213 protein-coding genes, 2 tRNA genes and 2 riboswitches (2 of these 217 cut by a window edge) are annotated in these 227,552 nt (G+C 68.5%); of the genes, 119 read left to right on the top strand and 96 right to left on the bottom strand.

Translation table 11 applies throughout. The annotated features are described in order from the left end of the window. Positions 1-375 carry the final stretch of an FAD-dependent oxidoreductase gene (locus ACIQF0_RS17295; RefSeq protein WP_401030495.1) on the top strand. The gene continues 1,110 nt to the left of window position 1, outside the view, so the window shows 375 of its 1,485 coding nt (coding positions 1,111-1,485); the start codon falls outside the window, past its left edge; it ends in the stop codon at positions 373-375. Here the strand turns inward: ACIQF0_RS17295 and ACIQF0_RS17290 are convergent. From ACIQF0_RS17290 to acs, 4 genes are all read right to left on the bottom strand, one after another. Further along, positions 347-1,264, bottom strand: coding sequence for an alpha/beta fold hydrolase (locus tag ACIQF0_RS17290; RefSeq protein ID WP_401031443.1), 918 nt, complete (start codon positions 1,262-1,264; stop codon positions 347-349). The genes ACIQF0_RS17295 and ACIQF0_RS17290 overlap by 29 nt on opposite strands. Continuing rightward, the gene (locus ACIQF0_RS17285; protein ID WP_218164493.1) at positions 1,261-1,701 is read right to left on the bottom strand and encodes a phage holin family protein; all 441 of its coding nucleotides are present in this window, start codon (positions 1,699-1,701) and stop codon (positions 1,261-1,263) included. The genes ACIQF0_RS17290 and ACIQF0_RS17285 overlap by 4 nt, the downstream gene beginning before the upstream one ends. Then, positions 1,698-2,855: a Na+/H+ antiporter NhaA gene (gene nhaA, locus ACIQF0_RS17280; RefSeq protein WP_401030493.1), complete on the bottom strand. Its 1,158-nt coding sequence runs from the start codon at positions 2,853-2,855 to the stop codon at positions 1,698-1,700. The genes ACIQF0_RS17285 and nhaA overlap by 4 nt, the downstream gene beginning before the upstream one ends. Before the next feature lie 126 nt (positions 2,856-2,981). After that, on the bottom strand, positions 2,982-4,964 hold the full coding sequence (acs, locus tag ACIQF0_RS17275; protein WP_401030491.1) for an acetate--CoA ligase: 1,983 nt from the start codon (positions 4,962-4,964) through the stop codon (positions 2,982-2,984). 259 nt (positions 4,965-5,223) lie between these two features. Between acs and ACIQF0_RS17270 the strand changes: the two genes are divergently transcribed. Continuing rightward, positions 5,224-5,952 carry an oxidoreductase gene (locus ACIQF0_RS17270; protein WP_401030489.1) on the top strand — a complete coding sequence of 243 codons (729 nt, stop codon included), beginning with the start codon at positions 5,224-5,226 and terminating at the stop codon, positions 5,950-5,952. On the opposite strand, the gene kynU is transcribed toward ACIQF0_RS17270, so the two are convergent. After that, positions 5,945-7,045 carry a kynureninase gene (kynU, locus tag ACIQF0_RS17265; RefSeq protein WP_401030487.1) on the bottom strand — a complete coding sequence of 367 codons (1,101 nt, stop codon included), beginning with the start codon at positions 7,043-7,045 and terminating at the stop codon, positions 5,945-5,947. The two genes, ACIQF0_RS17270 and kynU, sit on opposite strands and share 8 nt — an antisense overlap. Beyond that, a complete protein-coding gene (locus ACIQF0_RS17260; RefSeq protein ID WP_401030485.1) occupies positions 7,042-7,857 on the bottom strand; it encodes a tryptophan 2,3-dioxygenase in 816 nt (271 codons plus the stop codon). The genes kynU and ACIQF0_RS17260 overlap by 4 nt, the downstream gene beginning before the upstream one ends. A 106-nt stretch (positions 7,858-7,963) precedes the next feature. Between ACIQF0_RS17260 and ACIQF0_RS17255 the strand changes: the two genes are divergently transcribed. The 3 genes from ACIQF0_RS17255 to ACIQF0_RS17245 all read left to right on the top strand — a co-directional run bounded on the left by ACIQF0_RS17255 (position 7,964) and on the right by ACIQF0_RS17245 (position 10,459). Then, entirely contained in the window at positions 7,964-8,404 is a 441-nt protein-coding gene (locus ACIQF0_RS17255; protein WP_218164492.1) for an Lrp/AsnC family transcriptional regulator, read from the top strand. A gap of 484 nt (positions 8,405-8,888) precedes the next feature. Next, on the top strand, positions 8,889-9,323 hold the full coding sequence (locus ACIQF0_RS17250; RefSeq protein ID WP_401030483.1) for an RrF2 family transcriptional regulator: 435 nt from the start codon (positions 8,889-8,891) through the stop codon (positions 9,321-9,323). Between the two features lie 11 nt (positions 9,324-9,334). Further along, positions 9,335-10,459 (top strand): globin domain-containing protein, encoded by a 1,125-nt coding sequence (locus tag ACIQF0_RS17245; protein ID WP_401030481.1) that lies wholly within the window; start codon positions 9,335-9,337, stop codon positions 10,457-10,459. On the opposite strand, the gene ACIQF0_RS17240 is transcribed toward ACIQF0_RS17245, so the two are convergent. The 3 genes from ACIQF0_RS17240 to ACIQF0_RS17230 form a co-directional block, all read right to left on the bottom strand. Further along, positions 10,448-11,359 (bottom strand): N-acetylmuramic acid 6-phosphate etherase, encoded by a 912-nt coding sequence (locus ACIQF0_RS17240; protein WP_401030479.1) that lies wholly within the window; start codon positions 11,357-11,359, stop codon positions 10,448-10,450. The genes ACIQF0_RS17245 and ACIQF0_RS17240 overlap by 12 nt on opposite strands. Beyond that, positions 11,356-12,240 (bottom strand): MurR/RpiR family transcriptional regulator, encoded by an 885-nt coding sequence (locus tag ACIQF0_RS17235; RefSeq protein ID WP_396425788.1) that lies wholly within the window; start codon positions 12,238-12,240, stop codon positions 11,356-11,358. The genes ACIQF0_RS17240 and ACIQF0_RS17235 overlap by 4 nt, the downstream gene beginning before the upstream one ends. Positions 12,241-12,346: 106 nt before the next feature. Further along, positions 12,347-12,793, bottom strand: coding sequence for a carboxymuconolactone decarboxylase family protein (locus tag ACIQF0_RS17230; RefSeq protein WP_360045846.1), 447 nt, complete (start codon positions 12,791-12,793; stop codon positions 12,347-12,349). Positions 12,794-12,842: 49 nt separating this feature from the next. Between ACIQF0_RS17230 and ACIQF0_RS17225 the strand changes: the two genes are divergently transcribed. Further along, positions 12,843-14,180, top strand: coding sequence for a PLP-dependent aminotransferase family protein (locus ACIQF0_RS17225; RefSeq protein ID WP_401030477.1), 1,338 nt, complete (start codon positions 12,843-12,845; stop codon positions 14,178-14,180). Here ACIQF0_RS17225 and ACIQF0_RS17220 read toward each other — a convergent pair. From ACIQF0_RS17220 to ACIQF0_RS17205, 4 genes are all read right to left on the bottom strand, one after another. Next, a complete protein-coding gene (locus ACIQF0_RS17220) occupies positions 14,163-15,686 on the bottom strand; it encodes a serine hydrolase domain-containing protein (RefSeq protein ID WP_401030475.1) in 1,524 nt (507 codons plus the stop codon). The two genes, ACIQF0_RS17225 and ACIQF0_RS17220, sit on opposite strands and share 18 nt — an antisense overlap. Before the next feature lie 7 nt (positions 15,687-15,693). Further along, positions 15,694-16,899, bottom strand: coding sequence for an exo-beta-N-acetylmuramidase NamZ domain-containing protein (locus ACIQF0_RS17215; RefSeq protein ID WP_401030473.1), 1,206 nt, complete (start codon positions 16,897-16,899; stop codon positions 15,694-15,696). After that, positions 16,896-18,551, bottom strand: coding sequence for a glycoside hydrolase family 3 N-terminal domain-containing protein (locus tag ACIQF0_RS17210; protein WP_401031441.1), 1,656 nt, complete (start codon positions 18,549-18,551; stop codon positions 16,896-16,898). Before ACIQF0_RS17210 ends, ACIQF0_RS17215 begins: the two co-directional genes overlap by 4 nt. Before the next feature lie 630 nt (positions 18,552-19,181). Then, positions 19,182-19,976: an HAD-IB family hydrolase gene (locus tag ACIQF0_RS17205; RefSeq protein WP_401030471.1), complete on the bottom strand. Its 795-nt coding sequence runs from the start codon at positions 19,974-19,976 to the stop codon at positions 19,182-19,184. 448 nt (positions 19,977-20,424) lie between these two features. On the opposite strand from ACIQF0_RS17205, the gene ssd reads away from it, so the two are divergent. The 8 genes from ssd to ACIQF0_RS17165 all read left to right on the top strand — a co-directional run bounded on the left by ssd (position 20,425) and on the right by ACIQF0_RS17165 (position 26,114). After that, positions 20,425-21,459 (top strand): septum site-determining protein Ssd, encoded by a 1,035-nt coding sequence (ssd, locus tag ACIQF0_RS17200; RefSeq protein WP_401030469.1) that lies wholly within the window; start codon positions 20,425-20,427, stop codon positions 21,457-21,459. A 537-nt stretch (positions 21,460-21,996) separates the two neighbouring features. Next, entirely contained in the window at positions 21,997-23,106 is a 1,110-nt protein-coding gene (locus ACIQF0_RS17195) for a TadA family conjugal transfer-associated ATPase (protein WP_401030467.1), read from the top strand. Beyond that, positions 23,100-23,870, top strand: a complete 771-nt coding sequence (locus tag ACIQF0_RS17190; RefSeq protein WP_401030466.1) for a type II secretion system F family protein — start codon at positions 23,100-23,102, stop codon at positions 23,868-23,870. Before ACIQF0_RS17195 ends, ACIQF0_RS17190 begins: the two co-directional genes overlap by 7 nt. Next, positions 23,867-24,394, top strand: coding sequence for a type II secretion system F family protein (locus ACIQF0_RS17185; protein ID WP_360045829.1), 528 nt, complete (start codon positions 23,867-23,869; stop codon positions 24,392-24,394). Before ACIQF0_RS17190 ends, ACIQF0_RS17185 begins: the two co-directional genes overlap by 4 nt. Before the next feature lie 9 nt (positions 24,395-24,403). After that, on the top strand, positions 24,404-24,565 hold the full coding sequence (locus ACIQF0_RS17180) for a DUF4244 domain-containing protein (RefSeq protein WP_360045827.1): 162 nt from the start codon (positions 24,404-24,406) through the stop codon (positions 24,563-24,565). Between the two features lie 10 nt (positions 24,566-24,575). Next, positions 24,576-24,875 carry a TadE family type IV pilus minor pilin gene (locus ACIQF0_RS17175; protein ID WP_401030463.1) on the top strand — a complete coding sequence of 100 codons (300 nt, stop codon included), beginning with the start codon at positions 24,576-24,578 and terminating at the stop codon, positions 24,873-24,875. Next, entirely contained in the window at positions 24,872-25,297 is a 426-nt protein-coding gene (locus ACIQF0_RS17170; protein ID WP_401030461.1) for an Rv3654c family TadE-like protein, read from the top strand. Before ACIQF0_RS17175 ends, ACIQF0_RS17170 begins: the two co-directional genes overlap by 4 nt. Positions 25,298-25,493: 196 nt before the next feature. Then, positions 25,494-26,114, top strand: a complete 621-nt coding sequence (locus ACIQF0_RS17165; protein ID WP_360045821.1) for a bifunctional DNA primase/polymerase — start codon at positions 25,494-25,496, stop codon at positions 26,112-26,114. A gap of 458 nt (positions 26,115-26,572) precedes the next feature. Here ACIQF0_RS17165 and ACIQF0_RS17160 read toward each other — a convergent pair whose 3' ends face one another. Further along, a complete protein-coding gene (locus tag ACIQF0_RS17160) occupies positions 26,573-27,346 on the bottom strand; it encodes an aminoglycoside adenylyltransferase domain-containing protein (RefSeq protein WP_401030458.1) in 774 nt (257 codons plus the stop codon). Between the two features lie 146 nt (positions 27,347-27,492). Beyond that, on the bottom strand, positions 27,493-29,790 hold the full coding sequence (locus ACIQF0_RS17155; protein ID WP_401030456.1) for a DEAD/DEAH box helicase: 2,298 nt from the start codon (positions 29,788-29,790) through the stop codon (positions 27,493-27,495). A 216-nt stretch (positions 29,791-30,006) separates the two neighbouring features. On the opposite strand from ACIQF0_RS17155, the gene ACIQF0_RS17150 reads away from it, so the two are divergent. The 12 genes from ACIQF0_RS17150 to ACIQF0_RS17095 all read left to right on the top strand — a co-directional run bounded on the left by ACIQF0_RS17150 (position 30,007) and on the right by ACIQF0_RS17095 (position 43,079). Continuing rightward, positions 30,007-32,313, top strand: coding sequence for a sodium-translocating pyrophosphatase (locus tag ACIQF0_RS17150; protein WP_360045815.1), 2,307 nt, complete (start codon positions 30,007-30,009; stop codon positions 32,311-32,313). Positions 32,314-32,377: 64 nt separating this feature from the next. Next, a complete protein-coding gene (locus ACIQF0_RS17145) occupies positions 32,378-32,950 on the top strand; it encodes a hypothetical protein (protein WP_401030454.1) in 573 nt (190 codons plus the stop codon). Positions 32,951-32,979: 29 nt separating this feature from the next. After that, positions 32,980-33,537 carry a hypothetical protein gene (locus ACIQF0_RS17140; RefSeq protein ID WP_401030453.1) on the top strand — a complete coding sequence of 186 codons (558 nt, stop codon included), beginning with the start codon at positions 32,980-32,982 and terminating at the stop codon, positions 33,535-33,537. 81 nt (positions 33,538-33,618) lie between these two features. Beyond that, positions 33,619-34,224 (top strand): hypothetical protein, encoded by a 606-nt coding sequence (locus ACIQF0_RS17135; protein WP_401030452.1) that lies wholly within the window; start codon positions 33,619-33,621, stop codon positions 34,222-34,224. Next, positions 34,221-34,820 carry a hypothetical protein gene (locus ACIQF0_RS17130; protein WP_401030450.1) on the top strand — a complete coding sequence of 200 codons (600 nt, stop codon included), beginning with the start codon at positions 34,221-34,223 and terminating at the stop codon, positions 34,818-34,820. The genes ACIQF0_RS17135 and ACIQF0_RS17130 overlap by 4 nt, the downstream gene beginning before the upstream one ends. Further along, positions 34,817-35,371, top strand: a complete 555-nt coding sequence (locus ACIQF0_RS17125) for a hypothetical protein (RefSeq protein WP_401030448.1) — start codon at positions 34,817-34,819, stop codon at positions 35,369-35,371. Before ACIQF0_RS17130 ends, ACIQF0_RS17125 begins: the two co-directional genes overlap by 4 nt. 48 nt (positions 35,372-35,419) lie before the next feature. Continuing rightward, positions 35,420-35,992, top strand: a complete 573-nt coding sequence (locus ACIQF0_RS17120; protein WP_360045803.1) for a hypothetical protein — start codon at positions 35,420-35,422, stop codon at positions 35,990-35,992. Between the two features lie 141 nt (positions 35,993-36,133). Next, complete coding sequence (gene topA / locus ACIQF0_RS17115) at positions 36,134-38,896, top strand: type I DNA topoisomerase (protein ID WP_360045801.1); 2,763 nt, start codon at positions 36,134-36,136, stop codon at positions 38,894-38,896. A gap of 151 nt (positions 38,897-39,047) precedes the next feature. Beyond that, entirely contained in the window at positions 39,048-39,344 is a 297-nt protein-coding gene (locus tag ACIQF0_RS17110; protein WP_401030445.1) for a hypothetical protein, read from the top strand. Positions 39,345-39,416: 72 nt separating this feature from the next. Beyond that, positions 39,417-41,453, top strand: coding sequence for a bifunctional MFS transporter/dTMP kinase (locus ACIQF0_RS17105; RefSeq protein ID WP_401030443.1), 2,037 nt, complete (start codon positions 39,417-39,419; stop codon positions 41,451-41,453). Between the two features lie 23 nt (positions 41,454-41,476). Beyond that, positions 41,477-42,673, top strand: coding sequence for a DNA polymerase III subunit delta' (locus ACIQF0_RS17100; protein ID WP_401030441.1), 1,197 nt, complete (start codon positions 41,477-41,479; stop codon positions 42,671-42,673). 4 nt (positions 42,674-42,677) lie between these two features. Then, the gene (locus tag ACIQF0_RS17095; protein ID WP_401030439.1) at positions 42,678-43,079 is read left to right on the top strand and encodes a hypothetical protein; all 402 of its coding nucleotides are present in this window, start codon (positions 42,678-42,680) and stop codon (positions 43,077-43,079) included. Here the strand turns inward: ACIQF0_RS17095 and ACIQF0_RS17090 are convergent. Genes ACIQF0_RS17090 through kduI form a run of 3 tightly spaced genes read right to left on the bottom strand, consistent with a single transcriptional unit; the run spans position 43,056 to position 45,339 of the window. After that, positions 43,056-43,793, bottom strand: coding sequence for an IclR family transcriptional regulator (locus ACIQF0_RS17090; protein ID WP_401030437.1), 738 nt, complete (start codon positions 43,791-43,793; stop codon positions 43,056-43,058). The two genes, ACIQF0_RS17095 and ACIQF0_RS17090, sit on opposite strands and share 24 nt — an antisense overlap. Continuing rightward, a complete protein-coding gene (locus ACIQF0_RS17085) occupies positions 43,790-44,515 on the bottom strand; it encodes an SDR family oxidoreductase (RefSeq protein ID WP_401030435.1) in 726 nt (241 codons plus the stop codon). The genes ACIQF0_RS17090 and ACIQF0_RS17085 overlap by 4 nt, the downstream gene beginning before the upstream one ends. After that, on the bottom strand, positions 44,512-45,339 hold the full coding sequence (gene kduI / locus ACIQF0_RS17080) for a 5-dehydro-4-deoxy-D-glucuronate isomerase (protein ID WP_401030433.1): 828 nt from the start codon (positions 45,337-45,339) through the stop codon (positions 44,512-44,514). The genes ACIQF0_RS17085 and kduI overlap by 4 nt, the downstream gene beginning before the upstream one ends. Before the next feature lie 135 nt (positions 45,340-45,474). Between kduI and ACIQF0_RS17075 the strand changes: the two genes are divergently transcribed. After that, positions 45,475-47,064: an L-lactate permease gene (locus tag ACIQF0_RS17075; protein WP_401030431.1), complete on the top strand. Its 1,590-nt coding sequence runs from the start codon at positions 45,475-45,477 to the stop codon at positions 47,062-47,064. Here the strand turns inward: ACIQF0_RS17075 and ACIQF0_RS17070 are convergent. Further along, complete coding sequence (locus ACIQF0_RS17070; protein WP_401030430.1) at positions 47,061-48,407, bottom strand: hypothetical protein; 1,347 nt, start codon at positions 48,405-48,407, stop codon at positions 47,061-47,063. The genes ACIQF0_RS17075 and ACIQF0_RS17070 overlap by 4 nt on opposite strands. 108 nt (positions 48,408-48,515) lie before the next feature. On the opposite strand from ACIQF0_RS17070, the gene ACIQF0_RS17065 reads away from it, so the two are divergent. Next, a tRNA-Thr gene (locus ACIQF0_RS17065) sits at positions 48,516-48,589 on the top strand. A 149-nt stretch (positions 48,590-48,738) separates the two neighbouring features. Here the strand turns inward: ACIQF0_RS17065 and ACIQF0_RS17060 are convergent. Then, positions 48,739-49,398, bottom strand: a complete 660-nt coding sequence (locus tag ACIQF0_RS17060; RefSeq protein ID WP_401030428.1) for an HNH endonuclease family protein — start codon at positions 49,396-49,398, stop codon at positions 48,739-48,741. A 50-nt stretch (positions 49,399-49,448) separates the two neighbouring features. Continuing rightward, entirely contained in the window at positions 49,449-50,720 is a 1,272-nt protein-coding gene (dctA, locus tag ACIQF0_RS17055; protein ID WP_401030426.1) for a C4-dicarboxylate transporter DctA, read from the bottom strand. An 85-nt stretch (positions 50,721-50,805) separates the two neighbouring features. Here dctA and ACIQF0_RS17050 point away from each other — a divergent pair, with 85 nt between their 5' ends. Further along, complete coding sequence (locus ACIQF0_RS17050; protein WP_360045775.1) at positions 50,806-51,624, top strand: endo alpha-1,4 polygalactosaminidase; 819 nt, start codon at positions 50,806-50,808, stop codon at positions 51,622-51,624. Here ACIQF0_RS17050 and ACIQF0_RS17045 read toward each other — a convergent pair. Together ACIQF0_RS17045 and ACIQF0_RS17040 are read right to left on the bottom strand one after the other, a co-directional pair. After that, complete coding sequence (locus ACIQF0_RS17045) at positions 51,597-52,337, bottom strand: SRPBCC domain-containing protein (protein ID WP_401030424.1); 741 nt, start codon at positions 52,335-52,337, stop codon at positions 51,597-51,599. The two genes, ACIQF0_RS17050 and ACIQF0_RS17045, sit on opposite strands and share 28 nt — an antisense overlap. After that, positions 52,334-52,933 carry a helix-turn-helix domain-containing protein gene (locus tag ACIQF0_RS17040; protein WP_360045771.1) on the bottom strand — a complete coding sequence of 200 codons (600 nt, stop codon included), beginning with the start codon at positions 52,931-52,933 and terminating at the stop codon, positions 52,334-52,336. The genes ACIQF0_RS17045 and ACIQF0_RS17040 overlap by 4 nt, the downstream gene beginning before the upstream one ends. 144 nt (positions 52,934-53,077) lie before the next feature. Here ACIQF0_RS17040 and ACIQF0_RS17035 point away from each other — a divergent pair, with 144 nt between their 5' ends. Then, on the top strand, positions 53,078-53,251 hold the full coding sequence (locus ACIQF0_RS17035; protein WP_360045769.1) for a hypothetical protein: 174 nt from the start codon (positions 53,078-53,080) through the stop codon (positions 53,249-53,251). Here the strand turns inward: ACIQF0_RS17035 and ACIQF0_RS17030 are convergent. From ACIQF0_RS17030 to ACIQF0_RS17020, 3 genes are all read right to left on the bottom strand, one after another. Continuing rightward, positions 53,233-54,195, bottom strand: coding sequence for a TIGR03617 family F420-dependent LLM class oxidoreductase (locus ACIQF0_RS17030; protein WP_401030421.1), 963 nt, complete (start codon positions 54,193-54,195; stop codon positions 53,233-53,235). The two genes, ACIQF0_RS17035 and ACIQF0_RS17030, sit on opposite strands and share 19 nt — an antisense overlap. An 18-nt stretch (positions 54,196-54,213) precedes the next feature. Next, on the bottom strand, positions 54,214-54,915 hold the full coding sequence (locus ACIQF0_RS17025; protein WP_401030420.1) for an excalibur calcium-binding domain-containing protein: 702 nt from the start codon (positions 54,913-54,915) through the stop codon (positions 54,214-54,216). Between the two features lie 118 nt (positions 54,916-55,033). After that, positions 55,034-55,486, bottom strand: a complete 453-nt coding sequence (locus tag ACIQF0_RS17020; RefSeq protein ID WP_401030418.1) for a DUF4442 domain-containing protein — start codon at positions 55,484-55,486, stop codon at positions 55,034-55,036. Between the two features lie 174 nt (positions 55,487-55,660). On the opposite strand from ACIQF0_RS17020, the gene ACIQF0_RS17015 reads away from it, so the two are divergent. Both ACIQF0_RS17015 and ACIQF0_RS17010 read left to right on the top strand, forming a co-directional pair. After that, positions 55,661-56,182 (top strand): MarR family transcriptional regulator, encoded by a 522-nt coding sequence (locus tag ACIQF0_RS17015; protein ID WP_360045761.1) that lies wholly within the window; start codon positions 55,661-55,663, stop codon positions 56,180-56,182. 2 nt (positions 56,183-56,184) lie between these two features. Next, positions 56,185-57,825: an MDR family MFS transporter gene (locus tag ACIQF0_RS17010; RefSeq protein WP_396425745.1), complete on the top strand. Its 1,641-nt coding sequence runs from the start codon at positions 56,185-56,187 to the stop codon at positions 57,823-57,825. Between the two features lie 57 nt (positions 57,826-57,882). Here the strand turns inward: ACIQF0_RS17010 and ACIQF0_RS17005 are convergent, their stop codons facing one another. After that, positions 57,883-58,389, bottom strand: coding sequence for an inorganic diphosphatase (locus ACIQF0_RS17005; protein ID WP_090070060.1), 507 nt, complete (start codon positions 58,387-58,389; stop codon positions 57,883-57,885). A 124-nt stretch (positions 58,390-58,513) separates the two neighbouring features. On the opposite strand from ACIQF0_RS17005, the gene dacB reads away from it, so the two are divergent. Genes dacB through hpt form a run of 4 tightly spaced genes read left to right on the top strand, consistent with a single transcriptional unit; the run spans position 58,514 to position 63,129 of the window. Beyond that, complete coding sequence (gene dacB, locus ACIQF0_RS17000; protein ID WP_401030415.1) at positions 58,514-60,583, top strand: D-alanyl-D-alanine carboxypeptidase/D-alanyl-D-alanine-endopeptidase; 2,070 nt, start codon at positions 58,514-58,516, stop codon at positions 60,581-60,583. 28 nt (positions 60,584-60,611) lie between these two features. Next, positions 60,612-61,655 carry a zinc-dependent metalloprotease gene (locus ACIQF0_RS16995; protein ID WP_401030414.1) on the top strand — a complete coding sequence of 348 codons (1,044 nt, stop codon included), beginning with the start codon at positions 60,612-60,614 and terminating at the stop codon, positions 61,653-61,655. Beyond that, positions 61,652-62,563: a tRNA lysidine(34) synthetase TilS gene (gene tilS, locus ACIQF0_RS16990; RefSeq protein WP_401030412.1), complete on the top strand. Its 912-nt coding sequence runs from the start codon at positions 61,652-61,654 to the stop codon at positions 62,561-62,563. Before ACIQF0_RS16995 ends, tilS begins: the two co-directional genes overlap by 4 nt. A 17-nt stretch (positions 62,564-62,580) precedes the next feature. Beyond that, entirely contained in the window at positions 62,581-63,129 is a 549-nt protein-coding gene (gene hpt / locus ACIQF0_RS16985) for a hypoxanthine phosphoribosyltransferase (RefSeq protein ID WP_360045751.1), read from the top strand. A gap of 264 nt (positions 63,130-63,393) precedes the next feature. Here the strand turns inward: hpt and ACIQF0_RS16980 are convergent, their stop codons facing one another. Next, positions 63,394-65,052 carry a substrate-binding domain-containing protein gene (locus ACIQF0_RS16980; protein WP_360045749.1) on the bottom strand — a complete coding sequence of 553 codons (1,659 nt, stop codon included), beginning with the start codon at positions 65,050-65,052 and terminating at the stop codon, positions 63,394-63,396. A 366-nt stretch (positions 65,053-65,418) separates the two neighbouring features. Between ACIQF0_RS16980 and ftsH the strand changes: the two genes are divergently transcribed. The 7 genes from ftsH to ACIQF0_RS16945 are packed head-to-tail and all read left to right on the top strand — an operon-like array spanning position 65,419 to position 71,966. Continuing rightward, positions 65,419-67,608 carry an ATP-dependent zinc metalloprotease FtsH gene (ftsH, locus tag ACIQF0_RS16975; protein ID WP_401030409.1) on the top strand — a complete coding sequence of 730 codons (2,190 nt, stop codon included), beginning with the start codon at positions 65,419-65,421 and terminating at the stop codon, positions 67,606-67,608. Further along, entirely contained in the window at positions 67,605-68,252 is a 648-nt protein-coding gene (folE, locus tag ACIQF0_RS16970; protein WP_401030407.1) for a GTP cyclohydrolase I FolE, read from the top strand. The genes ftsH and folE overlap by 4 nt, the downstream gene beginning before the upstream one ends. Before the next feature lie 32 nt (positions 68,253-68,284). Beyond that, positions 68,285-69,070, top strand: coding sequence for a dihydropteroate synthase (gene folP, locus ACIQF0_RS16965; protein ID WP_360045972.1), 786 nt, complete (start codon positions 68,285-68,287; stop codon positions 69,068-69,070). Beyond that, on the top strand, positions 69,063-69,455 hold the full coding sequence (gene folB / locus ACIQF0_RS16960; RefSeq protein ID WP_401030405.1) for a dihydroneopterin aldolase: 393 nt from the start codon (positions 69,063-69,065) through the stop codon (positions 69,453-69,455). Before folP ends, folB begins: the two co-directional genes overlap by 8 nt. Beyond that, positions 69,452-69,946, top strand: a complete 495-nt coding sequence (folK, locus tag ACIQF0_RS16955; protein WP_401030403.1) for a 2-amino-4-hydroxy-6-hydroxymethyldihydropteridine diphosphokinase — start codon at positions 69,452-69,454, stop codon at positions 69,944-69,946. Before folB ends, folK begins: the two co-directional genes overlap by 4 nt. Beyond that, the gene (locus ACIQF0_RS16950) at positions 69,943-70,395 is read left to right on the top strand and encodes a DUF3180 domain-containing protein (protein ID WP_401030401.1); all 453 of its coding nucleotides are present in this window, start codon (positions 69,943-69,945) and stop codon (positions 70,393-70,395) included. Before folK ends, ACIQF0_RS16950 begins: the two co-directional genes overlap by 4 nt. Before the next feature lie 50 nt (positions 70,396-70,445). Further along, positions 70,446-71,966, top strand: coding sequence for a DUF6779 domain-containing protein (locus tag ACIQF0_RS16945; RefSeq protein ID WP_401030399.1), 1,521 nt, complete (start codon positions 70,446-70,448; stop codon positions 71,964-71,966). Between the two features lie 118 nt (positions 71,967-72,084). Here ACIQF0_RS16945 and ACIQF0_RS16940 read toward each other — a convergent pair whose 3' ends face one another. The 3 genes from ACIQF0_RS16940 to ACIQF0_RS16930 all read right to left on the bottom strand — a co-directional run bounded on the left by ACIQF0_RS16940 (position 72,085) and on the right by ACIQF0_RS16930 (position 74,736). Next, positions 72,085-73,170: an NADH-quinone oxidoreductase subunit D gene (locus ACIQF0_RS16940; RefSeq protein WP_401030398.1), complete on the bottom strand. Its 1,086-nt coding sequence runs from the start codon at positions 73,168-73,170 to the stop codon at positions 72,085-72,087. A 211-nt stretch (positions 73,171-73,381) separates the two neighbouring features. After that, positions 73,382-73,804, bottom strand: a complete 423-nt coding sequence (locus tag ACIQF0_RS16935; RefSeq protein WP_401030396.1) for a DUF1203 domain-containing protein — start codon at positions 73,802-73,804, stop codon at positions 73,382-73,384. A 17-nt stretch (positions 73,805-73,821) separates the two neighbouring features. Then, entirely contained in the window at positions 73,822-74,736 is a 915-nt protein-coding gene (locus ACIQF0_RS16930; protein WP_401030394.1) for an SAM-dependent methyltransferase, read from the bottom strand. A 30-nt stretch (positions 74,737-74,766) separates the two neighbouring features. Here ACIQF0_RS16930 and ACIQF0_RS16925 point away from each other — a divergent pair, with 30 nt between their 5' ends. From ACIQF0_RS16925 to ACIQF0_RS16905, 5 genes are all read left to right on the top strand, one after another. Beyond that, entirely contained in the window at positions 74,767-75,912 is a 1,146-nt protein-coding gene (locus ACIQF0_RS16925) for a PrsW family intramembrane metalloprotease (RefSeq protein ID WP_401030392.1), read from the top strand. Positions 75,913-76,014: 102 nt separating this feature from the next. Continuing rightward, a complete protein-coding gene (locus ACIQF0_RS16920) occupies positions 76,015-76,905 on the top strand; it encodes a DUF2520 domain-containing protein (protein ID WP_360045728.1) in 891 nt (296 codons plus the stop codon). Position 76,906: 1 nt separating this feature from the next. Continuing rightward, positions 76,907-77,797, top strand: a complete 891-nt coding sequence (gene panC / locus ACIQF0_RS16915; protein WP_401030389.1) for a pantoate--beta-alanine ligase — start codon at positions 76,907-76,909, stop codon at positions 77,795-77,797. Positions 77,798-77,806: 9 nt separating this feature from the next. Then, positions 77,807-78,277: an aspartate 1-decarboxylase gene (panD, locus tag ACIQF0_RS16910; RefSeq protein WP_401030387.1), complete on the top strand. Its 471-nt coding sequence runs from the start codon at positions 77,807-77,809 to the stop codon at positions 78,275-78,277. A gap of 10 nt (positions 78,278-78,287) precedes the next feature. Next, positions 78,288-79,082: a type III pantothenate kinase gene (locus ACIQF0_RS16905; RefSeq protein WP_401030385.1), complete on the top strand. Its 795-nt coding sequence runs from the start codon at positions 78,288-78,290 to the stop codon at positions 79,080-79,082. On the opposite strand, the gene ACIQF0_RS16900 is transcribed toward ACIQF0_RS16905, so the two are convergent. After that, on the bottom strand, positions 79,072-79,827 hold the full coding sequence (locus tag ACIQF0_RS16900) for a class I SAM-dependent methyltransferase (RefSeq protein WP_401030383.1): 756 nt from the start codon (positions 79,825-79,827) through the stop codon (positions 79,072-79,074). The genes ACIQF0_RS16905 and ACIQF0_RS16900 overlap by 11 nt on opposite strands. A gap of 136 nt (positions 79,828-79,963) precedes the next feature. Between ACIQF0_RS16900 and lysS the strand changes: the two genes are divergently transcribed. The 5 genes from lysS (at position 79,964) to ACIQF0_RS16875 (ending at position 85,062) form a co-directional block, all read left to right on the top strand. Beyond that, on the top strand, positions 79,964-81,418 hold the full coding sequence (lysS, locus tag ACIQF0_RS16895; protein WP_330278264.1) for a lysine--tRNA ligase: 1,455 nt from the start codon (positions 79,964-79,966) through the stop codon (positions 81,416-81,418). Positions 81,419-81,532: 114 nt separating this feature from the next. Continuing rightward, complete coding sequence (locus tag ACIQF0_RS16890; RefSeq protein WP_030477509.1) at positions 81,533-81,883, top strand: Lsr2 family protein; 351 nt, start codon at positions 81,533-81,535, stop codon at positions 81,881-81,883. A 313-nt stretch (positions 81,884-82,196) separates the two neighbouring features. Continuing rightward, positions 82,197-83,189 carry a FecCD family ABC transporter permease gene (locus ACIQF0_RS16885; RefSeq protein WP_401030381.1) on the top strand — a complete coding sequence of 331 codons (993 nt, stop codon included), beginning with the start codon at positions 82,197-82,199 and terminating at the stop codon, positions 83,187-83,189. 11 nt (positions 83,190-83,200) lie between these two features. Beyond that, positions 83,201-84,268 carry a FecCD family ABC transporter permease gene (locus tag ACIQF0_RS16880; RefSeq protein ID WP_401030379.1) on the top strand — a complete coding sequence of 356 codons (1,068 nt, stop codon included), beginning with the start codon at positions 83,201-83,203 and terminating at the stop codon, positions 84,266-84,268. Beyond that, positions 84,265-85,062 carry an ABC transporter ATP-binding protein gene (locus ACIQF0_RS16875; protein WP_401030377.1) on the top strand — a complete coding sequence of 266 codons (798 nt, stop codon included), beginning with the start codon at positions 84,265-84,267 and terminating at the stop codon, positions 85,060-85,062. Before ACIQF0_RS16880 ends, ACIQF0_RS16875 begins: the two co-directional genes overlap by 4 nt. A gap of 358 nt (positions 85,063-85,420) precedes the next feature. Here the strand turns inward: ACIQF0_RS16875 and ACIQF0_RS16870 are convergent, their stop codons facing one another. After that, positions 85,421-86,230, bottom strand: a complete 810-nt coding sequence (locus tag ACIQF0_RS16870) for a (2Fe-2S)-binding protein (RefSeq protein ID WP_401030375.1) — start codon at positions 86,228-86,230, stop codon at positions 85,421-85,423. 318 nt (positions 86,231-86,548) lie between these two features. On the opposite strand from ACIQF0_RS16870, the gene ACIQF0_RS16865 reads away from it, so the two are divergent. The 6 genes from ACIQF0_RS16865 to ACIQF0_RS16840 all read left to right on the top strand — a co-directional run bounded on the left by ACIQF0_RS16865 (position 86,549) and on the right by ACIQF0_RS16840 (position 92,472). Continuing rightward, on the top strand, positions 86,549-89,110 hold the full coding sequence (locus ACIQF0_RS16865) for an ATP-dependent Clp protease ATP-binding subunit (protein ID WP_360049136.1): 2,562 nt from the start codon (positions 86,549-86,551) through the stop codon (positions 89,108-89,110). 179 nt (positions 89,111-89,289) lie between these two features. Next, complete coding sequence (locus ACIQF0_RS16860; RefSeq protein WP_401030372.1) at positions 89,290-89,955, top strand: YbaB/EbfC family nucleoid-associated protein; 666 nt, start codon at positions 89,290-89,292, stop codon at positions 89,953-89,955. Next, entirely contained in the window at positions 89,952-90,266 is a 315-nt protein-coding gene (locus tag ACIQF0_RS16855) for a WXG100 family type VII secretion target (protein ID WP_401030370.1), read from the top strand. The genes ACIQF0_RS16860 and ACIQF0_RS16855 overlap by 4 nt, the downstream gene beginning before the upstream one ends. A gap of 6 nt (positions 90,267-90,272) precedes the next feature. Then, complete coding sequence (locus ACIQF0_RS16850; protein WP_401030368.1) at positions 90,273-91,400, top strand: WXG100 family type VII secretion target; 1,128 nt, start codon at positions 90,273-90,275, stop codon at positions 91,398-91,400. A 2-nt stretch (positions 91,401-91,402) separates the two neighbouring features. Further along, entirely contained in the window at positions 91,403-92,239 is an 837-nt protein-coding gene (locus tag ACIQF0_RS16845; protein WP_401030366.1) for a hypothetical protein, read from the top strand. A 44-nt stretch (positions 92,240-92,283) separates the two neighbouring features. Next, on the top strand, positions 92,284-92,472 hold the full coding sequence (locus tag ACIQF0_RS16840; RefSeq protein WP_401030364.1) for a hypothetical protein: 189 nt from the start codon (positions 92,284-92,286) through the stop codon (positions 92,470-92,472). Here ACIQF0_RS16840 and ACIQF0_RS16835 read toward each other — a convergent pair. Continuing rightward, on the bottom strand, positions 92,451-93,083 hold the full coding sequence (locus tag ACIQF0_RS16835) for a DUF6928 family protein (protein WP_401030362.1): 633 nt from the start codon (positions 93,081-93,083) through the stop codon (positions 92,451-92,453). The two genes, ACIQF0_RS16840 and ACIQF0_RS16835, sit on opposite strands and share 22 nt — an antisense overlap. 95 nt (positions 93,084-93,178) lie before the next feature. Here ACIQF0_RS16835 and ACIQF0_RS16830 point away from each other — a divergent pair, with 95 nt between their 5' ends. After that, positions 93,179-94,201 carry an endonuclease/exonuclease/phosphatase family protein gene (locus ACIQF0_RS16830; RefSeq protein WP_401030360.1) on the top strand — a complete coding sequence of 341 codons (1,023 nt, stop codon included), beginning with the start codon at positions 93,179-93,181 and terminating at the stop codon, positions 94,199-94,201. Here ACIQF0_RS16830 and ACIQF0_RS16825 read toward each other — a convergent pair. Genes ACIQF0_RS16825 through ACIQF0_RS16815 form a run of 3 tightly spaced genes read right to left on the bottom strand, consistent with a single transcriptional unit; the run spans position 94,173 to position 96,737 of the window. After that, a complete protein-coding gene (locus ACIQF0_RS16825) occupies positions 94,173-94,967 on the bottom strand; it encodes an SIR2 family NAD-dependent protein deacylase (protein ID WP_401031438.1) in 795 nt (264 codons plus the stop codon). The genes ACIQF0_RS16830 and ACIQF0_RS16825 overlap by 29 nt on opposite strands. Beyond that, on the bottom strand, positions 94,967-95,278 hold the full coding sequence (locus ACIQF0_RS16820) for an antibiotic biosynthesis monooxygenase (protein ID WP_030480510.1): 312 nt from the start codon (positions 95,276-95,278) through the stop codon (positions 94,967-94,969). Before ACIQF0_RS16820 ends, ACIQF0_RS16825 begins: the two co-directional genes overlap by 1 nt. A 10-nt stretch (positions 95,279-95,288) precedes the next feature. Beyond that, entirely contained in the window at positions 95,289-96,737 is a 1,449-nt protein-coding gene (locus ACIQF0_RS16815) for a M1 family metallopeptidase (protein ID WP_401030357.1), read from the bottom strand. A gap of 15 nt (positions 96,738-96,752) precedes the next feature. Here ACIQF0_RS16815 and ACIQF0_RS16810 point away from each other — a divergent pair, with 15 nt between their 5' ends. Beyond that, positions 96,753-97,499: an alpha/beta fold hydrolase gene (locus tag ACIQF0_RS16810; RefSeq protein WP_401030356.1), complete on the top strand. Its 747-nt coding sequence runs from the start codon at positions 96,753-96,755 to the stop codon at positions 97,497-97,499. Here the strand turns inward: ACIQF0_RS16810 and ACIQF0_RS16805 are convergent. The 3 genes from ACIQF0_RS16805 to ACIQF0_RS16795 are packed head-to-tail and all read right to left on the bottom strand — an operon-like array spanning position 97,448 to position 99,451. Further along, entirely contained in the window at positions 97,448-97,957 is a 510-nt protein-coding gene (locus ACIQF0_RS16805; RefSeq protein WP_401030354.1) for a 2'-5' RNA ligase family protein, read from the bottom strand. The genes ACIQF0_RS16810 and ACIQF0_RS16805 overlap by 52 nt on opposite strands. Further along, positions 97,957-98,880, bottom strand: coding sequence for an A/G-specific adenine glycosylase (locus ACIQF0_RS16800; protein WP_401030352.1), 924 nt, complete (start codon positions 98,878-98,880; stop codon positions 97,957-97,959). The genes ACIQF0_RS16805 and ACIQF0_RS16800 overlap by 1 nt, the downstream gene beginning before the upstream one ends. 58 nt (positions 98,881-98,938) lie before the next feature. Then, positions 98,939-99,451: a carbonic anhydrase gene (locus ACIQF0_RS16795; protein ID WP_093594123.1), complete on the bottom strand. Its 513-nt coding sequence runs from the start codon at positions 99,449-99,451 to the stop codon at positions 98,939-98,941. A 154-nt stretch (positions 99,452-99,605) separates the two neighbouring features. Between ACIQF0_RS16795 and ACIQF0_RS16790 the strand changes: the two genes are divergently transcribed. Next, a complete protein-coding gene (locus ACIQF0_RS16790; protein ID WP_401030351.1) occupies positions 99,606-100,277 on the top strand; it encodes a hypothetical protein in 672 nt (223 codons plus the stop codon). Positions 100,278-100,280: 3 nt separating this feature from the next. Here the strand turns inward: ACIQF0_RS16790 and ACIQF0_RS16785 are convergent, their stop codons facing one another. Next, the gene (locus tag ACIQF0_RS16785) at positions 100,281-101,384 is read right to left on the bottom strand and encodes a LacI family DNA-binding transcriptional regulator (protein WP_093596028.1); all 1,104 of its coding nucleotides are present in this window, start codon (positions 101,382-101,384) and stop codon (positions 100,281-100,283) included. Between the two features lie 134 nt (positions 101,385-101,518). Then, on the bottom strand, positions 101,519-102,556 hold the full coding sequence (locus tag ACIQF0_RS16780) for a LacI family DNA-binding transcriptional regulator (protein WP_093594115.1): 1,038 nt from the start codon (positions 102,554-102,556) through the stop codon (positions 101,519-101,521). Positions 102,557-102,778: 222 nt separating this feature from the next. On the opposite strand from ACIQF0_RS16780, the gene ACIQF0_RS16775 reads away from it, so the two are divergent. Genes ACIQF0_RS16775 through ACIQF0_RS16765 form a run of 3 tightly spaced genes read left to right on the top strand, consistent with a single transcriptional unit; the run spans position 102,779 to position 105,906 of the window. Then, positions 102,779-104,038, top strand: a complete 1,260-nt coding sequence (locus ACIQF0_RS16775; RefSeq protein ID WP_401030348.1) for an extracellular solute-binding protein — start codon at positions 102,779-102,781, stop codon at positions 104,036-104,038. 54 nt (positions 104,039-104,092) lie between these two features. Further along, positions 104,093-105,010, top strand: coding sequence for a carbohydrate ABC transporter permease (locus ACIQF0_RS16770; RefSeq protein ID WP_396426245.1), 918 nt, complete (start codon positions 104,093-104,095; stop codon positions 105,008-105,010). Next, entirely contained in the window at positions 105,010-105,906 is an 897-nt protein-coding gene (locus ACIQF0_RS16765) for a sugar ABC transporter permease (protein WP_401030346.1), read from the top strand. The genes ACIQF0_RS16770 and ACIQF0_RS16765 overlap by 1 nt, the downstream gene beginning before the upstream one ends. Here the strand turns inward: ACIQF0_RS16765 and ACIQF0_RS16760 are convergent, their stop codons facing one another. Next, positions 105,907-106,608 carry a phosphotransferase gene (locus tag ACIQF0_RS16760; RefSeq protein WP_401030344.1) on the bottom strand — a complete coding sequence of 234 codons (702 nt, stop codon included), beginning with the start codon at positions 106,606-106,608 and terminating at the stop codon, positions 105,907-105,909. Positions 106,609-106,726: 118 nt separating this feature from the next. Here ACIQF0_RS16760 and ACIQF0_RS16755 point away from each other — a divergent pair, with 118 nt between their 5' ends. The 4 genes from ACIQF0_RS16755 to ACIQF0_RS16740 all read left to right on the top strand — a co-directional run bounded on the left by ACIQF0_RS16755 (position 106,727) and on the right by ACIQF0_RS16740 (position 110,433). Next, positions 106,727-107,821, top strand: a complete 1,095-nt coding sequence (locus ACIQF0_RS16755) for a sn-glycerol-3-phosphate ABC transporter ATP-binding protein UgpC (protein ID WP_360049118.1) — start codon at positions 106,727-106,729, stop codon at positions 107,819-107,821. 100 nt (positions 107,822-107,921) lie between these two features. Continuing rightward, the gene (locus tag ACIQF0_RS16750; RefSeq protein WP_401030342.1) at positions 107,922-108,833 is read left to right on the top strand and encodes a metal ABC transporter solute-binding protein, Zn/Mn family; all 912 of its coding nucleotides are present in this window, start codon (positions 107,922-107,924) and stop codon (positions 108,831-108,833) included. Then, positions 108,830-109,621, top strand: coding sequence for a metal ABC transporter ATP-binding protein (locus ACIQF0_RS16745; protein ID WP_401030341.1), 792 nt, complete (start codon positions 108,830-108,832; stop codon positions 109,619-109,621). The genes ACIQF0_RS16750 and ACIQF0_RS16745 overlap by 4 nt, the downstream gene beginning before the upstream one ends. Beyond that, positions 109,618-110,433, top strand: a complete 816-nt coding sequence (locus tag ACIQF0_RS16740) for a metal ABC transporter permease (protein WP_401030339.1) — start codon at positions 109,618-109,620, stop codon at positions 110,431-110,433. The genes ACIQF0_RS16745 and ACIQF0_RS16740 overlap by 4 nt, the downstream gene beginning before the upstream one ends. Positions 110,434-110,814: 381 nt before the next feature. Here the strand turns inward: ACIQF0_RS16740 and ACIQF0_RS16735 are convergent, their stop codons facing one another. The 6 genes from ACIQF0_RS16735 to ACIQF0_RS16710 form a co-directional block, all read right to left on the bottom strand. Next, positions 110,815-112,173 (bottom strand): GGDEF domain-containing protein, encoded by a 1,359-nt coding sequence (locus tag ACIQF0_RS16735; RefSeq protein WP_360049217.1) that lies wholly within the window; start codon positions 112,171-112,173, stop codon positions 110,815-110,817. Between the two features lie 319 nt (positions 112,174-112,492). Further along, a complete protein-coding gene (locus ACIQF0_RS16730; protein WP_401030336.1) occupies positions 112,493-113,719 on the bottom strand; it encodes an MFS transporter in 1,227 nt (408 codons plus the stop codon). A 590-nt stretch (positions 113,720-114,309) separates the two neighbouring features. Then, a complete protein-coding gene (gene rlmB / locus ACIQF0_RS16725) occupies positions 114,310-115,281 on the bottom strand; it encodes a 23S rRNA (guanosine(2251)-2'-O)-methyltransferase RlmB (protein ID WP_360049220.1) in 972 nt (323 codons plus the stop codon). 5 nt (positions 115,282-115,286) lie between these two features. Next, positions 115,287-116,681, bottom strand: a complete 1,395-nt coding sequence (gene cysS / locus ACIQF0_RS16720; RefSeq protein WP_401030334.1) for a cysteine--tRNA ligase — start codon at positions 116,679-116,681, stop codon at positions 115,287-115,289. Continuing rightward, positions 116,678-117,301: an HAD family hydrolase gene (locus ACIQF0_RS16715; protein ID WP_401030332.1), complete on the bottom strand. Its 624-nt coding sequence runs from the start codon at positions 117,299-117,301 to the stop codon at positions 116,678-116,680. Before ACIQF0_RS16715 ends, cysS begins: the two co-directional genes overlap by 4 nt. Before the next feature lie 25 nt (positions 117,302-117,326). Then, a complete protein-coding gene (locus ACIQF0_RS16710; RefSeq protein WP_401030331.1) occupies positions 117,327-118,271 on the bottom strand; it encodes a toll/interleukin-1 receptor domain-containing protein in 945 nt (314 codons plus the stop codon). 53 nt (positions 118,272-118,324) lie between these two features. Here ACIQF0_RS16710 and ACIQF0_RS16705 point away from each other — a divergent pair, with 53 nt between their 5' ends. Beyond that, the gene (locus ACIQF0_RS16705; RefSeq protein ID WP_093594082.1) at positions 118,325-118,621 is read left to right on the top strand and encodes a DUF6191 domain-containing protein; all 297 of its coding nucleotides are present in this window, start codon (positions 118,325-118,327) and stop codon (positions 118,619-118,621) included. On the opposite strand, the gene ACIQF0_RS16700 is transcribed toward ACIQF0_RS16705, so the two are convergent. From ACIQF0_RS16700 to ACIQF0_RS16685, 4 genes are read right to left on the bottom strand one after another with little or no spacing between them, the layout of a single operon-like run. Further along, on the bottom strand, positions 118,618-119,010 hold the full coding sequence (locus tag ACIQF0_RS16700) for a PPOX class F420-dependent oxidoreductase (protein ID WP_401030328.1): 393 nt from the start codon (positions 119,008-119,010) through the stop codon (positions 118,618-118,620). The two genes, ACIQF0_RS16705 and ACIQF0_RS16700, sit on opposite strands and share 4 nt — an antisense overlap. A 5-nt stretch (positions 119,011-119,015) precedes the next feature. After that, entirely contained in the window at positions 119,016-119,483 is a 468-nt protein-coding gene (gene ispF, locus ACIQF0_RS16695; protein ID WP_401030326.1) for a 2-C-methyl-D-erythritol 2,4-cyclodiphosphate synthase, read from the bottom strand. After that, positions 119,480-120,172, bottom strand: coding sequence for a 2-C-methyl-D-erythritol 4-phosphate cytidylyltransferase (gene ispD, locus ACIQF0_RS16690; RefSeq protein WP_401030324.1), 693 nt, complete (start codon positions 120,170-120,172; stop codon positions 119,480-119,482). The genes ispF and ispD overlap by 4 nt, the downstream gene beginning before the upstream one ends. A gap of 44 nt (positions 120,173-120,216) precedes the next feature. After that, positions 120,217-120,705 carry a CarD family transcriptional regulator gene (locus ACIQF0_RS16685; protein ID WP_012782996.1) on the bottom strand — a complete coding sequence of 163 codons (489 nt, stop codon included), beginning with the start codon at positions 120,703-120,705 and terminating at the stop codon, positions 120,217-120,219. 254 nt (positions 120,706-120,959) lie between these two features. Here ACIQF0_RS16685 and ACIQF0_RS16680 point away from each other — a divergent pair, with 254 nt between their 5' ends. Further along, positions 120,960-121,727, top strand: coding sequence for a hypothetical protein (locus tag ACIQF0_RS16680; protein WP_401030322.1), 768 nt, complete (start codon positions 120,960-120,962; stop codon positions 121,725-121,727). A 58-nt stretch (positions 121,728-121,785) separates the two neighbouring features. Here the strand turns inward: ACIQF0_RS16680 and ACIQF0_RS16675 are convergent, their stop codons facing one another. Next, on the bottom strand, positions 121,786-122,220 hold the full coding sequence (locus ACIQF0_RS16675) for a hypothetical protein (protein WP_401030321.1): 435 nt from the start codon (positions 122,218-122,220) through the stop codon (positions 121,786-121,788). Positions 122,221-122,374: 154 nt separating this feature from the next. Between ACIQF0_RS16675 and radA the strand changes: the two genes are divergently transcribed. From radA to ACIQF0_RS16660, 3 genes are read left to right on the top strand one after another with little or no spacing between them, the layout of a single operon-like run. After that, positions 122,375-123,769, top strand: coding sequence for a DNA repair protein RadA (gene radA, locus ACIQF0_RS16670; protein WP_360049236.1), 1,395 nt, complete (start codon positions 122,375-122,377; stop codon positions 123,767-123,769). Next, positions 123,762-124,319 carry a hypothetical protein gene (locus ACIQF0_RS16665; protein WP_401030319.1) on the top strand — a complete coding sequence of 186 codons (558 nt, stop codon included), beginning with the start codon at positions 123,762-123,764 and terminating at the stop codon, positions 124,317-124,319. The genes radA and ACIQF0_RS16665 overlap by 8 nt, the downstream gene beginning before the upstream one ends. A gap of 37 nt (positions 124,320-124,356) precedes the next feature. Next, positions 124,357-124,821 (top strand): hypothetical protein, encoded by a 465-nt coding sequence (locus ACIQF0_RS16660; protein WP_401030317.1) that lies wholly within the window; start codon positions 124,357-124,359, stop codon positions 124,819-124,821. Between the two features lie 380 nt (positions 124,822-125,201). Here ACIQF0_RS16660 and otsB read toward each other — a convergent pair whose 3' ends face one another. The 3 genes from otsB to ACIQF0_RS16645 form a co-directional block, all read right to left on the bottom strand. Continuing rightward, on the bottom strand, positions 125,202-127,733 hold the full coding sequence (gene otsB / locus ACIQF0_RS16655; RefSeq protein ID WP_401030315.1) for a trehalose-phosphatase: 2,532 nt from the start codon (positions 127,731-127,733) through the stop codon (positions 125,202-125,204). A 48-nt stretch (positions 127,734-127,781) separates the two neighbouring features. Beyond that, on the bottom strand, positions 127,782-129,215 hold the full coding sequence (locus tag ACIQF0_RS16650) for a trehalose-6-phosphate synthase (protein WP_360048692.1): 1,434 nt from the start codon (positions 129,213-129,215) through the stop codon (positions 127,782-127,784). 69 nt (positions 129,216-129,284) lie between these two features. Beyond that, the gene (locus ACIQF0_RS16645; protein ID WP_401030313.1) at positions 129,285-130,712 is read right to left on the bottom strand and encodes a threonine/serine exporter ThrE family protein; all 1,428 of its coding nucleotides are present in this window, start codon (positions 130,710-130,712) and stop codon (positions 129,285-129,287) included. Between the two features lie 175 nt (positions 130,713-130,887). On the opposite strand from ACIQF0_RS16645, the gene ACIQF0_RS16640 reads away from it, so the two are divergent. Further along, positions 130,888-130,960: transfer RNA gene (locus tag ACIQF0_RS16640), tRNA-Thr, on the top strand. Between the two features lie 62 nt (positions 130,961-131,022). Here the strand turns inward: ACIQF0_RS16640 and ACIQF0_RS16635 are convergent. Next, the gene (locus tag ACIQF0_RS16635) at positions 131,023-132,729 is read right to left on the bottom strand and encodes a hypothetical protein (protein ID WP_401030311.1); all 1,707 of its coding nucleotides are present in this window, start codon (positions 132,727-132,729) and stop codon (positions 131,023-131,025) included. A 10-nt stretch (positions 132,730-132,739) separates the two neighbouring features. Between ACIQF0_RS16635 and mgrA the strand changes: the two genes are divergently transcribed. Then, positions 132,740-133,768, top strand: coding sequence for an L-glyceraldehyde 3-phosphate reductase (gene mgrA / locus ACIQF0_RS16630; RefSeq protein WP_401030309.1), 1,029 nt, complete (start codon positions 132,740-132,742; stop codon positions 133,766-133,768). Position 133,769: 1 nt separating this feature from the next. On the opposite strand, the gene ACIQF0_RS16625 is transcribed toward mgrA, so the two are convergent. Beyond that, positions 133,770-135,182, bottom strand: coding sequence for a sensor histidine kinase (locus ACIQF0_RS16625; RefSeq protein ID WP_401030307.1), 1,413 nt, complete (start codon positions 135,180-135,182; stop codon positions 133,770-133,772). A 7-nt stretch (positions 135,183-135,189) separates the two neighbouring features. Further along, on the bottom strand, positions 135,190-135,888 hold the full coding sequence (locus ACIQF0_RS16620; protein ID WP_211335635.1) for a response regulator transcription factor: 699 nt from the start codon (positions 135,886-135,888) through the stop codon (positions 135,190-135,192). 136 nt (positions 135,889-136,024) lie between these two features. Between ACIQF0_RS16620 and ACIQF0_RS16615 the strand changes: the two genes are divergently transcribed. The 3 genes from ACIQF0_RS16615 to ACIQF0_RS16605 are packed head-to-tail and all read left to right on the top strand — an operon-like array spanning position 136,025 to position 138,635. Next, on the top strand, positions 136,025-137,383 hold the full coding sequence (locus ACIQF0_RS16615; RefSeq protein WP_401030306.1) for a ferric reductase-like transmembrane domain-containing protein: 1,359 nt from the start codon (positions 136,025-136,027) through the stop codon (positions 137,381-137,383). Positions 137,384-137,397: 14 nt separating this feature from the next. Then, positions 137,398-137,895, top strand: a complete 498-nt coding sequence (locus ACIQF0_RS16610) for an FMN-binding protein (RefSeq protein ID WP_401030304.1) — start codon at positions 137,398-137,400, stop codon at positions 137,893-137,895. 5 nt (positions 137,896-137,900) lie between these two features. Further along, complete coding sequence (locus ACIQF0_RS16605; protein WP_401030302.1) at positions 137,901-138,635, top strand: FAD:protein FMN transferase; 735 nt, start codon at positions 137,901-137,903, stop codon at positions 138,633-138,635. Positions 138,636-138,737: 102 nt separating this feature from the next. Here the strand turns inward: ACIQF0_RS16605 and ACIQF0_RS16600 are convergent, their stop codons facing one another. Both ACIQF0_RS16600 and ACIQF0_RS16595 read right to left on the bottom strand, forming a co-directional pair. Then, positions 138,738-140,297 carry a purine-cytosine permease family protein gene (locus tag ACIQF0_RS16600; protein WP_401030300.1) on the bottom strand — a complete coding sequence of 520 codons (1,560 nt, stop codon included), beginning with the start codon at positions 140,295-140,297 and terminating at the stop codon, positions 138,738-138,740. A 175-nt stretch (positions 140,298-140,472) separates the two neighbouring features. Then, the gene (locus tag ACIQF0_RS16595) at positions 140,473-141,486 is read right to left on the bottom strand and encodes an ADP-ribosylglycohydrolase family protein (RefSeq protein WP_360048675.1); all 1,014 of its coding nucleotides are present in this window, start codon (positions 141,484-141,486) and stop codon (positions 140,473-140,475) included. Between the two features lie 122 nt (positions 141,487-141,608). Here ACIQF0_RS16595 and ACIQF0_RS16590 point away from each other — a divergent pair, with 122 nt between their 5' ends. Further along, positions 141,609-144,374 carry a BTAD domain-containing putative transcriptional regulator gene (locus ACIQF0_RS16590; RefSeq protein ID WP_401030298.1) on the top strand — a complete coding sequence of 922 codons (2,766 nt, stop codon included), beginning with the start codon at positions 141,609-141,611 and terminating at the stop codon, positions 144,372-144,374. 183 nt (positions 144,375-144,557) lie between these two features. Next, positions 144,558-145,241: a polysaccharide deacetylase family protein gene (locus ACIQF0_RS16585; RefSeq protein ID WP_401030296.1), complete on the top strand. Its 684-nt coding sequence runs from the start codon at positions 144,558-144,560 to the stop codon at positions 145,239-145,241. A 10-nt stretch (positions 145,242-145,251) separates the two neighbouring features. Here ACIQF0_RS16585 and ACIQF0_RS16580 read toward each other — a convergent pair whose 3' ends face one another. Next, a complete protein-coding gene (locus tag ACIQF0_RS16580; protein WP_401030294.1) occupies positions 145,252-145,980 on the bottom strand; it encodes a BTAD domain-containing putative transcriptional regulator in 729 nt (242 codons plus the stop codon). 198 nt (positions 145,981-146,178) lie between these two features. Between ACIQF0_RS16580 and ACIQF0_RS16575 the strand changes: the two genes are divergently transcribed. From ACIQF0_RS16575 to ACIQF0_RS16545, 7 genes are read left to right on the top strand one after another with little or no spacing between them, the layout of a single operon-like run. Further along, on the top strand, positions 146,179-147,150 hold the full coding sequence (locus ACIQF0_RS16575) for a UbiA prenyltransferase family protein (protein ID WP_401030292.1): 972 nt from the start codon (positions 146,179-146,181) through the stop codon (positions 147,148-147,150). A 10-nt stretch (positions 147,151-147,160) separates the two neighbouring features. Beyond that, positions 147,161-148,147: a glycosyltransferase family 2 protein gene (locus tag ACIQF0_RS16570; protein WP_401030291.1), complete on the top strand. Its 987-nt coding sequence runs from the start codon at positions 147,161-147,163 to the stop codon at positions 148,145-148,147. After that, on the top strand, positions 148,144-149,082 hold the full coding sequence (locus ACIQF0_RS16565; protein WP_401030289.1) for a lysylphosphatidylglycerol synthase domain-containing protein: 939 nt from the start codon (positions 148,144-148,146) through the stop codon (positions 149,080-149,082). The genes ACIQF0_RS16570 and ACIQF0_RS16565 overlap by 4 nt, the downstream gene beginning before the upstream one ends. Then, the gene (locus ACIQF0_RS16560; RefSeq protein ID WP_401030287.1) at positions 149,079-150,218 is read left to right on the top strand and encodes a glycosyltransferase family 4 protein; all 1,140 of its coding nucleotides are present in this window, start codon (positions 149,079-149,081) and stop codon (positions 150,216-150,218) included. Before ACIQF0_RS16565 ends, ACIQF0_RS16560 begins: the two co-directional genes overlap by 4 nt. Beyond that, positions 150,215-151,237 carry an NAD-dependent epimerase/dehydratase family protein gene (locus ACIQF0_RS16555; RefSeq protein WP_401030285.1) on the top strand — a complete coding sequence of 341 codons (1,023 nt, stop codon included), beginning with the start codon at positions 150,215-150,217 and terminating at the stop codon, positions 151,235-151,237. Before ACIQF0_RS16560 ends, ACIQF0_RS16555 begins: the two co-directional genes overlap by 4 nt. Beyond that, the gene (locus tag ACIQF0_RS16550; protein ID WP_401030283.1) at positions 151,237-152,268 is read left to right on the top strand and encodes an endonuclease/exonuclease/phosphatase family protein; all 1,032 of its coding nucleotides are present in this window, start codon (positions 151,237-151,239) and stop codon (positions 152,266-152,268) included. The genes ACIQF0_RS16555 and ACIQF0_RS16550 overlap by 1 nt, the downstream gene beginning before the upstream one ends. After that, positions 152,268-153,185, top strand: coding sequence for an aldo/keto reductase (locus ACIQF0_RS16545; RefSeq protein WP_401030281.1), 918 nt, complete (start codon positions 152,268-152,270; stop codon positions 153,183-153,185). The genes ACIQF0_RS16550 and ACIQF0_RS16545 overlap by 1 nt, the downstream gene beginning before the upstream one ends. 31 nt (positions 153,186-153,216) lie before the next feature. Here ACIQF0_RS16545 and ACIQF0_RS16540 read toward each other — a convergent pair whose 3' ends face one another. The 7 genes from ACIQF0_RS16540 to ACIQF0_RS16510 all read right to left on the bottom strand — a co-directional run bounded on the left by ACIQF0_RS16540 (position 153,217) and on the right by ACIQF0_RS16510 (position 161,393). Beyond that, positions 153,217-154,005 (bottom strand): SGNH/GDSL hydrolase family protein, encoded by a 789-nt coding sequence (locus ACIQF0_RS16540; protein WP_401030279.1) that lies wholly within the window; start codon positions 154,003-154,005, stop codon positions 153,217-153,219. A gap of 673 nt (positions 154,006-154,678) precedes the next feature. Next, positions 154,679-155,692 carry an N-acetylglucosamine kinase gene (locus ACIQF0_RS16535; RefSeq protein ID WP_401030277.1) on the bottom strand — a complete coding sequence of 338 codons (1,014 nt, stop codon included), beginning with the start codon at positions 155,690-155,692 and terminating at the stop codon, positions 154,679-154,681. A gap of 5 nt (positions 155,693-155,697) precedes the next feature. Further along, positions 155,698-156,966 (bottom strand): 6-phospho-beta-glucosidase, encoded by a 1,269-nt coding sequence (locus ACIQF0_RS16530; RefSeq protein WP_401030275.1) that lies wholly within the window; start codon positions 156,964-156,966, stop codon positions 155,698-155,700. Beyond that, entirely contained in the window at positions 156,963-157,856 is an 894-nt protein-coding gene (locus ACIQF0_RS16525; protein ID WP_401030273.1) for a carbohydrate ABC transporter permease, read from the bottom strand. Before ACIQF0_RS16525 ends, ACIQF0_RS16530 begins: the two co-directional genes overlap by 4 nt. Further along, entirely contained in the window at positions 157,853-158,827 is a 975-nt protein-coding gene (locus tag ACIQF0_RS16520; protein WP_401030272.1) for a carbohydrate ABC transporter permease, read from the bottom strand. Before ACIQF0_RS16520 ends, ACIQF0_RS16525 begins: the two co-directional genes overlap by 4 nt. A 12-nt stretch (positions 158,828-158,839) precedes the next feature. Next, positions 158,840-160,165 carry an ABC transporter substrate-binding protein gene (locus tag ACIQF0_RS16515; RefSeq protein ID WP_401030270.1) on the bottom strand — a complete coding sequence of 442 codons (1,326 nt, stop codon included), beginning with the start codon at positions 160,163-160,165 and terminating at the stop codon, positions 158,840-158,842. Between the two features lie 16 nt (positions 160,166-160,181). Further along, positions 160,182-161,393 carry an ROK family protein gene (locus tag ACIQF0_RS16510; RefSeq protein WP_401030268.1) on the bottom strand — a complete coding sequence of 404 codons (1,212 nt, stop codon included), beginning with the start codon at positions 161,391-161,393 and terminating at the stop codon, positions 160,182-160,184. Positions 161,394-161,519: 126 nt separating this feature from the next. Here ACIQF0_RS16510 and ACIQF0_RS16505 point away from each other — a divergent pair, with 126 nt between their 5' ends. After that, positions 161,520-162,197, top strand: coding sequence for a DUF3159 domain-containing protein (locus tag ACIQF0_RS16505; protein WP_401030266.1), 678 nt, complete (start codon positions 161,520-161,522; stop codon positions 162,195-162,197). Here ACIQF0_RS16505 and ACIQF0_RS16500 read toward each other — a convergent pair. From ACIQF0_RS16500 to ACIQF0_RS16480, 5 genes are read right to left on the bottom strand one after another with little or no spacing between them, the layout of a single operon-like run. Next, positions 162,143-162,295, bottom strand: coding sequence for a DUF397 domain-containing protein (locus ACIQF0_RS16500; RefSeq protein ID WP_401030264.1), 153 nt, complete (start codon positions 162,293-162,295; stop codon positions 162,143-162,145). The genes ACIQF0_RS16505 and ACIQF0_RS16500 overlap by 55 nt on opposite strands. After that, positions 162,292-163,128 (bottom strand): helix-turn-helix domain-containing protein, encoded by an 837-nt coding sequence (locus ACIQF0_RS16495; RefSeq protein WP_401030262.1) that lies wholly within the window; start codon positions 163,126-163,128, stop codon positions 162,292-162,294. The genes ACIQF0_RS16500 and ACIQF0_RS16495 overlap by 4 nt, the downstream gene beginning before the upstream one ends. Positions 163,129-163,151: 23 nt before the next feature. Next, positions 163,152-164,537 (bottom strand): class I adenylate-forming enzyme family protein, encoded by a 1,386-nt coding sequence (locus ACIQF0_RS16490; RefSeq protein WP_401030260.1) that lies wholly within the window; start codon positions 164,535-164,537, stop codon positions 163,152-163,154. Positions 164,538-164,542: 5 nt separating this feature from the next. Beyond that, on the bottom strand, positions 164,543-165,616 hold the full coding sequence (locus ACIQF0_RS16485) for a 3-dehydroquinate synthase II family protein (protein WP_401030258.1): 1,074 nt from the start codon (positions 165,614-165,616) through the stop codon (positions 164,543-164,545). Beyond that, positions 165,613-166,401: a 2-amino-3,7-dideoxy-D-threo-hept-6-ulosonate synthase gene (locus tag ACIQF0_RS16480; RefSeq protein WP_401030256.1), complete on the bottom strand. Its 789-nt coding sequence runs from the start codon at positions 166,399-166,401 to the stop codon at positions 165,613-165,615. The genes ACIQF0_RS16485 and ACIQF0_RS16480 overlap by 4 nt, the downstream gene beginning before the upstream one ends. Before the next feature lie 200 nt (positions 166,402-166,601). On the opposite strand from ACIQF0_RS16480, the gene ACIQF0_RS16475 reads away from it, so the two are divergent. Then, positions 166,602-167,516, top strand: a complete 915-nt coding sequence (locus tag ACIQF0_RS16475; protein WP_360048690.1) for a LysR family transcriptional regulator — start codon at positions 166,602-166,604, stop codon at positions 167,514-167,516. On the opposite strand, the gene ACIQF0_RS16470 is transcribed toward ACIQF0_RS16475, so the two are convergent. From ACIQF0_RS16470 to ACIQF0_RS16460, 3 genes are read right to left on the bottom strand one after another with little or no spacing between them, the layout of a single operon-like run. Then, on the bottom strand, positions 167,511-167,813 hold the full coding sequence (locus ACIQF0_RS16470) for a hypothetical protein (protein WP_401030254.1): 303 nt from the start codon (positions 167,811-167,813) through the stop codon (positions 167,511-167,513). The genes ACIQF0_RS16475 and ACIQF0_RS16470 overlap by 6 nt on opposite strands. 20 nt (positions 167,814-167,833) lie before the next feature. Further along, positions 167,834-168,751, bottom strand: coding sequence for an N-acetylglucosamine kinase (locus ACIQF0_RS16465; protein ID WP_401030253.1), 918 nt, complete (start codon positions 168,749-168,751; stop codon positions 167,834-167,836). Between the two features lie 51 nt (positions 168,752-168,802). Next, on the bottom strand, positions 168,803-171,451 hold the full coding sequence (locus ACIQF0_RS16460; RefSeq protein ID WP_401030251.1) for a S8 family serine peptidase: 2,649 nt from the start codon (positions 171,449-171,451) through the stop codon (positions 168,803-168,805). A 281-nt stretch (positions 171,452-171,732) separates the two neighbouring features. Between ACIQF0_RS16460 and ACIQF0_RS16455 the strand changes: the two genes are divergently transcribed. The 9 genes from ACIQF0_RS16455 to ACIQF0_RS16415 are packed head-to-tail and all read left to right on the top strand — an operon-like array spanning position 171,733 to position 180,271. Continuing rightward, the gene (locus tag ACIQF0_RS16455; protein ID WP_360048634.1) at positions 171,733-172,587 is read left to right on the top strand and encodes a fumarylacetoacetate hydrolase family protein; all 855 of its coding nucleotides are present in this window, start codon (positions 171,733-171,735) and stop codon (positions 172,585-172,587) included. Further along, positions 172,587-173,897: an enolase C-terminal domain-like protein gene (locus ACIQF0_RS16450; RefSeq protein ID WP_401030249.1), complete on the top strand. Its 1,311-nt coding sequence runs from the start codon at positions 172,587-172,589 to the stop codon at positions 173,895-173,897. Before ACIQF0_RS16455 ends, ACIQF0_RS16450 begins: the two co-directional genes overlap by 1 nt. Further along, on the top strand, positions 173,890-174,642 hold the full coding sequence (locus tag ACIQF0_RS16445; protein WP_401030247.1) for an SDR family NAD(P)-dependent oxidoreductase: 753 nt from the start codon (positions 173,890-173,892) through the stop codon (positions 174,640-174,642). The genes ACIQF0_RS16450 and ACIQF0_RS16445 overlap by 8 nt, the downstream gene beginning before the upstream one ends. A gap of 14 nt (positions 174,643-174,656) precedes the next feature. Next, positions 174,657-175,691 (top strand): sugar ABC transporter substrate-binding protein, encoded by a 1,035-nt coding sequence (locus ACIQF0_RS16440; RefSeq protein WP_401030245.1) that lies wholly within the window; start codon positions 174,657-174,659, stop codon positions 175,689-175,691. After that, positions 175,691-177,166, top strand: a complete 1,476-nt coding sequence (locus tag ACIQF0_RS16435) for a sugar ABC transporter ATP-binding protein (RefSeq protein ID WP_401030243.1) — start codon at positions 175,691-175,693, stop codon at positions 177,164-177,166. Before ACIQF0_RS16440 ends, ACIQF0_RS16435 begins: the two co-directional genes overlap by 1 nt. Beyond that, entirely contained in the window at positions 177,163-178,176 is a 1,014-nt protein-coding gene (locus ACIQF0_RS16430; RefSeq protein ID WP_401030241.1) for an ABC transporter permease, read from the top strand. Before ACIQF0_RS16435 ends, ACIQF0_RS16430 begins: the two co-directional genes overlap by 4 nt. Before the next feature lie 3 nt (positions 178,177-178,179). Then, positions 178,180-178,491 (top strand): L-rhamnose mutarotase, encoded by a 312-nt coding sequence (locus ACIQF0_RS16425; RefSeq protein WP_401030239.1) that lies wholly within the window; start codon positions 178,180-178,182, stop codon positions 178,489-178,491. After that, complete coding sequence (locus ACIQF0_RS16420) at positions 178,488-179,444, top strand: aldo/keto reductase (RefSeq protein WP_401030238.1); 957 nt, start codon at positions 178,488-178,490, stop codon at positions 179,442-179,444. Before ACIQF0_RS16425 ends, ACIQF0_RS16420 begins: the two co-directional genes overlap by 4 nt. After that, positions 179,441-180,271: an amidohydrolase family protein gene (locus ACIQF0_RS16415; RefSeq protein ID WP_401030236.1), complete on the top strand. Its 831-nt coding sequence runs from the start codon at positions 179,441-179,443 to the stop codon at positions 180,269-180,271. The genes ACIQF0_RS16420 and ACIQF0_RS16415 overlap by 4 nt, the downstream gene beginning before the upstream one ends. Here ACIQF0_RS16415 and dapA read toward each other — a convergent pair. After that, a complete protein-coding gene (dapA, locus tag ACIQF0_RS16410) occupies positions 180,268-181,125 on the bottom strand; it encodes a 4-hydroxy-tetrahydrodipicolinate synthase (protein ID WP_360048619.1) in 858 nt (285 codons plus the stop codon). The two genes, ACIQF0_RS16415 and dapA, sit on opposite strands and share 4 nt — an antisense overlap. 95 nt (positions 181,126-181,220) lie before the next feature. Here dapA and ACIQF0_RS16405 point away from each other — a divergent pair, with 95 nt between their 5' ends. Then, positions 181,221-182,075, top strand: coding sequence for a LysR substrate-binding domain-containing protein (locus ACIQF0_RS16405; RefSeq protein WP_401030234.1), 855 nt, complete (start codon positions 181,221-181,223; stop codon positions 182,073-182,075). Here the strand turns inward: ACIQF0_RS16405 and ACIQF0_RS16400 are convergent. Next, positions 182,061-182,735 (bottom strand): FadR/GntR family transcriptional regulator, encoded by a 675-nt coding sequence (locus ACIQF0_RS16400; RefSeq protein WP_319975898.1) that lies wholly within the window; start codon positions 182,733-182,735, stop codon positions 182,061-182,063. The genes ACIQF0_RS16405 and ACIQF0_RS16400 overlap by 15 nt on opposite strands. A gap of 189 nt (positions 182,736-182,924) precedes the next feature. On the opposite strand from ACIQF0_RS16400, the gene nagA reads away from it, so the two are divergent. Then, complete coding sequence (nagA, locus tag ACIQF0_RS16395) at positions 182,925-184,124, top strand: N-acetylglucosamine-6-phosphate deacetylase (RefSeq protein ID WP_401030231.1); 1,200 nt, start codon at positions 182,925-182,927, stop codon at positions 184,122-184,124. A gap of 54 nt (positions 184,125-184,178) precedes the next feature. On the opposite strand, the gene ACIQF0_RS16390 is transcribed toward nagA, so the two are convergent. Genes ACIQF0_RS16390 through ACIQF0_RS16370 form a run of 5 tightly spaced genes read right to left on the bottom strand, consistent with a single transcriptional unit; the run spans position 184,179 to position 189,736 of the window. Then, positions 184,179-185,216 carry an SIS domain-containing protein gene (locus tag ACIQF0_RS16390; RefSeq protein ID WP_360048615.1) on the bottom strand — a complete coding sequence of 346 codons (1,038 nt, stop codon included), beginning with the start codon at positions 185,214-185,216 and terminating at the stop codon, positions 184,179-184,181. Beyond that, entirely contained in the window at positions 185,213-186,631 is a 1,419-nt protein-coding gene (locus ACIQF0_RS16385; RefSeq protein ID WP_401030229.1) for a glycoside hydrolase family 3 protein, read from the bottom strand. Before ACIQF0_RS16385 ends, ACIQF0_RS16390 begins: the two co-directional genes overlap by 4 nt. A gap of 3 nt (positions 186,632-186,634) precedes the next feature. Then, complete coding sequence (locus ACIQF0_RS16380; protein ID WP_401030227.1) at positions 186,635-187,453, bottom strand: carbohydrate ABC transporter permease; 819 nt, start codon at positions 187,451-187,453, stop codon at positions 186,635-186,637. After that, on the bottom strand, positions 187,453-188,451 hold the full coding sequence (locus tag ACIQF0_RS16375) for a sugar ABC transporter permease (RefSeq protein ID WP_360048609.1): 999 nt from the start codon (positions 188,449-188,451) through the stop codon (positions 187,453-187,455). Before ACIQF0_RS16375 ends, ACIQF0_RS16380 begins: the two co-directional genes overlap by 1 nt. Positions 188,452-188,461: 10 nt before the next feature. Next, a complete protein-coding gene (locus ACIQF0_RS16370; protein ID WP_360048607.1) occupies positions 188,462-189,736 on the bottom strand; it encodes an extracellular solute-binding protein in 1,275 nt (424 codons plus the stop codon). A 223-nt stretch (positions 189,737-189,959) separates the two neighbouring features. On the opposite strand from ACIQF0_RS16370, the gene ACIQF0_RS16365 reads away from it, so the two are divergent. Together ACIQF0_RS16365 and ACIQF0_RS16360 are read left to right on the top strand one after the other, a co-directional pair. Next, complete coding sequence (locus ACIQF0_RS16365) at positions 189,960-190,715, top strand: GntR family transcriptional regulator (protein WP_030480591.1); 756 nt, start codon at positions 189,960-189,962, stop codon at positions 190,713-190,715. 29 nt (positions 190,716-190,744) lie between these two features. After that, positions 190,745-192,172 (top strand): MFS transporter, encoded by a 1,428-nt coding sequence (locus ACIQF0_RS16360; RefSeq protein ID WP_401030224.1) that lies wholly within the window; start codon positions 190,745-190,747, stop codon positions 192,170-192,172. Here ACIQF0_RS16360 and ACIQF0_RS16355 read toward each other — a convergent pair. Both ACIQF0_RS16355 and ACIQF0_RS16350 read right to left on the bottom strand, forming a co-directional pair. Next, positions 192,146-193,051 carry a threonine/serine dehydratase gene (locus ACIQF0_RS16355; protein ID WP_401030222.1) on the bottom strand — a complete coding sequence of 302 codons (906 nt, stop codon included), beginning with the start codon at positions 193,049-193,051 and terminating at the stop codon, positions 192,146-192,148. The two genes, ACIQF0_RS16360 and ACIQF0_RS16355, sit on opposite strands and share 27 nt — an antisense overlap. Then, positions 193,048-193,977: a threonine/serine dehydratase gene (locus ACIQF0_RS16350; protein WP_401030220.1), complete on the bottom strand. Its 930-nt coding sequence runs from the start codon at positions 193,975-193,977 to the stop codon at positions 193,048-193,050. Before ACIQF0_RS16350 ends, ACIQF0_RS16355 begins: the two co-directional genes overlap by 4 nt. 63 nt (positions 193,978-194,040) lie before the next feature. Here ACIQF0_RS16350 and ACIQF0_RS16345 point away from each other — a divergent pair, with 63 nt between their 5' ends. Beyond that, positions 194,041-194,529: a hypothetical protein gene (locus ACIQF0_RS16345; protein WP_401030218.1), complete on the top strand. Its 489-nt coding sequence runs from the start codon at positions 194,041-194,043 to the stop codon at positions 194,527-194,529. A gap of 693 nt (positions 194,530-195,222) precedes the next feature. Beyond that, entirely contained in the window at positions 195,223-196,062 is an 840-nt protein-coding gene (locus ACIQF0_RS16340) for a S1 family peptidase (protein WP_401030217.1), read from the top strand. Positions 196,063-196,109: 47 nt separating this feature from the next. On the opposite strand, the gene ACIQF0_RS16335 is transcribed toward ACIQF0_RS16340, so the two are convergent. Then, complete coding sequence (locus tag ACIQF0_RS16335) at positions 196,110-197,012, bottom strand: NADP-dependent oxidoreductase (RefSeq protein WP_401030215.1); 903 nt, start codon at positions 197,010-197,012, stop codon at positions 196,110-196,112. A 49-nt stretch (positions 197,013-197,061) separates the two neighbouring features. Here ACIQF0_RS16335 and ACIQF0_RS16330 point away from each other — a divergent pair, with 49 nt between their 5' ends. Further along, positions 197,062-197,619: a TetR/AcrR family transcriptional regulator gene (locus tag ACIQF0_RS16330; RefSeq protein ID WP_401030213.1), complete on the top strand. Its 558-nt coding sequence runs from the start codon at positions 197,062-197,064 to the stop codon at positions 197,617-197,619. Here the strand turns inward: ACIQF0_RS16330 and ACIQF0_RS16325 are convergent. Both ACIQF0_RS16325 and thiE read right to left on the bottom strand, forming a co-directional pair. After that, positions 197,612-198,373, bottom strand: a complete 762-nt coding sequence (locus tag ACIQF0_RS16325) for a dioxygenase (RefSeq protein WP_401030211.1) — start codon at positions 198,371-198,373, stop codon at positions 197,612-197,614. The two genes, ACIQF0_RS16330 and ACIQF0_RS16325, sit on opposite strands and share 8 nt — an antisense overlap. A 31-nt stretch (positions 198,374-198,404) precedes the next feature. Further along, positions 198,405-199,043 carry a thiamine phosphate synthase gene (gene thiE / locus ACIQF0_RS16320; protein WP_401030209.1) on the bottom strand — a complete coding sequence of 213 codons (639 nt, stop codon included), beginning with the start codon at positions 199,041-199,043 and terminating at the stop codon, positions 198,405-198,407. A gap of 26 nt (positions 199,044-199,069) precedes the next feature. Continuing rightward, positions 199,070-199,181, top strand: a riboswitch (TPP riboswitch). Here thiE and ACIQF0_RS16315 point away from each other — a divergent pair. From ACIQF0_RS16315 to ACIQF0_RS16290, 6 genes are all read left to right on the top strand, one after another. Further along, entirely contained in the window at positions 199,176-200,132 is a 957-nt protein-coding gene (locus tag ACIQF0_RS16315) for an FAD-dependent oxidoreductase (RefSeq protein WP_401030207.1), read from the top strand. (Overlaps the previous riboswitch by 6 nt.) Next, positions 200,129-200,329, top strand: coding sequence for a sulfur carrier protein ThiS (gene thiS / locus ACIQF0_RS16310; RefSeq protein WP_030480600.1), 201 nt, complete (start codon positions 200,129-200,131; stop codon positions 200,327-200,329). Before ACIQF0_RS16315 ends, thiS begins: the two co-directional genes overlap by 4 nt. Before the next feature lies 1 nt (position 200,330). Beyond that, the gene (locus tag ACIQF0_RS16305; RefSeq protein ID WP_401030205.1) at positions 200,331-201,086 is read left to right on the top strand and encodes a thiazole synthase; all 756 of its coding nucleotides are present in this window, start codon (positions 200,331-200,333) and stop codon (positions 201,084-201,086) included. Positions 201,087-201,163: 77 nt separating this feature from the next. Continuing rightward, on the top strand, positions 201,164-201,607 hold the full coding sequence (locus ACIQF0_RS16300) for a MarR family transcriptional regulator (protein WP_313887795.1): 444 nt from the start codon (positions 201,164-201,166) through the stop codon (positions 201,605-201,607). Between the two features lie 6 nt (positions 201,608-201,613). After that, a complete protein-coding gene (locus tag ACIQF0_RS16295; RefSeq protein WP_401030203.1) occupies positions 201,614-202,165 on the top strand; it encodes a hypothetical protein in 552 nt (183 codons plus the stop codon). Between the two features lie 3 nt (positions 202,166-202,168). Next, positions 202,169-202,558 (top strand): VOC family protein, encoded by a 390-nt coding sequence (locus tag ACIQF0_RS16290; protein WP_401030201.1) that lies wholly within the window; start codon positions 202,169-202,171, stop codon positions 202,556-202,558. On the opposite strand, the gene ACIQF0_RS16285 is transcribed toward ACIQF0_RS16290, so the two are convergent. The 4 genes from ACIQF0_RS16285 to ACIQF0_RS16270 all read right to left on the bottom strand — a co-directional run bounded on the left by ACIQF0_RS16285 (position 202,505) and on the right by ACIQF0_RS16270 (position 206,879). After that, entirely contained in the window at positions 202,505-202,945 is a 441-nt protein-coding gene (locus ACIQF0_RS16285; RefSeq protein WP_401031435.1) for an SRPBCC domain-containing protein, read from the bottom strand. The two genes, ACIQF0_RS16290 and ACIQF0_RS16285, sit on opposite strands and share 54 nt — an antisense overlap. A 40-nt stretch (positions 202,946-202,985) precedes the next feature. Beyond that, on the bottom strand, positions 202,986-203,801 hold the full coding sequence (gene thiD, locus ACIQF0_RS16280; protein ID WP_401030200.1) for a bifunctional hydroxymethylpyrimidine kinase/phosphomethylpyrimidine kinase: 816 nt from the start codon (positions 203,799-203,801) through the stop codon (positions 202,986-202,988). Beyond that, positions 203,798-205,453 (bottom strand): phosphomethylpyrimidine synthase ThiC, encoded by a 1,656-nt coding sequence (thiC, locus tag ACIQF0_RS16275; protein WP_401030198.1) that lies wholly within the window; start codon positions 205,451-205,453, stop codon positions 203,798-203,800. The genes thiD and thiC overlap by 4 nt, the downstream gene beginning before the upstream one ends. Continuing rightward, positions 205,443-205,567: riboswitch (TPP riboswitch) on the bottom strand. Its footprint overlaps the gene before it by 11 nt. A gap of 709 nt (positions 205,568-206,276) precedes the next feature. Next, complete coding sequence (locus ACIQF0_RS16270) at positions 206,277-206,879, bottom strand: LysE family translocator (protein WP_401030196.1); 603 nt, start codon at positions 206,877-206,879, stop codon at positions 206,277-206,279. Positions 206,880-206,951: 72 nt separating this feature from the next. Here ACIQF0_RS16270 and ACIQF0_RS16265 point away from each other — a divergent pair, with 72 nt between their 5' ends. After that, positions 206,952-207,890 (top strand): aldo/keto reductase, encoded by a 939-nt coding sequence (locus ACIQF0_RS16265; RefSeq protein WP_401030194.1) that lies wholly within the window; start codon positions 206,952-206,954, stop codon positions 207,888-207,890. On the opposite strand, the gene ACIQF0_RS16260 is transcribed toward ACIQF0_RS16265, so the two are convergent. Next, positions 207,887-208,465, bottom strand: a complete 579-nt coding sequence (locus ACIQF0_RS16260) for a peptide deformylase (RefSeq protein ID WP_401030192.1) — start codon at positions 208,463-208,465, stop codon at positions 207,887-207,889. The two genes, ACIQF0_RS16265 and ACIQF0_RS16260, sit on opposite strands and share 4 nt — an antisense overlap. A gap of 108 nt (positions 208,466-208,573) precedes the next feature. On the opposite strand from ACIQF0_RS16260, the gene ACIQF0_RS16255 reads away from it, so the two are divergent. Then, a complete protein-coding gene (locus ACIQF0_RS16255; protein WP_401030190.1) occupies positions 208,574-208,852 on the top strand; it encodes a DUF3263 domain-containing protein in 279 nt (92 codons plus the stop codon). A 302-nt stretch (positions 208,853-209,154) separates the two neighbouring features. Then, positions 209,155-209,457, top strand: coding sequence for a LytR C-terminal domain-containing protein (locus ACIQF0_RS16250; RefSeq protein ID WP_401030189.1), 303 nt, complete (start codon positions 209,155-209,157; stop codon positions 209,455-209,457). A gap of 517 nt (positions 209,458-209,974) precedes the next feature. Here ACIQF0_RS16250 and ACIQF0_RS16245 read toward each other — a convergent pair. Beyond that, positions 209,975-212,128 (bottom strand): AAA family ATPase, encoded by a 2,154-nt coding sequence (locus ACIQF0_RS16245; RefSeq protein ID WP_401030187.1) that lies wholly within the window; start codon positions 212,126-212,128, stop codon positions 209,975-209,977. Positions 212,129-212,366: 238 nt separating this feature from the next. On the opposite strand from ACIQF0_RS16245, the gene ACIQF0_RS16240 reads away from it, so the two are divergent. The 4 genes in view from ACIQF0_RS16240 to ACIQF0_RS16225 are tightly spaced (at most 44 nt apart) and all read left to right on the top strand, a layout consistent with a single transcriptional unit that may run on beyond the window. After that, on the top strand, positions 212,367-215,633 hold the full coding sequence (locus ACIQF0_RS16240; RefSeq protein WP_401030185.1) for a LamG domain-containing protein: 3,267 nt from the start codon (positions 212,367-212,369) through the stop codon (positions 215,631-215,633). A gap of 40 nt (positions 215,634-215,673) precedes the next feature. Continuing rightward, complete coding sequence (locus ACIQF0_RS16235) at positions 215,674-218,937, top strand: LamG-like jellyroll fold domain-containing protein (protein ID WP_401030183.1); 3,264 nt, start codon at positions 215,674-215,676, stop codon at positions 218,935-218,937. A gap of 44 nt (positions 218,938-218,981) precedes the next feature. Then, complete coding sequence (locus ACIQF0_RS16230) at positions 218,982-222,260, top strand: LamG domain-containing protein (RefSeq protein WP_401030182.1); 3,279 nt, start codon at positions 218,982-218,984, stop codon at positions 222,258-222,260. Between the two features lie 31 nt (positions 222,261-222,291). Further along, positions 222,292-227,552: the 5' portion of a polymorphic toxin-type HINT domain-containing protein gene (locus ACIQF0_RS16225; protein ID WP_401030179.1), read on the top strand. 1,417 nt of this gene lie beyond the right edge of the window; 5,261 of the gene's 6,678 nt are visible here — the first part of the coding sequence; it begins with the start codon at positions 222,292-222,294; the stop codon falls past the right edge of the window.

Raw genomic sequence — 227,552 nt, 5'->3', positions numbered from 1 at the left:
GGCGTCCTCTACCGCTCGGACGCGGTGCTCGGCGCGGGTCCGGAACTCCCGCGGGCCCAGCTCCCAGAGCAGTGGAACGGCCAGCCGGGCACGCGCGCCCCGCACGTCTGGATCGAGCCGGGCAAGTCCACTTTGGACCTGTTCCAGCGCGGCTGGGTGCTCGTCGCCGACCACCCGCAGTGGGAGGAGGCCGCGGCGGGCCTGAACGTCCACTACGAACGGGTCGAGCGACTGGACGTGTTCGGACTGTCCGCGAAGGGCGCGTCGCTGGTCCGGCCGGACGGCTACGTCGCCTGGCGCTCGACGGACCTGCCCGACGACCCGACCGGCACCCTGAAGAGCGCGTTCAGCTCGTCTTCTGCAGGAACTCGGTGATCAACCTGCTCGTGGTGTGGGACGCCTCCTGGTTCGGGAAGTGCCCCACCTCGGGCAGGCTCCGGAACTCCGACCCCGCGCCGAGCCACGGCCGTGAGTCCAGCGCCGAGGCCTCGGGTGCGATCGGGTCCAGCGCGCCGTGGATCTGCAGCACCGGCACCTGGATCGGCTTGTCGACGGCCTCGGCGAACCGGCGGCCGTCGCTGCGCAGCTGCGAGCGCACCGCCCAGCGGTAGTACTCCAGCGCGCTGTGGGCGACGCCCGGAATCGTCATCGCCTGCCGGCAGCGGCGGATGACCTCGTCGAACTCGGGCGCCGTCCGCCACTTCGGCCCGGTCCACGCCGAGAGCAGCTTGGCGACCTGCAGGCCGTTCTCGCCGGTCAGCCAGCGTTCCGGGTAGACCGGCAGCTGGAAGCGCAGCACGTGGGAGTTCGTCCGGGGATGCCTGCGGAACGCCCGGCGCGTCACCAGTGGGTGCGGTGCGGACAGCACGGAGATCGACGACACCACGCGCGGATGCATCGCGCCGACGGTCCACGCCGTGGCGCCGCCCCACGCGTGACCCACCAGGTGTGCGCGCTGTGCGCCCAGCGCCTTGACCAGGCCCGCGATGTCACCCGCGAGTGTGAATCCGTCGTAGCCGCGCGGGGGTTTGTCCGAGTCGCCGTAGCCGCGCAGGTCGACCGCCACCGCGCGATAACCGGCCTCGGCCAGTGCGGTCAGCTGGTGCCGCCACGACCACCAGAACTCGGGGAACCCGTGCAGGAGCAGCACGAGAGGTCCTTCGCCGAGTTCGGCGACGTGCAGGCGGATGCCGTTGGCCGAGACGTCGCGGTGCGTCCACGGACCCGCGACCCGCACGACGGACGGGTCGGGTTTGCGGCTCAGTTGTCGTCGCCCCTGCGCGTCAGGGCCGCGACCGTGTCCTTCGCGGCGGCGATCGACTTCTCCGGCGCCCTGATCTTCTTGACCTTGCGGTAGCCGAGGAAGGCGAAGGCGACGGCGCTGAGCAGCATCACGCCGAACACGAGCCCGAAGCCCGCCCAGTAGCCCCACCCGAACCACTCGGCGAAGCCGAACCCGAGGGCCATGAACAGGAAGAACAGGCTGAAGCACAGGATCGTGAGCGCGACGATGAAGAAGACGCTGCCCTTCACGCCCTTCTTGATCTCGGCCGTGATCTCGCCCTTCGCGAGCTCGACCTCTGCTCTGACCAAGGTCGACACGTGGGCGGTCGCATCACGGACGAGACCGCCGAGCGACGCCTCGGCCGTCGGGTCGTCTGCGGTCAGCGGAATCGACGCGATGTGTTCCCTGGTGGTCACTCGGACATGGTGCCATGCGCCCGGCTCCGGCGAATGAGCAACACCGCGGCGAGCAGCGACGCGATCATCGAGGCGAGCAACACAGCCGCCTTCGCGGTCTCCGCCTCGGCCAGTGAGAGGTCCGCGATCAGCAGGCTGACGGTGAACCCGACCCCGCCCAGCACGGCCACCGCCACGATGTCCCGCGGCCCAGCGCCGGACGGCCACACCGCCGCCTTGAACCACACCGCGAGTGCCGACGCCCCGACGATCCCGATCACCTTGCCGATCACCAGCCCGGCCATCACCCCGAGCGCGATCTTGTCCGAGAAGAGCTTCCCGAACGCCTCCGCACCCACCGGCACACCCGCCGCGAACAGCGCGAACACCGGCACCGCCACCCCGGCCGAGAACGGCTGCAGCCGGTGCTCCAGCCGGACCGCCGGCGCGTCCTGCTCGTACGGGTCGCGCCGCACCCGCGTCAGCAACGCCAGCGCGACGCCCGCGATCGTGGCGTGGACGCCCGACTCGTGCATGAACCACCAGGTGGCGAGCGCGATCGGCACGTAGATCCAGGCGCTGGTGATCCTCTTGTGCTGCAGGAACCAGTACAGCGCCAGCAGCAGCACGACCGCGCCGGCAGCGAGCAGGTTGAACTGCGCGGTGAACAGGACGGCGATCAGGATGATCGCACCCAGGTCGTCCACGACGGCCAGCGACAGCAGGAACACCCGCAGGCTCGACGGCAGCCCGGACGCCGTCAGCGCCAGCACCCCGAGCGCGAACGCGATGTCCGTCGCCACCGGAATCGCCCACGCCTTCTCGATCCCCGGCTGCCCCCAGCCGATCGACAACGCGATCAGCGCGGGCACGATCATCCCGCCGACCGCCGCGACGATCGGCAGGACCGCGGCCTTCACGTTGGACAGTTCACCGACGACGAGCTCGCGCTTGAGCTCCAGCCCGGCGACGAAGAAGAAGATGGCCAGCAGGCCGTCCTTGGCCCAGTCACCGACCGACAACGGTCCAAGATGGAGGTCCCGCAACGCGAAGTAGCCCGGCGCGAGCGGGGAGTTGGCCCACAGCAACGCGATGGCGGTGGCGCCGAGCAGCACGGTGCCGCCCACGGTCTCCGTGCGCAGGTAACGGGCGAAATCGGTGATCTTGCGAGACACAGGGCTCCCAGGGCGGTCGACAGGTACACGAATACTCGTGCCGACCAGACTTCCCGGCTCACCTAGATGCGATCTTAACGCGAACGGGCGCCCTCGAGTGAGGACGCCCGTCACGTTTGGAACAGATCAGTCTTCGGCCTTGCCCGACTGCAGACCCGCCGAGATCAGGTCCATGACCGACGAGTCGGCCAGCGTCGTCACGTCGCCGACCGCGCGGTTCTCGGCCACGTCGCGCAGCAGGCGGCGCATGATCTTGCCCGAGCGCGTCTTCGGCAGCTCCGGCACGACCATGATCTGACGCGGCTTCGCGATCGGGCCGATCTCCTTGGCCACGTGGTCGCGCAGCGCCTTGATCGCGTCCGCGCCGCCGGCGTCCGCACCCGCGCCACCGCGCAGGATCACGAACGCCACGATGCCCTGGCCGGTCGTGTCGTCGGACGCGCCGACGACGGCGGCCTCGGCCACGGTCGGGTGCGACACGAGCGCCGACTCGACCTCGGTGGTCGAGATGCGGTGACCGGACACGTTCATCACGTCGTCGACGCGGCCGAGCAGCCAGATGTCGCCGTCGGCGTCGTACTTCGCGCCGTCACCGGCGAAGTAGAAGCCCTGGTCCTTGAAGCGCGACCAGTACGTGTCGCGGTAGCGCTCCTCGTCGCCCCAGATGCCGCGCAGCATCGACGGCCACGGCTCGTCCAGCACCAGGTAGCCACCGCCACCGGCAGGAACCTCGACGCCCTCGTCGTTGACGACCTTCGCGCCGATGCCGGGCAGCGGGCGCTGCGCCGAACCGGGCTTGGTCGACACCACACCGGGCAGCGGCGAGATCATGATCGCGCCGGTCTCGGTCTGCCACCACGTGTCCACGATGGGGGCCGTGCCGCCGCCGACGTTCTCGCGGTACCAGATCCACGCCTCAGGGTTGATCGGCTCGCCGACCGAACCCAGCACGCGCAACGAGCTGAGGTCGTGCTTGGCCGGGATGTCCGCGCCCCACTTCATGAAGGTGCGGATCAGCGTCGGCGCCGTGTAGTAGATCGAGACGCCGTACTTCTGCACGATCTCCCAGTGGCGGCCCTCGTGCGGGGTGTTCGGCGTGCCTTCGTAGACGACCTGCGTCACGCGGTTCGACAGCGGGCCGTAGACGATGTAGCTGTGGCCGGTGACCCAGCCGATGTCCGCGGTGCACCAGTACACGTCGGTGTCCGGCTTGAGGTCGAACACGTTGTGGTGCGTGTACGACGCCTGCGTGAGGTAGCCGCCGGACGTGTGCAGGATGCCCTTCGGCTTACCCGTGGTGCCCGAGGTGTAGAGGATGAAGAGCGGGTGCTCCGCGTCGAACGCCTCAGGGGTGTGCTGGTCGGACTGCGAGTCCACCAGCTCGTGCCACCACACGTCCTTGTCGGTCCACGCGACCTCGGTGTCGGTGCGCTTGACGACGATGACCTTCTCCACGGACGGCGCGTCGGCGACGGCCTCGTCCACGGCGGGCTTGAGCGGAGCCGGGGTGCCGCGGCGGTACTGGCCGTCGGTGGTGATCACGAGCCGGCACTCGGAGTCCTGGATGCGGGTGCGCAGCGCTTCGGCGGAGAAGCCGCCGAACACGACGTTGTGCAGCGCGCCGACACGGGCGCACGCGAGCATCGCGAAGATCGCCTCGGGGACCATCGGCATGTAGATCGCGACGCGGTCCTCGGCACCGATTCCCAGCGACGTCAACGCGTTCGCGGCCTTGGAGACCTCGCGCTGCAGCTCGGCGTAGGTGATGGCACGGGAGTCGCCCGGCTCACCCTCCCAGTGGATGGCGACCTGGTCACCGTGGCCGGACTCGACGTGGCGGTCGACGCAGTTGTAGGCCACGTTGAGCTTGCCGCCCACGAACCACTTGGCGAACGGCGCGTCCGACCAGTCGAGGACCTGGTCCCACTTGGTGTCCCAGTGCAGCCGTTCCGCCTGCTTCGCCCAGAACGCCTCGCGGTCGGCCTTCGCCTCCTCGTACAGCTCGGGCTGTGCGTTCGCCTGTGCCGCGAACTCGTCGGAAGGCGGGAACGTCCTGCTCTCCGTGAGCAGGTTGTCCAGAGCGTTGCCCTGGCCTGGCGACTGCGTCATGGTGCGAGACCTCCTGGAATGTCCAGACCGGTTGGGGATGCGGGTACTGACCGTAGTGCGAGCCAGCTCACTTCCAACAGGCTCCTCCCCAGAAAGGTTCAGACCAATCTTGGGAGGTCGGTTACACGGCTGTCATTGTGTAACCCGTTTTGTCTGGTCCGGGCACGTGTGGCGCGTTGAACGGGCGCAGTTGCGCGCTCAGCGGTTGGCTCAGTGAGCTGGGTCACGCGTTTCACCTGGTCAGGTACTCTGCGCCACCGTGACCGATCCTCTCGCTCCGCTGCTTTCCTTGCCGGGCGTGGCTGACGCCGCGAACGCCGCCAAGGACGCCGTCTTCCAGGTGCACCGCCATCGGGTGAACCTGCGTGGCTGGGCCACGACGGCGGCGGAGGCGTCCGTCCGCGCGGCCCGTGCGTCGGCCGCTCTGGAGGGCGGGCCGACCGAGATCCCGGAGTCCGGCGAGGTCTCGGATCCCGTGCTGGCCGGGTCCTTGCGGATCGCCGAGGCGCTGGGCGGGCTCGTCGGCACCTGGCAGCGCGCGCCGTTGCAGGCCCTCGCGCGGTTGCACGTTCTCGCCGCCGCCGATCTCTCCGCCGAGGTCGGACGGCCGCGCGTCTCCGCGGACGTGTCGGCTCGGCTCGACCTGCTCGGCTCGCTGGTCACCGGCGGAACGTCCGTGCCGGCGCCGATCGTCGTCGCCGTCGTGCACGGCGAACTGCTCGGGCTGGCGCCGTTCGACGTCGCCAACGGCGTGATCGCCCGTGCCGCGGCCCGGATGACGTCGATCTCCACCGGTCTCGATCCCAAGGGGCTCGGCGTGCCCGAGGTGGCGTGCCTGCGGCGTTCGTCCGAGTACGAGGCCGCTTCCGTGGCGTTCGCGTCGGGGTCTCTGGAGGGCCTGACCCAGTGGATCCTGTTCGTGTGCTCGTCGCTGGAGGCGGGCGCCCGCGAGGCCAAGAGCATCGCGGACGCCGCGCAAGCTAGTTGACGATCTCGGCCAGGACCTCGGCCGCCTTGATCGCGTCCTCGTCGGTGACGTAGAGCGGGGCGAACCCGAAGCGGAGGACGTCCGGCGGCCGGTGATCGCCGATGACTCCGCGCGCGATCAGCTCGTCCATGACGGACTTGGCGTCGGGGCACCGGACCGAGATCTGGTTGCCCCGCTGGTCGGGCGTGATCACCTCGAGGTTCGTGAGCTTCTCGACGCGCTCGCGGAACAACGCGGTCAGCGCCAGGCCGCGCTGCCGCAGTTCGGCCAGGTCGACGTCGTCCCAGACGTCCAGCGCGGCGTCGAGCGCCAGCATCGACAGGATGTCCGGCGTGCCGACGCGTGCCCTGGCGATCCCGGCGTCCGGTTCGTAGGACGGCTTCATGCCGAACGGTTCGCGGTGGCCGTTCCAGCCCGACAACGGGTTCTCGAACGTGGCCTGCTTCGCGTGCGGCACGTAGATGAACGCCGGTGAGCCCGGTCCGCCGTTGAGGAACTTGTAGGTGCAGCCGATCGCGAAGTCGACCTGGAGGGCGTCCAGTTCGATCGGCAGCACGCCCGCGCTGTGGCAGAGGTCCCAGACCACCTGTGCGCCAACGGTGTGCGCCTGCTCGGTGAGTGCCTTCATGTCGTGCAGTGCGCCGGTTCGGTAGTCGACCTGGTTGAGCAACACCACGGCGGTGTCCACGGTCAGGTCCAAAGAGGACGGATGCGCGGCGCGGATCTTCATGCCGGTCAACGAGGCCACCGACTGCGCGATGTAGCCGTCGGTCGGGAACGTCGACTCGTCGCACACGATCTCGGTGCGTTCGGTGCCCTTCACCGCGCCCATCAACGCCTTGTAGACGTTGACCGACGTGGAATCGCCGACCACGACCTGACCTTCCGCCGCTCCGATCAGCCGGCCGACGCGGTCGCCGACCCGTTGCGGCGTCTCCCACCAGCCTTCGCTCCACGACCGGATCAGCCGCGTGCCCCACTGGTGACCGATCACTTCCTGCATGCGCGCGGCGACGTGCTTCGGTGGTGCGCCAAGGGAGTTGCCGTCGAGGTAGACGACGCCTTCGGGGAGATCGAACAGCTCGCGCCTCACACGTAACTCCTCGCGGTCCACAGCTCGGGGAACACCGCTCGTTGGGTGCGCTTCTCCAGCCATGCAACACCAGCGGAGCCGCCCGTGCCGACCTTGGAGCCCATCGACCGCCGGGTCGCGAGCAGGTGGTCGTAGCGCCAGCGCGCGAACTCCTCGGCGATGTCGGTCAGCGCCTCGCCCAGCTCCAGCAGGTCGCGGTCGTTGCCGCGGTAGATCGCCGCCCACACCTGCTCGACCTCGGCCGACGGCTCGTAGGCCTTGGTCAGGTCGCGGTCCAGCACGCTCTGCGGGACGTCGAAACCCTTGCGCTTCAACGCGCCCAGCACGTCGTCGTAGAGCGACGGCAGCGCCAGCGACTTCTCCAGCTGCTCGTGCATCGCCGGCACCGCCCGGTGCGGCACCAGCATCGACGCGGACTTCTCGCCGAGCAGGAACTCCATTTCGCGGTACATGCCCGACTGGAAGCCGGACCCCTCGCCGAGCGCGTCGCGGAACGAGTTGAACTCGGTCGGCGTCATCCGCGCGATGGGCCGCCAGGCCGCGGAGAGCGCCTGGAGGTGCAGGTCGGAACGCCGGAGCGTGCGCACGGCTGCCCGCACGTCGTCGGCGCGAAGCTCGGTCTGGGCCTGCCGCCACTCGAAGCAGAGCAGGCCGAAGTACAGCTCCATCACCTGCGTGATGACCAGGAACGACATCTCGCGCGGATCTTTGGACCACTGCTGTTGAAGGGTGTGCAACACCGACGCGTGCACGTAGTCCTCGTACGGCGTGGTGCCGCCGAAATCCAGCTTGGGGGACACGGGGCAGCTCATGGGGTCAATCGTCGCCGGAACGGCCCGTCACCTGAATGGGCGACGAAAGGCGTTCGCGCCGAACTTCTTCTGATTGCAAAACAGATCGCCAGGTAGCTTTGCGTTCATGTTGGACGAGGTGGACAAGGCCCTGTTGGAGGCACTCCAAGAGGATGCGCGCCTGTCGTACAACGAGCTCGCCCGCCGAGTCCACGTCTCGCCGCCGACGGTCGCGCAACGGGTCCGCCGGCTGGAGAACATGGGCGCGATCACCGGCTATCGCGCCGTGGTCGATCCCACCGTCGTCGGACGTCCGGTCGTCGCGTTGGTGCGCATGAAGTGCTACGGCCCGCGGTGCATCACCGTGCACCCGCAGCTGCTCGACGACTGCCCGGAGGTGGTCGAGGTCGTGCGGCTCACCGGCGACATCTGCTCGGTCGTGAAGGTCGTGACGACGTCGATCCTGGAGCTGGAACGGCTGCTGGTGCGGCTGGCGTCGCACGGGGAGACGTCGAGCGCGATGGTGCTGTCGACGCCGATCCCGTGGCGTCCGGTGTTGCCCGGCTGAGTCTGGTCCTCGGTTGGGTTGCGTTTGCTGGTGGCTGTTCCAGCGAAGTGGGGTGCGTCGCGCGCGAACGGTCACCTTGCGAGGGTGGTCGCGCAGGTCGAGACGGAACTTCGCGGGGTTGCGATTGGGGCTTGACCTCGAGCCTCTGGCGGAATGCTTGGCGGCCTTCACGAGCCGGGTGAGAAGCGCCCCGGCCGGACCGGACAGGTTGGCATTCCGCCCCTCAAGGTCAAGCCCCAATCGCCTTGAAGGGTGCGGAACCGCTGCCCGGCCGTGAAGGTCCGCTCGGCTCGCTTCGCGTCGCCACGTCAGGCTGCGTGCGTGGCTGGGTCGCGTTGCCGACTGTCGGGTTGGCACCGCGCGCCGGACCGTGCGGGTGGCACCCGTGCGTTGGCGGGCGCCAGTCCATCTGCCCGATCCCGTGGCGTCCGGTGTTGCCCGGATAACATGCATCTCAGACTCCAATTAAGCTAGCCTCGATCACGTGAGGCTGACGAAGAGCACGGACATCGCGCTGCGGATCGTCATGCGGCTGGCCGTCGTCGACGACTCCAGTCACCCGACCACACGCGAAGTCGCCGAGGTCATGGGCGTGCAGTACACCCACGCGGCGAAGGTCGTGGCGCAGCTGCAGCACCTCGGCGTCGTCGAGGCGCGGCGTGGCCGGGGAGGCGGGCTGACACTCACCGACGCGGGCCGAAATAGCTCGATCGGACGCCTCATGCGCGACCTGGAGGGCGTCGGTGACGTCGTAGACTGCGAAGGCGAGCTGCCTTGCCCGCTCAGCTCCGCCTGCCGGTTGCGGCACGCGTTGCGCGAGGCTCAGGAAGCCTTCTACGCCTCACTAGATCCGTTGTCCGTCGGGGACCTCGTCGCTCAACCCACCGGCCCGGTTCTGCTCAGCCTGGGGCAGAAGTGAGGAGCTCGTCGATGCTGTCCCCGAAGTCCGCCGAACTGGTCGAGGCCACGCTGCCCGCGGTCGGCGCCGCCATCGGAGAGATCAGCCGGCTGTTCTACGACCGCCTGTTCGCCGAGCACCCGATCCTGCTTCGGATCATGTTCAACCGCGGCAACCAGGCCAACGGCACGCAGGCCCAGGCGCTGGCCGGGTCGATCGCGGTCTTCGCGACCGGACTGCTCGCCGGGCAGCAGCCGGAGGCGATGTTGCGCCGCATCGCGCACAAGCACGTCTCGATCGGCGTCACCTCCGGCCAATACGCGGTCGTGCACGAGCACCTGCTCGGCGCCGTCGCCGAGGTCCTGGACGTCACGCCGGAGATCGCCGCGGCCTGGAGCGAGGTCTACTGGCTGATGGCCGACACGCTGATCTCCCTGGAGCGGTTCCTGCCCAGGGGTCAGCAGGAGTACCGGGTGATCGCGCGGTTCCAGGAGACCGACGAGGTGGCGACGTTCGTGGTCAGGCCGGTCTCCGGGCCGGTGCCCCCGAGCAAGCCGGGCCAGTACGTGTCGGTGCACCTGCCGCTGCCCGACGGCGCCCGGCAGATCCGCCAGTACAGCCTCTCCGGACGGACCGACGACGCGCTGCAGTTCTCGGTCAAGCGGGACGGCGAGGTGTCGAACCGCCTGCACGACTTCGCGCCTGTGGGCAGCACGCTGAAGCTCAGTCATCCCAGCGGGGACGTGACGCTCGAACCCGGTGACGGCCCGGTGCTGCTCGTGTCGGCCGGGATCGGCTGCACGCCGATGATCTCGATGCTCGCCGAACTGGCCGCCACGGACTCGCCGCGGCAGGTGGTCGCGGTGCACGGCGACCGCGACCAGCTCTCGCACCCGTTCCGCGCCGAACTCGCCCAGCTCGTGGCCAAGCTGGAGGACGCGCGGGCGCACGTCTTCTACGAACGGCCGATCGGGGAGTGGCCTGCCGAGCAGACCGGGTACGTGGATCTCACCGGCGTCGAGATCCCGCCGAACACGACCGCGTACCTGTGCGGGCCCGTGCCGTTCCTGCGCGCCGTGCGAGCCCAGTTGCTCGAGGCGGGCGTCACCGACATCCACTACGAGGTGTTCGGACCGGACGTCGTGTCAGCCGGCTAGCCGGTCCAGGGCGTTGCGGACGTGGCCCTTCGTGTCCTCCAGGGCAGCGGCCGCACGTTCGGTCGGTGCGCCGGAGAGCAGGTGCACCAACGCGACCTTGAGGTCGCCGGACGCGTCGGCCAGCGCCTGCTCGCACGCGGTCTCCGGCTGGCCGGTGGCCTCGTGCAGGATCCGGATCGTCCGGCCGCGCAGCTTCGCGTTGGTGGCGCGCATGCTGACCATCAGGTTCGAGTAGGTGCGGCCGAGCTTGATCATCACCGCGCTGGAGAACGAGGTCAGGACCAGCTTCTGGGCCGATCCCGCCTTCATCCGGGTGGAGCCGGCGATGGCCTCGGGGCCGGTGTTCAGCGTGACGAGGACGTCCGGGGTGAACGGCACCGACGCGTTGTTCGACACCAGCACCGTGTGGGCGCCAAGCGCTTGCGCCTCCTGCAGGGCGCCGATCACGAACGGCGTGCGTCCGGACGCCGTCACGCCCACGACCAGGTCTTTTCCGGTGGCGTGGCGGCGGATCTGGGCGGCGCCGGAGTGGTCCTCCACCTCTTCGACGGCACGGACGAGGGCTTCCGGACCGCCGGCGTGGTGGGCGACGAACCAGTCGCCGGGAACGTTGAAGGTGGGCACGAGCTCAGCGGCGTCCAGCGTGGCCAGCCGGCCGGACGTGCCCGCGCCGACGTAGTGCACGCGGCCGCCGGACATGATCGCCGTGACGCCCAGGTCCACCGCGCGGGCCAGGTCCGGCAGTGCCGCAGCGACCGCCGCCGGGACCGTGCGGTCCTCGTCGTTGATCATGCGCAGCACGTCGATCGTGGATACCCGGTCGATGTCCGTGGTGCGGGGGTTCCGTTGCTCGGTCGGAGATTCCACGCGCACCACCACACCGTTCCGGGGGGAGATCATTTAGTCGTCTCCCGCGGCCGTCGCCGGCCGTCTGGTCTGGCGCCGAGCCGGTGGCCGGACACCGCTTCGTAGGTCGCCTCCAGCGCCGTCTTCGCCGAGTCCACGTGGTGCTGGGCGACGCCGATGAACAGGCAGTCGATCACCGTGAGCTGGGCGATGCGGCTCGCCATCGCGCCGGAGCGGAACGTGGTCTCGCGCGCGGCCGTGGTCAGCACGTGGTCGGCGACCTCGGTGATCGGCGAGCGCGGGAAGTTGGTCAGCGCGACGGTGGTGGCGCCGGTCTCGCGAGCGACGCGGAGGGCCTCGACGGTCTCCGCGGTCGAGCCGGTGTGCGAGATGCCCACGGCGACGTCGGCGGGGGTCAGCACGGCCGCCGACGTCAGCGCGATGTGCGTGTCGTTCCACGCGAAGCAGGTGAGCCCTATGCGGTGCAGCTTCTGCTGCATGTCGAACGCGACGAACGCGGACGCGCCGAAGCCGTACACGTCGACACGACGGGCGCCCGCGACCGCCTGGACGACCTTGTCGAGCGACTCGATGTCGAGCTGCTCCGCGGTCTCCTCGACGGCGCGGGCGTCGGCGAACGCGACCTTGCCGACGACCTGCTTCAGGTCGTCGCCCGGTCCGATGTCGCCACCCATGTCGTGGTTGGCCCTGGCCTGGCTGCGGGCGGTGTCGGCGGCGAGCGCGATGCGCAGCTCCGGATATCCACCCACGCCGATGGCCTTGCAGAACCGCGTCACCGTCGTCTCACTGGTGCCCGCCTGCTCGGCGACCTCGGTGATGCTGCGGTGCGCGACAGTTCCGGGGTTCTCCAGCACCACCTTCGCGACGCGCTGTTCGGCGCGCGCGAGACCCGGCAGCAACGACCGGATCTTCACCAGTGGACTGGACTCGGCACTGCTATCAGTGGACACGTGGGAAACTTACTAACCGCCACTGCGAGGGTCAACGGAGTGTGTCCGAAAGTCACTCTCTCGGCAGGTCCTAGTGGACGTCGGGCACCTTCCGGGTGGAGACGGCGATCCGGTTCCACGAGTTGATGGTGAAGATCAGCGCGATGAGCTGGGCCAGTTCCTCTTCGCCGAAGTGCTTCGCGGCGCGCTCGTAGACCTCGTCGCTGACGTACTCGTGGCTGCTCAGGACCGTGATGGCCTCGGTGAGGCGCAGCGCGGCCTGCTCCTTCTCGGTGTAGATGTCACCGGCTTCCTCCCACGCGCTGAGCAGGTAGATGCGGGCCTCGGTCTCACCGCCTTTCCGTGCGTCGACCGTGTGCATGTTGAGGCAGTAGGCGCAGTGGTTGAGCTGGGAGGCGCGGATGCGGACGAGCTCCGCGAGCTGCTCGTCGAGACCCTCGCGGGCGGCGGCGTCGAGGGCGATCATGGCGCGGTAGACCTTCGGCGCCTTCTTGGCGAGGTCGATGCGGTTCGTCATGGCTAAAACCTATGACGCTGATTGGCCCTGGGCATGGTGCAATCTGATCGTGGAATCGTGGGCCAATCTTGACTTCCACCTGGACCTGTCCGGTCCCGGTGGACTGCGACACCGGTTGACGGCGTCGCTGCGGGAAGCGGTCCGGTCGGCGCGGCTGCCGCCCGGGACTCGCCTGCCCGCCTCGCGGTCGCTCGCCGTCGACCTGGGAATCGCGCGGAACACCGTCGCGGAGGCCTATGCGGAACTCGTGGCGGAAGGCTGGCTGACCGCGCGTCAGGGATCGGGAACCGTTGTCGCGCAACGGGTCGCGCCACCTGCACCGGTGAAGCGTCCGGTGCCCGGCGCCGAGGTGCGGTTCGACCTGACGGTGTCCACGCCCGACGTCACCGAGTTCCCGCGCGCCGAGTGGATCCGGTCCACGCGGCGGGCGTTGACGGCGGCGCCCTCGGAGGCGTTCGGGCCGGGGGATCCGCAGGGGCGCATCGAGTTGCGGACGGCGCTGGCCGAGTACCTGGCGCGGGCGCGGGGCGTGCGGGCCGATCCCGAACGGATCGTGCTGTGCTCGGGGTTCGGTGGCGCCATCCAGATGTTCGACCGACTGCTGAAACCGCCCGTGGTCGTCGAGGAGTACGGGCTGGACTTCCACCGTTCGATGTGGAGGTCGACAGTGCCGTTGGCGGTGGACGACCACGGTGCGAACACCGAGCAGTTGCCCGACGACCGGCGTGCGTGCGTGTTGACGCCCGCGCACCAGTTCCCGTTGGGCGGTCCCTTGCACCCACGGCGGCGCGCGTCGGCCGTGGAGTGGGCACGGCGCGTGGACGGCCTTGTGCTGGAAGACGATTACGACGGCGAGTTCCGTTATGACCGTCAGCCGGTCGGGGCCGTGCAGGGACTGGATCCGGAGCACGTCGTCTACCTGGGCACGTCCAGCAAGGCGTTGTCGCCGGCGTTGCGGATCGCCTGGATGGTGCTGCCGGACCGGTTCGTGGACCCGATCCTGGCCTTGAAGACCGACCGGGAGCAGCACATCAGCATGCTCGATCAGCTGATCCTGGCTGATTTCCTGGAATGCGGCGCCTACGACAGCCATGTGCGGCGGATGCGGCTCAAGTACCAACGGCGGCGCGATCGGCTGGTGGAGGCTGTTTCGCCGTACGCGTCGGTGTCGGGTATCGCGGCTGGAATGCATGCCGTGCTCGACACACCGCACGAAGAGGCGATCGTGCAGACCGCGCGCGAACGTGGGATCGAGGTCAACCCTCTCTCGTCGTTCCGGCACGAGCTGAGCGACGACGACCGCACGGGGGTCGTGGTGAGCTTTGGAGCGCCCGCGTTTCCACGGGCGCTCCCGCTGTTCATCGAGGTGCTAGCGGCGTGCCACTGACCAGCCCTCGGCCGTGACGTCGCCACGGGCGTGCACGTAGACGCCGCGCCCGTTGTAGAGGCCTGCCTTGGTGTAGACGAACCTGGTCTTCACGGATTCCGTTGGCACCCAACGACGTTCGGTCGTCGTGATGGTCCGCGCGTCCTGCCAGTCCGTGCCGTTCCAGTGCTGGATGGTCAGCTTGTCGCCCTTGTCGACGTCCACGAAGACCTCGACCGGGCGTTCCGCGACGAGGGTGCCGCCGGAAGTTGTTGCGCGCCATTGCTTTCCGCGTGACTGGACCGCGAGCGCGTTGGCCAGGCCGTCGGCGACGACCCTCCGCGCGGGGTTCACGCTGCCCCAGTCACGGCTCGGGTGCACGCGGTTGGTCAGCAGGATCGCGATCGACCGCGAGGCCTTGTCGATCACGAACGACGTGCCGGTGTAACCGGTGTGACCTGCGGTTCCCGGACCGCTCAGCCCGCCCATGTACCAGCGCTGGTCGAGCTCGAAGCCGAGGCCGTGGGCGTTGTCGGGGAACTGCTGGTTGAAGTTCGTCAGCATCAGCTCGACGGAGTGCTCGGACAGGATGCGCCGGCCGTTGTACGTGCCGCCGTTGAGGATCGTCTGGCCGAGTACGGCGAGGTCCTTGGCCGTGCCGAAGACACCGGCGTGGCCCGCTACTCCTCCGAGGGACCACGCGTTCTCGTCGTGCACCTCGCCGCGGACGATGCCGCGGGGCGGTGCCGTCTGGAACTCGGTCGCGGCCGTGCGGTCCTTGGCCTTCGGGTTGTAGCCGGTGTCCTTCATGTCGAGCGGCTTGGTGATGCCGTCGCTGACCGCCTGGTCGAGCTTCTTGCCGCTGACCTTGAAGACGAGTTCGCCGAGCGTGATCAGGTTCAGGTCGGAGTAGACGTACGTGGTGCCGGGCGTGGACTTCGGCTTCACGTCCATCACGCCTTTGATGCGTGACGGGATGTCCGGGTACTTCTGCCACAACGGGATGAACGGCTCAAGCCCGCTCGTGTGTGTGAGGAGCTGCTTGACGGTGATGTTCTCTTTGCCGTTCACACCGAACTCGGGCAGGTAGGTGGCGACCTTCTCGTCAATGCTCACCCGGCCCTGCTCGACCTGCTGGATCACCGCGATCGAGGTGAAGAGCTTGGAGATCGAGGCGAAGTCGAAGATCGTGTCCTTGCGCATCGGGACGCGTTCTTCTTCCGGCAGCTGGGTTTGCTGGTCCTTGTACAGAACCGCGTAACCCGTGCGGTCGTGCGTGACGATCTTGCCGTCGTGCACGTACATCGTGACGGCGCCGGCGAACAGCGGTTTGCCGTTGGCCTGGGGTTTCTGGAACTCGCGGAGCTGGCGCAGGGCCGCGTTGATCGGCTCAGGGTCGAGGTTCGCGAAGTACGGGTTCGACTCGCGCAGCGTCGTCCAGCGGTGCGCGAAGCCGTCCTGGGGCTGGTCGAAGTGGCCGGGTACTGCCGTCGTCACGAGTGCGACGGCCAGTGCAGGGATGAGCATGGCGTCCTCACCGGTAGCGCAGATAGGGCAGGCGGGTGCGGCGGAACTGCTGGAGCTCCTGCTGCCACGCGCCGGTGACCTCGTCCAGTGGAGCCTGGGCGTCGATCATCGTGCGCAGCCGGTCGGAGCCGCTGAGCTTGTCGATCCAGTTGTCGGGACGCCACGCGAACACCCCGGGGTACAACGACTTCGCGGTGATCAGCATGGCGACGGCCGCCTTGATGGCGTCGAATTCAGCTGCGTTGGTGACGTGCAGGGTGACACCGCCGCAGGTCTTGCCCTGGAACTTGTTGAACGTCGGCGAGAAGTAGGTCTCGCGGAACCTGATTCCCCTGAGGTTCAGGGCGTTGAGGGACTCGGCCCAGCGCCAGTCGATGCCGGGCGCGCCGACCGTTTCGAACGGGCGGGTGGTGCCGCGGCCCTCGGACAGCACCGTGCCCTCGAACAGGCACGTGCCGGGGTAGACCAGCGCGGTGTCCTGGGTGGGCATGTTCGGGCTCGGCGGGACCCACGGCAGGCCGGTGTCGAGCTGGGTGCGCCGCCAGTTCCGGACGTTGACCACTTCCAGCCTCGTGGTCAGGTCGAACTCGCCCTTGAAGAGTCGGGCCAGTTCGCCGACCGTCATGCCGTGTTGCTGGACGATCGGCTTCAGGCCCACGAAGGTCGCGTAGGCCGGGTCGAGCTGCGGGCCGTTCGCGGTGCCACCGATGGGGTTCGGGCGGTCGAGGACGATGAAGTCCAGGTCCTTGGCCGCTTCCATCGCCTGGTACAGCGACCAGATGTAGGTGTAGAAGCGCGCGCCCACGTCCGCGATGTCGAACACGACCGTGTCGATGGCCGCCTTCGTGAACATCGCCTGGATCTTCGCGGGAGTGGCCTGGTACGTGTCGTACACCGGGATGCCGGTGCGCGGGTCCGCGTAGTCGCCTTCGGAGCCGCCTGCCTGGGCCGTGCCGCGGAAGCCGTGTTCTGGTCCGAAGACGGCGGTCGGCTTGGCGCCGTGGGCGACCATCGAGTCGACGACGTGGGTCTGGTCCTCGAGGATGCCCGTCGGGTTCGTGAGCACGCCGACCTTGCGGCCCTTGAGCGTGCGCCAGCCGTCCTGCGCGAGTTGTTCGGAGGCGGTGGCGAGCTTCGGGGACGCGTGGGCGGTCGCTGTGCTGACGAGGGGGACGGACAGGGCGCTTGCCGCGATGAAGCTCCGCCTTCTCACCAGGTCACTCCGTGTCCGAACGGGTAGGGGGTCGGGCCTGGCACGTCGACCGGGAGCTTGCCCTGCGGCTTGGCCTCGCCGAGCAGGATCCTGGCCAGCGCCTCCATCGAGACCGTCGTGGTCGAGTAGGTGGCGAGCCACGTCTTGGCGTTGCTGTGGGCGACGTCGTACGGGTTGCCGGTGGCGGCCGCGATGACCGGTTTGCCGGTGGCCACGAGCTGGTTGATCAGGTCGACCTGGGCGGGCCGGGTGCTCGCGTTGTTGGTCAGCACGACGATCTTGTCCGCGTTGGCCGCCGCGGCCACCGCCTGCTGGATCTGCGCGGGCGTGGGGCTGGTCGCCGTGACGACCTTGGTGCCCTTGAGCCGCGTTGCCAGGGCTGCCGTGGTGGCGTCGCTGGTGCCGACGACCAGGGGAGCGGTGGCGTTCAGGGGGATCGCCTGGGCGTCGTTGCGGACGGCCGTGATGGTGCGGTCGGCGATGGCCTGGGCGCTCTGCGCGTTGGAGCCGACGACCTGGTCGACCTTGTTCTCGTCGACCTCGGCCGTGAGCATGACGCCGCGCAGGAGCTTCATCTTCAGGATGCGCAGGACGCTCTGGTCGATGCGCTGCTCGGTGATCTCACCGCTGCGGACGGCCTTGATGACGCTGTCGATCGCGAGGCCGAGGTTCGGCGGCATCAGCAGCTGGTCGACGCCCGCCTTGATGGCCAGCACCGGGATCTCGGCGTCGGAGTGGAGCTTGCGGACGCCCGCCATCTCCAGCGAGTCGGTGATGACGACACCGTCGTACTTCAGCTCGTCGCGCAGCAGGCCCGTGATGATCTTCGGGCTGAGCGTGGCCGGGTTGCCGGACGGGTCGATCTGCGGCACCTGGATGTGCGCGGTCATGATCGAGTCGATCTTGGCGGCGATGGCGGCCTTGAACGGCGGCGCGTCGATCTGGCGCCACTGGTCGAGGCTGCGGTTCGAGACCGGCAGGGCGGTGTGGCTGTCCTCGGACGTGTCGCCGTGGCCGGGGAAGTGCTTGGCGGTCGAGGTGACCGAGTTCAGGTCGAACCAGCGGCGGCCTTCGTAGCCCTGGACCTGCGCCGCGACCATGTCGGCCGCGAGCTTCGGATCGCTGCTGAAGCTGCGCACACCGATGATCGGGTTCGCCGGGTTGGAGTTCACGTCGGCGTCCGGGGCGAAGTTCTGGTTGATGCCCATCGCGCGAAGCTCCTGGCCGGTGATGCGCGCGGCCTCTTCGGCGTCCTTCGTGCTGCGGCCGGCGCCGAGGGCCATGTTGCCGGGCAACTGCGTGGCCGGCGGGCCGATGCGCGTGACGAGGCCCATCTCCTGGTCCGTGGAGATGAGCAGGGGGATGCGACTGGCCTTCTGCAGGCCGTTGGAGAGCTGCGCGATCTGCTTCGGTGTGTCGATGTTGTCGCGGCTCGAGTTGTTGAAGTAGATGACGCCGCCGGGCTGGTACTTGCGCACCATCTCCGCGGGCGTGGCCACGCCGAAGTCGGCCTGGTTCTTGGGGTGCGGGACGTCGGCGGCCTGGCCGTTGACGTACGTGACGAAGAGCTGGCCGACCTTCTGTTCCAGCGACATCCCGCGCAGCGTGGTCACGGAGGCGTCCGCTCTCGCCACCGGCGTGAGGGCGACCATGGCTGTGACCAGCGTCAACGCGGCGAACTTCCGCACTTGTCCGTGCCTCCCGGTGATGTTCCCACAGGTAACTGGCGTATTTCGCAAGTTACTCACGACTGCGTGGTGGGTCAACGGGCGCACATTCTGCCGTTCGTCGGCAAAAGTTGGCCTAACAAGCAGACGGGGCACCCTCGAGAGGGTGCCCCGTCTTCAGCGCGGGCTTGCGAGTTACCAAGCGTGCAACTCCAGTCGTACAACCCTGGCCTCGGCGTCCGGCGTCCCGGTACGCAGGCCCTAGACGACAAGCCTCCCGCGGCGTGCTGCGCGTGGGTACTCGAAGTCCGCGCACGGAGCTTGGCCGGGGTGGATCCTGACTTCTCTTCGTCTGGTCCCTGGCCGACCCGAGGTCCGCACCACCCATTTAAGTGCGTGGGCCCGGTCACAGCAAGGGCTCGGACGGGTGCACCGTTCAAGCCACGTTCAGTAGTGAAAGTACTGGCGTTCTTGGATTTGTGAGGTTCTATTCGCGTTCGGGTACCGCTGCCAGGGCGTTGTCGTGCACTCACGCGGGCACCACGTGCGCGCGGCGTTGCCGCTACTCACCGGTACCGGCCACCTTCGGTGATTTTTTGTTGCGAGGCCTTGACTTCAGCCGCGGGTGCGCTTCCGGCGCAGGCCGTACCAGGCCGCGCCGGCCGCCGCGACGGCGCCGATGCTGATGGCCGTGACCGCGACCGCCTTGCCCGACGGGGTGGGGATGCGCGAGCGCAGGCTCACCGGGTCGACGAACTGCTGCACCGGCCAGTCCTTCTCGACGGCGATGCGGCGCAGGCCGCGGTCAGGGTTCACGACCGTCGGGTGGCCGACGACCTCGAGCATCGGCAGGTCCGTGACGCTGTCCGAGTACGCGTAGCTCTTCGCGAGGTCGTAGCCGTGCTCGGCGGCGAGCTGCTTGATCGCGACCGCCTTGTTGTCGGCGGCGCAGTAGAAGTCGACGTCGCCGGTGTAGCGGCCGTCGAGGATCACCATCTTCGTGCCGACGCTGTAGTCCGCCCCGATCATCTGGGCGATGGGCGCGACCAGTTCCTCGCCGGACGCGCTCACGATGACGACGTCGTGGCCCTCCGCCTTGTGGTCGGCGATCAACTGCGTCGCTTCTTTGTAGACGAGTGGATCGACGATGTCGTGCAGCGTCTCGCTGACGATGCTGCGGATCTGTTCGACGTCCCAGCCGGCGGCGAGCGCCGTGATGTGCGCCCGCATGCGGTCCATCTGATCCGCGTCCGCGCCGGCGAGCATGAACACGAACTGCGCATATGCGCTCTTCAGCACCGCGCGGCGGTTGATCAGCCCCTCCTGGAAGAAGGGTCGGCTGAAAGCCAGCGTGCTCGACTTCGCGATCACGGTCTTGTCGAGGTCGAAGAAGGCGGCGATCCGGCTCATGTACCTCAGCTTAGGTGTACTCGTCAGTAGGCCGTTCGGGCGGCATTTCGTTCGTGTACGAAACCGTTGTGCTGCACGGTTACCGAAACTTGGCCCGCAGCTGTTGCGGAAGTTGCGCGCGGCACTGGCGCATGGGGATACAGTAGGTGAGTCCGGTTCGACGGACGGGTTCAGTCCGACCCCCCGGGACTGAACCATTGACGACCCCCGTCCCTCCCCCCTGGCGGGGGTCGTCCCATATCCGGACCCCGTTTCCAGGCGGGTGCGACTGGACCTCTGCGGCCCTTGCCCGAGGCTCGTGCGCCCAACCCTCCAGCGTCGCACACGGGTCCGACACTTCCGCCCTGGCAAGGCTTCCAAGATCGCGACTTGTCCACAGCCGCCGACTTGTCCACATGTGGATCTACGCCCGTTGTGTCGTTCCTCACGACTGACCACCGTTGATCCCATGACCCACCCCATCGCCCTGCTCACGGACCAGGACCTCCTCGACGAGGTCCTCCGCGTGGCCGCCGCGGCCGACTGCCCGCTCTCCTGCGCCCCGGACGTCACGTCGCTGCGCTCGCAGTGGCACACCGCGCCGCTGGTCCTGCTGGACCCCGCCGCGGTCTCTGCCTGCCTGGACGCGGGCTTCCCCCGCCGCACCGGCGTCCTGGTCGTCCACGGCGGCGACCCGCCCTGGGCCCCGGCCGTGGCCCTGGGCGCGGACGGCGTCCTCGAGCTCCCGGTGGAAGGCCGCTCCCTGGTGACGGCCCTGACCGACCTGGGAGAGGGCCCGCCCTCGGACCGGGGCCGGGTGGTGTCGTTCATCGGCGGCAGGGGAGGCGCCGGCGCGTCGACTCTGGCCATCGCGTGCGGCCGCGAGGCGGTGGAGTCCGGCGGCGAGGCGATGCTCGTCGACTGCGACCCGCTGGGTGGCGGCATAGACCTGGCTCTGGGCACCGAGTCGGACCAGGGCGCCCGCTGGCCGGGCGTGCACGCCACCGGCGGCAGAGTCCCGATGTCGGCCCTGCGCGCGGCCCTGCCCACCTCGGGCAACCTGAGCGTCCTGGCCTGCGACCGCGCCGCCCCGGACCCGGAACCGGCAGCCGTGGCGGCAGTCCTCGACGCGGGCCGCCGAGCGGGCTGCACGGTGATCTGCGACCTGCCGCGCTTCCCCACGGCCTCCGCGTCAGCGGCCCTGGACCGCACCGACCTGACGATCCTGGTGGTGCCGGCCGAAGTCCGCGCCACCGCGGCCGCCGGCCGAGTCGCCTCCCGCCTCCTGACGCACGGCCGCAACCTCCGCCTGGTGGTCCGCGGCCCGTCACCCGGCAACCTCCAGCCCGGCGAGATGGCCGACGTGATCGGCATCCCGCTGCTGACCTCCATGCGCGCCGAGCCGGGCCTGGCCGAGGTGCTGGAGCGAGGCCGCTTCCCGCGCAACCCCAAGGGCCCGCTCGCCACGGCAGCCCGCGTGGTGCTGAAGGAGCTCCGCCCATGACCGTCCCGCCCGAGGCGCACACGGCCGCGCCGCCTGGTGCGGACGAGGCTGCGATGGCGGACGAGGCCGAGTACGCCGCGCTTTCGTCGGGCGACGTGGAAGCCGTGCCGATCGACCCACTCGGCTGCGGTTGCGTTCCGGTTTTCCGTGAGACACGAGGACAGGTCCCGCCACCCCGTCTTCCTGGTCGATTCGTTGCCACAGAAGGGTCTTCGACTCAGGCCGTCGTTCTACCCCCTGGCTGACCTCTGCGGTCGGGCGCCTTCACCCGTGGCCTGCGACTCCGCATTTCCTTGCCGCCACGGGATTCCCTTCGCACGGAAGGAACTCCAGCCGTGATCCGCCTCCACATCCTGTGCCGGATGCTGCGCAACCTCGTCGTCTACCGCCGCCTCTACCCACCCCGCTTCATCTTCAAGAAGGACAAGGAGGAGCCGAAGTGAACCGCTTCCTCATCTGGTGCCAGGAAACGTGGCTCCGCCTGACCGGCCGTGAGATCACCTACGGCCGGCACGCCCGCCGCCCGGAGGCCGCGACATGACCTCCGCCCTGATCGACCGCGTCCGCCACCGCCTGGCCGGCGCCGACATGGAGCTGTCCGCGGCCGTCGTGGCCCACGCGGTCCGTTCCGAGGCGGGCGGCGTCCTGGCCGACTCGGACGTCCTCGAAGCACTCCAGGTGCTGCGCCAGGAGTTCAGCGGCACCGGCCCGCTCGACCCGCTCCTCGCCGACCCCGGCACCACCGACGTGCTGGTCACCGCGCCGGACCAGGTCTGGGTGGACGGCACGACGGGCCTGCGCCGCACCGGCGTGACCTTTCCTGACGAAGACGCGGTCCGGCGGCTCGCGCAACGTCTGGCGGTCGCTGCGGGCAGGCGGCTCGACGACGCCTCGCCGTGCGTCGACGGGTGGTTGCCGGGCAGCGGGGTCCGGCTGCACGCCGTGTTGCCGCCCATCGCGGACCGCACCTGCCTGTCGTTGCGGATCCTCAGACCGGCGACGCACGACCTCCCGGCGCTGCAGGAACTCGGCACGTTCGACGCCGAGATCGCGGAGACGTTGCGCGCGATCGTCCGCAGGCGCATGGCGTTTCTGGTGGTCGGTGGCACCGGGTCGGGCAAGACGTCGTTGTTGTCGGCGTTGCTCGGGTGCGTCTCGCCGAAGGAACGCATCGTGTGCGTGGAGGACGCCGGTGAGCTGAATCCCGACCATCCGCAGTTCGTGCGGCTCACCGCGCGGCCGGCGAACGTCGAGGGCGCGGGCGAGGTCACCACGCGGGAACTGGTGCGGGAGGCCTTGCGGATGCGGCCCGACCGGATCGTGGTCGGGGAGGTGCGCGGGGCCGAGGTGCGGGAGTTGCTCACCTCGTTGAACACCGGGCACGAAGGGGGTGCCGGGACGTTGCACGCCAACTCGCCGGCCGAGGTGCCCGCGCGGTTGGAAGCTCTCGGCGCGTTGGGTGGGCTCTCGCCGCAGGCGTTGCACAGTCAGGTGTCAGCGGCGGTGCGGATCGTGCTGCACATGCGGCGGGACAACAACATCCGGTACCTCAACGAAATCGGGGTGTTCGAGCGGAACGACGGTCTCGCGGTCCGTCCTGTCTGGACGCGTGAGCACGGCTGGCACGAGAAGGAGTTGCTGTGCTGAGTCTTCTGCTTCTCGCAACGGCGCTGATCGTGTGGCCGCAGCTCAAACCGATCCGCAGGCTCAGAGCGCGCCGCAACAGGGAAATCGTTGTGCCGCCGTACCTCTGGCTGGCGGCCGCGGCGACGGTCACCTATCTCGTGGCGGGCGTCGGTGGGCTGGTCGCCGGTGTGGTGCTGGGAGCGACGGGCCGGAGAATCCTCAAGCAGCACAGGCGAAACACCGCACTCCGCCGGGCGACCGAAGCGCTGAGCACCGGGCTGGGCGGTGTGGTCGACGAGCTGCGAGCGGGCGCGCACCCCGCCCAGGCGGCCGAAGGGGCGGCGGAGGACACCCCGGCACCGGCGAAGGAAGTGCTGAAAGCGGCCGCGGCCACGTCGAGGCTCGGCGGTGACGTGGAGCGGACGTTGCGTGAGCTGCGGCAGCCGTTGCTCGGCAAGGCGGTGGACCAGCTGGCCAAGGCGTGGCACGTGTCGGCGAAGCACGGTGTGGCGTTGGCCGAGGTGCTGGACGCCACGAGGCGTGATCTCGATCAACGGGCGGCGTTCGCGCGGCAGGTGCACGCGCGGATGGCCGGGCCGCGGGCGAGTGCGGCGGTGCTGGCGGTGTTGCCGGTGGTCGGCGTTTTGCTGGGTGAGTTCAGTGGTGCGCGGCCGTTTCACGTGCTCACGAGCACAGTGGCCGGGCAGTTCCTCCTGGCGCTGGGAGCGGTGTTCGTGGCGGCAGGGGTGTGGTGGACGCAGCGGATCACGGAGGTGGAGCCGTGACGTTCCTGCTTCTCGCGCTGGCGGTCCTTCTCGCACCTTCGCCGCGACGATCGATTGATCGGTTGACGCCCCGGGCCCACGACCCGCCGCACGACAACAAGAAACCAGATGGTCCGTTCGAACGGGCCGCGGCCTGGGATCTGCTGGCCGCGTGCCTCAAAGCCGGGTTGCCGGTGCCCACCGCGATCCAGGCGGTCGACGTGAAGGAACTGAGCCAGGTCGCCGAACTGCTGAAGCTGGGCGCTGATCCCGTCACGGCGTGGGCGTCCGCGCTCGACCAGCCCGCCACCGCGCTGCTCGCGAGGGCCGCGAGACGGACCGCGCGGTCCGGGGCGGCACTCGCCAGGCAGACCGCCGAACTCGCCGAGCGCACCAGGTCGGAAGCCTGCGACGACGCGGAAGCGAAGGCGCAGAAGGCCGCGGTCGCGGTGGCGGCGCCGCTCGCACTGTGTTTCCTGCCGGCGTTCCTGTGCCTCGGCGTCGCGCCGGTGGTGCTGGGCCTCGCCGGCCAATTCCTCAACTAGGAGAAGCAGATGGACCTGCTCGACGACGACAGCGGCATGAGCACGGTGGAGTACGCGATCGGGACGTTGGCGGCGGCCGCGTTCGCCGGCCTGCTGTACGTGCTCCTCACCAGCGACTTCATGCAGAACCAGCTACAAGGGTTGATACAGCGTGCGTTGTCTTCGGTCTGATGACCGGGGCATGGCCACGGTCGAGGCGGCGATCGCGGTCAGCGCGTTGCTGATGGCCGTGTGGCTGGGGGCGAACGGGCTGGCGGCGGTCACCGAGCAGATGCGGTGCGCCGATGCGGCGAGAGAAGCAGCACGGCTCGTGGCGCGCGATGAACAGCAGCGCGGTGTGGAGGCGGCCGCACAGATCGTGTCCGGTGCCAACGTCGTGATCGACGTCCAAGCCGACGCGATCAAGGTCGTCGTCAGCAAACGCGGACCGCTGGGCTTGCCGCTCAGCGCGCGGGCGTTCGCCGTGCCGGAGCCGCGATGAACGGCGAGCGGTCCGGCGGCGATCGCGGTTCGGCTGCGGTGAGCGGTGTGGTGGCGATGTTGTTGCTGATCATCGTCACGGTGGCCGGTGCGCGGATCGGGTCGGCGGTCGTCGCGCGGCATCGGGTCACCGGTGCGGCCGATCTGGCGGCGCTCGCGGCCGCCGCTCGTCTCACCGAAAGCGCTGAAAGTGCTTGTGAGCAGGCAAAACGCGTGGCCTCGGAGAACCGGGCCGAGCTGACGAGCTGCACGGTGAGTGGATGGGAGGTGGTTGTGGAGGTCTCGGCGGTTACGCCGTTCGGCCCGGTGAACGCACTCGCCAGGGCAGGTCCGGCTGAAGATCGAAGCGTTTGGAGCACGACGAGCGGTCGGCTCACAGCGGTGAGCGGACTCACATCGGTGCCCGGACATGCTGAACGGTGATCGAACCAAACGCGAACAGTTCAGTTGCCCGGTCAAGCAAAGGACGTTCGCCGTCCCGTAGCTACCAGTTGTCGAGCGGGGGTTACGGAGGCCGGTGCCGGTGTCGTTAGTTGTAGTGGCGGCACCGACGCGGTGTCCTACGAAAACCGACACCTTGTCGATGTCGAGTCAGAGCCTGGGAAGAAGGCGACGAAAGATGGATTGGTCGGATAGCTGGCGCGGGGCCTTCCGCATCGAACTGCGTGCCGAGGCCGTGAGCCTCGCGTACCGCGGTTGGCCCGTACTGCCCGGCACCTATCCGGCCGGTACTGAGAACGGCGTCACGCAGTGGGCCGGTCGCAGCGGCCTCGAGCTGCACGGCCCGATCCCCGTGCACCGCGACTGGGTGGACCGCATCGGGACTCGTCCCGACCAGGTCGCCACGTGGTGGGCGGGTCGTTCCTACAGCCTTCTCGTCGCCACCGGTCACGTGGTGGACGCGATCGAGGTCGGCGCCGGCCTCGGTCACCGCGCGGCCGTCGCACTGCGGCAGATCGGTGTTCCCGTGCCGATCGCCGCGACCCCGTCCGGCCGGTGGATGTTCCTCGTGAAGTCCGGCTCGAAGCTCAACGCCGAGCTGGCCAACAACGCGGACGTGCACCTCTACGGCAAGGGCGAGTACATCCCGCTGCCCCCCACCACCATGGCGCACGGTGTCGTGCACTGGCGGGTCAAGCCGCAGGTCTGCGGCTGGAACCTGCCGGAGGCTCACGTCGTGCAGGACGCACTCGTCGAGGCCGTGCACGCTCCGGCGCGCTTCGAGCTCGAAACCGTCTGACCTACAACTGAATCCAAGCCCGGCCGTGTTGGGTGTCGTCGTGGACTCTCCCCGACAACCCCGAAGGCGATGCCCTGCACGGCCGTTCCACCACAGCCCGATCCGATGATCGGCCCCCGCACCCCGCACGTCGGGGGTGGTCGGAGGACCGGGCGAGAAAGCCGAACACGCACCCCGAAGGACAGCCTCCCGCAACAGTGACCGGACCGAGGACGTTAGTGGCAGAGCGCCAGCTCTGCCGCGGTCGGTGAAGCCGGCTCCTCCCCGGAGTTCGTCAGCAGACAGTCGACACCGTCGCCTCCCGCGTGTCCTGTCGAGACGAACGAACCAGATTCCACCGATGTTCCAAGGGATCCGGTCACGAAGCGGTAGCAGGCGGGAACACAGTGTTCGGCACGTGGAGAGCGCGGCGGGGGTACCCGTGAGCCCCCGCCGCGCCCCACGGACAAGTGGTAGACCTAGAGCTGGAGAGTTTCCGCGTAGGAAGCGAAGGCGAAGGTCTCCTCCATGGATCCGGGCCGCGGAACCGCATCGGCGTCCCAGCCGAGTTCCCGGTCCTGCAAGACCTGCTCGATCAGCGGGTGCCACCGCTGATCGAGCATTTTCTTCGCCCACACCAGGGCGCCGCGCTTGGACTCCACCTCTCCCGTGTGGATGGTGTAGAGCGTGCGGCAGTACGCCGAGACGATGTAGCGCTGTGACCAGGCGTTGCCCATCGGCGCCCACTCCGCGATGCCGGACAGCACGTGCGGGAGTTCGGCACGCATCGACGACCGCAGCGCGGATGCCGGCACCTCGTCGACCAGTGACGTGATCGGCGGGCCGTCCAGCACGATGCCGTGGTGGCGCAGGATCCAGCGGGCGTGCGGGCTGTTGCAGTGCAGGTCCCACACCAAGGTGCGCGTGCCGTGGTCGTTGAACAGCCACGGAACTCCCAGGCCCGCCACCGAGCGCAGCGACTCCACGTCGGCGTACGAGCCCTCGATCTCGGTCGACCAGCGGCCGGGACGGGTCGGGATCTCGTCGTGCAGGCCGCGAAGCCCGGCCTCGCGATCGCCGGACGGGAGTTCGGTGCAGGCGACGATGAAGTCGCAGTCGCTGTGGAGGTCACCGGCGCCCAGGGCGAAGGAGCCCTGGAGATATGCGCCGACGTAGGTGGGGCCGAGGATCTCGCGCACGGACGAGACGAGGTCGGCGAGAAGTGCGTTCAGATCAGCAAAAGGCGTGAACAAAGCAGACTCCGATGAACCCGTGGCCAGTGGGGGACGGGCGCGGCGAAGCGTCCGGGCTCAGCCGCGCTGGGCGCGACGGGTCCGGTCGGTGGCGTTGCAGCTGCTTGCGGTCACGGCATCAAGGTAGCCGGGCGGAGGCCACCCGGTCAGGCGATTTTGCCCAGCACCACGTCCAGCACGAGCACGGCACCGGTCTTGTCCAGCGGGTCGTTGCCGTTGCCGCACTTGGGCGACTGCACGCAGGACGGGCAGCCCATCGGGCACGCGCAGGCGCTGATCGCCGCTCTCGTCGCCGAAAGCCACGCCCGCAGCGCCGTGTGCCCTCGATCAGCGAAGCCCGCGCCGCCGGGATGGCCGTCGTGCACGAACACCGTCGGCATCCCCGTGTCCGGGTGCGCCGCCGTCGACACGCCGCCGATGTCCCACCGGTCGCACGTCGCGAACAGCGGTAACAGACCGATCGCCGCGTGCTCGGCGGCGTGCAGGGCACCGGGGATCCGTTTCGCCTCCACGCCCGCGTCGAACAGCAGCGACTCGTCGACCGTGTACCAGACCGCGCGGGTCTGCAGCGTCTGCTCCGGCAGGTCCAGCGGGATCTGGTCGAGCACCACCCCGGACGGCAGCCGCCGCAGGTAGCCGACGACCTGCGTCGTCACCTCCACCTCGCCCAGGCACACCGACACCCCGCCGAAGTCGGTGCGCTCGATCTCGCGCACCACTGTGATGTCCACGCAGTCACGCGGCTGCGTCGTCCACTCCGGGTCTTCGCGGTGGACCATCGCGAGCCCGCTGTCCAGATCGAGCTCGTCGACCACGTACGCCCGCCCCTGGTGCAGGTACACGGCGCCGGGATGCACCTGCCAGCAGGCGGATCCCGGGTCGACGGTGCCGAGCATCCGGCCGGAGTCCGACTCCACGACGGCGACCTGGTCGCCGCCGGAGCCGCGGATGTCCACCCCGGCGTGCGGCCGGTCGTGCGACGCCCAGTACCACCCGGCAGGCCGCTTGCGCAGCAGCTTCTCCGCCACCAGTTCGGCGAGCACCGCTTCCGCGAGCGGTCCGCCGAAGTCGTCCAGACAGGCCGGCGTCAACGGCATCTCGGACGCCGCGCAGGCCAGTTGCGGTCCCAGCACGTACGGGTTCAGCGGGTCCAGCACCGTCGCCTCGACCGGCCTGTCCAGCACGGCGGCCGGGTTGTGCACCAGGTACGTGTCCAACGGGTCGTCGCGCGCCACGAACACGACCAGCGCGCTGTCCCCTGAGCGGCCCGCACGACCCGCCTGCTGCCAGAACGACGCCAGCGTGCCGGGGAAACCGGCCACCACCACCGCGTCCAGCCCGGCGATGTCGACGCCGAGTTCCAGCGCGTTCGTGGTCGCGACGCCGAGCAGGTCGCCCGTGGACAGAGCCTTCTCCAGCGCGCGCCGCTCCTCCGGCAGGAACCCGCCCCGGTACGCGGCCACCCGGCCCGGCAGCTCACCGTCCACTTCGGACAGAATCCGCTGGGTGCCCATCGCCGTCAGCTCCGCGCCACGCCGCGAGCGCACGAAGGCGAGCGACCGTGCGCCCTCGATCACGAGGTCGGCCAGGATCCGCGACGTCTCCGCGCCCGCCGAGCGCCGGACGGGAGCGCCGTTCTCACCCTCCAGAGAGGTCAGCGGGGGTTCCCACAACGCGACCGTGCGCGACGCACGCGGCGAAAAGTCGTCCACGACAGCGGAAACGGGAACGCCGAGCAATCTTTCCGCCGACCCGGAAGGATCAGCCACTGTGGCCGATGCGAGAACGAAGATCGGATCCGCGCCGTATTTGCGGGCGACCCTCCGCAGGCGACGCATCAACAACGCCACGTGCGAACCGAAAACGCCGCGATAGGAATGGCACTCGTCGATCACCACGTACTTCAGCCTGCGGAAGAACCGCAGCCATTTCGGGTGCTGCGGCAGGATTCCGCGGTGCAGCATGTCCGGGTTGGTGAAGACCCAGTTCGCGTGCGCCTTGACCCAGTCGCGTTCGGCCATCGGGGTGTCACCGTCGTAGGCCGACGCGCGCACCCCCTTGATCCCCAGTTCCTCGAGCGACCGGAGCTGGTCCGCGCCAAGGGCTTTGGTCGGGGACAGGTACAGCGCGGTGGCCTTCGTGTCCGCCAAAAGAGTGGAAAGCACGGGCAACTGGTAGGCAAGTGACTTGCCCGACGCCGTGCCCGTCGCGAGGACCACGTGCTGCCCGGACCACGCCAGAGAAGCGGCCTCGGCCTGGTGCCGCCACGGCTCGCGCACACCCGTTTCGACGAACGCCTCGACGACCGGCAGGGCCGTCCACGCAGGCCACTCCACGTGATCTGCCTGCCGCAACGGCAGATCGCGCGCGTGCGTGAGGGGTGACTCCCCGGCGGGCACGCCCGCCAGCACGCGGTCCAGCAACCGGCGTCCCTGATCCACCACGAGATCGAGCTTCGCATACACCACCGACAGTCCCGGCCGGGCCGTACTCGACTTCCTGCGCAGATAACGGTGTGTGCACGGATCGGGACGTTTCGTTGCCTCGTTGCAACCACCCCCTAGACTCCCCGCTCATCGCATCCAATGAGGGATGCGTCACGTCGCGCTGGGCGGCTGGACTGCCTTGGCGCTGCACATGGCAACTCACCAGGAGGACGGATGTCCCGGCAATTCCTCGCGGAGAGCCTCGAGCTCTCCGGGGGTGATCGCGGCGTCGTAGCCGTGGTCGCCGTGGTCGCCCTGGCTGCTCTCGCCGTCGGGTACGTACTGCTCAAGGAGGTCCTGGCCGCCGGTCAGGGCACCCCCAAGATGCAGGACATCGCCAAGGCGGTTCAGGAGGGCGCAGCGGCCTACCTCAACCGGCAGTTCCGCACGCTCGGCATTTTTGTCGTGATCGTGTTCGTACTGCTGTTCGCGCTACCGGCGGATGATTTGGCCGAGCGAATCGGCCGATCTTTGTTCTTCCTCGTCGGTGCCGCGTTCTCGGCGACTATCGGCTACCTGGGCATGTGGTTGTCCACGCGCGCCAACGTGCGTGTCGCCGCCGCCGCGAACGAAGAAGGCGGTCGCGAAAAGGCGACGCGCATCGCGTTCCGCACCGGTGGTGTGGTCGGCATGACCACGGTCGGTCTCGGTCTCTTCGGAGCCGCGCTGGTCGTGCTCGTGTACGCGGGTCAGGCCCCGAAGGTCCTGGAGGGCTTCGGTTTCGGCGCCGCACTGCTCGCGATGTTCATGCGCGTCGGTGGCGGCATCTTCACCAAGGCCGCCGACGTCGGTGCCGACCTGGTCGGCAAGGTCGAGCAGGGCATCCCCGAGGACGACCCCCGCAACGCCGCGACCATCGCGGACAACGTGGGTGACAACGTCGGTGACTGCGCCGGCATGGCCGCGGACCTCTTCGAGTCCTACGCCGTCACGCTGGTCGCCTCGCTGATCCTCGGCACCGCGGCGTTCGGTTCGCAGGGTCTGCTCTTCCCGCTGATCGTTCCCGCGATCGGCGTGCTGACCGCGGTCATCGGCGTCTACACCACCAAGGCGAAGGCGGGCGAGAACGGCCTCGCGGCCATCAACCGCGCCTTCTACATCTCCGCGGTCATCTCCGCGGTGCTGTGCACCATCGCGGCCTTCGCGTTCCTGCCGAGCTCGTTCGCCGACCTCAACGGCATCAGCGACGAGATCAAGGGCGTCAGCGGCAACCCCGCGCTGATCGCGTCCGTCGCGGTGATCATCGGCATCGTGCTGGCCGGCGTCATCCTCTGGCTGACCGGCTACTACACCGGCACCGAGCACAAGCCGGTGCAGGAGGTCGGCAAGACCTCGCTGACCGGTGCGGCCACGGTGATCCTGTCCGGCATCTCGGTCGGTTTCGAGTCGGCCGTCTACACCGCGCTCGTCATCGGTGCGGCCGTCTACGGCGCGTTCCTGCTCTCCGGATCGACCGTCGTCGCGCTGTTCGCCATCGCGCTGGCCGGTTGTGGTCTGCTGACCACCGTCGGTGTCATCGTCGCGATGGACACGTTCGGCCCGGTCTCGGACAACGCGCAGGGCATCGCCGAGATGTCCGGTGACGTGCACGGCGAGGGCGCGCAGATCCTCACCGAGCTCGACGCGGTCGGCAACACCACCAAGGCCATCACCAAGGGCATCGCGATCGCGACGGCGGTGCTCGCCGCGACGGCGTTGTTCGGCTCCTACAGCGACGCCATCAAACAGGCGTTGCTCAAGACCGGCGAGGTCGTGGGCGACGCGTCGTCGTTCTCGTTCGTCGTGTTCACCCCGAACGTGCTGGTCGGCATCACCATCGGTGCGGCCGTCGTCTTCATGTTCTCGGGCCTCGCGGTCAACGCCGTGACGCGTGCCGCCGGTGCCATCGTGTTCGAGGTGCGCCGTCAGTTCCGCGAGAACCCAGGCATCATGGACTACTCGGTGAAGCCGGAGTACGGCCGCGTCGTCGACATCTGCACCAGGGACTCGCTGCGTGAGCTGGCGACTCCTGGCCTGATGGCGGTGCTCGCCCCGGTCGCCGTCGGCTTCGGCCTCGGCGTCGGCCCGCTGGCCGGTTACCTCGCCGGTGCCATCGCGACCGGCACGCTCATGGCGGTCTTCCTGGCCAACTCCGGTGGTGCCTGGGACAACGCCAAGAAGCTGGTCGAGGACGGCAACCACGGCGGCAAGGGCTCCGACGCCCACGCCGCGACGGTCATCGGCGACACCGTCGGCGACCCGTTCAAGGACACCGCAGGTCCGGCCATCAACCCGCTGATCAAGGTCATGAACCTGGTCTCCGTGCTGATCGCGCCGGCCATCGTCACCTTCTCCATCGGTGACAGCGCGTCCGACCCGATCCGGATCGCGATCGCAGTGGTCGCGGCACTGGTCATCGCCGGCGCGGTGATCGTGTCCAAGCGTCGCGGCACCGCGATCGCGGACACCCCCGCGGAGTCCGTCAGCAACGGCGCCGCGTAGATCCACCTCTGGTCGGGGTACGTTCGGGTCTTCCCCCGACGTACCCCGACCGAGGAGTTACGACATGAGGCGCAGCCTCGTCGCCACTGCCGCTGTTGCCGCCCTTGCGCTGGCCGGGTGCACCACCGGCGGCAACTCCGGCACTTCATCGACGCCCACCAGCGGCGCGGCCAGCCCCGAGGCCGTCGCCTACATGGACAAGGTGTGCGGCGCGGCCTCCGAGTTCGCCAAGATCGAGAAGACGGCCCCCAAGTTCGACGCCGGCGACTCCGCCAAGCTCAAGGCCGACATGGCCGCGTACATGGGCCAGCTCGCCGACGCCTTCACCAAGTCGGCGGAGGGCCTCAAGAACGTCGGCCCGTCACCCGTCGCGGGTGGCGAGGCGGCCGTCAACAAGATGGCCGAGACGTTCACCTCGCTCGGTGTCGTGTTCACCGACGCCAAGACCAAGGTCGAGCAGGCGGACGCCAACAACGCCAACGGAGGCCTCCAGGCCGCCGGAGAGGCCATCGCCAAGCTCTCCGAGCTCGCCGACCCGCTGCGCGATCTCAAGGACGTTCCCGAGCTGCAGAAGGCCACGCAGTCCGCGCAGCAGTGCCAGGCGATGCAGCGCCTCAACGTCACGCCGACGAGCTGAGCGGGGCCGTCCGGAGTAACTTCCGGCCCATGCGCCGCACAGTCCTCGCAGTTCTGACGTGCTGTCTGCTCGCGGTCACCGCGTGCAGCAGCGGAGGTTCCACCTCGACCTCGCCCACCGCCAGTGAGGCCGACGTCGTGGCGTGGATGGACAAGGTCTGCGGTGCCGTCGACGGCACCGTGAAGGCCATGTCCGACGAGCCGCCGATCGACATGAGCGACCCCGCGAAGCTCAAGACGGGCCTGTCCGACTGGCTCGGCACCAAGGTCGCCGCGGTCGACAAGTCGATCTCGGACCTCAAGGGCCTGGAGAACGGCCCGCACCCGAAGTCGAAGGAGCTGGCCACCGCCGCGCAGGACGGCATGGGTCAGATCAGGACCCTGCTCGCGGACACCAGGTCGAAGCTCGACGCCTCGACGGACGCCACCCAGGCCATCACCGCCTTCACGGAGATGGTCGCCAGGGCGAGCGAACTGGAGAAGGCGGGCGCCGACGTGCAGAAGAAGTTCGACGAGACGGGCCTGGCCTCGGCCGCGCAGAAGGCCGGCAACTGCAAGGGTCTTCAGACGTCTCCCCCTGCTTCCTGACGAGGGAAAGCCCGGCTGACCGGATCGCCCGAACGTGTACTGTTCGGCGGTCCGGTTAGTCATTTCCTGGGGGATTTCACCGTGAACGCACGTTTGTCGATCGCTGCTGCCTGCGCAGGCCTCACTCTCGCCGTGACGGGCTGCGGCACCACCGCCGCGCCGTCCGCGCAGAGCACCGCGCCCACGACCACGACGACCACCACGCCCGCCGCCGACCCGGTGAAGTGGGTGGGCGCGTTCTGCTCCGGCACCACGCCGGTGCTCACGGGAGCGATCGAGCTCATCACCGTCGTCGCGGCCAACGCCGAGAACCCGCCCGCCATCAAGGAGGGCATGCTCAAGCTGCTCGAGACCGGCGGCAAGGCGATGGCCGACACCGAGAAGAAGCTCAAGGAGGTCGGCGCGCCCGGCCCCGAGAACCAGGCCATGCACGACGAGCTGGTCAAGATGTTCGGCGACGGCGCCAAGGAGTACGTGACGGTCCGCGAGCAGATCAGCAAGATCGACGCGACCGCGCCCGACTTCATGACGCAGGTCGAGAAGGTCGGTGGCGACGCCGCGGACCCGTCCAAGCTCTCGGACCAGATCAAGAAGCTCGACGCGGACCCGAAGTTCAAGGACGCCGTCGCGAAGGCGCCGGAGTGCACCGAGATGCGCGCCAAGCTCGGGAAGATGCTCGGGCAGTGACAACGTTTCGCCTGGTCGCGGCCGTGCTGAGCGCTGCCGCGATCACCGCCTGCGGCACGCAGCCACCCGCTCTGGTCCAGCAGGCCGCACCGACCACCACCACGACGGCGGACGTGCCCGGCGCGGACCCGGTGGCCTGGTTCGAGGCCTACTGCGGCCCGATGGGCGTCACGCAGACCGCGCGACTCCAGCTCCAGGGCAAGGCTCAGGAGGGCATGGAGGCCGTCAAGGAGGCCGTGGTCGCCTGGACGGCGGGAGCAGCGGTGTCGGACCGGCACATGGCCGATGAGCTCGAGAAGCTCGGCCCGTTGGGTTCGGACGTGCGCAGCCTGCACGAACGGCTGGTCAGCGCGCTGCGGAACGAGGCCAAGACCTTCGACGACAGCTCGGCGCGGCTGCGGGCGCAGGCGGCGGACGACAAGTTCCCCGAGCGGTACGAGCAGATCATGGTCGGCAGCAGCGGTGACGCCGTCGGGACGTTGTTCAAGCAGATCTTGGACACGAGCCCGAAGTACGCCGAGGCGTTTCGTGCGAACGAGGTGTGCAAGGCCTGGCAGGGGCTGGCGAAGCAGTCCGGGGGAAACTGGTCCGGGTGAGGACACGTCTGCTCGCTGCCCTGCTGACCGGTGCCGTCGTGCTGACCGCCTGTGGAACGGATGCGGACAAGCCGATCACCGACGCGCAACGGCAGTGGGTGGACGCGTTCTGCGGTGGCGTGTTGCCAGGCATGGAAGCGGGCCTTGAGCTGCGCAAACAGGACCCGGCGAACTTCGCCGCGGTCAAGGACGGGTACGTGAAACTCGTCTCGTCCAACACCACCGCGTTCTCCGCCGCCGAGAAGAAGCTGAAGGAGCTCGGCGCGCCCGAGGACGACCTCAAGGGCGTGCACGACCGGCTGGTCACGTTCGTCACGGAGTCCGCGAAGTCGTACGGCGACGCGCAGGCTCCTGTCCAGGCGTTGGAACCGAACGCCCAGTTCCTGGAAGGCGCCGAGAAGGTGCTGGCCGACACCAACGTCGTGACCAGCCCGGAAGATCTCCGCGCGACCTTCCAGGAGCTGCAGAAGCGGCCGAAGTACGCAGCGGCGATAGGCAAGTCGACACCGTGCTCGGAGATCAGGTCGAAGGGCCAGGAACTGGGTCAGTAACAACTGTCCCACTGGTCACACTCGAACGTCTGTTCTACCCTGTGGGCCGTGGTGGGGCAGCTGTCCTTCTTCTCGGCCGAGGCACGAACCCCGGCCAAGGCGGACCTCGCCGGCTTCCTCTGCGGGCCGGGGCAGGCCGTCAGCTTCGCGCGCGGTACAGCCGCCCGCGTGTACACCGAGCTGCGCGACGACTGGCGACTGCGCCCTCTCAAACAGGCCTGCGCCGAGCGCGGCGTCACCACCGAGCTGTGCGTGAACGAGGCGGGCACGCACTTCGTCCGCACGCCGTTCCGCACCGATCTCACTCCTCTGGCCGCCCGCTGGCTGGACGGAACCGTCAAGACGGTGCCGCCGGACTTCGAGCTGAACGGAGCAGTGCTGCGCGTCTGGGCGCTGGCGGCGGGCAGCTGGATGGAGTCCGCGTACCTGCTCGGTTTGGACCCCAACGCACCGCAGACACACGCACCGTTGCAAAATGCGCTGCTCGCATCCGGACTTCCGTGCACCCTGGTAGGGGCACCCGCGTTGCGGGTGACCGGCCGGCGAAGGCTGGCACGGCTCGCTGAGCTGGTCGGAAGCCCTCCTCAGGGAGTGGCGATGAGCACCTGGCCGGCGGCCTGAGCGGGGCGGTCGGGCAAGGTTGTGTCACTCTGTCTCGTCGTACGGGCGTCGCGGAGACATGACGGATGGTGTGCTTTTCGGCCGACGCTGGGCAACACTGGCGGGCCTGGGAACCGGGTTTGGAAGAGAGCGGGACGGCGAGTGGCTGGATCGACACGGACGAAGAAGAGCAGCGGAGGCGGGGGTAGCACCCGACGACTGGTGATCGTCGAGTCGCCCACGAAGGCGCGCAAGATCGCCTCGTACCTCGGCGCCAACTTCGTCGTGGAGTCCTCCAGGGGACACATCCGGGACCTGCCGCGCGGTGCCGCCGACGTTCCCGCGAAGTTCAAGGGCCAGGCCTGGGCGAGGCTCGGCGTCGACGTCGACCACGACTTCGAGCCCCTGTACGTGATCTCCGCGGACAAGAAGTCGCTGGTCACCGAGCTCAAGGAAGCGTTGAAGGACGTCGACGAGCTCTACCTCGCGACAGACGGTGACCGCGAGGGTGAAGCCATCGCGTGGCACCTGCTGGAGACGCTCAAGCCGAAGATCCCGGTCCGCCGGATGGTGTTCCACGAGATCACCGAGTCCGCGATCCAGGCAGCCGCGGCCAACCCGCGCGACCTCGACCAGGACCTGGTCGACGCGCAGGAGACCCGCCGCATCCTCGACCGCCTCTACGGCTACGAGGTCAGCCCGGTCCTGTGGAAGAAGGTCATGCCGAAGCTCTCGGCTGGCCGCGTGCAGTCCGTGGCGACGCGTCTGGTCGTGGAACGCGAACGCGAACGGATGAAGTTCGTCTCAGCGAGCTACTGGGACATCTCCGCGCAGATGGACGCCGGTGCCGACGCCGCGCCGCGTCAGTTCGGCGCGCGTCTCGTCGCCGTCGACGGCACGCGTCTCGCCACGGGCCGCGACTTCGGCTCGGACGGCAAGCTCACCGGCAAGGCCGACGTCGTCGTGCTGGACGAGGCCCAGGCCCGCGCCATCGCGGCCGGGCTGCAGAACGCGCCGGTCAAGGTCGCCTCCGTCGAGGAGAAGCCGTACACGCGCAAGCCGTACGCGCCGTTCATGACCTCGACGCTGCAGCAGGAAGCGGGCCGCAAGCTGCGGTTCTCCGCCGACCGCACGATGCGCACGGCCCAGAAGCTGTACGAGAACGGCTACATCACCTACATGCGTACCGACAGCACGACGCTGTCGGAGACCGCGATCAACGCGGCCCGCACGCAGGCCACGGACCTCTACGGCGCGCAGTACGTCTCGCCGCAGCCTCGCCAGTACACGCGCAAGGTCAAGAACGCGCAGGAGGCCCACGAGGCGATCAGGCCGGCAGGAGAGGTCTTCCGCACGCCTGGTCAGGTGGCCGCCGAGCTCGACTCGGACGAGTTCAAGCTCTACGAGATGATCTGGCAGCGCACGATCGCCTCCCAGATGGCGGACGCGCGGGGCAACACGACCAGCATCCGCATCCAGGGCCGTGCGGGCACGGGCCAGGAGGTCACGTTCGCCGCGTCCGGCCGCACGATCACGTTCGCCGGCTTCCTCAAGGCCTACGTCGAGACCGTCGACGCCGAGGCCGGCGGCGAGTCGGACGACGCGGAGTCGCGCCTGCCGCTGCTGGTCAAGGACCAGGACCTGACGATCGCGGAGCTGTCCGCGGATGGTCACACCACCTCGCCGCCCTCGCGCTACACCGAGCCGTCGCTGATCAAGACGATGGAGGAGCTCGGCATCGGCCGTCCCTCCACCTACTCGTCGATCATCAGCACCATCCAGGACCGCGGCTACGTGTGGAAGAAGGGCGCGGCGCTGGTCCCGTCCTGGGTCGCGTTCGCCGTGGTCGGGCTGCTGGAGGGCCACTTCGGCCGGCTCGTCGACTACGACTTCACCGCCGCTCTCGAAGACGAGCTGGACGGCATCGCCGCCGGTCGGCAGCAGCGCACGACGTGGCTGTCCGGGTTCTACTTCGGTGGCAGCGTCGGCCCCGACGGCTCGATCGGCCGTTCCGGCGGTCTGAAGAAGCTGGTCGGCACGGGTGTCGAGGACATCGACCCGCGTGAGGTCAACTCGATCCCGTTGTTCAGCGACTCCGAGGGCCGCACGGTCGTCGTGCGCGTCGGCCGCTTCGGGCCGTACCTGGAGCGCGACGTCGACGGCACCGCGCAGCGCGCGAACCTGCCGGACGACCTGGCACCGGACGAGCTGAGCAACGAGATCGCCGAGAAGCTGTTCTCGACGCCGCAGGAGGGCCGTTCGCTCGGCACCGACCCGGTCTCTGGCAACGAGATCGTGGCCAAGGAGGGCCGCTTCGGCCCGTACGTGACCGAGGTCCTGCCCGAGCCGGCCGAGAACGGCACGGCCCCGAAGAAGGCGCCGAAGCCGCGCACCGGGTCGCTGTTCAAGTCGATGTCGCTCGACACGGTCACGATCGACGACGCGCTGAAGCTGCTCTCGCTGCCGCGCGTGGTCGGCAAGGACCCGGAGACGGGCGCCGAGATCACCGCGCAGAACGGCCGCTACGGCCCGTACCTGAAGAAGGGCACGGACTCGCGGTCGCTGGTAGACGAGAGCCAGATCTTCACCGTCACGCTCGACGAGGCGCTGAAGATCTACTCCGAGCCGAAGAAGCGCGGCCGCGCCGCCGCCGCTCCGCCGTTGCGCGAGATGGGCAACGACCCGGTGTCCGGCAAGCCGATGGTGATCAAGGAGGGCCGCTTCGGCCCGTACGTCACCGACGGTGAGGCGAACGCGTCGCTGCGCAAGACCGACAGCGTCGAGTCGATCACCGACGAGCGCGCGGCCGAGCTGCTGGCCGAGAAGCGCGCGAAGGGGCCGGTCAAGAAGAAGGCTCCGGCCAAGAAGCCGGCCGCGGCGAAGAAGCCGGCGGCCAAGAAGGCTCCGGCCAAGACCAAGAGCTGAGCAGGGGGTGGCGGTGCCGATCAACGAGTTCGGTCCGGACGGGACTCAGGCCCCGCCGCCTCCCCGGCTGTTCCCCGACCCCCTCGCGGGCCTGGTGACGGCTGACAGTTTCGTCGCTCCTCAATGGACGTCTTTCAGCTCACGTGTGTCGGTGCCGACACCTCTTGAGCCGACTGAGGAAGCGCGGCAGGCCGTCTGGTCGCAGATGCAGCAGGAGCAACGGCGGCCGCGGGGCAGGGCACAGCGAGCACCTCAGCCGCAGCAGGCGCACCCGTACGCCGTCCAGCAGTTCGCGCCGACGTACCAAATGTCTGCGCCGCAACAACAACAGCAACCGCAGCAACCCGCCAGGCAGACGAGCGGCGTCGCCGCGTTCATCGGCTGCCTGGTCGTCATCGGGTTCTTCGTCCTGATCCTGGTCAGCATTCTCGGAGCGATCTTCAGCTAGCCGTGTTGTGAGTCCGGCGTGCTGACTCACCACATCCGGTTACGCTGACCGCACGGGAGTGGCGATTTAGGGGTGACTGAAATTCAGGACGCGGACACACCGGTGACCGAGGCAGGCCAGGCAGGGCAGGCCCAGTCCAGCGTGTCCACCGTTCACCGGCTTCGGTCAGTTCTCGCCATCCGCCCGTTCCGGCGGCTCTGGCTCGTCACCTACCTGTGCAGCGTTGGTGACTGGCTGTCACTGCTCGCGCTGACCGGTCTGGTCTCCGCGATGATGAAGAGCTACGAGTGGCAGTCGTTCGCGCTGCCTCTCGTCGTGCTGACCCAGCTGCTGCCCGGCATCCTCTTCGCGCCCATCGGTGGCGTGCTCGCGGACAAGTTCGACCGCCGCAAGGTGATGGTGGTCTGCGACGTCCTGCGCGGGTCGCTGTTCATCTCGATCGCGCTGATCGGCTCTCCGATCTGGCTCTTCGTGGCGAACTTCCTGGTCGGCTGCTGCGCGATGCTGTGGATCCCGGCCAAGGAGTCGGCGGTCCCGAACCTGCTGCGCCGCCCCGACCAGGTGGAGTCGGCGAACCAGCTCGGCCTGGTGATGACCTACGGCATCTCGACGATCAGCGGTTTCGGTCTCTACTCGCTGATCTCGGGCATCCCCGCGTACCTGAACCTGCAGGGCGGGAACCTCGAGTTCAACATCGCGACGATCGCGGTGGTGATCAACGGCCTGCTGTACTTCACCTCGGCGGTCCTGGTCGCGACCCGCCTGCCGGAGCTCTCCGGCCGCGTCGTCTCGACCCGCAAGAGGGAAGACGAGGACAAGCCCGGTTTCATCGCGATGTTCCGCGACGGACTGAGGTTCGCGGGCAAGACGCCGCTGGTCCGCGGCCTGCTCATCGGCATGATCGGCGCGTTCGCCGCGGCCGGTGCCGTGATCGGGACGGCCAAGCTATACGCGTTGTCGCTGCTGGGCGGCGCCTCGACGTTCGGCCTGTTGTTCGTGGCCGTGTTCCTCGGGCTCGCGGTCGGCATGGCGACGGCACCCCGGCTGGCGCAGCGCCTCGCCTACAACCGCCTGTTCGGCGTCACGATCGTGCTCGCCGGCATCTCGCTGGCGCTGGTCGCGCTGGCCCCGCACCTGTGGATCGCGCTGCTGACGGTGGCGCTGGTCGGCGCGTGCGCGGGCGTGGCGTTCCTGACGGGTCTCACGATCGTCGGATCGCAGGTCGAGGACGACATGCGCGGCCGCACGGTCGCGTTGATCCAGACGTTGCTGAAGGTCGTGCTGTTCGGCTCGTCGGCCGGTGCGCCGCTGCTGCTCACGTTGCTGCAGAAGCGGCAGGTCAGCGTGTTCGGCCACCCGATGGAGGTCGACGCGAGCCGTCCGGTGATGCTCGGCGGCGCGGTGATCGCGATCGTGCTGGGCCTCGTCGCGTACCGGCAGATGGACGACCGTCGTGAGGAGCCGGTGCTGTCGTCGCTGTTCGCGGCGATCCGCGGCCGCCGGCCCACCAAGGGCATGCTGATCGCGGTCGAGGGCGACACTCGGGAGGACACGTCGGTGCAGGCCCGCCGCCTGGCCGCGGTGTTGCGCGCAGAAGGCCTCGAAGTGCTGCTGGCCGCCGACCCCGAACACGACGAACGCCGCCTGCGCACGATGCTGTCGTCCGCCGAACTGGCCGGCGTGCGCGCCCAGGCCCTCGTAGCCGCCGCCGTCCGCGCGGACGTCGTCGAACGGCAGGTGCGCCCCGCGCTGGACAGCGGCTCCGTCGTGGTGATGGAGCGCTACGTCGACTCGCCGCTCGCGCACTTCAGCGCCACGAGTTCGCTGGAACACCAGGAGCTCGAAGGCCTGGTCGACTGGGCCACCGGCCGGTTGCGCCCGGACCTGACGATCCTGCTCGACCGCCCGGTCACCGACGGCAAGGGCATCGGCCCGGAGCACCACTGGCGCGTCCAGAGGCTGCTGAGCGAGATGGCCGCCGCCGACCCGGACCGCTACGTGGTGGTCGAGGCCGAGGGCGACGTCGACGAGGTGGCGGACCGAGTCCGTTCCGCCGTCGTGCCGCTGCTCGCCGGTCGCAGGCGCGCGGTCCCCGAAGCCGCGGTCTGACCGCTCGCTGGAAGACTGCACCCATGAGCGTGTGGGACGAGGTGGTCGGCCAGCCCGACGCGGTGGCGACCCTGGCGGCGTCCGCGGAAGCCGCGGCCACGATCGTCGCGGGAGGCACCCCCGCTCCCGGCGTGATGACCCACGCCTGGCTCTTCACCGGCCCTCCTGGGTCCGGTCCCACCTCCGCCGCACGCGCCTTCGCCGGCGCGCTGCAGTGCCTGGTGACGGACGACCGGCCTGGATGCGGCGAGTGTTCCGGCTGCCGCACCACGTTGCACGGCACGCACGCCGACGTTCGCGTCGTGGCGCCCGAGGGCCTGTCGATCTCCGTCGCCGAGATGCGGTCGCTGGTGCAGATCTCCGCCCGCCGGCCCACCTCCGGCCGGTGGCAGGTCGTGATCATCGAGGACGCGGACCGGCTCACCGAGGGTGCGGCCAACGCTCTGCTGAAGGCTGTCGAAGAGCCGCCGGAGCGGACGGTGTTCCTGCTGTGCGCGCCTTCCGACCACCCGGACGACGTCTCGGTGACCATTCGCTCCCGGTGCCGGTTGGTGTCCCTCGGGTCGCCTCGGCCGGCCGCCATCGCGTCGGCCTTGGAGGACGTGGACGGGGTCTCGCTGGAGATGGCGCAGTGGGCGGCTTCGGTCTGCGGCGGGAACGTCGCGCGGGCCCGGCGGCTGGCCGCTGACGAGCAGTCGCGTTCCCGGCGCGAGGCCGTGCTGCGGATTCCGTTGGCGCTGCGGAAACCTGCCGACGTCTTCACCTGTGCCGACGAGCTGATCAAGGCCGCGGAGGACGACGCGTCCACCGCCAACGAGTCCCGCAACGAGACCGAGCGGGAGGCGTTGGAGACCGCCATGGGCGCGGGCGGCACCGGCAAGGGGACCGCGGCCGCCTCGCGTGGCGCCAAGGGTGCGTTGAAGGACCTGGAGAAGCGGCAGAAGTCCCGGGCCACCCGCACCCAGCGGGACTCCCTGGACATGGCCCTGGTCGACCTGGCCGGCTTCTACCGGGACGCGCTGGTGGTGAAGACCGGGTCCGAGGCCGCGTTGATGCACCCGGACCGGTCCAACGACTCGCGGACGGCCGCGGCCACCTGGTCGTCCGAGTCGATCCTGCGGCGGCTGGAGGCCGTGCTGGCGTGCCGGGAGGCCATCGAGGTCAACGTGAAGCCCCGGATCGCCATCGAGGCGATGGTGACGACGCTGCACCGCGGGTGAGACCGTGGACTTCCACGTGACGATCACCGAGGAGACGGCTGCCCGGCTCCGGCCGGAGCTCACCCGGCTGATCGCCGAGTTCCGCGCGTTGGCACGGATGCTCGTCGGCGCGCTGCCGAACCCCGACCTGGACGACGACCTCCTGGAAGAGGTCGAGGTCGGTGGTCAGACGTGGTGGATCCACTGGCACGACCCGCACTACCGCTGCGAGAGCGACACCGGCGTGGTCGTGGAGGCGCAGATCTACTACCCGGACCAGATCGACCCGGCCTTCCTGCTGGAGTACGCGCGGACCGCCGGTGGGCACGAGGCCGTGGTGACGGCGTGCCCGCGCGGATTCCACGACATCGCCCGGCTGCTCGACCTCGTACCCGACCTGGTCTCAGAGCCACCCGAGCGCCGCTGACACCTCGTCGGCCGCCCGCAGCACCCGCGGCCCGAGCGCGATCAGCTCCGGCAGCGAGTGCTCCATCGCCAGCGAGGACGCCGAAAGCCCGCCGATCACCGTGCCCGCGTGGTCCCGGATCGCGGCGCCCACGCAGCGCACGCCCACCTCGTTCTCCTCGTCGTCCAGCGCGAACCGCGAGCGGCGCACCCGCGTCAGCTGTGACTTCAGGCGAGGAGAAGAGGTGATCGTGTGCGGCGTGCGGCCCGGTAGGCCGGTGCGGGAGATGTAGGCGTTCAGTTCGGACGTGGAGAGCGAGGCCAGCACTGCCTTGCCGATGGCGGTGCCGTGGGCCGGGAGAGACATGCCCAGGCGGGACGCCATGCGATAAGGCTTGTCGGCCTCGATCTTGTCCACGTAGACCAGTTCGTCGCCGAACAGCACGGCCAGGTGCACGGTGCAGCTCGTCGACTCCTGCAGTGCGCGCAACGAAGGCCGTGCTCGCTCCACCGTGTCGATCGGGCGGAGGACCTTGCCCGCCAGGGCCAGAACCCGTGGCCCGGTCAGGTAGCCGTCCGAGCTGATGGTCGCGAAGCCGCGGTCCACCATCGCCTGCAGCAGGCGGTGGACCGTCGACTTCGGCAGGCCGGTCACCCGCGCGATGTCCGTGATGCGCGTGTGGTCGGCCAGGGCCTCCAGCACGGCGAGCGTTTTTTCGACGGCGGTATCGGTCATCTCGCCAGCCAGCCTCCATCCACGACCAGTACGTGTCCGGTCACATAATCGGACGCGGCGGACGAAAGGAACACCGCCGGGCCCACCAGATCTTCCGGTGTGCCCCAGCGGCCTGCCGGGATTCGATCACGGATCGCGGGTTCGCGGCCGGGATCCGCGCGCAGGGGAGCGGTGTTGTTCGTCTCGATGTAGCCAGGAGCGATGGCGTTGACCTGCACGTTCGACGCCGCCCACTCGTTCGCGAGCAGCTTGGTCATACCGACCAGGGCGTGCTTCGAGGCGGTGTAGGCCGAGACGAGGATTCCGCCCTGAAAGGACAGCAGGGACGCGATGTTCACGACCTTGCCGCCGCCGTTGGCGATCATCTGACGGCCGCAGAGCTTCGAGATCTCGAACGCCGAGTCGAGGTTGACCGCCATGATCCGCTGCCAGTCCGACAGCGAGACGTCGACGGCGGCGCCCCGGTGGATGGTGCCGGCGTTGTTCACGAGGACGTCGACGCGGTGCTCGGCCAGCACCGGTGCCAGCGCGGGTTCGACGGACTCCGGCTGCGCCAGGTCCACGGAGACCGTGGCCAGGGCCGGTGCCACGGCGGAGAGGTCGCCGCGGCCGACGAGGATCAACTGGGCGCCGGCGTCGTGCAGGCCGCGGGCGATCGCCGCGCCGATGCCCGTGCGAGCACCGGTCACCAGCGCGGTTTTGCCTTCCAGGGAGAAGCTCACCGCAGCTCCGTCACGGCGACCGGGTCCATGTCGTCGTAGGCCTGGTTCTCGCCGCCCATGGCCCAGACGAACGTGTACGAGTGCGTTCCCGCTCCACTGTGGACGGACCACGACGGCGAGATGACGGCTTCCTCGTTGCGCACCACGATGTTCCGCGTGTTCTGCGGTTCGCCGCACAGGTGCACGACGCGGTGCTCTTCCGGCAGGTCGAAGTAGAGGTAGCACTCGGTGCGGCGGTCGTGGGTGTGCGGCGGCATCGTGTTCCAGACGCTGCCCGGCGCCAGCGAGGTCACGCCGAGCACCAGTTGCGACGAGCGGATGCCGTCGGCGTGCACGAACTTGCGGATCTCGCGGACGTTCGCGGTGCTCTGGTCGCCCAGCTTCAGCACGTCGACCTCGTCGAAGCGAGCGACGGCGGTGGGGAACGAGGCGTGTGACGGCGTCGAGAAGAGGTAGAAGCGGGTGTCCTCGTCGGTGGCGTGGAACTCGACGTCGGCGGCGCCCTGGCCGACGTAGAGGCAGTCGCGCGTACCGAGTTTGTGTTCGGTCCCGTCCACGGTAACTGTCCCGGTCCCGCGGATCGCGAGCACGGCCAGTTCGCGTCGTTGCAGGAAGTACTGGGAACGCAGAGGGGAAGCGCTTTCCAATTTCAGTGATCTGCCTGGTGACGGGGTCGCGCCGCCGAGGACGATGCGGTCCTCGTGGGTGTAGACGGTCCGGATCTCGCCCGGTACGAAGAGGTCGTCGACGAGGTAGTGCTGCCGCAGCCCGTCCGTGTCGAAGCCCGGCAACTGCGCCGGATGGGTCGAGTGCCTGATCTGCATCAGTTGATGCCTTCCGGTCGGGGCGGCGGAGTGACACGATGTCCGCCGACCATGGAACTACGTTCCGTGGAACGGAACAAGCCCATCGCCTCCCCGCCGCCGGAGACGCGTTCAGGCATATGAAAGGCGGCCTTGGTGTACCAGCAGAACCCGAATCCGACGGGCTCGCTGTTTCTGTCGGCTTTGCTCGCGCTGATCCCTCTCGTCGCAGTGTTGGTGCTGCTCGGAGGGCTCAAGTGGAAGGCTCACTGGGCGGGACTGACCGCCCTCGCGCTCGCGATCGGCGTCGCGCTCTTCGGCTACTCGATGCCGCTGGGCCAGGCGCTCAACTCGGCGGCGTTCGGCGCGGCGACCAGCGTGCTCGTGGTCCTGTGGATCACGTTCAACGCCATCTGGATCTACAACCTGACCGTCCACAGCGGACACTTCAACGTGCTGCGGCGGTCGTTCAGCTCGATCTCCGACGACCAGCGCGTGCAGGCGATCGTCATCGCGTTCTCGTTCGGCGCGCTGCTCGAAGCCCTGGCGGGCGGCGGTGGTCCCGTCGCGATCTGCTCGGTCATGTTGATCGCGCTGGGCGTCGACCCGATGAAGGCGGTGGCGCTCGCGTTGATCGCGGACACCGCGCCGGTGGCGTTCGGCGGCATGGGCAACCCGATCACGGTGCTGAACACGGTCACCGGGCTGCCGGCGGACACGTTCGGCGCGATGACCGGCCGGCAGGTGCCGATCCTGGCGATGCTCGTGCCGTTCGTGCTGGTCTTCGTGGTGGACGGCAAGCGCGGCATCAAGCAGGCGTGGCCGGCCGCCCTGGTCGCGGGTGGCTCGTTCGCGGTCACGCAGTACCTGGTGTCGAACTTCTGGTCCTACAAGCTGTGCGACATCATCGCGGCCGTCGTCTCGGTGCTCGCGCTGATCGCGCTGGTGCGGGTCTGGCAGCCGGAACGCTCGATCCCGCCGGTCATCGCCGGTGGTGCGGTGGCCGACACACGACGTGACGTGATCATGGCGTTCAGCCCGTACGCGATCATCGTGGCGATCTTCTCGGTGGCGCAGATCGTGCCGGTGAAGAAGTTCCTTGACTCGCTGACCTACAAGTTCGCGTGGCCGGGCATGCACCTCGTCGCGCCGAACGGCAAGCCGATCAAGGTCGAGTACGCGCTGAACTGGGCGTCCGCGACGGGTTCGCTGCTGTTCGTGTCCGGCCTGATCACGTTGGTGCTGCTGGGCATCAGCGCACGCAAGGGCGTGGAGATCTACGGCCGGACGATCAAGCAGTTCAGCTGGGCGATCGTGGCGATCCTCGCGGTGTTCTCGCTGTCGTACGTCATGAACTACTCGGGCCAGATCACGACTCTGGGCCTCTGGCTCGCGGGGACCGGCGCGTTCTTCGCATTCCTGTCGCCGGTCGTCGGCTGGTTCGGCGTCGCGATCACCGGCACGGACGCGGGTTCCAACGCGCTGTTCGGCGGCCTTCAGGTCACCGCCGCACAGCAACTCGGCGCGTCACCGTTCCTGTTCGGCGCCTCGAACAGCTCCGGCGGCGTGATGGCGAAGATGATCTCGCCGCAGAACCTCGCCATCGGCACGGCCGCCGCGGGTCTGGTCGGCCGTGAGGGAGACCTGTTCCGCAAGGTCTTCGGCTGGAGTCTGGTGTTGCTGCTGGCGATGTGCGTCATCGCCTATCTGCAGTCGACGCCCGTGCTCGGCTGGATGGTGCCCTAGCTCGACCTGCGCCGGGCAGGCAGCGCGGCGAAGATCACCACGCCGGCGAGCAGCAGCGCCGTGCCGGTCCAGAACAGCGGGATCGAGTTGTACGCGGCGTTCGTGTAGGCCAGCGGCGGTGCCCCCTTGGGTGGCGCCGCTGGCGCGCCGGGCTGCTGCGGCACGGTCGTCTGCGGCGGCTGCGAGGTCCCGCAGATCACGCCACCCTGCGGCGCCGCGGCCCGCACGATCTGCTCGCCCAGCGAGATCTGCGCGAGCGCCGTCGGCAGGTTCGGCAGCTTCAGCTTGTCCGTCGGCAGCACCTGGACGTCGAGCATCCGCGCGGTGGCCCCGAGCTGGAACCCGCTGAACCCGTTGCCGGTGAAGGCCGCCTTCTTCTCGTTGAGCCCGGCGATCTGGAGCTTGATCACGACCAGGTCCAGCAGCAACGGGATGTCGAGGGTCGGGTGCGCGGCGTCGAGCGTGCCGAGCTCCTTGCCGTTCTGACTGACCTTCAGCACCGGCGCGGTGTACGTGATCGTCGAGGTCTTCTCGTCGCCGGTCGCCGTGGCCGTGAGCGTCGGCGGGGTCGCGACGTCGATCTTGATGCCACCCGCCAGCTCCACGCTGACCGCGCGCATCGTCGACGTCGACTCGACGGCCTTGTTCCTGCTGCCCGGCAGGTCGACGAGCTTGACCACCGAGCTCGCCTCGAACGCGTCTTGGATGCTGATCAGACTGGTCTTCACCGGCAGCGGCACCTCGGCCGGCAACGCGCTCAGGACCTCGAGGCCCGCCAGCGACGTCTTGGCCGTGGCCAGCGGACTGACGCACGGCCCGACCTTCTCGTCCCACCGCGCGTGCACGCTGCCGTTGAGCAGCTTGAGCTTCGCGAGCGGCGTCTCCGGAATCGGCAGCCCACCGTTCGTCGGCTGCGGGTTGTCCGGAATCGCCGTCTGCACCAGCGTCCCCGGCGACTGCGGCGACCGCCCGGCCACCGCGAACCCGAACGGATTGGCCTGCGTCACCACCCGCTCGGTGCTCAGGAACGCCTCGGTGTTGACCTGCGCACTCGCGAGCCCCAGCCCGAACTCGGTCACCGACTGCTTCGGCAACTGCTCGCCCAGCCCGGGCAGGATCGTGTTCGTCGGCACCCCCTGCGGCCCGAGCCGGACCACGCTCAGCCCGGTCCCGGCATCCCCGACGGCGTGCGCGAGCGGCTGCGGCCCGTTCGGTGCCGACGCCGGCGGCTGGTTCGGATCGCGCGGTCCCGGCACCGGAGTGGTCGGCGGCTGCGCGAGCGCGGGAGCCGCGACCAGCGCTAGCAACAACCCGGCCAGCGGCACGGACAACGAACGGCGCATGAACCACTCCTCGACGGTGGGGAGGTGGTGACGTCAGTCACGGTCCGTACAACGATGCCGACCCCCGTGAGTAACGCGCTTGCGGGTCGGTTATAGTTATCGCGTCTCGCCGCCTTAGCTCAGTCGGCCAGAGCAGCTCACTCGTAATGAGCAGGTCATCGGTTCGATTCCGATAGGCGGCTCGGTGAGATAAGACCCAGGTCAGGCTTCCTGACCTGGGTCTTTCTTTATGTCGTGCGGCGCAGGTCAGCGCACGAGTTCGCGACCGGGCGCTGGTAAGCCCGATCGCTTTGTGCTCGTGCGACTGAACACGTTCTTCCTCGCGACCTCGTCAACCGCAGGTCGTGAGTGCGCGCTCCAGTGCCGAACGTTCCGCCGCCGCCACGCTCAGCCCGTAGGCCGCCTTCACCGTCACGTAGATCCGCCCGTACGAACACGCGTACCCGGCGTTGGGCGGCATCCACTCGTCGGGCGTCTTGTCGCTCTTCGACTGGTTGACCTTGCCCGAGACCGCCACGAGGTTGCGCAGGTCGTTGGCCGCGGCCAGGCGCTGTTCGGGAGCCCAGGCCGAGGCGCCGCTGCGCCACATCTCCGCCAGCGGCACCACGTGGTCGATCTGGATCTTCGACGTACCGCTGATCCGCGTGCCCGTGTACGGGTCGTCGAGGTTGCCCGCCTGGACGCCGCAGCGGCCCGGCTTGCGCTCGACCTCGGTCAGGTCGCGGGCCAGGACCTGGCTGCGCTGGTCGCAGCCGTCGCCGTCGGTGTCGAACCAGGGCTGGCCGAACACGCACGCCTTGCCGTCCGAGCAGTCGCGCACGTACCCGTCCATCCGGCCCGGTACGGCCACGGGCAGGGCCGCGAGCGTCGTGCGCGCTGTGGCGGCGTCGAGGGTGCCCGTCGGTACCCGGTCCACCTGAGGTCCTGGGGTGGACGCCAGGGGAATGGCGGAACAGCCGGTCAGCAGGATGATCAGCAATAGCCACCGCATGGGTACGGCATACCCGCCGGGACGGGCTTGATGGCCGCCCAACGGCGTAACTAGTGTTCGGCCTCCACGAGGTCGGGTTCGCGCGAGCCGAGCGTCGACCGCATCTGGTCGAGATCGAGCATGCCTTCCCAGCGGGACACCACGAACGTCGCCACGCAGTTGCCCAGCAGGTTCGTGAAGACGCGCATGGAGTCCATGATCCGGTCGGCGCCGAGCAGCAACGCCACTGCGGCAGCGGGGATCGAGCCGACCGCGGCGACGGTGGCGGACAGGGCCAGGAACGCGGAACCCGGCACGCCCGCCATGCCCTTGGAGGTCAGCACGAGCACCAGCACGATCGTCAGCTGGTCGCCGAGGTCCAGCGGGATGTTCAGTGCCTGCGCCAGGAACAGCGTCGCCAGCGACAGGTAGATCGAGGCGCCGTCGAGGTTGAACGAGTACCCGGTCGGCAGCACCAGGCCGACGGACGTGGGTGCGCAGCCGGCGCGTTGCAGCTTCACCATCATCCGCGGCAGCACGGCTTCCGACGACGCGGTGCCGAGCGCCAGCAGGAACTCCTCCTTGGTGTAGCGCAGGAACTGCAGGAGGTTGACCCGTGCGAACACCCACGCGATCACGCCGAGCAGGGCGCAGAAGAGCAGGGCCGCGCCGTAGGACGCCAGGATCAGCCACACGTACGTGCGCAGCGACCCCAGGCCGTACTGCCCGACCAGGAACGCCATCGCGCCGAACGCACCGAGCGGCGCCAGTTTCATGATGTAGCCGAGCACCGCGAAGAACGCCAGGTTGATGCGCTCCAACAGGTCCACGACGGGTTTGCCGCGCTCGCCGAGCTGGGCCAGCGCGCAGCCGAACAGCACCGCGAACAGCAGCACCTGAAGCAACGCGTTGCGCGCCAGCGCGTCCACCACACTGGAAGGGATGAGGTCGAGCAGGAACTGGACGACGCCGGGGAGGTGGCCGCCCTGCGTCTTCGCCTCCACGGCGGAGGCGTCCAATGTGGACGGATCGACGTTCATGCCGTCGCCGGGTCGCACGACGTTGCCGACGAGCAGGCCGAACGCGAGTGCGGCCGTCGACACGACCTCGAAGTAGATCAGCGCTTTCAACCCGATCCGGCCGACCGCGCGCAGGTCCCCGACCTTCGCGATGCCCGTCGCCACCACGCAGAAGATCAGTGGTGCGATCACCATCTTGATCAGCTTGATGAAGCCGTCCCCGATCGGCTTCAGGTCGGCGCCGAACGAGCGGAAGAAGTGACCGACCAGCACACCGGCGACCACGGCCACGAGGAGCTGCAGGAAGAGCGACCGACTTTTCACCTGACGGAAGCTAAATCTCATTTATGAGCAATGGAGTGCTGTGCTGTTACGCCTGCGCTACCCCGTGAGTGACACACTCCCGCGCATGAAAACCGCCGCGGTGGTGGCCGCCCTGCTCCTGCTGGTCACCTCCTGCTCGGACGAGCCCGACCTGCCGCCGCGGGAGATGCCGCCCGCCGGTGGGCAGCTCGACTACCAGCTCGGCGGCGCCTACCAGCCCGATGTGCCGGTCAAGATCGTCGTGCGGGACCGCAGCAAGATCATCGACGGCCGGCGCTACAACATCTGCTACCTCAACGCCCTGCAGACGCAGCCGAACGAGGCCGAGGGCGGGCTGGACTGGTGGCGGAAGAACCACGACGACCTGCTCGTGAAGAAGCCGGGCGGTGAGGTCGCGATCGACCCGGAGTGGCAGGAGGGCATCCTCGACATCTCCAACGGCGACAAGAGAAACAGGATCCTGGAGATCCAGAAGAAGTGGATCAAGGACTGCAAGACGTCCATGTTCAAGGGCGTCGAGCCGGACAACCTCGACTCCTACACGCGCGCCGAGGGGGCGTTCGATCTCAACGCCACCAAGGAGTTCATGAAGGCGTTCGTCAAATACGCACATGAACAGGGCCTTGCCGTCGCGCAGAAGAACACCGCCGAACTGGGCACCGCGGGCAAGAAGGAGATCGGCTTCGACTTCGCCATCACCGAGGACTGCCAGGCGCGCGACGAGTGCGGCTCCTACGCCGAGGCGTTCGGCAACGACTTCTTCCAGATCGAGTACACCGACGAGGGGTTCAAGAAGTCCTGCACCGACCGCGGCGGACGGGTCTCGGTGATCCGCCGCGACCGGAACGTGGTGCCGTACGGGCACGAGGACTACGTCTACGAGGTCTGCCCGCCCACGGTCTGAGTCAGGAAGGCCTGCCACTTCTCGGCCTGCCCGGTCGCGTCGCCGAAGACGTGGTGACCGAAAGCGCTGGTGCCGTGGAACCGGTAGATGCCCTCAGGGCCGCGCACGCCGAGGAAGTTGTGCAGGTCGTGACGGACGACATAGTCCACGACCCCGTTGATGCCGAACGGTTCGAGGGTGACCTCGTCGCCGACCTCGGCATCTGAGGGGACGCCGAGGGCCTTGAGCAGCACCGGCCAGTTGTCGGCGCCTTCCGGCTGCTCCGGCCACTGGGCGAACACGTAGGTACCCGGCCTGCCGGCGAAGTGCTTGACGTACTCGGCCATCGTGAACAGGTACATGTCCCAGCCCTTCGACTGCTGGTCGACGAACTCGTCGCCCCAGCCGTCGGCGAGGATGCCGGTGTGCACGAACCGCAGCACCGTCGTGCCCTGGTCGCGGCCCTCGATCAGGTACTCCATCGCGTGGAACGTGCCGTCCTCGCCCTTGTCGCTCTCGTAGGCGAGGCGCTTTCCGGGTTCCCACGAGGTGATCGTCGAGGACTCCTGGAAGAAACCCAGGTCGAGCGTCATGCGGCCGCCCACGCGTCCGTCGACGGTGTGCGGGCCCATGAACCACGAGTCGATGCCCGGTCCGGTCGCGATGGCGTCCCAGACCTGCTCGGGGGTCCCGTCGACCTCGACTTCCTTGCTGATCTCGAACTCGTGGGTCACGACTCTTCCTCCTTGGACGCGATCACACTCGGGTGCAGGGCGACGACGACTCGGTGCGGACGCCCTCCTTCTGCCTGTTCGTCGTGGTACTTGGCGACCAGCTGCGTCATGAAGCCGGCGAGCTCCTCGGCGAACGCCGCGCGGTCCGCCGCGGTGGCGAACCGGACCTCGCCGTCCAGCGCGAAGGTCGCGAGCCGCTTCTTCGCCCTGGTGGACCCCGTGATCAACGTGCCGACGTCGCGCACCAGCCTCGCCGAGACGGCCAGCAGCCACCGCGCGGACAAGCGGTCGGGCGACCGCGCCGGGTCGGGCTGCACGGCCGCGAGCGCCGTCGGGGAGATGACGTAGGACGCGGCGGTCGCCTGCATGAGGCGCTCGTTCACGTTGCCCTTGCGCCGTTCCTCGACGAGCTCCACCAGGCCGTGCTGCTCCAGCGTGCGCAGGTGGTAGTTCACCTTCTGCCTGGGCAGGCCGACCTTCGCGGCGAGCATCGTCGCCGATCCTGGCTCCACCAGCTCCGCGAGCAGCCTCGCCCGCACCGGGTCCAGCGACACCTCGGCCGCGGAAGGGTCCTCGATCACCGCCACATCGAACATGGCCTCAGCGTCACACCGAAAACAAAATTAGTCAAGAACTGAGTTGCTGTCGGTAACTTTGCTCCACCTGGGTGGCGTTCGAGCCGGTACCGTAAGCGACGTCTCGATTGGTCGTTGCTTGTTCGCAACCCCTGAGGAGACGACATGATGATGATGCTGGCCCTGACCCTGCTGGCACTCCCGTTCGCCCTGACCGCGGCCAACGTCGGAAGACGTCGCTGGATCCGCAAGAGGGGCGTCGCGAGAGTGCGCGCCGAGCTCCGCGGTTTCCACGCCGAGCTGGCACGCCAGGGGCTCAGTCACTTCTCGGGGCGCTGAAGCACGTCCCCTGACGGTGAGATCCGCGTGACGACGTCGCCGTAGCGAGCCAGAAGCGCGTCCGTGACGGTCTCAGAGGAGCCCAGGACGCAGAACTCGTTCAGCACCTCGTCCGTGATCAGCTCGCTCATCTCCGCCCACTGCTGCCGCCGCGACATGCGGTGCAGCTCCTCGTGCAGCGAGCCCCAGCCGTGCAGGTCCAGCACCGGCTTGTACGCGGGCGTCGACCCGTAGAACGCGATCTGCCGCTTGACGTCCGCGATCTCCTCGTCGTTGGTCGCGGCGAACACCGGGCCACTGATCTCGAAGCCCTCCAGCGTCTTTCCCGCCTTCGCCCGGCCGCGCTCCAACGCGGGCAGCGTCACCTCGCGCAGGTACCGCTCGGTCGTGAAGTTGTGGCACAGGAAGCCGTCCGCGACCTCGCCCGCGACCTCGGTCATCAGTCCGCCGACGCCCGCGAGGTAGATCGGCGCGGTGCCGTGCGGGTTCGGGCCCGGATCGAAGAACGGCGTCATCAGCGTGTGCTTGTAGAACTCGCCGCGGAACGCCAGCCGTTCGCCGGTCTCCCAGGCGTGCCAGATCGCGCGGATGGCGAGGACGAACTCGCGCATGCGTGCGGCCGGCTTGCTCCACGGCATCGCGAACCGCTTGGTGATGTGCGCCTCGACCTGCGAGCCCAGCCCGAGGTTGAACCGGCCTGCCGACAGCAGCCGCAGGTCGTTCGCCGTGGTCGCGACGGTCATCGGGTTGCGCGCGAACGCCACCGCGATCGCCGTGCCGAGCTCGATCCGCTCGGTCGCCGCGGCGGCACCGGCCAGCGCGAGGAACGGGTCGTGCTTGGTCTCGGCGAGCCAGAACCCGTCGTAGCCCCGGTCCTCCGCCCGCTTCGCGATCGCCCCGGCCTCGCCTGGGGTGTAGTCGACGGCACTGCTGTCCAGCTTCATGGAGCTGAGGTTATTGGGTCACCGGTATCCGTACCGGGACTCGCAGGCGACGCCGTTGCGGTTGTCGTCGAGCTCGACGCGGTAGCCCGGCTGGCCCCAGTAGAGCGGCGCCTTGCCGGCCCTGCGCACGTCGTCGCAGGTCGCGAAGAAGACGGGGGCCGGTGGCTTCGGCGTCGTGGTCGTGACCTTCGGCTTGGTGGTCGTCACGGGTGGCGGCGGGGGAGGAGGCGGAGCAGACGAGGTCTCCAGGGCGTCCTTGCCACCGCACGGCGTTCCCCACAGGCCCATCGGAACGCGCTGCGCGGCGCCTTCGGCTTCCTTCTGCCCTGGCGTCGGGGTGCCCGCGCTGCGGCCGGCGCCGTTGCCCAGTGCGAGCAACGCGTAGTCCGTGCCGTCGGCGAGGGTCAGCGCGCCCGTGGTCTTGTCGTAGCGCACCTGCTGGCCCAGCAGCATCGCCTTGGCGAAGCCGGCGGCGGCCTCAGCCCAGCACGGTCCTGGCTGGGCGAGGCCCGTGACCTCGGCCTTCGAGCCGTCGGAGAGCATCACGGCACGGCCGTCGACGATCGACGCCACGCTGATGCCCAGCTGGGCAGGTGGGACCGTGGCCGATGACGCGGTCACCGGCGTGTCCTCGGCCGGTTTCTCCACGGCGACAGGCCTCGACTGCTGCACCTGCGCCGCGCATCCCGCGGTCAGTGCGACCAGCAAGACTCCGCCCACAGTTCTCCACCCCGACATAACTCCAGATAGTGCCCTCGGGACGGAGAGTGGCCAAGGTTACGTATTTCGACCGGATCGGTTCACCGCAGTTTCGAACTGAAATACGGAGATGCCCAGTTCAGCGTGCGGGCTTCAGCGTCCAGACGACGGTCATCTCGCCGGTGATCACGCCCTCGGCGTTGGTGATCGTGATGGTGACCGGGAATTCGGGACGGGTACCGGATTCCAGCTCGGCCAGAACCTCGTCCGCCGAACGCCCGAGAACGGCCTCGGCGCGCAGAACGCCCATCGCGATCTTCTTGTAGGAGATGTCGGCGCGGACCGCGAGCGGCGTGGCCTTGCCGAGATGCGCGGCGAACGCGGCCATCACGACGGCGCCGGACGCGGACTCGCCGAGGCCGAACATCATCGCGGCGTGCGGGCCGCCGATGTGGTTGTGCAGCGTCGGCTCGTCCGGCAGCGACGCGACGATGCGGTCGGCGGAGACCTCCTCGAACTCGATGCCCGTGGTCTTCACGTACGGCACGGCCTGCTTCAGGGCATCGGCGACGAACGACACGTCTTGGCTCATGGGAGGGATGCTACCGACGAGTAACCCACACGGCTACCCGTCGGTAACCACTACTCGCCGCGTTCGTACCACTCCACTGTGGAGTGAGACTCGGAACTCACTTGCATTTCGGTGGACCGGGATGGATGCTTGTACCGAGCAACTAGTTGGGTGATACAAGCAACGAGGTGTCAGATGGTCGATCCGGGCAGGTGCCTGGGCGCCGGCATCGATCCCGAGCACGAGCTCGCGGACCGAATCGGCATGGCGATGGTGCGCATGAACAAGATGCACGCCCAGGTCGCCCACCAGATGGCCAAGCAGGGCATGGACAAGTCCGCCTTCGTGCTCCTCGCGACTCTCTCCGGTCTCGGAGAGTGCCGCTCGAGTGCGCTCGCGGAGGCGGTGCTCTCCGACCCGTCCACGGTCAGCCGGCAGGTCGCCGGACTGGTGAAGGACGGGCTCGTCGAGAGGCGTGCTGATCCGGCTGACGGCCGGGCCAGCGTTCTCGCGGTCACCGAAGCGGGCCGCGAGCTGATCTTGAACCGACGCCGGAAGCGCAACGAGGCGATCCAGCAGGTGTTCGCGGACTGGGCCGATGAGGACCTCAAGGGTTTCGCGGACCTGTTCGAACGCTTCGTGCAGGACTACGAGCGCACGATTCCGGCGCTTTTGACCGAACGCGGGACGGGGACCCGCGCAGGAGGGGAAGACTAGAAATGTCAACGACAACCGATGCGACACCCACGCCAGGGGTCTCCCTGACGCATCGCCAGATCATGACGATCCTGTCCGGTCTGCTGCTGGGCATGTTCCTCGCGGCGCTGGACCAGATGATCGTCGCCAGCGCCATGAAGACCATCGCGGACCAGCTGCACGGACAGACGTTGCAGGCGTGGGCGACCACCGCCTACCTGATCACCGCGACCATCACGACCCCGTTGTACGGCAAGCTGTCGGACATCTACGGGCGCAAGCCGATGTACCTCGCGGCGATCTCGCTGTTCCTGGCAGGTTCGCTGCTCTCGGGCATCGCGACGTCGATGTACGAGCTCGCCGCGTTCCGCGCGGTGCAGGGTCTCGGCGCCGGCGGTCTGATGTCGCTCGCGTTCGCGATCATGGCCGACATCATCTCGCCGCGTGAGCGCAGCAAGTACTCCGCCTACTTCATGGCCGTGTTCGGTTCGGCCAGCGTGCTCGGGCCGGTCATCGGCGGCGTGTTCGCCGGTCTCACCTCGTTCCTCGGTGTCACGGGCTGGCGCTGGGTGTTCCTGGTGAACGTGCCGATCGCGCTGCTCGCGCTGTTCGTCGTCGCCCGCGTGCTGAACATCCCGCACCAGCGGGTCAACCACCGCATCGACTTCGGTGGCGCCATCGCGCTGACCGTCGGCCTCGTGCCGCTGCTGATCGTGGCCGAACAGGGCCGTGAGTGGGGCTGGGCCTCGGCGACGTCGATCGCCATGTACGTGATCGGTGTGCTGGGCCTGGTGGCGTTCGTGTGGGTCGAGAACCGCATGGGCGACGAGGCGCTGCTGCCGATCAGGATGTTCCGCAACCAGACGTTCTCGCTGGGCAACACGATCAACTTCGTGCTCGGCATCGGCATGTTCGGCGGCATGGTCTCCATCCCGCTGTACCTGCAGATCGTCAAGGGCGTCACGCCGACCGTGTCGGGCCTGATGCTGCTGCCGATGACGTTCGGCATCATGTCGGCCACCGCGATCGCGGGCAAGGTGACGTCGAAGACCGGGCGCTACAAGGTGTTCCCGATCATCGGCGCCGGTCTGATGGCGGTCGCGCTGTTCCTGCTCAGCACCATCGGCACGGACACGCCGAGCTGGCTCGTCATGGTCTTCATGTTCATCATGGGTGCCGGCCTGGGTCAGTGCATGCAGACGCTGCTGCTGGCGATCCAGAACGACGCCGAGCCGCGTGACATGGGCGTGGCGACCGCTTCGGCTACGTTCTTCCGCCAGATCGGTGGCACCGTCGGTACCGCGGTGTTCCTGTCGATCCTGTTCACCACGGTCGGCGACAAGATCGCGGAGGGCCTCAAGGCCGCGGCGCAGACCGACGCGTTCAAGATCGCTCTGGGCCAGAACCCGGAGTTCGCGAAGATGCTGCAGGGCGGTGGCGGATCCGGTGTGGACATCAACAACACCGAGTTCCTCAACGGCCTCGACCCCGTGCTGGCGAAGCCGTTCCTCGACGGGTTCTCCAGCGCGATCGACACGGTCTTCCTGACCGGCGGCATCGTGATGATCGCGGCGTTCGTCCTCGTGTGGTTCCTGCGCGAGAAGCCGCTGTCGACCAGGTCCGGCCTGGAGCGCGTGGCGGACGCGGAGTCCATCGCGGTCTAGAACCGAAAACGAAAAAGAGGGGGGTCGCTCCGAGCGGCCCCCCTCTTTCGTCGTTACCTAGTGCAGCGTTTCGCCGCGCGCCTCGGCGTCCTTCAGACGCTGGTAGGAGCGCTTGACCTCGGCCTCGGCCTCGGTGCGGCCCACCCAGCTCGCGCCCTCGACGCTCTTGCCGGGCTCCAGGTCCTTGTAGACCTCGAAGAAGTGCTGGATCTCCAGGCGGTCGAACTCCGCCAGGTGGTGGATGTCGCGCAGGTGCTCGTGGCGCGGGTCGAAGGCCGGGACGCACAGAACCTTGTCGTCGCCGCCCTTCTCGTCGGTCATGCGGAACATGCCGATCGCACGAGCGGCGATCAGGCAGCCGGGGAACGTCGGTTCCTGGACGAGGACGAGGGCGTCCAGCGGGTCGCCGTCCTCACCCAGGGTGTTCTCGATGAACCCGTAGTCGGCCGGGTACTGCGTCGACGTGAACAACGTGCGGTCGAGGCGGATGCGGCCACTCTTGTGGTCCACCTCGTACTTGTTGCGCACGCCCTTGGGGATCTCGATCAGGACGTCGAATTCCACTGGTCCTCGCTCATGTAGCCCATTCGTGATGCCCACTAGTGTGGACCACAACGCCTTGTCAACCCTCATCGGAGCGGTGGTTGGTGGGTGTGAGATTGCCCGTACCGAGCTGACGGAGGTCCACTTGCCGGACGAGCCCCAGTGGCCGACCGAGGACGACGACGCCGGGTCGGCCCCAGCCGCGTCGGAGTCGACGGTGCAGGTCAGCCGCCCGTCCGTCGACCAGCCGACGATGCGGTTCCCGCTCGCGGCGATCCTGTCGGCACCGTCCACTCAGGAGCCTCTGCGGTCGTCGCCGGTCCGTTCCGCCCCGAACGGTGTGGGGTCCGGTCATTCCCCGTCAGGTGTGCCAACGACCGGCTCCGGCGGTTCCGGCGGGCCTTCCGGAGGATCCGCCGGTGGGAAGTCTCACGCGACGATTGGTCCAGAAGTCGGCCAACCTCGGGCCACCCCGGTGCGGATCGAGCCGAAGAACGACCAGACCCGCGTCGTGCCGAGGCCGGAGCAGAAGACCACGGAGCTCTCCGTTCCGAACGCCAAGACGGCGCGCGTCGACCAGCTGCCGAACTCCGAGCCGTCGTGGTTCGACCAGAAGACCAGACCCGAACAGCCGCCAGAGCAGCGCCGGCCGCGTCCCGAGCAGACCAAGCGCGTCGACCAGCTCCAGCACCAGGAACCACCGCGTCAGGAACCGCCGCGCCAGGAGCAGCAGCGTCCGGTGCCGCCGCCTCCTCCGCCTGCTCGGAAGGAGCCGCAGCCCGTTCGCCAGGAGCTGCCGGTCACCGGTTACGAGGAGGAGCCCGAGGACCGCCTCGCCACCGACGACGAGCCCAAGAAGAGCCGCAAGTCCCTCGTCGTGGTCCTGAGCCTGCTGGTCGTCGCGGCGCTCGCCGGCGCCACCCTCTACGCGGTCAACGAGTTCGGCGGCACCAAGGCGATCGAGACCAGGCCCCCGGCCGCGCCCGCGAACGTCCAGCCGCTGGTCAAGGCCGTCACCGCGGGTGCGCCGGCACCGACCCCCGCGGGTGTGAAGCAGGCGCTCGCCGGACCGGCGGCCAACGGCGTGCTGGGCACGCTCACCGGCAGTGTCGTCGACCCCGCCAGCGGCACCGCGCTGTGGCAGCAGGGCGACACCACGCCCGCGACCCCGGCGTCGAGCCTCAAGATCCTCACGGCCGCCGCGGCGCTGCTCAGCCTCGAGAAGACCGACCAGCTGTCCACCAAGGTCGTCCAGGGCGCGGAGCCCGGCACCGTGGTGATCGTCGGCGGCGGTGACCCCACGATCTCCGGCGTGCCCGGCAAGTCGGTCTACCCCGGCGCCGCGACGCTCGACGACCTGGTCAACCAGGTCAAGGCCAAGGGCCCGGTCACCAAGGTCCAGTTCGACCTGAGCCGGTACACGGGCGAGGCGCTCGGGCCGCAGTGGGAGTCGGCGGACATCGGCGGCGGCTCGGTCGCGCCGATCGTGCCGTTCATGCTCGACGGCGGCCGGGTCGACCAGTCCAACGTCAACGGCGCGCGCACCGGCAGTCCCGGCCAGGCGGCGGCGGACGCGTTCGCGCAGCGCGTCGGGGCTCCTGGAGCCACGGCGGGCGCGGCTCCCGCGGGCGCGCCGGTGCTCGGCGAGATCAAGTCGGCGCCGATCGAGCAGCTCGTCGACAACATGATGCAGATCTCGGACAACGTCCTGACCGAGGCGATCGCGCGGGAGATCGCGATCAAGACCGGCAACGAGGCGTCGTTCGCGGGCGGGGTCAAGGCCGTCCGGGACGTGCTGACCAAGAACGGGTTCGACCTCACCACCGCGAACTTCGTGGACGGCAGCGGGTTGTCCGCGTCGAACAAGATCCCCGCCAAGCTGCTCACCGAGGTGCTCACCGCGGCGGCCAAGCCCACGCTGGACGACGCGCGCACCGCGAAGCTGCGGCCGTTGCTGACGGCGCTCCCGGTCGCGGGCGGCAGCGGCACCCTCGCCGGTCGCTACGGCGGTATCGCGGCACCGGGCAAGGGCTGGGTGCGAGCCAAGACCGGCACCCTCACCGGGGTCAACGCGCTCGCCGGCATGGTCGTCGACGTGGACGGACGGGTGCTCGTGTTCTCGTTCATGTCCGCGAGCAACCGCAACCCGGAGACCGAGGTGCGGCCCGCACTGGACGTGATGGCCGCTGCGTTGCGGGGTTGTGGCTGTTCGTAGCGGGCCGTGCGCAGGTAGCGTCGGAAGCGTGAACGGGGCGACGGAGGCAGAGCTCGGCCCGGTGGACTGGGAGCTGGCGGTCTCGACCGCCACGCGCCTCGTCCGGCCGGGACCGGTGATCGGCAAGAACGAGGCTGACCACGTCGTCGGCAGGCTTCGCGAGCTGGCGCCGCAGGCGGAGGTGCACGTCCGCGAGCTGACCGGGCTCGGTCAGGGACTGCCTCTGCTGCCGGGCGAGGTCGTGGACAGACCGGCGTGGGTCGCCGCCGCCGCACAGGGACTCGCCGCGCTGACAGCGCCCGCGATGCCACGCCAGACAGGTCCGATGGCGGGCATTCTCGCCGGGACCGCGGGCGTGCAGGCGGGTGTCGTGCTGGCGTTCCTGTCCTCACGGGTGCTCGGCCAGTACGACCCGTTCAGCCCGAACGACCAGTTGGCCGGACGCCTGTTGCTGGTCGCGCCGAACATCGTTGGCGCGCAACAGGCTCTGGACGTGCCGGACGACGACTTCCGCATGTGGGTGTGCCTGCACGAGTGCACGCACCGCCTGCAGTTCACCGGCGTGCCGTGGCTGCGCAAGTACTTCTCCGACCAGGTCACCGCGCTGTTGTCCTCAATGGACGAAGAGCGCGCGCCGCTGTCCGACGTGATCCGCGACTTCCGGCAGAAGCTGCGCGAGGGCGACGGCCCGATGGGACTGGTCGAGCTCATCCAGTCACCGCAGCAGAAGCTCGTGCTGGACCGGCTGATCGCACTGTCCACTTTGCTCGAAGGCCACGCCGACCACGTGATGGACGCGGTCGGCCCGTCGGTCGTGCCGTCCGTGTCGACGATCCGCAGCCGCTTCAGCGCGCGGCGCAAGGGCGGCGGCCTGCTCGACCGGATCCTGCGCACGCTGCTCGGCGTCGAGGCGAAGGTGCGCCAGTACGAGGAGGGCGCGGAGTTCACCTCGTACGTGGTGGAGCGGGTCGGGATGGACGGCTTCAACTCGATCTGGACGTCCGCTGCGACGTTGCCGACCCGCGCCGAGATCGCCGAGCCCATGAGCTGGCTGCGTCGCGTGTCGCCGTGAACGGACCGGTCGCGGAGATCCGTTCCGCGGTCCGCCGGTTCCTGGACGAGGTGCGGCCTGACGCGGTGACCGTCGCCGTGTCGGGTGGTGCCGACTCACTGGCGTTGGCCGCCTGCGTGGGGCGGCTGGTGCCCGGCGCGTCGGCCGTGGTCGTCGATCACCAGTTGCAACCGGGGTCGGGTGACGTTGCTTCGCGGGCGGCTCAGCAGTGCACCTCGTTCGGGCTTGTGGCTCGCGTGGAGGCTGTGCAGGTCCTCGGGCCTGGTGGTCCCGAGGCTGCGGCTCGCAACGCCCGCTACGCGGCTCTGAGGCCGTCGTCCGGTGTCGTGCTGCTCGGCCACACCCTCGACGACCAGGCCGAGACGGTGTTGCTCGGGCTGGGACGCGGGTCCGGGCCGCGGTCGATCGCCGGCATGCGTGCGTTTGACGCGCCGTGGGGGCGGCCGCTGCTCGGCGTGTCGCGGGCGACCACCCGTGCTGCCTGTGCGGAGCAGGGGATCGAGGTGTGGGAGGACCCGCACAACGTCGATCCGTCGTTCACGCGTGTGCGGCTGCGTTCTGAGGTGCTGCCGTTGCTGGAGTCCGTGCTGCAGGGCGGTGTTGCGGCGTCGTTGGCGCGCACGGCCGCCCAGCTGCGCGAGGACTGTGACGCGCTCGACGCTCTCGCGGAGGCGTTCGCCGGCGACTGCTGTGCTGTTGACGACATCTCCGAGCTGCCGGTCGCGTTGAGGCGCAGAGTGCTCAGGGCGTGGCTGATCGGCGAAGCCGTGCCTGAACTGTCCGATTCGCACCTGCGACGAGTTGACGCACTGGTGAGTGAATGGCGCGGTCAGGGCGGTGTCTGGCTACCTGGCGGCTTTGTCGTGCGGCGCGCGCATGGCAGGCTCGTTGTGGAACCACAGTCTTAAGCAGAGGGGACCTGTCCGTGTACGACGGCGACATCGCATCCGTGCTCATCACCGAGCAGGAGATCAGCGACAAGGTCACCGAACTCGCCAAGCAGGTCGCGGCTGATCACCCAGAAGGTGACTCCGACCTCGTGCTGATCACTGTGCTCAAGGGCGCTGTGATGTTCATGGCCGACCTCGCCCGCGCGCTGCCCGTTCCGGTGCAGCTCGAGTTCATGGCCGTTTCGTCCTATGGGTCCTCGACCTCGTCTTCGGGCGTTGTGCGGATCCTGAAGGACCTCGATCGCGACATCGCCGACCGCAACGTGGTGATCGTCGAGGACATCATCGATTCTGGGCTCACGTTGTCTTGGCTGTTGAAGAACTTGCAGTCTCGGAAGCCTCGGTCTTTGCAGGTTTGTACTTTGTTGCGGAAGCCTGATGCGGTGAAGGTCGAGGTTCCGGTCAAGTACATCGGGTTCGACATTCCCAACGAGTTCGTTGTCGGTTATGGGCTGGATTATGCGGAGAGGTACCGCGATCTGCCTTACATCGGGACGTTGGATCCGAAGGTCTACTCGAACTGAGTGGTTTGGCTGAGACGGGGGCGTTGCCGTGGGTGGCAGCGTCCCCGTTTTGCGTTGCCGTGCGGGAGCCGTGCGGTGCGGGTTGCGGACGGGCCGTTGCTGTTCCAGCGGGGTTGGTCGCGTTCCGTGTGAGAGGTCGCCTTGCGTTGCCGGGCGCCGGGTGGCACCGCGCGGGCCGGTCGTCGTGTCTGGTCGCGTTTAAAGACAAAGACAAAGACAAAGCCGGGCCTCCCGTAGGAGACCCGGCTTTGTTGTTTGAGGAAATCAGCAGTTCGGACGGCACCGGCGCTGGGACACCGCGTCCAGCAGCACGCCGCGAATGTCCTCCGGGTTCCGCGCCTGGTAAGCCTTGCCGCCGGTCGCGGCGGAGATCGCGCGGAGTGCGTCCATGTCCACCTCGTCGCCGAGGCCGACCATGATGATCGGGACCGGCTTCGCGGGGTCGGACTCCCGCTTCAAGGTCTCGATCAGTGCGGCGGTGTCGATCGACGAGATGTCGTCGTTGCGGCCGTCGGTCATGAGCACGACCGAGTTGACCTTCGACGCGTCGTAACCGGACAGGACGTGCCGGTACGCGGCCAGGGTGGTGTCGTTCAGGGCCGTGCCGCCGCCTACCAGGCCGGGGAGCTGGGAGGCGCCCGCTTCCAGGCGCTTGCGGCGGGTCACGCCTGCCAGGGGTTCGCCCAGCGGGCCGATCGGGACCAGTTCGATCCAGTCGTTCGGCGGCTTCTTGTCGGTGGAGAACGCCCACAGGCCGATCGCCGTGGTGTCCGGGAGCATCGAGAGGGCCGTCATGGACGCCTCGGTGGCGGCCTCGACACGGGTTTTGCCGTTGCCGCTCTTCTCGATCATCGAGCCGGAGACGTCGATGACCGTCAGCATCCGCATGTCCAGGCTGATGGCGCCCCAGGTGCGGAGGAGTTCGGAGACCTGGTCGGCGCCGGGGGTCTCGATCAGCTTGACGTCGCCTGCCTGGACGCCTTCCACGTCGGTCGACCACTTCGCGGGGGCCGCGCCCTGGACGGTGCGGAAGCCGGCCTCGCCGAAGCGCTTGGAGGTGTCGGCGGAGCGGAGGACCTTCTCGAACTCCGCCGCTGCCTCGCCGATGCCTTCCGGCTCGTTCGGGCGGGAGACCCTGACCAGCGGGTAGTCGAAGGAGAGCGTGCCCTCCTTGGGCGGGGCGCCCAGGACGGCGTTGTCCTTGACCGAGCGGTTGTTCGCCACGACGGACTGCTCGGTGGCGGCGAACAGCGGGGCCTTGTCGGCGTCCGTGGTGACCTTGCCGAAGGCGTCGCGGACCGACGGGACGGCGCTGCGGCCCACGCGCAGCAGGGTGCCGACGAGTTCAGGTTTGGGCGTTCCGTCTGGATTGCCCAGCAAAGTACGGATGACGAACAGCGAGGCGAGGCCCTCCGACGTCATCGTCGGGTCGCTCATCGAGATCTGGACCTTCGGGTCCACGACCTTCGCCCACGAGACGGGCGTGACCGGGAAGCCGATCTTCGACATCGCCTGTTCCGAGCCCGCCATCACCAGCGGGCTGGACGCCAGCGAGGGCTTGATGTCCAGCTTCGGGGCCTCCGGGCCGGTCTCCGCCGCCTGGCGCTGGGCCTCCGCGGCCCACATCGAGGAGTCGGGGATCCAGAGGGAGTGGGGGTTGATCTGGGCGGTGGGGAGCTCGTTCGCCACGTCGGCCGCGTTGCGCGACTCGACCTGGACCTGGACGCACCGGCCGTTCACGACTGGTTGTGACCGCTGGTAGTCCTGCGCCGCCGCGTTCACCACATCCAACGCGGCGGGGGTGACGGCGACCTTCAACGGCAGCGCGCCGGAGCAGTCCGCGCCGCTCGTGACACGCAGTGCCACGACCGTGACGCCTGCCGCCGCGACCACTCCGAGCAGGGCGCCCACGGGGAGGGCCACCCGCCGGAACAATCCGGGGGACGTATGACGTGCTGACATACAGTTACTTACCTTCGGTCACGTGTTCACTCTTTCGAGTGGCGAGGGAAACGTTCGGGGGATAGATGAGGATGACATGTGACCCCCAAACGTAATGAGACAGCGTGACCTGCGTCACTCGTCTGGACGGCGGTATTTGTTCCGGATGAACCAAACTGCGTGAACATGCGTGGTGGGGGTCACCCGCGGGAACCCGCGAACGCCCCCGCCCGTTGGTTGCTCAGTACCCGGCCAGCGAGCGGTAGGCTGGTCGGACGCGGTATGTGGGTCTTCCACTGCCCGACGCGCAAGTCAGGGAGGGTCGAGGCCGCCCCCGGCCGTAAGTGCATGGACCGCAAGCGCCTGCTTCGCAACCCGCTGCTGTGGATCGCTGCGGTGTTGCTGCTCTACTTCGTCTTCACCGTCCTCTTTGACGACTCGCGGGGCTACCACCCCGTGAAAACGTCTCAAGCGCTTCAACAGGTGCGGGACGGCAAGGTCAAGGAAGCCACGATCGAGGACAAGGAGCAGCGTCTCCGACTCACCCTCACCGATGGCACCACCTTCGAGGGCAGCAACCGCCTGATCACGCAGTTCCCGGCCAGTTCGACGGACGAGATCTTCACCGTCCTCGACCAGGCCGGCAACAAGCCGACCGTCGAGACCAAGGTCAGCCAGGAGTCCATCCTGATGCAGATCTTGATCTACCTCGTGCCGCTCGGCCTGCTGTTGCTGCTGCTCATGTGGATGATGAACAACGCTCAGGGCGGCGGTAACCGCGTTCTGAACTTCGGCAAGTCCAAAGCCAAGCAGCTGTCGAAGGACATGCCCAAGACGACGTTCGCCGACGTCGCCGGTGCCGAAGAGGCCGTCGAGGAACTGGAAGAGATCAAGGACTTCCTCCAGAACCCCGGCCGCTACCAGGCGCTCGGCGCGAAGATCCCGAAGGGCGTGCTGCTGTACGGCCCGCCGGGAACGGGCAAGACGCTGCTCGCCCGAGCCGTCGCCGGCGAGGCGGGCGTGCCGTTCTACTCGATCTCCGGCTCGGACTTCGTCGAGATGTTCGTCGGTGTCGGTGCCTCCCGTGTGCGCGACCTGTTCGAGCAGGCCAAGCAGAACGCGCCGTGCATCATCTTCGTCGACGAGATCGACGCGGTGGGCCGCCACCGCGGCGCCGGCCTCGGCGGCGGGCACGACGAGCGCGAGCAGACCCTCAACCAGCTGCTCGTCGAGATGGACGGCTTCGACTCGCGCGGCGGGATCATCCTGATCGCGGCGACGAACCGTCCCGACATCCTCGACCCCGCCCTGCTGCGCCCCGGCCGCTTCGACCGGCAGATCCCGGTGTCCGCACCGGACCTGAAGGGCCGCAAGCAGATCCTGCGGGTGCACTCGAAGGGCAAGCCGCTGGCCGCGGACGCGGACCTCGACGGCCTCGCGAAGCGCACCGTCGGGTTCTCCGGCGCCGACCTCGCGAACGTCATCAACGAGGCCGCACTGCTCACCGCGCGCCACAACGGCCACGTCATCGACGGTGCCGCGCTCGAGGAGTCGGTGGACCGCGTGATCGGCGGTCCGGCCCGCAAGAGCCGGATCATCTCCGAGAAGGAGAAGAAGATCACCGCGTACCACGAGGCAGGGCACGCCCTGGCCGCGTGGGCGATGCCGGACATCGACCCGGTCTACAAGGTCACGATCCTCGCCCGCGGCCGCACGGGTGGTCACACCCTCTCGGTGCCGGAAGAGGACAAGGACCTGATGACCAGGTCCGAGATGATCGCGCGACTGGTGTTCGCACTGGGTGGCCGTTCCGCCGAGGAGCTCGTCTTCCACGAGCCCACGACGGGTGCGTCCAACGACATCGAGCAGGCGACCAAGATCGCCCGCGCGATGGTCACCGAGTACGGCATGAGCGCGAAGCTCGGTGCGGTCAAGTACGGGCAGGAGCAGGGTGAGCCGTTCCTCGGCCGCTCGGCCGGTCGCCAGGCGGACTACTCGCTGGAGGTCGCGCACGAGATCGACGAGGAGGTGCGCAAGCTCATCGAGGCCGCGCACACCGAGGCGTACGAGGTGCTCGTCACCTACCGCGACGTCCTCGACGACCTCACGCTCGAGCTGATCGAGAAGGAGACCCTGCACCAGAAGGAACTGGAGCGGATCTTCGCGAGGGTCGAGAAGCGGCCGCGCATCACCCAGTTCAACGAGTTCGGTGATCGCACGCCGTCCGACATCCCGCCGATCAAGACGCCCGGCGAGCTCGCCAAGGAACGTGGCGAGCCGTGGCCGCCGGTCGTCGAGGACACCCTCGACGACGAGCCGGAGACGCCGGCGGAGCCCGCCGCGGAACCGGCCACGGAGGCGCTGCCGTCGCCGAACGGGTCGAACGGCGCGCACCAGCCAGGTCAGCCTTCGAACCAGTCGGGCCCGCCGAACTACGGCGCCCCGCCCGGATGGACCCCGGCGACCGTGCCCGGCGGCAAGCCGCACAACGTCTGGGAGCCGAAGAAGCCGCAGCCAGACCAGGACGAGCGGCAGTGACCGAGCAACAACAGCTCGACGGAGACGCCGGCCTCACCCACCACGGGGAGGCCGGCGTCTCCGCGCGGCGGGTCTTCGACCAGTCGCGGGCAGAGGCTGCGGTACGCGAACTTCTGATCGCGTGCGGTGAGGATCCGGACCGGGAGGGTCTGCGCGAGACACCCGCACGGGTGGCGCGCGCCTACCAGGAGTTGTTCGCGGGCCTCTACACGGACCCGGACAGCGTCCTCGCGAAGACGTTCGACGAGAGCCACGAAGAGCTCGTCCTCGTCACCGACATCCCGATGTTCAGCTTCTGCGAGCACCACCTGCTGCCGTTCCACGGCGTCGCGCACGTCGGGTACATCCCGAACGAGCAGGGCCGCGTGACGGGGCTGTCCAAGCTGGCCAGGCTCGTCGACCTCTACGCCAAGCGGCCACAGGTCCAGGAGCGGCTGACGTCGCAGGTCGCGGACGCGTTGGTGCGCAGGCTCGAACCGCGCGGCGTGATCGTGGTGATCGAGGCCGAGCACCTGTGCATGGGCATGCGCGGTGTGCGCAAGCCCGGTTCCCGCACGACGACGTCCGCGGTGCGCGGGCTGCTGCGCACGTCCGCCTCTTCGAGGGCGGAGGCCATCGAGCTGATCAGGGGCCGACTCCGGTGAGTGGTCTGCCCCGCCCCGGCCGGTGCGTCGTGATGGGCGTGCTGAACGTGACGCCCGATTCGTTCTCCGACGGCGGCCGCTACATCGATCGCCGTGACGCGGTGTCGCACGGCGTCGACATGTTCAAGCGCGGCGCGGACGTGATCGACGTGGGCGGCGAGTCGACCCGGCCCGGCGCCGGGCGCGTCGAACCCGCCGAGGAGATCGCCAGGATCGTGCCGGTGATCCGCGCGCTGGTCGCCGAGAGCGTGCCGGTCAGCGTGGACACCATGCGTGCTTCCGTTGCGGCTGCGGCACTGGAGGCCGGCGCGTCCATCGTGAACGACGTGTCCGGTGGCCTGGCCGATCCCGAGATGGCTGCCGTCGTCGCCGCCGCGGGTGTGCCGTACGTGCTGATGCACTGGCGTGGGCACAGCACGGAGATGGACGCGTTGGCGACGTACGACGACGTGGTGACGGACGTTCGTTCGGAGCTGCTGGAGCGCGTCGAGGCCGCGCTGGCCGCCGGTGTCGCGGAGTCGTCGATCGTGCTCGACCCCGGACTGGGCTTCGCGAAGCTGGGCGACCACAACTGGGAGTTGTTGCAGCGCCTGGACGAACTGGTCGAGCTGGGCTTCCCGGTGCTGGTCGGGGCGTCGCGCAAACGCTTCCTCGGCACGTTGCTCGGCAACCGTCCACCGGACGGCAGGGAGGACGCGACCGCGGCGGTGTCAGCTTTGGCCGCGTTCAACGGAGCGTGGGGTGTGCGGGTGCACGACGTCGACCGGACGCTGGACGCGGTCGCCGTCGCCGGTGCGTGGAGGCGGGGACATGGCTGACCGGATCGCGTTGACCGGCCTGCGGGTGCGCGGGAACCACGGCGTGTTCGAGCACGAGAAGCGCGACGGGCAGGAGTTCGTCGTGGACGTCACGCTGTGGCTGGACCTCAGCGCGGCTTCTCGCACCGATGACCTGAAAGAGACGTACCACTACGGCGAACTGGCCGAGATGGCCGCGGCGATCATCGGCGGCGAACCGTACGACCTCATCGAGACGGTGGCGGGCAAGATCGCCGACGCCGCGATGACGGACTCGCGGCTGCACGCGGTCGAGGTGACGGTGCACAAGCCGTCCGCGCCGATCCCGCTGACCTTCGACGACGTGTCGGTGACGATCCGCCGCTCGCGCCGGCTCGCCGCACCACTGCCGAAGGAAACCCGTTGAGTCGCGCGGTTCTCTCGATCGGCTCGAACCTCGGCGACCGGTTCGCCTTCCTGCAGTCCGTCGTGGACGGGTTGCGGCCCTTCGTCGTCTCCGTTTCGCCGGTGTACGAGACGGCGGCCTGGGGAGTCGAGGACCAGCCGGACTTCCTGAACGCCATCGTGATCGTCTCCTCGGACGACGTGGACGAGTGGGGCTGGCTGCGCCGCGGTCAGGCGTTGGAGAACGCCGCCGGGCGCGTGCGGGAGAAGCGCTGGGGACCGCGCACGTTGGACGTGGACGTGGTTTCGGTGGACGGGGTGACCTCCGACCACCCCGAGCTGCTTCTGCCGCATCCTGGGGCGTTTGAGCGCGCAACAGTTCTCATCCCGTGGCTCGACGTCGAGCCGGGTGCGGTGCTGGCGGGTCACGGACCCGTTGCGGGCCTGGAGTTCTCGGCCGAGGGTGTGCGGCGGCGTGACGATCTCGTGCTTTCGGGTTGGATGGACGAGTGAGGTTCACCAGTCCCCGAGACCTGGCGGCCGTCGCGCTCGTCGGCGCGTTGCTGGCCCATCTGCTGCTGCGGCTCGCCTACGACACGTTGCCGCCGTTGCCCGTTCTGGCCGGGTCGACGTTGTTCGTCATCGCGGTCGTGGAGTTCGTGTTCGCGTTCTCGTTGCGGGCCAGGATCCAGCGCCGCGCGGGTGCGCGTCCGGTGCAGCCGCTGACCGCCGCCCGAGCCGTCGCGTTGGCAAAGGCTTCGTCCGTTTTGGGCGCTTTGATGTTCGGTGCCTGGGCCGGTGTGCTGATCTTCGTGATCCCCGTCCGCGACTCGTTCGCCGCGGCCTCGAACGACCTGGTCGCGGCCATCGTCGGGATCGTCGCGGCGGTCGCGTTGACGGCGGCCGCGCTGTGGCTGGAGCACTGCTGCAAGACGCCGCGCGAGAGTTCCGGGAACGAATAGATACCCGGCCGTAGGTCTCAGTCGCATAACTACGCGGTACCGTAGTGCCCATGACCGGGCGAGGCGCGTCGATCGACGACGAGCAGGAAGATCACGGTCGTGGCTCAGGGCGATTGCTGTTAGTAGCGGCATTGGCGCTCGCCCTGGTGGCCGCGGCGGTGCTCGTGCTGAGTGACAGCGCCCGCATGCTGCGTCTGGCCGTGGTGGCCGCGTTGTGGGCGGCACTGGTGGGTGCTTTTCTCGCCGCCAGATACCGCAAACAAGTCACGGAACGTGACGACGAAGTGGCCGATCTCCAGTCCGTTTATGAGCTGGAACTCGAGCGCGAAGTGGCCGCCCGCCGCGAGTACGAACTCGAGATCGAGTCGGAGACCCGCAAGCGGATCGAAGAGGAGTCGCGGGCGGACATCGAGGCCCTGCGCGCCGATCTCCACTCGTTGCGCGACAACCTCCAGGCGCTGCTCGGCGGAGACGTCCTCGTCGAACGCGTGGCCCTGCGCGCCGAGTCGACCCGCCTGCGTTCGCTGGGTTCGGAGGCGGCGCGGCTGGCCGGGATTCCCGAGAACCGCATCATCAACGCCAAGCCCGCGATCACCGCGTCCGCGTCGGCGGAGAAGCCGTCCGAGCGCACCGAACTGATCGAGCGCGTCGCCCACGACGCCAAGGTGCAGGCACCCCGCCGCGAACCGCTGCGCCCCGAGCCCGTCCGCCCGGATCCGGCCAGGAACTCGCCCCGCCCGCAGCCCGCCGTGGTCCGCCGCGAGCCCGTGAAGGCCGCGAAGCAGGAACCGGTCAGGCCGCAGCCCCGTCCTTCCGCCGCGGCCGCCGTCTCGGCCAGGCTGGGCGGCGCCAGCCCCGCGCCAGCCCCGGCACCGCAGAAGCCCCCGCCGCCGCCGACCGTGAAGGCCAAGCCGGTCCAGGCCCAGCCCGTGCAGGCACAGGTCCACCGGACCGAGCGCGTGCCCCGCCCGCCGCAGCCCCCGGCCCGCACCGAGGCGTTGTCGCGCCCGGAGCAGCCCCCGAAGGCTCCCGCGGCCGTCATGAAGTCGGTGGAGACCCGCAAGCCCGAACCGCGGTCCCGCGTGGCCGAGCGCACCGAGATGATCGACCCGAAGGCGTTGCAGGCCACCGGTGGCAACGGCCGCCGCAGGGCCGACGACCGCCCGGCTCCAGTGCAGGACAGCGGCTCGTGGGAGACCCTGAAGCCGGACGCTCCCGCCGCCACCCCCGCCGGCCGTCGCCGCGCCGACGACCCGCCCGCCCGTCGCACCGCCTCCGAGGACTCGCTGGTGTCGCTGCCTCCGGTGGGGCGCCGTTCGGCCTCGGAGCAGTCGTCGACCAGGCTCCCGGCGGTCTCGCCAGGCCGTCGTTCCCCTGCCGACGAGGCCCCGGTCTCCGGACGTCGCGTGGCCGAGGACTCGTCCACGCGCCTGCCCGCCGTCTCGACCGGCCGCCGTGCCGCACCGGAAGACCCTTCCGGCGCGCACGCGGACGGCAAGTCGGTGAGCGAACTGCTGGCCTCGCTCGGTGGAGGCGACGCGCCTCGCCGCCGGCGCCGGCGCGACGACTAGGTCGTGTCCTGCAAGCTCGTTCGGTGAGAGGCGCGGGCGAGCGACCCGGAGGCGGTGCTGCCGCAGCGCGGGGAGTGTTCGGGTCCCTCGGTTGCCACTGTCGCCGGACCCGACCTGGCTACTTGTCGATGTCGCCGACGATCACGGCGAACGAGCTCAGCACGGCCGGCAGGTCGTCGACCTTCGTGCCGGGCAGCAGCGCGGACAGCGCCTGAACGTTGTTGAACGACGGCGTGCGGAGCTTGAGGCGCCACGGCGTCTTCTCGCCGCGTGACGACAGGTGCACGCCCGACGTGCCGAGCGGCGCTTCCACCCGCGTGTAGACCGAGCCCTCGGGAGCCTTGATGGCCTTGGGCAGCCGGACGTTCACCGGGCCCTGCGGCAGCTGCTCCAGGCACGCCCCCGCCAGCCCGACGGACTTCTGCACCTCGTCCAGGAGGCACCGCACGCGTGCCGCCGCGTCGCCCTCGGTCCGGACCACGGGGGTGAAGCCCAGCGTCCGGTAGGCGGGCAGCGGGTCGTCGCGGCGCAGGTCGAAGTCCACTCCGCTGGCCCTGCCGATCGGGCCGGTGACGCCGTACGCCAGCGCGTCCTCGTGCGGCAGGACGCCAAGCCCTTGCAGCGTCCCGAAGTCGATCGGCAGCCGCGCGACGTCCACAGTGGACAGGAATTCGGCGACCCGCGAGGTCCAGCCCGCCGGGACGTCCTCGCGCAGGCCGCCGATCCGGTTGAACATGAAGTGGATCCGGCCGCCGGACGCCTCCTCCATCAACGCCTGCACGCCCTCGCGGTACGTGGCTGCGTTGGGAGACAACGGGGTCAGGAAGACCATGTGCGCCATCAGGCGGTTCAGTTCGCACAGCAGAGCGCGCAGCCATTGGGCGCGGGCCGGCACGTCCATGCCCGTCATGCGTTCCACCGCCAACGCCACGGCGAGCTCGTTGCAGAAGGCCGAGAGCCAGTCGTGGCGGTTGGCGAGCGTCAGGACCTGGCGGTAGTCGCGCACCTCGAACAGCTTCTCGGCGCCGCGGTGGAGGTGGCCCACGAGCGGCTCGGCCGCGGTGATCAGCAGGTCCGGCGTGACGGTCAGGCGCAGGCGGTAGGCGCCGTGGGCCGACGGGTGCAGTGGCCCCAGGTCGATCACGCGGTCCACGCCCAGGTACCGGGCGCCCGCGCCCACGCCGACGGTGATCTGCTCGCTCACCCGAGCATGGTTTCACGGTGCCGGGAAGGTGCCGGGACGTGGCTCACGACCTCGTGATCGTGAAGACGAGCCAGCCGCTTCAGGACCTCGTGACCGTGAACCAGCCGCTTCAGGACCTCGTGACCGTGAACCAGCCGCTTCAGGACCTCGTGACCGTGAAGAGGAGCCAGCCGCCTCACGACCTCGTGACCATGAAGACGAGCCAGCCGCCTCAGGACCTCGTGATCGCGAAGAAGAAGCAGCCGTGCGACACGCTGCGGACCTGGAGCGACTCGATCGAGGGATCGTTCAACAATCCTTCAACCGCACGATCGAACGATCCGGGCTCGACGACCTCCCCGTCGTGGATCTGACCTGCGGCGTTGTAGGAACGTAGGATCCGGGGATTGTTCAACAATTCAACAGGGAGACGATCCAACGAGGGCTCCTCCGAGCACTCCACGTGCGTGAAGATCGGCCCGACCTCGGCGTACGGGCCCTTGCCCGACGTTGGCGAGTAGCGGAACAGCCACACGGGCTCGTCGGGCAGCGACTTCCGCAGACAGCAGCGCAACGGCACACCCGGCTCGGAGGCGCGGTACTCGCGGCCGGGGTCGGAGAACGAGTCGGACGGCGACACGGTGTGGATTCGCATGACCCCAACGATCGTCGTCAGTCACCGGAAAATCTGGCGGGATTCGGACGCCAGGGCGGCAGCGCCGGCAGCAGGTCCGACACCGCCACCCCGCGCCCGTGCAGCAGCCATCCGAACGCCCCCAGCCCGGCCGGCGAGCGCAGCTCCGCGATCCGCCCGGCCCGCGCAGCGGACTCCAGCCAGTCCCACCCGGAACCCCCGACCTCACCGGTCAAACCCAAGGCCGCCAGCGCATCCCGCTGCGACACCAGCACGAAGTCCCCGCCGGCCGCCGCGGCACAGGCGTCCAGAGCGACGTGCGCGGTGATGTCACAGGACCCGTCGAACACCACGGGAACCTGACGCCCGTCCCGATATCCGGTCACCGAGAAGTGCCGCGACGACACGAGATGTCCGTAGTCGATCGCCAGCGCCGCCCCGCGCACCGAGGACACGGCCGCAGCCCACGCCGCATCCCGGGGCGCGCCGACCTCGGCCAGTGAGCCGTCCTCAAGAGACGGCCACCACCGGGTGATCCACGGATCGGCGGAAGGCCCGCGAACCACCGGGCAGGGGATCGCGTCGAGCCACTCGTGCCCGACCAGCAGCCCGACGCACGACGGCACAGAGGTGGTCCACCGAACCCCTGGCAGTTCCACGAACGGCCCGACCTCGACAGCGGTCACCCGAAGCCGCTCAGCCAGTGACCCGGACGCCAGCGACCGCACCGCGAACGCCAGCTCACCCCCGCCCGCCCCGACGTCCACGAAGTCCACGACCGGGGGAAATCCAAGCGCCGCGTCCACCCTCGACAGCAGCTCCAGCAGCCCGGCGGCCAGCTCCGGACCGACCAGCGGAGACGTCCGGAAGTGCGACGAGGGCTTCTCGCCGCGGGCGAAGAAGCCACCGGGGCCGTACAACGCGGCGTGCCAAGCGGCTTCCCAGTCGAACATCGGACAAGTGTGCATCTAAGGTCATTTCCCGTGACCGACGCCGACCTGACGCCGACGCCGACGAAGAAGCGCATCGAGCAACGCCGCTGGACCGTCCTGTTCCCCGTCGTGGCGCTGATCGCGCTCGCCGCGGCGGGCCTCGTGCTGTTCGCTCTGGGCACGTCGAGCATCGGCATCGAACCGCTGCTGGTCGGTGCCGCCGCGGCACTGATCCCCGTCGCCTTCGTGGTGACCGCGTTCCTGTGGATCGACCGCTGGGAACCGGAGCCGGCGAAGATGCTGCTCTTCGCGTTCGTCTGGGGTGCGTGCGGCGCGACGATCAGTTCGCTCGCGTTCAACCAGACGAGCCGCGTGCTCGGCGATCTGCTGACCAACGACGGCACGACGTTCACCGCCGTGGTCGGGGCGCCGATCGTCGAGGAGGCGACCAAGGCCGCGTTCCTCATCGCCGTGTTCGTCCGTCGCCGGCACGAGTTCGACGGCGTCGTGGACGGCATGGTCTACGCGGGCATCACGGCCGCGGGCTTCGCGTTCACCGAGAACATCTGGTACTTCGGCCGGGTCTTCCTGGAGGACGGGCTCGGCAACATGGGCGGCGGCGTGATCGCGCTGTTCATCCTGCGCGGGGTGCTCTCGCCGTTCGCGCATCCGCTGTTCACGGCGATGACCGGTATCGGCGTCGGCATCGCGGCCACCACGAGCAACGCCACGGTGCGCATCCTCGCGCCGATCGGCGGCTACCTCACGGCCGTCGGGTTGCACTCGCTGTGGAACTTCTCGACCACCGTCGGCACCGGCGCCGAGTTCATCAACCTGTACTTCCTGATCATGGTGCCGGTGTTCGCCGGAGCCGTCTCGATCGTGGTGTGGCAGCGCCGCAGGGAACAGCGGATCGTCGCGGGCCAGCTCGCCGCGATGGCGCAGAACCGGTGGATCGCCAACAGCGAGGTGGCCCTGCTGGCCAGCCTCAACGGCCGCAGGAACTGGCTGCGGGCGGTCAAGCGCAAGTCGGGTGACACGTCGGTCAAGGCCGTGAGGAGCTACCAGATCGCGGTCACCGAACTGGCCTTCCTGCGGCACCGCATCGAGCAGGGAACGGCCGGTCTGAGCGCCGAGCAACGCCACGGGGTGCTGCTCGACAGCCTGCACGCCGCCAGGGCGGCCGCCCGCCGGTGAGTCCGGTCACCGACCAGGTGCACGAGACAGTGGCGGGATTACGCTCGGCGTCGTCGTCCGGTACCCGCACCAGGGACTGGAACGTCAGAAGGAGTTAGTCGCATGGACGCGACCCCACGTCCGGCGAGGCTCGCCGTCGGTGTCATCTCGGCAGGCCGCGTCGGCTCCGTGCTGGGCGCCGCGCTGGCCAGGACGGGCCACGTGGTGACCGGCGTTTCCGCCGTCTCCCAGGCCTCCCGCAACCGTGCGGATGAGCTGTTGCCCGGCGTCCCGATCGCCGACCCCACCGAGGTCGCCCAGCGTGCCGACCTGGTGCTGCTGGCCGTGCCGGACGACGAGCTGGAAGGCCTGGTCAAGGGCCTCATCGCCACCGAGTCGCTGCGCGCGGGCCAGATCGTGGTGCACACCAGTGGCGCGCAGGGCGTGAAGGTCCTCGAACCCGCCGCCGAACTCGGTGCGCTCACGCTCGCGCTGCACCCTGTCATGACCTTCACCGGCCGCCAGGAGGACCTCCTGCGGATGACCGCGGCGTGCGTCGGCGTGACGGCCGCGGACGGCGACGAGGTGGCCTGGAGCGTCGGCGAGGCGCTGGTCGTCGAGATGGACGCCGAGCCGATCCGCGTCCCCGAGGCCGTCCGCCCGCTCTACCACGCGGCACTGGCCCACGGCGCGAACCACCTGATCACGCTGGTCCGCGACGCCGCCGACCTGCTCACGAACGCCGGCGTCGCCAACGCCGAGCGCCTGCTCGGCCCCCTGCTGTCCGCCGCGCTCGACAACGCGCTGCGCCACGGTGACCGCGCCCTCACCGGTCCGGTCGCCCGCGGCGACACGGGTACCTTGCGCAAGCACCTCGACGTGCTGGCCGAGCAGGCACCCGAAACCCTGCCCAGCTACCGCGTGCTCGCCCGCCGCACCGCCGAGCGGGCCGAACGTTCCGGGCTGCTCAAGCCCGACGCGGCCAACGACGTTCGCACCACTCTTGAGGACTGAAGTGACGAAGCCACTGACCAAGGACGACTACCGCCCGGACGACGTCACGGTGCACCGCGACCCCGTTCGCCTCAACCGGGTCATCAGGGCACTGCGCAACGCCGGGCGCAACGTCGCGCTGGTGCCCACGATGGGCGCCCTGCACGCGGGCCACCGGCAGCTGATCCGCGAGGCGCAGGTCATGCAGAACACGGTGGTCGTCGTGTCGATCTTCGTGAACCCGTTGCAGTTCGGGCCGAACGAGGACCTCGCGAAGTACCCGCGGCAGTTCGAGTCCGATGTGGACATCTGCCGCGAGGAGCGCGTGGGCATCGTCTTCGCGCCGTCCACCGAGGACATGTACCCCGAGGGCGCGCAGGTGACCGTGCACCCCGGACCGCTGGGCGACGAGCTCGAGGGCGCGGTCCGGCCCGGCCACTTCGCGGGCGTGCTCACGATCGTCTCGAAGCTGTTCAACATCGTGCAGCCCACGTACTCGGTGTTCGGGCAGAAGGACTACCAACAGCTCCAGCTCATCCACAAGATGGCGCGAGACCTCAACTTCCCGCTCGACGTCGTCGGTGTGCCGACCGTGCGCGAGTACGACGGCCTCGCGCTGTCGTCGCGCAACGCCTACCTGACGCCGGAACAGCGCCACCACGCCGTGACGCTCTCGGCCGCGCTCACCGCCGGCGCGCACGTGTCGTCGCAGGGCGCGGACGCGGTGCTCAAGGCCGCGCACGACGTGCTGGCGCAGGTGCCCGAGGTCGAAGTGGACTACCTGGAACTGCGCGGGACCGACCTCGGTGCCGCGCCGGAGAACGGCGACGCCCGGCTGCTGGTCGCGGCCCGTGTCGGTACGACCCGCCTGATCGACAACATCGCGGTGTTGCTCGGCGAAAGCGACGAGTAGGGGGATGCCATGTTCCGCACGATGCTGAAGTCCAAGATCCACCGCGCCACCGTGACGCAGGCCGACCTGCACTACGTCGGCTCGGTGACGGTGGACGAGGACCTGATGGAGGCCGCCGACCTGCTGGCGGGCGAACAGGTCGCCATCGTCGACGTCACCAACGGCGCCCGGCTGGAGACCTACGTCATCCCGGGCGAGCGCGGCACCGGCGTGCTGGGCATCAACGGTGCCGCGGCGCACCTGGTGCACCCCGGCGACATCGTGATCCTGATCGCCTACGGGCAGATGGACGACGCCGAGTCGCGCGCCTACAAGCCGCGCGTCGTGTTCGTGGACGCCGACAACAAGGTCGTCGACCTCGGCGCCGACCCCGCGCACGCCCCCGAGGGGTCCGGTCTGGTGAACGGCTCCACGAGCGCGCCTTCTTCTGAGACCGTTGAGGCGACCGCGCTCGACGCGTTGATCCAGGCCGAGAACTGAGGAACATCACGTGCTGCTCGCCATCGACGTCGGCAACACCAACATCGTGCTCGGTCTGTACGACGGGGTCGGCGACTCGGCCCCGCTCGTGCGCGACTGGCGGATGCGCACCGACGCCAGGATGACCGCCGACGAGCTCGCGCTGACCATGCGCGGCATGTTCGGCGAGTACGCCGACAAGATCACCGGCATCTCCGCGCTGTCCACCGTGCCCGCCGTGCTGCGCGAGCTGCGGGTCATGCTCGGCCGCTACTACGACGCGGTGCCGAAGATCCTGGTCGAGCCCGGTGTGAAGACCGGCGTCCCGCTGCTCGTCGACAACCCGAAGGAGGTGGGCTCGGACCGCGTGATCAACACGCTGGCCGCGCACCACCTCTACGCGACCTCGTGCATCGTGGTCGACTTCGGCACGTCCACGAACCTCGACGTGATCTCGTCGCGCGGCGAGTTCCTCGGCGGCGCGCTGGCACCGGGCATCGAGATCTCGGTCGACGCCCTCGCCTCCCGTGCCGCCCAGCTGCGCAAGGTCGAGCTGGTCAGGCCCCGCAACGTGATCGGCAAGAACACCGTCGAGTGCCTGCAGTCCGGCATCGTCTACGGGTTCGTCGGCCAGGTGGACGGGCTGGTGCGCAAGATCACCGAGGAGCTCCAGCAGACCGATCCGGGGCCGGTCACGGTGATCGCCACCGGTGGCCTCGCGCCGCTGGTCGTGTCGGAGTCCTCGACGATCGCGCACCACGTGCCCGACCTGACGCTGCTGGGGTTGCGCATGGTGTTCGAGCGCAACATGCCCGCTATTCGCTGACGCGGACCAACCGGAAGACCTCCGAGCGCAAGGGGACGTCGAACGGCCCGTTCGACGTCTCCGGGCGTTCGCGCAGGAACGCGAGCATCTTCTCGTTGATCGAGGCGCGCTCCTCGTCGTCGATGACGAGCATGCGCGAATGCGTGTTGATCGTCGCCACGAGCGCTTCCGGCGAGTCCCTGCGATGCGCGTGCAGGAAGGTCCCGCGTTCGACGGCGCCGAACAACGGGTGCGTCATCACCCCGGACGGGTCCTGCCGCTGCGACTCGACGCTCGTCGACGACACGTGCTCGAACTCGGTCAGCCATTCCGAACCGGAGTCGTGGTCGATCCACAGGGCCGCCAGGACGCCACCGGGCCGCAGCACGCGGGCGATCTCCGGCAGTGCCTTCTCCTGGTCGAACCAGTGGAACGCGGTGCCGACGAACACGGCGTCGAGAGTCTGGTCCGGGACCGGGATGTGCTCGGCGTGACCGGGTAACGCGCGCACGCCGTGCACGCGGCGGACCAGCTCGGACAACATCTGTTCGTTGGGCTCCACGGCTGTCACGCGGTGGCCTTCCGCGACCAGTCCCGCGGTCAGCTTTCCGGTGCCGGCGGCCAGGTCGAGCACGTCCAGCTGCTCGGTCTTGCCCAGTGGCTCCAGTGCCCACCGGATCGCCGCCACGGGATAGTCAGGCCGGTGTTCGGCGTAGGCCTCGGCCTGCGCGCCGAACGAGTCCGCTCGCCTCGCGTGTAGATCCATCACCCCAACTTAGGGTGTCGGGTATCCGGCGGGGTATCCGGTTCGCTTCGCCCATGAGCCCTTCCGTACCCTTCTCGGCGTGAGTGAGCAGCCGAAGCAAAACCTCGTGACCAGCGAAGAAGACCTGCCAGAGCAGATGCGCGTGCGCCGGGAAAAGCGTGCGCGGCTGCTCGCTTCCGGCAAGGAGCCGTATCCCGTCGAAGTCGCGCGCACGCACACGTTGCGCGAGATTCGCGACGCGCACCCCGAACTCGAACCCGACACCCAGACCGGTCAGATCGTCGGCGTCACCGGGCGCGTGATGTTCATGCGCAACACCGGAAAGCTGTGCTTCGCGACGTTGCGCGAAGGCGACGGCACCGAACTGCAGGCGATGCTGAGCCTCGCCGGTGTCGGTGAAGAAGCGCTTTCCGAGTGGAAGACCGACGTCGACCTCGGTGACCACGTTTTCGTGAGCGGTGAGGTCATCAGCTCGCGCCGCGGCGAGCTTTCCGTGATGGCCGACGGGTGGCAGCTGACGTCGAAGTCGCTGCGTCCGTTGCCGGTCGCGCACAAGGAACTCGGCGAGGAAACCCGTATTCGTCAGCGATACGTCGACCTGATCCTCAGGCCGATGGCGCGCGACACTGTTCGGACCCGTGCGAACGTCGTTCGTTCTCTGCGCGACTCGTTCCACCGGCGCGGATTCCTCGAAGTCGAGACGCCGATGTTGCAGTCGCTGCAGGGTGGCGCGAGCGCGCGTCCGTTCATCACGCACTCGAACGCGCTCGACATCGACCTGTTCCTGCGCATCGCGCCGGAGCTGTACTTGAAGCGCTGCGTCGTCGGTGGCATCGAGAAGGTCTTCGAGATCAACCGCAACTTCCGCAACGAGGGTGTGGACTCGTCGCATTCGCCCGAGTTTTCGATGCTGGAGTACTACGAGGCCTACGCCACGTACGACTCGAACGCCGTACTGACGCGTGAGCTGATCCAGGAAGCGGCGGAAGCCGTGACCGGTTCTCAGATCGTGACACTGGCGGACGGCAGCGAGTACGACCTCTCGGGTGAATGGACGACTCTGAGCATCTACGAGTCGTTGTCCGAAGCGGTTGGTGAGGAAATCACCCCCGAGACGCCCGCCGAGACGCTGCGGAAGCTTTGTGACCGTCACGAACTCGAGGTGAACCCGAAGTTCGGGCACGGCAAGCTGGTCGAGGAGCTGTGGGAGCACCTGGTGTGCGACTCGCTCTACGCGCCGACGTTCGTTCGCGACTACCCGGTGGAGACGTCTCCGCTGACCAGGCAGCACCGCAGCAAGCCGGGTGTCGCCGAAAAGTGGGATCTGTACGTCCGCGGATTCGAACTCGGAACCGGTTACTCCGAACTGGTGGACCCGGTCATCGAGCGGGAACGCCTGGAAGCACAGGCGCGTCTTGGCGCGGCCGGTGACCACGAGGCGATGCCGATCGACGAAGACTTTCTGCGATCACTGGAGTACGGAATGCCACCGAGTGGTGGCGTCGGAATGGGTATCGATCGGCTGCTGATGGCCCTCACGGGTCTGGGTATCCGGGAGACCATCTTGTTCCCGCTCGTTCGCCCTGAATGAGTAACTTTCCGGATGTCGATAGGTGCAATGCGGCATCTGTGCGCTAACCTGCGTCGCAGAAGGCTTTAGTTGGCGACGCGGGTGACCGCGCATTCGGGGTCCAGGAGGATACGCATGGCGCAGAAGGTCACGGTGACCCTCGTCGACGATCTGGACGGTTCCACCGCTGAGGAGACCGTCGAGTTCGGACTGGATGGTGTCAGCTACACCATCGACCTTTCCTCGGGCAATGCGGGCAAACTGCGTGACGCTCTTGCCGACTTCGTGGGAAGTGCACGTCGTGCGGGTGGTCGCAAGCGCCTTGGGCCCGGTCGTCCGGCCGGCAGCGTGAAGGCGCGCCCCGCTTCGGCGGATCGTGAGCAGAACCAGGCCATTCGCGAGTGGGCCCGCAAGCAGGGCATGAAGGTGTCGGACCGGGGTCGCATCCCGGCCGAGGTGCTCGACGCCTACCACCAGCAGGGCTGAAATTCGGTAAAACACGAAGGGGTTCCGAGGATGATTCCTCGGAACCCCTTCGTGCTATTTGAGTGACCGGTCAACTACCGGCAGGCGTCCAGAAGGTGGAACGGTGCGATCCAAACGAGATCGCGAACACACTTGCTGCCGACTTTTTAGTTGATCCGACAACGGGTTTGCTGAATCTTTTTTCGCCTTCTCGCGCGGCTCTTCTTCTCCCGGCGAGACCCGTGATGTGACCAGAACCGGTGCCCTGGATCTCGGGCTGACCAGGTGGTTCGGTTAGGCTTACCTCTCCTGGCTGAGATGAGGAGGGTGGGCCTTGGGTCGTAGGTCGTCGGGCCTGCTCTTCCTGCTGGTCGTGCTGGTCGCCGTGTCCGTGGCGAGCATCGCGATCGGTTCGAAGGAGATCCCGCTCTCCGGGGTCTGGCACGGTCTCTTCACGCCGACCGGCGTCGAGGACGACGTGGTGATCCGCGAGCTGCGGATCCCGCGGACGTTGCTCGGTGTCGTGGTGGGCATCGCACTCGGTGTGGGTGGCGCTCTCATGCAGGGCCACACGCGCAATCCGCTGGCCGATCCCGGCATCCTCGGCGTGACGCACGGCGCCGCGCTCGCGGTCGTGCTCTCGATCTTCCTGCTCGGCGTCGACTCGCTGGTCGGCTACATCTGGTTCGCCTTCGCCGGCGCGATGATCGCGAGCGTCCTGGTGTTCCTGCTCGGCTCCGCCGGGCGAGGCGGTCCGTCGCCGGTGACGCTGGCGCTGGCCGGCGCCGCGGTCTCCGCGCTGATGAACGGCCTCGTGTCGGCGATCGTGCTGCTCGACCAGCAGTCGCTCGACGCGTTCCGGTTCTGGCAGGTCGGCGCGATCGCCGGCCGCGATTTGACCGTGCTGACCCAGGTCGCGCCGTTCCTGTTCGCCGGCCTGGTGATCGCGGCGCTCAACGCGCCCGGCCTCAACGCCCTGTCGCTGGGCGAGGACGTGGCCAAGTCGCTGGGCGTCAACACCAGCAGGACGCGGTCGCTGGGCATCTTCGCCATCACGTTGCTGGTGGGAGGGGCCGTCGCCGCGTGCGGGCCGATCGGGTTCCTGGGCCTCGTGGTGCCGCACGTCGCCCGCGCGTTCACCGGGCCGGACTACCGCTGGATCCTGCCGTACTCGGCACTGCTCGGAGCGATCCTCATCCTGTTCGCCGACATCGTCGGCAGGGTGGTCGCCCGGCCGTCCGAAGTGGAGGTCGGCGTGATGCTGGCCCTGCTCGGCGCCCCGTTCTTCATCTTCCTGGTGCGGCGCAAGAAGCTGGTGAAGATTTGACGACGACCGCGGTGAAGACCCCCGCAGCTCAAGCGCCCGCCCTGAGGCTGGGCGCCACCTCGTTCCGGCTGCGCCCCCGGCCGTTGCTGGTGGCGGCGGCGTTGCTGGTCGTGCTGGCGGCGGTGCTGATCGCCGACATCGTGGTAGGCGACTTCCCGCTGACCGTGGCCCAGGTCGTCGACACGTTGCTGGGCGGAGGCACGCGCCGCGACCAGTTCGTGGTGATGGAGCTTCGGATGCCGCGCGCGCTGACCGGGCTGCTGGTCGGTGGTGCGCTGGGTTTGTCCGGGGCGATCTTCCAGACGATCGTGCGCAACCCGCTGGCTTCGCCCGACATCCTGGGCGTGACCTGGGGTGCTGGGGCCGGGGCGGTCTCGGTGATCACCTTCGCCGGGTCGCTGGGCGTGGTGACCGGTGGTGCGGCGTCTGTCGGCGTTCCGCTGGCCGGGCTGTTCGGTGGTCTGCTCGCCGGGCTGCTGGTCTACGCGCTGGCGTGGCGGCAGGGGATCGAGGGCTTCCGGATGGTGCTGGTCGGCATCGGCATCACCGCTGTCGCCGGCAACTTCACGCACTACCTGCTGACCGTCGGCGACGTGCAGGACGCCGGGCGCGCGATGGTGTGGATCACCGGGTCGTTGAACGGTCGTGGCTGGGAGCACGTCGTGCCGGTCGCTCTTGCGCTGGTCGTGCTGGTTCCCGTGGCTTTGATCGGTGGGCATGTTCTCGGGGCCCTGCAGTTCGACGACCAGACTTCGCGTGGGCTGGGTGTGCGGGTGAATCTCGCGCGGTCGGCTCTGATCGTCGTGGCGATCGTGCTGGCTTCTGTGGCCACGGCTGCGGCTGGGCCGATCACGTTCGTGGCGCTGGCTTCGCCGCAGATCGCTTTGCGGCTGTCCGGGACCGCGCAGCCGCCGTTGTTCGGGTCTGTCGTTGTCGGCGGCGCTTTGGTGATGTTGTCGGACCTGGTGGCGCGGACCGTCTACCGGACCGAGCTGCCCGTTGGCGTTGTCACCGCGGTTCTCGGTGCGCCCTATCTGATGTTCCTGCTGATCCGAAGCCGCCGGGAGGCGCGGGTATGAGTGTGCGTCTTGAGGCTTCGTCGTTGTCGGTCGGGTACGGGGAGCGGCTGGTCGTCGACTCTCTGGATTTGTCTGTTTTCGGTGGGACCGTCACTGCTGTGATCGGGCCCAACGGGTGTGGCAAGTCGACTCTGTTGAAGGCGTTGGGGCGGTTGCTGCCTGCTCGGTCCGGGGCGGTGTTGCTGGACGGGAAGCAGATCGACTCCATGTCCACTCGGGATGTTGCCCGGGTTCTGGGGATGCTGCCTCAGGCTCCGTCTGCGCCTGAGGGGCTGACTGTGGCTGACCTGGTCGCTCGGGGGCGGCATCCGCATCAGTCCTGGTATCGGCAGTGGTCGTCTGATGACGCTGCGGCTGTGGATGCCGCGTTGGCGATGACCGGGATTTTGGATCTGGCCGAGCGGACTGTCGACGAGTTGTCCGGGGGGCAGCGGCAGCGGGCCTGGATCTCCATGGCTTTGGCCCAGGGGACTGATCTGTTGTTGCTGGATGAGCCGACCACTTATTTGGATCTTGCTCACCAGATCGATGTGCTGGATTTGGTGCAGGAGCTGCATTCGTCTCTTGGGCGGACGATTGTGATGGTGTTGCACGATTTGAACCTTGCCGCCCGGTACGCGGACAACATCGTTGCCATGCGGGGTGGGCGGATTGTGGCTTCTGGGACGCCTGGTGAGGTGTTGACGGAGGAGATGTTGTTGGAGGTTTTCGGGCTGGATGCCCGGGTTGTCGAGGATCCGGTTGCTGGGACTCCGTTGGTGGTGCCGGTTGGGTCTCGGCATCGGCTTCCGTAGGTCGCTCTGTCCGTAGGTGGTTCTGTTGCGGGCGGCCTGGTTGCGTTGGGTGCTTCCCCTGGGGGCTCTGCCCCCAGACCCCCGGCAATCTGATCGGGGGGTGGCGCCGCCTGCGGGTTGATGGCACGCCTGTTGCTTTGGGCGGCTGCCTGTTGCTTAGAGGGTTGCGTTGGCGGTGGGGTCCCGTCACGAGCCGCACCAAGAGCGGGCCACATGCAGGTAGGGGTGTCAACTCGACGAAAAGCGTGTCGAGTTGACACCCCTACCTGCATGCAGCAAGAGCTGTGGTGCGACTCGTGACGGGACCCCACCGCCGGGCCCGCTCGGTAGGACGGCTCGCCTTCGGCTTCGCGGGTGGTTATGTGTTGTTGCAGGTTCGTGGGCAGGCTGTGCACGGTTCTGCGTTTGGCAGGACGTAGTGGAAGCAGCAGCTGTTTCGCTTGCGCTTCCAGCCCTCGTCGGTGAAGTGCAGGGTTGAGGCGGAGACGAACGGCTCCAGTTTTTCCGGGAGGATCATCGCGGCGTCGGTGACGCCCGCGTTCTCGTCGCCGAACTGGCGGCCTGCTGCCCACGGGCCGTACTCCAGCATGTCCGTTGCCGCTGCCCAGAGTTGGCGGCGGCCGAAGCGGACCACCTGGCCGAAGGAAGCTACGAACTGGGCTGCGTGTGCGGCGTAGCGGGCCCGTAGGAGAGCGGCAAGGGCCGCTTCGTCTGCGACTACGGTGGCTGCCGGGTGGTTTGAGGCCGGGTCGTCTGGGAGGCAGGCGAACTCGTCGCACAGGATTGCCGTGCCGTTCGGGTGTGGGCGGCCTGCTGTGTTCAGGCGGAAGGCCATGTCCGAAGGCTTGAGGGTGGGGACCCGGCGTGCGGTGTGGAAGAGAAGGCCCGCGAGGTAGCCGGGGAGGTGCAGGTACCAGCCCATGACGTAGCCGGCCGTCGCGCGGTCGTCGGACTCGCCGTACTGCTCGACCATCCACTCCGCGAGGTCCTTGCGCCACAGGTCGAAGCGCGTGGGCTCGGCCAGCAGGTCCGAGCAGATCGTCCAGTCCTGCGGGTGGGCCGGCATGCCGAAGGTGATCTCGGTGCCGGCTTGCAGGCGGGCTACTGATTCGGCCAGTGGCGTGAGCGCACGCGGGTTCTGCTGTGAGACCCTCGCAGGTACGGTCAACGCGCAAGTCCAATCTCATGCGTATGAGGCTTGCCTAACCTTACCCAAGATCTCTCTCAGTCGCCTCCGCACGTGGGCCCGGTCACAGGAGTATCGCTCAACGGTCGGTTGTTCGCGTTCAGCGGACATCGCCCGATCTGTGGAATCCGTTGCTCCCGACCTGCGTTGATGCTGATGTCAATGTTCTCCGGACGCGGCTTGCCGCTGATGGGAGCCACAGGCCTCGGAACCGCCCACTACAGTGGAGCCACGGTGCCGCGCTCACCAGGGTAGATCGGTGGAGCCGAGGACCGCCGACGCAGCAGTCAGGGAGTGCGAATGTTCGAAAGGTTCACCGACCGCGCGAGGCGGGTGGTTGTTCTTGCCCAAGAAGAGGCAAGGATGCTCAACCACAACTACATCGGCACCGAGCACATCCTCCTGGGTCTGATCCACGAGGGTGAAGGTGTCGCCGCCAAGGCGCTCGAGTCGTTGGGGATTGCGCTGGAGGGCGTCCGCCAGCAGGTCGAAGAGATCATCGGCCAGGGCCAACAGGCTCCGAGTGGACACATCCCCTTCACCCCCCGTGCGAAGAAGGTCCTGGAGCTCTCGCTGCGCGAGGCGCTTCAGCTCGGCCACAACTACATCGGCACCGAGCACATCCTGCTCGGCCTGATCCGCGAGGGCGAGGGCGTCGCAGCCCAGGTCCTCGTGAAGCTCGGGGCCGACCTCAACCGGGTGCGTCAGCAGGTGCTCCAGCTGCTGTCCGGTTACTCCACCGAGAAGGGTGCGGCGGAGTCGACCGGTCGTGGCGAGGGCACGCCGTCTTCTTCCTTGGTCCTCGACCAGTTCGGGCGCAACCTCACGGCCTCGGCCCGTGAAGGCAAGCTCGACCCGGTCATCGGGCGTGCCAAGGAGATCGAGCGGGTCATGCAGGTGCTGTCCCGCCGCACCAAGAACAACCCCGTCCTCATCGGCGAGCCCGGCGTCGGCAAGACCGCCGTCGTCGAGGGGCTGGCGCAGATGGTCGTCAAGGGCGAGGTGCCCGAGACGCTCAAGGACAAGCAGCTCTACACGCTCGACCTCGGCTCGCTGGTCGCGGGCTCGCGCTACCGCGGTGACTTCGAAGAGCGCCTGAAGAAGGTTCTCAAGGAGATCCGCACGCGCGGCGACATCATCCTGTTCATCGACGAGATCCACACCCTCGTCGGCGCGGGTGCCGCCGAAGGCGCGATCGACGCGGCCTCGATCCTCAAGCCGATGCTGGCTCGTGGCGAGCTGCAGACGATCGGTGCCACCACCCTCGACGAGTACCGCAAGCACGTCGAGAAGGACCCCGCGCTGGAGCGCCGCTTCCAGCCGATCCAGGTGGGCGAGCCGTCGCTCGAGCACACCATCGAGATCCTCAAGGGCCTGCGCGACCGGTACGAGGCGCACCACCGCGTCTCGATCACCGACTCGGCGCTGGTCGCGGCCGCCACGCTGGCGGACCGGTACATCAACGACCGGTTCCTGCCCGACAAGGCGATCGACCTCATCGACGAGGCCGGTGCGCGCATGCGCATCCGCCGGATGACCGCGCCGCCAGACCTGCGCGAGTTCGACGAGAAGATCGCGGACGTCCGTCGCGACAAGGAGTCCGCGATCGACGCGCAGGACTTCGAGCGCGCGGCGAAGCTGCGTGACGCGGAGAAGACGCTGCTGGGCCAGAAGGCCGAGCGGGAGAAGCAGTGGAAGGACGGTGACCTGGACGTCGTCGCCGAAGTCGACGACGAGCAGATCGCCGAGGTCCTCGCCAACTGGACCGGCATCCCGGTGTTCAAGCTCACCGAGGAGGAGACCACGCGTCTGCTCCGCATGGAGGACGAGCTGCACAAGCGGATCATCGGCCAGGTCGACGCGGTCAAGGCCGTGTCGAAGGCGATCCGCCGCACCCGCGCCGGTCTGAAGGACCCGAAGCGCCCCTCCGGCTCGTTCATCTTCGCCGGCCCGTCCGGTGTCGGTAAGACCGAGCTCTCGAAGGCGCTGGCGAACTTCCTGTTCGGCGAGGACGACGCGCTCATCCAGATCGACATGGGCGAGTTCCACGACCGGTACACGGCGTCGCGGCTCTTCGGTGCCCCTCCCGGCTACGTCGGCTACGAAGAGGGCGGCCAGCTCACCGAGAAGGTGCGCCGCAAGCCGTTCTCCGTCGTGCTCTTCGACGAGATCGAGAAGGCCCACCAGGAGGTCTACAACACGCTGCTCCAGGTGCTGGAAGACGGCCGCCTGACCGATGGTCAGGGCCGGACGGTGGACTTCAAGAACACCGTCATCATCTTCACGTCGAACCTGGGCACGTCGGACATCAGCAAGGCCGTCGGCCTCGGCTTCACCTCGGGTCAGGACGGTGCGTCCAACTACGAGCGCATGAAGAACAAGGTCAACGACGAGCTGAAGAAGCACTTCCGGCCCGAGTTCCTCAACCGCATCGACGACATCATCGTCTTCCACCAGCTGACCCAGGACGAGATCATCAGGATGGTGGACCTGATGATCGCCCGCGTCGAGCAGCAGTTGAAGAACAAGGACATGGCGATCGAGCTGACCGACAGGGCCAAGTCCCTGCTCGCGAAGCGCGGCTTCGACCCGGTCCTGGGTGCCCGCCCCCTGCGCAGGACGATCCAGCGCGAGATCGAGGACACCCTGTCGGAGAAGATCCTGTTCGGCGAGCTTCAGCCGGGCCAGATCATCATCACCGACGTCGAGGGCTGGGACGGCGAGTCGGACCAGCACGACAAGGCGAAGTTCGTGTTCCGCGGCGAGGCCAAGCCGAACCGCGTGCCGGACGCCCCGCCCGTCGAGCTCGCGGCGCCCGCGGCCATCGAGCCGCAGGACGCTCCGGCGACCGAGTCCGAGTGATCTAGGCAGCACGTGAGAACGGCCCCCAGGCTTCCGGCCTGGGGGCCGTTGTCGTTTGTCGCCTGAGTCACCCGAATACCTCGATTCGTCCGTTTCGCCGCGAACCGGAAACCCCTCCTGCCACCATGTCCTCCGCTCGCGTGATCTTGCGGCGAGCGATTGTCGAGGAGGAGGTCCCTGTGCCGTCGGCGGCGTTCGAGCAGTTGGCTGCTCAGTTCGAGCGGTTCGAGTCCCAGATGCAGCGCGTTGACCAGCAGTTCGCGAAGGTCGGCGAGATGCGGCAACAACTCACCGAACTGGAAGCGGTCGCCACCTCGGCCGACCGCGCCGTGACGGTGGTGGCCGGTCCGTCCGGCAGCATCAAGGACATCCGGCTCACCGATCAGGCGATGCGCCGCCCACCGCACGCGCTCGCCGCCGAACTGATGTCGACGCTGCAGAAGGCCGTCGCCGAGGCCGCCCGTCGCCAGGCGGGCATCGTCGAGGGCGCTATCGGTGACGACATGAAGCTGTCCGACCAGGTTCTCGAAACCCAGGCGCAGCTCTTCGGAATGTCCAAAGAGGAACTTCGGGCCGTCACCTCCGAAGAAGCCCGCCCTGCCGCTCCGGCTCCACCACGCCCGCCGATGCCGTTCGCGCCACCGGCGACTCAGCCTCCGAGCGCCGCCCCGGTCCGTCCGCCGGTTCCGCCGCGCAGGCCCGCACCAGAGCCGCACGACGACTTCTCCGACCAGAACATCATGCGCGGCAACGCCTGGGACGACAGGTCGCAGCCGCCGCCCGCCGCCCCGTCCACAAAGGATGGCAAGTTCCTGAACCTCTACGACGACGAGGACGGCCGGTGAGCGGGTTCAGCGTCAACCCCGAAGAGCTGCGGCAGTACGCCGACAAGCTCCAGGGTCATCGCGGTTTCGCGGGTGAGGTCACCGGCCTGGTCGACAAGTCCGACGTCGGCGACAAGTCGTGGGGCGTGGTCGGAATCTTCGTGAAGCAGCAGTACGCGGAGATGCTCGGTGATCTCAAGGACACGCTCACCGCGATGACCGAAGGGCTGGACTCCGGCGCGGAGAAGTTCCGCGGCACCGCCCAGGGCTATGCGGACCAGGAAGCGGCGCTGCAGAAGCTGCTCGACGGCATCCAGGTCGAGAGGGGCTAGGCCGGCATGGCGGAGCAGGACTACACGGCCGGCAGCGGCGACACCCAGGTCAAGGTCACCGTCGGGGAGAAGACCCTCGGGCAGAAGGCCGAGGAGAACGCCCCGATCTGGGGCAACTTCGTCAAGGCCAAGGAGGCCGCGGGCAAGACGGGCGACACCGGAGGCGTGGCCGGACTGACCTCCGAGGGCAGCGCGCTGGTCACGTCGGTCGTCGAGTTCGGCCAGGGCATGGTGACGGACCCGATCGGCTGGCTCGTAGGGCAGGGCCTCAACTTCCTGATCAGCGTGGTGCAGCCGCTTGAGGACGCGATCCACTTCGTCAGTGGTGACGGTCCGGCGCTGCAGCAGGCCGGCGAGAACTTCGGGGCGATCGCCCAGGGCATCTCCGACCTCAGCACGAGGTTCACGGAGGACCTGCAGAGCACCGTGACGACCTGGGGCGGCAGCGCCTCGGAGGCAGCCGCGACGAAGCTGGGCGAGTTCGCGCAGGGCATCGACGGGGTCGCGGGCCAGGCGGGGGAACTCGCCGAACTGCTGATGATGTCGTCCATGGTCATGCAGATCATCGAGGACGTCATCAAGGCGATCCTCTCCGAGCTGATCACGTGGCTGATCATGATCTGGATTCCGGCGCTGGCCGCCGCCGTACCGAGTTGCGGTGCTTCCACGGCCGCCGCGGGTGCCGCGACCGGCGTTCGCGTGGCCTCTACCGCGAGCAGGGTGTCGCGCATCGTCGCGAAGCTGCGTCAGCTGCTGACCAAGATCATGGACTTCCTGCGCAACCTGGCGACCAAGGCGAAGAACCTCGGCACCGGCTTCAAGAAGGCCATGGCGGACAAGAAGGTCCGGAGTCAGGAAGCGACCGACGCGCTCCACGGCAAGACGAAGTGGGAGACGTTCAGGAGCAACCCGCTCACCCGGATGAACAGCCACGAGGGCATCGTCGGCGAGCGCGTGAAGCAAGGCTTCTGGAAGTCGATGGGCGACGCGGTCGGCAACGAAGCACTCGCTCAGGTGAACCCCGCCCACGAGAAGGGCGCGCGAAACGAGTCCTTGCGACAGCAGGCCGCCGAGTCGCGTGAGACCGGAACTGATCACTCGAAACAGCGCATCGAAGGGTATCTGGACCTCTGATCATGGATCTTCTGAAGCTGTGGGTGACGGACTACCTGCTCAACCCTCTTGTTCTGACCGCCCTTGCCGTCATGATCGTGTTCATGGTCGGGCGGCGCTGGCTCCAGTTCCGCAGCCACGGAAAGGCGCGGGACGAGCAGATCGCGGCGCTGACCCCGCTGGCGCAGCGTCTCGGCGGCAAGGTACTCGGTCCTGACGAGGCGGCCATGTGGACGGCCGAGCTGTGCAAACCGTTCTGGAACGAGTTCTCGATCGCGTTCCGGTCGAAGAGGCAGTTCGACCTGTCGCTGGACTTCCAGCGCGGTCAGTGGCACGTCAGGGTGACCGAGGCGTCGATCCGGTACGACAGCCGCGGTCTCGGAGTGCGCTGGCTGCAGGAGCACCGCATCGAGATCGCCACCGCCCGCCTGGCTCCGCTGAAGGTCACGCGGCCGAACAAGTACGGACTCAACGGTCAGCCGTTGTCGCCCGGCCGGATCGAGTCCGAGCGGAAGCAGATCGTCGGCAACGAACCGGAAACCGCGAAGCAGGCCGATGCCGAGTGGCTACCGGTGCCGTTGCTGCCGCCCATGGACCAGGAGTTCTCGGCGTACGGCAGTGATCCGGCAGCTGCGGCGAGGGAGCTGAACTTCGACGCGCTGCACTGGCTCATCGACCAGGCGGAGAGCCTGCCCAACTGGGCCAGGAGGATGTCGCTGACCTTCGAGTCGGGCTTCGTCTACCTGGTCGCGCCCGACCACGTCCACCCGGACGACCTGATGGTCGTGGTCGACACGATCTGCGGCCTGCTCGACCGCATGCCCGGCGCGCGGCCCCGGCATCCGGCTGCGACGCTCTGACGGCGGACTCCTTCCATCTGGGGATCTGGCAGTTCGTTCTCCACGTGGGCGTTCTGGCCGACTTGATCTACCTGCTGGTGCTGCGCGCCCGCAGGAGGGCGGAACGCGCCAGGCAGGCCGAGCTGACCGCGTTCACCAGCGACCTCCCTGGCCCGGCTCACGTGTTCAACGCGGACGCGATCATCGACCTCCTCAGCCTCGTGCCCGGCGCTCAGCGGGGCGTCACGGCGTAGCCCGCCAGCACAACGGCCTCCAGTTCCGGGTCGTCGTCCTCGTACGCGCCCTCGTAGTTGAAGCCGAACAGCGCGCGCAGGGCCGCCTCGGCCAGGTCGAGCGGGTGGAAGCGGAACGGGTACTCGTCGTCCTCGTCCAAGGACTCGAGGAACTCCGGGTCGCCTGCCAGGTACTTCTCCTCGAACGGCAGGGGCGTGCCCACGTCGGCGATCACGCCGCTGTCGGGGGAGAGGCTGTACGCGCGGCGCACCGTGCCGTCCGGCTCCCAGATGGCGTAGGAGAAGAAGTCCACGACGCTGTGCATCGCGTGCAGGTACAGGGTGCGGCCGGCGGCCTCGCGGACGAACCGGTCCGGCAGGTCCGCGTAGGAGTCGTTGGCGGCGTCCCAGGTGCAGATGATCGACAGGCCCTCGAACACGCCGGCGTAGACCTTGCCCTCCGGCGGGTTCGCGTAGTCGAGGGTGCCGTCCTCGATCGGGCGAATGTCGTGGGACGGGTAGAGGCGCTCGACGAAGGCCGCCGTGGCCTCGCGGTCGATCTTCGGCGCTCCCCGCAGCACCTTGCTGACGTCGTCGGATGCGTAGAAGAGCATCCAGTCCTTGGCTCCCATCGGGCCCCCTCTGAGTCGGTTGGAATCAGCATGGCGGAGGGGTCTGACAATTTTCGGCGGGCAACGGGAGCGGGGTGCCGGCCGTCCATTCGGGTGTGAGCACCACACCGGAGACCGACGCGCGTTCGGGCACACTGCACGGCGTGGCCACCACCGAGGTGAAACCGGCCAGGAGCGGGATCGCCACGTTCTTGCTGGTCCTGAGCGCGATCGCGTTCGTCGCGGCGGCGCTGGTCAGGCTGCTCGGCATCGACGGGTCGCGGTACATGATCGCCGCGACGTCGCTGACCCCCTACATCACCGTGCTCGGCCTGCTCATCGGGTTGCTGGCGTTGTTCCGCAAGCGGTGGGTCGTCGGGCTGACGATGACCATCGTGGGAATCGTGCTGGTCGCGAACGTGGCGCCGCGGGCGTTTCCCGACGCGCGGCCCAACGGGGTCGGACAGCAGGTCAGGCTGATGACCGCGAACCTGCTCACCGGCATCGCGGACGCGCAGTTCATCGTCCAGGAGGTCCGCAGGCGCGGCATCGACATCCTCGCGATGCAGGAACTGACGCCCGACATGGTCCGCGACCTCGAACGGGCCGGGCTGAACCAGGTGCTGCCCAACCGGGTCCTGCTGGACGAGCCGGGCGGTTCCGGCAGCGGGCTCGCCTCGAAGTACCCGCTCACCCGGCGGAACCTGACGCCGCCGGGCACGTTGCAGCAGGCCGGGGCACTGGTGGACCTGCCGGGCAAGGACATCGAGGTCGTCTCCGTGCACCCGTTGCCGCCGGTGGTCACCGAGGGGCCGGAGGCGTGGCAGCGTGAGCTCGCCGGGCTGCCGTCGCCCGACTCGACCGGCGCGATCCGGGTGCTCGCCGGCGACTTCAACGCCACGCTCGACCACGTCGGCCTCACGCGGCTGCTGAACAAGGGCTACGTCGACGCCGCCGACCAGGTCGGCAAGGGCCTGATCCACACCTGGCCCTCCGACAGCGGGTTCTGGCCGCCGCCGGTCACCATCGACCACGTGCTGGTCGACTCGAAGGTCCTGGTGGACACGGTGGACGTGTTCGACCTTCCCGGCAGCGATCACCGGGCCGTCGTCACGCAGTTCGTCGTGCCAAGGCTGTGAGGGCTTCCAAGGCACCGATCGGCAGCGACACACCTCGGCCGTGCCGCACCGCGGGCTCGCGGACGTTGATCCGGATCAGCGAACCGGAAGCCGCGCTCGCCAGTTCGGCCTGACGCCGCACGGTCGGCACGGCGGTACCGGCACCGATCTCGATCACGGCCGGTTTCCGGTGCGAACGACGCCACTCCGTGAGCGCGTCCAATTGCTGCTGGCTGCGATGCGGCACCCAGCCCCAGTCGCCGAACATCAGGATGTTGGGCCGCGCCAACCCGCCGCACGACGGGCACGACGGCAACTCGCCCACCGCGCGCATCGTCGACGGATCGACGGTGACGTCGAAGGCGCACTCCCAGATCTCGTCGGTGCACGGTTCCACGCACTGGGCGTGGTGGATCGAACCGTGGACCTCGGCGACGTCGGTGAAGCCCGCCTTCTGGAACTGACCGTCCACATTGGACGTGAAGACCCGCGCACCCCACGACCGCAGGACGGCGAAACCCTCGTGCGGCACCGTTTCGCGGTACAGGCCGAGCCGGTGGCCGTAGAAACCCCACGCCAGCGCGGGATCGTCGGCGAAGTGCACGGGATCGGCGATCTCCTCGAACTTCAGCCCGAGGCGCTCGTAGGGCGGATACGCCCGCCAGAAGCCCTCGGTACCGCGGAAGTCCGGGAGACCGGAGTCGACGCCCATGCCGGCACCGGCGCAGACGAGAACGGCGTCCGCACCGGTGATCAGCTCGGCGGCTTGGTCAAGAGCCTCTTCGATCACTGCTTGGGCTTGCTCCCCAGTACGACCTCGAACTCCAGAAGGTCGGCGCCGCTGGACACGGGCCGTGCGCGCTCACCGGAATGTGCGGCCGCACCGGCCTCGCCGTCGCGCCACGCGGTGAAGGCCTCATCGGTCTCCCAGTGCGTGACGACGAAGTAGCGGTCCTCGCCCGCGACCGGACGCAGGAGCTCGAAGCCGAGGAAGCCGGGCTGGTTGTCGACCGCGCCCAGCCGGGCGGCGAACCGCTTCTCCAGCTCGGGGCCGTTGCCCTCGGGGACCTTGATCGCGTTGATCTTCACGACTGCCATGTCAACCAGCCTAGCGACGAACACCGGCAGGCAGCAGGTACTGATCGTCGGGAATGCCCGAGTCGCGGAACCAGGCCTTGAAGAACCCGTCCAGCGGCTTCCCCGAGGCCTGCTTGAAGTGGTCCTCGAAGTCCGGCCAGGTGGCGTTGCCGTCGCGGTGCTGGGCCGTCCACGACTGCAGGGCCTTGAAGAACACGTCGTCGCCGACCGTCTTGCGCAGCGCGTGCATGCCCATGAGGCCCTTGTCGTAGACACCGCGGAACTCGTTGCCCTTGCCCATGTCGTAGAGCTTCGGCGCCCAGAACGACGACCGCTCGCGGCGTTGCTCGACGCCCTCGCGGTAGCGCTCGTCGAGGTCCGTGCCCTCCTTCTCCAGCCACAGCCACTGCGCGTACGACGCCAGGCACTCGTTCAGGCAGATGTCCGCCCAGCTCCTGATCGACACCGAGTCGCCGAACCACTGGTGGGCGTTCTCGTGCACGACCGTCTCCAGGTCCGCCCACGCCGCGTAGATCGGCCTGGTCTGGGTCTCCAGCGAGAACCCGATCTGGTCGGCCACCCAGATGCTGCCCGCCGCGCGCTGCGGGTACGGGCCGAACTTCGTCTCCAGGTACGCGAGGATCTCCGGGCCCTGGGCCTGGATCGGCTTCTTGGCGGCGGACGTGCCGGGGGCGTAGGCGTCGACCACCGGCGTGCCGTTCGGCAGCTGAGAGCGGACCACCTCGAACTTGTCGATCGCCACCGTGGCCAGGTAGGTCGCGAGCGGCGTCTCCTCCGTCCAGTTGAACGTCGTCCAGCCGCCGTCGCGCGTCACCGGGCCTTCGAGGCCGTTCGAGATCGCCGTCCAGCCGTCGGGGACGCGGGCCGCGATCTTCAGCGCCGCCTTGTCGCGCGGGGTGTCGTTGGCCGGGAACCACGTCGTGGCCGAGCGCGGCTGACCCGCGGCGAACGCACCGCCGGTGGACGAGACCTGCCAGCCGCTGCGGCCCAGCGAGGCGTCGTCGATCGTCGTGGGCTTGCCGCCGTAGGTGACGACGGCGGTGAACGGCTTGCCCTTCGCGAGCGGGGAGGAAGGCGTGATCACGAGTTCGTGGTCGCCCTCCTGCGCGAACTTCGCCGGCTGGCCGCCGACCTTCACCTCGCTGACCTTCAGGCCTTCCAGGTCGAGGTTGAAGCGCGACAGGTCGGACGTGGCGGTCGCGGTGACGGACGCGACGCCGTCGAGCTGCTTGGACCCCGGGTCGTAGGTGATCGCGAGGTCGTACAGCGTGACGTCGTATCCGCTGTTGCCGTCCGTCGGGTAGTACGGGTCGCCGGCGCCCGCACCGGCCTCCACCGCCGCCTCCGGTGACGTCTCCTGCTGCTTCGCCGGGTCGTTGCTCGGCGTTCTGAACACGACGAGCAGACCTGCGACGAGCACGATCAACACCAGGGCGATCAGGTACGGGCGGGCCTTCATGCGTTAATCATCCCTGTGTCGGTGGTGGAGTTCGGCGGAACGGGTCAAGGCGTACTGCTCCTGCACGGTCTGATGAGCAGGGCCACCGCCTGGTGGCCGGTCGCGCAGTGGCTCAAGCCGTTCGGCCGCGTGGTCGGGATCGACCAGCGCGGGCACGGCCGGAACCCGCGGCGGGGACCGTTTCGCACCGAGGACTTCGTCGCCGACGCCGCTGCCGCCATCGAGGACCTGGACCTCGGGCCCGCCGTGGTGATCGGGCACTCCATGGGCGGGCTGCACGCGTGGTGTCTCGCGGCGGCCCGACCGGACCTGGTGCGCGCGATTGTGGTCGAGGACTTCGCCCCGGACAACAGGGGCAGGACGATCGACGAGTGGAAGTGGCTCTTCGACGCCTGGCCGGTGCCCTTCCAGTCGCTCGGGCACGTGACGTCGTACTTCGGCTCGCCCGTGTTCGCCGAGTACTTCGAGGAACGCGAGGACGGCTGGCACCTGATCGCCGAGATGGACGACCTCTACGAGATCGCGGGCCACTGGGGCACGCGCGCGTACTGGGACTTCATCGACGCCGTGCGGTGCCCGTCGCTCGTCATCGAGGCGGGCAAGGGCGGTCAGCTGCCGAACCAGATGGAAGACGCGGCACGGCGCTCAAAAGGCCGGTACCTCTACGTCGAAGAGGCCGGCCACGTCGTGCACGCCACCGCGCCGTGGGTCTACCGAGGTGCCGTGGAGGCCTTCTTGAGCACGTCGATCTCGCCGGTCTGAGTGTCGACGACTGACACCTCGCGGACCTTCGCGCGGATCGGCTCGACCGGGAACACCTTGGCGAACGCGGCCTTCGTCTGTTCGTCGTCGAGGCCCTGCACGAGGGTGCAGTGGGGAACCCAGTTGCCTGGGAGGTAGTAGGCGCTGGGGTTCTTGACCTTGCCGGCGAGCACGTCGTGAATGGCCGAGTGGACCGCGAGCAGTTCGCTGTCGACCACCGCGCCGAGCATCAGCACGTTCTCGGTGGTGGAGAACGTGCCCAGGGTGTGCAGCCACAGGTCCGGCATCCACAGCCGTTCGAGGTCCTCGCGCAGTTCCTTGCGGACCTTGGGGCCGATGGTGGTCGCGGCGGCGTAGGTCAGGTGGGGAACGCCGGATCGTTCAACACCCAGATTGTTCAACAATCCGACGATCCTACGTTCGGCGTCGGCGTCGAAGTAGGCGACCAGGGCGTGCATCAGATCGTCCCCTTGTTGGATTGTTGAACAATCAGGGGAAGGGATTGTTCAACAATCCCTTCCCCTGGCAGGTGGAAGAGGCCGTCGTCGGATTGTTCAACAAGTCCATCGCTCAACAAGGACACAAGGCACTTCTCGCGTTGCGTCACGTCGTTCCAGACGACGTCGAGCTGGATCTTGGGCACCGGTCCGGGCGCGCCCCGCAGCACGTCGAGCAGCTTGCCGCGGACCTGACGGTCGGTGCCGGCGAACTTCTGCACCTTCTTCTCCGGCCCCGCGTAGGCCGGTCGGCCGTTCCGCTGCCACGCGCACTCGGCGAACAACGGGCAGTCGGCGCACTTCTGGTTCTTCGCCGTGCAGATCAACGCCCCGAGCTCCATCAACGCCGCCGAGAACACGGCGGCGTCCTCCTGCGACGAGGGCAGGATCGCCTCGACGTCGCGGAGATCGCGCTTGGTCGACGGCGGCCCGGCGTCACCGGCTCCGTGCACGGCCCGAGCGACCACGCGCCGGACGTTCGTGTCGACGACAGCGCACTTCTGCCCGTACGCGAACGTGGCCACCGCACGAGCCGTGTAGCTGCCGATGCCGGGCAACGACTCCAGCGTCTCGATGTCCGACGGCACCACGTCACCGTGGTCGCGCGCGATGGCGGTGGCGGCCTCGTGCAGCCGCATGGCACGACGGGGGTAGCCGAGCTTTCCCCACATCCGCAGCACCTCGCCCTGCGACGACGCTGCCATCGCGGACGGCACGGGCCAGCGCGCCAGCCACTCGTGCCAGATCGGCTCGACGCGGGAGACCGGCGTCTGCTGCAACATGATCTCGCTGACCAGCACGCCCCAGGCGGTGCACGACGGACGGCGCCACGGCAGGTCGCGGGCGGTGGTGTCCCACCAGCCCAACAGCAACTCGTGATTCATCACCTGCCATTGTCGCGCAACGAAAAGGCCCCCCGAAGGGGGCCCTTCCCAACGAACGTCAGGCAGCCTGGGTCGCGGCCGCGTCGACCTCGCGCAGCTCACCGGTGTGCACGTCGTAGACGAACCCGCGGATCTTGTCCGTGTGCGGGATGAACGCGCTGTGGCGAAGCCGGGCCATCGACCCGCGCACGCTCTGCTCGACGACCTTGAACGCCTCGACGGCCCAGGTCGGGCGCAGACCGGTCTCGGACTCCAGCTCGTCCTTGAAGTCGTCCTCGGTCACCATCTCGAGGCCGCAGTTCGTGTGGTGCACGAGCAGCACCTCGCGCGTGCCGAGCTTGCGCTGGCTCAGCGCGAGCGACCGGATGGCGTCGTCGGTGACGACCCCTCCAGCGTTGCGCAGCACGTGCGCCTCGCCCTGCTTCAACCCGAAGATCTCGAACACCCGGATGCGCGAGTCCATGCAGGTCAGAATCGCCACCTGCAGGGACGGCTTCGCGGATGAACGGTCTCCTGGAACCACGTTCCCGAGCTCGTAGTTCCGCTTGAGCAGTTCGTCGATCGCGGTCATGTGACACACCTCCATGGCCTACCGGCGGACCCCACGTCGATTGGAACCGGAGTTAGCGCACGTTCACAAGGGGTTTCCGCTCAATATCACGTTCACCGGATCGAGCGACGCTCGCCTACGCCTGGATCAGACCTGGTCGGGCTACGTTCGGGCCGTGATCGAGCCCACAGGTCCGCTGCCGTCCACGGTGTACTGGCGCCGCCGCCTCGCCGCGATCGGGGCAGCGCTGGTCACACTCCTGCTCGTCATCTGGATCGTCGGGATGTTCGGCTCGGACGCAGAGACCGCCCAGCCCACGAACGCGGCCGCGGCGTCGTCCTCGAACCCGCCGCCGAGCATGTCCGAGAGCCCGGCGGCCGCGTCGTCCTCCTCGACGACCCCGCCGCCCTCGCCGACGGAGACCACGCCACCGCCCCCGCCTCCCGGGCCGCCGCAACCGTGCCCCGACGACGTGATCGGGGTCGTGGCGAAGGCCAACAAGCCCTTCTACACCATCGGTGACCAGCCGGAACTGTCCATGGACATCGTCAACACCGGGCCGGTGCCGTGCATCAGGGACATCGGGCGCCAGCACCGCGAGCTGAACGTGCTGACCGCGGACGGCGCGACGGTGCTGTGGTCGAGCAACCACTGCTTGTCCGCCGTGGGCAACGAGGTGCGCGTGATGCAGCCCAAGGAAGCCTTCAACTACGGCACGAAGTGGGCGGGCTCTACTTCGCAGCCGGGCTGCGGCGCGCACGCGAAGGTCGGCCCCGGCGACTACCTGCTGGTGGCGAAGCTGGCCGGAAAGGCCAGCTCACCCGTCGTCTTCAGGCTGGAGCACTAGGCCTCACGGCCCGAACCAGCGCTCCTCGGCACCACCGCGCGGCGCCGCCGACGTGTTGCCGATGATCAGCTCGGTCGCGAGGTTCACCGACCGCGGCCGCGTGCGCTCGTTCGTGTCGAGCAGCAGCTTGCCCGCCGCCCGGCCCTTCTCCAGCACCGGCTGGCGGACCGTCGTGAGCCCGGCCTCCTCGCCGGCGCGGATGCCGTCGAACCCGGTCACCGTGATGTCGTGCGGCACGCGCAGGCCACGGCGGGCGGCCTCGGTCATCGCGCCCAGCGCCAGCACGTCCGAGGTGCAGATCAGGGCGGTGATCTGCGGGTCGCGGTCGAGGACCTGGGCCGCGCCGGACGCGCCGGAGGCCATGTTGTGGTCGAAGCGCTCGACCACGGGCACCTGCGACCAGTCGACGCCGGCCTCGCTGAACGCCTCGGCCAGGCCCGACAGGCGGTTGCGCTGCACGTGGAAGTGCGCGGCGTGCTGGCGGTCCGGCGTCACGAAGCCGTCGTTGCGGTCACGCGCGAGACGCATGCACACGACGCCGATGCGGCGGTGGCCCAGCCCGATCAGGTGCTTCGCGAGCTCGTACATCGCGCCGCGGTCGTCGATGCCGACGCGGTCCACGGTGCCGAGGTCCGGCTGGTCGCAGACGACGGTGGGCACCGGGCGTTCCAGCACGGCGGCGAGGTGCGGGTCGTCGTCCGGCACCGAGTAGACGACGAAGCCGTCGACACCGGCACGGTGGACGGACGCCACGTCCTCGCGTTCGGGGTTCGCGGGCACCAGCAGCAGACCGGTTCCGGCGTCCTCGCACGCGAGCGCGAGGCCCTCCAGGAACCCGATCGCGGCGGGGTCGCGGAACGCGTAGGAGAGGTTCTCGGTGAGCAGCAGGCCCACCGCCCCGGCCTTGCGCGTGCGCAACGAGCGCGCCACAGGATCCGGGCCGGGATAACCCAGCCTTCGGGCCGTGTCCAACACCCGCCGACGCAGCTCGGGCGAGAGCTGGTCGGGCCGGTTGTACGCGTTGGACACCGTTGTCCGGGAAACGCCCAGCTCAGCGGCCAGAGAGGCCAACGTTGCCGGACGTCGCACATGCATCGACCGCGCCATGAAAGGACCGTAACGGTTCAGAACCAATTCGTGAAGTCAGGGTGACCTGCGTCCCTCAAATGACGCATCCGCGCTGGTTGACCCATCTGCCTTGTTCAGAAGTTGGTCCAGACCAATTAGGTCAATCGGTCATCTCACTTCGGAGGCGCAGACGATTCCCTCGCGACGAGCCGCGGCCGGAACACGCGGGTGTAGTTGTCGGTCCCCTGCCTGCGGCGATCCGGATCCAGGCGCAGGACGAGCTCGTCGATCGCGGCCGCCGCCATCTCCTCGATCGGCTGGGCGAGCGTGGTCAAAGCGGGCGAAGAATAGGCAGCCAACGGGATGTCGTCGAACCCGACCACCGACAGCTCTCCGGGTACCGAGATTCCCCGTTGGTGTGCCTCGCGCATGACGCCGAGCGCCATGTGGTCGGACGAGCAGATCACCGCCGTGGGCGTCACCGTGTCCAGCAGCTGTGCCACGGCCTGACCGCCGCCCTCCGCGCTGAACGGCGCGTGCGCGACGTACTCCGAACCCGCCGGCAGGTGGTTCTCCTCCAGCGCGGCGGCCCAGCCGGCTCGCTTCAGCCGCGACGGCAGCGAGCGCGCCGGCCCCGAGACGAACCCGATCCGCTCGTGGCCCAGTTCGATCAGGTGCTTGGTGGCCATGTAACCCGCGAGCTGCTCGTCCACGGTCACGTCGGGCACGTCCAGCGCGGGCGTGGCACCGTTCAGGAAGACCATGTGGACGCCGTCCGCCAGGAGCTTCGCGTAGTAGCTCGGGCGGGGCGCCTGACCGAGCGGCACCTCGACGTTGGTGATCTCCGGTGACACGAACACCATGCCCTCGACCCCGCGGGCCAGGAGCATCCGGACGTACTCCTCCTCGCCCATCGGGGCGCCGCTGCGGGTGTTGCACAGCAGCGACGAGTAGCCCAGGCGCGCGGCCCGCGTCTCCAGGGCCTCGGCGAACGCCGGGAAGACCGGGTTCGAGAGCTCCGGCACCAGCAGGCCGATCACGCCGGTGCGTTGCAAGGCGCCCAGTCCGCGCGGGGTGTACGGCATCTCCGCGAGCACCGACAGCACGCGCTGCCGGGTCTCCTCGTTCACACCCGCGCGCCTGTTGAGGACTCGACTGACAGTGGAGATGGACACCCCGGCTGCCCTGGCGATCTCGGACAGTCCGGACACGTTGCCTCCCAGCTCAGATCAGGTTTGACGCAAGCCTGCCGTGTTAGGAAAAAATTTGCAACGAGCGTTTGCAAGACAGGGCCGTTACGGCTTGGTTACGGTCGACGTCTTGACCTGACCATGGTTCTGGTAGTGAAATCGCCCGCAACATTCTCGCAAAACCTTGCAAGACCCTTGTCTCACTCGGAGACGAGGCCCCAGCTGGAGGGAACGGCAGCAACGATGCGACGGACAACCCTCGTGACCGCCATGGCGACGGGTGTCGCCCTCGTGCTCACCGCCTGCGGAAGCGGTGGATCGAGCAGCAACAGCGGAACCGACTCGGGCGAAGTGACCTTCTGGGACACCAGTGGTCCCAACGAGAGCCCGGTCTTCAAGAAGATCGCCGAAGGCTGCGCCACGAAGGACGGCTACAAGGTCAAGGTTGAGACGCAGGCGTTCGACGGTGCGCTCAACAACTACAAGACCGCCGCTCAGGGTGGTCAGGGCCCCGACGTCTTCCGCTCCGAGGTCGCGTGGGTGCCGCAGCTCGCAAAGCTGAGCTACGTCGCGGATCTGTCCGACACGGACCTCGCGAAGGACACCTCCGACTTCCTGGACGCCCCGCTGGGTTCCACGAAGTACGAGGGCAAGACCTACGCCGTGCCGCAGGTGACCGACTCGCTCGCGTTGCTCTACAACAAGAAGAAGCTCGCCGACGCCGGTGTCGAGGCACCGAAGACGTGGGACGAGCTCAAGGCTGCCGCCGCCAAGCTGGGCGGCGAGAAGTCGTTCTTCCTCAACAACGACGCGTACTACGCGCTGCCGTTCATCTACGGCGAGGGCGGCGACCTGGTCGACGCGTCCGCCAAGAAGATCGTCGTGAACTCCGCGCAGAACGTGAAGGCGCTGGAGACCGCGAAGGGCCTGCTCGACGCCAAGGCCGCCACCACGGCGCTCGACGCGACGAACTCCTACTCGAACATGCAGGCCGCGTTCTCGTCCGGTGACGCCGCCATGGTCATCAACGGTCCGTGGGCCGTCGCCGACTACCTCAAGGGCGCCGCGTTCACCGACCCGGCGAACCTCGGCATCGCCGCCGTCCCCGGCCCGTCCGCGGGCAAGGGCAGCGCTCCGGTGGGTGGCCACGACTACGTGATCCGCCAGGGCACCAAGGCGAAGCAGTCGTCGATCAAGTTCATCACCTGCATGGCGTCGGTCGAGTCACAGGCGACGATCGCCAAGGAACTGGGCCTGCTGCCGACCCGCAAGTCGGCCTACCAGAACGCCGACGTCAAGGCCAACGCCGTCGTCGCCGCGTTCGAGCCGGTCACGAAGGTCGCGCACGAGCGTCCGTGGATCCCCGAGGGCGGAGAGCTGTTCGACCCGCTGAAGGTCGGCTACGCGGACTTCCTGGCCGGCAAGAAGGACGCCAAGACCGCCCTTGACGACGTCGCGAAGGCGTACAAGGAGAAGGTCGTCACCGAGTACTCGATCGGCTGATTGTGTTGAACGGCCGGGGTTTCCGCCCCGGCCGTTCGCCTGAGGGGAGTCTCGGTGCGTCGGTTCCTGGACAGGTACTGGTACGCGTATGCGATGGTGCTGCCGGTCGTGGTGGTCATCGCGGTGTTGGTGCTCTACCCGCTCGCACAGGGCGTGTTCTTCACCTTCACGAACATCAACGAAGGCAACATCGCCAACCCGATCCTCGATCGGCCCGCGACCTACGACGCGGTGGGGTTCAAGAACTACCTCAACGTCCTGTCGGGCGGAGAGTCGTACGGCGCGTTCTGGGGCACGCTGGTCCGCACGCTGATCTGGACGTTCTCGTGCGTGTTCTTCCACTACACCCTCGGCCTCGGCCTGGCGATGCTGCTGAACCGTCAGGTGAAGGGCCGCACCTTCTACCGCGTGCTGCTGATCCTGCCGTGGGCCGTGCCCGGATTCATCAGCGCGTTCGCGTGGAAGTACATGTTCAACGCGCAGTACGGGATCATCAACCAGCTCCTGCGCTCGGTCGGCCTGCCGGACCCGGTGTGGCTCGGCCAGTCGAACTGGGCGCTGGTGTCGGTGATCATCGTGAACGTCTGGCTCGGCGTGCCGTTCATGATGGTGGCGCTTCTCGGTGGCCTGCAGTCGATTCCGGGCGACCTCTACGAGGCGGCCGAGATCGACGGCGCCACGTCGTGGCAGCGGTTCCGGCACGTCACGTTGCCGGGCCTGCGTTCCGTGTCGTCGACGGTGGTCCTGCTGGGCGTCATCTGGACGTTCAACATGTTCCCGGTGATCTACCTGATCGCCGGTCCGAACCCGAACGCCCGGATCCTGGTCACCTACGCGTTCGAGCGCTTCTTCTCCGGCGCGTCCCGTGACTACGCCATCGCGTCGACCTACGGCGTGCTGATCCTTTCGGTGCTGTTGGTGTTCGCCACGATCTACCGGCGTGCACTGCGCAAGCAGGGCGAGGTGTGGTGATGACGCTCGATGCTTCGTCTCTGAAGATGGTGCAGGCCGCCGGTCCGGTCCGCCGTCGTTCCGACAGGTCCAAGGGCGCCTCGATCGCGTTGCACGCCACACTGGTCGTCGCGTCGGTCATCGCGGTGTTCCCGGTCTTCTGGGTGTTCGTCACCTCGCTGAAGCCGGACGCCCGTGCGGTCGAGCCGACCCCGAAGCTGTTCAACGAGTCCTCTTTGGACAACTACACCCGCGTGCTGGCGGGGGAGAAGGGCGACTTCCTCGCCTGGTTCGGCAACTCCGTGCTGATCGCGCTGATGACGACGGTGATCGGCGTCTTCATCTCGGCCACCGCCGGGTACGCGGCGTCGCGGTTCCGGTTCCCGGGCAAGCGCGGCCTGATGATGTCGTTCCTGCTCGTGCAGATGTTCCCGTTCGCGGTGCTGATCGTGCCGCTGTACAACATCCTGATCGCGTTGGGGCTCAACGGAACGTCGTTCGGCCTCGTGCTGGTCTACTGCACGACCGCGGTCCCGTTCTGCACCTACATGTTGAAGGGCTACTTCGACACGGTGCCGGCGGACATCGACGAGGCCGGGCGCGTGGACGGGCTGTCGCCGTTCGGCGTGTTCTGGCGGCTGATCATGCCGCTGGCCAAGCCGGGCCTCGCCGTCACGTCGTTCTACGCGTTCCTGACGGCCTGGGGTGAGGTGGCGTTCGCGTCCGCCTTCCTGTCCGCCGCGGACGAGTCGAAGACGCTGGCGGTCGGGCTGCAGGTGTTCGTGCAGCAGAACAGGACGGAGTGGGGGCACCTCGCCGCCGCGTCCATCCTGGTGGCGATTCCCGCGATCGTCGTGTTCTACCTGGTGCAGAAGTTCCTGGTGCAGGGCCTCGCGTCCGGCGCCGTCAAGGGCTGATCACGCGGCTGGGGGCGGTGTCAGCGCCGCCTCCAGCTCTGCCCGGTGCCCGGTGACCCAGGCGTGCGCACGACGCACGGACCGGGCAGCGCCTGAGTCGCGCAGCCGCACCAACGCCGGGTCGCTCTCGATCCCCGTCGCGGTCCGGTCCTGCCACCAGAGGATCGTCTTCACGACCTGGCTCTGGTCCGTCAAACCGTAGGCGTCGCACAGCAGCCGCAGCCGGCGGCACGTCGTCGCGAGATCGTCCACCGCCGGACCCAGGTCCAAGTACTGCCAGCACATGTGCGCCACGTCGTGCACGCGAGCGCCGGGTGCGGCCAGGTCCCAGTCGATGAAGGCGAACGGCCGCCCGCCGCGGTACACCGTGTTCATGGGCGACAGGTCGTTGTGGCACACGACCTCCTGGTCGCCGGCCAGCGGCGTTCCGGCCGTGAGGTCGTGGAACCGCCGGACGAGCCTCGCGACCTCCGCCAGTCCGTCCTGGGACCGGGAGGGGACGTGGCCGTCCAGGAACGTCAGCACCTCCCGGCCCTGGTCGTCCATGCCGAGGAATCTCGGAGCGCCCGGCCACGCGTGCTGTTCGAAGTGGCGCAACAACTGGTGGACGAACTCGGAGCGGTCCGCCGTCCCTCGCCGCACCGTCCCTCCGATCCGGACGACGTGGTTGACGAAACCGCCTGACAACGGCTGTTCGTTCATGCCTCTGAACGTAAGCGCTTGCGTTGCGAACCGGTGCAACGTAAGCGCTTACGTCTGTTCCCGTAAGCGCTTGCAATGCATAACGTCGCGCCCAGACAAGCGGTGAAAGGTGCGTCACATGGCAGAGGTGTCCTACGTCAAGGCTTCGCGGATCTTCTCCGGCAACCCGCCGGTGCGGGCCGTCGACGAGCTCTCCCTCGAGGTGAGCGACGGCGAGTTCCTGGTGCTGGTCGGCCCGTCCGGTTCCGGCAAGTCGACGGCGCTGCGCATGCTCGCCGGCCTGGAGGACATCGACGAGGGCGCCATCAACATCGGTGGCAAGGACGTCACGAACGTGCCGCCGAAGGGCCGGGACATCGCGATGGTGTTCCAGTCGTACGCGCTGTACCCGCACATGACCGTCGCGGAGAACATGGGCTTCGCGCTCAAGCTGCGCGGCGTGCCGAAGACCGAGATCAAGGCGAAGGTCGAAGAGGCCGCCAAGATGCTCGACCTCCAGAAGTACCTGGAGCGCAAGCCGAAGGCGCTGTCCGGTGGTCAGCGTCAGCGCGTCGCCATGGGCCGCGCCATCGTGCGTGAGCCCTCCGTGTTCCTCATGGACGAGCCGCTGTCCAACCTGGACGCCAAGCTGCGCGTCGAGACGCGTGCGAACATCGCCGCCCTCCAGCAGCGTCTCGGCACCACCACGATCTACGTCACGCACGACCAGGTCGAGGCCATGACGATGGGTCACCGCGTCGCGGTGCTCAAGGACGGCCTGCTGCAGCAGTGCGACACGCCTCGCGCGCTGTACGACCGCCCGGCCAACGCGTTCGTCGCGGGCTTCATCGGCTCGCCTGCCATGAACCTCAAGACCGTGCCGATCTCGGCCGAGGGCGCGAAGCTCGACGGCATCATCGTGCCGCTGACCCGTTCCGCGCTCGACGCCGCCGGTGGTCTGGACGAGGTCACCTTCGGCATCCGGCCCGAGGCGCTCGGCATCGTGCCGTCGAGCGAAGAGGGCATGGACATGACGGTCGAGCTGGTCGAGGAGCTCGGCGCCGACGCGCTCGTGCACGGTGCGGTGAAGATCGGCGAGGCCTCGCAGCGCTTCGTCGTCCGCGTCGACGGCCGCACGCCGCCGACCCTGGGCCAGCACGTCAAGGTGGCCGTCCGCGACACCACCGAGATCCACCTGTTCCACCCCGAGTCGGGCGAGCGCCTGGAGGCGTGAGTCACACTCCGAAAAGCCCCCGGCAGTCACGCCGGGGGTTTTTTCGTGTCGTAAGATGAACTCGACAACGGTTTCCATTACCTGATCGAGGGACGGCGTGATGACTCTCCGCAACGCTCTGGTCGGCGCTCTCGCCGTCGTGAGCCTGGCCGCCTGCGGCACGACCACGCCGTCTTCCGACAGCGGCAAGATCCAGGTCGTCGCCTCCACCAACGTGTGGGGCAGCGTCATCAAGGCGGTCGGCGGCGACGAGGTCGAGGTCAAGGCCCTGCTGGACGACCCGAGCGCCGACCCGCACTCGTACGAGAGCAAGCCGGCGGACGCGGCGCTGGTCAAGGACGCCAAGCTGGTCGTGTTCAACGGCGGCGGCTACGACGACTTCTTCGCCAAGCTGATCACCAGCGACGCCACCAGGAAGGTCGAGGCGTTCCCGCTGCGCGACAACCACGCTGAGCCGCAGACCGGCACGCCCGACGCCGACGGTCACGACCACAGCGTCAACGAGCACGTCTGGTACGACCTGCACACCGTCCAGGCGGTGGCCGAGGCCGCGGCCAACGAGCTGGGTGCCCTCGCGCCGGAGAAGAAGACGACGTTCGAGAAGAACACCGCGGACTTCACGGCCAAGCTCGAGGAGCTGGAGAAGAAGGTCGCCGGCATCGGCAAGGGCCGCAAGGTCGTCGCCACCGAGCCCATCGCGCACTACCTGATCGACGAGACCGGCGCCGAGGACGTGACGCCCGAGGCGTTCAGCAAGGCGATCGAGGAGGAGTCGGACGTGCCGGCCGCCGCCCTCGCGTCGATGAACCAGCTGGTCGAGTCCAAGCAGGTCAACGCCCTGATCAACAACACCCAGACCGAGAACCAGGTCACGAAGGGCCTCGTCGAGAAGGCGAAGGCGGCGAGCGTTCCCGTCGTCGCGGTCACCGAGACGTTGCCCGAGGGCGTGACCGGCTACCTTGACTGGATGAGCAAGCAGGTTGACGCGCTCACGCAGGCGCTCAAGGCATGAGCGCTATCTCGCTGCGCGGGGCGCGGCTGTCCTACGGGGACAGAGTTCTGTGGGACGGGCTCGACCTCGACGTCGAACCCGGTGAGTTCCTCGCGGTCCTGGGGCCGAACGGCTCCGGCAAGACCAGCCTGATGCGCGTGCTGCTCGGACTGCAGCCGCTGTCCTCCGGCACGGTCTCGATCGCCGGCGGCAACCACGCCATCGGGTACATCCCGCAGCAGCGAGCGCTCGACCAGTCCATGACGTTGCGGGGCCGCGATCTCGTTTCGCTGGGCCTCGACGGCCACCGGTGGGGTCTTGGGCTGCGGGGCCGTCGTGAACGCCGTGTGCGCGTCGACGCGGCCATCGAGTCGGTGGGCGGGTCCGCCTACGCGGACTCGCCGGTCGGGCTGTTGTCCGGTGGGGAGCAGCAACGGCTGCGCGTCGCCCAGGCACTCGTCGGAAACCCGACGGTGATGCTCTGCGACGAACCGTTGCTGTCGCTGGACCTCGCGAACCAGCGGGTGGTGTCCGAGCTGATCGACAAGCGGCGCCGCGAGGCCGACACGGCGGTCTTGTTCGTCACGCACGAGCTGAATCCGGTGCTGCCGTTGGTGGATCGGGTGCTGTACCTGGTCGGCGGGCGGTTCCGGATCGGGACGCCTGAAGAGGTCATGAACTCCCGGACGCTGTCCGAGCTGTACCGGACGCCGGTCGAGGTCGTGCGGGTGCGCGACCAGATCCTCGTGGTCGGCGCCGGTGCTTGTGAGGAGCAGACGCACCACCTGTCGGCGGAGGCCGTTTCGTGACGTTCTTCGACCTGCTTGAACTGGATTTCGTGCAGACGGCGTTGATCGCTGCCGCGGTGCTGGGGCTCGTGGCCGGTGTTCTTGGGCCGTTGGTGGTCACGCGCAAGATGGCCTTTGCGGTGCACGGGACCAGTGAGCTTGCTTTTACCGGTGGCGCGGCGGCGTTGCTGCTCGGTGTCAGCGTTGGGTACGGCGCGCTGGCCGGGTCGATCCTTGCCGCGGTGTTGCTGGGGGTGTTGTCGCGGCGGGAGAGTGACCGGGACTCGGTCATCGGGGCGATCCTGGCGTTCGGGCTCGGCATGGGGATCTTGATGCTCGCCCTGTACAAGGGGCGTGCGTCCAACAAGTTCGGGCTGTTGACCGGGCAGATCGTGGGAGTGGACTCCACTGATCTGAACCTGTTGGTGGTGTCGTCCGTCGCGGTGCTGGCCGTGTTGGCTTTGATCTATCGGCCGTTGTTCTTCGCCTCGGTGGACCCGGATGTGGCTGTGTCGCGCGGGGTTCCGGTGCGGGCGTTGTCTGTGGTGTTCGCTGTGCTGGTGGGTGTTGCCACGGCGTTGTCGGTGCAGGTCGTCGGGGCGTTGCTGGTGCTGGCGTTGATGATCACGCCTGCCGCTGCTGCCATGCGGGTCACGGCTTCGCCGTTGCGGGCCACGGTTTTGTCCGTGGTGTTCGCTGAGGTTGCTGCTGTTGGTGGGATTTTGTTGTCGTTGCAGCCTGGGTTGCCGGTTTCTGCGCTGGTTACGGCGGTCAGTTTTGTGATCTACCTGGTTTGTCGTGGGGTTGGGGCTGTTCAGCGTCGGGCTGTTTGAGTCCTGATCTGCGGCTGCTTCCTGGGGCTCCGCCCCAGACCCCGCCAATCTGATCAAAAGCCGGGGTCTACGCCACGCGTAGGTAGATGGCACGCCTGTTGCGTTGGGCGGAGTTGCGTTGCTTTGAGGGGCGCGTTGGTGGGGTGGCTTCCTCACGAGCCGAGCCAAGAGCGGCAAGAGCTGTGGCACGACTCGTGACGAAGCCACCCCACCCAGACCGCACGGTAAGGACGGCTCGCCTTCGGCATCGCGGTGGGCGAGCGCTTGCGTGAGCTTGAGCTCTGACTGCTCGCCCTCGCATCGCCGGAGTGTCAGACCCGCTGAGTACGTTGGGTCGCGGGGGAGCCTCGTCTCAAGGGGACCCCTGCGTGAGCGTGCGCGCTAGGCCGTGCGGGACGTGATCGGCTTGGTCACGTCGTCCTGGCGCGGTGCGGGCATCAGGCGCGGCGGGATGTCCAGGCCTGCCACTCGGACCTGGTTTCGGCCGTTCTCCTTGGCCTTGTAGAGCGCCGCGTCCGCTGAGTGTTGTGCGGTGGCCATGTCCGGGCCGTTGTCGGGGATCACGGCCACGCCGATGGACGCCGAGATCGCCTGCAGTGACGCGCCTTCCGGTTCTGGGGGCTGGATCTCGCGGCCGTACAGGGTGACGACGTTGCGGTGCTTGTCCGTCGTCGGGACGGCCAGGGAGCCGATGGCCTCGCGGATGCGTTCGGCGATCGTCACGCCCTGGGCCACCGGGGTGTCCTTCAGCGCTACTACGAACTCCTCGCCGCCGTCTCGGCCCGCCACGTCGCCCGGGCGGAGCTTTTCGCGCAGGATTCTGCCCACCTCGGCCAGGACGGCGTTGCCCGCCGGGTGGCCCCAGGTGTCGTTGATGCGCTTGAAGTGGTCGAGGTCGATGACCAGGACGGTCATCGGTTCGCCGTCGAGGCGGCAGCGTTCGGCCAGGCGGCCCGCGTACTCGGTGAGGCCGTTGGTGTTGAGCAGGCCCGTCCGGTAGTCGGTGTGGGCGTCTGCCGCGAGGCGTTGGTGGAGTTGTTCCTGTTCGCGCAGCAGGCGTTCCAGGTGGGTTCGGCGTTCGCCCGCGCGTGACAACAGTGCGTTGACCAGGATGACTGGAACTGCCAGGAGCAGGGGGCCCACCCAGTGGCTTGTCATGAGCATGCCCAGCATTGCGCCGGCGCCGAGGGTGCTCATCTCGAGCATGTTGTCGACTTTGGAGCCGAGGAAGTCGAGGACCTTCGAGTTCGGGGTCACGATCTTGAACGCGGCCGCGACGGTCATCACCTGCACGAACCAGTAGACGACGGCGGCTATCGCGAGGATCAGGACCAGGCTCAGGTCCGTCGGGATGTTCCCGGTGGCGGCCAGCGAGACGCCCGACAGGTGCACCAGTGCCCAGGACAGCAGGGTCGAGGCGAGCATGGAGGCGGTGCCGAAGACGAAGCGGTAGGGCTGGCGGCGGGCGATGGGCTGGATCAGGATGCGCATCCAGATCGTGGCGATCACGGCCAGGCCGCCTGGCAGCGCGACGGCCGCGGCGAAGGTCCAGACCGAGGTCAGGTCGATGTGGGGGCCTGAGGCCTCGTTGCGGCGGGCTTCTTCCGCTCTGCGGACGACGGTCAGGTGGATGGTGATCGCGGCGATGAGCGCGGCGAAGCGGAGCCAGTCGGTGGTCGCGACGTCGGTGAGTCTCGTCAGCAGCCAGATGGCGGCAACGGCTACGGCTGCTTCGAGCACGAAAAAGTATGCGATCGCACTAGGCGCAACGGTCCAAAGGTCCCAGTTGCGAATCGGAGTCAAGCCGAGTGCCCGCGATCGCCTGCGATCAGTCAAACTGTTCTTCACCACGACCCCCTACGCTCATGGCAAGTCATGAGCTAAGCCGCCGCTGACCAGGTCGTAGACCACCACGCTGCCGCTTGTCGCAACGAGGAGGTGTCCTTCCATGTGCAACCGAGACTTCTGAACGCCACCCTTCCTCTACCCGGCTTCAATCTCGCACCCAGATCATCATGGTGCCTCTACGACGGATATCGCTATTGGTGACCGTTCTGTTTCAGATTGCCACCGCCTTCGTGTCGTCGCGACCTCGAGCACGCCGCCAGGCGAAGGTTGCCTGCGTCGCGAGCAGCAGTCCGATGCCGCCCGCGCCGGCGATCGTGGCCGTCACCGATCCGATCGAATGAGCGACGACACCGGCCAGCGCCATTCCACCGCCCTGGCTCGAACGCAACGCCGCGCGCCCAATGCCATAAGCCCTTCCACGGTACTGGTCGGGTAGCAGGCGCATCCAAGCCGAACGAGCGGGTGTGTGATAAGCCCCGCCTATACCGGCAATCACGAGCAAAACGATCGTCCAGGTCAGGTTCGGGTTGAAAGCGAACATGATCAACGGTGCCAGCGACAGGATCGCCAGCGGGCCGATCAGCCGTTCTCGCTTCGCCGGATCTCTCACCAGACGGAAGAGCAGCGCCACACCCAGCACGTTAGCGGCGGGTTCGATGGCGAGGATCAGGCCGACCGCCCACACCGCGTTCAGGCTCGCCGCCAGCGGCACCGCGAGTCCTTCCGGGACCATCGCGAGGCCCGCGAGCAGACGAACGCCCAGCAGGGTCCTCAATCGCGGCTCGGACACCATCAGCGTGAGCACGCCGCGCGGTTCCTCGTCGTCCTTCTTCTTGCGGCCCAGCGGATCGGCGGCCGGCCGGTGCTTCACGGACGTCTGCACGAGGATCGCCAGGGCGGCGAACGTGGCCGCGTTGATCCCGAGCGCGAGGCCTGGGCCGCTGTGGGCGACCAGAAAGCCGGCGGCGGCGAGGCCCGCCATCTGAGCGATGTCGACGGACGTGCCGAACAGCGCCACACCGTCGTCATAGCGTTTCGGCGGAAGTACGTGAGGAAGGCTCGCCTCCTGGGCCGCGAGGTACGGCGAGGAGATCGCCAGAACCACCACGAGCAGCACGATCATGGCCCACAGGGGCATGCCGGGAATGGCCATCGCGCCCATGAGCACGGCCTGCATCCAGGCCGTCGTCACCATTACCGTGCGTCGTGGGAACCGGTCGGCGACCCAGCCGAGCAACGGGCCCGAAATCAGCGGCGGGAACAGCGTCAGCGACCACGTGAGGGCGGTCCAGGCAGCGGATTGTGTTCGCTCGAATACGAGCAGTGACAATGCGACCGCCGCGAGCTGGTCGCCGGCGGTCGAAGCGGTCGAGCCGATCCACATGGCGCGGAACTCACGCAAACCCACGAGCTCGCGGAGCGCTCCGCGGGTCGTCATGCGGTGCCCCGGGCAGCCGCTCCCCGCGCGTGGTGAATCGGCACGTCCCGATTCGCTCTACGCCGAGTCACGTCGCCCCCGCCGGTGGTAATCAATTCCTATCGACAATCACGGTAGAAGCTGTCTGACCGTTCAACGTCTGTCCTACCACAGTGTGTACCTAAACGGAGCAGGCCAGTTACCTAAAGTAGTTACAATAGCGAAACGTGGAGCTGATCTTCTTCACAGTTGACCTCGGCCTCGCCTGATTGGACCCCAAATGGTCACGGTGTGTGTCAGCCGGTGCCAAACGGGTGTCTCGCGCTCCGCCAACCGGCGCAACCTGCACCGGCTCCTGCCTGGCGAAACAGGCGAATTGCGATCGAGACGAAGGTACCCGCGCTCGGGAGTGGCGCGGAATAGGCCACGCCGTTTGTCATCCTGATCGGTCTTGAAGTTCTGGCAAGTGTGGAGATCCCGTTTCCTCGCCCGCGTAACGAAACCGGTTTCGCAGGCGAGGAAAACGATCACTAACGTCGGCGAATGAAGGCGCTTAGCGTCGCGAACTAGTCGATAACGTCAGGCAACCGTCAGACAAGCCGGGTAACGCGTCAGCCCTTGGCATCGATGCGGCGGCGCCGCGCGATCTCGGCCAGCACGACACCGGACGCGACCGAGGCGTTGAGCGACTCGACGCCCTTGGCCATCGGGATCGACACGGTCTGGTCGCACGTCTCCTTGACCAGACGGCCGAGGCCGCGGCCTTCCGAGCCCACCACGACGACGAGCGGGCCCGTCGCGAGGTCCAGACCGTCCACGTCCACGTCACCGTCGGCGTCGAGGCCGACGATCATCAGTCCCGCCTCCGCCCAGTCGCGCAGCGTGCGGGTGAGGTTCGTGGCCATCGCGATCGGGATCTTGGCGGCCGTGCCCGCGCTGGTGCGCCAGGCCACCGCCGTCATCGACGCGCTGCGCCGCTGCGGCACCACGACGCCCTGAGCGCCGAACGCCGCCGCCGAACGCACGACAGCGCCCAGGTTGCGCGGGTCCGTCACGCCGTCCAGCGCCACCAGCAACGGCGGCGTGGTGGCGCGCTGAGCGAGCTCGAGCAGCTCGTCCGGGGTCGCGTACTCGAACGGCGGCACCTGCAGGCCGAGGCCCTGGTGCATCGCGCCGCCGGTGATCCGGTCGAGCTCGCCGCGGGCGACCTCCAGCACGGTGATGCCCCGGTCGGCGGCCAGGCGCACGGCCTCGGCCACGCGGTCGTCCGCGTCGATGCCCAGAGCCACGTACAGCGCCGTCGCGGGAGTGCCCGCGCGCAGACACTCCACGACGGGGTTGCGGCCCGCCACGGTCTCGGCGGAGGCCTTCTCCTTGGTGTGCCGGCGCTGCGTCTTGGCCGCGTCGGTCTTCGCCGCCACCTTGGCCCGCTTGTAGGCGGGGTGGTTCGGGCGCTCGGTCGCCTTCGGCGTCGGGCCCTTGCCGGTCAGTCCCTTGGACTTCTGCCCGCCGGAGCCGACGACCGCGCCCTTCTTCGAGCCCGGATTGCGCATCGCGCCCTTGCGCTTGGAATTGCCAGCCACGGAAGTCAGTCGTCCTTCAAAGTCCACTGCGGACCGTCGGGGGTGTCCTCGACGGCGATGCCCGCGTCGTGCAGCTGGTCGCGCAAAGCGTCAGAGCGCGCGAAATCCCTGCTCTTGCGGGCCTCCTGGCGTTCGACCAGCAGTCGATCCACCAGAGTGGTCAACGCCTGCCGCATGCCGAGATCGGCAGACGAGGCGTCGTTCCACTTCGGCGACAACGGGTCGACGCCGAGGATGTCAGCCATCCGGCGCACGCACTCGGCGGCCGCACGGGCCGTCTCGTGGTCGCCGTCGGCGAGTGCCGTGTTGCCCTGGCGCACCTTGTTGTGCAGCGCCGCCACGGCTTGGGGCGTGTTCAGGTCGTTGTCCATCGCGACCACGAAGTCCGGGCACATGTCGCCGCGCAGCTCGATCGGGCCGACGCGTTCCGCGACACGGCGCAGGAACGACTCGATGCGCCCGTAGGACGTCACCGCCTCCTGCAACGCCTCTTCGGAGTACTCGATGTGCGACCGGTAGTGCGGCGAGACCAGGTAGTACCGCAGCTCCTGGGCGCGGACCAGCTCCAGCATCGCGGGGATGGAAACGGTGTTGCCGAGCGACTTGGCCATCTTCTCGCCCGACAGCGTCACCCAGTAGTTGTGCATCCAGTAGTTCGCGAAGCCGTCGCCGGCCGCGCGGGACTGGGCCTGCTCGTTCTCGTGGTGCGGGAAGATCAGGTCGAGCCCGCCGCCGTGGATGTCGAACGTGCTGCCGAGGTACGTCGTGGCCATCGCCGAGCACTCCAGGTGCCAGCCGGGCCTGCCGTCGCCCCACGGGGTCGGCCAGGACGGCTCACCGGGCTTCGCGGCCTTCCACAGCGTGAAGTCGCGCGGGTCGCGCTTGCCGCGCACCGCCGTCTCACCCTGCTCCACACCGTCGAGCCGCTGCCCGGACAGCGCGCCGTACTCGGGGAACGAGCGCACGTCGAAGTAGACGTCACCGTCGACGTCGTAGGCGTGGCCCTTGTCGATCAGCCGCTGCATCAGCTCGACCATCTGCGTGACGTGGCCGGTGGCGCGCGGCGCGTACGACGGCGGCAGGCAGCCCAGCGCGTCGTAGGCGTCCTCGAAGGCGCGCTCGTGCGTGTACGCCCACTCCCACCAGGGCCTGCCGTGGTCGGCGGCCTTGGCGAGGATCTTGTCGTCGATGTCGGTGACGTTGCGGACCAGCGTGACGTCAGCCCCGTCGCGGGCGAGCCAGCGGCGCAGGACGTCGAAGTTCAGGCCGCTGCGGACGTGCCCGATGTGCGGCACGCCCTGCACGGTCGCCCCACACACGTAGATCGACGCCGTTCCGTTGACCTGCGGGTGGAACTCCCGCATGGACCGGCTCGCCGTGTCGTAGATGTGGAGGCTCACACGGGAATGGTACGGGCCACATCCAAAAGAGCAGTCGGGCGGTCACTCGTCGGAACCGGGTTGACGAGCCGGAAGGAGCAACCGATCGACTCCGCTCCGCCGTCCGCCTCCTCGCTGTCGCCGACCATTACGGCATTGCGGGGATCGACGCCCAGCCGTTCGCACGCGGTGGTGAAGATCTTCGGGTCCGGCTTGATGACGCCTTCTTCGTAGGACAGCACGAACTCGTCCACGAGGTGCGTGAGGCCGTGCAGCTCGAACACGGTGCGGATGTCCCAGCCGATGTTGCTGACGACCGCGACGGGGACGTCCCTGAGGTGCTCCAGCGTCGCCCTGGTGTCCGGGTAGGGCACCCACGACTCCGGGTGCAGCAGCTTGTCGTAGAACGACTCGGCGTTGGGCACCAGCGCGTCCTCGAGCACCTTCACGTGCACCCAGCGGTGCACGTCGGGGTCGAGGTCGCGCCGGTTCCAGCCGTCGGCCAGTTCGGGGTCCATGCCGTCGGCGATGCCGACCGGGGCGGTGAGTGCACGCATCAGGTCACCGTTGGACTCCAGCTCGGGGTGTTCGAGCCGGAACAGCGTGCCGGAGAAGTCGAAGAGCGCGGCGCGGATCGTCACGCCCCCGACTCTACGTGCCGAACCGCTAGGTGGTCTGGACCTTTTTGAGCTCGGCCTCGACCAGCGAGGCGTCGTAGGACAGGGTCAGCTGCAGGTCACCGGCACCGCGGTCGCTCGCGGCCGCGAACTCCTCGGCGAACCGCTCGATCTGCTTGAGCGGCTCGTCGGCCAGCTGGGCGGCGGCCTTGTAGAGCGCGGTGAAGCGGTCCGGCGTCGTGGTGCCGCGCAGGTCGGCCGACCAGTCGAGCAGGTTCTCGTACTGCTCCACGAAGTTGTTGGCCAGGTACTTGATCTTGTCGCTGTCGCCGGGGCGACCGGCCGGGCCGAACGCCATCTGCAGCCGGCCGGGGGAGAGCAGGTCCGCGATGCCGTTGATGATGCCGTCGAACGTGCGGCTGCGCGCCATGAACGTGTCCAGCGCGTCCACGTCCGCCGTGATCATGCGCTTCGGCTTGACGCTGCCCATCTCGTGGCTGATCCGCTTGTCCTTGAGGTTGCGCATGTGCAGCCCCACGGTGTCGGCGAACAGCTGGTACTCCCAGCCCGCCTTCGGCGCGGCCACCGCGGCGCCGACCTTCTTCGCGATCATCTCGGCCAGCTCGCGCGGCGTGCGGTTGCGGATGTCCAGGTACCCGGTGCCGACGCGCAGCGCGGGGATCTCGGTGTCGTCGAACCGGACGGGCAGCACGTACTCGGTGTCGGAGACCAGGGCGCGGTCGAACGCGGACTGCCGCTCGTGCTTGGTCCACATCTTCCTGGCGTAGGCCTCCGAAATGAACATCACGCAGAAGCGCGAGTCGTGGCGGTAGATCTGGTCCAGGTGCTCGACGAGGTTCTTGCCCCAGAGATCGGCCTGCTCGTCGGTGTCGTAGAAACGGGAGACGCCCAGCTCGGTGAGGTGGCGGGCCACCTCGTCGACGTAGGGGCGGTCTTCGCCGGCGAAGGAGAGACAAACGTCGTACTTGGGCACGAGGCGCATGTTAGTGGCGGGAACCACACCGACGTACGGGGAGTTGTCCAGGTATGAGCCTGGGGTACCTGTTCGCGATGTCGTTACCCGCGTTGGTGGCGGCGTTGTTCGTGCTCGCGGTGGTTGAGCGCTTCGTGCGGGGGAAGAAGAAGGGCACGCCGATGTCCGCGGCCGGGATCGGTGAGCTCGGCGCGACGTTCGAGGCGGGCAAGCGCGAGGAGATCGAGTTCCGCAAGGAGGAACGCCTGCTGCGCGACGACGAGGGGGACGGCGCGCCGCCGCGAAGCCGGGTGGACCTCGACGGCGGCCGTGCCGTGCTCAACGTGCCCGCGCAGAGGCAGCCGAGTTAGGCGTTGCCGGTGGTCTTGGCGACCTTCACGCGGACGATGACGCGGACGTTGTCCGTGCCGGCGTCGCCCGGGTAGTCCTTGCCGAGGTACTTGTGCGACAGCTCGTTGATGAGCTCGGCGCCGCCCTCGGTGGTCAGCGCGGCGTCACCGCGGAACTCGCTGTACTGGTACGGGTTGTCCTTGTTGATGACGGTGATGCTCACCCGCGGGTCGTTCTGCAGGTGGCGCTCCTTCGCCCGGCCGACGACGGTGGAGAACAGCACGTCGTCGCCGTCGCGCTTGATCCAGACGACCGAGGTCTGCGGGCTGCCGTCCTTGGTCAGCGTCGCGACCGTGGCGTAGTTCGGGCTGTCGAGGAGTTCGCGCTGCGTTTCTGAAAGCGTGGCCATGTTCGTCAGGCTACGGGGAACAGCAGGGCCGTCGCGATCGCGGCGATGCCCTCGTTCCGCCCTGTGAGACCCAGGCCGTCCGTGGTGGTGCCGGCGACCGAGACCGGGCCGCCCACCGCGTCGGAAAGCGCTTTCTGGGCTTCTTCGCGGCGCTTGCCGATGCGCGGTTCGTTGCCGATGACCTGGACTGTGGCATTCCCCACACGGAAACCGGCCTCTTCGACGAGGCGGCGCACCTCCGTGAGCAGGACCACGCCGTGCGCGCCCGACCAGCGCGGGTCTGAGGTGCCGAAGACGGCTCCCAGGTCACCCAGGCCCGCCGCGGACAGCAGCGCGTCGCACAGGGCGTGTGAGGCCACGTCGCCGTCGGAGTGGCCGGCGCACCCGTCCACGCCCTCCCACAGCAGACCGGCGATCCAGCACTCCCGGCCTGACTCGATCGGGTGGACGTCGACGCCCTGGCCGATCCTCACTTCTGGCCTCCGCTGAACAGTGCTTCCGCGACCGCGAGGTCGAACGGCGTGGTGATCTTCATGGCGTGTGCGTGGCCGGGAACCGTGTGGACGGCAACACCGTTCTTCTCGACGAGACCAGCGTCGTCAGTCGCGGCAATACCGGAGCAATAGGCGGCTTTGAGAGTCTCGGCACGGAAACCCTGCGGGGTCTGCACGACCCGCAGACCGGCTCGATCAGGTGTGGAGACGACCACTCCGACCTCGTCCACCTGCTTGATCGTGTCGGCGACCGGAAGCACGGGGATGACGGCGTCGTATCCGCCTCGCACAGCGGCTACGACGGCGGCGATGACCTCGGGAGGGGTGAAGGCACGAGCAGCGTCGTGGACCAGCACGATCGAGGTGTCCGGAATCACGCGGAGCGCGTGTTCGAGGGCGAGCCGCACCGAGTCGGTGCGTTCGGCACCCCCTGAAAGCACGTGCACCGCCCCGCCGGCCGGAGCCAGCGAGGCGGTTGCGGTGTGCACCAAGTCCACATCGGACGGTGGAGCTGCGATGACGACGTGCTGAACCTGGCCTGACTCGAACAGACCTCGCACGGCACGAGTCAACAGCGGGACGCCGTTGACCGGCACGAGCGCCTTGGGCATCCCGTAGCCCAGACGCTCACCTCGCCCTGCCGCGGGCACGAGCGCGACAACACTCATGTTCGCGACTAAGTCCGATGCTCTGATTGTTTGTTTTGAGAAAACTACGAGGCGGTGGCGAGAACTTCGTCGAGGAGAACCTCGGCCTTGTCCTCGTCGGTGCCCTCGGCCAGCGCCAGCTCGCTGACCAGTATCTGCCGCGCCTTCGCCAGCATCCGCTTCTCGCCGGCGGAAAGCCCGCGATCCTTCTCGCGCCGCCAGAGGTCGCGCACCACTTCCGCAACCTTGTTCACATCGCCGGAGGCGAGCTTCTCAAGATTGGCCTTGTACCGCCGAGACCAGTTGGTCGGCTCCTCGGTGTGGGGAGCACGCAAGACCTCGAAAACCTTGTCGAGCCCTTCCTGGCCGACAACGTCACGCACGCCTACGATTTCGGCGTTGTCAGCGGGAACCCGAACGGTGAGGTCGCCCTGCGCTACCTTGAGAACGAGGTACTTCTTCTCCTCGCCCTTGATCACGCGGGTCTCGATTGCTTCGATGAGAGCGGCACCGTGGTGCGGGTAGACGACGGTCTCTCCGACCTTGAAAACCATGTGTCCTCTGCCCCTTTCGATGCCTCCATCCTAACACGTCCGGCAACCCTTCGATCGCTGCTCGATGATCCGTTAGTGCTGGTCAGGGCCATGCGGGGGGTTGACAAACCACCTGTTCGCGTGCAAGGTACGTCTCATCGAAGATCGACTGGCATCCCGTCGCGTCCTCGATTCGGGTCCCGGTTAGGCTCCTTGCCTGGTGGTTGTTCCCTAGGAAGGACGCTGGAGCCGTGAACTCAGGAGTGTCTCGCCGGATGATCGTGACGGCAGCGCTGGCCGCGGGCCTCGGCCTGGTGGCGGTCGGCTGCAGCGCCGGTCAGATCACCCAGACCGACACCCAGGTCGCCGCCGTCGACGGTGCGAGCGGCAACGCGGGCCCGATCGCGGTGCGCAACGTCATGCTCGCTTTCCCGCCGGACGGCAACCGGTACCACGACGGCGACGACGTGCCGCTGACGTTCGTCATCGCGAACTCGGGCTCCGCCCCGGACAAGCTGCTGTCGATCAAGTCGGACGCCTCGGAGGCCGAGGCGGAGGTCGTCGGCTCGAAGGAGATCCCGGCGCAGTACGCGCTGCGGGCCGAGTACGACGCCTCGAAGGCGCCGACGAAGACCTCGTCGCCGTCGTCGTCCGCTGCCTCGTCCTCGTCGGTCGTGCCGACCTCGGGTGCCCCGTCGTCGAACCCGTCCTCGTCGGTGACGCCGTCGTCCGGTGCCCCGTCCTCGGGTGCCCCGTCCTCCGGTGTGTCGTCCTCGAACGTGTCGCCGTCCTCGGGCGCGTCGTCGAGCGGCCGCCCGTCGGGTTCCTCCGTCGCGCCGACCTCGTCGTCCGCCGCGGTCGACCCGAGCCTCGAGGTGCTGGAGATCCGCTGCACCCTCAAGAAGCTCAACCGCGACGTGGTGGCGGCCCAGACCGTCAAGGTCACGTTCCTGTTCGAGAAGGCCGGCACCGTGACGCTGGAGGTGCCCGTGGCGCCGTCCGAGCACAAGCGCACGAGCGAGGGCCACGAGTCGGGCCACTAGGTCTCTGACACACGAAAACGCCGCCTCCTGGCTTCAGGGGGCGGCGTTTCGCGTTTGTTCAGGAGGCCTTGAGCATCGGCAGGAACTTGTCGCGGTACGCCCACGCCAGGCCGATCTCGGCCGCGACCACGATCAGCCCCATGACCAGGCCGCTCGGCTCCAGGAAGACGTGGAACAGGAAGATGTTCACGATCACCGGGGCGAGCAGGGCCAGCGCCAGCGGCACGAACCGGCCGACGAGCAGCAGGAGCCCCGCGACGAGCTCGACGCCGGACAACAGCTGGACCATGTACCCGGTCGCGTAGAGCGCGGTGTTGAAGGCCACGCCGTCGGGGGCCATGGTGCTGGGGTCCGGGGCGGGCATGAACATGATGAAGCCGTTCAGGCCGGTCGTGGCGAACAGCAGGCCGGTCAGCACGCGGGTGACGACGGTGGCGTAGCGGCCGATGGCGAACTTGCGGGTCTGCGTCGCGGAAACGGTTGCGGTGCTCACTGTGTCCTCCAGGTTTGTCGTGTCCTTCCACTGATGCGTCGAACGGGCCCGCTGCCGGATCGACAAACGCGCCGAAAAATCTTGAAAGTTTCTGTCTGGTGGCTCTGACCTGCGGCGAACGTTTCTGTCGGTGTCGTGCTCTAACGTTCGTTCCGTGGCGAAGACAGCGCGGCCGATCTTCCGTTGTGCCGAGTGCGGGCACGAGGTGGCGAAGTGGTTCGGCCGCTGCCCCGAGTGCCAGGCGTGGGGCAGCATCGAGGAACGAGGCACCGCGTCCGTGACGCGCGTGGTGGCGGGCGCGCCGACGTCGGCCGCCCGGCCGATCGGCGAGGTCGACATCGAGTCGGCGCGGGCGCTGTCCACCGGTGTCAGCGAGTTCGACCGGGTGCTGGGTGGCGGCCTGGTGCCCGGTGCCGTCGTGCTGCTGGCCGGTGAGCCCGGCGTGGGCAAGTCGACGTTGCTGCTGGAGACGGCGCACCGCTGGGCCGAGTCGCACGGCCGTTGCCTCTACGTCACCGGTGAGGAGTCCGCGGGGCAGGTGCGGCTGCGCGCGGAACGCACCGGCAACCTGCACGGCGAGATGTACCTGGCGGCCGAGAGCGAGCTCAGCGCGTTGCTCGGGCAGGTCGACCAGGTGAAGCCGTCGATGCTGATCGTCGACTCCATTCAGACCATGTCGACGGTGAGCGTCGAGGGCGTGCCCGGCGGCGTCACGCAGGTGCGGACCGTCGCATCAGGACTGATCGCGATGGCCAAGGAGCGCGGCCTTCCGGTTGTCCTGGTTGGACACGTCACGAAGGACGGATCCGTTGCGGGGCCCAGGGTTCTGGAGCACCTGGTGGACGTGGTGCTGCAGTTCGAGGGCGATCGTCACTCCAGTCTGCGGCTGCTGCGCGGTATCAAGAACCGCTACGGCGCGGCGGACGAGGTGGGTTGCTTCGAGCTGCGCGACGACGGCATCGCGTGCGTGCCGGACCCGTCCGGGCTGTTCCTCACGCGGCGCGAGAAGGCCGTCGAGGGCACCTGCGTCACGGTGATCGTCGAGGGCAAGAGGCCGATGCTCGGCGAGGTGCAGGCGCTGGTGGCCAAGACGAACCTGCCCGCGCCCCGGCGCGCGGTGAGCGGGCTCGACTCGGCGCGCATCTCGATGGCGCTGGCGGTGCTGGAGAAGCGCGGCAAGGTCAACCTGTTCCAGAAGGACGTCTTCACCGCGACCGTGGGCGGCATGCGGCTCGTCGAACCGGCCGCCGACCTGGCCGTAGTGCTGGCGGTGGCCTCCGCGGAACGGGAGATCGCCCTGCCCGCCGACCTGGTGGTGCTCGGCGAGGTGGGCCTGGCCGGCGAGATCAGGCGCGTCAACGGCGTCGGCAAGCGCCTCAGCGAGGCCGCGCGGCTCGGGTTCAAGAAGGCGCTGGTGCCGCCGGACCACGGCCCGCTGCCGGACGGGGTGCGCGCGCTGGTGGCGAACGACCTGGTGTCCGCTTTGGAGTTGCTCGGCCTGAACCGCAAGCGCAGCAGCAAGTCCGAAGAGAAGCCAGAAGATGACTGACCTGCTGCGCCGTGCCGCCGCGCTCGTGCCCGGCGACGCGCGCAGCGATGCCGGGTGCACGTCCGCGGACGTCCGCGAGTATCTCGACCACGACGAGTGGGAGATCGCACTCGACCTCCTCGGCGACTTCGACGGCATCGCCTGGCAGACCTCGGAGTACTGGAAGCTGCTGGCGGCCGCGGCGGAGGAGCTGTACCTGCCGTCCAAGTGGTTCCACTGGCGGGAGGCAGAGACGCGGCTCGGCCTGATCCGCGCCGATCTGCAACTGGTGCCGAGCACGCGGAACCCGATTCCGGCGCAGGGCGTGCTCAGGCCTCTGTGGCACGTGGGTGGCGGCGACTACCGGGTGGCCAGGATGTGGATCGAGTCGAAGCCAGAACTGGAGGCCGGTGGCCGCGCGATCGTCCGGCTGACGGCCTTGTCGCCGGAGGGGTGGCGGCACCTCGCGCCGGGCGCCGTGATCACCATGCACGAGGGACAACCAGTGGCCGGTACGGCGACTGTGATCGAATACGCGGGTGTTGGGGAGACACGACAGCGAGATAGGTGAGTTACTGCGGTTCGCGGCGTCCTTGGTACCCGCGGAGGTGCAGAACTCAGACCTGCTCGACTACCTCGACCTCGAAGAGTGGGAGCTGGTCCTCACCCTGCTGGGCGACTTCGACGGCCACACCTGGCAGACCCCGCGCTACTGGGCCCTGCTGGCCGAGGCGGCGGCCGAGATGGACCAGGACGAGGCCTGGTTCCAGTGGCGCTGCGTGGAGTCGATCCAAGGCCTGCTGCGGGTAGAACTGACCCTGTCGGTCGACGCGGAACCCTTGCAGGCCAGGGGAGAACGCCCGATGTGGGACGTCACCGGCGAACACCAGCGGGTGGCCGCGCTGTGGATCGAGTCCAAGCCGGTGCTGGGCCCAGGTGAACGCGCGACCGCACGGCTCAGGCCGTTCGTACCGCCAGCGTGGGCGCACCTCATCCGGGGCGACGTGATCACGCTGCACGGCAGCTCGCCGGGAACCGCGAAGATCATCGAGAAGGTGCCGCCGCGGCCCTGACCCATGGGCTTGGCGGATCCGAAGTGCGGCTCCGGTACGGCATCGGGCGCTGGCTGACCCGCTGACCTTGATCGCGAGTTGTCCACAGGCTGGCGAAGTTCTGACCTGCGGTTATCCGTTTCCGGGTAGCCTGTGGACAGAGCGGGAACCAAATTTGGGGTTCGCGCGTTGCGTCAGGAGGAATCGCGCGGGGGAGCGGTGGGCACAGCCGCGGTCAACTGCTCGTGGCGCCTGCCCGGGCACAGCTGAGGTTCCGGAAAAGGCACAGCCGGGGTTCCGGGGATGGCACAGCCGAGGTTCCGGAAAGGCACAGCGGAGATCGTGGAAATGACACCGCCGCGGCCCTGAGACAGGACCGCGGCGGCAGCAGAACTACGAGATCACTGCGAGAGCAGCTGGGCGCAGCGGATCAGGCCCAGGTGCGAGTACGCCTGCGGGTGGTTGCCCAGCGAGCGCTCGGCGATCGGGTCGTACTCCTCGGGCAGCAGGCCGGTGGGGCCCGCGGCCGCGACGATCTGGCCGAACAGTTCCTCGGCCTCGGTGCGGCGGCCGGTGAGCAGGTACGACTCGATCATCCAGGCGGCGCACAGGTGGAAGCCGCCCTCGTCGCCCGGCAGGCCGTCGTCGCGGCGGTAGCGGTAGACGGTGGAGCCGGACCGCAGTTCCGCCTCGATGGCCGTGACGGTCGACTGGAAGCGCTCGTCGGTCGGGTCGATGAGGCCCGACAGGCCCACGAACAGCGAGGCGGCGTCGAGGTCGTCGCCGTCGTAGGCCGTGGTGAAGGACTGGACCTCGTCGTTCCAGCCGTTCTTCAAAACGTCCGTGGCGATGGTGTCGCGCAGCGGTACCCAGGACGGGTCGAGCTCGCGGCCGAACTGTTCGCCGAGCTTGATGGCGCGGTCGATGGTCAGCCAGCACATGACCTTGGAGTACACGTGGTGGCGCGGCGCGTGCCGTTCCTCCCAGATGCCGTGGTCGGGCTCGTGCCAGCGCCGGGAGACGGCCTCGGCCATCGCCCCGGCCATCGTCCAGTCGGCGTCCGAGAGCGAGCCGCGGGCGGTGGCCAGTTGCACGACCAGGTCGACGACCGGGCCGAACACGTCGAGCTGCACCTGCTGGTTCGCGAGGTTGCCCACGCGGACCGGGCGGGAGCCGGCGTAGCCGGGTAGCGACTCGATGACGGCCTCGGCGCCGAGCTGGGTGCCCTGCAGCGTGTACAGCGGGTGCAGCCGCTCCGGGCCCGGGATGGTCTCCAGGACGCCGTGCAGCCACGCCAGGAAGCCGTCGGCCTCCGCGTACGAGCCCACCGACACGAGTGCGGCGGCGGTCATCGCGCCGTCGCGCAGCCAGCAGTAGCGGTAGTCCCAGTTGCGGACGCCGCCGAGCTCTTCTGGCAGTGACGTGGTGGCTGCGGCCATGATCGAGCCAGAGTCCTTGTGCACCAGGCCGCGCAGCGTCAGTGCCGAGCGCAGCACCAGGTCCGTCTGCACGGTCGGCAGGCGCAGGCCCGCCGCCCAGTCCGACCAGTAGCCGGCGGCGCGGTCACGGCGCACCGACTCGGCCTGAGCGTGCTCGGAGATGTCGTCGGTGCCGCAACGCAGCTCCAGCAACACCGGTGCGCCCTCGCGTGGGCGGACCACGGCGCGTGCGGTCTCCTGCACGCCGTCCGAGGTGATGTCCCAGTCGACACCGGGGGAACGCAGCACCATCGGGTCCGAGGTGCCGACGACCCGCAGGCCCTCGCGCTCGCGCAGCAGCCGCACGGGCACCTGGCCGAACTCCGGGCGCGGCGCGAACGTGATCACCGCGTTGGTCGAGCCGGAGATCCGCCGCACCAAATCGGTCCGGTGCGAGGCGACGTCGTGCTCCAGGTAGTCCGTCACCAGGAGCCGCGACCAGCGGGTCTCCACGATCATCGTGCCTGGCAGGTAGCGCTGGCCCAGCGGCAGCGACCCGTGCTCCGGCTTGATCGAGAAGTGGCCCGCGGCGGGGCCGCCCAGAAGGTCCGCGAAGATCGCCGCGGAGTCCGGTTCGGGGTGGCACAGCCAGTTGACCTTGGCGTCCGGCGTCACCAGGGCGACCGAACGCTCGTTGGCGAGCATGGTCAGGCGCTCGATCGGCACGGCCTGGTCGCCATGCAGCCACGCGCGGCGCTCCTCCAGGAGGAACGCCAGCACCGTCGCCACGTCGGACGGGTCGCCGATGTAGTGCTCGGCCAGCGACTCGCCGGCACCCACGCGGATGCCGACGTCCGGGCCGGACAGGCGCGCGAACGCCTTCTCGTCCGTCACGTCGTCGCCCAGGAAGATCGCCGCGGTGGCGCCGACCTGGTGGCGCAGGATGTCCAGCGCCTGGCCCTTGTTGGTCTCGACGACGGCGAGCTCGATGACGGCCTTGCCCTCGGTGACCTGCACACCTTCCCAGGTGCACGGGCCGGAGCGGACGGCGGTGAGCACGGCCTCCCCGATGGCCTCGCTCGCGGCGCGGCGCACGTGCACCGCGACGGAGGCGGGCTTGACCTCGAGCTGGACGCCTTCTTGGCCGTCGGCGATCTCTTCGAGCTCGGCTTCGATGCGCCGCAGCAACGCCTTGGCGTTCGCGTCCAGCGCGTGGACGAAGCCGACGTCGAACTCGGAGCCGTGCGAGCCCACTAGGTGGACCTCGCCAGGCAGACGGGACAGCGTGGCCAGGTCGCGCAGTGCGCGGCCGGAGATCACGGCTGAGGTGGTCTCGTGCAGGCTCGCCAGCGAACGGAGCGCGTTCACCGACTCCGGAAGCGGGCGTGCCTGCTCCGGGTCGGCCACGATCGGCGCGAGTGTTCCGTCGTAGTCGCTGGCGACCAGCAGTCGTGGGGTCCTGGCCAGCTGCACGATGGCGCGGCGCAGTTCGGCGGGGAGGGCCTCGGCGGTCAACGCCCCTCCTGGAGCACTCGATGGGTCAATACGGGGATCTGAAAGGATTCAGACCGAGGTCTGCGTGCCCAACGCCTCCAGGAACGACCTTGCCCAGCGATCAACGTCGTGGGTGAGGACTTGGCGGCGCAGCGCGCGCATCCTACGGCGGCCTTCAGCAGGATCGATGTCGAGGGCGGCCTGCAGAGCGTTCTTGACACCGTCCAGATCATGGGGGTTCACCAGGAACGCACTGGTCAGTTCTGCGGCAGCGCCGGCGAACTCGCTGAGCACCAGAGCTCCACCAAGATCATATCGGCAGGCCACGTACTCCTTGCACACGAGGTTCATTCCGTCCCGAACGGGCGTGACGACCATGACGTCCGCCGCGCTCATGAACGCGACGAGCTCCTCGCGGTTCACCGACTGGTGCAGGTAGTGCACGACGGGTTTGCCGACCCGTCCGAACTCGCCGTTGATCCGGCCGACCGACTGCTCGATGTCCTTGCGCATCGTCACGTAGTGGTCGACGCGTTCCCTGCTGGGAGTGGCCAGCTGCACCATCGCGACGTCCTCGGGGTCCAGGCGTCCGTCCGCGATCAGCTCGTACAGAGCGCGGATCCTGACGTCGATGCCCTTCGTGTAGTCGAGACGGTCCACGCCCAGAAGGATGCGCTTGGGGTTGCCCAGGTCCGCTCGAATCTGCTTCGCGCGGGCCTGCGTCTCCTTGCGCCGGGCGACCGCGTCGAGCCCCGCGCTGTCGATCGAGATGGGGAACGCGCCGACGCGGACGGTGCGGTCGCCGACCTGCACGACACCTGGCCGGGTCCTGACACCCACGGTGCCGCGGCTCGGCTCCAGACCCACGAGCCGGCGGGCCAGCCAGAGGAAGTTCTGCGCGCCGCCGGGCCGGTGGAAGCCCACCAGGTCGGCGCCGAGCAGCCCGCGGATGATCTCCGTGCGCCACGGGAGCTGCATGAACAGCTCGACCGGCGGGAACGGGATGTGCAGGAAGAAGCCGATCTTGAGGTCGGGCCGCTGCTCGCGCAGCATCGCCGGGACGAGCTGCAGCTGGTAGTCCTGCACCCACACCGTCGCGCCCTGCGCGGCGACCTTCGCCGTCGCGTCCGCGAACCGCTGGTTGACCTTCACGTAGGCGTTCCACCAGTGCCGGTGGAACGCGGGCTGCGCCACGACGTCGTGGTAGAGCGGCCAGAGCGTGCCGTTGGAGAAGCCCTCGTAGTAGTCCTCGACCTCTTTCGCGGACAGCTCGACCGGGTGCAGCAGCAGGCCGTCGTCCTCGAACGGCGGCACCTCGGTGTCCGCGACGCCGGGCCAGCCGACCCAGGCGCCGCTGTGTGAGCGGAGGAACGGTTCGAGAGCGCTGACGAGACCGCCAGGGCTGTGTTTCCACCGCTCGGTTCCGTCAGGCAAGCGCTCCAGGTCAACCGGCAACCGGTTGGCCACGACTACGAATTCCGCCCCGTTCTCGCCAATGTCCATGCTCACAAAGCTGAGGCTAGTGCGGACGCGTGCTGTCGGCGTGCCGTGTAACCCCCGTCACAGCGAGTTTCACTCCAAACGACGCTTGGAGGGTTTGAGCGGCCCGGACATGCGCGGACCAGCGAACTTGCGCTCCAGACGGCCCAGTCCGGTGCGCACGGGCTGGGCCAGGTACTCGCCGAACACGACCCCTCCGGCCAGAGCGAGAGCAATGCCACTCGCGAACACGAGCGTGCTCAAACCGGCCGGATCGCCCTCCGCGGTGAGCTGGAACAGACCCCGGTAGGTGGTCCAGCCGGGCAGCAGCGGCACGACACCGGCCTGGACGACGACGAGCGTCGGGATGCGCAGCCGGCGGGTCATCGTCGCGCCGCCGAACCCGGTGATCGCGGCGGCTACGGCGGAGCCGAGCAGCGCGTCCAGGCCGAAGCTCGTCATGAGTCCGTAGGCGGCCGTGCCGATCGCGCCGGAGATCGCGGCGGCGACGAGCGCGCGAGGCCGGGCGTAACAGGCGAGCGCGAAGAACGCACTCGTCGCCGCGCCGGCCGCGAACTGCATCGGCACCGCGGAGATCAACGCGGGCAACGGGTCGCTGAGCTTGATGTCCAGTCCGAAGTGGACGGCCGCGCGGATCGCCAGCGCGACACCCGCGATCAACCCCGCGCTGAGCAGCACGGTCTCGACCGTGCGGCCGGCGGCGGTGACGTTGTAGCCGGAGATCGCGTCCTGCACGGTGCTGACGAGTGCGAGCCCGGACAGCAGCACGACGATCCCGACCGCGACGAGCAGACTCGGCCGCACCGGCAGCAGGCCGGTCGAGAAGATGGCGAGCGCGGCGCCTGTGCCGAGCGCGCCGCCCACCAGTTGCTGGAAGAAGAACGGCAGGTTGCGGCGGTTGAGGATTCGGCCGACCCGGTCGACCACGGCCGTGATGGCCGCGGCGGTGAGCGCGAGCACCAGCCCGCCGCCCACGAGGAACGCGACCGCGGCGGCCATTCCGCCCCATGCGGCGGTGGCGACCCAACGCGGATAAGGGTGCTTGGCGTTCGTGATGTCTTCGAGCCGTGCGTGCGCTTCTTCGATCGGTCCGAGATTGCGCACCAGATGTTCGACGTCCGCGAGTCGCGTGTAGTCGAGACTGCGCTGCCGGACAACGCGTATCGAGGTGATCGGCATTGCCTCCGTGCCGCGATGACACGACACGCTGATAGAGGTGTAGATCACGTCGACTTCTGTGTGCGGCAGTCCATAGCTCTCGGTGACTGAGAGAATCGTCGCTGTCACATCGGCCGCACCGGCCCCACTGGACATTTGGACCTCACCGATCTTCAGGGCGAGATCGAGTACCAGGTGAACCGTGGTGTCATCGGGCAGAGCGGGGCCGTGCAGGCTGTTCGTGGAAATCTTGGGCACCTCCGTCGTGTGATCGTGACGGGGACTTCGACTGTTGCTGTGTCGTCGGCCACCTCCGATCGGGCGACCTGAAAAGGAGGACATGATCACTGTCCGTTGGTTACCCTCCTGACCTGGTCAAGGCGGTCACTCGGACGCATTGATCCACTCAGTTGGTTGGTCTGACTCCGGTCGGAGCAATCCGATCACACTGAGAGCAGACCGTTCGCCGCAGGTAGCACCCGCAACGGGCGCTTACGATGTTCGCGAACACGAGCCGGCCGGCGTAGCTCAATTGGCAGAGCACTCGCCTTGTAAGCGAAAGGTTAGGGGTTCGATTCCCCTCGCCGGCTCTATCGGAGAAGAGGGTTCGCCCAGGTGGGCGGGCCCTCGTCTCATTTCGGCCGACCACCGTTCAGCTTTTGCGGACGAGTCCGGTAAAGCCCGCGACGCTGAGCGTGGCGAACGACCAGCCGAGGATCTGCACGACCCAGCCTGCTCCTGTCGCCCACTGCCCGGCTGGTCCGTTCGCCAGTTCGCATCTCGGTGTGCCACCGAGCTTCACCAGCGGGATGGCGAGATCCGCCGCAAGACTGATTCTGTTCACAGGTGAACACGAGTCGGCGGGGCGGTCCTTGGCCGGTGTCAGGCCGTTATAGGCGTTCGTTGTCCACACGAGACAGAGCGCGAGCAGGAACGTCACGAGTAGGCCAATCACCGCCCTGGAGGGCCGGTAGCCGTAGCCCAGAGTGACGCCCAGGAACCAGTGCCACAGCTTGTTGCCGGGGTCGCCGCGGCGTCTGAGGTCCTGCTGCTGGGCGATCAGCACGCGACGGGCGGTGTGTTCGTGGCCCGCGGCGCGGTGGACGGCGGCGAGCTGTTGGTACGGCTGAGCTTCATAACCGAAGGTGTGGTCGCGCAGCATCGTGAGCCACGCGCCGGTGTCGTCAGGTGGTTCTGGATAGGTGAGGCCGTTCAGCGATGCGGTGAACGGGCCGGTGCCGATGTGCCGCATGACGCCGAGTTGGAGTGCCCGGCCAACTCTTGTGGTGAACAGGTCTACAGCGAAACCGCGGCGGTGATTGACGATCTTTTCGGGGTTGATGGCGATCTCGCCTCCGACGTCGGTGTCGCTGATTTCCAGCGCGGCACCGAACGACTTTGCTTCGATGTGCGAGCCCGTGACCAGAAGGCTGCCCTCGACAGCCGCGCGGTGCACCACCACCGCCCGGCCGCTTCGGTTGCGAATCGACCCACGGATCCAGAGGTCTCCGCCCAATCTCGTGTTGACGAGTTCGACGGCGGCATCGGTGCTGTTCGTCAAGGCGTTGAAGCCGCGATCGAGCGTTATGCCGGAGCGGATGTGCGCGCCGCTGCCGCGCAGGGCGATGCTCGCCTCACTGCGCAACACGGTGCCGGTGAGCTCTATCCCGCGCGCCGTCGCGTCGATGAAGGTCAACGCGTCTCCGTTGCCCCTCGCCCGTGCGAAAGCGTCGTGCAGCCTGATCACGCCACCGATCCGAGCACCATCTAGGTAGATCGCGTCGTCGCCGGCGTCCACGACAGCGTTGTTGAGCATGAGGTCCATGCCGATCTCGCAGTTGTCGAGCCAGCACCCGATTTCCTCCGAGGTGACGAACACGCCGTTCATCCACACGTCGCGGCTGACGTGCATACCGCCGCCACTGAGTCCGCGGATGCTGCTTCCGGTGAGCAGCAGCGGCCCGTCGATCCGTGCGTTGTCCAGGTCGAGTAGCCCGGTGCAGCGGACGTCCCGCATGGCGAGGTAGCTCGTGTGCAGACCCTCGGCGTTGACGCCGGGCATCGTCGAGTCGTCAAGCGACAGCCCGGGAACCTTTGTGTGGAACAGCGACAGCGGCTCCTCGAACAGACAGTCGTCCAGCAACAACGGGTTCGGTGACTGGAAGAAGTCGAGAGCGAGCTGGTCGGTGATCCGCGCACCGGTCACCTGAAGCCCCACCGGACCGAGATCCCTGGACTGCAGCAGGTTGTGGATCGCTCCGGCCCGCAGGACGTTGTCGCCGCGCCGCGAGAGGTCAAGCACCTCACCGGCCTCGGCGGCGCGGATCATGTCCTGCTCTGTCTCGTTAGGACGTGACATTGTGGGACCCATGTCCTACCTCGCGGATAGCGCGCGCTACGACCAGATGACGTACCGGCGGACGGGACGCAGCGGCCTCAAGCTGCCCGCCATCTCGCTCGGCCTTTGGCACAACTTCGGCGGCGACCGGCCCTACGAGTCGGGTCGCGGGATCGCGCGGAGGGCGTTCGACCTCGGTGTCACGCACTTCGACCTCGCCAACAACTACGGTCCGCCCTACGGCTCGGCGGAGATCACGTTCGGGCAGATCCTGAAGGATGATCTCAGGCCGTACCGCGACGAGCTCGTCATTTCGACGAAGGCGGGCTACGACATGTGGGCCGGGCCGTACGGGGAGTGGGGCAGCCGCAAGTACCTGCTCAGCTCTCTCGACCAGTCGCTGACGCGGATGGGCCTCGACTACGTCGACATCTTCTACTCGCACCGGTTCGACCCGGAGACGCCGCTCGAAGAGACGATGGGCGCGCTCGTGTCCGCGGTCCAGCAGGGCAAGGCGCTCTACGTCGGCATCTCGTCGTACTCGCCCGCCAAGACCCGCGAGGCCGCCGAACTGCTCCGGTCCGCCGGTGTGCCGTTGCTGATCCACCAGCCGTCGTACTCGATGCTCAACCGCTGGATCGAGCCGGAGCTGCTGGACGTGCTGGAGGAGGTCGGCGCCGGCTGCATCGCGTTCTCGCCGCTCGCGCAGGGCATGCTGACCGACCGCTACCTCGACGGGGTTCCCGAGGGCTCGCGCGCGTCGCAGGGCAAGTCGCTGTCGACGGACCTGCTGACCGAGCAGAACCTCAGCCGCATCCGGTCGCTCAACGAGATCGCGAAGTCGCGCGGCCAGTCGCTGGCCCAGCTCGCGCTGACCTGGACGATCCGCGACCCGCGCGTCACGTCGGCGTTGATCGGCGCGTCCTCGGTCGGGCAGCTGGAGCAGAACCTCGCGGCCCTGCAGGCGCCGCCGCTGACCGACGACGAACTCGCCGAGATCGACAAGTACGCCGTCGAGTCGGGCATCGACCTGTGGGCGACGAGCTCGCAGGCCGACTAGGTCACGGCCGCCGGGGGAGACGGATCGTGAAGACCGTCGACCCCGGCCGGCTGGCCAGCTCGATCGTGCCGCCGTGCGCCTGCACCAGCGACTGGACCACGGCGAGGCCGAGACCGCTGCCGCCGCGCTGACGGGTCCGCGAGTCGTCCACGCGGTAGAACCTGTCGAAGATCCGCGCCTGGTCGGCCTCCGGAATTCCGGGACCGGTGTCGCTCACCCGGATCACCGCCCAGCCGTTCTCGGCCGTCACCTTCAACGACACCGCGGTGCCGGCGGGCGTGTGCACGGCCGCGTTGGTCAGCAGGTTGTCGAGCACCTGCCGCAACCGAGTCGGGTCGGCGGTCATGGTCACCGTGTCGGCGTCGACGTCCAGCACGTGCGACGGCCTGCCCGCGCGGAACGCGTCGGCCGCCGCCTCCGCGATCACCGACAGGTCCAGTTCTTCGGGCCGCAGCGGTGGTTCGGTCGCCGCGGAGTCCAGGCGTGCCAACAACAACAGGTCGTCGAGCAGCACGCTCATCCGTGATGCCTCCGACCGCAGCTTCTCCAGGTGCTTCTCGCGCTCGCCCGGTTCGTTGGCCGCCGCGTACTTGAACAGGTCCGCGTAGCCGCGCAACGACGTGAGGGGTGTGCGCAGCTCGTGCGAGGCGTCGGCGATGAACCGGCGCAGGCGTTGTTCGGCGGCCGTGCGTGCGACCAACGACGTGTCGATGTGCGCGAGCATCTTGTTGAACGCCTCGCGCAGCTCCTCGACCTCCACGCCGCCGCCTCGGCTGTCCACGCGCACGGCGAGATCGCCCGAATCGGTCAGGTCGTGCGACGAGATGTCGTGCGCGGTGTCGGCCATGTCCGACAGCGGCTGCATGCCCTTGCGGATCAGCGCCTGGCCGCCCACCACCAACGCGACCAGCGCGGCCAGGAACGCGATCACGCCGACCGTGACGAGCTGGGAGATCGTGCCGTCCCTGTCCTGCATCGGGGCCGCGCTGACCACGATGTACTCGTCCTTGATGACCTGGCAGGCGCGCAGCCGGAACTTGCCCTCGTCGCGCAGGTACTCGGTCTCGAACTTGTCGGCGGTCAGCGCCTGCTTCGCGAGTGCGTCGAACTCCTCGCGGTCCTGCGGCTGCTGGTCGCCGGGCAGGGGCGTGACGCCGCCGTCCTCGATCTTGTAGACGACCGCGAACCAGTCCGGCGGGATCTTGGTGATCTTGCCGTAGTACTCGACCTCCTTGGCCGCGCCCTGCTGGCTGATCACCATCTGGTCGTCGAGGCGGCGGTCGAGGAAGTCCTTCATCGACGTGACCATGACCCAGCCGACGATCACGAACACGGTCAGCGCGAGCGCGCCGAGGCCCAGCGCGAGCCGGGTGCCGAGCCGCCAGTCGCGGACGGGCTTCAGTCCGAACCTCATCGCGGGCTCACTCGGCTGCTCGGCGGAGCACGTACCCCACACCGCGCACGGTGTGGATCAACGGCTCGCGGCCGTCGTCGAGCTTGCGGCGCAGGTGGGAGATGACCAGCTCGACCACGTTCGAACGGCCGCCGAAGTCGTACTCCCACACGTGGTCGAGGATCTGCGCCTTCGTCAGCACGGCCGGCGAGCGCCGCATCAGGTACCGCAGCAGCTCGTACTCGGTCGGCGTCAGCGTCACGAGCTTGCCGCCGCGACGGACCTCGCGGGTGTCCTCGTCCATCACCAGATCGGACACCTTCAGCACCGAACGCTTCCACGACGGACCCGTCGAGCGGCGCAGCACGGCCCGGAGCCGGGCCATCAGCTCCTCGACCGAGAAAGGTTTCACGAGGTAGTCGTCGCCGCCTCTGGTGAGTCCCGCCACCCGGTCCGCGGTGCCGTCACGAGCCGTCAGAAAGACCACAGGGACCATCGCCCCTGCCGCCCGCATTCGATCAAGAACGGTGAATCCGTCCAGGTCAGGCAGCATGAGGTCGAGTACGACGATGTCCGGCTGGAACTCGGCGGCCTCCCTCAGGGCCTCCTCACCGTTGAGCGCTGTCGCGGCCTGCCAGCCCTCGTACCGGGCGACCGTCGCGACCAGGTCAGCGATGTGCGGCTCGTCATCTACGACGAGCAATCGAACCGAGTTCCCCTTGTCCACGTGCTCATGGTGCGTCACCTGGTGGCTCCGCCGCTCGATCGACAGGAAGTCGACAGCGGGTGCAAAGCGGAGCCACAGCTCGAACACCAAGTATCGAGATCGACCGACAGAGACCGCCCTGACCGAGGAGCCCGCCGTGACGACCACCCTGCAGCATCCCGTGCGACCGGCTCCGGCCGGCCGGGCGACGCCGCACAAGGTGCTGGCCAAAGCCGGCCTGTACGTGTTCCTCCTGGCCAACGCGGCGTTCGTGACCTACCTGTTCAACGCGGCGGGTGTCGGTTCGAACAAGCTGGTCAACTTCGGCCGGCTGGCGGGCCTGTACGGCGCGCTCGCGATGGCGTTCCAGCTGCTCCTGGTGGCGCGGCTGCCGTGGCTCGACCGGCGCCTGGGCATGGACAAGCTCACCTCGTGGCACCGCTGGGTCGGCTTCACGATCTTCTTCACGCTGATCGGGCACCTGGTCTTCATCGCGTTCGGCAACGCCGGCGCCGAGGGCCCGATCGCGGAGGTCGTGCGGCAGGCGACCGAGTTGGAGGGCATCCTCCGCGCACTGGTGGCGTGGGCGATCATCATGGTCGTCGGCACGGTCTCGGCCCGCTTCGCGCGGCGCCGGATGGCCTACGAGACCTGGCACTTCATCCACCTCTACACCTACGTCGCGATCTTCCTGGCGTTCTCGCACCAGGTCGCGGTCGGCAGCACGTTCCGCAAGTCCGCGCTCGCGACCGGCTACTGGTGGGGCCTGTGGGCGTTCGCGCTCGGGTCCGTGCTGGTCGGACGCGTGGTGCTGCCCTTCTACCGCAACTGGAAGCACCAGTTCCACGTCGCCGCCGTCGTGCCGGAGGCGCACAACGTCGTCTCGGTCTACATCGAGGGCAAGGACCTCGACCAGCTCGGCGCGAAGGCCGGCCAGTTCTTCCTGTGGCGCTTCCTGACCAAGGACCGCTGGTGGCAGGCCAACCCGTTCTCGCTGTCCGCGGCGCCGAACGGCAAGTACCTGCGGCTCACCGCGAAGGCCCTGGGCACCGGCAGCGCGGACATCCGCAACATCAAGGTCGGCACCCGCGTGTTCGCCGAGGGCCCGTACGGCGCCTTCACGACCATGCACCAGACCAAGCCCAACGCGCTCCTCGTCGCGGGCGGTGTCGGCGTCACGCCGGTCCGCGCGCTGCTGGAGGAGATCAAGGGCCACGTCGTGGTGCTCTACCGGGTCAGCGACCCGCGCGAGGCCGTCCTGCTGCGTGAGCTCGAAGGCCTCGCCAGGGCGAAGGGCGCGGTGCTGCGCCTGGTCACCGGTTCGTCGAAGACCATCACCGCGAACGGCCCGTTGCTCGGCCCGGAGAACATCGCCGCGCTGGTGCCGGACGTGCAGGACCGCGACATCTTCATCTGCGGCCCGAACGGCATGACCGACGCGGTGATCACGAGCCTCGACGAACTGGGAGTGCCCGCCAACCAGATCCACGCCGAGCGCTTCGCTCTGGCCAACTGAGAGGGTCCGACGACGTGAAGAGGGCAATTCCCGTTCTGGCACTGAGCGTGGCCGGCCTCGTTCCGGTCTGGATCTACTCGCCGGGTGCGGCGCACGAGGGCGAGATCAACGAGGTCGCGGCGGCGCCGACCCAGGAACAGCAGCAGCAGACCACCCAGCAGACGGTCCCGAAGACCACCGGTTCCGCGCCGAAGACGACGGGCGCCGCGCCCAAGACCACGACCCAGCAACAGCAGACCCAGCAGCAGGCCCAGAACCGCACCGTGCCAGGGCCCGCGGTGAACACGTCCGAGGGCACCGTGCAGGTGCAGGTGACGCTGCAGGGCACCAAGATCATCGACGTGAAGGCGTTGCGGGCGCCCAACAGCGACCCGACCAGGATGGCGTTGCCGCTGCTGAAGCAGTCGGCGCTGAAGGCGCAGAGCGCGGACATCGACACGGTCTCCGGCGCGACCGCGACCTCCGAGGGCTACAAGAAGTCGCTCCAGGCCGCACTCGACGGGGCGAAGTAGTGGCGGTGCGGCGCGTCGAGCACATCATGGGGCTGCCGATCTCGGTGGACCTCCGTGACGGCGACGCCGCGCTGGCCGAGCGGGCGTTCGCCTGGCTGCGCGAGGCGGACGCCCGGTTCTCGCCGTTCAAGCCCGACAGCGAGGTGTCCCGGCTGGACCGGGGTGAGCTCACCAGGGAAGAGCTCACCCCGGATCTGGTGGAGGTTCTCGCGCTGTGCGACTGGTACGAGGAGTCGACGGGCGGCGCGTTCACGGCACGGGTGCCGGGACGCGGGCTCGACCCGTGCGCGGTGGTGAAGGGCTGGGCCGTGCAACGGGCGGCGGACATGCTGCGCGAGGGCGGCGCCACGACGTTCTGCGTGAACGCGGGCGGCGACGTGGTGACGGCCGGCGAGCCCGAGCCGGGAAAGCCTTGGCGCGTCGGCGTTCGGCATCCCGATCTCGCCGACCAGCTCAGCGTCGTGCTCGGCGTGCGGGACGGAGCCGTTGCCACGTCAGCGTTGTACGAACGCGGGCAGCACATCCTGGACGGCCGCACCGGTCAGCCGGTCTCGGGAATTCTTTCGGTCACGGTTTTCTCCGACGACCTCGCGATCGCGGATACCACTGCCACAGCGGCGTTCGCGCTGGGCAGGGACGGAATCGAGTGGGCGGCGGAGCAGGAGGACTGCGAGGTCTTCATCGTCGACGAAGACCGTCGCGTCTTCTCGAGCCCTGGACTTCCCGTACACATCTGTTAACATGCTCGCCCAACGGAGCCTTGACTCCGGGGCACGTTTTCGTTGATCAAGAGCTGGATCGGAGCTCGCGCTCGGGGCAAGACCCGGCCTGCTGTTGACCAACTACTCGTGCGGAACAGCCTGTGGACGAGCGAATTCGGGAGCGCTCCCCACGGGCTGTTCCTGTTTTCCGGTGATCTCCGGGACTTCGACGTCCGCGGTGGGCACGAGCCGCGCGCCGGCGGGACCGTAGGCCGCGCGCGGTTCGGGGAAAACGAAGAGCAGCACCAGGAACAGCACCGCGGCGACCGCGATCGACAGCAGCAGGCTGACGTCGACGCCACCGGCGAGATCACCCAGCGGCCCGACGAACTGCCCCGGGATGTTCGTGAACAGCACGCCCACGACCGCCGCGACCCACCACGCCGTCATGCCGCGCCAGTTCCAGCCGTGCGCGAACCAGTACCGGCCACCGCTCTGCCGCCGGTTGAACACCTGCAGCGCCTCCGGGTCGTACCAGCCGCGCCGGGTGAACAGGCCCAGCATCATCACGACCATCCACGGGACGGTGCAGGTGATGATCAACGTCGCGAACGTGGAGATGCTGCGCACCAGGTCGAACCCGAACCGGCCGAGGAAGATGAAGACGATCGCGAGCGTGCCGACCAGCACCGTGGCCTGCACGCGCGACAGCCGCGGGAACACGCTCGAGAAGTCCAGCCCGGTGCCGTAGAGCGCGGTCGTGCCGGTGGACATCCCGCCGATCAGGGCGAGCAGGCAGACCGGCAGGAAGAACCACTGCGGTGCGATCGCGAGCAGCCCGCCGACGAAGTCCTGGGCAGCCGGATCCACATAGGACGGTGCCTTGGTCGCGATGATGCTGGCCGTCGCGAGACCGAACACGAACGGCACCAGCGTCGCGACCTGGGAGAGGAACGCGGCGGCGACCACCCGGCGATGCGGGGTGCTCGCCGGGATGTAGCGAGACCAGTCACCGAGGAACGCGCCGAACGACACGGGGTTCGACAGCACGATCAGCGCCGAGCCGATGAACGCCGGCCAGAACATGTCCTCGGTCATCGCCATGCCCGCGTACGACGGGTCGAAGTCGCCCGCGAAGGCCACCGCACCCAGCAGGAACAGCAGCGTCGCCGAGACGACCGCGATCTTGTTGACGAAGAGCATGAACCGGAACCCGTACGTGCACACGACGAGCACGAGCCCGGCGAACACCGCGTACGCCGCCGCGTAGGCGAGGGTGCTGCGCGGCATCCCGAACAGCCGATTCGCGCCGCCGACCAGCGCGTCACCGGAGCTCCAGACGGCGAGCGAGAAGAACGCCACCGCCGTCAGCAGCGACAGGAACGAGCCGACGATCCGGCCGTGTACGCCCAGGTGTGCCGACGACGAGACCGCGTTGTTCGTGCCGTTGACCGGCCCGAAGATCGCCATCGGGCACAGGATCAACGCCCCGGCGAGAACGCCGAGCAGCGTCGCGGCCAGGCCCTGCCAGAACGACAGTCCGAAGAGGATCGGGAACGCGCCGAGCACGCACGTCGAGAACGTGTTGGCGCCGCCGAACGCGAGCCGGAACAGGTCGAACGGGGTCGCGGTGCGTTCCTCGTCGGGGATCCGCTCGATGCCGTTCGTCTCTACCTGGGTCAGTGAGGGTGTCTCGGCCATGAGCGGCTCCTGACGCGGCGGGATGGTGCGCCGACGCTACAAAGCCCCGATGACCTGCGAACACTGGATGTTTCGTCCAACCTTCAACGCTCAGTTGGACGAAACATCCTGTGCTTGTGGGCCGCTGCTCCGCAGACGGCGGCGAGTTCGTCGAGAAGCCGGCACGAACTCGCGATTACGCGTACCGGTCCTCGTTGAAGTCCAGGTTCACCGCGGACATGCCCAGATCGCGGCCCATCGCGTCCAGCACGTCCACCATCTCCAGCCCCATCAGCCAGTCGCGGGGCAGCGCGTCGGTGCCGTGCAACGCGCCGAGCACGTTGCCGGTCAACGCCGCCGTGGCGTCGCTGCCGCCGGAGTGGTTGGCGGCGGCACGCATCGCGTCCACGAACTGCGACGGCTTCGGGTGCGTCAGCACGGTGTAGACCGCGATGGCCAGCGCTTCCGGGCCGGTCCAGCCGCTGCCGAGCCGGTCGACGCGCACGGGTGAAGAGCCGTCGTGGTCGTCCGCCAGCACCACGGCCCGGGTCAGCACCGTCGCCGTGTACGTGTCGTCGCGCAGCACGCGGCCGATGACCTGGTCGATCGCCTCGCGCAACGGCCTGGCCTTCACGGCGAGCAGGTGCACCAGCAACGCCAGCGCGCCGCCGGACACCCAGCCGCCCGTGCCGCCGTGCGTGAGCGCGGCGAACCGGCAGCCGAGGTCGTAGGCGATCGCGGCGGACGGCGCGAAGCCCGCGGGGGCCGTGCGCGTGACGCCGTTGCAGCCGGACGACTCGTTGTGCGGGTTCTCCGGAGTGGACGGTGTCTCGGCGGCCAGCGCGCGCAGGCAGGTCAGGCCCGGCGAGCGGCTCTCGTACAGCCGTTCGTCGGCGAGCAGTCCGATCGCGCCCCGCTCGGGCGCCGGCTGCTGCTGGGTGATCAGCCAGCGCCGGTAGCTGTGCCAGACCATCTCCGACGGTTCCCAGTCGCCGGTCCGCTTCCCGCGCACCCAGGCGCGCAGATAGCCGTCGGCGGTGAAGAGGGTCAGCTGGGTGTCGTCCGTGAAGAGCGCAGGCTTCGGTGGCCCCAGCACGCCCTCTGGGCCGTGTTCGCGCTGGATGTCGGCCCAGCCGAGGTACTGCACGGGGGCACCGAGGGCATCGCCGAGGGCGCCGCCGAGGAGACACCCGGCGCCGCGGTCAACCACGGTATTTCGATCTCGCGGCACGTGTGAACAGTAGCGTCCCGCGAACTTGGGCCGTACTTGTATCTGAGACTCGGGCTTGCGCACCTTCTGAAGTGACGAGGTCAGCGCACCGGAGGAGGGGCATGCGGAGCAAAACCGGACTCGAGTTCGGCGTGCTCGGTCCACTCCAGGTGCTCGCGGACGGACGTCTCGTCCAACTGGGCCGCCGTGGCATGCGCGGACTGCTGGCCATGCTGGTCGTCGAGGCGAACCGACCCGTCTCGATCGACCAGATCGTCGACGCGCTGTGGACGGACACGCCTCCGGCCACCGCGCGGACGATCGTGCACGGCTACGTCTCACGGCTGCGCAAGGTGCTGGAGGAGTCCGATCCCGCGGGCTCCGCGACGATCCGCACCACGCCGACGGGCTACCAGCTGGCCGTCGACCCGTGGCGGCTCGACCTGCACCGCGCCCGGCAGCTCGTGGCGTCGTCGCGCGGCAAGCCCGCCGCCATCAGGGCGGGCCTGTTGCGCGAGGCGCTGGGGCTGTGGCGCGGGCCGGTGCTCGCGGACGTGCCCGGCGACCCGATGACGTCGGATCTGGAAGAGCTGCGGCTGTCGGCGTTGGAAGAACGCATCGACGCCGAGCTCGAACTCGGCCGCCACCTGGAACTGGTCGGCGAGCTGCGCGGGCTGTGCACCGAGTACCCGTTCCGGGAACGCCTGGTCGCCCACAGCATGCGCGCCTCGTACCGGTCCGGTCAGCGTGCCGACGCTCTTGAGGCCTACCAACGGTTCCAGCGCCGCGCCGTCGAGGAGCTGGGCATCGATCCCGGCCCGCAGCTGCGGTCGCTGCACGAGCAGGTGCTGCGCGACGACCCGTCGTTGAGCGTGACCGGCCCGGTCGAGTCGCGTCCCGTAGCCCCGCGCGCCGGGATCGTGGCCCCCGCCTTGCTGCCCGCGTCCGCGTCGAGGCTGTTCGGCCGTGACGACGACAGGTCGTGGCTCGACAACGTGTGCTCGACCCGCAATCTCCTCGCCACGTCGGTGGCCGTGCTGACCGGCGCGCCCGGTGTCGGCAAGAGCGCCCTCGCGATCACGTGGGGGCACGAGAACTCCGAGATGTTCCCGCACGGCGTGCTGTTCGCCTCGCTGGGCGACACCGAGCCGGGCGAGGTGCTGACCCGGTTCCTGGTGGCGATGGGCGTGCCGGCGGACGGCGTGCCGGTCGGCGTCGAGGACCGCGTCGGGCTGTACCGCTCGCTGCTCAACCGCCGCCGCGTGCTGGTGGTGCTGGACGACGCGACGTCGTTCGAGCAGGTCCAGCCGCTGCTGCCGCCCGGTTCGGGCTCGGTGGTGCTGGTGACGTCGCGGTCCCACATGGAACGGCTCGTCGTCACCAACAGCGCCCGCGTGCGCAAGCTCGGCCCGCTGGACGACGAGGCGGCCCGTGCGCTGGTGGACGACGTGCTGGGCAGGCCGCTGTCGTCGGAGGACCCGGTGGCCGCCCGCAAGCTCGCCGAACTGTGCGGAGGGCTGCCCCTCGCGTTGCGGGTGGCCGCCGCGAAGCTCGTGATCAGTCCGGAGTGGACGGTCGAGGAGCTCGTGGGCGAACTGGCCGACGACGGGCAGCGGATGCGCGGCCTCGACCTGCCAGAGGCGGGCGTCGGGGTGTCGCGGGCGCTGGACCTGTCGACCCGCGACCTGCCGTCCGAACTGGGCGAGGTCTTCCAGTCCGTCGGCCTCGCGCCCGGCCGCTGGATGTCTCCTCACGCGGTCGCCGCGCTCACCCGCATCCAGGTCGAGTCCGCCCGATCCCGGCTGGCCCAGCTCGTCGGGGTCAACCTGCTGGTCGAACCGTGGCCGGACGGCTTCACGATGCACGAGCTGGTGCGCCTGTACGTGCGGGGAGCGGGCCGCCCGGACCTGGACTCGTTGCGGCGCCTGGTGAACTACTACCTCGTCGCGTGCGACCACGTCCGCCGCGCCATCCGACCGGCGCGTGACGGCCTGGACTTCGCCTTCGGGGACAACGGTTCCACGGCGTTGCCGGCGTTCGGCGACCCCGTCGACTGGTTCGACCAGGAATGGCCCAACATCGTCGCGGTCGTGCACGCGTCCGCCGAAAGGGGCCTGCACGACCAGGTGTGGCAGCTCGTGCGACTGCTGCACCCCTACGCGACCGTGCGCGCACTCACCGGCGAGTGGGTGGCGTTGGTCGGGTTCGGCCTGGCCGCGGCCGAGGTGACGGGGAGCCGCCTCGGACAGATCCTCATGCTGGACACGACCTACACGACGAACGCCCGGCTGGGACGTCCTGTCCTGCTGCCGGACGCTCGCCGCGCGCACCGGCTCGCGACCGAGCTGGGCGAGCGCCAGTACCTGGTGCTGACGCTCGCCCAGCTCGCCGACGTCCTGTTCCGCCTGCAGCAGCACGACGAGGCGCTGCTGCACTTCTGGGAGTCCGTCCAGCTCGCGCAGCAGTCCGGCGACATCGTCGGCGAGGCGCACGGGCTCAACAACGTCGCACAGGTCGAACAGGCCCGCGGCCACGTGGAAGTCGCGCTGCAGCACCAGGCCCACGCCGTCGAGGTGTACCGGCGGTCAGGCGACAACGTGGCGTTGATCCGCGGTCTCGCCAACCTCGCCGAACTCCACCTGCAGGCCGACTCCCTGGACCAGGCCGAGACGCTGGCCCGCCAGGTCGTCGACCAGGCCGTCGTGGCGGAGGTCACGTACCTCGAGGGCTTCGGCAGGCACGTGCTCGGCGGAGTGTTGCTCCGGCGGGCGGAATGGGTTGCTGCAGCAGCGGAATTGACGGAGGCGCTGCGCCTGTACGCGCAGGTCAACTCGGCCCGTGCGGTCGAGGTGCGGGCCGCTTTGGACTCACTGTCGTCCGAGGTTTAGCGGACGTTTAGTCGTCTGGTCCCAAAGCATGGGATGTTGGACTAGCAGGCCGCCGAGTGGGGGATTACCGAGGGGGTAAGGCGCCTGCTTCTGGAGGGCCCGACCGGCACTCGGGGGAGAATGCCGGTCGGGCCTTCCTCTTTTCGCCGGGCCACGTGGAGCCGAGCCACTAGCCTGCGGTGCATGGGGGAAATGACGAAGTGGGCGGTGCTGCGGGCGAACGCCCTGGGCGCCGCGTGGGCGGCGATCAAACGAACCGGTCTTCCGCGGGGCGGCGGTCCTGCCTGCGTGCTCGGTGACCTGGGTGCGGAGTCCGGCGCAGTGGCGCTGACGGTCGACGACGGCCCGCACCCGCGCTGGACACCGCGACTGCTCGACCTGCTGGCGCGTCAGGAGATCCGGGCGACGTTCTTCCTGATCGGGAGCGAGGTCCGGGCCCACCCGGGACTGGCCAGGCGGATTGTCGCCGAGGGGCACTCGGTCGGCAACCACACGATGCACCACCGGCAACCGTTCGCCGCCCTGCCGAAATCGGTGCTGGCAGGGGAGATCTCGGACGCACAGCGGTGCATCGAGGACGTGACGGGAACGACGCCGAAGTGGTTTCGCGCGCCCTGCGGCAACTGGTCGCCGCTGGTGCTGCGACAACTCCGCGCGCACGGGCTCAGGCCCGTCGACTGGAGCGTCGATCCGAAGGACTGGGACGAACCAGGCGCCGGGCACGTGGCGCAGGTGATCGCCGGCAGCCGGCCGGGGGACATCGTGCTGTGCCACGACGGAGGTGGCGATCGGTCCGGCACGGTGGCGGCGCTGAGTCAGGTGCTGCCCGTGCTGCGGGACGGAGGAACGCGGTTCACGGCGCTGTGAACCGCCCGCCTCAGGCCGTGCGCAGGATCGACTGGTAGAGCCCGCGCAGTTCGGGACCGGGCTCGGCGCCGACGGCATCGATCATCCGGCGCCGAGCCGTCTGGTAGCAGTCGAGTGCCTCGGCGTTGCGGCCGTTGTGCCGCAACACCACCATCAGCCTGCCGACCAGCGGCTCGGCCAGCGGTTGTGCGGACAGAGCGTCCTGCAACCGGTTGACCGGTTCCTCGGTGTTGCCGAGCCGCACCTGGACGTCGGTCCACTGCATCAGCGCTGTCACGCGTTGCCGCGCGGCGGACTCCCGCAGTTGCACGACCCACGTGCCGGTCAAATCGGCGAGCAGCGGCTCGGCGGACAGGCGCAGTGCCTCGTCCAGCCTCGCGGCGAGCACTGCGTCCGGTGTTCTCACCGCAGGTGACATGCGCAGCAGCAGACCGAATTCGTGCAGATCGACGTGGAGCGGGCCGGACAGCACATAGCCACCGGCTTTTCTCTCGATCGTCAACTGTGGTGCGGTCATGCGCAATTGCCGTCGCAACCGCGCCACATAGGTGTAGACGACGTTGTTGACCTCGTTGGGCGGATTACCGTCCCACACGCGGTCGATCAGCGCGGACTTGTGCACCGGATGACCTGCACTGGCCGCGAGAACAGCCAGCACCGTTCGTTGCCGGGCCGGCCCCAGATCGACCTCGTGGCCACGTACCTCCACACCAACAGGTCCGAACAGTTTCACTTTCACAGCCGCGATTCCCCCCAGAATTCGATGCGCCCGCCGGTAACTCTGCCACTTTCCGCCGACAGTTCCTCTCCGATTTGGATAGTTGTCTTCTGACCTGCGGTTCAAGATTCAGTCATGGTTCCGTCATGACCTGCCCGGCAAGGTCGGGAACAGCGGACGCCTGGGGGCTCCGCTGATCTCACTTGGGGGAGTCGAGGTATGTCCACTACCGAAGCCGCTGTGGCCGGCCCGGTGGACGGCCTGACGCGGCGGCCGCTGGTCGCCGAGGTCGTCTCGCTGGTCCGGTTGAGGCAATGGCCCAAGAACGTGTTCGCGACCGCTTTGCCACTGGTCGGTGGAGGATGGACGGTGACGCCGACGCTCGTCAGAACCGGGTGGGCGGTGCTCGTGTTCACCTGCTGCTCGGCCCTGATCTACGTCGTCAACGACCTGCTCGACCGCGAGCGGGACCGGATGCACCCGGTGAAGCGGTTTCGTCCCATCGCCTCCGGCCGGGTGTCGGTGCGCGGCGCGCTGGCGCTGAACACCGCGATCGCGGCCGTGCTGGTGGCGGTGCTCGCGGCCGGGCCGTGGCGCACGGCGTGGCCCGCGGGGATCTACCTCGTGACCAGCGTGTCGTACAGCCTGTGGCTCAAGCACATCCCGATCGTCGACGTCTTCGTGGTCGCCAGCGGGTTCGTGCTGCGCGTCCTGTTCGGCGCGGTCGTGGCGGGTCTCGCGCTGTCGAACTGGTTGCTGCTCGGCGTGCTGTCCGTGTCGTTGCTGCTCAGCATCGGCAAGCGCAGGGCGGAACTCGCTGTGGCGGGTGAGACGGCGTTGTTGCACCGGCCCTCGTTGCGGGCGTACTCCACGCACTTCGCTGACCAGCTCACCCAGTTGACCGCGGTGCTGACGATGATCTCGTTCGTCGGCTACCTGCGCAGTTCCGCGGTGACGCAGCCGTTCGGCGAGATCGCGTTGCTGCTGTGCACGCCGTTCGTGCTCTTCGGACTCTTCCGCTACGTGCAGATCCTCTCGGTGGAGGGCGGCGGCGGCAATCCGACCCGAATTCTGGTGCGGGACAGGGGAATGGTGGCCTCCGGCCTGCTCGCCGTCGCCGGTGTCGCGGCCGCGGCGCTGCTCACGAGCTCGCCCGCCCTGGTTGAAGCATTCGGTGCCACGTTCAAGTGAGAGGACCGGCATGGCCCGCGTCTCGGTGATCATTCCGAACTACAACTACGAGAAGACGCTCGGCGGATGTCTGCGGTCGGTCTTCGACCAGACGCTCGCGCCGCACGAGGTGATCGTCGTCGACGACGCGAGCACCGACGGGTCACGCGAGGTCGCCCGCCGCTTTCCCTGCACGCTGGTGGAAAGCGGTGGCAACGGCGGGGTGTCGGTCGCGCGCAACCTCGGCGTCGCCGCCAGCACCGGGGACGTGTTGTTCTTCCTGGACTCGGACACCGAGCTCAGCCACAACGCGCTGGAGACGGCGGTACGCATCCTCGACGAGCACCCGGAATGCGGCATCGTGCACGGGGTCATCGCCAAGGAACCGCTGTTCGGTGACGGCGTGATCGAGTGGTATCGCTCGCTGCACTCCCATTTCTGGCGCAGGCGCAGCGTCGGTGTGGTGCCGACGGCGTTCTTCGCGCTGGGCGCGGTGCGCCGCAGCGTGTTCGAGCAGGCAGGACCGTTCGACGAGACGCTGCGGGACTCGGAGGACGTGGAGTACAGCGAGCGGTTGATCGGCCTGTGCGAGATCCGGCTCACCGACGAGTACGAGGGCAAGCACGACGACGAGAGCTCCTTGCGCGCTGTGCTGTCCGAGCAGTTCCGGCGGTCGCAGCTGCTGTCCCGGTTCTCGGCGGCGCACCGGCTGCGCAGGAAGGCGCCGGGAGCGAACAGTCTCGCCGGGGTCATCGCCGTCACCGCCGCCTTCGGCGCGCTGCCGGCCGCCCTGGTGTGGCCGTTCGCGCTGGCGGTGTCGGGTGCGGCCGTGGCGGCCTTCGCGGTGGCCGACCCGAAGCTGTCCCTGTTCGTGTTGCGGCAGAGGGGATTCGGATTCCTGTGCGCGTTCACGGGGATCCATCTCCTGGTGAACGTCGCCCTCGTCGGAGGGCTCGTCACCGGTGCGCTGAAGCCACGGACGAAACGACGGCCCGCCGTGCCGGTGGCCGCGGCATGACGGCCGCGGTGGCCGAACGCCTGCGCCGTGGACCGGTGCGCACGGTGGTGACGGTGCTGTTCCTCGGAGCGGCCGCGACCGGGATCTTCCTCGCGTTGCGGTCGCAGGGCTGGGAAGTCCTCGGCACGCTCACCCGTGCCGACGCGGTGCCGTACTTGCTCGCGGCATTCGGGGCGGCGGTCCTGGCGCTGGTGCTCGGCATGGTGTCGTGGCGTGCGCTGGTGGTCGACCTCGGTCCGCCGCTGGGGACGTGGGCGAGCGCGCGGATCTTCTTCGTCGGCATGCTCGGGAAGTACATCCCCGGCCGGGTCTGGGGCCTGCTCGCCCAGGTCCAGATGGGCAGGGCGGCCGGCGTGCCCGGTCCGGTGACGACCGCTGCCTACCTGATCAGCCTCGTCGTCGTGCTGCTGACCGGGTTCGCGGTGGGGCTGCTGGTCGCGCCGAGTCTCCTGCGCGGGCAGGCGGTCTGGCTCGCCGTGCCCGTCGCGCTGACCATCGTGGTGCTGGCCAGGCCGGACCTCGTGAACCGGTGTGTCACCTACCTGTCGGTGAAGGCCCGCAGGCCGATCGAGACCGCTGACGCGACCAGTTCCGGTCTGCGCCGGTCGATCGGTGCGGAGCTCGCGGCGTGGCTGGTCGCAGGGGTGCACCTCTGGGCGCTCGCCGCGCTGTTCGGTGCGCCCGTGCTCGCCTCGTTGCCGGTGTGCGTGGGCGGGTTCGCGCTCGCCACGTCGGTCGGCGGTCTCGCGATCGTGCTGCCGGACGGGTGGGGGGCGAGGGAAGTGGTGCTGACGCTGGCACTGGCGAGCGTCCTGCCGGTGGGGACGGCGGGCGTGGTCGCGGTCGCCAGCAGGCTCGTGAACGTCGTGGCCGAGCTGGCGACCATCGCGGTGGTAGTGCTCATGGCCAAAGTCGCTGGAGGAAAAGGGAAATGACGCGCAAGTACGACCTGGCGATCGTGCTCAACTACTACTACCCGTACGTCAGCGGTCTCACCGTGACGGCCCGCCTGGTCGCGGAAGGCCTTGCCGCCCGTGGGCACCGCGTGGTCGTCGTGTGTGCCCAGCACGACCGGAAGGTACCGCTCCGCGAGACGGTCAACGGTGTCGACGTGGTCCGCTGTCCCGTCGTGCTCGGCATCAGCAGGGGCGTGGTCAGCCCGTCCTTGCCCTGGGTCGCGGCGAGGATCGCCCGCGAGTCGGCCGTGGTGAACCTGCACCTGCCCATGTTGGAGGCCGGTCTCATCGCGCGGCTCGCCGGCGGCGCGACACCGGTGCTCAGCACCTACCACGTCGACCTGTGGCTGCCCGCCGGCCTGGTGAACCGGGTCGCGGTTGCGGCGGTGGACGTCTCGTCGCGGACGGCGCTGCGCCGGTCCGCGGCCGTCGTGGTCAACAGCCTGGACCAGGCCAGGTACTCGAAGCTGGCGCCGCTGCTCGAACGGGGTGATCTGCGGCCGATTCCCGCGCCGTGCCTCGACCGGACGGGTGGCACGCCGCGTTTCCGCGACGGTGCGGGCATGCACGTCGGGTTCATGGGGCGCATCGTCGAGGAGAAGGGCATCGACGTGCTGCTCAGGGCGTTCCGCCGGATCGACGACCCGGCCGCGCGCCTGCTCATCGCGGGTGACCACGTCAACGTCGCGGGCGGCAGCGTGCTCTCTCGGTTGCGCGCCGCCATCGACGCCGATCCTCGGGTGCGGGTGCTGGGGCACCTCCGCGATGACGAGATCGCCGACTTCTACGCGTCCATCGACGTGTTCTCGCTTCCGTCCACAGTGGAGTCCTTCGGCATCGTGCAGGCCGAGGCCATGATCACCGGAGTGCCGCCGGTCGCGTCGAACCTGCCCGGTGGCCGTTATCCGGTGCAGGCCATGGGGTTCGGTGCGCTGACGGAACCACGGGACGACGTGGCCATCGCCGAGGCGTTACCGCGGCTGGCGCGGATCGGTGCGGAGGAACGAGCTGACGCGAGCGCACGGGCGTTGGCGGCGTTCGGCATCGAGAGTTGCCTCGACTCCTATGAGAAGGCCATGGCCGATGTCCGTGTGGTTCGTGAGGTGACGGCGTGAAGGTGCTGGTGACGGGCGGCGCCGGAGTGCTGGGGATCAACCTGGTGCGCCGCCTGGCGGAGTCCGGTCACGAGGTGACGAGCCTCGACGTGGTTCCCGGAGCGGGCGCGCACCGCGACGTCGTGGGCGACATCCGCGACGCCGGGCTGGTGCGCGACCTGACGCGCGGCGCCGAGGCCGTCGTGCACTGCGCGGCCGCGTTGCCGAGCCACAGCGCGGAGGAGATCAGGTCCGTCGACGTCGGCGGCACCAGGACCGTGCTGGAAGCGGCCCGGCGCAATGGAGTCGAGCGGTTCGTGCACCTCTCGTCGACCGCCGTCTACGGTCTGCCGGAGCGACGGCCCACTCCCGAGAACCACTCGCTCGACGCGGTCGATCCCTACAACCGGGCGAAGATCGCGGCGGAGGCGATCTGCGCGGAGTTCCGCGCGGACGGCATGTGCGTGCCGGTGCTGCGCCCCAAGACGTTCCTGGGGCCGCAACGGCTCGGCATCTTCGCGATGCTCTTCGAGTGGGCGCAGGAGGGCAGGAGCTTCCCGGTGCTGGGGTCCGGGGACGTGCGCTGCCAGATGCTCGACGTCGACGACCTGTGCGACGCGGTGCTCGCGGCGATGACGGGTCCGGCCGCCCAGGTCGGCGACACGTTCAACGTCGCCGCGACCCGGTTCACCACCCTGCGCGAGGAGTTCCAGTCCGTGCTCGACGCGGCCGGGCACGGAGGCCGCGTGGTGTCGGTTCCCGTGAGGCCCGCACTCGGTGCGCTGCGAGTGCTCGAGGTGCTCCGGCTGTCACCGGTCTACCAAAGGCTGGCGCACAAGCTGACCGAGGACTCGTTCGTCTGCACGGAGAAGGCGGAGCGGGTTCTCGGCTTCGCGCCGAAGTACTCGAACGTGGACTCGCTGCTGCGGACCTACGAGTGGTATCGCGAGCACGTGTGGACCAGGAAAGTCCACTCAGGACGGTCACATCGGGATCCGTGGCGGCAGGGCGCGCTGCGGCTGGCGAAGGCGCTCTTCTGATGACCGAGGTGGTCGAACGCAGGCGCTCTCGCCTGCTCGCCCGGCTCGTGATCGGACTCGTGGCGGCGTGGGCGGTCTTCGTGCTGCTGCACGAGATCTTCGACGGACGGTGGTGGTTCTGGCTGGTGCCGACGATGGCGCCGCCGCTGGTGCTCGTCGTGGTGCCGCTGCTCCTGCTGGTCGCGGTCCTGCTGATCAGGGCGGGCCGGGTGGCGTTGCTGGTGGTCGTCGCCACGCTCGTGGTGTGCGCGGACCAGTCCGGGCTGAACCCCGCCGCGGTGCTGCCGTCCCCCGCCGCCCCCGCCGACGGGGTGCGTGTGTTCACCTGGAACACCCAGTACTGGGACCAGAAGGACGATCCCGCGCACTTCTACGAGTTCCTGAAACGACAGAACGCAGACGTGTACCTGCTGCAGGAACACATTCACAGCTATGACGGGGTCATCACGCCGACGGATCAGGAGGCACGCATCCGTCAGGAGTTTCCCGGTTACCACGTGGTGGTGCGGGGTGAGCTCGTGACGCTGTCGCGGTTCCCGGTCGTCTCAGTACCTCCGATCGACGTCGACGAGGGAATGGAACACGCAGCTGAACTGATGCGTGTGGACGTGCTGACCCCGCGTGGGCCGTTGACTTTGTACAACGTGCACATCCTGGTGCAGATGGACCCGCGATCGCCGCTGACGAGCGAGTTCTACCGGTTCTTCCGGGAACGGTCGGCGGGCCGCCGGATGCAGTTCGACCAGCTGACCGGTGACATCGGGAACAACCCCGCACCGTCGTTGGTGGCCGGTGACTTCAACACCAGCCCGATCATGGGTGACATCGACCGGATGCGTGCCGTGGCGACGGATGCGATCGGTGCCAACCGCTCGCTCTACCCGGTGTCGTGGAACGCGGAGTCGGGGTTGCGGTTCTGGCGTCTCGACTGGGTTTTCACGCGCCGGCTGAAGGTGCACACCTACGAGTTCACCGATCCCGAGGGAATGTCGGACCACTATGCTCAGAGTTTGGTCATGACCGTTGAATGATGGGGGAAACGGTGTTCTGCCTGGGGACGATGTTCTTCGGTACAACGGTGGACGACGAGACGTCGTTCGCCGTCCTGGACCGCTTCGCGGAGTCGGGTGGCACGTTCCTCGACACCTCCAACAACTACGCCTTCTGGACCGACGGCGGTGAGGGCGGCGAGAGCGAGGCGTTGCTGGGGCGGTGGATCGCCGCCCGCAGCCACGAGGACTTGGTCGTCGCGACCAAGGTGGGCGCCATGCCCACGGACGTCACCCGCGGCCTGGACGCCGCGGAAGGCTTGTCCGAGAAGGTGATCCGCGCCGGTGTGGACGCATCGCTCAAGCGGCTCGGCGTCGACCGGATCGGGCTCTACTACGCGCACGTCGACGACCGTTCGGTGTCGCTGGAGGAGACCGTCGGAACGTTCGGGGCCCTCCTCACCGAGGGCAAGATCGCGCGGGCCGGCTGCAGCAACCACCAGCCGTGGAGGCTGGAACGGGCTCGCGCCGTCGCGGCCGCGCAGGGCTGGGAGGGCTACACCGCGATCCAGCAGCGCTACACCTACCTGCGGCCGAGGCCGTGGGCGGACTTCGGCGTCCAAGAACACGTGACGCCGGAGTTGCTGGACTACGTCCGCGCCGAATCCGCCGTGACGCTGCTGGCGTACTCATCGCTGGCCGGCGGCGCCTACACGCGCGCGGACAAGAAGCCGGGATCCGCATACCGGCACGAGGGTTCGCCGGCCCGGCTCGCCGTGCTGCACGAGGTGGCGGCGGAGACCGGCGCCACGGCGAACCAGGTGGTGCTGGCCTGGCTGCTCGCTGCCGGGATCGTGCCGGTCCTGGGCGTGAGCACGGTCGAGCAACTGGACGAGTGCCTGGCGGCCGCGGACGTCCGGCTCGACGCGGATCAGGTCAGGCGGCTCGACGTCGCCTGACCCGTGGGGGCGGGGCGGGACCCCGCCCCGCTCACGTGAGGCTCTCGTCGCTGCAGCGCGCGAGCGGCAGCAGTTCCGGCCTCTTCGGTGCCATGCCGTCGCCCATCGACTCGCCCCTGAGGGTGCGGCCGATCCACGGCACCACGTGCTCCCGCGCCCATTTCAGGTCGGCTTTTCGCTGGGTGACCCAGTCGATCTGCTCCAGTGCCGGCCACGGCGCGTTCCAGGAGTGGTCGTCGGTCAGCCCGAGCACCTCGGCGGTCTTGAGCGCGACCCGTTGATGGCCTTCCGGCGACAGGTGCAGCCTGTCCGCGCTCCACGCGCGACGGTCGTGCAGCGCGTGCATCGACCACAGGTCGACCATCCGGCAGTGGTAGCGCTCGGCGATCGACCACAGGTGCGTGTTGTAGATGGCGATCTTGCCCCGGAGGCTCCTGAGCAGCGGGGTGGATCGGGTGTCGAATCCGGTGAAGATCACGACGTCGCATCCGGCGGCCCTGAGGTCGGCCACCGCCACCTCGTAGACCTCGGCCAGCGCGTCCGGGTCGCTGTTCGGCACCATGATGTCGTTGCCGCCACCGCAGAACGTCACCAGGTCCGGCTTGAGCGAGATCGCGAGCGGCACCTGCTCGTCGATGATCTCCTGCAGCATCTTGCCGCGGATCGCGAAGTTGGCGTACCTGAACTCAGGCGCCTGCTGGGCGATCATTCCTGCCAGGCGGTCGGCCCAGCCCACGTAGGTGTCTCCGGGGCCGGGGTCGTCCATGCCCTCGGTGAAGCTGTCCCCCAGGGACACGAGACTGTTCCATCGCAGCAGCACAACATCCCCCTTACTCGTGCGATCCAACTGCCGGCGGGCTCCCGTCCGCAGGCGACTAGTTAGCATGCACAACGAACCGCTGGTTACGCCACCGTCGGTTACGGCATCGTAAGTTTTGTCGCAGTGGGTGACGATTCTTTTACCACTCGATCGAGCGATGCTTGAGGGTTTTCCGGGGGATTCGTCTCATTCGTCGCTACCTTCTGCCGGGTGCGTTCTGGTTTGCCGCTTCCGTTCCTTTCGTTCGGTGTAGCGCTTGTCACAGCAGGAGTGTTGGTCGCCGTCGCGCTGACCGGTCCGGCGTCGCCCGGCGCCGGCGGGCCCGCGATCCTCACGCCGCCTCCCCATTCCAATCCCGTGGTCACGCCGCGGGAGAGCGTCGCCGCGACGACCGTGGTGCCGTCCAGGTCTTCTCGATCGCCCGCAGTCTTGCCCACCGATGTTTCGTCTGATGCCCCGAACGCGGAAAACCCCCGCAGCGACCTCGGCGCGTGAGGTCGCTGCGGGGGCCGTAGGGCCTTTCCGAGGAGGCGCCGCCGCCGGTCCTGCCCCCTCGGAAAGGGTTGGGGCCACTGCTCGGGACGCCGCCGCCGATCTGCCCCGAGCAGTGGGGTTGGGACCGTCTCAGGGGGCGCCGCCGCCGATCTACCCCCTGAGACGGGGTCTCGAGGGCCTAGCCGCTGGCCGCCACGTCCAGGGCGGCCGCAGGGACGTGCTCGCTGTAGGCCGAGCGCAGCCTCAGCTCTGCGCTCGGCGAGGCCCCGATGTGATCGAGGCCGAGGAGGGCCGCACCCACCACGGGTGGCACGTCGACCAGGCGGACCTGGGCGAGTGGGGCGGCTTCCAGGATCTGCTGACGGACCGGGCCGACCACCACGTCACCGGTGTGGGTCAGGACTCCGCCGCCCAGCACCACGTCCACGGGCTCGTCCATCAGGTCGAGCTTGCGCATGGAGACCGTGGAGAGCACGACGATCTCCTCGATCAGGCGGTCGACCTGAGCCAGCGCCACGGCGTCACCCTGCGCGGCCACGTCGAAGACCAACGGGCACAAGGCGTGCGGGTCGAGTTCGATCTCCTCGAAGTGGATCTTCTCGACCACCTTGAAGATCGACGTCTCGCCGTAGTGCGCCAGCAGGGCGTCGAGCAGCAGCGTCGGCTTGCCCCGGCCGTCCTCGGCGCGCACGGCGTGCCAGAGAGCGTCGTTGCCGAGCTGGCCGCCGCCACCCCAGTCACCCGAGATCGCGCCCAGGGCGGGGAAGCGGTGGGTCCGGCCGTCGCGCGCCACACCCACGGCGTTGATGCCGGCGCCGCAGACGACCGCGATGCCACCCGCCGCCGCGGTGCCTGCCCGCAGCAACGCGAACGTGTCGTTGCCGACGAACGTCGTCTTCGACCAGCCTCGCTCGGTGATCGCCCGCGTCAGGTCCTCCTCCTCGCGGGGCAGGTCCGCCCCAGCGAGGTAGGCGGACGTGTGCGCGGCGATCGGCTCGTCGGGGGACAGTCCCGCCTGAGCTGCGGCCTCGCGTGCCAGTCCCTCGAACACGTCGAGTCCGCGCTTCATGCCCACGGTCTGCGGCGGGGCGCCGGGCCCGCGCACCTGCGCGAGCACCTTGCCGTCCGCGTCGACCAGGAGCACCGCGGTCTTGCTGTTCCCGCCGTCGATGGCGAGCACACGGTCGGTCATCGTTGTCAGTTTCCCTTCACCCACGGCAGCAGGTCGCGGTTCTGCGCGATCAGCTCGTCGGCCAGCTGGTCCGCGATGGCGTGCTGGCCGATCAGCGGGTGGGCGAGCAGCGCGTTCGCCACTCGGTCGCGGCCACCGTGCTTGGCCGCTTCCAGCGCCAGGTACTCGTACGCGGTGACGTGCGAGATCAGGCCGGAGATGGACGGTTCCACGGGACGGACCGGCAGCGCTTTACCGCCGTTCGAGTCCACAGTGGAGGACACTTCGATCACGGCGTCGTCGGGCAGGAAGGGCAGCGAGCCGTTGTTCTGCACGTTCACCACGTGCTTCTCAGCGCCTGCGCCACCGGTCAGCGCGTGCACGAGCTGCACGGCCGCCTCGGAGTAGTACGCGCCGCCGCGTTGCGACAGCTGCTCCGGCTTCGTCACGACCGACGGGTCGCCGTAGATGTCGAGCAGCTCCTTCTCGACCGCGGCCACGACTTCGGCGCGCGGCGGTGAGGTGAGCTGCTTCTTCACGACGGCGTCGTGGTTGTAGAAGTAGTTCAGGTAGTACGACGGCACCATGTTCAGGCGCCGCATCAGCCCGCCGTCGATGCCGATGTGCTCGGCGAGGCCCTCGACGTGGTCGGCGAGCAGTTCCGGCAGGCGGTCGACGCCGTCCACGTACACGCCGCGTTCCCACGTGAGGTGGTTCAGGCCGACGTGCTCCAGCTCCACAGTGGACGGATCCACGCCGAGCAGTGCGGACGTCCAGCGCTGGAACGTGATCGCCACGTTGCACAGGCCGATCGCCTTGTGACCCTCCTGCAGCAGCGCGCGAGTCACGATGCCGACCGGGTTCGTGAAGTTCACGATCCACGTGTCGGGGCCCGCGATCCGGCGCACCTTGTCCGCGATGTCCAGGACCACCGGCACGGTCCGCAGGGCCTTGGCGAGGCCTCCCGCGCCGGTGGTCTCCTGGCCGACGCACCCGCAGGTGAGCGGGAACGTCTCGTCCGAGGCGCGCGCCTTCTGCCCGCCGACCCGCAGTTGCAGCAGTACAGCCGACGCGCCCTCGATGCCTTCCTCGAGCGACGTGGTGGTGCGCACCTTCGCCGAGTGACCCGCGTGCTCCAGCAGCCGCTGGCTGAACGGGCCGATCAGTGAGAGGCGGTGCTCGTCCGGGTCGACGAGGACGATCTCGTCCACCGCCAGGCTGGTGCGACGGCCGGCGATGCCGTCGATCAGCTCCGGTGTGTAGGTGGACCCGCCACCGACGACGGTGAGTTTCATCCCTTGACTCCCGTGAACGTGATTCCCTTGACGAACGACTTCTGGGCGAAGACGAAGAGGACGACGGCCGGGATCATCGTGAGGAACGTGACGGCCATCGAGGAGTTCCACTGGACGATGTGCATGCCCTTGAACGTCGCCAGTGCCAGCGACAACGTCCACTGGTCCTTGACCTCGCCGGTGTAAAGCAACGGGCCGAAGTAGTCGTTCCAGGTGAAGAGGAAGCAGAACAGCGCGGTGGCCGCGATGCCCGGCTTCGCCATCGGAATGATGATCCGGGTCAGCGCCTGGAACTCCGAGCACCCGTCCACCCGTGCCGCGTCCACGTAGGACTGCGGGATGGTGAGCATGAACTGGCGCAGCAGGAAGATGCTGAACGCGTCGAACAGGAAGTACGGCGCGATCAACGGAACCAGCGTGCCCGTCAGGCCCAGCGACGACCAGGTGTCGTACAGCGGCACGGCCACGACCTGCGGCGGCAGCATCATCGCGCCGATGACGAGGATGAACGCCACGTTCCGGCCGCGCCACTTGAGCTTCGCGAGCGCGTAGGCAGCCGGGATCGACGAGATCAGCATGCCCAGCGTCGCGAGCAGCGAGTAGGTGAGGCTGTTGATCAGGTACTGGAACAGCGGGGCCTTGTCGAAGACCTCGACGAAGTTCTCCCAGTGCCACTCGGTCGGCCACAGGTTCGAGGTGAACGCCTGGTCGTCCGACATCACCGCGGTGAGGAAGACGAACACGACCGGTGTGGCGAACATCAGGCCGAGCGCGAGCCCGATCGCATGCGTCGCGACCCAGTTCAGGATGCCGCCGACGTCGCGCTTGCGACGTGGCTGCTCCGGTTCCGCTGGGACGTCGACCGGTGGTTTGGTCAGCGTGGCGGTCATGCTCCCGGACCCCCTTCCTCAGCGGTGGAGTTCTTGCGCATCCGCTGGACCAGCACGATGGTCACGGCGAACGAGATGATGAACAGGACCGTGGCCATGGCGGCCGCGTAGCCCATGTCGAAGTAGCGGAAGCCTTGCGTGTACAGGTAAACCGGGAACGTCAGCGTCGAGTTGTCCGGGAAACCGAGATATTTGGTCGATCCCGTCGCGTCCGCTGCTCCCGAGCCGGCCGACCCCGCGACGACCGCCTGTGTGAACAGCTGCAACGCGAGGATCACCGAGTTCACGATGCCGAAGAGCAGCACCGGTGAGATCGACGGGAGCGTGACGTGCCACCAGCGCCGGATCGGGCCGGCGCCGTCGAGTTCGGCTGCCTCGTACTGCTCCTGCGGCACGTCCAGGATCGCGGCGAGGATGATGATCATAAGGTCGCCGGAGATCCAGAGCATGATCGCGGTGATGCCGGGCTTGGCCCACGCCGGGTCGGAGAACCACAGCGGCGAGTCGAGCCCGAAGACGCCGAGGATCTTGTCGAGCGGGCCGCCGTTGGGCCGCATCACCATGAAGAACACGAGTGTCGCGGCCACCGGCGGTGCCAGTGAAGGCAGGTAGCAGAGCGTGCGGATCAGACCGACGCCCGACTTCAGACGAGCGATGACCGACGCCACGCCCAGCGCGAACACCGTCCGCGCGATCGTGAGCACCACGACGAACCACAAGGTGTTCGCGATCGCCTTGGTGAGCAAGGGATCTTTGAACATGAACTCGTAGTTGGCGAGTCCGTTGAACTCCGGCGGGTTGATCAGGTCGTACTTCGTGAAGCTGAAGATGACCGTGGCGACCAACGGGTACACGAAGAACAGGACGAAGCCGATGAGTGCCGGGGCCATGAACCCGAGCACGGCTAGACGATGGCGGGAACGCGCCCGCCCCTTGCCGGGGGCGGGCCGCGCGCCGAGCGTGGCGGTCATCTGGCGAATCCCCTACTTGCCGCTCTTGGCGATCTGGTCGTCGATGTTCTTGTCGACTTCCTTGAGGCCTGCCGCCAGGTCCGGGACCTTGCCCGACTGGTAGGAGACCGAGAAGTCGGTGACGGCCTTGATGTGCGCGTCACCGATGGGGGTGACCGGGTTGCCCTTGAGCTTGTCGCTCTTGGCGAGGTCGATGAACGTCTTGAACTGCTCGTCCACCTCGAGCTTGGAGCTCTCCATGGCGGCCTTGGTGCTCGGGACGTTCTTGATGGCGTTGGACAGGTCGACGATCGTGTCGGTGTCGAACGTCAGGTGCTTGATCAGCTCCCACGCGGCGCCGGCGTTCTTGGCGCCCTTCGGAATGCCCATGATCGTGCCGGTGGTGAACGCGGTGCCGTAGTCGGCGGGCTTCCAGGTCGGGAACGGAGCCGTGCCGAACTTGATCTGCGGCGCCTGCGCCTTGAGGAAGGCGGTGCGGTACTCGCCGTCGATCATGATCGCGATCTTGCCCTGGTGGAACGCGTGGTCGGCCGAGTACTCCTGGCCGAGACCGGCGCGGAACCGCTCCAGCGCGTCGTAACCGTAGAAGTCGACGAGCTTCTTCTGGAACGTCATCATCTCGGTGAAGCCGGGGGAGCTGGCCAGACCGGACTTGCCGTCCTTCTCCCACTCCGCGCCGAACGTCGGCGCGAGGATGGTCGGGCGGTTGGCGTAGAAGCCCATCGTGGGCAGGTAACCCGCCACCTCGATGTCACCGTTCGGCGCCTTCTTGGTCGCCTTCACGGCCGCGTCGTACAGCTCGTCCAGCGTCTTCGGCGGGTTCGTGATGCCGGCGCCCGAAAGCAGGTCCTTGTTGTAGTACATGGCGTACACGTCGGTGAGCATGGGCATCGCACAGCGGTTGCCCTTGTACTCGGTGTACTGCTGCACCGCGGGGGAGAGCTGGTTCAGGTCGACCTTGTCGCGGTCGATGTAGGACTTCAGCGGCTGGAACGCGCCCGAGGAGCAGAACTGGCCGATGTTGTCCGTGGTGAACGACAGCGCGACGTCCGGAGTGTTGCCCGAACGGATACCCGCGGTGATCTTGTCGTCGTCCTGCGAACCCTCGTGCTTGATCTCGATGTTCGGGAACTTCTTGTTGAAGGTCTTGAGAGCCTTCGTGACCTCTTCGTACTCGCGGTCGGAGTAGTTGCTCCAGACCGTGAGCGTCAGCTTGTCGTCCTTGCCAGGAGCAGCGGCGGCATCGGAACTCGCGCCGCCACCCTTGCCCGCCGCACATGCGGTGAGGGTCAGCGCTGCGGCGACACAGAGCAAGGCAGCACGGGTGTGCTTGCGCATGTGCACTCCTTCTCGATCAACGTGGGGACCCGGCGACCACTGGGCCGCGGAATGGAGCCGTGGTGGCTGCCGGGAGGCCGAACACCTCTTCGCGGGCGAAGGCCAGCGCCGAGTGCAGTGCGCCGCTGCGCACTGGTTTCCCGGTGACCAAAGCCAGCTGAATGGGCGTTCTCGGCACCACCAGTTGCCGCAGTTCCGCGGCAACGAGGTCGTTCAGCGTGGTTCCGCCTGCCTGCGCGATGTCGCCGGACAGGAGGATGAGTTCCGGGTCGAGCACCGCGACGACGCTAGCCACGCCCGTGGCTATGCGCTTGGCGAGATCGGCCATGAACTCACGGCCCGACGGACCCGCGGCCAACGCCTTGCGCACGGCACCGTGGCCGTTGCGCGCGGCGAGCCCGTGGGCGCGTGCGAGCTTGCAGATCGACGTGTTGCTGAGCAGTTCACCGAACGTGCCGCCGGAGCGGTCCGTGTCGGTGTCGGCCGCCGCGCGGTCGGGGATCATCAGCCCGTCGATCTCGCCCGCGCCACCGGAGGCGCCGCGCAGCAGCGATCCGTTGACGACGACGGCGGCACCGACGAGGTCCGCGGGCCAGATGACGACGAAGTCGCTCACCTCGGTGGCCCTACCGGCGACCATCTCCTCCAGCGCGACGAGGTTGACGTCGTTCTCGACGCTCACCGATGTCGCGAGCTGCTCCCGCAACTGGCCGGGCATGTCGAAATTGCTCCAGCCGGGCAGATGTGGTGCGTAGGCGAGCTCACCGTTCGCGGGGTTCACCGCTCCCGGACAGCCCACCACGACGTGCAGCAACTGGTCGGCGCTCAGACCCGCTTGCCCGCAGGCCTTGCCGACCGCGCTCACGAACGCCTCCAGCACGCCGTGCTTCGCGGGCATCGGCGCCTTGTACTCGGTGAGCACGGCACCGGAGATGTCCGCGATCGCGATGTCGACCGTCTCGGGGGTGAGATCGACAGCGGCGATGTGCGCAAGCGCCCCGTTGACCGACCACAGCTGGGCTCGCGGCCCGCGCCCGCCGCCACGCAGTCCGTTGCGGACCACGGTGTCGGCTTCTTCGAGCCTGGTGAGCAGCTGTGCGGTCGCCGGCTTGGAGAGGCCGATCAGACCTTCCAACTCCGACCTGGTCAGCGGCCCGTTGCGCAGCAAAGCCTCGATGGCTGCGCGGTCGTTGATCTCCCGCAACAGTCGTGGGCTTCCGGCACGCATTAGGTCCGCTCCTGTCTGTTAACTTTCCAGACGATTTCGGCAGACGGTAGTGACCTGGTTCACCGGGGTCAATCCCCGATATGGGTCCGTTACCTGAGTTAGGTTCGCCTAAGGCACCCTGGAACCATGACCGACGTGCGCCAGGAGTCGCTCGCATCACTGCTCGGAGGCCGGGGCGGCGCCCTCGACGCCTCCCTGCCACCTCTGGCGTTCGTCGCGGGCTGGCTGCTGTTCGGGCACTCCATCGGCGCTGGCGCCGTGATCGCCGTCCTGTGCGGTGTGGCGATCGGCGTCTTCCGCCTGGTGCGAGGCGAGAAACCCCGCGCCGTCCTGCTCTCGTTGCTGCTGGTGGTGGCCGCCGCGCTGGTCGCCCTCTACACGGGCCGCGTCGAGGACTTCTTCCTCATCCAGCTGCTGTCCAACGTGGCCTCGGCCCTGGCGTGGGCGGGCTCGATCGCGGTGCGCTGGCCGTTCCTGGGACTCGTCGTCGGCACGCTGCTCGGCCAGAAGACCCGCTGGCGCCGAGATCCTGCCCTTTTGCGCGCCTACTCGGTCGCGTCGTGGGCGTGGGTCGGTCAGTACGTGCTGCGGGTCGCGATCTTCACGCCGCTGTGGCTCGACGCGCAGGTGTTCTGGCTGGCGACGCTGCGGGTGGCGCTGTCGTGGCCGCTGCAGATCGTCTGCATCCTGGTCTCGGGGTGGCTGCTGAAGCGGGCGCTACCAGCGGGCCACCCCGGGTTCCGGCACCCTCAGACCACGGACCTGAGGAAGGCCGACCAGGCGGCCGGCGAGACGGGGATGTGAGCTGCGGGGGCCTTGCTGTCCCGGATGCCGACGCCCTTGCCGACTTCGACGCAGTTGTTGCTGCTGCCGCTGTAGGTGCTCTTGCGCCAGGCGGTCATTGAAGCCCCTCCAGAATGTTGTCGATCACCGCCCTGGATTCTTCCTCACTCAGTGCGACAGCCGCGAGAGCCGACAGGATGTCCTCGTGGATCTTGATGGTCTCCGGGTCGTCGAAGAACAGGCAGTAGTTGACGCTGTCTGCGTAGACGACCGGCGGGTACTTCGGGAACTTCATCAGGCAGAAGTCGCCGCACGTGCCCGCGTGAACGCCCGCCGACCGCGGAACGATCCGAATGCTGACGTAATTCCGCACCGACATCCTGAGCAGGTGTGCCAGCTGTTCCCGCCACACCTCGATGCTGCCGACCGGTAGTTCCAGCGCCTGTTCGTGCACGAGGAACACGAACTTCCTGCCAGGTTCGAGGATGGTCGCGCGAGCGGCCCTGGCAGCGGCGACCGCGGGGACGTCCTCGGCTTCGATCACCGGCGAACGTTCGGTGACGATGTAGCCGTAGTCCGGCGTTTGCACCAGGCCGGGCACGAGGATCATCGACCAGGTGATGATCTCCTCGGCGTCCTGCTCGTGGTCGATCAGCGTCCGGACCTGGTCCGGCACACCGTCTTTCGGGATCTGAAGCCAGGCGGTGCCGGATTCGCGGAAGAGCGTCAGCAGGTGTTCGCGTTCCTCGACCGTGGCTCGGCAGTACCCGAGCAGCAGAATGACGTCGTTCTCGGTCACGCCGCCCTTGCCGAGCGTCATGTCGGAGATCTTGGCTTCCTGCCAGCCGAGGAGTTCGGCGAGCTTGCGGTGGGTGAGGCCGGTTCTGGCGATGATGGCGCGAATCGTGCCACCGAACTCCCGGCCCACCACACTGGACGATCTTTTGGGCATGCGGGAAAGCTAGGCCCGGCAGGTCATCCTTCTCCATTGTTTCCGGTCAAATGTGCCTGAAGGTAGGACGCATGGAGCGGCTCCATGTTTCGGATGATCTTGCCGCTCGACGTTCGCGGAAGTGTGTCCATCACGAGGATTTGGGCGGGGAGCTTGAATTCCGCGAGTCTTTCCGTGCACCACTCCGACAACGCTTGTGCCGTGAGCGTGTCACTGGCCGTGCCGACGTACGCGCGAATTTCCGGCTTTCCCACCGCGACTGCCTCGGTCACCTGCGGGTGTCCACGCAGGACGTGTTCCACCTCGGTCAGGTCGACCTTGTTGCCGCGCACCACGACCAGTGAGTCCGCGCGGCCGAGCAGCCGGAGTTCGCCGTCGCCGGAGAACTCGCCTCGGTCGCCGGTGCGGAACCAGCCGCCGGAGAAGCGCGACGGGTCGTTCTCGGACAGGTACGGCGTTTCCTCCAGTGCGACTTCGACCAGGCCGTTGCGTACGCGGGCGGTGATGCCCGGCATCAGCTTGCCGACCGACGGGCGGACGGTGCCGTCCACCGCCATGGTCAGTGCGCCGGTTTCGGTGGTGCCGAAGCATTCGCCGACCGGGAAGCCGTAGGCGGCGGCGAACCTGTCGGCGACGTCCTGCGGCATCATCTCGCCGCCGGCGAACGCGCCGCGGGCCGTGCGCAGCGAGTCGCGGTCGGGCGAGGAGGCCAGCAGGTCGAAGTGGAACGGCAGGCCGGTGACGAAGTCGACCTCGTGCGTTCGTGCCTGCCGGAGGATTGCTTCTGCCGAAGGGTTTTCGGCGAACACGAGGTGTGCGCCCACCGCGAGGGAGTGCAGCAGGCCGCCGATCAGGCCGAAGCTGTGGGCGGGGGAGTTGAGCAGCAGGAAGCGTTCGCCGCCGCGCACCACGCCGTCGGACGCGGCGAACCGCGCCACCTCGGCGGCGAGGGACTCGGTGCTGCGGCCGATCACCTTCTGCCGCCCGGTTGAGCCGGAGCTGAACTGGACCAGCCGGTGCGGGGTCGTCGCGGGGACGCCGGGTGCGCGTTCGACGACCAGGCCGTAGCGCTCCTGGAAGCCCTGCGCCGGACTGCCGCTCGGGTGCACCAGGAACTCGGGGAGCGTCAGGTCGTGCAGGACATGGGTTTCTGCCGGGCGCAACCTGTGGTCGATCGAGATCACCTGCGCGCCGATGCTCCACAACGCGAGCACGGCCTCCAACTGGCTGAAGCTCGGCGGTACCTGGACGGCGACCGTGCTCCCCTCACGGATTCCGACGGCTTCGAACCGCGCGGCGTGCGCGGAGACGTCGGCGCGCAGCAGGCCGTGCGTGACTGTGTTGCGGTGACTGAAGATCGGCACTTCGTCGCCGTGCCGGTGCAACAGGTCGGTGATGAACTCGCGCATTTCTTTCATGACTCCTTGCAGAACTCGCCGATCGGAAGGCCCACGTGGCGCTGCTCGGCAGCGATGTAGCCGAGCAGTTCGTCGCCGCGCTGGAGTTCGGTGACGTTGCGGACCTTGCCGCCGGGGCCGAGCACGCGGACGTGCCAGTCGTCCTGCACCATCAGGTGCACCTCGACGCCCTCCGGCGAGCGCGCGGAGATCGTGAGCATCGGGCGTGACTCGAGCTTGGCCCTGCCGACGGTGATCTCGCGGGTGTGGCCTTCGGCGTTGACGGCGAGGACCTTGCTGCCGGACCGCAGTTCGGACAGGTAGTTGGTGCGGTTCGCCGGGCCCAGCACGTACGAGTGCAGCGCGCCCGCGTTGACCCGGAACGGCCGCGTCGGCATGTACGGCAACGGATGCGTTTCGCTGCAACAGAGGATGAAGCCCGACGAGAACGAGCCGACGAGGATGCCCTCGTCCTCCTGGAAGTGCGAGGCGGTGTCGACGCAGACCCGGTCGCCGAGTCCGTTGTGGGTCAACGCTTCCACGGTGAGCGTGGTCAGGGTCAGCGGCGGGGACGTGACTTCCAGCAGCCGCGCCAGCCTGAACACGTCGGTCGCGTCGGCGGGAGCCATCAGCACGCCGTCGGAGCCGTGTTGCAGGCATTCGAGGACGATCGCGGCCTCGACGAGGTCGGTCACGACGGTGACGAGCTTGCCGGGTGCGCCGTCCGCCGCGGCGATCACGATCTCGAGCGGGATCTTCGTCGGGTCGGTGAACGCGACGACGGTGTGGTCGAGCCGTTCCGCTGCGGCACAAGCGAGTTTGAGCGTGCGGTCGTCGCTGACCGTCACGAACGCGGAACCCGTGGACAACCGGTCGAGCTGGTCCTGCTCGTCCACCACCACGGTGACGAGGTGCGGGCTCTCGACGTGGTTCTCGGTCAGCAGCACGCGGGTGATCGTCGGCGGCAGGTCGTCGAGCAGCGCGGGATCGTCCGCGACGACGCCGGCGATCCGGCTGTGCACCGCCGCGTCGATCACGGCGGTCCGCTGCTCTTCCGGGACGGTTCTGAGGTCGATCCAGGCGAACTTCACCGGTTCTCCAAGGTGGCGGTCAGTGCGTGCATGAGGCTTGCGTCGGTGGGCGCGTGGACGATCGACGCCAGTTCCGCGACCAGTTGCATCGGCGCGGGCGAGGTGAAGACCCGCCGTCCGACGGCGAGGCCGGAGCAGCCGGCCGCCATCGCGGCGCTGGCGTGGCCGGCGATGCTGTTCGCGGAGGCGGGACCGCCCGCGACGATCACCGGAATCGGGCAGCTGGCCACGACCTCGGTCATGTCGTCGGCCAGGTTGGTCTTGACGATGTCCGCGCCGAGGTCCGCCGCGATGTTGACGACGTGGGCGAGCAGCGCGGAGTCCCTCGGGTCGGTGACGCGGGGCCCGCGGGCGTAGGCCATCACGACCAGCGGGACGTTCCACGAGTCGCACGCGGCCGCGACCGTGCCGAGGTCCGTGAGCTGGCGAGACTCCGTGTCGGAACCGATGTTGACGTGCACGCTCACCGCGTCGGCGCCCAGTCGCAGCGCCTCGTCCACCTCGCCGACGAGCACCTTCGCGTTGGCGTCGGCCATGTGCGCGGTGCCGGCGCTCAGATGGACGATCAACGCGCATCCGCCCAGCACGGCGGGGTCGATCGTGCGTACCCGTCCTTTGTGGACGATGATGGCGTCCGCACCGCCCTGCACGACAGCGCGGATGAGGTCCGTCCACCGATCTCGCGGCACGACCGGACCGTCCGAAACGCTGTGGTCCAACGGCACGAAGAGATATCTGTCGTCTTGTGGACGGGAAAGGCGTCGCAGCCGCAACGCTTTCCTCATGGCGTTCACACCCTTCGATCGTTTGGTGTCAACAGGGTGTAGTAGGCCGCGCACGCAGCGGCAGGTGTGAGGTGCCGATAATTCCCGGGTTATGGGCCTGACAGACCAATGGCGCTTACGACGGTGACAGCGCGTCATCTGGTGACACCCGCGTGGCCGTGTTTGTGGATCGGTAACTGCTTTAGGCTTCGTCAGTGCGAATGGAGCTGAGACATCTGCACGTGGTGCTGACCGTGGCACGAGCAGGCAGCATCAGCAGGGCCGCCTCCCAGCTGAAGATCGCCCAGGCCGGGCTCACCGCCCAGGTGAGGCGCATCGAGGCGAGTCTCGGCGGCCCGTTGTTCCTGCGCCGCACCGACGGCGTCGAACTCACCGAACTCGGCCGGCACGTGGTCCTGCGAGCCCAGGACCTGGTGGAACACTTCGACGACCTGCTGGTCTCCTCGCGCAAGCTGGCCGAACGCGGCGAGTCGGGCATCCGCCTGGGCGGGGTGGCGGGCTCCCCGACCGCACTGCTCGTCGGCGTGGTCCGCGAAATGCTCCCCGGCCTGCCGCAGACCACTCACATCGAACGCGGCGGCGACGCGGTGCTGGAACTCGTCCGCACCGGCGACCTGGACCTCGCGCTGGTGGTGGAGTTCCCGCGCAGCCCGTTGCGCTTTCCCAAGGCGGTGGGCCTGCGCGGCGTGGTCACGGAACGCATGCTGATCGGTGTGCCGGTGGGCCATCGCCTGTCCGGGCGCAGCGAGGTGCTGCTGTCCGAGCTGGCCGGTGAGGAGTGGGTGGCGCCGGACGAGAACCACGGCGGCCGCCTCAACCTCGACCTGGCCTGCGAGGCCGTCGGTTTCACGCCGCGCTGCGCCCACTTCGGCGTGGACCCGGTGGCGGCGGCGGACCTGGTGCGCTCCACCGGTGCGGTGGCGGGTTTCTTCCCCGGCCCCGACGTGCCGGGCGTGCTGCTCAAACCGATCATCGGCAACCCGTTGCACCGGCGGATCACCCTGGTGTGGAACACCGACGTCGACGTCGCCGAGCACGTGGACGACGTGCACGCCGGACTGCTGCGCGCCTACCGCGACCGAACCCCGCACTCGGGCCGGCTGCTGGCGTCATGACTGGGGCGGCTGCGGTGGCTGCTGAGGTGGTTGCTGCGGCGGGTACGGCTGCTGGTGCTGCTGCGGCGGAAATGGCTGCTGCTGAGGCGGGTACGGGTACTGCTGTTGTTGCTGCTGCGCGTAGTACTGCTGCTGGGCCCAGTACTGCTGTTGCTGCTGGTGATACCGCTCGCGGTTCTTCCTGTTGTTGCGCGTCACGACGATCACGACGATGACGATGACCGGGATGAGGGCGTACCCGACCAGCCGGCCGAGAATCCTGGCGCCACTGGGCTCAGCAGCAAGAACGTGGAGCATGGTTGCACTTTCGCACACATCTAGGCCGGGCGTGGGGCGTCCGGTCCGAGCACGTCCACGGCCGCCAGCCAGGCAGCCCCGGCCGCACCTTCCGTCGCCATGATCACCTGAGCGTTGCAGCGCGTGAGCAGTTCCTGCTTCAGGTGGGTACCGACCGGCGTCTTGATCAGGCTGCCGACCAGCACGATCGGGGACGTGTCGGACGGCTCGCGCACGGCTGAGGCGGTGTCGGCGAGCAGCCGGGCGGCGGAGCCGACGATCGCCAGCGCCTCCGGGTCGCCGTGGTGGTAGGCCGAGCTCACCAGCGGGGCGAACCGCGCCAGTGCGATCGGGGGCTGGTCGTTGACGGCGTTGATCAGCTGGCCCCTGTTCTTCGCGCCCGCGGCGGTCAGGACGGCGGTGGCCAGGCCTTCCAGCGGTGCGTCCACGTCCAGCAGCCGCAGTGCCGCCCGGACGGCCTCGCGGCCCAGCCAGAACGCCGAGCCGTCGTCGCCGATCAGCCAGCCGTAGCCGCCGGACTGGGCGATCATGCGGTGGCCCGCGATGCGGCCAGCGATGGAACCCGTGCCCGCCACCAGGACCGTGCCGTCGGGCGAGGAGGTGCCGGTGGCGAAGGCGGCCTCGCAGTCGGTGATCACGCGCATCGGGCAGTGCAGGCCCGCGCGTTCCCAGGCCTCGCGGAACAGCGCGGAGATCGTGGGATCGGCCAGTTTCGAGGCGCCCGCCATGCCGAGCACGCCGGAGCGGACCTTGCGGGAGTCGAGGCCGTCCAGGGCCTCCGCCAGCGCCTCGCCGATGTGGGCGGCGGCGACCGTCGGTGGGTGCGAGTTCGGGTTCGCGCCGCCCGCCAGGCCCTGGCCCAGGCGGGCGCCGTCCAGATCGAGCACCAAAGCCCTGGTTGACGTGCCGCCGGCGTCGAGTCCCACAACCAGGTCCATGACGACCGAGTATGCCGAGACCCGCTCACCTTGGGCACGCCCAACCGGGTGTCACCTCACGAAGGCGCGGTTACCGCTTGCGTTGTGGTGGAAGAACACCAACGATCCGGACGCAGGCCGATCACCCGGACGTACCACTGTGGACAGTCCGGGAACGATCAAGCCGTAGTCGAACGTCGTGGCGGGCGTGACGTCGACCAGGTCGTCCGAGTCGGCTGGCGCGGTGTAGGGACTCCGCACGCCCACGGTGTAGGTGACCGGGCCGGACGGCAGAGCCGCCCGCGACACCGGCAGCACCACGACGTCGCTGTCGAACAGGTTCGTGTCGGTCGCGCCGTCCAGGCCGTTCAACGGCTGCTCGTCCACGACCTCGTCCGACCCCGCGACCTTGGTCCTGGCGAGCCAGAGGTCGGCGGTGATGTCGCCGTCCGGGTTGGTCGGCTTCACGGCGGTGGTCACGAAGTCCTTGCCACCCACCGAGAACTTCACCTCCGGCTGGATGTTGCTGCCGATGTTCGCCCAGGTGCTCCAGGTCGCGACGCCGAACGCCAGCAGGTCCGAGGTCGCCGTCGCGCCCACGTACCGCAGGTCGCCGCCACGCGCGGTGCGGTTGATGGCGCAGTTGTCCTGCACGTCAGGGCCGCAGTCGGCGAGCCGGTCGGAGCGTGCTCCGAGCGTCAGCACGGTCATGCGGGACTGGTAGTCCGGCTGGTCGAGGCCACGACCCGCGACCCGGCCACCGGCCGCGGTCAGCCGCGACACCGGTTTCGGCGCCGCGTAGACGGGCACGTGCAGCGTCCGGCCGCCGGTGAACGTCACCTGGCCGGATGCCTCCGCCAGGAACTGACGGCCCTCGTCCAGCGCGACCGTGGGATCGGGGGTCTTGCGCAGCGCGGCGGGGTTCGAGATCCGCAGCTGCACGGGCACCGACGCCGAACCACCCGGCGGCAGGGACACGTAGGGCGTGATGACCTGGAAGGACACGCCGGGCACAGCGGTGATCGGGTCGAAGCGGGCGTTCAGCCGGACTGTCTGCGAACCCTTGTTCACCAACCGGATCGTGCGACTGAGCAGCACCGGACCGGCGGCCTCGACCGTGCCGAACGACGCGTCGCCCAGCGCCAGCACGTCGGACGACAGCGCGGCGAGCCCGTCCACCCGGCCCGCGCCGACCCGCATCGGCGCCTCCCGCACGCCGTCGGCGTCCCGGATCACCCCGGATGCGGTGTTCATCAGCGCGGCCTTGATCTCCGCGACCGTCCACTTCGGATGGACCTCGCGCAGCAGTGCGGCGATCCCGGCGACGTGCGGAGACGCCATCGACGTGCCGCCCATCGACACGCCGGACGAGGCAGTTCCGGAGGCGGCGGAGAAGATCGTGTCACCCGGTGCTGCGACTGCGATCGACGAACGGGCACGCGACGACGACGGCGTGATCGTGTCCGCGATCGCCGGTTCCACGGACGGCACCGCGACCTTCAGCGCCGAGGTCAGGTGCACGCTCAGGGTTCCGGCCTCCAGGGCGGGACGCAGCGCGGACGAAGCCGTCGCCGTCAGCTGGAAAGCGGGGATGTGAGCGTTTCCGGCGATTCCGGCCGCGAACACCGGCAACGTCGTCGGGAGCAGCACCCCGGCCGCTCCGGCCTTCCAGGCGTTGTCGGTGCGGGCACCAGAACCGCAGGCGCGGGTGGCGTCGCTGTCGTCCCACTCCAGCCAGACGATCTTCCCGGCGAGTGCCTCCGAGATCGGCTTGCAGCCATCCACATCGGACTTGAGTCGCACGACCGGCAAAGTCAGGTCGAAGGAGTCCTTGAAGTTCTGGCTGTACTGGCCAGGCCACTGCTTGCCCGCGACCTCCAGGCCGTCCAGCATCGAGAACGAGTCGCGGCTGTTCGCCACGGAGATCGCCTCGGGGGTGTTGCCGGGAGATCCGGCGACGTCGTAGAAGTCGCCACCGTTGCCGGCCGCCGCGACCACGACCACGCCGTGCTCCACGAGCTTGCGCACGAACAGCGAGTCCGGGTCGTCCGGCGCGCCGAAGTCGCTGCCCAGCGACAGGTTCACGACGTCGAGCTTGTCGGAGAAGTCGCCGTCGCCGTTGGGGTCGAGCGCCCAGTCCAGCGCCTGTGCGGTCAGGTTCGTGCCGCCCTCGCAGCCGAACACCTTCAACGCGTAGAGCGACGCCTTGGGGGCCGTGCCCGGTCCGATCTTCAACGAGTCGAGGTCGACCGACGAGTAGGAGCCGCGATAGGTGGTGCCGTCCGCGTTGACCCCGTAGCCGGCCGCGGTCCCGGCGACGTGCGTGCCGTGGCCCTCGCAGTCCAGCGGGTCCGCGTCCGGCTCCGGGATCGACCCGGACTTGCCGGTGTACGCGTCACCCGCGAAGTCGTGGCCGCCGACGACCTTGGCCGTGGGGAACGTGCCGCCGCCGAAGTCCGCGTGCCGGTAGTCGATGCCGGTGTCGATCACGCCGATCCGCACGCCGTCGCCGAACTTCCCGAGCGACTTCCACACCTCGGACGTCCGGGTGAGGCGGACGGCGTGGGCGTTCGAGAGCTTCTTGGGGACCATCCGATGTACGGCCCGCACCTCGGGCATGCGGGACAAAGCCGACAAGCGTGACTTGTCCGCCGACAGCACCACGCCGGGCACCGCGTTGGTCGTTCGGGCGACTTCCCGGCCACCGGACCGGGACACCACCCGGGAAACGTGCTCCGATGTCCGATCCCGGGCTGAACGCGCCTGCGCAACGTTGCTCGCGTCCGCTGCTGCGGTCGAGGTCAGCTCCACGAAAACGGTTACAGGCTCGGTTGGGCCGGATGGCGCGAGCAGTGCGCCCACCAGGAGCGACGCGGTCGCCAGATTCATGATCAACCTCTCCTATTCATCGGACGACTTCACGCTGGGCCCTAGACGAAGGCGACCTCGCAGGGCTATACATCCGATGTATTTCGTAGGGTGTGAGCAGAGGAGGAACGGCCGTGCAGTTCTTGCGCCTGGGGCCGGTCGGCGCCGAACGTCCTGCAGTCAGGACCGACGACGGGACCACATACGACCTCCTGCCGATCACCCCGGACATCGACGGGGCGTTCCTCGCGAACGACGGCGTGGCGCGGGTGCGAGCCGCACTCGAAGCCGGTGAGCTGGGTGCGCTGAGCACCGAGGACGTGCGCGTCGGGCCGCCGCTCGCGCATCCGGGCAAGGTCATCTGCATCGGCCTCAACTACCGCGACCACGCGGAGGAGACCGGCGCGGACATCCCGGGCGAGCCGGTGATGTTCCTCAAGACGCCCGACACGATCGTGGGCCCGTACGACGAGGTGCTCGTGCCCCGCCGGTCCGTGAAGACCGACTGGGAGGTCGAACTCGGCGTCGTCATCGGCCGCACCGCTCGCTACCTCGAGTCCGAAGAGGACGCTCTGGCGTGCGTCGGCGCGTACGTGCTCTCGCACGACGTGTCCGAGCGGGAGTTCCAGATCGAGCGCGGCGGGACGTGGGACAAGGGCAAGAACTGCGAGACGTTCAACCCGCTCGGCCCCTTCCTCGTGCCCGCCGACGAGATCGCCGACCCGCAGAGCCTGGAGATGCGGCTCTGGGTGAACGGCGAGATCAAGCAGAACTCGTCCACCAAGAACATGATCTTCCCGGTGGCGGAGATCGTCCGCTACCTCAGCCAGTTCCTTGTCCTTCGTCCGGGTGACGTCATCAACACGGGTACACCCGCTGGTGTCGCGCTCGGCCAGCCGGAGCCGAAGCCGTACCTGCGCGCCGGTGACGTGGTCGAGCTGGAGATCGAAGGCCTCGGCAGGCAGCGGCAGATCCTCGGGCAGGCGTGATGCCCAAGATCACCGCACTGGACGTCCTCGACATCCGGTTCCCGACGTCGCGCGAGCTCGACGGCTCCGACGCGATGAACCCGGACCCGGACTACAGCGCCGCGTACGTGGTGCTGCGGACCGACGACGGACCCGAGGGCCACGGGCTCGCGTTCACCATCGGCCGCGGCAACGACGTGCAGGCCGCCGGCATCAGGGCGCTCGCTCCGCACATCGTCGGCAAGGACGTGCCGGAGAACGCGAAAGCGCTGGCAGAGCTGTACTTCGAGCTCATCGGCGACTCGCAGATCCGCTGGCTCGGCCCCGAGAAGGGCGTCGCGCACATGGCGATCGGCGCCGTCGTCAACGCGGCCTGGGACCTCGCGGCCCGTCGTGCCGGACTGCCGGTCTGGCGGTTCCTCGCGCAGATGACGCCCGAGGAGATCGTCAGCCTCGTGGACTTCCGGTACCTGAGCGACGCGCTGACGCCCGACGAGGCGTTGCAGATCCTGCGCAAGGTCGAGCACGGCAAGGCTGAACGCGCGGAGACCATCGCCCGCGACGGATATCCGGCCTACACGACGTCACCCGGCTGGCTCGGCTACTCCGACGAGAAGCTCGCCGGACTCGCCCGCCAGGCCCTCGCCGACGGCTTCGACATGATCAAGCTCAAGGTCGGCGGCAGCCTCGACGACGACGTCCGCCGGATGAAGCTCGCCCGCGAGGTCGTCGGCGACGACGTCCGGGTGGCCGTGGACGCGAACCAGCGCTGGGACGTCGACACGGCCGTGCGCTGGATGCGTGAGCTCGCGCCGTTCAACCCGTACTGGATCGAGGAGCCCACCTCCCCGGACGACGTGCTGGCGCACCGCGCGATCGCCGACGCGCTGGCCCCGATCAGGATCGCCACCGGCGAGCACGTGCAGAACCGGGTGATCTTCAAGCAGCTGCTCCAGGCCGGCGCGATCGACGTGCTGCAGCTCGACGCGTGCCGGGTCGCGGGCGTCAACGAGAACATCGCGATCCTGTTGCTGGCCAGGAAGTTCGACATCCCGGTGTGCCCGCACGCCGGCGGTGTCGGCCTGTGCGAACTGGTGCGGCACCTGTCGTTCTTCGACTACGTCGCCGTGTCCGGCGAGGTCGGCGAGCGCGTGATCGAGTGGGTCGACCACCTGCACGAGCACTTCCTGGACCCGGCCGTCGTCGAGAACGGCCGCTACCTGGCACCCGCCGCGCCAGGGTTCTCCGCACAGCTCAAGGACGAGACGCTGGCCGACTACGTCTACCCCGAGGGTCCTGTGTGGACGGCACTGGAGGCTGAGGATGACTGACTTCGAAGGACTTGTCGCCGTCGTCACGGGCGGCGCGTCCGGCATCGGGCTCGCGACGGCGGAACTGCTCGCCTCGCGCGGTGCGACCGCGGTCGCGCTGGACCTCAACCCGGACGTGAAGGACCCGCTGGTCGGGATCCGCGCGGACGTGTCGGACGACGAGAGCGTGAAGGCCGCCATCGACGAGGTCGTCGAGCGGTTCGGACGGCTCGACGTCGTTGTGAACAACGCGGGCATCGGGTCGCAGGGCGACGTGGCGGCCAACTCCGACGACGAGTGGCTCAAAGTGCTCAACGTCAACGTGCTCGGCATGGTCCGCGTGTCGCGGGCCGCGTTGCCGCACCTCAAGAAGTCGCCGTCCGCGGCGATCGTCAACACCTGCTCCATCGCTGCCTGGGCCGGGCTCCCGCAGCGTGCTCTCTACTCGGCCAGCAAGGGCGCGGTGTACTCGCTGACGCTCGCGATGGCCGCCGACCACGTGCGCGAAGGCATTCGCGTCAACGCGGTCGCCCCCGGCACGGCGGACACCCCGTGGGTGGGCCGTCTGCTCGACTCGGCGCCGGACCCGGCAGCCGAACGAGCCGCGTTGGAGGCACGCCAGCCGCACGGCCGGCTCGTCTCCGCTGATGAGGTCGCGGGAGCCATCGCCTACCTGGCGAGCCCGCTGTCGGGGTCCACCGCCGGCACGATCCTCGCGGTCGACGGTGGCATGTATGGCCTGCGCTTGCGTCCCAAGCAGTCATGAAAGGCAATTCAACGATGAAGCGTCGCAACCTCACCGCCGCGGTGTGCCTCGCGCTCGCCGGTGCACTGACACTGCCCGCGTGCGGCGGCGGTGCCACCGGCACCGGTGCCAGTGGCGTCGGCCCGATCGGTGCCGACCACCCGCGGGCCGACACCGACTTCTGGAACTCCTACATCAAGTACTTCCCGGAGAAGGCCAAGGACCTCGGCGTCAATCTGCTGAACCCGACCAACTCCCAGAACAAGGTCGAGAACCTGGTCGCCAACGCCCAGTCGCTGCAGTCGCAGGGCGCCAAGGCGATCATCATGGCACCGCAGGACACCGGCGCCATCGCGTCCACTTTGGACCGGCTGGAGAAGGCGAACATCCCCGTCGTCACCGTCGACACCCGTCCCGACAAGGGCAAGACCTACATGGTCGTGCGCGCGGACAACAAGGCGTACGGCGAGAAGGCCTGCAAGTTCCTCGGCGACAAGCTCGGGGGCAAGGGCAAGGTCGTCGAGTTCCAGGGCGCGCTGGCGTCGGTCAACGGCCGCGACCGTTCCGAGGCGTTCGCCGCCTGCATGAAGCAGAACTACCCCGGCATCACGGTGTTCGAGGAGCCGACCGACTGGGAGGGCCCGAAGGCGTCCGCGGCCCTGCAGACCAGGCTCAACCAGCACCCCGACATCAACGGCATCTACATGCAGGCCGGTGGCGCGTTCCTCACGCCGACGCTGCAGGTGTTGCGGCAGAAGAACCTGATCGTGCCGCCGACCGACCCGAAGCACATCTTCATCGTCTCCAACGACGGCATCCCGCAGGAGCTGGAGGCGATCCGCAAGGGCGAGATCGACGCGACCGTCTCGCAGCCGGCCGACCTCTACGCGCAGTGGGCGCTCTTCTACGCGAAGGCCGCGGTCGAGGGCAAGACGTTCCAGCCCGGCAAGACCGACCACGACTCCACCATCGTCGACACCGGCGGCGGCCGCCTGGAGGACCAGCTCCCGGCACCGCTGATCACCAAGGAGAACGTCGACGACAAGGCGTTCTGGGGCAACCAGATCTGATGAGCGAGTACGCAGCTGTCGCGCGTGGCGTGACGAAGAGGTTCGGACAGACGCTCGCGTTGGACGACGTGGGCATCGAGATCCGGGCCGGTGAGTCGCACGCGCTCGTCGGTCGCAACGGCGCGGGCAAGTCGACGTTGGTCTCGGTCCTCACCGGCATGCAGACGCCGGACGCGGGCGAGGTCAGCTTCTTCGGCGAACCCGCGCCGCCCGTCGCCGACAGTTCGGCCTGGCGCCGGCATGTCGCGTGCGTGTACCAGAAGTCGACGGTCGTGCCGGAGCTGTCGGTCGCCGAGAACCTGTTCATCAACCGGCAGGACCTCGGCGGCGGGCTGATCAGCTGGAAGAGGCTGCGGCGCGAGGCTTCGTCGCTGCTCGAGACCTACGAAGTGGCGGTCGACCCGGACTCGTTGGTGTCCACGCTGACCGTCGAACAGCGGCAACTGGTCGAGATCGCGCGGGCGCTGTCGATCGGCTCGCGGTTCGTGATCCTCGACGAGCCGACCGCGCAGCTCGACGGTCCGGCGATCGAGCGGCTGTTCGACCGGATGAGGTCGTTGCAGGACAAGGGGGTGACGTTCCTGTTCATCTCCCACCACCTGCAGGAGGTCTACGAGGTCTGCCAGACGGTGACGGTCTACCGCGACGCGCGGCACATCGTCACCGCTCCGGTGGCCGAGATGTCGAAGCCCGACCTGATCGAGGCGATGACCGGTGAGGTCGGCGGGCTCAACGTGCCCAGCGGCGACGACCGGCCGTCTTCTGCCGATCTCGTGCTGTCCGTGTCTTCGCTGAGCGGGGACCACTTCTCGGACATATCGCTCGCGGCCACCCGTGGCGAGGTCATCGGGCTCGCGGGCAGTGCGTCGTCGGGCAAGCACGAGTTCGCCGAAACGGTCTACGGGCTGCGCAAGCCGTCCGCCGGCTCGATCTCGGTGGACGGTGCGTCGGTGCGCGGCGGCGATGTTCCGGCTGCTTTGAAGGCTGGAATCGGCTGTGTGCCACGGGATCGGCACCACCAGGGGCTCGTGCTGGACCTGTCGATCGCGGAGAACGCGACGATGAGCACGGCGGGGTCGTTCGTGTGGCCGTCGGCGCAGCGGTCCGCGGGTTCGACCGCGATCGCCTCGTACGACGTCAAGGCCGCGGGCCCGGACCAGCCGGTCTCGGACCTGTCCGGCGGCAACCAGCAGAAGGTCGTGATGGCGCGTGCGCTGGCAGGCGACCCGTCCGTGCTGGTGCTGATCAACCCGACCGCGGGTGTCGACGTGAAGTCCAAGGAGTCGCTGCTCGGGGTCGTCGACGCGCAGGCGCGCCGGGGCAAGGCCGCGATCGTCGTCTCGGACGAACTCGACGACCTGCGGGTCTGCGACCGTGTTCTGGTGCTGTTCCACGGCCAGGTCGTGCGGGAGTTCGCCCGCGGCTGGCGCGATCAGGAACTCATCTCTGCGATTGAAGGAATGAGCTCGGAATGACCAAGGCCATGACTCCGCCGGTCGCGGCACCCGCGCCCGAGAAGCAGAGGTTCCGGCTGGCGCGCTACCAGGACCTCGCGCTGGTCCCGGTGATCATCATCTTGCTGATCATCGGGGCGATCCTCTCGCCGATCTTCCTGACGCCGAACAACCTGATCGCCGTGCTGACCCAGCAGAGCGAGCTGTCGTTGCTGGTGCTGGGGCAGGCGATGATCCTGATCGTCGGCAAGATGGACCTGTCGCTGGAGTCGACGGTCGGTCTCGCCCCCGCACTCGCGGTCGCGTTGATCATCCCGTCGTCGGCCGGTGGGCTGGACGTCGGTCTGGCCGCGTGGCTCGCGTTGCCGTTGTGCATCCTGATCGGCGTCGCGATCGGTGGCCTGAACGGGTTCCTGATCCTGAAGGTCGGGTTGTCCGGGTTCATGGTGACCCTGGGCATGCTGACGATGCTGCGCGGTCTGCAGCTCGCGATCACCGAGGGCAAGTCGCTGATCGACGTGCCGGAGTCGTTCCTGTACCTGGGTTCCACGACCTGGGTGGGGCTGCCGGCGGCGGTGTGGATCTGCATCGTCTGTTACGCGGCGGGCATCTTCGTGCTGAAGTACCTGCGCGCCGGGCGTTCGCTGTACGCGATCGGCGGCAACTCGGAGGCCGCCCGTGCGGCCGGCATCCGGGTCGATCGGGTCGTGTGGACCGTGCTGATCATCGGTTCGGTGCTGGCCGTGATCGCGGGCATCCTGATGACCGGGCGCCTCGGGTCCGTCGCCGCCACCCAGGGCGAGGGCATGATCTTCCAGGTCTTCGCGGCGGCGGTGATCGGCGGGATCTCGCTGAACGGCGGCAAGGGCACGCTGTTCGGTGCGTTGTCCGGCGTGCTGATGCTGGGGCTCGTGGAGCAGATCCTGCGGTTGCAGGGCGTGTCCGGCTTCTACATCAAGGCCTCGTACGGTGCGGTGATCATCCTGGCGTTGATCGTGACGCGGTTCGCCACCGGCCAGAAGCAGGAGTGAGCGTTGGAGACCGTTGCGTTGCACACCCGGCTGCGCGAGGGGCGCGAGGCCGACTACGACCGCGTCCACGCGTCCATTCCGCTGGAACTGGATGGGGCGTTGCGCGAGGCCGGGGTGCATTCGTGGCGGATCTGGCGTTCTGGGCGCGAGCTGTTCCACCTCGTCGAGGTCGATGACTACCGTGCGATGAGGGCGTTTCTCGCTGAGCACCCCGCCAACGTTCCGTGGCAGGCTCAGATGGCCGAACTGCTGGAGGTCGAGGACGACTACTCCGGCGCCGAACCCGATGTGCGACTCGTGTGGGAGCTGCCGTGAAGGTTGCTGTTTCTCGTCTGGGCTTCGGCGGCGCGCCGATCGGCAACCTCTACCGGGAGATTCCGGACGAGGAGGCCCTGGGCGCGGTGGAGGCGGCGTGGCAGTCCGGTGTCCGGTACTTCGACACCGCGCCGCACTACGGGCTCGGGCTGTCGGAACGGCGGCTCGGCCTCGGGCTGGCCGGGCGGCCGCGCGACGAGTACGTGATCTCCACGAAGATCGGGCGGGTGCTGGAACCTTCGGACGGGGTCGGGTTCGACGACGAGGGTTTCGCGGTGCCGCGGACGTTCCGGCGGATTCGGGACTACTCGGCTGACGGGGTGAAGCGGTCTCTGGAGTCCTCTTTGGAGCGTCTCGGGACCGACCGGGTGGAGATCGTCTACATCCACGATCCCGACGACTACTGGGACGTGGCTTTCGGTGAGGCCTATCCGGCGCTGGAAGAGCTGCGGTCGCAAGGGGTCGTGGGCGCCATCGGCGTCGGCATGAACCAGTGGGAGATGCCGGAGCGGTTCGTCCGCGAGACCGACATCGACGTGGTGATGCTGGCCGGGCGGTACTCGTTGCTGGAGCAGCCCGCGCTGCCGTCGTTCCTGCCCGCGTGCGTCGAGCGCGGTGTCTCGGTGGTGGCGTGCGGGGTGTTCAACTCCGGGCTGCTGTCGAAGCCCGTGGTGGCCGAGGACGCGAAGTACAACTACGAGGACGCGCCTGCTGAGCTGGTCGCGCGGGCTCGGGCGATCGCTTCCGTCTGTGAGCGGCACGGAGTGACGTTGCCCGAGGTGGCGATCCAGTTCGCCCTCGGTCATCCCGCCGTGGTGTCGGTCGTGATCGGGTCTCGCAACGCCTCGCAGATGACGTCGAACGCGGCGTACTTCTCGGCTTCGATTCCCGCCGGGCTGTGGGAGGAACTGAAGTCGTTGGGACTGCTGGACGCGGAGGTTCCGACGCCGTGATCGTCGACGCTCACCACCACCTGTGGGATCTCTCGGTCCGGGACCAGGACTGGATCACCGATCCGCCGATGGGCGCGATCCGGCGGTCGTTCCTGGAACCCGACTTCGTCGCCGCGGCACCGGACGTGTCGACATCCGTGCTGGTGCAGACGGTGTGCGTGCCGGAGGAGACGCCGGAGTTCCTGGCTGTGGCGGCGTCGTCGGACATCGTCGGCGCGGTGGTGGGCTGGACCGATCTGACCTCGGCGGCCGTCGGTGATGCGCTGACCGAGTTGGTGGAAGGGCCTGATGGCTCGTGGCTGCGCGGGATCCGGCACCAAGTGCAGGGCGAGCCGGACCCGGAGTGGTTGTGCCGCAAGGACGTGTGGCACGGGCTTGCGCAGGTGGGGGCACACGAGCTGGTCTACGAACTGCTGACGTTGCCGCACCAGCTGCCGGCCGCACGACGGACCGTGGCGGCGTTGCCGCAGGTCCGGTTCGTGGTGGACCACTGCTCGAAGCCCGCGATCGGCACGGATCCGGGGGAGTGGGCCGAGCTGGTGCGGTCGCTGGCGGCGCACGAGAACGTGACGTGCAAGCTGTCCGGGCTGGTCACCGAGGCCGACTGGAAGTCGTGGAGCGTCGCGGACCTGCGGCCGTACTTCGAGGTCGTGCTGGACGCGTTCGGGCCTGAGCGGCTGATGTTCGGCTCGGACTGGCCGGTGTGCCTGCTGGCGGCGACCTACGACGAGTGGCTCGGTGCTGCTCGGGAGTTGACCGCTGAACTGTCGCCCGGCGAGCAGGCCTCGATCTTCGAGGGCACTGCCCGCCGGGTCTACGCCCTCTAGAACAGCGCCTTCAGCTCGTTGATCAGCTTCGGCGTGGCCTCGGCGAGCGGTTCGCGGACCGGGCCGGCCGGGAGTCCGAGCAGGTTGAGCGCGGCCTTGACGGCGACGGCACCGGGCTCGCGGGTCATGATCGCGGTGATCACCGGCAACAACGCCTGGTGGCGGCGCAGGGCTTCCTTGTTGTCGCCCTCGTCGTAGGCGTCGAGCATCGCCTTGATCTCGTTGCCGACGACGTGGCCGACGGTGCTGACCGTGCCGACGCCGCCGATCGAGTACAGCGGCAGGATCAGCTCGTCGTTGCCGGAGTAGAAGTCGAGGCCGGTCTCGGCGATGACGCGGGCCGTGGCGAGCAGGTCGACCTTGCAGTCCTTCACGCCGACGATCCGCGGGTGCTCGGAGAGCCGCAGCAGCGTCTCGGTCTCGATCGCGGTGCCGGTGCGGCCGGGGATGTCGTAGAGCAGCGCCGGGACGCCGGACGCGTCGGCGACCGCGCGGAAGTGGTTCTCGACGCCTTCCTGCGTGGGCTTGCTGTAGTACGGCGTCACGACCAGCAGGCCGTCCGCGCCGTTCTCCTCGGCGCTGCGGGAGAGTTCGATGGTGTGGCGCGTGGAGTTGGTGCCGACGCCCGCGAGGATCTGCGTCCGGTCGCCGACGGCCTCCTTCACGGCCCTGATGATCTGCGCCTTCTCGGCATCGGTGGTGGTGGGCGCCTCGCCGGTCGTGCCATTGACGACCAGCCCGTCCGCCCCGCCCTTGTCGACGAGGTGCGCCGCCAGCTCCTGCGCACCCTTGAGGTCCAGGTCACCGTCGGGGGTGAACGGGGTGACCATCGCTACGAGCACTCGTCCGAACATGACTCCAGCGTGGCTCTAGTCTTCGCAAAGTTCCAGTTAGAAGTTCTGCTTGGAACGTTAAGCTGAGCTTTGTGTTGGATGTGCGAAGGCTCCGCTTGCTCCACGCTCTGTCGGTCCACGGCACGGTCACGGCCGCCGCGGAGGCGCTCCACGTGACCTCGCCCGCCGTGTCCCAGCAGCTCGCCGCGCTGGAACGCGAGGCCGGGGTGGCCCTGGTCGAACGGGATGGGCGGCGGCTGGCGCTGACCCGCGCCGGGCACGTGCTGGCGGCTCACACGCAGCTCGTTCTGGATCAGCTCGCCGCTGCCGAGGCGGACCTGGCCTCGTTGCGCACGTCCGTGTCCGGGGTGGTGCGCGTTGGGGCGTTCGTGTCCGTCGCTGCCTTGCTGCCGCGTGTGATCCAGGTGCTGAGGTCGGCGCACGGGTCCGATGTGGAGCTTTTCGTGCACGAGATGGAACCGGAGGCGTCGCTGCCCGCGTTGCGGCGCGGGGACATCGACATCGCGGTGATCCACTCGTACAACATCATGCCGCGGTCCCTGCCCACGTCCACCGAGTCGCACGAGCTGTTCGTGGAGCCCGTGAACGTGGCGCTGCCGTTGAACGATCCGTTGGTGCAGCAGGATTCCGTGGATCTCGCCGGGCTGGCCGACCGGCCGTGGATCATGCCGCGCACCGACGCCTCCTGCCACGAGCTGACCCAACGGGCCTGTGGCGCCGCCGGGTTCGTGCCGCGGGCGCAGGCCTACTGCGACGACTTCGGGGTGATGTGCGGGCTGGTCGAGGCCGGCCTGGGGGTGGCGCTGGTGCCGTCCGTGGCACGACGGCCCGGGGTGGCGTTGCGGCCGTTGAAGCAGGAGGTGTTCCGGACCGTGTCCGCCGTGGTGCGGAGCAGGGCCGATGGACAGCCCGCGGTGCGTGCGGTGCTGGAGCAGCTACGCCAGGTCTGACAACCACTGCTCGACGCCGGCCACGTGCACCGTGGACCAGCTGCGTGCGAGTTCTGGCTGGTGAGCGGCCAGCGCGTCGACGATGGCGCGGTGCTCGGCGACCGTGCGGTCGACGGCGTTCGACTGGGTGATGCCGCGCCAGATGCGGACGCGGACCGTCGGGCCTGCCAGCGTGTCGAGGAGTTGGGCCAGGTAGGCGTTGCCGGAGCAGTGGGCGATGGCGCGGTGGAAGTCGAGGTCGTGCTCGACCAGTTCCTCCACGGACTTGGCGCCTTCGGCCGCGTCGCAGAGGGCGCGGAGCTTGACGACCTCGTCCGGGTCGATGCGCTGGGCGGCCATCGCGGCGGCCGCGGGCTCGAGAATGCGCCGAACCTGAAGAACTTCCAGGACCGAATCTTCGCCCCGGTGCAGATCGAGCACGAACGAGAGCGCGCCGAGCAGGTCGTCCGCGCGGAGTGAAGAGACGTACGTGCCGTCGCCCTGACGGACGTCCAACACCCGGACGAGTGACAGTGCCTTGACGGCCTCGCGCAGCGAGTTGCGCGACAGACCGAGACGTTCTGCCAGGTCAGCCTCACGCGGGAGCCGATCGCCGGGCTTCAGCTCGCCCGAAACGATCATCTCCTTGACGCGCAGGATCGCATCGTCAGTGACTGCCACGGCACCCTCAACTCGTCGTAGACCTCGGATGTCTGGGGACCAGTATGCGCCACAGATGGTCATCTTCGGCGCATCCCGGCATTTCCGGCGGTCATTAACCAGGTCTTATGTAAGATGGTTATCTCTTAACGACACGTGACGGGAACCCCTGTTGTCGCCATAATGGTCTGGACCATTCAAGGAGGGATCTTGGACGCCGTTGTCGCAGCACCGCGCGCATTGCTCGGTCGCACGATCGTCGGTCCTGCCTCGGTGCGGATCAGGGACGGCCGCATCGTCGAGGTGACCACCGGTGAAGCACCACCCGGCGCGGAGGTCCTGTCCGACGGCCTGCTGACACCGGGCCTGGTCGACGTGCAGGTGAACGGCGCCGTCGGCGTCGACTTCGCCGAGGTGGACGCCGCCGGAATGCGTTCCGTGGCCGAAGCTCTGCCGTCCACCGGTGTGACCCGGTTCTTGCCCACGTTGATCACCGCACCGGTCGACGTGGTCCTGAGGCAGGCTCGTGCCGTTCTGGCCGCTTCGGCGGCGTTGCCGGACGGGGTCGGGGCCAGGCCGCTCGGCGTGCACCTGGAAGGGCCGTTTCTGTCGCCGAAACGGGCCGGGGTGCACGACCCGTCGTTCATGGTCGAGCCTGGGCCCGCCCAGATCTCGGCGCTTCTGGACGACGAACTGATTCGCCGTGCGTTGCGCATGGTGACCATGGCGCCGGAACAGCCAGGAGGTCTCGAGGCCGTTCGCCGGCTCGCCGAGGCCGGGGTCCTGGTCGCGGTGGGCCATTCCGACGCCACCGGTGAGCAGACCAGGGCCGCCGCCGACGCGGGTGCCCGCATGGTGACGCACCTGTTCAACGCCCAGCGCCCGCTCGGACACCGCGAACCCGGTGTGCCCGGCGTGGCCCTGGTCGACGAACGCTTCACCCTCGGGCTCATCGCGGACCTCGCCCACGTGGGTCCGGACGTGTGCCGGCTCGTGTTCAACGCCGCCGGGGCACGAGTCGCGCTGGTCACGGACGCCGTCGCCGCCGCGGGGATGCCGCCCGGCCGCTACCACCTCGGTGGTGCGGACGTGCTGCTCACCGAGGACGGCGTGCCGCGTTCGCCGGAGGGCACGATCGCGGGCTCGGCGCTCACGCTGGACCGCGCCGTCCGCAACATCGTCTCCGTGGGAGTGCCGGTCGCCGACGCTCTCGCCTCGGCGACGATCGTGCCGGCCGAGGTGATCGGCGAGTCCGGTCTCGGCCGCCTCGCACCGGGTGCCGTCGCGGACCTGGTGTGGTGGGACGACGACCTTCGGCCGAAGAAGGTCTGGGTCGACGGGCGGGTCGTGTTCGACGCCGCTGTGCCCGTCGCGCCGGTCGTCGCCGGGTACGCCACCGCAGGGCAGTAACACCAACGAAAATGGCCCCCGCTCACCGTGAGCGGGGGCCCTTTTCGCTGGTGCCTAACGGGTGCGCGTGACCTTGTTCAGGCCGCGCGGGCTGTCCGGGTCGCCGCCGCGGGCGAGCGCGAGGCCGTAGGCCAGCCGCTGCACGGGGAGGATCTCCAGCACCGGAGCCACTTCCTCCGGCGTCTCCGGGATGGAGATGGACAGGGTCGCCCCCACCTTCTCCGAGGCGGAACCGACGGCCACGACGTCCGCGCCGCGCTGGTGCACCACGTCGAGGGCGTCGCGCAGCGAGTCGCCGCCCTTGCCCAGCGAGGTGATGGCTAGGACCGCGGTCTCGCCGTCGACGGCCGCGACCGGGCCGTGCAGGAGGTCGGCGCCGCTGTAGGCGCGGGCCGCCAGGTACGACGTCTCCGCCAGCTTCAGCGAAGCCTCCAGCGCCGTCGCGTAGGAGTAGCCGCGGCCGGTGGTGAGAACTCGCTCCACGAACCGGTAGCGGCGGACCGCCTCGTCGACGGTCGGGGCCGACTGGTCCAGCGTCACCTGCGCCAGTTCGCCGAGGTTGGCCGCGGCCTCGCCGTTGCCGCCCCGGATGGCGTCGATCAGCAGGTACAGCGCGAGCAGCGTGGCCGAGTAGGTCTTCGTGGCCGCCACCGCGTGCTCCACGCCCGCCGAGACGTCCACCGAGAGTTCGGCGGCCGCGTTCAGGGGCGAGGAGGCGGTGTTCGTCACGGCCACGGTCAGGGCGCCGCGCCTGCGGTAGGAGGCGGTGACCTCCAGCAGGTCGGGGGAGCCGCCGGACTGGGAGACCGTGATCAGCAGGACGTCGCGGAGGTCCGGCTCGGCGCCGTACAGCGTCGTGGTCGACGCCGACACCAGGCCCGCGGGGAGCTGGAGCAGGATCTCGGTCAGGTACTTCGCGTAGATCGCCGCGTGGTCGCTGGAACCGCGGGCCGCGAAGAGCACGAAGCGCGGTGCGCGCTCGCGGATCACGGCCGCCACCTCGGCGAACGTCGACCGGGCTGCGTGGAGGGACGAGAAGATCGACGGTTGCTCGGCGATCTCCGCTGCCATGTGCTGGCCTGGCGTGGTCATGTCGTGCCTTTCAGGATCAGCTCGGCCGCGGCTCGGAGGCTCACCCGAGAACCGCCGTGGGTGTCGATGCGGGCGACGCTGCCCAGGTCTGGACCAGGCACACCGGTTTCCACGTGCACCACGTCCTTGCCCAGATTAGTTAAGTTTGTTACCAGTTGTCGAGCGCTGGTGTGCCGGTGGGCGTCGCGGGTCACGACCACAATCGTCCGGTCACCTGCGGTTTTCGCAACTTCGTCCGCCGAGATGTCGCGCACGGCGATCACTTCGGCGTCCGGCAGCACCTCACGCAGGTAGGGACCGAGGCCCCACGGCACGTCGCCGACCGCGATCGACGAGTCCACGACCAGGTCCACGACGACCGGGTTCGCACCGACCTCGACCCGGCCGCGCACCTCGACGGCGCGCCGGGCGGCGACGAGACCGATCTCGGCGTCGTGGGCGTCGATGGTCGACGGGGGCTGACCCAGTGCCAGCGACCGGGCCGCGGCCTGGGCCAGGCGGTCCTCCGCCAGTTCGCCGTTCTTGACCGCCGCGACGATCGACTCGATCAGCCACTGGAGGTCGTCGTCGTCCAGGGCCATGCCGCCCAGGCACAACGAGTCCACGCCGGCGGCCAGCGCACGGACGGCGCCCACGGCGAGATCGCCGCCGACCGCCTTCATGTCCAGGCCGTCGGTGATCACCGCGCCGGTGAACCCGAGTTCGGTGCGCAGCAGGTCGATGGCGTGCTTGTTCAGCGTCACCGGCGCCGGACCCCACTCGGGGATCACCAGGTGGCCGGTCATGATCGAGCGGACGCCCGCGCGCACGGCCGCCTGGAACGGCACGAGCTCGACGGCCCGCAGTTGTTCCTCGGTGCGGGGAAGCACCGGGAGCTGCTCGTGAGAGTCCTCAGTGGACGCTCCGTGGCCGGGGAAGTGCTTGGCACAGGCGGCAACGCCCACGGCCTGCAGTCCCTCGACCCACGCGGCGACGTGCCGCGCGGCGAGCACCGGGTCCGAGCCGAACGCGCGGACGCCGATGATCGGGTCGTCCAGCGTCAGCACCAGGTCCGCGGACGGCGCGAGGTTCAGCGAGATCCCGCACTTCGCCAGCCGCGAACCGATGGACGCGGCCACCGAACGCGTGAGGTCGACGTCGTCCGCCGCGCCCAGCGCGTGGTTGCCCGGCACCTCGGAGCCGCGACCCGCGTCGAGACGCGTGACGTCGCCGCCCTCCTCGTCGATGCCGATCACCACGTCCGGGCGCACCGCACGCAGTTCGCCGCAGAGCTCGGTCACCTGGGCGTCGTCGACGACGTTGCGCCCGAAGAGCACAACGCCGCCGAGGCCGTCAGCGACCCGCCGCAGCAACCAGTCGGGGGCGGTCGTTCCGTGAAAACCGGGAAGCAGAACGGCAGCGGCCAACTGATCCACGCGTCATCCCTTCACTGCACCGGCGGTGACGCCGGCGACCATCTTGCGTTGCACGATCAGGAAGAACACCAGCGCGGGCACGGTGAACAGGACGGACGCGGCCATCGCGCCACCCCAGTCGGTGCCGAACGCGGTCTGGAAACCGGACAGCCACACCGGCAGCGTCTCGCTGTCCTGGCTGCGGATCAGGACCTTGGCGAACAGGAACTCGTTCCACGCGGTGATGAACGCGAACACCGACGTCGCGACGAGACCCGGTCCCAGCAAAGGCAGAGTCACCTTCTGGAACGCACCCCAACGGCCGCAGCCGTCGACCATCGCGGCCTCTTCGAGCTCCGCGGGGATGCCGTTGACGAACCCGCGCAACGTCCACGCGCAGAACGGCAGCGTCACCGCGAAGTACACGAGGATCAGCGACGAGAGGTGCTCGTAGAGCCCGAGGTCCCGCATCATCAGGAACATCGGGATCAGCAACGCCTCGAACGGTGCCATCTGCGCGACCAGCATCAGCAGCACGAAGCTCTTGCGGCCGCGGAACGCGAAGCGCGACATGGCGACCGCAGCGGTGATGCCGATGACGATCGCGGCGACGACCGCGGTCAGCGTCACCAGGAGGCTGTTGCCGAGCGAGGACAGGAAGCCCGGCTTGGTCCACGCCGTGACGAAGTTGGAGAACGTCACCGAGAACGGGACCAGGTCGTAGTCCGACGTGATCGTCGTGCCCTTGGGCTTCATCGCCGACGTGACCATCCAGTACGTCGGGAAGATGAAGAACAACGCGAGCACGAGACCCGTGACGTTCGCCGCAGACTTCTTGAGCATCAGATCTTGCCCTCCTCGGTCTGCAGCAGCTTGCGCAGGTACTGGAACGTGATCAGGCCGAGGATGACCATCATCAGCACGGAGATCGCGGCCGCGACGCCGAAGTGGCTCTTCGCGATGCCCTCCAGGTACTGCAACACCGGCAGCGTCGTGCTCTCACCGCTGGGACCGCCCTCGCGGAACACCCAGATCTGGGCGAAGACCTTGAAGTCCCACAACGTCGACAGGAACGTCACCATCATCAGCAGCGACCGGATCTCCGGCCACGTCACCGCGCGGAACGTCTGCCAGCCCGTGGCGCCGTCGATGCCCGCCGCCTCGTAGAGGTCACGAGGAATGCCGACGAGCCCTGCGTAGAGCGAGAAGGCGAGGAAGGGGATCGCCTGCCAGATGATCAGCAGGCCGACGACGGACAGCGTCGACGTTCCTGAGGAGAACCAGGAGTAGCCGGCGAACGAGTCGAAACCCAGCTGCACCAGCGTTTTGTTCAAAATTCCGTAGTTCTGGTCGAACATCCACTGGTAGACCGTGGTGGACGCCAGGATCGGCATGGCCCAGGCGCAGAGCATCGCGATCTGCAGGGCGATCCGCACCCACGGCGTCAGCACGCGCATCAGCAGCGCGATCCCGAGGCCCATGCCCACCGAGGCGCCGACGACGGCGACGGTGAACACGACGGTCCGCAGCGAGACGGTCCAGAACCGTTCGTCCTGAAGGACCGTCACGTAGTTGTCGATGCCCGTCCACACGATCTCACCGCGGACCAGCTCGCCGAGGTTCAGCTGGCGGAAGCTCGTCACGAAGACGGAGACGACCGGCCAGCCGATCAGCCAGAGGATCGCGATGAGAGCGGGAGCGAGCAGCAGGTAGGGCAGCGCCCGGTCGAAGGCACTGCCCCGGCGGCGGCGCTTGTGCGCCCCACCCGTCGCGGCAGGCGGCAGCGCCGGAGGGATGTCCCCTGCCGGCGCTGCCGTTTCGGTCGTTTTGACGGCCGTCATCTCAGCTTGGCTAGGCCATGGCCTTGGTGATGGCGTCGCTCGCGTCCTTCGTTGCCTGGTCCAGCGACTTGGCACCGGTGAGGTACGCGGTCAGCGCGTCCTTCAGCGGGTTCTGGCCCGCCTCGACGGCCGCCCACTTCGGCGTCACCGGGGTGACCTTGCCGTTGGGGGACGAGTCCGCCATGGCCTTGCCGATCGCGTTGCTGGCGAGCTTCGAGGTGTCCTTCGAGGTACCGGGGACAGCGCCGCCCGCGGCGAGCTGGTCCTGGTAGTTCTTGGAGGACAGCAGCGACAGGTACTTCTTCGCGGCCGCGGCGTTCTTGCTGGACGCCGGGATCGCGAGGTTCGAGCCGCCGAGGAACACCGGGGCAGCCGCACCGGCCTTCTTGGACGGGATCGGGAACGCCGAGGTCTTGTCCGCCAGGTCCGGCTTCGCCTTCACGGCGCCGCCGAGCTCCCACGGGAGGCCGACCATCATGCCCACGTTGCCCGTGCCGAAGACCTCCATCTGCTGGGGCTTCGCCTCGTCGATGTCAGCCGGGACCTTCTTGGTGGCCGACGCGTCGTAGAGGGCCTTGTAGGCCTCGAAGCCCGCCTTCGCCTGCGGCGTGTCGAGGGTGCCCGTCCACTTGCCGTTGTCGAGCTTGGCGATGTCGCCGCCCTCGTCCCAGATCAGCGACAGGAGGAAGTACCAGGACTGACCGGGCAGGTACAGCGCCTGGAAGTCCGGGTTGGACGCGTTCGCGGCCTTGAGCTTGTTGATCGCGTCGATCCACTCGGCACGCGACGTCGGCGGCTTCGCCACGCCGGCGGCCTGCAGCAGGTCGGTGCGGTAGATCACGGTGCGGTTCGCGGCGTAGAACGGAACGCCGTACTGCTTGCCGTTGAGCGTCAGGGAGTCCTTCAGACCGCCCAGCCACTCACCACCGTTGAACTGACCGGCGTCCGCCGTCACGTCGGCCAGCGTGCCCTGGTCGGCGAAGCTCGCCGTCTGGGTGTTGCCGAGCTCGATGACGTCCGGCGGGGTGCTGCTGGCCAGCGCCGTGGTCAGCTTCTCCTGGATGCCGGTCCACTTCTGGACCTCGTACTTGACCTTGATCCCGTTCGCCTGCTCGAACTCCTTGTTCAAGGCGTCGGTCAGGGTCGTCGGCGCGGAGCCGTCCATGAGCCACACGGTGATCTCTTTGGTCTCCGTGGTGCTACCGCTGTTCGTGCTCGTGCCACAGCCTGACACGGCCACTGCCAGTGCGGCGGCACCGACAGCGAGTCCTCTCCAGCCCTTCACAGTTCGCGCCCTTTCACCAAGCCCGGCACTCGGCCGGAACGTCCAAGTGGTGTAGACCAATGCGGAACAGCGTGTGCTGCGTCACCGCGTCTGTCAAGCGCGTTGCCAAGACGTTGCGAAGTCATCGGACGAATTTCGGGGCGGATGTCGGGGGTTCGGACGCACGAATCGACACGGACAAGGCATCCTTGTGATGCTTGACATGGAGTGCGAGGAGGAGGCCATGCTGGAGACGACGCCTGCATCAGGCGTGGACGCCAGGACGCGGGCGCAACGCGAACCCAAGTACTGGGGTCTCAAGCGGCACCTGCTCGACCTGTTGAGGGCGTTGCCGCCCGGTTCGCCGATCCCCACGGAACGGTCGCTGGCCGCGGAGTTCGACGTTTCCAGGACGACCGTTCGCCAGGCTCTTGCCGAGCTGACGGTGGAAGGCCGCCTGCTCCGTGTGCAGGGCAAGGGCACCTTTGCGGCGGAACCCAAAGTCGCCCAGAGGTTGCAGCTGTCTTCGTACACAGAGGACATGCGGGCCCAGGGCCGCGTGCCGTCGTCGAAGCTGATCGAGGCTTCGGAGATGCCGGCCGAGGCGGAGCTCGCCCGGTATCTGGGCGTGCGTCCGGGAGCGAAGGTCCTGCGTCTGCACCGCCTGCGGCTCGCCGACAACGAGCCGATGGCGATCGAGACGACGCACCTCGCGCTGGGCCGCTTCCGCGGGCTGCGCCGGTACCTGGCGCCGGGAGCGTCGCTGTACCAGGTGCTGTCCGAGCGGTTCGGTGTCGAGATGGGACACGCGGAGGAGACGATCGAGACCGCGCTCGCCTCGCCCGAAGAGGCAGAGCTGCTCGGCGCCGACATCGGCCTGCCGATGCTGCTGCTGTCCCGGCACTCGTTCGACACCGAGGGCAATCCGATCGAGTGGGTCCGATCGGTCTACCGCGGTGACCGCTACAAGTTCGTCGCCACGCTGAACAGGCCGTCTTGATCGCCTGGGGCACGCCGCGAGCCCGTTGGGTGTTGACGACGACGATCCTCGGCTCGGGCATGGCCATGCTCGACGGGACGATCGTCAACGTGGCGTTGCCCCGGATCGGGGCGGAGTTCAGCGCGTCGGTCACCGACCTGCAGTGGATCCTGAACGGGTACCTGCTCGCGCTGGCCTCGCTGATCCTGATCGCCGGGTCCCTCGGCGACAGGTTCGGACGGCGGCGGGTCTACGTGATCGGCGTGATCTGGTTCGGCGTGGCGTCGCTGCTGTGCGGTGCCGCGTGGAGCGTTCCGGTGCTGGTCGCGGCACGGGTGCTGCAGGGCGTGGGCGCGGCGTTGCTGACGCCGGGAGCGCTGGCGATCCTGCAGTCGTCGTTCAACCGGGAGGACCGCTCCCGCGCGATCGGCGCCTGGTCAGGGCTGTCCGGTGTGGCGACCGCCGTCGGGCCGCTCGTCGGCGGGTTGCTGGTGCAGGCCTGGTCGTGGCGGCTCGCGTTCCTGGTGAACCTGCCGGTGGCCGCGCTCTGCGTGTTCCTCGCGCTGCGGTTCGTGCCGGAGTCGCGCGACGAGTCGGCCGGGCACCCGAACTACCTGTCCGCGCTGGTCGGCGCGGTCGGGCTGGCGTTGCTGACGGGCGGGCTCGTCGAGCAGTCGTACGTGCTCGCGGCCGCGGGACTGGCCGCGATGATCGCGTTCGGGCTCGTCCAGAAGCGGTCCGCGGACCCGTTGGTGCCGCCGGAGCTGTTCCGCGACCGGACGTTCCTGGTCTCGAACGTCGTGACGTTCCTGGTCTACGCGGCGCTCGGCGGCGTGATGGTGCTGCTCGTGCTGCAACTGCAGATCTCGCTCGGATATTCGCCGACGGCGTCCGGACTGGCCAGCGTGCCGCTCACGATCATCATGCTGCTGGCCTCCTCGACGTCGGGGAAGCTCGCCCAGCGCTACGGCCCGCGCGTGCAGTTGATCGCCGGTCCGATCCTGGTCGGCCTGGGCATGTTGCTACTGCGCAACGCCGTTCCCGGCGCCTCGTACGTCACCGGCGTGCTGCCCGGTGTGGTGCTGTTCGGCGTCGGGCTCGCGACCGTGGTCGCCCCGGTGACGGCGACCGTGCTGGCCTCGGCGCCCGATCACCACGCGGGTGTCGCGTCCGGCGTGAACAACGCCGTGGCCCGCACCGGCAGCCTGCTCGCGATGGCCGTGCTGCCCGCCGCGGTCGGTCTGATGGGCGAGGACTACACGAACCCGGTCGTCATGACCTCCGGGTTCCAGATGGCTCTCGTGCTGTGCGCGGGCGCGGCGATCATCGGCGGCCTGCTGGCGATCGGGGTGGACAACCGGGTGCTGGACGCTGCCCCTGAGCAGCACGAAGCCCCGCATCCCGGCGAGTGCCTGCACTGCGGCGTGGAGGGCCCGCCGACGCACATCCGGTCAGGTGGCGAGAAGGCGCACCAGTAGCGCGGGGTCGACGTTGCCGCCGGACACGATGGCGACGCCACCCCCGAGCTTGGCCTGGGCCGCCACCGCGACGGCCCCGCTCGGCTCCGCGATCAGCCGCGCCCGGCGGGCCAGGTCGGTCACCGCTTTCAGGATCTCGTCCTCCGACACCGTGATCACGTCGTCCACGTACTTGCTGATGTGGGCCCAGGTGAGTTCCGAGGGCTCGTCCCTCAACGCGTCAGCGGCCGTCTGAGCCCGTTTCAGCGGGTCCCAGCGCACCAGTTCGCCCGTTTTGAGTGATTCCGCGATGTCGGCGGCCAGCTCGGGTTCCGCGCCGATCACCCGGACGTCCGGGCGCAGCGACTTGATCGCCGTGGCCACGCCGGAGATCAGCCCGCCGCCGGACATCGGCACCACGACGGCCTCGACGCCCGGCAGGTCGTCCAGGATCTCCAGGCCGATCGTGCCCTGACCGGCGATCACGTCGGGGTGGTCGAACGGCGGGATCAGCGCCGCGCCGCGTTCGGCGACCAGGGCCTCCGCGCGTTCGACGCGTTCGGTGATGCCGACGATGAAGACCTCGGCCCCCAACGCCTTCGTGGCCTCGATCTTGACCGCCGGGGTGTTGTCCGGCATCACGATCGCGGCCGGGACGCCGTGCAGGCGTGCCGCGAACGCCACGGCCTGCGCGTGGTTGCCGCTGGAGTACGCCACCACGCCGTTGGCGCGGTTCTCCAGGCGTGCCAACGCGTTCAGCGCGCCGCGGAGTTTGAACGCGCCGATCGGCTGCAGGTTCTCCGGCTTGATCCATCCAGGACCGAACGGCAGCAACGGCGTGCGCACCACGTGCGGGGCGATCACCGCCGCCGCCGAACGGATCTCTGGGAGCGCGATCATCCGAGGATCGACGCGAGCAGGGCAGGCTCGATGTTGCCGCCGGAGACGATCGCGACGGCCGGACCGGCCGGCAGGTCGCGGTTCAGGTACGCGGCGACGGCCACGGCACCGCTCGTCTCGGACACGACCCGCGTGCGGCGGGCGATCTGCCTCACCGCGTCCCGGATCTCGTCCTCGGAGACCGTCACGACGTCGTCGACGTACTCGCGGATGTGCGCCCACGTCAGCTCGGAGGCCTCGGCGCGCAGACCGTCCGCGACGGTGCGGGCGCGGTCGTGCGCGTCCCAGCGGACCAGCTCGCCGGCGGCGAACGACGCGGCGGTGTCGCCGGCCAGTTCGGGCTCGACACCGATGACGCGGACGTTGGGGCGCAACGACTTCACCGCCGCCGCGACGCCGGAGATCAGTCCGCCGCCGCTCACCGGCACCAGGACCGTCGCCACGTCGGGAAGATCCGCGCAGATCTCCAGGCCGATCGTGCCCTGGCCGGCGATCACGTCCGGGTGGTCGAACGGCGGGATCAGCGTCGCCTTCCGCTCCTCCACGAGCTCGTAGGCGCGCGACTCGCGTTCGGTGATGCCGACGACGAACACCTCCGCGCCGTGCGCGAGCGTCGCGTCGATCTTGATCTGCGGGGTGTTGTTCGGCACGACGATCGCGGCCGGCATGCCCAGGATCTTGGCGGCGTAGGCGACCGCCTGCGCGTGGTTACCGCTCGAATACGCCACGACACCGCGCGCCCGGTCCTCGGAAGGTATGCGGGACAACGCGTTCACCGCGCCGCGTTGCTTGAAGGCACCGATCGGCTGCAGCGACTCGGGCTTGATCCACAGGCCGGAGTCGAAGGGCAGCAACGGGGTGTGGACGACATGCGGGGCGATCGCGGCGGCGGCCGCGTGGACGTCTTCGAGAGTCACCAGGCGCATGCGTCGATGATGCACGTCACCGGGGCACAACCGGTGAACTGTGCCCAACGTCCTACGTGTGTCATGTCTGAGAAGGAGAAGATCACCCCCGTCAAGCTCATCGCGAGTGTGCTCGCCGCCGCCACAGCGGCCGTGCTGAGCCTTCGCCTCAACCTCGTCGGCACCATCGTCGGTGCGATTCTGGCGAGCCTCGTCACCACTCTGGGCGCTGTGTTCTACCAGCGGTCGATGGAACGCGAGAAGCGCTGGCAGGTGATCGCGGTCGGCGGCCTGCTGGTTTTCGCTGTGACCGTGCTCACCGCGACGAGCGTCCAGCTGGTCACCGGCAAGCCGGTCACCGCCGATCCGGGCAAACCGTCCACAAGCACCCACACCGAGACCCACACCGAGACGACGAAGACCGAAACGATCACCGTGACGCCGCCTCCGAGCACGTCCGGTCAGTCGTCGTCCGAGAGCACCACGACCACCACGCCGACGACGACGTCGACAGATTCCCGACAGCCGACGGACAGCTCGACGCCTCCGTCGACCACCGACCCCATTCGGTGATCACGTCACTACTTTGAGCGACAGTTAACTGTCAAAGGCTACGCGCCGCAGTTGATCTGTCGTGAGCTGTGACACACTTCGTTCACGTTCGGGGCAGGGCGTCATAGCCAAGAGGCCCGCAACTTCACTCGAACGGGCGAAGGAATTCGGTCCGAAAGAGACCGGGAGGAGGCGCAATGAGGCTCGTGGCACGTCCGCTTGAGCCCGGCGCCTTCGGTGGAGGACATGGCGCCTGCACCGGGTTTGAGAGGCAAGTTGGGATGGGAGGGGTGGGGCGACCCCTGCCGCCGCCCCACCACCCGTCCCCCTAGAGCCCCCGAGAGAGGTCCCTGCAACCGATCTCTCGGGTTCCCCTGCACCCGAAAGTGAGGGAGACGTCTGATGAACCGCACGAGTGCGGCCCGTGTTACCGGTGCCGTTGTTCTCGCCACCGGAGTCGTGACTGCTCTCAGCGTACCGGCGTTTGGCGCCCCTGCCGCACCGGTCGCCCCAACCGGTTCCGATACGGAGAGCTACTCGGCAGAGTTGCTCCAAGCGGTCCAGCGTGATTTGGGCCTGAACGCTGACCAGGCCCGCGTCCGATTGGCCTCTGACCAGAGGTCGAGCGAAATCGCGGAGCAGTCGAAGTCGTCTCTGGGCGACGCGTTCGGCGGAGCCTGGATCGACCAGGCGAGCGGCAGACTGACGGTCGGGGTGACCAAGTCGGGACTCTCCGTGACCGGCGCGGACACCCAGGTCGTCAAGAACTCGCTCGCCCAGCTCAACGGGACCAAGTCGGTTCTCGACCTCATGAGCGCCCCCGCGGCGATCACGAGCTGGCGGGTCGACGAGAAGTCGAACAGCGTCGTCGTCGAGGTCAACAAGAACGTGCGCGACGCGGCCGCGGACAAGTGGATCGCGACCGCGAAGTCCGTCAGCGGTGCGGTCCAGGTCGCCGAGGTGACCGAGAGCCCGACCCCGCTGTACGACCTGCGCGGTGGTGACGCCATCTACATGGGTGGTGGCCGCTGCTCGCTGGGCTTCTCCGTCACCGGTGGCTTCGTGACCGCGGGCCACTGCGGCACCACGGGCACCGCCGTCCAGGGCTTCAACCGCGTCGCGGCCGGCACGTTCGCCGGCTCGGTCTTCCCGGGCAACGACTACTCCTGGGTGCGGACCAACGCGAACTGGACCCCGCGTCCGTGGGTCAACCGCTACGGCGGCGCGAACGTGATCGTCAAGGGCTCGACCCAGGCGGCCGTCGGCTCGCAGATCTGCCGCTCGGGCTCCACGACCGGATGGCGCTGCGGCACCGTCCAGGCGTTCAACCAGACCGTGAACTACCCGCAGGGCCAGGTCCGGGGCCTCACCCGCACCAACGCCTGCGCGGAGCCGGGTGACTCCGGTGGTTCGTGGGTGGCGGGCTCCGGCTTCGGCCAGGCCCAGGGCGTGACGTCCGGTGGTTCGGGCAACTGCTCGTCCGGCGGCACCACGTACTTCCAGCCGGTGAACCCGATCCTGTCGCGCTACGGCCTCACGCTGACGCGCGGCTAGTTCTCAGCTGAAAGCGCCGCGGCACCCTCTGGTGTCGCGGCGTTTTTTCAGTTGAGGAGCACGATCTTGCCGTGGGCGTGGCCGGTCTCGCTCAGCCGATGCGCTTCGGCTGCTTCGGACAGCGGGAAGACCCCGGCCAGTGGCACGGTGAAGGCGCCCTGCTCGGCGAGTTCCGCCGCGATGGCGAGGCCGTGCAGCGCCTGGGGATCGGCACCGGGGCCGCCCGCGGTGTGCGTCAGCCGGATCCCGTGGTCGCCGGACAGGTCGGCGATCGTCACCACGCGATCCGGTGAGCCCGCGATCGAGATGAGGTCGGGCACGGTCCCCGCGCAGTGCAGGACGGCGTCGACCGCGCCGACCCGGTCCGCCAAGCCCTCGCCGTACTCGACCGGCGTCGCTCCCAGCGAGGCCACCAGGTCCTGACTCGACGGCCCGGCGGTCCCGATCACCTTCGCGCCCCGTGCGACCGCCAGCTGGATCGCCACCGTGCCGACGCCGCCCGCCGCGCCCGCGATCAGCAACGTCGTTCCGTCGCGCACCCCGAGCAGGTCCAGCGCCCTGGTGGCGGTCTCCACGTTGGCCGCCGCGCCGCCCGCCTGCTCCCAGCTCAGAGCCGCCGGCTTCGGTGCCCACGCGGCCAGCACCGCGAACTCGGCGTTGGCTCCGCCGAGCAGGGCCAGGTCGACCAGGCCGAACACCTCGTCGCCGGGGCTCACGCCGGTCACCCCCTCGCCGACCTCGTCGACGACACCCGCCGCGTCCACGCCGGGCACGTGCGGCAACGGCAACCGCTCGCCGAACATCCCGGAGCGCAGGTAGGTGTCCCCGGGAGTGACTCCGGAGGCGCGCACGGCGATGCGGACCTGACCGGGACCCGCGTGCGGTTCGGCGACCTCGGCCACGTGCAGGAGGTCGGCGGGTCCGTACTGGGTGAACTGAAGTGCTCGCATGCCGGCGAAATTAGTGGAACAGGGCGTCCACTTAGCCGAAACTGAGACGGTGACGGTGGAACTGACTCAGAACCTGCGGGCGGACGCCCAGGACAACCGCGACCGGATCCTGGTCGTGGCGCGGGAGGCCTTCGCCTCGGAGGGCCTGGACGTGCCGATGCGCGAGATCGCCCGCCGGGCCGGGGTCGGTCCGGCGACCCTCTACCGCCGCTTCCCCACCAAGGAGGCGCTCCTGGTGGAGGCGTTCTCGGAGCGGCTGGCGGCCTGCACGGCCGCGGTCGACGAGGGTCTCGCGAACCCGGATCCCTGGCAGGGGTTCTGCCGGACCATCGAGCAGGTGTGCCTGCTGCACGTGCTCGACCGCGGATTTTCGGCGGCGTTCACGAGCGCCTACCCCAGGGCGATCGACTTCGCCTCGGTGCGCGAGACGTCGTTCCGCTCGCTCGCCGAACTCATCAGGCGGGCGAAGGCGACCGGGCGGCTGCGGGCCGACTTCTCGGTCGACGACGTGGTGCTGCTCCTGATGGCGAGCGGGGGCGTCCGAGCGGGGACGCCCGCGATCGCGCGGCGGCTGGCCACGCTGTTCCTCGAAGGGGCGGCTAGCTGAACTGCACGGACCGCTTCGACAGTCCGTACCAGAAGCCGTCGACGCTGGTGCGGGCCTTCTCGTCGCTCGCGGCGCCGAGTGCCACGAAGAGCGGCGCGAAGTGCTCAGTCCTCGGATGTGCGATCCCCGCCGCCGGCGCCTTCTGCTGGAAGTCGAGCAACGCGTCGACGTCGCCGTTCGCGAGCTGCTGGTGCGCCCAGTCGTCGAACTCCTTCGACCACGACGGCGGCTCGTAGTCCGGTCCGGCGGGGAAGTTCACGCAGCTCAGGTTGTGGGTCATGAACCCGCTGCCGACGATCAGGACGTTCTTGTCCCGCAGCGGCGCCAGTTTGCGGCCGATCTCGTGCAGCTCACGCGGGTCGAGCGTGGGCATCGACATCTGCAGCACCGGCACGTCGGCGTCCGGGAACATCTCCTTGAGCGGAACGTAGGCGCCGTGGTCGAGCCCGCGCGTCTCGTCCTGCTCGACGTGGCCGCCGAGGAGCTTGCGGACGTCGGCGGCCAGCTGCGGTGCGCCCGGCGCCTCGTACTTGACGTCGTAGTACCGCTGCGGGAAGCCCCAGAAGTCGTAGACCAGGGGCACGGTCGTGGTCGCGCCGATGGTCGTCGGCGCCTCCTCCCAGTGCGCGGAGACCATGAGCACGGCCTCCGGGCGCGGGAGGGTGGCGGACCAGTCCTTGAGCTCTCTGGTCCACGTCTCGTCGTCAGCCAGCGGGGGAGCCCCGTGGCTCAGGTACAGCACAGGTGCGCTCACGTCATCGAGAGTACGCCTGTTTGTTCAAATTTCAACTACTAAGTTCAGTTTTGAACGACTCGGCGGCCTTGCGGGGGTCTTCGGCGTCGGTGATGGCCCGGACGACGACCACTCGGGTCGCTCCGGCTGCCTTTACCTCGTGGAGGTTCATGAGGTCGATGCCGCCGATGGCGAACCACGCGCGCTCGGACTTCGTGGCTCGGACCAGGTCGAGTCCCGGAGCCGGGCGGCCCGGTTTGGTCGGCGTCGGCCAGCACGGGCCGGTGCAGAAGTAGTCCACGCCGGGTTCCGTCGTCGCTGCGGTCATCTGGTCGACGTCGTGGGTGGAGCGGCCGATCACCACCTCGTCGCCGATGATCCGGCGGGCGAGCGGGACGGGCAGGTCGTCCTGGCCGAGGTGCAGCACGTCGGCGTCGACCGCGTGGGCGATGTCCGCGCGGTCGTTGACGGCGAGGAGCCTGCCGTGGCGCTCGGTGGCCTCGGCGAGGATCTCGATCGCCTCGATCTCCTGCTTCGCCTCCAGTGACTTGTCCCGCAGCTGGATGATGTCGACGCCGCCCGCGAGTGCCGCGTCCGCGAACTCGGCCAGATCAGGCCGGTTCGGCGTGCAGAGGTAGAGCGTCGCGTCGGCGAGTCGTTGCCTGATCAGGTTTCCGTCGAGTCCTGGCACGTACGCACGTTAACCGTTATGTTGAAGTCGGTCCGCACGGGAGCCTGGAGAACACCGGGCTGAGAGGGAGCGTGGTTCGCTCCGACCGTCGAACCTGATCCGGGTCATGCCGGCGCAGGGAGCGTGAATGCCTTGAGCAGTGTGGAAGTGGCCGTCCGAGGGGGCGGTGTCATCGGGCTGTCCGTGGCTCTCGCCGCGGCACGGGCCGGGTTCTCGGTCTCCGTGTTCGACGACGGGTCGCCGCATGCCGGCTCGCGGGTCGCGGGCGGGATGCTCGCGCCGTTGACGGAGGCCTGGCCGGGCGAGGAAGCCGTGGTGGCGCAGGGTGTTGCGGCCCTCGCACTGTGGCCGTCGTTCGCTGAGTCTTTGGGTGTCGAGCTGTTCACCGCGGGGACTTTGGCGGTCGGTGCGCAACCCGGTGACCTCGCTGATCTCCGGCACGCGGGGGAGTTGCTGACCTCGCGGGAGATCCGGGCTCTCGAACCTTCTCTCGGGCCGGCGGTGCGCGGTGGCGTGCACGCGCCGGGCGATCTCGCCGTCGACAACCGCGTGCTGCTTTCCGCACTGTGGAAGGCTTGTCTGGACGCCGGAGTCGTGTCCTCAGTGGAGGGACGGGTCACGGTGATCGCCGCCGGGGCGTGGAGCGGTGCGCTGCATCCCGCGTTGAAGGACGTGATCCGGCCGGTCAAGGGCGAGATTCTGCGGCTGACCCATCGGCCCGGCGCGTTGCCGCCGCCTCGCCACACGATCCGCGCGCTGGTGTCCGGTCGTCCGGTGTACCTGGTGCCGCGAGACGACGGTCTGGTCGTCGGCGCGACCCAGTACGAGGCGGGCTTCGACACCGACGTGACCGTCGCGGGCGTGCGGGACCTGTTGCGGGACGCGGAAACCGTGCTGCCGGGCATCGCCGAGTACGCGCTGACCGAGGCCGCCGTCGGGTTCCGCGCGGGCAGCCCCGACAACGTCCCGATCGTCCGCTGGCTGGAGCCGGGCGTGATCGCGGCGACCGGCCACCACCGCAACGGCCTGCTGCTGGCCCCGCACACCGCTCAGGTCGTCGTCGACCTGCTTCAGGGAGGAAGTTCGTGAAGGCACAGGTGAACGGGACCTCCCGCGACTTGGCCGAGGGCACGTCGGTGGCCGCGGTCGTGACGCTGGTGGGCGCACCCGAGAAGGGCGTGGCCGTGGCGCTCGACGGTGCCGTGGTGCCGAGGGCGTTGTGGGACAGGACGATCGTGCCGGACGGCGGCGTCGTCGAGGTGCTGACCGCGGTCCAGGGAGGCTGACGTGGACGATCCGCTGATCATCGCGGGCCGGGAGTTCCGGTCCAGGCTCATCACCGGCACCGGCGGTGCCGCGAACCTCTCGGTGCTGGAACGGGCCCTGGTCGCGTCCGGTACCGAGCTGACGACCGTGGCGATGCGCCGCGTCGACGCCGCGGGCCAGACCGGCGTGCTGGAGTTGTTGCGGCGCCTGGGGATCGAGGTCCTGCCGAACACCGCGGGCTGCCGCACGTCCGCCGAGGCCGTGCTGACCGCGCAGCTGGCACGCGAGGCCCTGGAGACGAACTGGGTCAAGCTGGAGGTCGTCCACGACGAGGAGACCTTGCTGCCGGACCCGGTCGAGCTGCTCGACGCGGCCGAGCGGCTGGTGAACGACGGCTTCGTGGTCCTGCCGTACACCAACGACGACCCGGTGCTCGCCCTGAAGCTCCAGGACGTCGGCTGCGCGACGGTCATGCCGTTGGGCTCTCCCATCGGTACGGGTCTCGGCATCCGCAACCCGCACAACATCGAGATGATCACTTCCAGGGCATCTGTCCCAGTGGTGCTCGACGCGGGCATCGGCACGGCGTCCGACGCGGCCCTCGCGATGGAACTCGGCTGCTCAGCGGTGCTTCTGGCGACCGCCGTCACCCGAGCGCAGGACCCGGAACGGATGGGCGCCGCCATGCGTTGTGCGGTCGAGGGCGGACGGCTGGCACGCCTGGCCGGACGAATTCCACAACGCTTTTGGGCCCAAGCGTCTTCGCCGGGACTCTGAGGTCGCTACCGTGGGTGCACACGTGTTGGGGGATGATTGAGAACTACCTGAAATCCCGCCGAGGAGGACGACAAGCCGTGACGGCCCCCATTGACGCCGAGGTCGAGGACGCGACCGCGCGCCTGTACCTGGCGATCGGCCGGCTGGCCCGGTTGCTGCGACGCACCGGTTCCCCCGGACTCGGCCCCGGCGCGGTCTCCGCGCTCGCCACCCTCGCCCGCTGCGGCCCCATGCGCCTCGGCGACCTGGCGAACAAGGAGGGCGTGGCGCCCCCGACGCTGTCCCGCATCGTCGCCGCGCTGGTGGAAGCCGGTTACGTGAAGCGCGAACCCGACCCGCAGGACGGCCGCGCCTGGCTCGCCACCCCCACGCCCGAGGGCGAGACGATGGTGTCCGGCGTGCGGTCCGCGCGGGTGCGCGAACTGCAGCGGCGGATCGAGCAGCTCACACCGGAGCACGTGTCGGCTCTGGTGCACGCCCTGGACGCGTTGGAGACACTCGTCGGCGAAGAGTCCAAGTAGCGCCTCATGCCCGAGTACGACGAGGTGCTCGCCCGGCTTCGCCACCTCGGGGCGGGGAAGCGCGAGTCCATGCGGATCATGACGGAAGCGACGGGCCTGGAATTCGGCGAGGTCCAGCGGCTCGTGCACGAGAGCCCGGTGTGGAGCGACCGCAAAGCGGGTGACGAAGCGGCCCAGGACTGGTTCTTCCGCAGCATGTTCGTCATCGCCGTGCTGGGAGAGGCCGAAGTCACCGCGCCCGCCGAGGACGTGGCCGAGTGCGACGAGCGCCGGCGGCGCGCCGAGATCGGGTTGGGAGACCTGGCGTCCGGCCTGCCCGCCGTTGCGCTGCACCGCTTCCACGAGCTCATGGCCGAAGGCCTGCTCGGCAAGGCGTTCGCCGAACTGGTGGCGGTCGTGCGGGAGCAGGGCGCGGAGTGCTGGGCCGAGCTGGCCGCGGTCGCCGACACGCTGCTTCTCACCGATGAAGGGGAGCCTGCCGGTGAGAGCGAAGGCCGTGAGGACTGGGCGTTCGCGGCCTTCGAGGTTCATCGGCGCGCACGTGCGCGTGAGGACTAGCGCATGAAGTCCCGGACCGCCGGCATGTGGTGGGGCACGTCGATCGAGGCGCCCGACCCCGGTGCGCTGGCGAGGTTCTACGCGGAACTCCTCGGCTGGCACATCGGCCACGAGGAGCCGGGCACCACGATCGTCGCAGCCTCTCCGAACGGACCGTTCTTCGTCTTCCAGCACGCGGACGGCTATCGGGCGCCGGTCTGGCCGCCGGTCGACGGTCGGCAGCGCCCGATGATGCACTTCGACTTCCAGGTCGGTGACCTGGAGTCGGCCGTCGCCGAGGCGGTGGCGCTGGGTGCGACCGTGGCGGACGTCCAGCCGCAGCCGAACGTCCGGGTGCTGCTAGACCCCGCCGGGCACCCCTTCTGCCTGTGCCTGGACGAAGAGTCCTCGTAGCGCCTGGTTGAAGGCGTCGAACTCCGCGACCAGCACCTCGCGGGTCTGCGCCAGCACGCCTTCGGTCATCGTGCCGGTGAAGGTCTCCACGTTCACCAGCCGCGTGCCGTCCGCCGTTTCGCTGAGCTCCCAGCGGTGGCGCCCGAAGAACGTCTCCGGGTCGCCGCCCTGGGAGGCCAGCACGTAAGGCTCCAGCGAGGTGATCTCGCCGTCGAAGTCGCGTTCGAACGGCGTGCCCTTGGCCGCCTTCACCTTCGTCCGCACGCCGTCCACCCGCGTGTACTCCATGACGGGGTTCCAGCGGGCGTAGCCGTCGAAGTCCACCAGCACGCGCCACACGTCGTCGATCGGCGCGGGGACGACCAGCGCTGTCCTGACCTCGTTCATCTGCACGGTTGTCAAGCATGGTGGGACGGTCCAGCGATTTTCAGCCCGGCAACCGCCACAGCGGCGACACCGGACCGACGCCGCCACCCAGCGGGTAGGCCGCGGCCACCGACTTCACGATGAACTCCTTGCCGAACCGCACGGCCTCCGGCACCGAGGCACCCTTCGACAGCGCCGAGCTGATCGACGACGCCAGAGTGTCGCCACTGCCGTGCGTGTGCTCGGTGTCGTAGCGAGGTCCAGGCAGTTCGATGAACTCACGTCCGTCGTAGAGCAGGTCGAGGCACTCCGGGTCGTCCCACATGTGGCCGCCCTTCACGAGCACCCACTCCGGCCCCAAGGCGTGCAACGCCTCCGCCGCCACGCGCTGGTCCGCGCGGTCCTTCACCGCGATGCCGGTGATCAGCCGCACCTCGTCCAGGTTCGGCGTCACCAGCGTCGCGCGCGGGAACAGCAGGCTGCGCAACGCGTCCAGGGCGTTGTCGGCCAGCAGTTGGTCGCCGTGCATGGACGCCGAGACCGGGTCGACGACGAACGGGGTCCTGCCCCTGCCGATGCCGACGCGGTCGAGGGCCGGGGTGATGGCCTCGATGATCCGCGCCGACGCGAGCATGCCGGTCTTCGCGGCCTGCACGCCGATGTCCTCGGCCACCGAGATGATCTGCGCCGCGACGACGTCCGCCGGGATCTCCGAGACTCCCGTGACGCCCAGGGAGTTCTGGACCGTCACGGCCGTCAGTGCGACGCAGCCGTGCACTCCGCACGCGAAGAGCGTGCGGAGGTCGGCCTGGATACCCGCACCACCGCCGGAATCGCTTCCGGCGATGGTGAGGACCCTGGGTGGTGTCGAGGTCACGAAGTCTCCACGACCGGGAGGTAGACCTTGTTGCCCGTGTCGGCGAACTCGTCGGACTTCTCCGCCATGCCCGCCTCGATCGCCTCCACTGTGGACAGACCGCGTTCCTCGGCGTAGCGCCGCACGTCCTGCGTGATCTTCATGGAGCAGAACTTCGGCCCGCACATCGAGCAGAAGTGCGCCGTCTTCGCCGGTTCCGCGGGGAGCGTCTCGTCGTGGAACGAGCGCGCGGTGTCCGGGTCGAGCGACAGGTTGAACTGGTCCTCCCAGCGGAACTCGAAGCGCGCCTTGGACAGCGCGTCGTCCCAGTCCTGGACGCCGGGGTGGCCCTTGGCGAGGTCCGCGCTGTGCGCCGCGATCTTGTACGTGATCACGCCGGTCTTCACGTCATCGCGGTTCGGCAGGCCGAGGTGCTCCTTCGGCGTGACGTAGCAGAGCATCGCCGTGCCCAGCCAGCCGATCTGCGCCGCGCCGATCGCCGACGTGATGTGGTCGTACGCCGGCGCGATGTCGGTGGCCAGCGGCCCGAGGGTGTAGAACGGCGCCTCGCCGCACCACTCCTCTTCGAGCCGGACGTTCTCGGCGATCTTGTGCATCGGCACGTGGCCGGGGCCCTCGATCATCACCTGGACGTCCTTCGCCCGTGCGATGTGCGTGAGCTCGCCCAACGTCTTGAGCTCGGCGAACTGCGCCGCGTCGTTGGCGTCCGCGATGGAACCCGGCCGCAGCCCGTCACCCAGCGAGAACGTCACGTCGTAGGCGCGCAGGATGTCGCAGAGCTCCTCGAAGTGCGTGTAGAGGAAGCTCTCCTTGTGGTGCGCTAGGCACCACGCGGCCATGATCGAACCGCCGCGCGAGACGATGCCCGTGACGCGCTTGGCCGTCAGCGGCACGTACCGCAGCAGCACGCCTGCGTGCACGGTCATGTAGTCGACGCCCTGCTCGGCCTGCTCGATCACGGTGTCGCGGTAGACCTCCCACGACAGCGAAGCCGGATCGCCGTTGACCTTCTCCAGCGCCTGGTAGATCGGCACGGTGCCGATGGGAACGGGCGAGTTGCGCAGGATCCACTCGCGCGTCTCGTGAATCCGCTTGCCGGTGGACAGGTCCATGATCGTGTCGGCACCCCAGCGGGACGCCCACACCATCTTCTCGACCTCGTCCTCGATCGACGACGACACCGCGGAGTTGCCGATGTTGGCGTTGATCTTGACGAGGAACTTCTTGCCGATGATCATCGGCTCGGCCTCGGGGTGCTTGCGGTTCAACGGAATCACCGCACGCCCGATGGCCACCTCCTCGCGCACGAACTCCGCGTCGAGGTTCTCGCGCACCGCGATGTAGCGCATCTCCGGGGTGATGATCCCGGCCTTCGCGTACGCGAGCTGGCTGACAGCTCCGTTGATCGGTTCCCGTGCGGCGATCCACCCCGACCTCAGGTCGGGGAGTCCACTGTGGACGTCGATGGTCGCGTTGTCGTCGGTATACGGACCGGAAGTGTCGTAAAGATCGACATGTTCGCCGTTGGTCAGCTCGACCCTGCGGTAGGGCACCCGGATGTCAGAGGAGACTTCCCGATACACCTTGCGCGAGCCCGAGATCGGGCCGGTGGTCACACTGGGCTTGACCGAACGGTCGTCAAGTGCCGTCACGACATTCCTCCCTACGCCGGCATTACCCGGTCAGGTTCAGGCGGTCGGTGACACCGGCACTACGGCCAGTCACCCTCTCAGCCCGCTCAGGCGCGAGCTCCCGCGTTGTGTTGAGTTGTCGAGAACCGACCATAGTCAGCGCGCGCCGTAGCTGCCAAGGGCGTCGTTTGCCCCTAATCTCTTCCCCGTGGCTGATCACCAGCCGTTCCCGCCCGGCGCGCGACGCGGCCAGCGTCCCGCCGTGGTCTCGGCATGCCCTTCCTGCGGAGAACTCGCAGGTCGCGGCTACCCCGACTGCGGCTTCTGCGCGGAACTGCTCGACCAGTTCTGGCTCGCGGACTGGGAGGCGTTGCGCACGTCGTCCCAGCTGGCGGACCGGGAACTGGCCGAACTGGTGACCTCCGCGGACGTCGGCCAGTACCCGTGGACGTGCGTGGACTGGGCGATGACGCTGCTGGCGTGCTCCCGCTGCGGTGCCGAACTGGGCACCGGACCGGTCGAGTGCGTGCGGTGCGCGGTGACCGAGGAACGCCGGTGGAGCTGGGACCACTCGGCCCATCCGTACACGATGAGCGCGAACGAGCACCTGCTCCGGGTCGCCCGCGCGGCCCTGCGCGCACCTCACCGGCGTCGTCCGGCCGTCGTGCAGGCCTGGCAGCTGGTGCTGCCGTTCCTGATCGCCGGTGAGGTGATCGAGTTCGGCCGCCTGGACCGGATCCGCGCGCACGTGCTGGCCGGCGGCTACGCGTCGATGGCCGCCTGCCACACCTTCGCCGAGCTGGCCGGGCTGCCCGAGCTGTTCTGGCGCCGGGGCAGCCCGATCTCAACGCGGGTCGAGTACCAGCCGGACTCCGAGCGCCAGCAGCACGCCGCCCGACAGCTTCTCGAGCGCGGGACGGACGCGCGGCCGGCTCAGCCAGCCGCGGATCGTGTGCAGGATCGACACGATGATCAGGTACCAGACGGTGTCGATCAGGACCCACCCGATGGCGAGGAAGAGCAGAACCCCCTTGCCGGCCTCCCCGGCAGGCACGAACTGCGGTAGGAACGAGATCGCGAACACGCCGAGCTTCGGGTTGGCCAGGTTCACGACCAGGCCGCTGCGGAACGCGTGGCTGGCCGGTGGGGGGTCGGCGTTGGGCAGGCTCTTGCTGATCAGGGCCCTGACGCCGAGATAGATCAGGAAGACCGCACCGGCGATCCGCAGCGCGTGATAGGCGATCTCGGACGCCGTGAGCAGGACCGACAGGCCCAGCGCGGCCGCGATCGCCCAGCACGCGACACCGACCTCCATGCCGAACACCGTCGCCAGCGCGGCTTTTCGCCCGTGCACCGACTGTCGCAGGACCATGGCCGTGCCAGGTCCGGGCGACAGAGCGATGAGGAACGAGGCCGCGACGAAGGCGACGATGTTTTCGATCGGCATGCCATTGATGGTCGCTGGTCGTCGCAACTTGTTTCTTGACCTGGAGCGCGCTCCAGGATGTTCGGTGGAGTCATGACCTTGGAACTGGGGAAGTTGGGTTTCGGCACGTGGGCCATGGGCGGACCGTTCTCGGGCCCGGACGGATCGCCGGTCGGCTGGGGACCCGCGGACGACGGTGAGTCGGTGCGGGCGTTGCGGCGGGCCGTGGAGCTGGGCGTGACGCTGTTCGACACTGCGGACGTCTACGGGTGCGGGCACGCGGAGACGCTGGTCGGGCAAGCGTTTGCGGGCATGCGTGACCAGGTGTTGATCGCCACCAAGTGGGGCTGCGGGTTCGACGCCGCGGCTCGGCGGATGACCGGGGACGAGGGGTCGGTCGCGTACCTGCGCGGTGCTGTCGAGGCGTCGTTGCGGCGGCTCGGGACCGACCGGATCGACCTGTACCAGCTGCACGTCGGCGGGCTGGGGCTGGAGGAGGCGGCGCTGCTGCGGGACGAGTGCGAGGCGCTGGTGGCGGCGGGCAAGATCCGGGCCTACGGGTGGAGCACGGACCACGTCGAGCGCGCGCGGTTCTTCTGCGAGGGCGAGCACGGGATCGCGGCGCAGGCCGACATCAACCTGCTGTTCGACAACCCCGAGATGTACGCGGGGGAGTACTCGGTGCTGTGCCGTCGGCCGTTGGCGATGGGGTTGCTGGCCCGGGAGACGTTCTCCGAGCTGCCCGCGGACGACGTGCGCGTCACGAACCCGTCCTGGCTGCGGTTCTTCGTGGACGGGCGGCCGTCACCGGAGTACTTCGAGGCTCGTGAGGCCGTTCGGGACGTGCTGACGTCCGGCGGGAGGACGCTGGTGCAGGGTGCGCTGGCGTGGTTCTGGGCGCGTTCTCCCCGCCTGGTTCCGATTCCGGGCGTCCGGACGGTGGCCCAGGTCGAGGAGAACGCCCGCGCGCTGGAGTTCGGGCCGTTGGGCGTGGAGGAGCTGAAGCAGGTGGAGGCGGTGCTCCGGCCCTAGTCCTCGTCCTCGTCGAAGTTCGCGGGGTCGTTCGGGTCCCACGAGAGGCCCGGCACGTTCCACTCGTTGTCGCGCAGCATCCGCTTGGCTTCCTTCTTGTACCGGCCGATGAGGCGGTCGGTGTAGAGGTAGCCGTTGAGGTGGTCGGTCTCGTGCTGCAGACAGCGCGCGAAGAAGCCGGTGCCCTCGACCTCGAACGGCTCCCCGTCGAGGCCCTGGCCGGTCACCTTCGCCCATTGGGCGCGTCCGGTCGGGTACGCCTCGCCGGGGACGCTGAGGCAGCCCTCGAAGTCGTCGTCCGGATCCGGCATGGTCTCCGGGATCTCGGAGGTCTCCAGAGTGGGGTTCACGACCACGCCGCGGTGCTGGACACCCTCGTCATCCGGGCAGTCGTAGACGAATACCCGCAGGTCGACGCCGATCTGGTTGGCCGCGAGCCCGACACCACGAGCAGCTGCCATCGTCTCGAACATGTCGTCGACGAGGGACTTCAGCTCGGTGTCGAACTCGGTGACCTCGCGCGTCGGGTTGTGGAGCACGGGGTCGCCTGCGATGCAGATGCGATGGACGGCCATGGCTGAACTTTAAGCCGTCCAAAACTGTCGGTGTCGCGCGGTAGGTTGGAACGATCACGTGATTGAATTGCCCGCACCTGAGATGGTGTGGCGACCGTGGGGAGCCAGATGGATCACGCCGAGACGCTCACCTCCGCTGACGGGCTGACCAACCGCGAACGCACGATGCTCGCGTTCGAGCGTCAGTGGTGGAAGTACTCGGGATCCAAGGAACAGGCCATCAGGGAACTGTTCGACATGTCAGCTACCCGCTACTACCAGTTGCTCAACGCGCTCGTTGAATCCGAAGCCGCACTGGCTGCCGATCCGATGCTGGTCAAGCGGTTGCGCGGCGTGCGGACAGGCCGCCAAAGGGTTCGCGCACGCGCCAGGAGCACCGAGGACTGATGACCTCCCCCGAGTCCGCAAGCCCGTCCCGTCCGGCCAAGGCAGCCGGCTTCGCCCTGCTCGGTGTCGCCGCCGTCGCGTTGGTGATCGGTGTTGTCAGCCTGTTCAGCGGTGGGGGGTCCGAGACACCTCCCGTTGCCGAGGGGTCGTCCACGGCTCCGCCCGCATCCGCCAGTTCTGAGCCTCCGGTCTCTGCTCCGGCCTCGACTTCGTCTTCGGCGCCGGCTGCGACCACTTCCGCGCCTCCGGCTTCTACGCCTGCTACCTCAGTTGTGCCGCCTCCGCCTGTCACCCAGCCCGGAGTGGCCAAGGTGCCGGTTCGGGTTTACAACAACTCGACCATCACCGGGCTTGCTTCCAAGGCTTCTGATGAGGTTCGGGGTAATGGGTGGACTGTTGCCGAGACTGGGAACTACTCGTCCGGGACTATCCCTACCACTACCGTTTACTTCCGGCCTGAGACTGATGAAGAGGCCTCGGCCAAGGAACTGGCTGCGGTTTTGAGGGCTCGGGTTGAGCCTCGGTTTGATGGGATTCAGTCTGCTGCGGCCGGGATCATTTTGATTGTCACCAATGATTTTCAGGGGCCTTCTAAGAACAAGTAGGCGTTGGTTGGGTTGAGTCCTGATCTGCGGCTGCTTCCTGGGGCTCCGCCCCAGACCCCGCCAATCTGATCAAAAGCCGGGGTCCACGCCATGCGTAGGTAGATGGCACGCCTGTTGCTTTGGGCGGAGGCGCGTTGCTTTGTGGGGCGCGTTGGTGGGGTGGCTTCGTCACGAGTCGAGCCAAGAGCGGGCCACACATGAGTAGGGGTGTCAACTCGACGAAAAGCGTGTCGAGTTGACACCCCTACTCATGTGCAGCAAGAGCTGTGGCACGACTCGTGACGAAGCCACCCCACCCAGACCGCACGGTAAAGACGGCTCGCCTTCGGCTTCGCGGGTGATCTGGCCTCGACGTGATCGTTCGCCTTTTCGGTTCACCTCGACAATGCGGCGAATTTGCGTTCCGATCTGGTCAGCCCGCAGCCCGCAGCCCGCAGCCCGCCAATCTTTCTGATCTTGTCGGTGCTGCCTTGTACGTTGGGTCGCGGGGGGTCCTGAAACCAAGGGGACCCCTGCGTCAGCGTGCTGTCGCGTAGGCCGCCAGTGATGCCAGCTGTGCCGCGTCCAGTGACGGGCGCACTACCTTCCTCGCCTTGGCCAGGTGGGTTTGTGTCACCTCGGCCGCGTCCAGGGACTCCCGCATTGCTGTCAGAGCCGCTTCCCGGATCAGGGCCGCGCAGTCTGCCGCCGAGTACATGTCCAGCTCTTCGGCCAGTTCGGCCAGGTTCACGTCGGTGGACAGTGGCGTGTTTCGCGATGAGGCCTTGAGGATTTCCGTGCGGGCCTCGGCGTCCGGTGGTGGCACGTAGATGATTCGTTCCAGCCTGCCTGGGCGGAGGAGGGCCGGGTCGATCAGCTCTGGGCGGTTGGTCGCGGCGATCACCACGACGTCGCGCAGGGGTTCTACGCCGTCCAGTTCGGTGAGGAGGGCGGCCACCACTCGGTCTGCCACGCCTGAGTCTGAGGACTGGCCTCGGCGTGGGGCCAGGGCGTCCACCTCGTCCAGGAAGATCAGGGCCGGGGCCGCGTCCGCTGCTCGGCGGAAGAGTTCGCGGACCGCTCGTTCTGACTCTCCTACGAACTTGTCCATCAGTTCGGCGCCCTTGACGGTCAGGACGTTCAGCTGGCCCGTGCCTGCCAGTGCTCGGACCAGGAACGTCTTGCCGCATCCCGGCGGGCCGTAGAGGAGAAGGCCTCGTGGCGGGTCCACGCCCAGGCGGGCGAACGAGTCGGGGTAGCGGAGGGGCCAGAGGGCCGCTTCTGTGAGGGCCTGCTTGACCTCCTTCATGTCGCCCACGTCTTCCAGCGTCAGGCCGCCGGTCTGCACGGTGTCGGAGGCGGACATGGAGATCGGGCGGACCGTGTTCAGGGCGCCCAGCAGATCTTCTTGTCCCACACGGGGTTCTGCCACCTCGCGTTGGCGGAGGGCGGCTCGGACCGCTGCTTCGCGGCGCAGGGCGCAGAGGTCCGCCGCCACGAAACCCGGTGTACGGGCGGCCACCTCGCCGAAGTCCACATCGGACTGCACCGGGACGTCGCGCAGCAGTACCCGCAGGAGTTCGGTCCTGCCCGCTGTGTCGGGGAGGGGGAGTGCGAGTTCGCGGTCCACGAGATCCGGGGCGCGCAGGCGGGCGTCCACTGACTCCGCGCGGGCTGATGTGACGATCAGCGCGAGGTTCGGGCGGGAGATGGCCGTGCGGAGGATGTCCAGGACGACGGTCGCCACCGGTGGGGGTGCGGTGGGCAGCAGTGCGTCGATGTCGGTGAGGAGCAGGACGGTGGGCTGCTCGGGGACACCCGCGATCGCGTCGCCCAGTTGTTTGGCCATCGCGCCCGGCTCCAGGACGGCGATGCTGGGCGCGGCCAGTTCCACCACCGTCGCCTCGACCGAACGGGCCACGGCGCGGACCAGCGTCGCCTTGCCCACGCCTTCCGGGCCGCTGATCATGGCGGCCAGGCGGGCGGAGGCGCCCAGCTTCGTGAGGAGTTCGGGCTGGCGGAACATCAGCTCCAGCCACTCGGTCAGGCGGCGCGCCTGTTCGCGCTGGCCCACCAGGTCCGCGAGGGGCAGCGCCTCGTGCTTCTCCTGCACCACCACCGGCGTCACCTCGGCGGCGGGGGCCGAGGCCGAACGCCAGCCGACGACGCTCGACGGCTGCACGGCCACCGGGCCCGCCGGGTCGGTCGAGGTGATGGTGATCAGTTCGTTGGTCCACGTCATGCCGATGGCGTTGGACAGCTTGCGGCGCGTCTCGGAGACGTTGGCGCCGGGCGGCGGCGCGAGGTCCTGGGGCAGCAGCGAGACGTTGTCGCCGACGGTCAGGACCTTGCCCGTCAACGCCATGCGCACGTGGTCCGGCGTCAGCGCCGTGGTGGCCAGGCGGGAGCCCGCGACGGTGATCGAACGCGCGGCGGTCACCTCGACCGGAGCCACGACGATCTCGGAGCCCTCGACCACGCCGAGGTTGGTGAGCGTCACGTCGTCGACCAGGACCACGCCCGGCGGCTGCTCGCCGGCGGCGGCCAGCGCGGCGCTCACGCGGGCGCCGGTCAGCTTCACGGCGTCCCAGGCGCGCAGGCCCAGAGCGTCGAGCACCTCGGGGTGAAGGCGGACCACCCCGCGCCGGGTGTCCAGAGCGGACGGGGACAGGCGAGCCGTCAGCGTGATCACGACCACGACTCTAGTTCCTCGCCGTGAACCTGCCGGGCGGCTGAGGAACAGCGCGCGTAGCGCGATCTTGAACCGCACCGATCACACATCGGTCACACACACCCGGATGAGACGCGATTAGGCCGAATGGAGTCTTCCGGGTAAGGCGGATGTAAAGGCACGGTTGTGTTCGTCCGGGCCTGGGGGCCCGGTCGTCGTGCGGCGGCACGACACAAGCGGCCTGGGGGGCTACAGCACAATGCGCCATAGACAGGCGCGCCTATTTGGCGCGCGCGCGTTCACGCTCGTTCTGGCTGTATCAGCCGGTCTCATCACTCCCGACGCGCTTGCGGCGCCTGCTCCGGCCGAGTTGCCGGACGAGGTGGCGGCGTTGGCGGCGGCACGGAAGTTCGACAAGCCGGTGAAGGTCTCGGGGCTCACGACCGAGGCGACCGAGACCGTGGCGAAGCCGGACGGCCGGATGGAGCTCGTCCAGTCCCTGAAGCCGGAGCGGGTGAAGCGCGGGAACAAGTGGGTTCCCGTCAGCACCAGGCTCCGCAAGGACGCGGACGGGCTGATCCGTCCGGAGGCAGCCCCCGTTGACCTCCAGTTCTCCGGCAAGGGCAAGGGCAAGCCGCTCGCGTCGGTCTCCAAGGACGGCGTCGAGGTCGGTCTGACCTGGTTGGAGTCGTTGCCGGAACCGAAGGTGGACGGCGCCAGGACGACGTACTCGGAGGTGTGGCCGGGCATCGACCTGACCGTCGAGGCGACTGAGACCGGCTTCAGCCAGCTGCTGGTGGTGAAGAACGCGGACGCGGCGAAGTCGGACAAGCTGCGCAAGGTCACCTACGGCTCGTACGTCAAGGGCGGCAAGCTCAGCCAGCTCGACGGTGTGCTGGAGGTCAAGGACGACCGGGGGCAGGTCCGGTTCACAGGTGACGCGTCGCAGATGTGGGACGCGACCGGCCGTCCGGCGAAGATGGGTGTCGAGCTCACCGACACGACCCTCTCGGTGGTGCCTGACCAGGCGTTCTTGTCGTCGCCGGAGACGAAGTTCCCGGTGTCGATCGACCCGCGGTACAACTGGGCCGGGTTCAAGAACCACCACCTCGTCCTGCAGGAGTACTTCCCGGACGCGCGCAACTACGACCGCACCGACGGCGCGTTGAGTGATCTCAAGTCGGGCTGGCACAGCAGCACCGGTGCCTCGATCTCCTACATCGAGATGAACACGGGTCCGCTGGCGCGCAAGAAGATCCACTCCGCGAAGTTCGCGACGAAGGTGATCCACTCCGCCAACTGCGCCGCGGCCGAACCGACGGCCCTGTGGCACATGGGCGGGATCGGCCCCAACACGACGTGGAACAACGGGGCGCCCGCGTGGTTCAGCAAGTGGTCGACGATCAACACGAAGAACAACGCCAGCTTCTGCCCGTCTGACGGGCAGGCCGAGTTCGACATCCTCGGACTGGTTCAGTACCACGCCGACAACGCATATCCGCAGATGACCCTCGGCCTCATCAGCGACAACCTGGCCGCGAACGACAAGGCGTGGCGCCGGTTCGACCTCAACCCGGTGCTGAGGGTCGAGTACAACTCGTACCCGAACAAGGCGCGGGACCTGAGCATGGAACGGGGCCTGTACGTGTGCGGTAGCGGAGACAAGAAGTCGTACGTGCCGACGCGAACACCACGCTTGCGCGGTCAGCTGTCCGATCCGGACGGTGGCGTGCTCGTATCGCACTTCGCGCTGCACAAGGGGCCGCTGGGCAACAGCTTCTCCATCGGCGACTACTTCATCTGGGAAACGCCCTCGGGTTCGTACGCCGAGGCGCCGGTTCCTGCCGGGACGATCACAGAGGACGGCGTCTACAACTGGTCGGTCGACACTGGTGACGGCGAGCTGCTGTCCGGCTGGGAAGGCAACTGCGAGTTCGTCGTCGACACGGTGAAGCCCGTTGTGCCGCTGGTGAAGTCGGTGGAGTACCCGGAGGCCGCGCCTGGTGGTGGTATCGGTGTGACGGGCACGTTCGAGCTGGACTCTGTCAAGACCGCGAGTGGTGATGTCTCGAAGTTCATCTACTCGTTCACCTCGGACGGCGGTGAATCCCTCAACAAGGAGATGACGGCCGGTCCGGACGGCAAGGCAACGATTCGGTGGACGCCAGGCACCGCTGCCGCTGAGACGCTGTTCGTGAAGACGGTGGACCGGGCCGGGAACCTGTCCGACCTCAAGCGGTACCAGTTCATCGTGCTGGCCGGCGGGCCTCCAGTCGCGCGCTGGGCGTTGGACGGCGTGCTGACCGACGCCAACGGCGGTAATGCGCTGACTCCTGGCGGCAACCCGAACCTCGCCGCGGCGGGCTACTCGGCCAAGGCCGTCGGACTGACCAGCGCGCAGGACCATCTCAGTGGTGGCGCGGTGGTCGACACGTCGAAGAACTTCACGCTGTCGGCGTGGGCGAAGATGGACAACGGTGCCGCCGGTCGCGCAGTGCTGTCCACTGTGGATGGTTCGACGCTCAGTTCCAGCCTCTACTACGACCAGGCCGTGAAGCGCTGGACGTTCGGCATGACGTCGGCCGGCAACAAGGCCGATCTCAAGGTCGTGCAGGCGCGGGACGAGGCGTTGGCCGGTGTCTGGACGCATCTGGCCGGCACTTATGACGCCACGAACAAGACGCTCGCGTTGCACGTCGACGGCAAGAAGCAGGGTGAGGTAGCCGGCCTGGAGGGCTGGCAGGCGTCGCAGATGCTGGTGGGCCGGCAGCGCTGGAACGGTCAGGACGGCAGTGGTTTCGTCGGCTCGATCGACGAACTCAACGTCTACAGCCGCAAGCTGGACGACCCCGAGGTCAAGGTGCTGGCCACGCAGGCCGCGATCCGCGCCCACTACAAGATCGGCGAGGGCACGGGCACGTCCACCAAGGACGAGGTCACCGGCCGGAACGCCACCGTCAGCGGCAAGGTCGGCTGGGAGAAGAACAGCAGGTACACGTCGCTGCTGCTCAACGGTCCTGACGAGGAGGGATTGCCGCAGGACGTCGAGGCGTACGCGTCGGCTCCGGCACCGGGCATCCGCACCGACCGCTCCTTCACCATCTCCACGTGGGCGCGGTTGGACCTGGACTCGCCTGAGGACAAGGCGCGGACGATCGTGAGCCTGGTGCACAACGGCGTCTCGCAGCTCGATCTTCGCTATGGCGGCGCGTCGAAGAAGTGGGAGTTCGTGATGGGCGGCACCAGCGTGCCGACCGCTTTCGAGGCCGAGGTGCAGGAGTGGGTGTACCTGACGGCCGTCCATGACACGACCGCTTCCCAGATGCGTTTGTACCTCAATGGCGTCTACATCACCCAAGCTCCGTTCACGGGTGGTTCGGCCACCACGGAGTCCACTGTGGAGCTCGGGAGGCTCACGCCCGCGACTGCCGCCGGCGCTTTCTGGAAGGGCGGTGTCGACGACACCCGTGTGTACGTCGGCGCGCTGTCGGACGAAGTGATTCTGGCGCAGGCCGTTCGCGGTTGATCCGCGGCGCTGCGCTACAACGACCTGGGGGCAAGACTTGATGCGTCACAAACAGACGCGCACATTCGGTGTGCGCGCGTTCGGTCTCGTGCTGGCTGTGGCAGCCGGTTTCATCGCACCTGTCGCACAAGCGGCGCCTGCTCCGGCTGAGTTGCCGGACGAGGTGTCCGCTCTGGCGGCGGCGCGGAAGTTCGACAAGCCGGTCAAGGTGTCCGCGCTCACGACCGAGGCGACGGAGACCTTGGCGAATCCGGACGGCCGCATGGAGCTGGTCCAGTCGCTGAAACCGGAGCGGGTGAAGCGCGGGAACAAGTGGGTTCCCGTCAACACGAAGCTGAGCAAGCACGCGGACGGGTCGATCCGCCCGGAGGCGGCGACCGTGGACCTCCAGTTCTCGGGCAAGGGCAAGGGCAAGCCGCTCGCCTCGGTCTCGAAGGACGGGGTCGAGGTCGGCTTGACCTGGTTGGAGTCGCTTCCGGAGCCGAAGGTGGAGGGTTCCAAGACGACCTACCAGGAGGTGTGGCCGGGTGTCGACCTGACGGTCGAGGCGACGGCGAGCGGTTTCAGCCAGTTGCTGGTGGTGAAGAACGCGGACGCGGCGAAGTCGGACAAGCTGCGCAAGGTCACGTACGGCTCGCACGTCAAGGGCGGCAAGCTGAGCGAGCGCGACGGCCTGCTGGAGGTCGAGGACCCCAAGGGCGTTGTCCAGTTCCGGGGTGACGCGTCGCAGATGTGGGATGCGACGGGCCGTCCGGCGAAGATGGGTGTCGAGCTCACCGACACGACCCTCTCGGTGATGCCCGACCAGGCGTTCCTGGCGTCGGCGGAGACGAAGTTCCCGGTGTCGATCGACCCGAGCTACAACTGGGCCGGGTCCAAGAACCACCACGCCGTCATCCAGGAGAACTTCCCGAACGCCCGCAACTACGACCGCACCGATGGTGAGCTGGGCGACCTCAAGGCGGGCTGGCACAGCAGCACGGGCTTCTCGATCTCCTACATCGAGATGAACACCGCTCCCATGGCGGGCAAGAGGATTCACTCCGCGAAGTTCGCGGCGAAGGTGATCCACTCCGCCAACTGCGCCGCGGCCGAACCGACGGCCCTGTGGCACATGGGCGGGATCGGCCCTGACACCTCGTGGTCCAACGCGCCTGGGTGGCTCGGCAGGTGGGGGACGACCAACAAGACGAACAACGGCAGCTTCTGCCCGTCCGACGGGCAGGTCGAGTTCGACGTCACCGGCCTGATCCAGAACCACGCCGACAACGCGCACCCGCAGGTGACCCTCGGACTCTTCACCAACAACGACGCCAGGAACGACAAGGCGTGGCGCCGGTTCGACCTCAACCCGGTGCTGCGGGTCATTTACAACTCGGTCCCGAACCGGGCACGCGACCTGAGCATGGAGCGCGGTCTTCTCCCGTGCGGGATCGGGGCGAAAAAGCAGTACGTGCCGACCAGGACGCCTCGCGTGCGTGGTCAATTTTCGGACCCGGACGGTGGCGTGCTCAACTCGACCTTCCGTTTGCACAACGGGCGGCGGGGCGACAGCGTTCCCATCGCGGACTATCACGTCGCGGACACGCCGTCGGGTTCGTACGCCGAGGCACAGGTTGCGCCCGGTGTGATCACAGAAGACGGTGTCTACCACTGGTTGGTGAACACCAATGACGGTGAGCTGGAGTCCGGCTGGGAGGACAACTGCGAGTTCGTCGTCGACACGGTGAAGCCCGTTGTGCCGCTGGCGGCTTCGGTCGAGTACCCGGCGTCGGTGCCTGGTGGCGGTGTGGGTGTGACCGGCACGTTCGAGCTGGACTCGGTGAAGTCGCAGAGCGGTGACGTCGCGAAGTTCATCTACTCCTTCACCTCGGACGGCGGCGATTCGCTCAACAAGGAGATGGTTGTCGGAGCGGACGGCAAGGCGACGATCAGGTGGACCCCGAACACCGCGGGTACGCAGACGTTGTTCGTGAAGACGGTGGACCGTGCCGGCAACCTGTCCGACCTGAAGCGGTACGAGTTCCTCGTGCTCGCCGGGGGGCACCCTGCCGCGCACTGGGCGTTGGACGGCACGTTGACCGACATGAACGGCGCCAACGCGTTGACGCCGAACGGCAATCCGAATCTCACCGGAGCGGGCTACTCGGGCAAGGGCGCCCGGCTGAACGTGGCGCAGGACTTCCTCAGCGGTGGCGCGGTGGTCGACACGTCGAAGAACTTCACGCTGTCGGCGTGGGCGAAGCTCGACGGCACCGGCGCCAGCCATGCGGTTCTTTCCACGGCAGACGCCTCCACGCTCAGTTCCACCCTCTACTACGACCAGACCGTCAAACGCTGGACGTTCGGCATGACTGCGAAGGACAACAAGGCCGACCTCAGGGTCGTGCGGGCCGGGGCCGAGGCGGTGGCCGGTGTCTGGACCCATCTGACCGGTACTTACGAGGCCACGACGAAGACGTTCTCCTTGCACGTCGACGGCATCAAACAGGGCGAGGTCACCGGGCTGGAGAGCTGGCAGGCGTCGCAGTTGCTGGTGGGGCGCCATCGTTGGAACGGCCAGGACATCGACGCCTTGGTCGGTTCGATCGACGAACTGAAGGTGTACAACCGCTCGCTGAACGACTCCGAGATCAAGGTGCTCGCGAAGCAATCCGGGATCCGCGCCCACTACAAGATCGGTGAGGGCACGGGTACCTCGACGAAGGACGAGGTCACCGGCCGGAACGCCACCGTCGGCGGCAAGGTCGGCTGGGAGAAGAACAGCAGGTACACGTCGCTGCTGCTCAACGGACCTGACGAGGCTGGTAACCCGCAGGACCTGGAGGCGTACGCCTCGGCACCGGCGCCGGGTGTCCGCACGGACCGTTCCTACACGGTCTCGGCGTGGGCCAGGCTCGACCTGGACTTGCCCGAGGACAAGGCACGGACGGTCGTGAGTCTGGTGCACAACGGCGTCTCGCAACTCGATCTCCGTTATGGCGGCGCTTCGAACAAGTGGGAGTTCGTGATGGGCGGCACCACTGTGGCGACCGCCCATGAGACGGAGCTGGGGGAGTGGGTGTACCTGACAGCGGTCCACGACACGACGACCTCTGAGATGCGGTTGTACCTCAACGGTGTCTACATCACCAGGGTTCCGTTCACGGGTGGCTCGGCTCAGACCGAGTCCACTTTGGAGCTGGGCAGGCTCACGCCCGCGACGGCCGCGGGTGCGTTCTGGAAGGGCGGCATCGACGACGTGCGCGTCTACGTCGGTGTGCTTTCGGACGAAACGATTCTGGCGCAGGCAGTTCGCAGCTGATCCGCGGACGGATTTTTCACCACACAACCTGGGGGCAAGACTTGATGCGCCGTAGACAGGCGCGCACGTTCGGCGTGCGCGCGTTCACACTCGTGCTGGCTGTGTCGGCCGGCCTCGTCACACCCGACGCGCTCGCGGCGCCTGCTCCGGCCGAGTTGCCGGACCAGGCCTCCGCTCTGGCGGCGGCACGGAAGTTCGACAAGCCGGTGAAGGTGTCCGCGCTCACGACCGAAGCGTCGGAGACCGTGGTGAACCCCAACGGCAAGATGACCTTCATCCAGTCGCTCAAGCCGGAGCGGGCGAAGCGCGGGAACAAGTGGGTACCCGTGGACACGAAGCTGCGCAAGCACTCGGACGGTCTCATCCGTCCGGAGGCCGCCTCGGTGGATCTCCAGTTCGCCACCGCGGGCAAGGACAAGCCGCTCGCGCTGGTGGCCAAGGACGGCGTCGAGGTGGGCCTCTCGTGGCCGGAGGCGTTGCCGGAGCCGAAGGTCGAGGGCCCGAAGACGACGTACCCCGACGTGTGGCCGGGCATCGATCTGACTGTCGAAGCGACCGCGAGCGGTTTCAGCCAGCTGCTGGTGGTGAAGACCGCCGAGGCGGCGAAGTCGGAGAAACTGCGCAAGGTCACGTACGGCTCGCACGTCAAGGGCGGCAAGCTGAGCCAGCGCGACGGCCTGCTGGAAGTCAAGGACGACAAGGGAACCGTGCGGTTCACCGGTGACGCCTCCCAGATGTGGGACGCGACCGGTCGTCCGGCCAAGATGGGCGTCGAGCTCACCGCCGACACCATCTCCGTCGTCCCCGACCAGGCGTTCCTGGCGTCGGCGGAGACGAAGTTCCCGGTGTCGATCGACCCGCGGTACAACTGGGCCGGGAACAAGAACCACCACGCGGTGGCGCAGGAGCGTTTCCCGGAAGCCCGCAACTACGACCGCACCGACGGTGAGCTGGGCGACCTCAAGGCCGGCTGGCACAGCAGCACGGGCTACTCGCTGTCCTATCTCGAGATGGACTTCGCGCCGATGGTCGGCAAGAAGATCCACTCGGCGAAGCTCGCGATGAAGGTCATCCACTCCTCGCAGTGCGACCTGATCGAACCGACCGGCGTGTGGCACACCGGCCCGATCGGTCCCGACACCAGGTACAACGCCGGACCCCAGTGGTACGGGAAGCAGTCGTCGACCAACAAGAAGAACAACGCGAGCTTCTGCCCGTCCGACGGGCTGACCGAGTTCGACGTGCTCGGACAGGCGCAGTACCAGGCTGACAACGGGTACACGACCCTGACCGTCGGCCTCGCGACCGACAACGGCGCCGCGAACGACAAGGCGTGGCGCCGGTTCGACCTGAACCCGGTGCTGCGCATCGAGTACAACTCGTACCCGCTCCCGGCATCGGACCGCAGCCTGGAACGCGGCCAGTACCCGTGTGGTGCCGATGGAGCGGGCCCCACGACCTACGTGCCGACCAGAACGCCCCGCATCCGTGCCAAGCTGCAGGACCCGGATGGCGGCGTGCTGTGGTCGTACTTCCGCCTCATCAAGAGCGTGAACCGGGTTCCTGTGGAGATCGCCGGCTACCAGAACCAGGACACGCCGTCAGGGTCGTACTCGGAGATCCAGGTGCAGCCGGGCACGATCACCGAGGACGGTCCCTACCAGTGGTCTGTGGGCACCGGTGACGGTGAGCTGGAGACCGCCGACGCGAGGTTCGGTTTCAGGTGTTCGTTCGTCGTCGACACGGTGAAGCCCGTATTGCCACAGACGACTTCGGTCGAGTACCCCGCGTCGGTGCCTGGTGGCGGCGTGGGTGTGACCGGCACGTTCGAGCTGGACTCGGTGAAGTCGGAGAGCGGCGACGTGGCGAAGTTCATCTATTCGTTCACGTCGGACGGCGGTGAATCCCTCAACAAGGAGATGGCGGTCGGAGCGGACGGCAAGGCGACGATCCGGTGGACGCCGAACACCGCGGGCCCGCAGACGTTGTTCGTGAAGACGGTGGACCGTGCCGGGAACCTGTCCGACCTCAGGCGGTACGAGTTCCTCGTGCTCGCAGGCGGGCAGCCCGTCGCGCATTGGGCGTTGGACGGGGCCCTGACCGACGCCAACGGTGGCAACGCCTTGACGTCGAACGGCGCCCCGAACCTCGCGGCGGTGGGCTACTCGGGCAAGGCCGCCGGGTTGAACGGCACGCAGGACTTCCTCAGCGGTGGGGCAGTGGTCGACACGTCGAAGAACTTCACGCTGTCGGCCTGGGCGAAGGTGAGCAACGGTGACTTCGGCCGCGCCGTTCTATCCACTGTGGACTCTTCGACGCTCAGTTCCAGCCTGTACTACGACCAGGGCAACAAGCGCTGGGCCTTCGGCATGACGGCGTCGAGCAACAAGGCCGATCTCAAGGTCGCCTATTCGCAACTCGAGGCACAGATCGGTGTCTGGACGCATCTGACCGGCACCTACGAGGCCACGATCAAGAAGCTCGTTCTTCACGTCGACGGCAAGAAGCAGGGCGAGGTCACGGGGCTGGAGGGCTGGCAGGCGTCGCAGATGCTGGTGGGCCGCCATCGCTGGAACGGCCAGGACGCCAGTGGTTTCGCCGGTTCGCTCGACGAGCTCAGGGTGTACAACCGCACGCTGAACGACTCCGAGATCAAGGTGCTGGCGACGCAGGCCGGTGTCCGTGCGCACTACAAGATCGGCGAGGGCACGGGCACGTCCACGAAGGACGAGGTCAGTGGGCTCAACGCCACCGTCGCCGGCAAGACGGGCTGGGAGAAGAACAGCAGGTACACGTCGTTGCTGCTCAACGGACCTGATGAAGCGGGACAGGCCCAGGACGCCGAGGCCTACGTCTCGGCTCCGGCACCAGGCATCCGCACCGACCGCTCCTACACGGTCTCGGCGTGGGCGCGGCTGGATCTGGACTCGCCGGAGGACAAGGCGCGGACCGTCGTGAGTCTGGTGCACAACGGCGTCTCGCAGCTCGATCTCCGTTATGGCGGCGCTTCGAAGAAGTGGGAGTTCGTGATGGGCGGCACCACCGTGGCGACCGCCTACGAAGCGGAGTTGCAGGAGTGGGTCTACCTGACCGCCGTGCACGACACGACCGCCTCTGAGATGCGGTTGTACCTCAACGGTGTCTACATCACCAGGGTTCCGTTCACGGGTGGCTCGGCTCAGACCGAGTCCACTTTGGAGCTGGGCAGGCTCACGCCCGCCACGGCCACCGGCGCTTTCTGGAAGGGCGGCATCGACGACGTACGCGTCTACGTCGGCGCGCTTTCGGACGAAGCGATCCTGGCGCACGCAGTTCGCAGCTGATCGAGCACCTCACCCCTAACAGAGGAAGTTCATGCGCAACCACACCAGGTGGTCGCGCGCTCTAGCCCTGTCGCTGGGCTGGGTCATGATCGCCGGCGTCGTCTCCCCGACGCCGGCGCTCGCCCAGCCCACGGGCCGAGACGTGCGCAAACCCGACACCCAAACCGAGAAGAACGTTCCCGGCGAGCTCGCGAAGCTGCGGCCCGTCGCGCCGATCGTGGCGAGCAACCAGCAGGCGCCGAAGGTCGCCTGGCCCGAGGCGAGCAAGGCCGACGTCACCGCGGCCGGCGACCTCCGGCAGGCCGGCACGTCCCCGGTCAAGATCAGCAAGGCGGACGCGGCCCCGGTGCGGGTCGAGACGTTCGGCCAGGACACGTCCGCGAAGATCGGCGTGGCCGGTGTCGTGCTCAAGGTGTCCGACAACGCGGGCAAGTCTCCGGGCAAGGCGTCGGTCGAGCTCGACTACAAGGGCTTCGAGCACGCTTACGGTGGCGACTACGGCTCGCGCCTGAGGCTGGTGCGGCTGCCGGAGTGCGCACTGTCCACTCCGGACAAGGCGGAGTGCAAGACGCGTACTCCTGTGCAGTCGCGCAACGACGTGAAGACGAAGAAGCTGACGGCCACCGACCTCGCGCCGTCCTCTGGCGCGATGGTGCTCGCGGCCGAACCGGCCGCGGGCGGTGCCGGTGGTTCGTTCCAGGCGACCTCGTTGTCGCCTGCCGGAAGCTGGTCCGCGGGCGGTTCGAGTGGTGACTTCACCTTCAGCTACCCGATCAAGCTGCCGGGTTCGGTCGGAGGAAGTGCGCCCCAGGTGGCGCTGGGCTACTCGTCCAGCGGTGTCGACGGGCGCACCAGCGCGACGAACAACCAGGCGTCGTCGGCAGGTGACGGCTGGGACCTCAGCGCGGGCGGGTTCATCGAGCGCCGCTACAAGAGTTGCGGTGAGGACCTCAACGCCGCGATCGGTCAGAAGAAGACGGCTGACCAGTGCTGGGTGACCGACAACGCCACCATTCAGCTCGCCGGCATCTCGTCGGAGCTCGTCCGGATCGGCAACACGGAGACGTGGCGCGCCAAGAACGACGACGGCTCGAAGATCGAGCGTCTGTACCGCACGCCGGTCGCGGGTGGTGACAACAACGGCGAGTACTGGAAGGTGACGACCCCGAACGGCACCCAGTACTTCCTGGGTTCGCGCGAGGCGGAGTCGACGTGGACGGTGCCGGTGTTCGGCAACCACCCAGGTGACCAGTGCTGGGCGGAGGGCAAGCAGTTCAAGGACCTGTCGTGCCGCCAGGCGTGGCGCTGGAACGTCGACTACGTGGTCGACCCGAAGGGCAACCTCACCCGGTTCTACTACAAGACCGAGAAGAACCGGTACGGCCGCAACCTCGAGGCCGGCGACGGTGTGGAGTACGAGCGCGCCGGTCGGCTGGACCGGATCGACTACGGCCTGCACAACTCGGACGAGAACGCGCCGGCTCCGGGTCGGGTGCAGTTCCACTACTCGGAGCGATGCATTCCGTCGAGCGGTTTCGACTGTGCTCCGAGCAAGCTGAACAAGGACAACGCGAAGCAGTGGCCGGACGTGCCGTTCGACCAGATCTGCGCGCCTGGTGCGCAGTGCGTGAACCAGTACTCGCCGACGTTCTTCAGCCAGCTGCGGTTGACGAAGGTCAGCACCCAGGTGCGCAAGGAGAACGTCGCCGCCGAGTGGCGTGACGTCGACCAGTGGGAGCTCGGCCAGTCGTTCCCGCCGTCCAACGACGGGCTCGACCCGGCGCTGTGGCTCGACAGCATCAAGCACACCGGTCTGGTCGGCGAGGCGAAGTCGTTGCCCGCCACGAAGTTCGAACGCATCACGCTGGCGAACCGGGTGGACGGCGACAGCGACGTGTACCCGCCGCTGCTGCGCGGCCGCGTCAAGCGCGTCCAGCACGAGGCCGGTGGCATCACCGAGGTCGAGTACACCGACAAGGACTGCGTGCCGGGCACGCGGATGCCCGTTCTCGCCAACGCGCATCTCAACACGATGCGGTGCTTCCCGTCGTACTGGACGCCGGAAGGCGCCCTGGAACCGCAGCTGCACTGGTTCCACAAGTACGTCGTGCGCGCGGTCATCGCGGACGACCGGGTTCGCGAGCTGAGCGAGCAGACCAAGGTCTACTACGAGTACGAGAGCATCGCCGGCGCTCCGCTGTGGCACTACGACGAGAACGACTTCGGTGACCCGAAGTACCGGACGTGGTCGCAATGGCGTGGCTACAACAAGGTCCGCACGATCTCCGGTGACACCAACGAGCCCGACCGGCCGGTCACCGAGAAGATCTACCTGCGCGGCATGGACGGCGACACCGTGCCGGGCGGCAAGCGGGACGCCTGGGTCGAGTACGACGGCGACCGGATCGAGGACCACGAGCGGCTCAAGGGCGTCGAGTGGAAGACGTTCTCGCTCAACGGCGGCGCGGTCCACACGAAGACCACGAGTGAACCGTGGATGTCTCCTGCCACCGCGGAGAACGGCGACGACAAGGCGTTGCTGCTCAACACGAAGACGGTGACCACGAAGACCTCGCTGGGCAGCGACCGGTGGCGGACCAAGCGGGCGAGCACGACGTTCGACGACGCTTACGGCCGTGCCCTCACCGTCCAGGACGAGGGCGACATCGACGTCACCGGTGACGAACGGTGCACGACCACGACCTACGCGCCCAACGAGGCCGCGTGGATGTTGAACTACGCCAGCCGGATCCTCACCTACGCCGCGAAGTGCGATGTCGCGGCAACGGACGACAACACCGTCAGCGACACCATCTCCGCTTACGACGGCAAGGCGGCCGGAGAGGCCCCGACCAAGGGCCTCGTCACCACCGCGTCGCGGTGGAACGGTCAACGCACGAACCCGCGCGGGTACCAGGCGATCACGACCACCGAGTACGACGTCTACGGCAGGGTCAAGAAGACGACCGACCCCGCGCTCGGCGACACGACCATCGTGAACGAGCCGACGTTCGGCTTCCCGGTGCGCAAGGTGACCACCACCAACGCCAAGGGACACAACTCGATCGTCGAGTACGACCCGGCGCTCGGCCTGCCGGTCGCGCAGGTCGGTCCGAACGGCGAACGGGTCGACGCGAAGTACGACGCGCTGGGCCGGCTGACCCACACCTGGCTCCCGCACCGGGCGCGGCACCTGAGCGCCAGTGCTCAGTACGAGTACGTCTACGACGAGGCGACCGCGACCGTCATCGAGGTCTCGAAGTCGTTGCGCGAGCGGGACCAGCAGTACAACGTCTCGTACAAGATCTTCGACGGCCTGCTGCGCGCCCGGCAGACCCAGGTGCCCGACGGCGAGCAGAAGGAAGGGGATCTCGGGCGGATCATCACGGACACGTTCTTCGACTCGCGTGGCCTGGTGACCAAGACGAGCAACGCCTACTTCAACCGGCAGGCGCCGGACGGCAAGTTGTTCGTGGTGGCGGACGTCCAGGTGCCCAACCAGGAGTTCACCAAGTACGACAAGCTGGCCCGTCCGGTCAGCGTCGCCTTCCACAAGTTCGGCACGCCCCAGTGGAACACCACCACGGTCTACGCGGGCGACCGCGTGCACGTGACGCCACCCGCGGGGCAGATCCCGACGACCGTCGTCAGCGACGCGCACGGCCGTGAGGTCGAACGCATCCAGCACAACGGTCCCGGCGCCGACGTGACGAAGTCGAAGTTCAACTTCAAGGGACAGCTGGAACAGGTCACCGACCCCGCGGGCAACAAGTGGTCGTACGAGTACGACCTGTTGGGCCGCAAGTGGAAGGAGACCGACCCGGACCGCGGCACGACCACCGTCGAGTACAACAACCTCGACCAGGTCGTGAAGACGACCGACAGCGAGAACCGGTCGGTGTCGATCAAGTACGACCAGCTGGGCCGCAAGACCCAGATGCTCTCCGGCGAGACCAAGCTCGCCGAATGGGTGTACGACACCAAGAAGAAGGGCCTGCTCACCTCGGCCACCCGGTTCTCCGGCGGCCAGGCGTACGTCCAGCGGGTCACCAGCTACGACGCCTTCAGCCGCATTCGCGAGTCCGAGGTCGAGATCCCGGCCGCGGAAGGGGCGCTGGGCCAGACCTACCTGTTCGAGCGCAACTACACGCCGGTCACCGGTGCGCTCCTCTCCACGGTGTCCCCCGAAGCCGGTGGCCTGCCGCTGGAGAGGGTGTCCACCGCCTACAACGACCAGGGCGCGCCGATCAGGACCAGCGGCCTGAGCCCGTACGTCAGCGAGCACATCTACTCGAAGTTCGGCGAGACGCTGCGCCTGACGATCGGCCCCGACCCGAACCCCAACGAGGGCGGCAACCAGCTGTGGCTGACGAACTACTTCGAGGAGGGCAACCGTCGTCTCGAACAGTCCATCGTGGACCGTTCGCGTGACACCGACTGGCGGATCTCCAACCAGAAGTACTCGTACGACACCGGTGGCAACATCACGCGGATCGCGGACGAGCCGACCGACAAGTCGGCGTGGGACACCCAGTGCTTCCAGTACGACAAGCTGCGCAGGCTGACCAAGGCGTTCACGCCTCTGTCAGGCGACTGCGCGACCACCGTGGTCGGCGGCGCGGCCCCGTACCAGCACGAGTACCAGTACGACTCGATCGGTAACCGCACGCAGGAGCGCACGACCTCGGGTTCCAACGTGGTCAACCGCAAGTACAACTACGACACGGCGAACCAGCCGCACGTCGTCCGCTCGATCGACGAGACCGGCCCGTCCGGCACCGCCCGTGACGAGTTCGGTTACGACAAGACCGGCAACACCAGCACCCGCAAGATCGCGGGCAACACCCAGACGATCTCCTACGACGTCGAGGGCCGCACGTCCAAGGTCGTGGAGGCCTCCGGCAAGGAGTCGTCGTACCTGTACGGCGCCGACGGCGGCCGCCTGATCAAGCGCGAACCCGGCCGCACCACGCTCTACCTGCCCGAGGGCATGGAGCTGGTGAAGGACGACGCGACCAACACGGTGTCCGGCAAGCGCTACTACGCACACGGCGGCAACGTGGTCGCACTGCGGACCTCCACAGGCCGGCTGTCGTACGAGGTGGGCAACCACCAGGGCACGCCGACCACGTCGGTCAAGGCCGGAGACCTGACGTACCAGCGTCAGTACCTCGACCCGTTCGGCAAGGCCCGCGGCCCCAACGGCGGTTCCTGGCCTGACGACAAGGGATTCGTCGGCGGCACACGGGACACGTCCGGTCTGACGCACCTCGGTGCTCGCGAGTACGACCC

This window comes from Lentzea sp. NPDC092896 (assembly GCF_044754905.1).
Lineage (GTDB): Bacteria > Actinomycetota > Actinomycetes > Mycobacteriales > Pseudonocardiaceae > Lentzea.
The sequence above is the reverse complement of the archived record's forward strand: the minus strand, read 5'-3'. Positions and strand labels throughout refer to the sequence as shown.

Coding starts and splice junctions, on each gene's coding strand:
- ACIQF0_RS16255 (WP_401030190.1), top strand. CDS start 208,574: ATGGATCACGCCGAGACGCTCACCTCCGCTGACGGGCTGACCAACCGC.
- ACIQF0_RS16565 (WP_401030289.1), top strand. CDS start 148,144: ATGACGGCCGCGGTGGCCGAACGCCTGCGCCGTGGACCGGTGCGCACG.
- ACIQF0_RS17240 (WP_401030479.1), bottom strand. CDS start 11,359: ATGATCTCCCCCCGGAACGGTGTGGTGGTGCGCGTGGAATCTCCGACC.
- ACIQF0_RS16550 (WP_401030283.1), top strand. CDS start 151,237: ATGACCGAGGTGGTCGAACGCAGGCGCTCTCGCCTGCTCGCCCGGCTC.
- ACIQF0_RS17175 (WP_401030463.1), top strand. CDS start 24,576: ATGGCCACGGTCGAGGCGGCGATCGCGGTCAGCGCGTTGCTGATGGCC.
- ACIQF0_RS16515 (WP_401030270.1), bottom strand. CDS start 160,165: ATGCGCAAGCACACCCGTGCTGCCTTGCTCTGTGTCGCCGCAGCGCTG.
- ACIQF0_RS17060 (WP_401030428.1), bottom strand. CDS start 49,398: ATGCGGTGGCTATTGCTGATCATCCTGCTGACCGGCTGTTCCGCCATT.
- ACIQF0_RS16335 (WP_401030215.1), bottom strand. CDS start 197,012: ATGCGAGCACTTCAGTTCACCCAGTACGGACCCGCCGACCTCCTGCAC.
- ACIQF0_RS16490 (WP_401030260.1), bottom strand. CDS start 164,537: ATGCGCGAGTTCATCACCGACCTGTTGCACCGGCACGGCGACGAAGTG.
- ACIQF0_RS16505 (WP_401030266.1), top strand. CDS start 161,520: ATGACCGACGTGCGCCAGGAGTCGCTCGCATCACTGCTCGGAGGCCGG.
- ACIQF0_RS16945 (WP_401030399.1), top strand. CDS start 70,446: ATGACCGGGCGAGGCGCGTCGATCGACGACGAGCAGGAAGATCACGGT.
- ACIQF0_RS16730 (WP_401030336.1), bottom strand. CDS start 113,719: ATGACGACCCGCGGAGCGCTCCGCGAGCTCGTGGGTTTGCGTGAGTTC.
- ACIQF0_RS17245 (WP_401030481.1), top strand. CDS start 9,335: ATGCTGTCCCCGAAGTCCGCCGAACTGGTCGAGGCCACGCTGCCCGCG.
- ACIQF0_RS16465 (WP_401030253.1), bottom strand. CDS start 168,751: ATGGACCTGGTTGTGGGACTCGACGCCGGCGGCACGTCAACCAGGGCT.
- ACIQF0_RS16435 (WP_401030243.1), top strand. CDS start 175,691: ATGAGCGAGTACGCAGCTGTCGCGCGTGGCGTGACGAAGAGGTTCGGA.
- ACIQF0_RS16530 (WP_401030275.1), bottom strand. CDS start 156,966: ATGAAACTCACCGTCGTCGGTGGCGGGTCCACCTACACACCGGAGCTG.
- ACIQF0_RS16535 (WP_401030277.1), bottom strand. CDS start 155,692: ATGACCGACCGTGTGCTCGCCATCGACGGCGGGAACAGCAAGACCGCG.
- ACIQF0_RS17205 (WP_401030471.1), bottom strand. CDS start 19,976: ATGAGCCGGATCGCCGCCTTCTTCGACCTCGACAAGACCGTGATCGCG.
- ACIQF0_RS16285 (WP_401031435.1), bottom strand. CDS start 202,945: ATGAACGAGGTCAGGACAGCGCTGGTCGTCCCCGCGCCGATCGACGAC.
- ACIQF0_RS16815 (WP_401030357.1), bottom strand. CDS start 96,737: ATGAAGGCCCGCCCGTACCTGATCGCCCTGGTGTTGATCGTGCTCGTC.
- ACIQF0_RS17165 (WP_360045821.1), top strand. CDS start 25,494: ATGGATTGGTCGGATAGCTGGCGCGGGGCCTTCCGCATCGAACTGCGT.
- ACIQF0_RS17260 (WP_401030485.1), bottom strand. CDS start 7,857: ATGAGCTGCCCCGTGTCCCCCAAGCTGGATTTCGGCGGCACCACGCCG.
- ACIQF0_RS16575 (WP_401030292.1), top strand. CDS start 146,179: ATGTCCACTACCGAAGCCGCTGTGGCCGGCCCGGTGGACGGCCTGACG.
- mgrA (WP_401030309.1), top strand. CDS start 132,740: ATGTCCTACCTCGCGGATAGCGCGCGCTACGACCAGATGACGTACCGG.
- ACIQF0_RS17090 (WP_401030437.1), bottom strand. CDS start 43,793: ATGACCGATACCGCCGTCGAAAAAACGCTCGCCGTGCTGGAGGCCCTG.
- ACIQF0_RS17195 (WP_401030467.1), top strand. CDS start 21,997: ATGACCTCCGCCCTGATCGACCGCGTCCGCCACCGCCTGGCCGGCGCC.
- ftsH (WP_401030409.1), top strand. CDS start 65,419: ATGGACCGCAAGCGCCTGCTTCGCAACCCGCTGCTGTGGATCGCTGCG.
- ACIQF0_RS16380 (WP_401030227.1), bottom strand. CDS start 187,453: ATGCTCAAGAAGTCTGCGGCGAACGTCACGGGTCTCGTGCTCGCGTTG.
- ACIQF0_RS16470 (WP_401030254.1), bottom strand. CDS start 167,813: ATGCTCCACGTTCTTGCTGCTGAGCCCAGTGGCGCCAGGATTCTCGGC.
- ACIQF0_RS17015 (WP_360045761.1), top strand. CDS start 55,661: ATGGTCGATCCGGGCAGGTGCCTGGGCGCCGGCATCGATCCCGAGCAC.
- ACIQF0_RS17150 (WP_360045815.1), top strand. CDS start 30,007: ATGTCCCGGCAATTCCTCGCGGAGAGCCTCGAGCTCTCCGGGGGTGAT.
- ACIQF0_RS16480 (WP_401030256.1), bottom strand. CDS start 166,401: ATGAGGAAAGCGTTGCGGCTGCGACGCCTTTCCCGTCCACAAGACGAC.
- acs (WP_401030491.1), bottom strand. CDS start 4,964: ATGACGCAGTCGCCAGGCCAGGGCAACGCTCTGGACAACCTGCTCACG.
- folP (WP_360045972.1), top strand. CDS start 68,285: ATGGGCGTGCTGAACGTGACGCCCGATTCGTTCTCCGACGGCGGCCGC.
- kduI (WP_401030433.1), bottom strand. CDS start 45,339: ATGCAGATCAGGCACTCGACCCATCCGGCGCAGTTGCCGGGCTTCGAC.
- ACIQF0_RS16765 (WP_401030346.1), top strand. CDS start 105,010: ATGACGCTCGATGCTTCGTCTCTGAAGATGGTGCAGGCCGCCGGTCCG.
- ACIQF0_RS16755 (WP_360049118.1), top strand. CDS start 106,727: ATGGCAGAGGTGTCCTACGTCAAGGCTTCGCGGATCTTCTCCGGCAAC.
- ACIQF0_RS16450 (WP_401030249.1), top strand. CDS start 172,587: ATGCCCAAGATCACCGCACTGGACGTCCTCGACATCCGGTTCCCGACG.
- ACIQF0_RS17180 (WP_360045827.1), top strand. CDS start 24,404: ATGGACCTGCTCGACGACGACAGCGGCATGAGCACGGTGGAGTACGCG.
- ACIQF0_RS16775 (WP_401030348.1), top strand. CDS start 102,779: ATGCGACGGACAACCCTCGTGACCGCCATGGCGACGGGTGTCGCCCTC.
- ACIQF0_RS16745 (WP_401030341.1), top strand. CDS start 108,830: ATGAGCGCTATCTCGCTGCGCGGGGCGCGGCTGTCCTACGGGGACAGA.
- ACIQF0_RS16440 (WP_401030245.1), top strand. CDS start 174,657: ATGAAGCGTCGCAACCTCACCGCCGCGGTGTGCCTCGCGCTCGCCGGT.
- ACIQF0_RS16900 (WP_401030383.1), bottom strand. CDS start 79,827: ATGGATCTACACGCGAGGCGAGCGGACTCGTTCGGCGCGCAGGCCGAG.
- dapA (WP_360048619.1), bottom strand. CDS start 181,125: ATGTTCGGACGAGTGCTCGTAGCGATGGTCACCCCGTTCACCCCCGAC.
- ACIQF0_RS17030 (WP_401030421.1), bottom strand. CDS start 54,195: ATGAAGCTGGACAGCAGTGCCGTCGACTACACCCCAGGCGAGGCCGGG.
- ACIQF0_RS16705 (WP_093594082.1), top strand. CDS start 118,325: ATGAGCCTGGGGTACCTGTTCGCGATGTCGTTACCCGCGTTGGTGGCG.
- ACIQF0_RS16585 (WP_401030296.1), top strand. CDS start 144,558: ATGGGGGAAATGACGAAGTGGGCGGTGCTGCGGGCGAACGCCCTGGGC.
- ACIQF0_RS16930 (WP_401030394.1), bottom strand. CDS start 74,736: ATGTTCGACTGGGAAGCCGCTTGGCACGCCGCGTTGTACGGCCCCGGT.
- ACIQF0_RS16545 (WP_401030281.1), top strand. CDS start 152,268: ATGGGGGAAACGGTGTTCTGCCTGGGGACGATGTTCTTCGGTACAACG.
- ACIQF0_RS16800 (WP_401030352.1), bottom strand. CDS start 98,880: ATGAATCACGAGTTGCTGTTGGGCTGGTGGGACACCACCGCCCGCGAC.
- ACIQF0_RS16265 (WP_401030194.1), top strand. CDS start 206,952: ATGACCTTGGAACTGGGGAAGTTGGGTTTCGGCACGTGGGCCATGGGC.
- ACIQF0_RS16865 (WP_360049136.1), top strand. CDS start 86,549: ATGTTCGAAAGGTTCACCGACCGCGCGAGGCGGGTGGTTGTTCTTGCC.
- folB (WP_401030405.1), top strand. CDS start 69,063: ATGGCTGACCGGATCGCGTTGACCGGCCTGCGGGTGCGCGGGAACCAC.
- ACIQF0_RS17145 (WP_401030454.1), top strand. CDS start 32,378: ATGAGGCGCAGCCTCGTCGCCACTGCCGCTGTTGCCGCCCTTGCGCTG.
- ACIQF0_RS17100 (WP_401030441.1), top strand. CDS start 41,477: ATGAGCGTGTGGGACGAGGTGGTCGGCCAGCCCGACGCGGTGGCGACC.
- ACIQF0_RS16260 (WP_401030192.1), bottom strand. CDS start 208,465: ATGGCCGTCCATCGCATCTGCATCGCAGGCGACCCCGTGCTCCACAAC.
- ssd (WP_401030469.1), top strand. CDS start 20,425: ATGACCCACCCCATCGCCCTGCTCACGGACCAGGACCTCCTCGACGAG.
- ACIQF0_RS16495 (WP_401030262.1), bottom strand. CDS start 163,128: ATGCCCAAAAGATCGTCCAGTGTGGTGGGCCGGGAGTTCGGTGGCACG.
- ACIQF0_RS16835 (WP_401030362.1), bottom strand. CDS start 93,083: ATGGGAGCCAAGGACTGGATGCTCTTCTACGCATCCGACGACGTCAGC.
- ACIQF0_RS17230 (WP_360045846.1), bottom strand. CDS start 12,793: ATGACGAACCGCATCGACCTCGCCAAGAAGGCGCCGAAGGTCTACCGC.
- ACIQF0_RS16750 (WP_401030342.1), top strand. CDS start 107,922: ATGACTCTCCGCAACGCTCTGGTCGGCGCTCTCGCCGTCGTGAGCCTG.
- ACIQF0_RS16850 (WP_401030368.1), top strand. CDS start 90,273: ATGGCGGAGCAGGACTACACGGCCGGCAGCGGCGACACCCAGGTCAAG.
- ACIQF0_RS16390 (WP_360048615.1), bottom strand. CDS start 185,216: ATGACCACGCCAGGCCAGCACATGGCAGCGGAGATCGCCGAGCAACCG.
- ACIQF0_RS17210 (WP_401031441.1), bottom strand. CDS start 18,551: ATGGTCGCCCTCACGCCGGTGGCGAGAGCGGACGCCTCCGTGACCACG.
- ACIQF0_RS16235 (WP_401030183.1), top strand. CDS start 215,674: ATGCGTCACAAACAGACGCGCACATTCGGTGTGCGCGCGTTCGGTCTC.
- ACIQF0_RS17220 (WP_401030475.1), bottom strand. CDS start 15,686: ATGCTCATCCCTGCACTGGCCGTCGCACTCGTGACGACGGCAGTACCC.
- ACIQF0_RS16590 (WP_401030298.1), top strand. CDS start 141,609: ATGCGGAGCAAAACCGGACTCGAGTTCGGCGTGCTCGGTCCACTCCAG.
- ACIQF0_RS16560 (WP_401030287.1), top strand. CDS start 149,079: ATGACGCGCAAGTACGACCTGGCGATCGTGCTCAACTACTACTACCCG.
- ACIQF0_RS16350 (WP_401030220.1), bottom strand. CDS start 193,977: ATGCGCCTGGTGACTCTCGAAGACGTCCACGCGGCCGCCGCCGCGATC.
- ACIQF0_RS17035 (WP_360045769.1), top strand. CDS start 53,078: ATGATGATGATGCTGGCCCTGACCCTGCTGGCACTCCCGTTCGCCCTG.
- ACIQF0_RS16650 (WP_360048692.1), bottom strand. CDS start 129,215: ATGGACATTGGCGAGAACGGGGCGGAATTCGTAGTCGTGGCCAACCGG.
- ACIQF0_RS16445 (WP_401030247.1), top strand. CDS start 173,890: ATGACTGACTTCGAAGGACTTGTCGCCGTCGTCACGGGCGGCGCGTCC.
- ACIQF0_RS16700 (WP_401030328.1), bottom strand. CDS start 119,010: ATGGCCACGCTTTCAGAAACGCAGCGCGAACTCCTCGACAGCCCGAAC.
- ACIQF0_RS16475 (WP_360048690.1), top strand. CDS start 166,602: ATGGAGCTGAGACATCTGCACGTGGTGCTGACCGTGGCACGAGCAGGC.
- ACIQF0_RS16295 (WP_401030203.1), top strand. CDS start 201,614: ATGCCCGAGTACGACGAGGTGCTCGCCCGGCTTCGCCACCTCGGGGCG.
- ACIQF0_RS16230 (WP_401030182.1), top strand. CDS start 218,982: ATGCGCCGTAGACAGGCGCGCACGTTCGGCGTGCGCGCGTTCACACTC.
- ACIQF0_RS17170 (WP_401030461.1), top strand. CDS start 24,872: ATGAACGGCGAGCGGTCCGGCGGCGATCGCGGTTCGGCTGCGGTGAGC.
- ACIQF0_RS16430 (WP_401030241.1), top strand. CDS start 177,163: ATGACCAAGGCCATGACTCCGCCGGTCGCGGCACCCGCGCCCGAGAAG.
- ACIQF0_RS16365 (WP_030480591.1), top strand. CDS start 189,960: ATGCTGGAGACGACGCCTGCATCAGGCGTGGACGCCAGGACGCGGGCG.
- ACIQF0_RS16680 (WP_401030322.1), top strand. CDS start 120,960: ATGATCGTGACGGCAGCGCTGGCCGCGGGCCTCGGCCTGGTGGCGGTC.
- ACIQF0_RS16785 (WP_093596028.1), bottom strand. CDS start 101,384: ATGGCGCGGTCGATGCATGTGCGACGTCCGGCAACGTTGGCCTCTCTG.
- panD (WP_401030387.1), top strand. CDS start 77,807: ATGTTCCGCACGATGCTGAAGTCCAAGATCCACCGCGCCACCGTGACG.
- lysS (WP_330278264.1), top strand. CDS start 79,964: ATGCGCGTGCGCCGGGAAAAGCGTGCGCGGCTGCTCGCTTCCGGCAAG.
- ACIQF0_RS16635 (WP_401030311.1), bottom strand. CDS start 132,729: ATGTCACGTCCTAACGAGACAGAGCAGGACATGATCCGCGCCGCCGAG.
- ACIQF0_RS17050 (WP_360045775.1), top strand. CDS start 50,806: ATGAAAACCGCCGCGGTGGTGGCCGCCCTGCTCCTGCTGGTCACCTCC.
- ACIQF0_RS16935 (WP_401030396.1), bottom strand. CDS start 73,804: ATGCGAATCCACACCGTGTCGCCGTCCGACTCGTTCTCCGACCCCGGC.
- ACIQF0_RS16510 (WP_401030268.1), bottom strand. CDS start 161,393: ATGCGTGCCGGAAGCCCACGACTGTTGCGGGAGATCAACGACCGCGCA.
- ACIQF0_RS16240 (WP_401030185.1), top strand. CDS start 212,367: ATGCGCCATAGACAGGCGCGCCTATTTGGCGCGCGCGCGTTCACGCTC.
- ACIQF0_RS16570 (WP_401030291.1), top strand. CDS start 147,161: ATGGCCCGCGTCTCGGTGATCATTCCGAACTACAACTACGAGAAGACG.
- ACIQF0_RS16270 (WP_401030196.1), bottom strand. CDS start 206,879: ATGCCGATCGAAAACATCGTCGCCTTCGTCGCGGCCTCGTTCCTCATC.
- ACIQF0_RS17040 (WP_360045771.1), bottom strand. CDS start 52,933: ATGTTCGATGTGGCGGTGATCGAGGACCCTTCCGCGGCCGAGGTGTCG.
- ACIQF0_RS16890 (WP_030477509.1), top strand. CDS start 81,533: ATGGCGCAGAAGGTCACGGTGACCCTCGTCGACGATCTGGACGGTTCC.
- ACIQF0_RS16920 (WP_360045728.1), top strand. CDS start 76,015: ATGGACGCGACCCCACGTCCGGCGAGGCTCGCCGTCGGTGTCATCTCG.
- ACIQF0_RS17140 (WP_401030453.1), top strand. CDS start 32,980: ATGCGCCGCACAGTCCTCGCAGTTCTGACGTGCTGTCTGCTCGCGGTC.
- ispD (WP_401030324.1), bottom strand. CDS start 120,172: ATGAGTGTTGTCGCGCTCGTGCCCGCGGCAGGGCGAGGTGAGCGTCTG.
- ACIQF0_RS17010 (WP_396425745.1), top strand. CDS start 56,185: ATGTCAACGACAACCGATGCGACACCCACGCCAGGGGTCTCCCTGACG.
- ACIQF0_RS16520 (WP_401030272.1), bottom strand. CDS start 158,827: ATGACCGCCACGCTCGGCGCGCGGCCCGCCCCCGGCAAGGGGCGGGCG.
- ACIQF0_RS16795 (WP_093594123.1), bottom strand. CDS start 99,451: ATGACCGCGATCGACGAACTGCTCAAGCGGAACTACGAGCTCGGGAAC.
- ACIQF0_RS16355 (WP_401030222.1), bottom strand. CDS start 193,051: ATGATCGCGCTCCCAGAGATCCGTTCGGCGGCGGCGGTGATCGCCCCG.
- ACIQF0_RS16375 (WP_360048609.1), bottom strand. CDS start 188,451: ATGACGGCCGTCAAAACGACCGAAACGGCAGCGCCGGCAGGGGACATC.
- ACIQF0_RS16665 (WP_401030319.1), top strand. CDS start 123,762: ATGACTGACCTGCTGCGCCGTGCCGCCGCGCTCGTGCCCGGCGACGCG.
- ACIQF0_RS16500 (WP_401030264.1), bottom strand. CDS start 162,295: ATGACCGCCTGGCGCAAGAGCACCTACAGCGGCAGCAGCAACAACTGC.
- ACIQF0_RS16345 (WP_401030218.1), top strand. CDS start 194,041: ATGTCTGAGAAGGAGAAGATCACCCCCGTCAAGCTCATCGCGAGTGTG.
- ACIQF0_RS16685 (WP_012782996.1), bottom strand. CDS start 120,705: ATGGTTTTCAAGGTCGGAGAGACCGTCGTCTACCCGCACCACGGTGCC.
- ACIQF0_RS17020 (WP_401030418.1), bottom strand. CDS start 55,486: ATGAGCCAAGACGTGTCGTTCGTCGCCGATGCCCTGAAGCAGGCCGTG.
- ACIQF0_RS16645 (WP_401030313.1), bottom strand. CDS start 130,712: ATGTCCTCCTTTTCAGGTCGCCCGATCGGAGGTGGCCGACGACACAGC.
- ACIQF0_RS16820 (WP_030480510.1), bottom strand. CDS start 95,278: ATGGCAGTCGTGAAGATCAACGCGATCAAGGTCCCCGAGGGCAACGGC.
- ACIQF0_RS17070 (WP_401030430.1), bottom strand. CDS start 48,407: ATGCGCCGTTCGTTGTCCGTGCCGCTGGCCGGGTTGTTGCTAGCGCTG.
- ACIQF0_RS16290 (WP_401030201.1), top strand. CDS start 202,169: ATGAAGTCCCGGACCGCCGGCATGTGGTGGGGCACGTCGATCGAGGCG.
- ACIQF0_RS16875 (WP_401030377.1), top strand. CDS start 84,265: ATGAGTGTGCGTCTTGAGGCTTCGTCGTTGTCGGTCGGGTACGGGGAG.
- ACIQF0_RS16600 (WP_401030300.1), bottom strand. CDS start 140,297: ATGGCCGAGACACCCTCACTGACCCAGGTAGAGACGAACGGCATCGAG.
- ACIQF0_RS17255 (WP_218164492.1), top strand. CDS start 7,964: ATGTTGGACGAGGTGGACAAGGCCCTGTTGGAGGCACTCCAAGAGGAT.
- ACIQF0_RS16525 (WP_401030273.1), bottom strand. CDS start 157,856: ATGACCGCCACGCTGACCAAACCACCGGTCGACGTCCCAGCGGAACCG.
- ACIQF0_RS16760 (WP_401030344.1), bottom strand. CDS start 106,608: ATGAACGAACAGCCGTTGTCAGGCGGTTTCGTCAACCACGTCGTCCGG.
- ACIQF0_RS16805 (WP_401030354.1), bottom strand. CDS start 97,957: ATGCACGCCCTGGTCGCCTACTTCGACGCCGACGCCGAACGTAGGATC.
- ACIQF0_RS16845 (WP_401030366.1), top strand. CDS start 91,403: ATGGATCTTCTGAAGCTGTGGGTGACGGACTACCTGCTCAACCCTCTT.
- ACIQF0_RS16625 (WP_401030307.1), bottom strand. CDS start 135,182: ATGAGGTTCGGACTGAAGCCCGTCCGCGACTGGCGGCTCGGCACCCGG.